The organism is Microbacterium sp. C5A9, from assembly GCF_022627955.1.
GTDB lineage: Bacteria > Actinomycetota > Actinomycetes > Actinomycetales > Microbacteriaceae > Microbacterium.
In genome coordinates this window covers 1-223,370 of the sequence record NZ_JABXGD010000003.1, presented here as the reverse complement: position 1 = coordinate 223,370, position 223,370 = coordinate 1, and the positions used below count along the sequence as shown (strand labels likewise).

Annotated in this window: 229 protein-coding genes and 3 tRNA genes (1 of these 232 running past the window's edge); 121 read left to right on the top strand and 111 right to left on the bottom strand. The window is 68.6% G+C overall.

The features are described 5' to 3' along the window. Window positions 1-146, bottom strand: partial view of a TetR/AcrR family transcriptional regulator C-terminal domain-containing protein gene (locus HWD99_RS07795; protein ID WP_241795660.1) — the 5' end (the start) only. Its footprint begins 421 nt before the window's first position; 146 of the gene's 567 nt are visible here — the first part of the coding sequence; it begins with the start codon at window positions 144-146; its stop codon lies beyond the left edge, outside the window. 51 nt (window positions 147-197) lie between these two features. Between HWD99_RS07795 and HWD99_RS07790 the strand changes: the two genes are divergently transcribed. From HWD99_RS07790 to HWD99_RS07780, 3 genes are all read left to right on the top strand, one after another. Next, the gene (locus HWD99_RS07790) at window positions 198-518 is read left to right on the top strand and encodes a DUF952 domain-containing protein (protein ID WP_241795659.1); all 321 of its coding nucleotides are present in this window, start codon (window positions 198-200) and stop codon (window positions 516-518) included. 99 nt (window positions 519-617) lie between these two features. Then, window positions 618-1,388, top strand: a complete 771-nt coding sequence (locus tag HWD99_RS07785; RefSeq protein ID WP_241795658.1) for a CPBP family intramembrane glutamic endopeptidase — start codon at window positions 618-620, stop codon at window positions 1,386-1,388. A 269-nt stretch (window positions 1,389-1,657) separates the two neighbouring features. Beyond that, window positions 1,658-2,647, top strand: coding sequence for an aldo/keto reductase (locus HWD99_RS07780; RefSeq protein WP_241795657.1), 990 nt, complete (start codon window positions 1,658-1,660; stop codon window positions 2,645-2,647). Window positions 2,648-2,656: 9 nt separating this feature from the next. On the opposite strand, the gene HWD99_RS07775 is transcribed toward HWD99_RS07780, so the two are convergent. From HWD99_RS07775 to HWD99_RS07755, 5 genes are read right to left on the bottom strand one after another with little or no spacing between them, the layout of a single operon-like run. Further along, window positions 2,657-3,460, bottom strand: coding sequence for a siderophore-interacting protein (locus HWD99_RS07775; RefSeq protein ID WP_241795656.1), 804 nt, complete (start codon window positions 3,458-3,460; stop codon window positions 2,657-2,659). A gap of 46 nt (window positions 3,461-3,506) precedes the next feature. After that, a complete protein-coding gene (locus HWD99_RS07770) occupies window positions 3,507-4,025 on the bottom strand; it encodes a hypothetical protein (RefSeq protein ID WP_241795655.1) in 519 nt (172 codons plus the stop codon). Further along, window positions 4,022-4,363, bottom strand: coding sequence for a DUF202 domain-containing protein (locus HWD99_RS07765; RefSeq protein WP_241795654.1), 342 nt, complete (start codon window positions 4,361-4,363; stop codon window positions 4,022-4,024). The genes HWD99_RS07770 and HWD99_RS07765 overlap by 4 nt, the downstream gene beginning before the upstream one ends. Further along, window positions 4,363-4,731: a DUF202 domain-containing protein gene (locus tag HWD99_RS07760; RefSeq protein WP_241795653.1), complete on the bottom strand. Its 369-nt coding sequence runs from the start codon at window positions 4,729-4,731 to the stop codon at window positions 4,363-4,365. Before HWD99_RS07760 ends, HWD99_RS07765 begins: the two co-directional genes overlap by 1 nt. Next, on the bottom strand, window positions 4,728-5,654 hold the full coding sequence (locus HWD99_RS07755) for a PfkB family carbohydrate kinase (protein WP_241795652.1): 927 nt from the start codon (window positions 5,652-5,654) through the stop codon (window positions 4,728-4,730). The genes HWD99_RS07760 and HWD99_RS07755 overlap by 4 nt, the downstream gene beginning before the upstream one ends. Before the next feature lie 213 nt (window positions 5,655-5,867). On the opposite strand from HWD99_RS07755, the gene HWD99_RS07750 reads away from it, so the two are divergent. Both HWD99_RS07750 and HWD99_RS07745 read left to right on the top strand, forming a co-directional pair. Beyond that, entirely contained in the window at window positions 5,868-6,371 is a 504-nt protein-coding gene (locus HWD99_RS07750; protein WP_241795651.1) for a helix-turn-helix domain-containing protein, read from the top strand. Next, on the top strand, window positions 6,368-6,802 hold the full coding sequence (locus HWD99_RS07745) for a DUF2809 domain-containing protein (protein WP_241795650.1): 435 nt from the start codon (window positions 6,368-6,370) through the stop codon (window positions 6,800-6,802). Before HWD99_RS07750 ends, HWD99_RS07745 begins: the two co-directional genes overlap by 4 nt. A gap of 52 nt (window positions 6,803-6,854) precedes the next feature. On the opposite strand, the gene HWD99_RS07740 is transcribed toward HWD99_RS07745, so the two are convergent. Continuing rightward, complete coding sequence (locus tag HWD99_RS07740) at window positions 6,855-8,951, bottom strand: RICIN domain-containing protein (RefSeq protein WP_241795649.1); 2,097 nt, start codon at window positions 8,949-8,951, stop codon at window positions 6,855-6,857. A 221-nt stretch (window positions 8,952-9,172) separates the two neighbouring features. On the opposite strand from HWD99_RS07740, the gene HWD99_RS07735 reads away from it, so the two are divergent. From HWD99_RS07735 to HWD99_RS07715, 5 genes are all read left to right on the top strand, one after another. After that, window positions 9,173-10,207 (top strand): LacI family DNA-binding transcriptional regulator, encoded by a 1,035-nt coding sequence (locus HWD99_RS07735; protein WP_241795648.1) that lies wholly within the window; start codon window positions 9,173-9,175, stop codon window positions 10,205-10,207. A gap of 135 nt (window positions 10,208-10,342) precedes the next feature. Continuing rightward, on the top strand, window positions 10,343-11,605 hold the full coding sequence (locus HWD99_RS07730) for an ABC transporter substrate-binding protein (RefSeq protein WP_241795647.1): 1,263 nt from the start codon (window positions 10,343-10,345) through the stop codon (window positions 11,603-11,605). A 64-nt stretch (window positions 11,606-11,669) separates the two neighbouring features. Further along, window positions 11,670-12,626 carry a carbohydrate ABC transporter permease gene (locus HWD99_RS07725; protein WP_241795646.1) on the top strand — a complete coding sequence of 319 codons (957 nt, stop codon included), beginning with the start codon at window positions 11,670-11,672 and terminating at the stop codon, window positions 12,624-12,626. Continuing rightward, on the top strand, window positions 12,623-13,492 hold the full coding sequence (locus tag HWD99_RS07720; protein ID WP_241795645.1) for a carbohydrate ABC transporter permease: 870 nt from the start codon (window positions 12,623-12,625) through the stop codon (window positions 13,490-13,492). Before HWD99_RS07725 ends, HWD99_RS07720 begins: the two co-directional genes overlap by 4 nt. A gap of 7 nt (window positions 13,493-13,499) precedes the next feature. After that, complete coding sequence (locus tag HWD99_RS07715) at window positions 13,500-14,774, top strand: family 1 glycosylhydrolase (RefSeq protein WP_241795644.1); 1,275 nt, start codon at window positions 13,500-13,502, stop codon at window positions 14,772-14,774. Window positions 14,775-14,840: 66 nt separating this feature from the next. Here the strand turns inward: HWD99_RS07715 and HWD99_RS07710 are convergent. Continuing rightward, a tRNA-Leu gene (locus HWD99_RS07710) sits at window positions 14,841-14,923 on the bottom strand. A gap of 281 nt (window positions 14,924-15,204) precedes the next feature. On the opposite strand from HWD99_RS07710, the gene HWD99_RS07705 reads away from it, so the two are divergent. The 7 genes from HWD99_RS07705 to pknB all read left to right on the top strand — a co-directional run bounded on the left by HWD99_RS07705 (window position 15,205) and on the right by pknB (window position 24,303). Beyond that, a complete protein-coding gene (locus HWD99_RS07705; protein ID WP_241795643.1) occupies window positions 15,205-15,933 on the top strand; it encodes a DUF3662 and FHA domain-containing protein in 729 nt (242 codons plus the stop codon). Further along, window positions 15,930-16,469, top strand: a complete 540-nt coding sequence (locus HWD99_RS07700) for an FHA domain-containing protein (protein WP_241795642.1) — start codon at window positions 15,930-15,932, stop codon at window positions 16,467-16,469. Before HWD99_RS07705 ends, HWD99_RS07700 begins: the two co-directional genes overlap by 4 nt. A gap of 7 nt (window positions 16,470-16,476) precedes the next feature. Next, window positions 16,477-17,778, top strand: coding sequence for a PP2C family serine/threonine-protein phosphatase (locus HWD99_RS07695; RefSeq protein ID WP_241795641.1), 1,302 nt, complete (start codon window positions 16,477-16,479; stop codon window positions 17,776-17,778). Next, complete coding sequence (locus tag HWD99_RS07690; RefSeq protein ID WP_241795640.1) at window positions 17,775-19,160, top strand: FtsW/RodA/SpoVE family cell cycle protein; 1,386 nt, start codon at window positions 17,775-17,777, stop codon at window positions 19,158-19,160. Before HWD99_RS07695 ends, HWD99_RS07690 begins: the two co-directional genes overlap by 4 nt. Window positions 19,161-19,262: 102 nt before the next feature. Then, window positions 19,263-20,717 carry a penicillin-binding protein 2 gene (locus tag HWD99_RS07685; protein ID WP_241795639.1) on the top strand — a complete coding sequence of 485 codons (1,455 nt, stop codon included), beginning with the start codon at window positions 19,263-19,265 and terminating at the stop codon, window positions 20,715-20,717. Further along, the gene (locus tag HWD99_RS07680) at window positions 20,714-22,549 is read left to right on the top strand and encodes a protein kinase (protein WP_241795638.1); all 1,836 of its coding nucleotides are present in this window, start codon (window positions 20,714-20,716) and stop codon (window positions 22,547-22,549) included. The genes HWD99_RS07685 and HWD99_RS07680 overlap by 4 nt, the downstream gene beginning before the upstream one ends. Window positions 22,550-22,605: 56 nt before the next feature. Further along, complete coding sequence (gene pknB / locus HWD99_RS07675; RefSeq protein WP_308220695.1) at window positions 22,606-24,303, top strand: Stk1 family PASTA domain-containing Ser/Thr kinase; 1,698 nt, start codon at window positions 22,606-22,608, stop codon at window positions 24,301-24,303. 53 nt (window positions 24,304-24,356) lie between these two features. Here pknB and HWD99_RS07670 read toward each other — a convergent pair whose 3' ends face one another. The 3 genes from HWD99_RS07670 to HWD99_RS07660 are packed head-to-tail and all read right to left on the bottom strand — an operon-like array spanning window position 24,357 to window position 25,956. After that, window positions 24,357-24,989 (bottom strand): aminodeoxychorismate/anthranilate synthase component II, encoded by a 633-nt coding sequence (locus HWD99_RS07670; RefSeq protein WP_241795637.1) that lies wholly within the window; start codon window positions 24,987-24,989, stop codon window positions 24,357-24,359. Then, on the bottom strand, window positions 24,986-25,141 hold the full coding sequence (locus HWD99_RS07665) for a hypothetical protein (RefSeq protein WP_201470503.1): 156 nt from the start codon (window positions 25,139-25,141) through the stop codon (window positions 24,986-24,988). The genes HWD99_RS07670 and HWD99_RS07665 overlap by 4 nt, the downstream gene beginning before the upstream one ends. A 20-nt stretch (window positions 25,142-25,161) precedes the next feature. Beyond that, window positions 25,162-25,956, bottom strand: a complete 795-nt coding sequence (locus tag HWD99_RS07660; protein WP_241795636.1) for a class E sortase — start codon at window positions 25,954-25,956, stop codon at window positions 25,162-25,164. Window positions 25,957-26,041: 85 nt separating this feature from the next. Here HWD99_RS07660 and HWD99_RS07655 point away from each other — a divergent pair, with 85 nt between their 5' ends. Then, window positions 26,042-26,281 (top strand): cell division protein CrgA, encoded by a 240-nt coding sequence (locus HWD99_RS07655; protein WP_241795635.1) that lies wholly within the window; start codon window positions 26,042-26,044, stop codon window positions 26,279-26,281. A gap of 162 nt (window positions 26,282-26,443) precedes the next feature. Here the strand turns inward: HWD99_RS07655 and HWD99_RS07650 are convergent, their stop codons facing one another. Together HWD99_RS07650 and HWD99_RS07645 are read right to left on the bottom strand one after the other, a co-directional pair. Beyond that, complete coding sequence (locus HWD99_RS07650) at window positions 26,444-27,340, bottom strand: rhomboid family intramembrane serine protease (protein ID WP_241795634.1); 897 nt, start codon at window positions 27,338-27,340, stop codon at window positions 26,444-26,446. A gap of 21 nt (window positions 27,341-27,361) precedes the next feature. Beyond that, complete coding sequence (locus HWD99_RS07645) at window positions 27,362-27,919, bottom strand: peptidylprolyl isomerase (RefSeq protein WP_241795633.1); 558 nt, start codon at window positions 27,917-27,919, stop codon at window positions 27,362-27,364. A 145-nt stretch (window positions 27,920-28,064) separates the two neighbouring features. On the opposite strand from HWD99_RS07645, the gene HWD99_RS07640 reads away from it, so the two are divergent. Together HWD99_RS07640 and HWD99_RS07635 are read left to right on the top strand one after the other, a co-directional pair. Further along, entirely contained in the window at window positions 28,065-28,577 is a 513-nt protein-coding gene (locus tag HWD99_RS07640; protein WP_241795632.1) for a DNA helicase, read from the top strand. 50 nt (window positions 28,578-28,627) lie between these two features. After that, window positions 28,628-29,089, top strand: a complete 462-nt coding sequence (locus tag HWD99_RS07635) for an aminoacyl-tRNA deacylase (RefSeq protein WP_241795631.1) — start codon at window positions 28,628-28,630, stop codon at window positions 29,087-29,089. 18 nt (window positions 29,090-29,107) lie between these two features. On the opposite strand, the gene HWD99_RS07630 is transcribed toward HWD99_RS07635, so the two are convergent. The 9 genes from HWD99_RS07630 to HWD99_RS07590 form a co-directional block, all read right to left on the bottom strand. Beyond that, window positions 29,108-29,530, bottom strand: coding sequence for an NUDIX hydrolase (locus HWD99_RS07630; protein ID WP_241795630.1), 423 nt, complete (start codon window positions 29,528-29,530; stop codon window positions 29,108-29,110). A 55-nt stretch (window positions 29,531-29,585) separates the two neighbouring features. Next, window positions 29,586-30,293 carry a YoaK family protein gene (locus tag HWD99_RS07625; RefSeq protein WP_241795629.1) on the bottom strand — a complete coding sequence of 236 codons (708 nt, stop codon included), beginning with the start codon at window positions 30,291-30,293 and terminating at the stop codon, window positions 29,586-29,588. A gap of 45 nt (window positions 30,294-30,338) precedes the next feature. Then, a complete protein-coding gene (locus HWD99_RS07620; protein ID WP_241795628.1) occupies window positions 30,339-30,830 on the bottom strand; it encodes a RidA family protein in 492 nt (163 codons plus the stop codon). 26 nt (window positions 30,831-30,856) lie between these two features. Beyond that, on the bottom strand, window positions 30,857-32,440 hold the full coding sequence (locus tag HWD99_RS07615; protein ID WP_241795627.1) for a gamma-glutamyltransferase family protein: 1,584 nt from the start codon (window positions 32,438-32,440) through the stop codon (window positions 30,857-30,859). Between the two features lie 38 nt (window positions 32,441-32,478). After that, entirely contained in the window at window positions 32,479-33,180 is a 702-nt protein-coding gene (locus HWD99_RS07610; protein WP_374205456.1) for an ABC transporter ATP-binding protein, read from the bottom strand. Between the two features lie 2 nt (window positions 33,181-33,182). Beyond that, the gene (locus HWD99_RS07605; protein ID WP_241795625.1) at window positions 33,183-35,024 is read right to left on the bottom strand and encodes an ATP-binding cassette domain-containing protein; all 1,842 of its coding nucleotides are present in this window, start codon (window positions 35,022-35,024) and stop codon (window positions 33,183-33,185) included. A gap of 5 nt (window positions 35,025-35,029) precedes the next feature. Continuing rightward, window positions 35,030-35,938, bottom strand: coding sequence for a branched-chain amino acid ABC transporter permease (locus HWD99_RS07600; RefSeq protein ID WP_241795624.1), 909 nt, complete (start codon window positions 35,936-35,938; stop codon window positions 35,030-35,032). 64 nt (window positions 35,939-36,002) lie between these two features. Continuing rightward, the gene (locus HWD99_RS07595; protein WP_241795623.1) at window positions 36,003-37,160 is read right to left on the bottom strand and encodes an ABC transporter substrate-binding protein; all 1,158 of its coding nucleotides are present in this window, start codon (window positions 37,158-37,160) and stop codon (window positions 36,003-36,005) included. 206 nt (window positions 37,161-37,366) lie between these two features. Continuing rightward, window positions 37,367-38,371: a LacI family DNA-binding transcriptional regulator gene (locus HWD99_RS07590; RefSeq protein WP_241795622.1), complete on the bottom strand. Its 1,005-nt coding sequence runs from the start codon at window positions 38,369-38,371 to the stop codon at window positions 37,367-37,369. 107 nt (window positions 38,372-38,478) lie between these two features. Here HWD99_RS07590 and HWD99_RS07585 point away from each other — a divergent pair, with 107 nt between their 5' ends. Further along, a complete protein-coding gene (locus HWD99_RS07585; protein WP_241795621.1) occupies window positions 38,479-38,928 on the top strand; it encodes a DUF1801 domain-containing protein in 450 nt (149 codons plus the stop codon). A 43-nt stretch (window positions 38,929-38,971) separates the two neighbouring features. Then, window positions 38,972-40,087 carry a Xaa-Pro peptidase family protein gene (locus HWD99_RS07580; RefSeq protein ID WP_241795620.1) on the top strand — a complete coding sequence of 372 codons (1,116 nt, stop codon included), beginning with the start codon at window positions 38,972-38,974 and terminating at the stop codon, window positions 40,085-40,087. Between the two features lie 18 nt (window positions 40,088-40,105). Here the strand turns inward: HWD99_RS07580 and HWD99_RS07575 are convergent, their stop codons facing one another. Then, complete coding sequence (locus tag HWD99_RS07575; protein ID WP_241795619.1) at window positions 40,106-41,023, bottom strand: hypothetical protein; 918 nt, start codon at window positions 41,021-41,023, stop codon at window positions 40,106-40,108. A gap of 139 nt (window positions 41,024-41,162) precedes the next feature. Between HWD99_RS07575 and HWD99_RS07570 the strand changes: the two genes are divergently transcribed. Together HWD99_RS07570 and HWD99_RS07565 are read left to right on the top strand one after the other, a co-directional pair. After that, window positions 41,163-41,729 carry a helix-turn-helix transcriptional regulator gene (locus tag HWD99_RS07570; RefSeq protein ID WP_241795618.1) on the top strand — a complete coding sequence of 189 codons (567 nt, stop codon included), beginning with the start codon at window positions 41,163-41,165 and terminating at the stop codon, window positions 41,727-41,729. Window positions 41,730-41,791: 62 nt separating this feature from the next. Continuing rightward, window positions 41,792-42,289, top strand: a complete 498-nt coding sequence (locus HWD99_RS07565; protein WP_241795617.1) for a DUF3253 domain-containing protein — start codon at window positions 41,792-41,794, stop codon at window positions 42,287-42,289. Between the two features lie 15 nt (window positions 42,290-42,304). Here the strand turns inward: HWD99_RS07565 and HWD99_RS07560 are convergent, their stop codons facing one another. The 7 genes from HWD99_RS07560 to HWD99_RS07530 all read right to left on the bottom strand — a co-directional run bounded on the left by HWD99_RS07560 (window position 42,305) and on the right by HWD99_RS07530 (window position 48,938). Further along, window positions 42,305-43,048, bottom strand: a complete 744-nt coding sequence (locus HWD99_RS07560) for a gamma-glutamyl-gamma-aminobutyrate hydrolase family protein (protein WP_241795616.1) — start codon at window positions 43,046-43,048, stop codon at window positions 42,305-42,307. Continuing rightward, window positions 43,045-43,605 carry a HutD family protein gene (locus tag HWD99_RS07555; protein ID WP_241795615.1) on the bottom strand — a complete coding sequence of 187 codons (561 nt, stop codon included), beginning with the start codon at window positions 43,603-43,605 and terminating at the stop codon, window positions 43,045-43,047. Before HWD99_RS07555 ends, HWD99_RS07560 begins: the two co-directional genes overlap by 4 nt. Window positions 43,606-43,615: 10 nt before the next feature. Further along, entirely contained in the window at window positions 43,616-43,957 is a 342-nt protein-coding gene (locus tag HWD99_RS07550; protein WP_241795614.1) for a P-II family nitrogen regulator, read from the bottom strand. 27 nt (window positions 43,958-43,984) lie between these two features. Continuing rightward, a complete protein-coding gene (locus tag HWD99_RS07545) occupies window positions 43,985-45,256 on the bottom strand; it encodes an ammonium transporter (protein ID WP_241795613.1) in 1,272 nt (423 codons plus the stop codon). Window positions 45,257-45,343: 87 nt separating this feature from the next. Continuing rightward, window positions 45,344-46,588 carry an allantoate amidohydrolase gene (locus HWD99_RS07540; RefSeq protein WP_241795612.1) on the bottom strand — a complete coding sequence of 415 codons (1,245 nt, stop codon included), beginning with the start codon at window positions 46,586-46,588 and terminating at the stop codon, window positions 45,344-45,346. Window position 46,589: 1 nt separating this feature from the next. Then, on the bottom strand, window positions 46,590-47,780 hold the full coding sequence (locus tag HWD99_RS07535) for an FAD-dependent oxidoreductase (protein ID WP_241795611.1): 1,191 nt from the start codon (window positions 47,778-47,780) through the stop codon (window positions 46,590-46,592). A gap of 3 nt (window positions 47,781-47,783) precedes the next feature. Continuing rightward, window positions 47,784-48,938, bottom strand: coding sequence for a tyramine oxidase subunit B (locus HWD99_RS07530; protein WP_241795610.1), 1,155 nt, complete (start codon window positions 48,936-48,938; stop codon window positions 47,784-47,786). Window positions 48,939-49,086: 148 nt separating this feature from the next. Between HWD99_RS07530 and HWD99_RS07525 the strand changes: the two genes are divergently transcribed. Continuing rightward, window positions 49,087-50,004 carry a LysR family transcriptional regulator gene (locus HWD99_RS07525; RefSeq protein WP_241795609.1) on the top strand — a complete coding sequence of 306 codons (918 nt, stop codon included), beginning with the start codon at window positions 49,087-49,089 and terminating at the stop codon, window positions 50,002-50,004. A 21-nt stretch (window positions 50,005-50,025) separates the two neighbouring features. Here HWD99_RS07525 and HWD99_RS07520 read toward each other — a convergent pair whose 3' ends face one another. Then, window positions 50,026-50,307 carry a hypothetical protein gene (locus HWD99_RS07520; protein ID WP_241795608.1) on the bottom strand — a complete coding sequence of 94 codons (282 nt, stop codon included), beginning with the start codon at window positions 50,305-50,307 and terminating at the stop codon, window positions 50,026-50,028. A gap of 303 nt (window positions 50,308-50,610) precedes the next feature. Here HWD99_RS07520 and HWD99_RS07515 point away from each other — a divergent pair, with 303 nt between their 5' ends. Further along, window positions 50,611-51,168: a hypothetical protein gene (locus HWD99_RS07515; protein ID WP_241795607.1), complete on the top strand. Its 558-nt coding sequence runs from the start codon at window positions 50,611-50,613 to the stop codon at window positions 51,166-51,168. Window positions 51,169-51,263: 95 nt separating this feature from the next. Here HWD99_RS07515 and HWD99_RS07510 read toward each other — a convergent pair. The 5 genes from HWD99_RS07510 to HWD99_RS07490 all read right to left on the bottom strand — a co-directional run bounded on the left by HWD99_RS07510 (window position 51,264) and on the right by HWD99_RS07490 (window position 54,401). Beyond that, window positions 51,264-51,336, bottom strand: a tRNA-Ala gene (locus HWD99_RS07510). Between the two features lie 26 nt (window positions 51,337-51,362). After that, a tRNA-Ile gene (locus tag HWD99_RS07505) sits at window positions 51,363-51,436 on the bottom strand. Window positions 51,437-51,520: 84 nt separating this feature from the next. Then, window positions 51,521-52,462: a DUF4097 domain-containing protein gene (locus tag HWD99_RS07500; protein WP_241795606.1), complete on the bottom strand. Its 942-nt coding sequence runs from the start codon at window positions 52,460-52,462 to the stop codon at window positions 51,521-51,523. Continuing rightward, a complete protein-coding gene (locus HWD99_RS07495) occupies window positions 52,459-53,145 on the bottom strand; it encodes a response regulator transcription factor (RefSeq protein ID WP_241795605.1) in 687 nt (228 codons plus the stop codon). The genes HWD99_RS07500 and HWD99_RS07495 overlap by 4 nt, the downstream gene beginning before the upstream one ends. Further along, window positions 53,133-54,401 carry a sensor histidine kinase gene (locus HWD99_RS07490; protein WP_241795604.1) on the bottom strand — a complete coding sequence of 423 codons (1,269 nt, stop codon included), beginning with the start codon at window positions 54,399-54,401 and terminating at the stop codon, window positions 53,133-53,135. Before HWD99_RS07490 ends, HWD99_RS07495 begins: the two co-directional genes overlap by 13 nt. A 143-nt stretch (window positions 54,402-54,544) precedes the next feature. Here HWD99_RS07490 and HWD99_RS07485 point away from each other — a divergent pair, with 143 nt between their 5' ends. Continuing rightward, on the top strand, window positions 54,545-55,255 hold the full coding sequence (locus tag HWD99_RS07485; protein ID WP_241795603.1) for a VIT family protein: 711 nt from the start codon (window positions 54,545-54,547) through the stop codon (window positions 55,253-55,255). An 84-nt stretch (window positions 55,256-55,339) separates the two neighbouring features. Here HWD99_RS07485 and HWD99_RS07480 read toward each other — a convergent pair whose 3' ends face one another. The 7 genes from HWD99_RS07480 to dnaA all read right to left on the bottom strand — a co-directional run bounded on the left by HWD99_RS07480 (window position 55,340) and on the right by dnaA (window position 65,465). Beyond that, window positions 55,340-55,744 carry a DUF3566 domain-containing protein gene (locus HWD99_RS07480; protein ID WP_241795602.1) on the bottom strand — a complete coding sequence of 135 codons (405 nt, stop codon included), beginning with the start codon at window positions 55,742-55,744 and terminating at the stop codon, window positions 55,340-55,342. Beyond that, complete coding sequence (gyrA, locus tag HWD99_RS07475) at window positions 55,741-58,305, bottom strand: DNA gyrase subunit A (RefSeq protein WP_241795601.1); 2,565 nt, start codon at window positions 58,303-58,305, stop codon at window positions 55,741-55,743. Before gyrA ends, HWD99_RS07480 begins: the two co-directional genes overlap by 4 nt. A 95-nt stretch (window positions 58,306-58,400) precedes the next feature. Continuing rightward, on the bottom strand, window positions 58,401-60,482 hold the full coding sequence (gyrB, locus tag HWD99_RS07470; RefSeq protein WP_241795600.1) for a DNA topoisomerase (ATP-hydrolyzing) subunit B: 2,082 nt from the start codon (window positions 60,480-60,482) through the stop codon (window positions 58,401-58,403). Window positions 60,483-60,600: 118 nt separating this feature from the next. Continuing rightward, window positions 60,601-61,104, bottom strand: a complete 504-nt coding sequence (locus tag HWD99_RS07465) for a DUF721 domain-containing protein (protein ID WP_241795599.1) — start codon at window positions 61,102-61,104, stop codon at window positions 60,601-60,603. Beyond that, window positions 61,097-62,371 (bottom strand): DNA replication/repair protein RecF, encoded by a 1,275-nt coding sequence (gene recF, locus HWD99_RS07460; protein ID WP_241795598.1) that lies wholly within the window; start codon window positions 62,369-62,371, stop codon window positions 61,097-61,099. The genes HWD99_RS07465 and recF overlap by 8 nt, the downstream gene beginning before the upstream one ends. 63 nt (window positions 62,372-62,434) lie before the next feature. Further along, window positions 62,435-63,577, bottom strand: a complete 1,143-nt coding sequence (gene dnaN / locus HWD99_RS07455; protein ID WP_241795597.1) for a DNA polymerase III subunit beta — start codon at window positions 63,575-63,577, stop codon at window positions 62,435-62,437. A gap of 496 nt (window positions 63,578-64,073) precedes the next feature. Further along, complete coding sequence (dnaA, locus tag HWD99_RS07450) at window positions 64,074-65,465, bottom strand: chromosomal replication initiator protein DnaA (RefSeq protein WP_241795596.1); 1,392 nt, start codon at window positions 65,463-65,465, stop codon at window positions 64,074-64,076. Window positions 65,466-65,784: 319 nt separating this feature from the next. Here dnaA and rpmH point away from each other — a divergent pair, with 319 nt between their 5' ends. The 6 genes from rpmH to rsmG are packed head-to-tail and all read left to right on the top strand — an operon-like array spanning window position 65,785 to window position 68,843. Next, window positions 65,785-65,922, top strand: a complete 138-nt coding sequence (rpmH, locus tag HWD99_RS07445) for a 50S ribosomal protein L34 (protein ID WP_022889115.1) — start codon at window positions 65,785-65,787, stop codon at window positions 65,920-65,922. A 6-nt stretch (window positions 65,923-65,928) separates the two neighbouring features. Then, window positions 65,929-66,273 (top strand): ribonuclease P protein component, encoded by a 345-nt coding sequence (gene rnpA, locus HWD99_RS07440; RefSeq protein ID WP_241795595.1) that lies wholly within the window; start codon window positions 65,929-65,931, stop codon window positions 66,271-66,273. Beyond that, entirely contained in the window at window positions 66,270-66,620 is a 351-nt protein-coding gene (gene yidD / locus HWD99_RS07435; RefSeq protein ID WP_241795594.1) for a membrane protein insertion efficiency factor YidD, read from the top strand. The genes rnpA and yidD overlap by 4 nt, the downstream gene beginning before the upstream one ends. 3 nt (window positions 66,621-66,623) lie before the next feature. Continuing rightward, window positions 66,624-67,694: a membrane protein insertase YidC gene (yidC, locus tag HWD99_RS07430; RefSeq protein ID WP_241795593.1), complete on the top strand. Its 1,071-nt coding sequence runs from the start codon at window positions 66,624-66,626 to the stop codon at window positions 67,692-67,694. Beyond that, window positions 67,691-68,182: a R3H domain-containing nucleic acid-binding protein gene (locus HWD99_RS07425; protein ID WP_241795592.1), complete on the top strand. Its 492-nt coding sequence runs from the start codon at window positions 67,691-67,693 to the stop codon at window positions 68,180-68,182. Before yidC ends, HWD99_RS07425 begins: the two co-directional genes overlap by 4 nt. A 34-nt stretch (window positions 68,183-68,216) precedes the next feature. Then, window positions 68,217-68,843 (top strand): 16S rRNA (guanine(527)-N(7))-methyltransferase RsmG, encoded by a 627-nt coding sequence (rsmG, locus tag HWD99_RS07420; protein ID WP_241795591.1) that lies wholly within the window; start codon window positions 68,217-68,219, stop codon window positions 68,841-68,843. 1,605 nt (window positions 68,844-70,448) lie between these two features. On the opposite strand, the gene HWD99_RS07415 is transcribed toward rsmG, so the two are convergent. Beyond that, entirely contained in the window at window positions 70,449-70,679 is a 231-nt protein-coding gene (locus HWD99_RS07415; protein WP_241795590.1) for a hypothetical protein, read from the bottom strand. A 1,077-nt stretch (window positions 70,680-71,756) separates the two neighbouring features. Here HWD99_RS07415 and HWD99_RS07410 point away from each other — a divergent pair. The 5 genes from HWD99_RS07410 (at window position 71,757) to HWD99_RS07390 (ending at window position 75,994) form a co-directional block, all read left to right on the top strand. Further along, on the top strand, window positions 71,757-72,632 hold the full coding sequence (locus tag HWD99_RS07410; RefSeq protein WP_274618071.1) for a ParA family protein: 876 nt from the start codon (window positions 71,757-71,759) through the stop codon (window positions 72,630-72,632). Then, window positions 72,632-73,603, top strand: coding sequence for a ParB/RepB/Spo0J family partition protein (locus HWD99_RS07405; RefSeq protein ID WP_241795588.1), 972 nt, complete (start codon window positions 72,632-72,634; stop codon window positions 73,601-73,603). Before HWD99_RS07410 ends, HWD99_RS07405 begins: the two co-directional genes overlap by 1 nt. Before the next feature lie 61 nt (window positions 73,604-73,664). Next, window positions 73,665-75,113, top strand: coding sequence for a sugar porter family MFS transporter (locus HWD99_RS07400; protein ID WP_241795587.1), 1,449 nt, complete (start codon window positions 73,665-73,667; stop codon window positions 75,111-75,113). A 9-nt stretch (window positions 75,114-75,122) separates the two neighbouring features. Then, a complete protein-coding gene (locus tag HWD99_RS07395) occupies window positions 75,123-75,458 on the top strand; it encodes a tryptophan synthase subunit alpha (RefSeq protein ID WP_241795586.1) in 336 nt (111 codons plus the stop codon). A gap of 14 nt (window positions 75,459-75,472) precedes the next feature. Continuing rightward, window positions 75,473-75,994 (top strand): GrpB family protein, encoded by a 522-nt coding sequence (locus HWD99_RS07390; protein WP_241795585.1) that lies wholly within the window; start codon window positions 75,473-75,475, stop codon window positions 75,992-75,994. A 114-nt stretch (window positions 75,995-76,108) separates the two neighbouring features. Here HWD99_RS07390 and trxA read toward each other — a convergent pair whose 3' ends face one another. The 4 genes from trxA to HWD99_RS07370 all read right to left on the bottom strand — a co-directional run bounded on the left by trxA (window position 76,109) and on the right by HWD99_RS07370 (window position 81,389). Next, window positions 76,109-76,432: a thioredoxin gene (gene trxA, locus HWD99_RS07385; RefSeq protein ID WP_194764369.1), complete on the bottom strand. Its 324-nt coding sequence runs from the start codon at window positions 76,430-76,432 to the stop codon at window positions 76,109-76,111. Between the two features lie 66 nt (window positions 76,433-76,498). Continuing rightward, window positions 76,499-77,473 (bottom strand): thioredoxin-disulfide reductase, encoded by a 975-nt coding sequence (trxB, locus tag HWD99_RS07380; protein ID WP_241795584.1) that lies wholly within the window; start codon window positions 77,471-77,473, stop codon window positions 76,499-76,501. 93 nt (window positions 77,474-77,566) lie between these two features. After that, window positions 77,567-79,186: a murein biosynthesis integral membrane protein MurJ gene (murJ, locus tag HWD99_RS07375; RefSeq protein ID WP_241795583.1), complete on the bottom strand. Its 1,620-nt coding sequence runs from the start codon at window positions 79,184-79,186 to the stop codon at window positions 77,567-77,569. Beyond that, window positions 79,179-81,389: a DUF6049 family protein gene (locus tag HWD99_RS07370; protein WP_241795582.1), complete on the bottom strand. Its 2,211-nt coding sequence runs from the start codon at window positions 81,387-81,389 to the stop codon at window positions 79,179-79,181. Before HWD99_RS07370 ends, murJ begins: the two co-directional genes overlap by 8 nt. Before the next feature lie 98 nt (window positions 81,390-81,487). Between HWD99_RS07370 and HWD99_RS07365 the strand changes: the two genes are divergently transcribed. The 3 genes from HWD99_RS07365 (at window position 81,488) to HWD99_RS07355 (ending at window position 86,228) form a co-directional block, all read left to right on the top strand. After that, window positions 81,488-83,035: a methyltransferase gene (locus tag HWD99_RS07365; protein ID WP_241795581.1), complete on the top strand. Its 1,548-nt coding sequence runs from the start codon at window positions 81,488-81,490 to the stop codon at window positions 83,033-83,035. A 29-nt stretch (window positions 83,036-83,064) separates the two neighbouring features. Further along, entirely contained in the window at window positions 83,065-84,120 is a 1,056-nt protein-coding gene (locus HWD99_RS07360; RefSeq protein ID WP_241795580.1) for an LLM class flavin-dependent oxidoreductase, read from the top strand. Between the two features lie 128 nt (window positions 84,121-84,248). Next, window positions 84,249-86,228, top strand: a complete 1,980-nt coding sequence (locus HWD99_RS07355) for a collagen binding domain-containing protein (protein ID WP_241795579.1) — start codon at window positions 84,249-84,251, stop codon at window positions 86,226-86,228. Window positions 86,229-86,254: 26 nt separating this feature from the next. On the opposite strand, the gene HWD99_RS07350 is transcribed toward HWD99_RS07355, so the two are convergent. After that, window positions 86,255-86,716 (bottom strand): ASCH domain-containing protein, encoded by a 462-nt coding sequence (locus tag HWD99_RS07350; protein ID WP_241795578.1) that lies wholly within the window; start codon window positions 86,714-86,716, stop codon window positions 86,255-86,257. 53 nt (window positions 86,717-86,769) lie between these two features. Further along, window positions 86,770-88,533: an alkaline phosphatase family protein gene (locus tag HWD99_RS07345; protein WP_241795577.1), complete on the bottom strand. Its 1,764-nt coding sequence runs from the start codon at window positions 88,531-88,533 to the stop codon at window positions 86,770-86,772. Between the two features lie 55 nt (window positions 88,534-88,588). On the opposite strand from HWD99_RS07345, the gene HWD99_RS07340 reads away from it, so the two are divergent. Beyond that, window positions 88,589-89,152 (top strand): hypothetical protein, encoded by a 564-nt coding sequence (locus tag HWD99_RS07340; protein WP_241795576.1) that lies wholly within the window; start codon window positions 88,589-88,591, stop codon window positions 89,150-89,152. Between the two features lie 92 nt (window positions 89,153-89,244). Continuing rightward, window positions 89,245-90,672, top strand: a complete 1,428-nt coding sequence (locus HWD99_RS07335; protein ID WP_241795575.1) for a CCA tRNA nucleotidyltransferase — start codon at window positions 89,245-89,247, stop codon at window positions 90,670-90,672. Here HWD99_RS07335 and HWD99_RS07330 read toward each other — a convergent pair. Continuing rightward, window positions 90,644-91,240, bottom strand: a complete 597-nt coding sequence (locus HWD99_RS07330) for a dihydrofolate reductase family protein (protein ID WP_308220691.1) — start codon at window positions 91,238-91,240, stop codon at window positions 90,644-90,646. The genes HWD99_RS07335 and HWD99_RS07330 overlap by 29 nt on opposite strands. A gap of 67 nt (window positions 91,241-91,307) precedes the next feature. On the opposite strand from HWD99_RS07330, the gene HWD99_RS07325 reads away from it, so the two are divergent. Further along, on the top strand, window positions 91,308-91,874 hold the full coding sequence (locus tag HWD99_RS07325) for a TetR/AcrR family transcriptional regulator (RefSeq protein ID WP_241795574.1): 567 nt from the start codon (window positions 91,308-91,310) through the stop codon (window positions 91,872-91,874). Window positions 91,875-91,962: 88 nt separating this feature from the next. Here HWD99_RS07325 and HWD99_RS07320 read toward each other — a convergent pair whose 3' ends face one another. Continuing rightward, on the bottom strand, window positions 91,963-93,039 hold the full coding sequence (locus HWD99_RS07320) for a hypothetical protein (protein WP_241795573.1): 1,077 nt from the start codon (window positions 93,037-93,039) through the stop codon (window positions 91,963-91,965). Beyond that, the gene (locus HWD99_RS07315) at window positions 93,036-93,389 is read right to left on the bottom strand and encodes a PadR family transcriptional regulator (protein WP_241795572.1); all 354 of its coding nucleotides are present in this window, start codon (window positions 93,387-93,389) and stop codon (window positions 93,036-93,038) included. Before HWD99_RS07315 ends, HWD99_RS07320 begins: the two co-directional genes overlap by 4 nt. A gap of 133 nt (window positions 93,390-93,522) precedes the next feature. Here HWD99_RS07315 and HWD99_RS07310 point away from each other — a divergent pair, with 133 nt between their 5' ends. From HWD99_RS07310 to HWD99_RS07300, 3 genes are all read left to right on the top strand, one after another. After that, window positions 93,523-94,860 (top strand): GAF domain-containing protein, encoded by a 1,338-nt coding sequence (locus HWD99_RS07310; RefSeq protein WP_241795571.1) that lies wholly within the window; start codon window positions 93,523-93,525, stop codon window positions 94,858-94,860. A 110-nt stretch (window positions 94,861-94,970) separates the two neighbouring features. Beyond that, window positions 94,971-96,536, top strand: coding sequence for an aldehyde dehydrogenase family protein (locus HWD99_RS07305; RefSeq protein WP_241795570.1), 1,566 nt, complete (start codon window positions 94,971-94,973; stop codon window positions 96,534-96,536). Between the two features lie 79 nt (window positions 96,537-96,615). Continuing rightward, window positions 96,616-97,017 carry a DUF779 domain-containing protein gene (locus HWD99_RS07300; RefSeq protein ID WP_241795569.1) on the top strand — a complete coding sequence of 134 codons (402 nt, stop codon included), beginning with the start codon at window positions 96,616-96,618 and terminating at the stop codon, window positions 97,015-97,017. 61 nt (window positions 97,018-97,078) lie between these two features. On the opposite strand, the gene HWD99_RS07295 is transcribed toward HWD99_RS07300, so the two are convergent. The 8 genes from HWD99_RS07295 to HWD99_RS07260 all read right to left on the bottom strand — a co-directional run bounded on the left by HWD99_RS07295 (window position 97,079) and on the right by HWD99_RS07260 (window position 105,267). After that, on the bottom strand, window positions 97,079-97,834 hold the full coding sequence (locus tag HWD99_RS07295) for an ABC transporter ATP-binding protein (RefSeq protein WP_241795568.1): 756 nt from the start codon (window positions 97,832-97,834) through the stop codon (window positions 97,079-97,081). After that, window positions 97,831-98,628 carry an ABC transporter ATP-binding protein gene (locus HWD99_RS07290; RefSeq protein WP_241795567.1) on the bottom strand — a complete coding sequence of 266 codons (798 nt, stop codon included), beginning with the start codon at window positions 98,626-98,628 and terminating at the stop codon, window positions 97,831-97,833. Before HWD99_RS07290 ends, HWD99_RS07295 begins: the two co-directional genes overlap by 4 nt. Next, window positions 98,625-99,476 carry an ABC transporter permease gene (locus tag HWD99_RS07285; protein WP_241795566.1) on the bottom strand — a complete coding sequence of 284 codons (852 nt, stop codon included), beginning with the start codon at window positions 99,474-99,476 and terminating at the stop codon, window positions 98,625-98,627. The genes HWD99_RS07290 and HWD99_RS07285 overlap by 4 nt, the downstream gene beginning before the upstream one ends. A gap of 5 nt (window positions 99,477-99,481) precedes the next feature. Then, entirely contained in the window at window positions 99,482-100,444 is a 963-nt protein-coding gene (locus HWD99_RS07280; RefSeq protein WP_241795565.1) for an ABC transporter permease, read from the bottom strand. 53 nt (window positions 100,445-100,497) lie between these two features. Continuing rightward, window positions 100,498-101,991 (bottom strand): ABC transporter substrate-binding protein, encoded by a 1,494-nt coding sequence (locus HWD99_RS07275; RefSeq protein ID WP_241795564.1) that lies wholly within the window; start codon window positions 101,989-101,991, stop codon window positions 100,498-100,500. Between the two features lie 55 nt (window positions 101,992-102,046). Next, window positions 102,047-102,742, bottom strand: coding sequence for a DUF1684 domain-containing protein (locus HWD99_RS07270; protein WP_241795563.1), 696 nt, complete (start codon window positions 102,740-102,742; stop codon window positions 102,047-102,049). A 429-nt stretch (window positions 102,743-103,171) separates the two neighbouring features. Further along, window positions 103,172-104,299: a DUF3137 domain-containing protein gene (locus HWD99_RS07265; RefSeq protein WP_241795562.1), complete on the bottom strand. Its 1,128-nt coding sequence runs from the start codon at window positions 104,297-104,299 to the stop codon at window positions 103,172-103,174. Continuing rightward, window positions 104,296-105,267, bottom strand: coding sequence for a hypothetical protein (locus tag HWD99_RS07260; protein WP_241795561.1), 972 nt, complete (start codon window positions 105,265-105,267; stop codon window positions 104,296-104,298). Before HWD99_RS07260 ends, HWD99_RS07265 begins: the two co-directional genes overlap by 4 nt. Before the next feature lie 130 nt (window positions 105,268-105,397). On the opposite strand from HWD99_RS07260, the gene HWD99_RS07255 reads away from it, so the two are divergent. Beyond that, on the top strand, window positions 105,398-106,411 hold the full coding sequence (locus tag HWD99_RS07255) for a hypothetical protein (RefSeq protein WP_241795560.1): 1,014 nt from the start codon (window positions 105,398-105,400) through the stop codon (window positions 106,409-106,411). 134 nt (window positions 106,412-106,545) lie between these two features. Further along, the gene (locus tag HWD99_RS07250) at window positions 106,546-106,905 is read left to right on the top strand and encodes a hypothetical protein (RefSeq protein ID WP_241795559.1); all 360 of its coding nucleotides are present in this window, start codon (window positions 106,546-106,548) and stop codon (window positions 106,903-106,905) included. A gap of 30 nt (window positions 106,906-106,935) precedes the next feature. Here the strand turns inward: HWD99_RS07250 and HWD99_RS07245 are convergent, their stop codons facing one another. Continuing rightward, window positions 106,936-107,523 carry an Lrp/AsnC family transcriptional regulator gene (locus HWD99_RS07245; protein WP_241795558.1) on the bottom strand — a complete coding sequence of 196 codons (588 nt, stop codon included), beginning with the start codon at window positions 107,521-107,523 and terminating at the stop codon, window positions 106,936-106,938. 148 nt (window positions 107,524-107,671) lie between these two features. Between HWD99_RS07245 and HWD99_RS07240 the strand changes: the two genes are divergently transcribed. Genes HWD99_RS07240 through HWD99_RS07220 form a run of 5 tightly spaced genes read left to right on the top strand, consistent with a single transcriptional unit; the run spans window position 107,672 to window position 112,924 of the window. Next, window positions 107,672-109,258, top strand: a complete 1,587-nt coding sequence (locus HWD99_RS07240; RefSeq protein ID WP_241795557.1) for an ABC transporter substrate-binding protein — start codon at window positions 107,672-107,674, stop codon at window positions 109,256-109,258. 13 nt (window positions 109,259-109,271) lie between these two features. After that, a complete protein-coding gene (locus HWD99_RS07235; protein WP_194764339.1) occupies window positions 109,272-110,333 on the top strand; it encodes an ABC transporter permease in 1,062 nt (353 codons plus the stop codon). Further along, window positions 110,330-111,241, top strand: coding sequence for an ABC transporter permease (locus HWD99_RS07230; protein WP_241795556.1), 912 nt, complete (start codon window positions 110,330-110,332; stop codon window positions 111,239-111,241). The genes HWD99_RS07235 and HWD99_RS07230 overlap by 4 nt, the downstream gene beginning before the upstream one ends. Beyond that, window positions 111,238-112,092 carry an ABC transporter ATP-binding protein gene (locus HWD99_RS07225; protein WP_241795555.1) on the top strand — a complete coding sequence of 285 codons (855 nt, stop codon included), beginning with the start codon at window positions 111,238-111,240 and terminating at the stop codon, window positions 112,090-112,092. The genes HWD99_RS07230 and HWD99_RS07225 overlap by 4 nt, the downstream gene beginning before the upstream one ends. Further along, the gene (locus tag HWD99_RS07220) at window positions 112,085-112,924 is read left to right on the top strand and encodes an ABC transporter ATP-binding protein (RefSeq protein ID WP_241795554.1); all 840 of its coding nucleotides are present in this window, start codon (window positions 112,085-112,087) and stop codon (window positions 112,922-112,924) included. The genes HWD99_RS07225 and HWD99_RS07220 overlap by 8 nt, the downstream gene beginning before the upstream one ends. A 168-nt stretch (window positions 112,925-113,092) precedes the next feature. On the opposite strand, the gene HWD99_RS07215 is transcribed toward HWD99_RS07220, so the two are convergent. Further along, entirely contained in the window at window positions 113,093-114,088 is a 996-nt protein-coding gene (locus tag HWD99_RS07215; RefSeq protein WP_241795553.1) for a LacI family DNA-binding transcriptional regulator, read from the bottom strand. Window positions 114,089-114,312: 224 nt separating this feature from the next. Here HWD99_RS07215 and HWD99_RS07210 point away from each other — a divergent pair, with 224 nt between their 5' ends. Then, entirely contained in the window at window positions 114,313-116,127 is a 1,815-nt protein-coding gene (locus tag HWD99_RS07210; protein WP_241795552.1) for a glycoside hydrolase family 2 protein, read from the top strand. A 65-nt stretch (window positions 116,128-116,192) separates the two neighbouring features. On the opposite strand, the gene HWD99_RS07205 is transcribed toward HWD99_RS07210, so the two are convergent. Beyond that, entirely contained in the window at window positions 116,193-116,906 is a 714-nt protein-coding gene (locus tag HWD99_RS07205; protein ID WP_241795551.1) for a hypothetical protein, read from the bottom strand. 225 nt (window positions 116,907-117,131) lie between these two features. On the opposite strand from HWD99_RS07205, the gene rpsF reads away from it, so the two are divergent. The 4 genes from rpsF to rplI all read left to right on the top strand — a co-directional run bounded on the left by rpsF (window position 117,132) and on the right by rplI (window position 118,805). Then, window positions 117,132-117,500, top strand: a complete 369-nt coding sequence (gene rpsF / locus HWD99_RS07200) for a 30S ribosomal protein S6 (protein WP_194764332.1) — start codon at window positions 117,132-117,134, stop codon at window positions 117,498-117,500. 5 nt (window positions 117,501-117,505) lie between these two features. Further along, complete coding sequence (locus tag HWD99_RS07195) at window positions 117,506-118,015, top strand: single-stranded DNA-binding protein (protein ID WP_194764331.1); 510 nt, start codon at window positions 117,506-117,508, stop codon at window positions 118,013-118,015. 71 nt (window positions 118,016-118,086) lie between these two features. After that, window positions 118,087-118,341, top strand: coding sequence for a 30S ribosomal protein S18 (rpsR, locus tag HWD99_RS07190; protein WP_241795550.1), 255 nt, complete (start codon window positions 118,087-118,089; stop codon window positions 118,339-118,341). Window positions 118,342-118,352: 11 nt separating this feature from the next. Then, a complete protein-coding gene (rplI, locus tag HWD99_RS07185) occupies window positions 118,353-118,805 on the top strand; it encodes a 50S ribosomal protein L9 (protein ID WP_241795549.1) in 453 nt (150 codons plus the stop codon). Window positions 118,806-118,907: 102 nt separating this feature from the next. Here rplI and HWD99_RS07180 read toward each other — a convergent pair whose 3' ends face one another. Next, complete coding sequence (locus HWD99_RS07180; protein WP_241795548.1) at window positions 118,908-119,390, bottom strand: hypothetical protein; 483 nt, start codon at window positions 119,388-119,390, stop codon at window positions 118,908-118,910. A gap of 576 nt (window positions 119,391-119,966) precedes the next feature. Between HWD99_RS07180 and dnaB the strand changes: the two genes are divergently transcribed. After that, window positions 119,967-121,340 (top strand): replicative DNA helicase, encoded by a 1,374-nt coding sequence (gene dnaB, locus HWD99_RS07175; RefSeq protein ID WP_194764328.1) that lies wholly within the window; start codon window positions 119,967-119,969, stop codon window positions 121,338-121,340. Between the two features lie 231 nt (window positions 121,341-121,571). Here dnaB and HWD99_RS07170 read toward each other — a convergent pair whose 3' ends face one another. From HWD99_RS07170 to HWD99_RS07160, 3 genes are all read right to left on the bottom strand, one after another. Continuing rightward, the gene (locus tag HWD99_RS07170) at window positions 121,572-122,372 is read right to left on the bottom strand and encodes a DNA/RNA non-specific endonuclease (RefSeq protein ID WP_241795547.1); all 801 of its coding nucleotides are present in this window, start codon (window positions 122,370-122,372) and stop codon (window positions 121,572-121,574) included. Window positions 122,373-122,451: 79 nt separating this feature from the next. Beyond that, the gene (locus HWD99_RS07165) at window positions 122,452-123,348 is read right to left on the bottom strand and encodes an SDR family oxidoreductase (RefSeq protein WP_241795546.1); all 897 of its coding nucleotides are present in this window, start codon (window positions 123,346-123,348) and stop codon (window positions 122,452-122,454) included. 53 nt (window positions 123,349-123,401) lie between these two features. Beyond that, window positions 123,402-125,207: a glycoside hydrolase family 15 protein gene (locus HWD99_RS07160; RefSeq protein WP_241795545.1), complete on the bottom strand. Its 1,806-nt coding sequence runs from the start codon at window positions 125,205-125,207 to the stop codon at window positions 123,402-123,404. 125 nt (window positions 125,208-125,332) lie between these two features. Between HWD99_RS07160 and HWD99_RS07155 the strand changes: the two genes are divergently transcribed. Then, on the top strand, window positions 125,333-125,893 hold the full coding sequence (locus HWD99_RS07155) for a dihydrofolate reductase family protein (RefSeq protein WP_241795544.1): 561 nt from the start codon (window positions 125,333-125,335) through the stop codon (window positions 125,891-125,893). A 15-nt stretch (window positions 125,894-125,908) separates the two neighbouring features. Here the strand turns inward: HWD99_RS07155 and HWD99_RS07150 are convergent, their stop codons facing one another. The 6 genes from HWD99_RS07150 to HWD99_RS07125 form a co-directional block, all read right to left on the bottom strand. After that, window positions 125,909-126,772 carry an SDR family oxidoreductase gene (locus HWD99_RS07150; protein ID WP_241795543.1) on the bottom strand — a complete coding sequence of 288 codons (864 nt, stop codon included), beginning with the start codon at window positions 126,770-126,772 and terminating at the stop codon, window positions 125,909-125,911. Window positions 126,773-126,818: 46 nt separating this feature from the next. Continuing rightward, window positions 126,819-127,046, bottom strand: a complete 228-nt coding sequence (locus HWD99_RS07145; RefSeq protein WP_241795542.1) for an RNA-binding S4 domain-containing protein — start codon at window positions 127,044-127,046, stop codon at window positions 126,819-126,821. Between the two features lie 76 nt (window positions 127,047-127,122). Continuing rightward, entirely contained in the window at window positions 127,123-127,962 is an 840-nt protein-coding gene (locus HWD99_RS07140) for a hypothetical protein (protein ID WP_241795541.1), read from the bottom strand. Window positions 127,963-128,040: 78 nt separating this feature from the next. Beyond that, window positions 128,041-129,324, bottom strand: a complete 1,284-nt coding sequence (locus tag HWD99_RS07135) for a glutaminase (RefSeq protein ID WP_241795540.1) — start codon at window positions 129,322-129,324, stop codon at window positions 128,041-128,043. Between the two features lie 77 nt (window positions 129,325-129,401). Continuing rightward, window positions 129,402-130,709: a cell wall metabolism sensor histidine kinase WalK gene (locus HWD99_RS07130; protein ID WP_241795539.1), complete on the bottom strand. Its 1,308-nt coding sequence runs from the start codon at window positions 130,707-130,709 to the stop codon at window positions 129,402-129,404. 16 nt (window positions 130,710-130,725) lie between these two features. Next, window positions 130,726-131,403, bottom strand: a complete 678-nt coding sequence (locus HWD99_RS07125) for a response regulator transcription factor (RefSeq protein ID WP_241795538.1) — start codon at window positions 131,401-131,403, stop codon at window positions 130,726-130,728. Between the two features lie 216 nt (window positions 131,404-131,619). Between HWD99_RS07125 and HWD99_RS07120 the strand changes: the two genes are divergently transcribed. Continuing rightward, window positions 131,620-132,156, top strand: coding sequence for a hypothetical protein (locus HWD99_RS07120; RefSeq protein ID WP_241795537.1), 537 nt, complete (start codon window positions 131,620-131,622; stop codon window positions 132,154-132,156). A gap of 50 nt (window positions 132,157-132,206) precedes the next feature. On the opposite strand, the gene HWD99_RS07115 is transcribed toward HWD99_RS07120, so the two are convergent. Continuing rightward, window positions 132,207-132,413, bottom strand: coding sequence for a CDGSH iron-sulfur domain-containing protein (locus HWD99_RS07115; RefSeq protein WP_241795536.1), 207 nt, complete (start codon window positions 132,411-132,413; stop codon window positions 132,207-132,209). Continuing rightward, window positions 132,410-133,450, bottom strand: a complete 1,041-nt coding sequence (locus HWD99_RS07110) for an iron-containing redox enzyme family protein (protein ID WP_241795535.1) — start codon at window positions 133,448-133,450, stop codon at window positions 132,410-132,412. Before HWD99_RS07110 ends, HWD99_RS07115 begins: the two co-directional genes overlap by 4 nt. Before the next feature lie 147 nt (window positions 133,451-133,597). On the opposite strand from HWD99_RS07110, the gene HWD99_RS07105 reads away from it, so the two are divergent. After that, entirely contained in the window at window positions 133,598-133,777 is a 180-nt protein-coding gene (locus HWD99_RS07105) for a hypothetical protein (protein WP_241795534.1), read from the top strand. 20 nt (window positions 133,778-133,797) lie between these two features. Here HWD99_RS07105 and HWD99_RS07100 read toward each other — a convergent pair whose 3' ends face one another. From HWD99_RS07100 to sigJ, 4 genes are all read right to left on the bottom strand, one after another. Then, on the bottom strand, window positions 133,798-135,183 hold the full coding sequence (locus HWD99_RS07100) for an LLM class flavin-dependent oxidoreductase (RefSeq protein ID WP_241795533.1): 1,386 nt from the start codon (window positions 135,181-135,183) through the stop codon (window positions 133,798-133,800). Window positions 135,184-135,297: 114 nt separating this feature from the next. Beyond that, window positions 135,298-136,029: a nicotinamide riboside transporter PnuC gene (gene pnuC, locus HWD99_RS07095; protein WP_241795532.1), complete on the bottom strand. Its 732-nt coding sequence runs from the start codon at window positions 136,027-136,029 to the stop codon at window positions 135,298-135,300. Then, window positions 136,026-136,553, bottom strand: coding sequence for a GNAT family N-acetyltransferase (locus HWD99_RS07090; protein WP_241795531.1), 528 nt, complete (start codon window positions 136,551-136,553; stop codon window positions 136,026-136,028). The genes pnuC and HWD99_RS07090 overlap by 4 nt, the downstream gene beginning before the upstream one ends. 89 nt (window positions 136,554-136,642) lie before the next feature. Beyond that, a complete protein-coding gene (gene sigJ, locus HWD99_RS07085) occupies window positions 136,643-137,557 on the bottom strand; it encodes an RNA polymerase sigma factor SigJ (RefSeq protein WP_241795530.1) in 915 nt (304 codons plus the stop codon). Window positions 137,558-137,742: 185 nt separating this feature from the next. Here sigJ and HWD99_RS07080 point away from each other — a divergent pair, with 185 nt between their 5' ends. Together HWD99_RS07080 and HWD99_RS07075 are read left to right on the top strand one after the other, a co-directional pair. Continuing rightward, window positions 137,743-138,495, top strand: coding sequence for an SDR family oxidoreductase (locus HWD99_RS07080; protein ID WP_241795529.1), 753 nt, complete (start codon window positions 137,743-137,745; stop codon window positions 138,493-138,495). An 82-nt stretch (window positions 138,496-138,577) separates the two neighbouring features. Then, window positions 138,578-139,927: an HNH endonuclease signature motif containing protein gene (locus tag HWD99_RS07075; protein ID WP_241795528.1), complete on the top strand. Its 1,350-nt coding sequence runs from the start codon at window positions 138,578-138,580 to the stop codon at window positions 139,925-139,927. A 16-nt stretch (window positions 139,928-139,943) separates the two neighbouring features. Here the strand turns inward: HWD99_RS07075 and HWD99_RS07070 are convergent, their stop codons facing one another. After that, entirely contained in the window at window positions 139,944-140,861 is a 918-nt protein-coding gene (locus HWD99_RS07070; protein ID WP_241795527.1) for a DUF808 domain-containing protein, read from the bottom strand. A gap of 151 nt (window positions 140,862-141,012) precedes the next feature. Here HWD99_RS07070 and msrB point away from each other — a divergent pair, with 151 nt between their 5' ends. Both msrB and msrA read left to right on the top strand, forming a co-directional pair. Beyond that, a complete protein-coding gene (msrB, locus tag HWD99_RS07065; protein ID WP_241795526.1) occupies window positions 141,013-141,483 on the top strand; it encodes a peptide-methionine (R)-S-oxide reductase MsrB in 471 nt (156 codons plus the stop codon). Next, complete coding sequence (gene msrA / locus HWD99_RS07060) at window positions 141,480-142,025, top strand: peptide-methionine (S)-S-oxide reductase MsrA (protein ID WP_241795525.1); 546 nt, start codon at window positions 141,480-141,482, stop codon at window positions 142,023-142,025. Before msrB ends, msrA begins: the two co-directional genes overlap by 4 nt. A gap of 22 nt (window positions 142,026-142,047) precedes the next feature. Here msrA and HWD99_RS07055 read toward each other — a convergent pair whose 3' ends face one another. From HWD99_RS07055 to HWD99_RS07045, 3 genes are all read right to left on the bottom strand, one after another. Further along, the gene (locus tag HWD99_RS07055) at window positions 142,048-142,857 is read right to left on the bottom strand and encodes an alpha/beta hydrolase (protein ID WP_274618070.1); all 810 of its coding nucleotides are present in this window, start codon (window positions 142,855-142,857) and stop codon (window positions 142,048-142,050) included. A gap of 100 nt (window positions 142,858-142,957) precedes the next feature. Next, window positions 142,958-144,421: a catalase gene (locus tag HWD99_RS07050; protein WP_241795523.1), complete on the bottom strand. Its 1,464-nt coding sequence runs from the start codon at window positions 144,419-144,421 to the stop codon at window positions 142,958-142,960. A 66-nt stretch (window positions 144,422-144,487) separates the two neighbouring features. Then, window positions 144,488-144,910 carry a Fur family transcriptional regulator gene (locus HWD99_RS07045; RefSeq protein ID WP_241795522.1) on the bottom strand — a complete coding sequence of 141 codons (423 nt, stop codon included), beginning with the start codon at window positions 144,908-144,910 and terminating at the stop codon, window positions 144,488-144,490. Between the two features lie 116 nt (window positions 144,911-145,026). Here HWD99_RS07045 and HWD99_RS07040 point away from each other — a divergent pair, with 116 nt between their 5' ends. Continuing rightward, complete coding sequence (locus HWD99_RS07040; protein WP_241795521.1) at window positions 145,027-145,605, top strand: hypothetical protein; 579 nt, start codon at window positions 145,027-145,029, stop codon at window positions 145,603-145,605. Here the strand turns inward: HWD99_RS07040 and HWD99_RS07035 are convergent. Then, the gene (locus HWD99_RS07035; RefSeq protein ID WP_241795520.1) at window positions 145,575-146,564 is read right to left on the bottom strand and encodes a squalene cyclase; all 990 of its coding nucleotides are present in this window, start codon (window positions 146,562-146,564) and stop codon (window positions 145,575-145,577) included. The two genes, HWD99_RS07040 and HWD99_RS07035, sit on opposite strands and share 31 nt — an antisense overlap. 57 nt (window positions 146,565-146,621) lie before the next feature. Here HWD99_RS07035 and HWD99_RS07030 point away from each other — a divergent pair, with 57 nt between their 5' ends. Then, window positions 146,622-147,083, top strand: coding sequence for an NUDIX domain-containing protein (locus HWD99_RS07030; RefSeq protein WP_241795519.1), 462 nt, complete (start codon window positions 146,622-146,624; stop codon window positions 147,081-147,083). A gap of 6 nt (window positions 147,084-147,089) precedes the next feature. Here HWD99_RS07030 and HWD99_RS07025 read toward each other — a convergent pair whose 3' ends face one another. The 4 genes from HWD99_RS07025 to cycA form a co-directional block, all read right to left on the bottom strand. Further along, window positions 147,090-148,019: a J domain-containing protein gene (locus tag HWD99_RS07025; protein ID WP_241795518.1), complete on the bottom strand. Its 930-nt coding sequence runs from the start codon at window positions 148,017-148,019 to the stop codon at window positions 147,090-147,092. A 51-nt stretch (window positions 148,020-148,070) separates the two neighbouring features. After that, window positions 148,071-148,724 carry a YigZ family protein gene (locus HWD99_RS07020; RefSeq protein ID WP_241795517.1) on the bottom strand — a complete coding sequence of 218 codons (654 nt, stop codon included), beginning with the start codon at window positions 148,722-148,724 and terminating at the stop codon, window positions 148,071-148,073. A gap of 31 nt (window positions 148,725-148,755) precedes the next feature. After that, complete coding sequence (locus tag HWD99_RS07015) at window positions 148,756-149,742, bottom strand: aldo/keto reductase (protein ID WP_241795516.1); 987 nt, start codon at window positions 149,740-149,742, stop codon at window positions 148,756-148,758. Between the two features lie 86 nt (window positions 149,743-149,828). After that, window positions 149,829-151,289, bottom strand: coding sequence for a D-serine/D-alanine/glycine transporter (gene cycA / locus HWD99_RS07010; RefSeq protein ID WP_241795515.1), 1,461 nt, complete (start codon window positions 151,287-151,289; stop codon window positions 149,829-149,831). Between the two features lie 147 nt (window positions 151,290-151,436). Here cycA and HWD99_RS07005 point away from each other — a divergent pair, with 147 nt between their 5' ends. Continuing rightward, entirely contained in the window at window positions 151,437-152,909 is a 1,473-nt protein-coding gene (locus HWD99_RS07005) for an MATE family efflux transporter (protein ID WP_241795514.1), read from the top strand. A 130-nt stretch (window positions 152,910-153,039) separates the two neighbouring features. Continuing rightward, a complete protein-coding gene (locus tag HWD99_RS07000) occupies window positions 153,040-153,456 on the top strand; it encodes a hypothetical protein (RefSeq protein ID WP_241795513.1) in 417 nt (138 codons plus the stop codon). Between the two features lie 10 nt (window positions 153,457-153,466). Here HWD99_RS07000 and HWD99_RS06995 read toward each other — a convergent pair whose 3' ends face one another. Both HWD99_RS06995 and HWD99_RS06990 read right to left on the bottom strand, forming a co-directional pair. Then, window positions 153,467-155,176, bottom strand: a complete 1,710-nt coding sequence (locus HWD99_RS06995) for an AMP-binding protein (protein WP_241795512.1) — start codon at window positions 155,174-155,176, stop codon at window positions 153,467-153,469. A gap of 71 nt (window positions 155,177-155,247) precedes the next feature. Then, window positions 155,248-155,715 (bottom strand): acyl-CoA thioesterase, encoded by a 468-nt coding sequence (locus tag HWD99_RS06990; RefSeq protein WP_241795511.1) that lies wholly within the window; start codon window positions 155,713-155,715, stop codon window positions 155,248-155,250. A 137-nt stretch (window positions 155,716-155,852) separates the two neighbouring features. Between HWD99_RS06990 and HWD99_RS06985 the strand changes: the two genes are divergently transcribed. Both HWD99_RS06985 and HWD99_RS06980 read left to right on the top strand, forming a co-directional pair. Further along, window positions 155,853-156,467 carry a ClpP family protease gene (locus HWD99_RS06985; RefSeq protein WP_241795510.1) on the top strand — a complete coding sequence of 205 codons (615 nt, stop codon included), beginning with the start codon at window positions 155,853-155,855 and terminating at the stop codon, window positions 156,465-156,467. Then, complete coding sequence (locus tag HWD99_RS06980) at window positions 156,464-157,057, top strand: ClpP family protease (protein ID WP_241795509.1); 594 nt, start codon at window positions 156,464-156,466, stop codon at window positions 157,055-157,057. The genes HWD99_RS06985 and HWD99_RS06980 overlap by 4 nt, the downstream gene beginning before the upstream one ends. A 27-nt stretch (window positions 157,058-157,084) precedes the next feature. On the opposite strand, the gene HWD99_RS06975 is transcribed toward HWD99_RS06980, so the two are convergent. Together HWD99_RS06975 and HWD99_RS06970 are read right to left on the bottom strand one after the other, a co-directional pair. Further along, window positions 157,085-157,441: a helix-turn-helix domain-containing protein gene (locus HWD99_RS06975; RefSeq protein WP_241795508.1), complete on the bottom strand. Its 357-nt coding sequence runs from the start codon at window positions 157,439-157,441 to the stop codon at window positions 157,085-157,087. Between the two features lie 109 nt (window positions 157,442-157,550). Next, complete coding sequence (locus HWD99_RS06970; protein WP_241795507.1) at window positions 157,551-158,006, bottom strand: Lrp/AsnC family transcriptional regulator; 456 nt, start codon at window positions 158,004-158,006, stop codon at window positions 157,551-157,553. 111 nt (window positions 158,007-158,117) lie between these two features. Between HWD99_RS06970 and HWD99_RS06965 the strand changes: the two genes are divergently transcribed. After that, window positions 158,118-158,732, top strand: coding sequence for a LysE family translocator (locus HWD99_RS06965; protein ID WP_241795506.1), 615 nt, complete (start codon window positions 158,118-158,120; stop codon window positions 158,730-158,732). 98 nt (window positions 158,733-158,830) lie between these two features. On the opposite strand, the gene HWD99_RS06960 is transcribed toward HWD99_RS06965, so the two are convergent. After that, window positions 158,831-159,730 (bottom strand): helix-turn-helix transcriptional regulator, encoded by a 900-nt coding sequence (locus tag HWD99_RS06960; RefSeq protein ID WP_241795505.1) that lies wholly within the window; start codon window positions 159,728-159,730, stop codon window positions 158,831-158,833. A 92-nt stretch (window positions 159,731-159,822) separates the two neighbouring features. On the opposite strand from HWD99_RS06960, the gene HWD99_RS06955 reads away from it, so the two are divergent. Next, a complete protein-coding gene (locus HWD99_RS06955) occupies window positions 159,823-160,695 on the top strand; it encodes an aldo/keto reductase (RefSeq protein WP_241795829.1) in 873 nt (290 codons plus the stop codon). Between the two features lies 1 nt (window position 160,696). Here HWD99_RS06955 and HWD99_RS06950 read toward each other — a convergent pair whose 3' ends face one another. Then, entirely contained in the window at window positions 160,697-161,173 is a 477-nt protein-coding gene (locus HWD99_RS06950) for a MarR family winged helix-turn-helix transcriptional regulator (RefSeq protein ID WP_241795504.1), read from the bottom strand. Further along, on the bottom strand, window positions 161,170-161,829 hold the full coding sequence (gene ribA / locus HWD99_RS06945) for a GTP cyclohydrolase II (RefSeq protein WP_241795503.1): 660 nt from the start codon (window positions 161,827-161,829) through the stop codon (window positions 161,170-161,172). Before ribA ends, HWD99_RS06950 begins: the two co-directional genes overlap by 4 nt. Before the next feature lie 116 nt (window positions 161,830-161,945). Here ribA and HWD99_RS06940 point away from each other — a divergent pair, with 116 nt between their 5' ends. After that, entirely contained in the window at window positions 161,946-162,965 is a 1,020-nt protein-coding gene (locus tag HWD99_RS06940) for a zinc-dependent alcohol dehydrogenase family protein (protein ID WP_241795502.1), read from the top strand. A 98-nt stretch (window positions 162,966-163,063) separates the two neighbouring features. Here HWD99_RS06940 and HWD99_RS06935 read toward each other — a convergent pair whose 3' ends face one another. After that, window positions 163,064-163,951, bottom strand: coding sequence for a DMT family transporter (locus tag HWD99_RS06935; protein WP_241795501.1), 888 nt, complete (start codon window positions 163,949-163,951; stop codon window positions 163,064-163,066). A gap of 136 nt (window positions 163,952-164,087) precedes the next feature. On the opposite strand from HWD99_RS06935, the gene HWD99_RS06930 reads away from it, so the two are divergent. Then, on the top strand, window positions 164,088-164,924 hold the full coding sequence (locus HWD99_RS06930; RefSeq protein WP_241795500.1) for a sulfurtransferase: 837 nt from the start codon (window positions 164,088-164,090) through the stop codon (window positions 164,922-164,924). Window positions 164,925-164,940: 16 nt separating this feature from the next. On the opposite strand, the gene HWD99_RS06925 is transcribed toward HWD99_RS06930, so the two are convergent. After that, window positions 164,941-165,843 (bottom strand): hypothetical protein, encoded by a 903-nt coding sequence (locus tag HWD99_RS06925; RefSeq protein WP_241795828.1) that lies wholly within the window; start codon window positions 165,841-165,843, stop codon window positions 164,941-164,943. Between the two features lie 310 nt (window positions 165,844-166,153). On the opposite strand from HWD99_RS06925, the gene HWD99_RS06920 reads away from it, so the two are divergent. After that, window positions 166,154-166,801 carry an acyl-CoA synthetase gene (locus HWD99_RS06920; RefSeq protein WP_241795499.1) on the top strand — a complete coding sequence of 216 codons (648 nt, stop codon included), beginning with the start codon at window positions 166,154-166,156 and terminating at the stop codon, window positions 166,799-166,801. Continuing rightward, window positions 166,798-167,151, top strand: a complete 354-nt coding sequence (locus tag HWD99_RS06915) for a hypothetical protein (RefSeq protein WP_241795498.1) — start codon at window positions 166,798-166,800, stop codon at window positions 167,149-167,151. Before HWD99_RS06920 ends, HWD99_RS06915 begins: the two co-directional genes overlap by 4 nt. 121 nt (window positions 167,152-167,272) lie before the next feature. Here HWD99_RS06915 and purB read toward each other — a convergent pair whose 3' ends face one another. After that, on the bottom strand, window positions 167,273-168,655 hold the full coding sequence (gene purB / locus HWD99_RS06910; protein WP_241795827.1) for an adenylosuccinate lyase: 1,383 nt from the start codon (window positions 168,653-168,655) through the stop codon (window positions 167,273-167,275). Between the two features lie 14 nt (window positions 168,656-168,669). Next, window positions 168,670-169,191: a low molecular weight protein-tyrosine-phosphatase gene (locus HWD99_RS06905; protein ID WP_308220690.1), complete on the bottom strand. Its 522-nt coding sequence runs from the start codon at window positions 169,189-169,191 to the stop codon at window positions 168,670-168,672. 169 nt (window positions 169,192-169,360) lie between these two features. On the opposite strand from HWD99_RS06905, the gene HWD99_RS06900 reads away from it, so the two are divergent. Together HWD99_RS06900 and HWD99_RS06895 are read left to right on the top strand one after the other, a co-directional pair. Further along, the gene (locus HWD99_RS06900; protein ID WP_241795497.1) at window positions 169,361-169,624 is read left to right on the top strand and encodes a hypothetical protein; all 264 of its coding nucleotides are present in this window, start codon (window positions 169,361-169,363) and stop codon (window positions 169,622-169,624) included. Next, complete coding sequence (locus HWD99_RS06895) at window positions 169,621-170,979, top strand: ESX-1 secretion-associated protein (protein ID WP_241795496.1); 1,359 nt, start codon at window positions 169,621-169,623, stop codon at window positions 170,977-170,979. The genes HWD99_RS06900 and HWD99_RS06895 overlap by 4 nt, the downstream gene beginning before the upstream one ends. On the opposite strand, the gene HWD99_RS06890 is transcribed toward HWD99_RS06895, so the two are convergent. Next, window positions 170,942-171,343, bottom strand: coding sequence for a phage holin family protein (locus HWD99_RS06890; RefSeq protein ID WP_241795495.1), 402 nt, complete (start codon window positions 171,341-171,343; stop codon window positions 170,942-170,944). The two genes, HWD99_RS06895 and HWD99_RS06890, sit on opposite strands and share 38 nt — an antisense overlap. Window positions 171,344-171,405: 62 nt before the next feature. Here HWD99_RS06890 and HWD99_RS06885 point away from each other — a divergent pair, with 62 nt between their 5' ends. From HWD99_RS06885 to HWD99_RS06870, 4 genes are read left to right on the top strand one after another with little or no spacing between them, the layout of a single operon-like run. Further along, complete coding sequence (locus tag HWD99_RS06885) at window positions 171,406-172,488, top strand: histidinol-phosphate transaminase (RefSeq protein ID WP_241795494.1); 1,083 nt, start codon at window positions 171,406-171,408, stop codon at window positions 172,486-172,488. A gap of 27 nt (window positions 172,489-172,515) precedes the next feature. Next, window positions 172,516-173,640 carry a pyruvate dehydrogenase (acetyl-transferring) E1 component subunit alpha gene (pdhA, locus tag HWD99_RS06880; protein WP_241795493.1) on the top strand — a complete coding sequence of 375 codons (1,125 nt, stop codon included), beginning with the start codon at window positions 172,516-172,518 and terminating at the stop codon, window positions 173,638-173,640. A 1-nt stretch (window position 173,641) separates the two neighbouring features. Next, entirely contained in the window at window positions 173,642-174,622 is a 981-nt protein-coding gene (locus tag HWD99_RS06875) for an alpha-ketoacid dehydrogenase subunit beta (protein ID WP_241795492.1), read from the top strand. A gap of 34 nt (window positions 174,623-174,656) precedes the next feature. Beyond that, window positions 174,657-176,012, top strand: a complete 1,356-nt coding sequence (locus tag HWD99_RS06870) for a dihydrolipoamide acetyltransferase family protein (RefSeq protein ID WP_241795491.1) — start codon at window positions 174,657-174,659, stop codon at window positions 176,010-176,012. A 405-nt stretch (window positions 176,013-176,417) separates the two neighbouring features. Here HWD99_RS06870 and HWD99_RS06865 read toward each other — a convergent pair whose 3' ends face one another. After that, the gene (locus HWD99_RS06865) at window positions 176,418-176,909 is read right to left on the bottom strand and encodes a hypothetical protein (RefSeq protein ID WP_241795490.1); all 492 of its coding nucleotides are present in this window, start codon (window positions 176,907-176,909) and stop codon (window positions 176,418-176,420) included. Window positions 176,910-177,457: 548 nt separating this feature from the next. On the opposite strand from HWD99_RS06865, the gene HWD99_RS06860 reads away from it, so the two are divergent. Then, on the top strand, window positions 177,458-178,252 hold the full coding sequence (locus HWD99_RS06860) for a hypothetical protein (protein WP_241795489.1): 795 nt from the start codon (window positions 177,458-177,460) through the stop codon (window positions 178,250-178,252). Window positions 178,253-178,354: 102 nt separating this feature from the next. Next, entirely contained in the window at window positions 178,355-179,383 is a 1,029-nt protein-coding gene (locus HWD99_RS06855; RefSeq protein ID WP_241795488.1) for a DUF4236 domain-containing protein, read from the top strand. Between the two features lie 4 nt (window positions 179,384-179,387). Here the strand turns inward: HWD99_RS06855 and HWD99_RS06850 are convergent, their stop codons facing one another. Next, a complete protein-coding gene (locus HWD99_RS06850; protein WP_241795487.1) occupies window positions 179,388-179,666 on the bottom strand; it encodes a hypothetical protein in 279 nt (92 codons plus the stop codon). Between the two features lie 213 nt (window positions 179,667-179,879). Further along, entirely contained in the window at window positions 179,880-180,899 is a 1,020-nt protein-coding gene (gene rhuM / locus HWD99_RS06845) for a virulence protein RhuM/Fic/DOC family protein (protein ID WP_241795486.1), read from the bottom strand. A 381-nt stretch (window positions 180,900-181,280) separates the two neighbouring features. Here rhuM and HWD99_RS06840 point away from each other — a divergent pair, with 381 nt between their 5' ends. From HWD99_RS06840 to HWD99_RS06815, 6 genes are all read left to right on the top strand, one after another. Further along, on the top strand, window positions 181,281-181,466 hold the full coding sequence (locus HWD99_RS06840; RefSeq protein WP_241795485.1) for a hypothetical protein: 186 nt from the start codon (window positions 181,281-181,283) through the stop codon (window positions 181,464-181,466). Between the two features lie 481 nt (window positions 181,467-181,947). Continuing rightward, window positions 181,948-182,385 (top strand): helix-turn-helix domain-containing protein, encoded by a 438-nt coding sequence (locus HWD99_RS06835; RefSeq protein WP_241795484.1) that lies wholly within the window; start codon window positions 181,948-181,950, stop codon window positions 182,383-182,385. Between the two features lie 26 nt (window positions 182,386-182,411). Beyond that, window positions 182,412-183,035, top strand: a complete 624-nt coding sequence (locus HWD99_RS06830; protein WP_241795483.1) for a hypothetical protein — start codon at window positions 182,412-182,414, stop codon at window positions 183,033-183,035. Window positions 183,036-183,114: 79 nt separating this feature from the next. Next, window positions 183,115-184,017 (top strand): hypothetical protein, encoded by a 903-nt coding sequence (locus HWD99_RS06825; RefSeq protein WP_241795482.1) that lies wholly within the window; start codon window positions 183,115-183,117, stop codon window positions 184,015-184,017. Window positions 184,018-184,064: 47 nt separating this feature from the next. Then, window positions 184,065-185,018 (top strand): DUF2971 domain-containing protein, encoded by a 954-nt coding sequence (locus HWD99_RS06820; protein WP_241795481.1) that lies wholly within the window; start codon window positions 184,065-184,067, stop codon window positions 185,016-185,018. Between the two features lie 360 nt (window positions 185,019-185,378). After that, window positions 185,379-186,293: an aldo/keto reductase gene (locus HWD99_RS06815; protein ID WP_241795480.1), complete on the top strand. Its 915-nt coding sequence runs from the start codon at window positions 185,379-185,381 to the stop codon at window positions 186,291-186,293. 74 nt (window positions 186,294-186,367) lie between these two features. On the opposite strand, the gene HWD99_RS06810 is transcribed toward HWD99_RS06815, so the two are convergent. Further along, window positions 186,368-187,507, bottom strand: coding sequence for a zinc-binding alcohol dehydrogenase family protein (locus tag HWD99_RS06810; protein WP_241795479.1), 1,140 nt, complete (start codon window positions 187,505-187,507; stop codon window positions 186,368-186,370). A gap of 78 nt (window positions 187,508-187,585) precedes the next feature. Here HWD99_RS06810 and HWD99_RS06805 point away from each other — a divergent pair, with 78 nt between their 5' ends. Continuing rightward, window positions 187,586-188,149 (top strand): TetR/AcrR family transcriptional regulator, encoded by a 564-nt coding sequence (locus HWD99_RS06805; protein WP_241795478.1) that lies wholly within the window; start codon window positions 187,586-187,588, stop codon window positions 188,147-188,149. A gap of 77 nt (window positions 188,150-188,226) precedes the next feature. Here HWD99_RS06805 and HWD99_RS06800 read toward each other — a convergent pair whose 3' ends face one another. After that, complete coding sequence (locus HWD99_RS06800) at window positions 188,227-189,177, bottom strand: DMT family transporter (protein ID WP_241795477.1); 951 nt, start codon at window positions 189,175-189,177, stop codon at window positions 188,227-188,229. A 71-nt stretch (window positions 189,178-189,248) separates the two neighbouring features. Here HWD99_RS06800 and HWD99_RS06795 point away from each other — a divergent pair, with 71 nt between their 5' ends. Continuing rightward, window positions 189,249-190,169 (top strand): LysR family transcriptional regulator, encoded by a 921-nt coding sequence (locus HWD99_RS06795; protein ID WP_241795476.1) that lies wholly within the window; start codon window positions 189,249-189,251, stop codon window positions 190,167-190,169. 33 nt (window positions 190,170-190,202) lie between these two features. Here HWD99_RS06795 and HWD99_RS06790 read toward each other — a convergent pair whose 3' ends face one another. Further along, window positions 190,203-190,736 (bottom strand): 2'-5' RNA ligase family protein, encoded by a 534-nt coding sequence (locus tag HWD99_RS06790; protein WP_241795475.1) that lies wholly within the window; start codon window positions 190,734-190,736, stop codon window positions 190,203-190,205. A gap of 52 nt (window positions 190,737-190,788) precedes the next feature. On the opposite strand from HWD99_RS06790, the gene HWD99_RS06785 reads away from it, so the two are divergent. Then, window positions 190,789-191,286, top strand: coding sequence for a hypothetical protein (locus HWD99_RS06785; RefSeq protein ID WP_241795474.1), 498 nt, complete (start codon window positions 190,789-190,791; stop codon window positions 191,284-191,286). 114 nt (window positions 191,287-191,400) lie between these two features. Here HWD99_RS06785 and HWD99_RS06780 read toward each other — a convergent pair whose 3' ends face one another. Next, a complete protein-coding gene (locus HWD99_RS06780) occupies window positions 191,401-192,621 on the bottom strand; it encodes an ROK family protein (RefSeq protein WP_241795473.1) in 1,221 nt (406 codons plus the stop codon). Window positions 192,622-192,746: 125 nt separating this feature from the next. Between HWD99_RS06780 and HWD99_RS06775 the strand changes: the two genes are divergently transcribed. From HWD99_RS06775 to HWD99_RS06720, 12 genes are all read left to right on the top strand, one after another. Then, window positions 192,747-194,048, top strand: coding sequence for an ABC transporter substrate-binding protein (locus HWD99_RS06775; protein ID WP_241795472.1), 1,302 nt, complete (start codon window positions 192,747-192,749; stop codon window positions 194,046-194,048). Continuing rightward, window positions 194,045-195,001: a carbohydrate ABC transporter permease gene (locus HWD99_RS06770; RefSeq protein WP_241795471.1), complete on the top strand. Its 957-nt coding sequence runs from the start codon at window positions 194,045-194,047 to the stop codon at window positions 194,999-195,001. The genes HWD99_RS06775 and HWD99_RS06770 overlap by 4 nt, the downstream gene beginning before the upstream one ends. After that, window positions 195,001-195,879 carry a carbohydrate ABC transporter permease gene (locus HWD99_RS06765; RefSeq protein WP_241795470.1) on the top strand — a complete coding sequence of 293 codons (879 nt, stop codon included), beginning with the start codon at window positions 195,001-195,003 and terminating at the stop codon, window positions 195,877-195,879. Before HWD99_RS06770 ends, HWD99_RS06765 begins: the two co-directional genes overlap by 1 nt. A 78-nt stretch (window positions 195,880-195,957) precedes the next feature. Continuing rightward, the gene (locus tag HWD99_RS06760; RefSeq protein ID WP_241795469.1) at window positions 195,958-197,640 is read left to right on the top strand and encodes a glycoside hydrolase family 13 protein; all 1,683 of its coding nucleotides are present in this window, start codon (window positions 195,958-195,960) and stop codon (window positions 197,638-197,640) included. Between the two features lie 121 nt (window positions 197,641-197,761). Then, window positions 197,762-198,775, top strand: a complete 1,014-nt coding sequence (locus HWD99_RS06755; protein ID WP_241795468.1) for a metal ABC transporter solute-binding protein, Zn/Mn family — start codon at window positions 197,762-197,764, stop codon at window positions 198,773-198,775. Beyond that, a complete protein-coding gene (locus tag HWD99_RS06750; RefSeq protein WP_374205454.1) occupies window positions 198,772-199,647 on the top strand; it encodes a metal ABC transporter ATP-binding protein in 876 nt (291 codons plus the stop codon). Before HWD99_RS06755 ends, HWD99_RS06750 begins: the two co-directional genes overlap by 4 nt. Next, window positions 199,644-200,522: a metal ABC transporter permease gene (locus tag HWD99_RS06745; protein ID WP_241795467.1), complete on the top strand. Its 879-nt coding sequence runs from the start codon at window positions 199,644-199,646 to the stop codon at window positions 200,520-200,522. Before HWD99_RS06750 ends, HWD99_RS06745 begins: the two co-directional genes overlap by 4 nt. 44 nt (window positions 200,523-200,566) lie before the next feature. Further along, complete coding sequence (locus tag HWD99_RS06740; RefSeq protein WP_194762277.1) at window positions 200,567-200,983, top strand: Fur family transcriptional regulator; 417 nt, start codon at window positions 200,567-200,569, stop codon at window positions 200,981-200,983. Continuing rightward, a complete protein-coding gene (locus HWD99_RS06735) occupies window positions 200,980-202,026 on the top strand; it encodes a permease (protein ID WP_241795466.1) in 1,047 nt (348 codons plus the stop codon). The genes HWD99_RS06740 and HWD99_RS06735 overlap by 4 nt, the downstream gene beginning before the upstream one ends. Further along, window positions 202,019-202,837: a TIGR03943 family protein gene (locus HWD99_RS06730; protein WP_241795465.1), complete on the top strand. Its 819-nt coding sequence runs from the start codon at window positions 202,019-202,021 to the stop codon at window positions 202,835-202,837. The genes HWD99_RS06735 and HWD99_RS06730 overlap by 8 nt, the downstream gene beginning before the upstream one ends. Further along, a complete protein-coding gene (locus tag HWD99_RS06725) occupies window positions 202,827-204,590 on the top strand; it encodes an Ig-like domain-containing protein (RefSeq protein WP_241795464.1) in 1,764 nt (587 codons plus the stop codon). The genes HWD99_RS06730 and HWD99_RS06725 overlap by 11 nt, the downstream gene beginning before the upstream one ends. Window positions 204,591-204,595: 5 nt before the next feature. Beyond that, the gene (locus tag HWD99_RS06720) at window positions 204,596-205,306 is read left to right on the top strand and encodes a DNA-3-methyladenine glycosylase (RefSeq protein ID WP_241795463.1); all 711 of its coding nucleotides are present in this window, start codon (window positions 204,596-204,598) and stop codon (window positions 205,304-205,306) included. A 42-nt stretch (window positions 205,307-205,348) separates the two neighbouring features. On the opposite strand, the gene HWD99_RS06715 is transcribed toward HWD99_RS06720, so the two are convergent. After that, window positions 205,349-206,359, bottom strand: a complete 1,011-nt coding sequence (locus tag HWD99_RS06715) for a LacI family DNA-binding transcriptional regulator (RefSeq protein ID WP_241795462.1) — start codon at window positions 206,357-206,359, stop codon at window positions 205,349-205,351. Window positions 206,360-206,499: 140 nt separating this feature from the next. On the opposite strand from HWD99_RS06715, the gene HWD99_RS06710 reads away from it, so the two are divergent. The 9 genes from HWD99_RS06710 to HWD99_RS06670 all read left to right on the top strand — a co-directional run bounded on the left by HWD99_RS06710 (window position 206,500) and on the right by HWD99_RS06670 (window position 215,963). Further along, a complete protein-coding gene (locus tag HWD99_RS06710; RefSeq protein WP_241795461.1) occupies window positions 206,500-208,512 on the top strand; it encodes a beta-galactosidase in 2,013 nt (670 codons plus the stop codon). Beyond that, window positions 208,509-209,438 (top strand): carbohydrate ABC transporter permease, encoded by a 930-nt coding sequence (locus tag HWD99_RS06705; protein WP_241795460.1) that lies wholly within the window; start codon window positions 208,509-208,511, stop codon window positions 209,436-209,438. The genes HWD99_RS06710 and HWD99_RS06705 overlap by 4 nt, the downstream gene beginning before the upstream one ends. Before the next feature lie 5 nt (window positions 209,439-209,443). Continuing rightward, window positions 209,444-210,343 carry a carbohydrate ABC transporter permease gene (locus HWD99_RS06700; protein ID WP_374205455.1) on the top strand — a complete coding sequence of 300 codons (900 nt, stop codon included), beginning with the start codon at window positions 209,444-209,446 and terminating at the stop codon, window positions 210,341-210,343. A gap of 99 nt (window positions 210,344-210,442) precedes the next feature. Then, a complete protein-coding gene (locus HWD99_RS06695; protein ID WP_241795458.1) occupies window positions 210,443-211,768 on the top strand; it encodes an ABC transporter substrate-binding protein in 1,326 nt (441 codons plus the stop codon). A gap of 78 nt (window positions 211,769-211,846) precedes the next feature. Further along, window positions 211,847-213,964: an alpha-galactosidase gene (locus tag HWD99_RS06690; protein ID WP_241795457.1), complete on the top strand. Its 2,118-nt coding sequence runs from the start codon at window positions 211,847-211,849 to the stop codon at window positions 213,962-213,964. A 147-nt stretch (window positions 213,965-214,111) separates the two neighbouring features. Continuing rightward, the gene (gene rpmB, locus HWD99_RS06685) at window positions 214,112-214,348 is read left to right on the top strand and encodes a 50S ribosomal protein L28 (RefSeq protein WP_017203559.1); all 237 of its coding nucleotides are present in this window, start codon (window positions 214,112-214,114) and stop codon (window positions 214,346-214,348) included. Then, window positions 214,348-214,518 (top strand): 50S ribosomal protein L33, encoded by a 171-nt coding sequence (gene rpmG / locus HWD99_RS06680; protein ID WP_045257250.1) that lies wholly within the window; start codon window positions 214,348-214,350, stop codon window positions 214,516-214,518. The genes rpmB and rpmG overlap by 1 nt, the downstream gene beginning before the upstream one ends. Before the next feature lie 3 nt (window positions 214,519-214,521). Beyond that, window positions 214,522-214,827, top strand: a complete 306-nt coding sequence (gene rpsN, locus HWD99_RS06675) for a 30S ribosomal protein S14 (RefSeq protein WP_017829734.1) — start codon at window positions 214,522-214,524, stop codon at window positions 214,825-214,827. Between the two features lie 308 nt (window positions 214,828-215,135). Further along, entirely contained in the window at window positions 215,136-215,963 is an 828-nt protein-coding gene (locus HWD99_RS06670) for an endonuclease domain-containing protein (protein ID WP_241795456.1), read from the top strand. 192 nt (window positions 215,964-216,155) lie between these two features. Here the strand turns inward: HWD99_RS06670 and HWD99_RS06665 are convergent, their stop codons facing one another. After that, window positions 216,156-216,986 carry an alpha/beta hydrolase gene (locus tag HWD99_RS06665; protein ID WP_241795455.1) on the bottom strand — a complete coding sequence of 277 codons (831 nt, stop codon included), beginning with the start codon at window positions 216,984-216,986 and terminating at the stop codon, window positions 216,156-216,158. Between the two features lie 165 nt (window positions 216,987-217,151). On the opposite strand from HWD99_RS06665, the gene HWD99_RS06660 reads away from it, so the two are divergent. From HWD99_RS06660 to HWD99_RS06650, 3 genes are all read left to right on the top strand, one after another. Continuing rightward, window positions 217,152-217,775: a TetR/AcrR family transcriptional regulator gene (locus HWD99_RS06660; RefSeq protein ID WP_241795454.1), complete on the top strand. Its 624-nt coding sequence runs from the start codon at window positions 217,152-217,154 to the stop codon at window positions 217,773-217,775. 275 nt (window positions 217,776-218,050) lie between these two features. Further along, window positions 218,051-218,338, top strand: coding sequence for an HU family DNA-binding protein (locus tag HWD99_RS06655; RefSeq protein ID WP_050724056.1), 288 nt, complete (start codon window positions 218,051-218,053; stop codon window positions 218,336-218,338). 172 nt (window positions 218,339-218,510) lie between these two features. Then, the gene (locus tag HWD99_RS06650; protein WP_241795453.1) at window positions 218,511-220,532 is read left to right on the top strand and encodes a cytochrome c oxidase assembly protein; all 2,022 of its coding nucleotides are present in this window, start codon (window positions 218,511-218,513) and stop codon (window positions 220,530-220,532) included. A 38-nt stretch (window positions 220,533-220,570) separates the two neighbouring features. Here HWD99_RS06650 and HWD99_RS06645 read toward each other — a convergent pair whose 3' ends face one another. Continuing rightward, a complete protein-coding gene (locus HWD99_RS06645; RefSeq protein ID WP_241795452.1) occupies window positions 220,571-221,644 on the bottom strand; it encodes a hypothetical protein in 1,074 nt (357 codons plus the stop codon). A 157-nt stretch (window positions 221,645-221,801) separates the two neighbouring features. Here HWD99_RS06645 and HWD99_RS06640 point away from each other — a divergent pair, with 157 nt between their 5' ends. Continuing rightward, window positions 221,802-223,226: an ATP-dependent RecD-like DNA helicase gene (locus tag HWD99_RS06640; protein WP_241795451.1), complete on the top strand. Its 1,425-nt coding sequence runs from the start codon at window positions 221,802-221,804 to the stop codon at window positions 223,224-223,226. Window positions 223,227-223,370: the final 144 nt, after the last annotated feature.

The window sequence follows — 223,370 nt, the reverse complement described above, 5'->3', positions numbered from 1 at the left end:
TTGGCGACATGAGCCTCGGCGGCGACGCGGTCGAAGGTCAGTGCCTCGATCCCGTCACCCGTGAGCAGGGCGATCACGACGTCGACCACTCGTTCGTCCCGAGCGAGCGCCTCGTCGGCAGAGGGCCTGCCCCGTTTTCCCGTCATAGGGTTACTGTAGCAATAATGCTACGAAACCGTTTCATTTAAGGAGTCGACGTGTCCGACCTGATCCACCACATCGCCATCCAGGACGACTGGGAGATGAGCCGAGGATTCGGCGAGTACTCGGTCGCGACTCGGGGCGTGCACGTCGATGACGCGGGCTTCATCCACGCCACCACCGCGGACGGCCTGGATGCCGTGATCGCCGCCCGCTACGGAGACCTCACCCTGCCATTGCTCGACGTCGCGATCCGGCCCGAGGCCCTGGCCGCCGAGGGAATCGGCGTCGAATGGGTCGACGGCCGCCCTCGCATCCTCGGCGCCCTTCCGATGACGAGCGCAGTGGTCGCCTCGGAGACGCCGATCACGCGGTGAACCGCTTTCGGTGATCGGACCTGTCGCACCGTGGGCCGCCCTCGCTTCTGAGGCAGCTCGACCTCCCGAAGGATCGCAGTATTCTGGCATGCTTCGTGCATGACCACTTCGCTGCGCGTGCGTCCCCGGGTATGGATCGGCTTCGCGATCTGGCTCGCCTACATCGTGATCGTCTTCGGCGTGCAGACGGCCACCGGCATCCCGTACGACGAATGGGGGGACAGCGGCCAGAACCTCTTCCTCGGCGGAGGCCTGTCGCTGATCGTCGCGACGATCCTGCTGGCGATCACGACGTCGCTTCTCGGATGGTGGCGCCCCGCCCTGTTCGAGGATGCGCGGAGCCATCACCGGTGGCCGATCTTCGTGCCGATCCTCGTCGCGCTGCTGGCGGTCGTCAACCTCACCCTCACCGACTGGGCGTCGTACGACGGCGTCTTCTTCGCCGCATCCCTCGTGCTTCTGCTCGTCGGATTCACCGAGGAGATGACCGCGCGCGGGCTCATGCTCGTCGCGCTGCGCAGCCGACTGTCGGAGGTGTGGGTCTGGTTCCTCACCTCTGCCGCCTTCGGGCTCATGCACTTCATGAACTTCTTCCTGGGGCAGGACCTCGTGCCCACCCTGCAGCAGGTCGGCAGTGCGTTCCTCATCGGCACCGTCTTCTACATCCTTCGTCGCACGACCGGCACGCTGATCTGGGCGATGGTGCTGCACGCGGTCTGGGACTTCTCTGTCTTCGCCGTCGGCCATGGAACACCGAATCCGCTCGCTGGCCTCGTCGGAGTACTCGAGATGCTCTTCGGCGTCGTCGCCCTCGCGGTCGTGTGGTTCACGTTCCGCACGTCGGCACGGGGTGTCGAGGCGCGCATCTGACCTCGCCGCAGCCCCTCCGGCGCGGGTGAGGTGGCGGGGCCCCCACGACACCCGCCACCTCTGAACGCGACCGGCGACGGGGCTCCCCCCGGAGCGCCGTGCCCATCACGCGGCGCATCGACAGCAGATCACGAGTCCGGTGTCGAAGCGCCATTGATCAGGACACCGAATCGCCGGTTTCGTGACGCGGATGACACGAAACAGCGTCGAGTTCCTCGCCGTGAGAGCATCGGGAACACACCACGCCACCCCACACGAGGAGGACTCGGATGCTCGACACGTCTGACAGCGTGCGGCTCGGCCGCTCCGGCCTGAAGATCTCGAAGATCGTGCTCGGATGCATGAGCTTCGGCGCCTCGGATCGCGGGGCGCACGGCTGGACCCTCGACGAGGACGCGAGTCGCCCTCTCATCAGGCAGGCGCTCGAAGCCGGGATCACGACGTTCGACACCGCCGACGTCTACTCGGACGGCACCAGCGAGGAGTTCGTGGGGCGGGCACTCGCCGACTTCGCGCGGCGCGACGAGATCGTCATCGCGACCAAGGTCCACGGGCGCATGGGTCCCGGCGCGAACCAGGCCGGGCTCAGCCGCGCGCACATCCTCTCGGCCATCGACGCGAGCCTGCGACGACTCGGCACCGACCACGTCGACCTGTACCAGATCCACCGATGGGACCCCGAGACGCCCATCGACGAGACCATGAAGGCGCTGCACGACGTCGTGCGATCCGGCAAGGCCCGCTACATCGGGGCATCGTCGATGTGGGCATGGCAGTTCGCGAAGGCCCAGCACGTCGCCGCGCAGAACGGCTGGACGCCCTTCGTGTCGATGCAGGATCAGTACAACCTGCTGCAGCGCGAGGAGGAGCGGGAGATGCATCCGCTCTGCCTCGACTCCGGTGTCGGCGTGCTGCCGTGGTCGCCCCTCGCCCGCGGCAGGCTCACGCGCGACTGGGACGAGACGACGGCCCGCACCGAGACGGATGCCTTCGGCAAGACTCTCTACCGCCGCGAAGAGGACTCGAACCGGGCGATCGTCGATGCCGTCGCCCGCGTCGCCGAGGCGCGCGGCGTCTCCCGCGCCCGGATCGCGCTCGCGTGGGTCGCCCAGCAGTCGGCCGTCACGGCCCCGATCGTCGGCGCCACCCGGGCCGCGCACATCGACGACGCGGTCGCCGCCGCCGACATCCGGCTCGAGCCCGACGAGATCACCGCGCTCGAGAGCGCCTACACCCCGCGGGAACCCGAGGGCTTCTGAGGCCCGCGCCTACGCCTCGTCGATCTGCCCGATCGGCTCGCGCTTCTCGGCCTGGAACTGGTCTTCTGCACGGCCGCGTGCCCAGTACGCCGAGATCGAGAGACGGTCGCGCGGCACGTCGCGCTGCTTCAGGATCGCCCGCACGGCCTTGATCGTGCCGCGCTCACCGTGCGCGAAGACCCCGGGGTGCTCGTCGGTCCACGCGAGACCCTCGACGATCGACAGCAGCTCGTCGTCCGTCTCGGTCCAGTGCACCTGCACCCCCGCCGGGGTCTGGGGAAGGACGCGGTCGGCCGGCGCGGCGATCGACAGCACGACGTGCCCCACGGCATCCGGCTGCAGCGCCTCGACCGCCGACGAGATCGCCGGCAGCGCCGTGTGGTCGCCGATCAGCAGATGCCAGGGCGCTGCGGGGTCGGGCGCGTAACCGCCGCCGGCCCCGCTGACCACGAGCGTGTCGCCCGGCTGGGCGCGGCGCGCCCAGGGGCCCGCGACGCCCTCGTCGCCGTGCACGACGAAGTCGATCACGAGTCGTCGGCGGGCGGCATCCGTCGAACGCACCGTGTACGTGCGGCGAGTCGGGAGCTTCTCCGGGCTCTCGGCACGCAGCTGCGCGAGGTCGTACGGCGGCGTGAGGCCGTGGCTCGGATCGGCGAACAGGATCTTCACGTACTTGTCCGTCGAGGAGTTGTCGGTGAACGCCTCGTATCCGTCTCCGCCTGCCGTGATGCGGATGAGGTCGGGGCTGATCCGCTCCACCTCCTGCACGGCGAGGACCGCCTGGCTGGGTGCCTTCCGGGGCTGATCTGTCATTCCGTCTCCTGACGTGGGGGATCTCGTCTCCTCCAGTCTGCCGTGGTCAGCCCGGATGCGGGTCGGATCGCGCGTGGGCGATCGCCGCCACCAGTTCTGCGGTGCGGTCGCTGCGCAGCACGCGGCTCCTGCCCTTCGTGAGTCCCAGCCGCACGGCGGGCCCCGCCGACCAGAGGAGGTACTGTTCCGTGCCGGCGAGCCGCCACCCCCAGCCGCGCGAATCGGCGAACGACACGTCGACGACCTCGACCGCTTCGATCTCCTCGACGGATATATGCATGATCCGGAATGGATCGAGGTGTGCGTCGACATGGGTCGGGGTGACGACGACGGTCGCGTGCCTGACCAGCAGCAGCATCACCGCGATCAGCACCATGACCGTCGAGCTGACCATCAGAATCAGCAGCCACGCGTCGACCGGCTCCGGCCGGGCGACCAGCGCGGGCACCCCCAGCCACGCCACGAACACCAGCAGAGCCAGCGTGACGATGCCCACCACGGCGGTCCACCGAGGTCCCGTGCTCCGCTCGCGGAAGATCGTCGAGCCGTGATCCCCGCCCCTCACGCGGTCCACCCCGCAGCGACGACGACGACGAGCCCGAGCATCCCCGCTGCCCCGACCACGGCCGCGAGCACCAGAAGCGGTCGCGCCCCCGGCAGCGCTGCCCGGTCTCCGTGCGCGCGCAGACGTCGGTCGATCTCCCGATAGCGACGCTGCGACATCGACCAGACCCACACCGAGAAGAGCACCCCCGCGACCCCGCAGAGCACCCACGCCGCGTCGCCGAGCACGGCGGTCAGGATGCGCATCGACACCAGCGACCCGATGCCGAGGGCGAGCGCCGTGCGACGCCACGCGAGCTCGGTGCGCTCCGGCTGCAGACCGGGATCGAAGACCGGCATCAGCGCAGCAGGATCGCGAGGACGAGCAGCACTCCGGCGAGCGTGACCGCACCGCCGAGGAAGGCTCCCAGCCACGAACCGGGAAGGGGGTCGCCGCGTCGCAGCGCCCGCTCGGTCCCGGCCCAGCTGAGCCAGCCGAAGAGAGGAAGCACGATACCTGCGACGACGAGCGTCAGCGAGGCCGCGAGCCGCAACCCGGGGTGCAGATCGAGGCCGAGCAGGTCGAGCGCCACACCTCCTGCCAGAAGCGCCAGCGCCGTGCGGATCCACGCGAGAAAGGTCCGCTCGTTCGCGAGGGTGAAACGCGCATCCGGCTCATCGCCCACCGAGTAGACCGATCGGGGGAACCGCTCCGACGAGCGGGTCACCGCGGCACCGCCCCGAGGGACGCGACGAGTGCGTCGAGGTCATCGGCGTCGGGGTACGACTCGGCCGTGCCTCGGCGCTGCACCGCGAACGACGCCCCCAGAGTGGCGACGCGCGCCGCAGCGACGAGGTCGTCGCCCCCGGCCCGTCGCGCGGCGAGGATGCCGACGAACGCGTCGCCCGCCCCGGTCGTGTCGACCACATGCTCCACCGCGGGGGCGTCGATCGCCGTCGACCCACCGTCCTTCGCCATCACGATGCATCCCTCGCCTCCGAGCGTCGCGATCACGTCGATGCCGAGGCGGTCGCGCAGCCGCGTTGCCGCGTCGGTCGCATCGGAGAGCTGTCCGAGTCCGAGATGCGCTGCCGTGTCGATCGCCTCGGTCGCGTTGACCACGAGCAGAGATGCCGCACCGATGACCGCCTCCTCGAGAGGGACGAACGGTGCGAGGTTCAGGAGAAGAGACAGCTCTCTCTCCTTCGCCAGCCGGGCCGCCGCGGCGATGGCCTGCGCGGGAATCTCCCCCTGCGCGACGACGAGGGAGCCCGCCGCCGCGCCGTCCAGCGCCGAGCGCACGTCGGCGCCGGAGAGAAGGAGGTTCGCTCCCCCGGCGACGATGATCAGGTTCTCGCCCGTCTCGTCGACCACGACCGCGGCGTTGCCGGTCGCGGCGCCCGCGTGGCGAGCGAGGTGGGTGGTCTCGACACCGCGGGCCTCCAGAGCGTCGCGGACGGATGCTCCGCCGGGGTCATCGCCGACCGCCCCCACGAAGCGGACCAGGCCGCCCGCGAGCGCCGACGCTGCAGCCTGATTGGCGCCCTTTCCGCCGAGCGACTCCGTGTAGGCGGTCGCGTTCAGGGTCTCGCCTGCGCGAGGGAAGGAGATGACCGAGTAGCAGCGGTCGATGTTGGCGGAGCCCACCACGTACACAGGCTTCATCTCACGTGCACCGCCGATCTGCTCGAACAGGACGATGCTAGACCATCGCTCCGCGCGCCCGGATCGCTCGCGCCGATCGCCCCGCTGCACCCGATCTGAACTCCGCTGCGCGTTGGCGGATCGGTGGCGGCCGACTGACGGCAGGATGGCGGGTGGATGGCGTGGTGCGTCGTCCACCCCGGCGGAAACGATGGAGACATGAACAACACACGAATCCCCGAACTCCGACGCGACCAGGGATGGACGCAGGAGAAGCTGTCTTTCGAGAGCGGTGTCGGACTCCGCACCGTGCAGCGGCTCGAGGCCGGTCAGGATGCCAGCCTCGAATCGCTCGCGCTCATCGCCAACGCGCTCAGCGTGAGCGTGACCGACCTCTTCGAGCCCGCCGAGGAGATGGACGTGACCGATCGGCTCGAGTCGCTCGACCGGCGCGTCGACGAGCAGCAGACCGCACGCAATCGCGTGCTCCGCTCCTGGCGGATGCTGTACGTCGGCGTCGGCATCGTCGTGACGATCCTCAGCGTGCTTCTGGGCGGTGCGGGCGCGGCGATCATCATCGCCTACTGGTCGGGCGGGCTCATCGCGATCATCGCCCTCCAGCGCATCGTGCTGGAGCCCCGGCTCGATGAGAAGTATCCGCTCTCCCGTCAGCTCACTCGCACCCAGCGCAAGCGCGGGGCGCCGGTGCTGGTCGAGAAGTGACCCGGTCGCCGGCGCGAGTCCCGGTGCGGCGGCGGTGGCTGCTCATCGCCGCCGCCTCGGTGATCGCCGCCGGCCTCCTCACGCACGTCCTCGGGAGCGGACCGCTCGCGGACGCGGCGGGCGACGCTCTGTACGCCGTCATGATCTACCTCGCCATCGCCGTGGCCCTGCCGCGCGCGAGCGTCATCGCCGTCGGAGCGGGCGCCCTCGTTCTCTGCACGCTGATCGAGGTGTTCCAGCTCACCGGACTGCCGGCCCTGTGGGCGCAGGGCTTCTGGCCGGTGCGACTCGTGCTGGGCGTCGGCTTCGACGCGACAGATCTCGTCGCGTACGCGGCGGGGGCCTGTGCGGCGGCCCTGGTGGACGCGGCCGTCTCTCGCTCGCGTGCGACGGCTGCGGCGAAGCGTCGTCCGGTCGACACGGCGACGTGACCGGGCACGCGGACCTCTGTGATCCGCGTGCCCGTGCCTCAGCGCGGCGGAGCTATTGGATGCCCTCCTTCACGAGACGCCAGTTCTGGCAGGTCGCACCGGTCACTCCCCACTGCTGTGCGACCGCGCCGTCGGCGGTCGAGCATCCGTCGATCTCAAGGAGCTTGCCGCTGTTCGCGTTCGTGAACGTCCACCACCCGCCCGACGTCGTCGCGATCCAGTTCTGGGTCGTCGAGCCGGTCGCCCCCCACTGCACCGCGTCCACTCCGTCGGCCGTCGCTGCCGAGGGGATCTCGAGCAGCTTGCCGCTGTTCACGTTCACCAGCTGCGTCGACGTGCCCGACGGTCGCAGGTTCCACCGCTGAGTGGCGTTGTTCGTCGACCCCCACTGTCCGACGGCCGCGCCGTCGGACGTGAGGGCGCTCAGCACCTCGAGGAGCTTGCCGCTGGTGCGGTTGACCACCTGGAACTGCGGGTCGAGTGCGGTGCTGCGGTAGAGGTGGATCGCATCGAGCTCCGCGAAGTTCGTGCCCTTGGTGAAGCGGATGGTGTTGGTGCCGGCAGCGAGGGTGACGGTCTTCTGCGCCCACCCGTAGCGACCCCAGTCGACCGTCGCCGGATAGCTGATGGCTGACGCCGTGCCACCGTTGACGCTGACGTTGTGGGTCGCCGTCGAGCCGAATCCGTTGTCGTAGCGCGCGTTCAGCGTGTAGCTGCCGGCCGCGGGGACGCGGACGGTGAACTGCACGTAACTGCCCGCGTTGTTGATGTTGCCGATCTTCTGGCCGTTGGCGGCCTGCGGGTGCGAGACGACCGCAGCGTCGTTCACGGTCGCCTTCTCGGCCTCGTACTGCTGCGCGTCGAGCGGGATCGACCCCACCCGCACATCGTTGAGACCGGTCACCGTGTTCTCGACGTTCGTCGCCTGGTACAGCGTGCGGCCATCGGCGCTCACGTCGATCCCCTGCGCGAAACCGCTGAAGTTGCCGCCCTGCGTGTCGGTCGCGTCATAGGTCACGGCCATCGGGAGTCGCTCCCAGGGGCCCGCACCGAGGTTGTAGTTCACGAAGAAGTTCTGGCCGCCGTCGATGGCTCCGGAGGCGGTCAGCGACCACTTGGATGCGACGACCAGCATGCCCTTCGGTCCACCGGACGGCACCCACTTCACATACGGCGATGAGCCGATGCCTCGACCGTCGGCCAGCTGGATGGGGCTGCCGATGCTCGTCGTGGTGCCCCAGTTCAGCCCGTCAGCGGAGATCTTGAAGTAGACGGGTGCCGTGTTCTGGCTCTGGCTGGGCCTGTTGACGACCTCGAACGTGGCGATGTACCGACCGTCGGGCATCTTCGCCACGGTGATCATGCCCGGTCGGTCGCTCTGGTTGGTCGGCGCCGAGACGTTGACCAGCGGTCCCCACGTCTGTCCCCCGTCGGTGGAGCGTCGATACGACACGGCCTGCAGCACGCCGTTCGCCTTCTGCCGCTCGTCGGAGTAATACGCGACGAGACCGCCGTTGCCGTCGATGGCGAGCGACGGCTCCCACACGGTCGTGGTGGTGGAGGTGGGTGACGGGTCGTAGACCGCGGGGCCGCCGGAGTCGATGGTGCTGAGGAAGCTCCACGTCGATCCGCGATCGGTGCTCTTGTAGACGACGAGCCTGCTGCTCGATCGGTCCTCCGGCATGATCATGCCCGTCAGCAGGATGGTGCCGGCGGCGAGGTTCCCCGTGGTCTGCGTGACCTCGAAGAGGAAGGGCTGCGCCGTCCGCGTGAACGTGGGGAACGTCGCGCTCGGGTTGACGTCGGCGACCTTGGTCCACGACGAGCCGTCGTCGGTGCTGCGGTAGACGGGGTAGACCTGCACGCCGTTCTGGAGCACCAGCTTGTCGAACGTGACGAGCTGCGTGCCGTTGTTCGACCCGTTGTTCTTCAGGACGATGATCTTCGCGTACGTGGTGCCGGCGGGGGCACCGCCCTCGGGGTTGAACGACGAGCCCGCCGCCGGCGAGTAGACCAGTGCGCCGTTGCCGGTGGTCACGGCGGATGCCGGGCTGGGGGTGATGACGGCGGCGGCGACCAGGGCGAGGCCGGCGATGACGGTGACCAGTCTCTGGGCGGTTCGGCCGCGCGGTACTTGGGGATCCTGCATGTTCTCCTGCTCCTCAGTTCTCCGGGGGGCGAGAGCGTGCGCGCGCCCACGCAGCGCGTGCCCTTGCACTCGATGTGGTGAAGCGAGCCTCGACGCTGCGGGTTCTGCAACGTTGTAGAGACCCGTCGCCACCGTAGGGTCGGATCGCTCCGACGTCAAGCATCCGTGTGTCGATCGGTCGGACGCCGGGGCCGGAGGGGAAACGTTGTAGAGTGCCCAGAATGAAACCAGGGGCAGAGGCGACGGCGACTCTGCACGACGTCGCTCGGGCGGCGGGCGTGTCGATCAAGACCGTGTCGAACGTGATCAACGGCTATCCGCACATCCGCCCGGAGACTCGCGAGCGGGTCGAGAAGGCGATCGATCAGCTGCGCTATCAGCCCAACCGGGCGGCGCGCAGTCTGCGCTCGGGGCGCACCGACATGATCGGGCTCATCGTGCCCGATCTGCGCAATCCCTATTTCGCCGAGCTGGCCGATGATGTGATGCGCGCGGCGCGGGAGCGCGGTTTCTCGGTGCTCATCGAGCAGTTCGACCTCGACCGCGACAGCGAGCTCGCGGCGCTGCGCGATGCGCACCTGCGCGGCCTCGACGGCATCCTGCACTCCGTGCTCACCCTCGAGCAGGGCGACGCGGCGCTGCTCGAGCGGGTGCCCGTGCCCATGGTCCTGCTCGGCGAGCGGCTCTTCGACTCGTCGCGCGACCACGTGACCATGCGGAACACCGAGGGGGCGCACGCCGCGACGACGCACCTGCTCGGCCTGGGTCGCCGCCGCATCCTGGCGCTCGGCTCGCACCCCAGCGAGGAGTCCGGGTCGCCGGGTCTGCGTCTTCGCGGATATTCGGACGCGCTCGCCGACGCGGGAGTCGCCTTCGACGACGACCTCGTGGTCCCCGTCGACCTCTGGCATCGGGCCGACGGAGCCGACGCGATGCGCGCCGTGCTCGACGCGGGGGTGCGGTTCGACGGCATCGTCGCCTTCAACGACTCCCTCGCGCTGGGCGCGATGCGGGTGCTCCTCGAACGAGGCGTCCGCGTGCCCGACGACGTGGCCGTGATCGGCTTCGACGACCTCGACGAGACGCGCTACAGCCTGCCCGCCCTCTCGACGATCAACCCCGGGCGGTCCGAGATCGCGAAGACCGCGGTCGAGCTTCTGGTCGCGCGCATCGGCGGCGCCGACGCGGGCCCGCCGCGCGAGGTCTTCACCGACTTCTCGCTCGTCGAGCGCGAGTCCACCACGCCGGCGCGCTGAACCGACGATCCGCCTCTTGACATCGATCGCCCGAGGCGCGATCATCCATTTACAACGTTTACCTCCATCGTTGTAGAAGCTATGCACCCGGCACCCGAGCCGACACGACAACGCAGTCACAGAAGGGCATCGAAGATGATGAGACGAACGATCATGGCGGTCGCCGCGGCGAGCGCGGCAGCGCTCACCCTCGCGGGTTGCTCCGCCCCGGCGGAAGACGACTCCGACGGCCCCACCGCGCTCACGTTCTGGCACGGATACACCGAGGCCGACGGCGAGGTCCTCGACCAGATCGTGGCCGATTTCAACGAGTCGCAGGACGACTACGTCATCACGACCGAGACCAAGACGTGGGCGGTCATCGACGACACCCTGCTCCCCGCCCTCTCGTCCGACGAGGGTCCGGACATCGTCGCGATGCCGGCCGAGCGGATGCCGGTGTACGCCGACCGCGGCGCGTTCGTCGACCTGACCGACTTCTACGGGTCGGACGACAGCAACACCTCCGAGCTCGCGGAGCAGTCCGTCGACATGGTCACGGTCGACGGGGCGCCGTACGGGGTCCCGACCGGCTTCGTGCCGCTCTCGGTCTTCTACAACAAGGCGCTGTTCACCGCGGCGGGCATCGACGAGTTCCCCACCACCTGGGACGAATGGGTCGAGGCCGCGAAGGCGCTCACGGTCGACGAGGACGGCGACGGAACCCCCGAGCAGTACGGGTTGGCACTTCCCGATCATGCGACCGTCGCGAACGGCCTGTGGCCGAGCCTGCTGCTCAGCGGCGGCGGCGGGATCGTCGACGGCTCGACCGAGGCCGTCATCGACTCGAGCGAGAACGCCGACTCGATCGCGTACTGGGTCGACGCCATCGCGAACGACAAGATCTCCCCCACCGGACTCGACGGCATCGGCGCCGACGAGCTCTTCAGCTCGGGCAAGGCCGCGATGCACGTCGGCGGTCCGTGGATGTCGTTCATCTCGGCCGACAACGACATCGACTACGGCATCGCCGCGATCCCCGCCGGTCCCGAGGACCAGGCGGCCTCGGCCATCGGCGTCTCGATGGGCATCACCGAGCAGGCCGATGACGCACAGGTCGCCGGAGCCGAGGCGTTCTTCTCGTACTTCTTCCAGGAAGACGTCGCCACGGAGTGGTCCCTCGCCTCGGGATGGCCGCCGCTGCGCACCGACATCCCCGTGGAATCCGTCGAGGCGAACCCGGTCGTCGTGTCACTGACCGAGATCGCGCCGACGGGCCGCGCCCTGCTGCCCGGTGTGGTCAACAGCGTCGACGTGCTGGCCGCCATCGACACCCTCACTCAGAAGGCCGTCGCCGGAGGCGACATCGACGAGCTGCTCGCCGCTGCACAGAGCGAGATCCAGCAGGCCATCCAGTGACCCCGCTCGCGGGAGGGGCGCCCACGTCGCCCCTCCCGCGTCCTTCCTCAGAAAGCAGCGCCCGATGACGACGCAGGCAGCAGCACCGCCCACCCGCCGCGCGTACCGCCCACCCGCCCCGTTGGGCGGACGCAGCCCCCTCCGCCGCAGCAACAGGTACCGCCTCACGGTGGTCGCCTTCCTCCTTCCGGCGATCATCATCCTCACGGTGTTCGTCGCCTGGCCGATGATCTCCGCCCTGCGGCTCTCGTTCACCGATGCGAGCGGGTTCGGCGATGAGGAGTTCGTCGGGTTCCAGAACTACATCGACGTCTTCACCGACTCCGGCGTGCTGACCGCGATGGGCAACACCGCCCTCTACGCGCTGCTGTTCACGCCTCTCGTCGTGGTGCTCGCGCTGGCGTTCGCGCTGCTGCTGAACAACCGGCTCCTCCCGGGGCGCGGTGCCTTCCGCACCCTGCTGTTCCTGCCGTTCATCGTGTCGCTGGCTGTCGCGGCGTTCGCATGGTCCTACCTCCTCGACCCGCAGATCGGCCTGCTCAACTACTGGTTGCGCGGCTTCGGCATCCAACTCGGCAACGTCCTGCAGGACCCGGTGCTCGCGATGCCCACCGTCGTGCTCGTCGCCGTCTGGAAGAGCTTCGGCTTCTACATGGTGATCTTCCTCGCCGGGCTGCAGGACATCCCCGGCAGCCTCTACGAAGCGGCGCGCGTCGACGGCGCGAGCGCGTGGCAGAGGTTCCGCAGCATCACCCTGCCGATGCTCAGCAACTCGCTCGGGTTCGTGCTCATCGTCGCGCTGATCGCCGCCCTGCAGGCGTTCGATCAGATCTACGTGATGACCGGCGGCGGCCCCTACGGCAGCACGCAGACCATCGTCATGGAGATCTACGAAGCAGGCTTCCGCAAGCTCGAGCTCGGTTTCGCGTCGGCGCTCTCGTACGTCCTTCTGCTGATCACACTGGTGCTGAGCCTGGTGCAGTTCCTCTTCTTCAGCCGGCGAGAGGCGGACGCCTCATGACCCTCGTGGCCCCCGCTCCCGTCATCCGTCGCTCCCCGCACGCGACACGGCGACGCATCGCATCCGTCGCGCTGCTGATCGTCGCCGCCGCCGCGACGCTCGCGGTGATGCTCCCGATCCTCATCATCGTCTTCACCGCCTTCAAGCCCGTCTCCGAGGTGAACGCCTACCCGCCCACGCTCGTCCCGGGGGCATGGACGCTCGACAACTTCGCCCGGATCTTCACCGAGCTGCCGTTCGCACGACTGATCCTCAACAGCTTCGTGTTCGCCGGCGGGGTCACCGTGTTCGCGCTGGTCTTCGACTCGCTGGCCGCGTATGCGCTGGCCCGCCTGGACTTCCGCGGCAGCAGGGTCCTGCTCATCGCGATCATCGCGAGCCTGATGATCCCGTTCCAGGCGACCCTGATCCCGATCTACCAACTCGTCTCCGATCTCGGATGGGTGAACTCCTACGCCGGACTCATCGCTCCGCGCGCCGCAGACGCGTTCGGCATCTTCTTCCTGCGGCAGTTCTTCCTCTCCCTCCCGCGCGACCTCGACAACGCCGCGCGCATCGACGGAGCCAGCGAGTTCCGCATCTTCCGCAGCGTCGTGCTGCCGAACGCGGTGCCCGCACTCCTGACGCTCGGGATCTACGTCTTCGTGAACAACTGGAACGACCTGCTGTGGCCGCTCGTGTTCACGACGGATGCCGAGATGGGCACCGTCACATCGGGACTCACCCTGCTGACCGGCCCCGGCGGCATCATCCCCCAGGGGGTGATGATGGCGGGCTCGCTCATCGCGGTCCTGCCCCTCGCCATCGTCTTCCTGCTCATCCAGCGACGCTTCGTCGAAAGCATCGCCTCGACCGGACTGAAGTGACATTCCCATGACCTGGTATCGCGACGGCCTCCTCCATTTCGGCCTCGGAATCGAGAACACCTTCATCCCCCAGGAGCGTCCCGGCGAACGGGCGATCGACGAATACGCCCTCACCGAGCACTACGAGCAGTGGAGCGACGACCTGGGCCTCGCCTCCTCGGTCGGCGCGGAGTTCATGCGCTGGGGCATCCCCTGGCACGTCGTCTCTCCCGAGCGCGGGCGGTGGGACTGGTCGTGGACCGACAGGGTGATGGACCGCTTCGGCGAGCTCGGCATCCGCCCCATCGTCGACATCCTCCACTACGGGACGCCGCTGTGGATCGACGATCAGTTCGCGCATCCCGACTACCCGCAGTACGTCGCCGAGTACGCGGCGCGGGCCGCGGAGCGCTACCGAGACGTCGCCACCGACTACACGCCGGTGAACGAGCCGATGCTGCACTCCCTGTTCAGCGGTGAATACGCGTACTGGCCCCCCTATCGGAGCGGCGCGGAGGGCCTGGTCGAGATCGCGACGGCCATCGCGCAGGGGTTCGTGCTGACCCAGCGCGCGATCGCCGACGTGCTCGGCGACCGGGCGACGTTCGTGCATGTCGACGCCTCCATGCGCTACGCGGGCGACATCGACGCCCCCGAGCACTGGGAGACCGCGAGGCGCTACTCGCACCAGGGCTTCCTGGTCGAAGACCTCGTGACGGGCAAGGTCGACGACCGGCATCCGCTCTCCTCCCTCCTGCGCTCACGCGGCGCCTCGCGCGAGGTGCTCCAGTGGTTCCGCGACAACGCCGTGCAGCCCGACGTGATGGGCGTGAACTACTACCCGCGGCACTCGACCGAGCTGTTCGAGGCCGGAGTGCACCACGGCGGCGGATTCGCCGACCCGCGCCCGACCCGCGACGACGGAGTCGACGGCCTCAAGGAGATGCTGCGCCGCTACGCCGAGCGCTACGGCGCACCGGTGATGCTCGCCGAGACCTGCGTGACCGACGATGCGCAGACGCGCATCTCCTGGATGGACGCCTCGGTCGCCGCCGTCGAGGAGCTCCGGGCCGAGGGCACGGACGTCGTCGGATACACCTGGTGGCCCCTGTTCGACATGTACGAATGGACGTACCGCCACAGCACCGCTCCCCGGGCCGACCACCTGCTCACCATGGGGCTCTTCGACCTCGTCGAGACGCCGTCGGGGCTCGAGCGTCGGCGGAACCCCGTCGCCGACCGATTCGCCGCGTACGCCCGCGAGTCGGCCGTCTCGCGCACCGGCTCCGTCCGCGCGTCCTGACGCCGTCGGGAAGAAAAGAGAAGAGCCGGTCAGGAAATCAATCCTGACCGGCTCTCTCGCTCACTGTGCGCGAGGGGGGACTCGAACCCCCACGTCCTTGCGAACACTGGCACCTGAAGCCAGCGCGTCTACCATTCCGCCACTCGCGCGAGTGTCTCGTTCCGAAGAAGTCAACTTTGCGAGGATATCACGCGTTCCGTCCTGCGATGAAACCGACGGCGCACGGTGTCGGGCGGAGAACTCCGTGTCGGGCGGAGGATGCGCCGTGATCGCTCCGCCCGACAGGGAGATGGCCGCCCGAAACCGCCCCGGAGGCATCGAAACGGCGCCCGGAACCCCGCCGAGACACCCGGAAACACGCCCCTCGACGGCGTACACCCAGGACACCTGGCTACGATGTCCCTACCGGTCGGCATGCCAGAGGAGCCCAGTGGGACTACTTGACAGCTTTGAGAAGGGTCTCGAACGCGCTGTGAACAGCGCCTTCGCGAAGACCTTCCGCAGCGGCATCCAGCCCGTGGAGATCGCCTCGGCCCTGCGCCGCGAGGCCGACACCAACGCGGCTGTGGTGAGCCGCGACCGCATCATCGCGCCCAACAGCTATGTCGTGCGCCTCAGCACCGACGACGCCGAACGCATGCGAGGCCTGGGCGGGGCTCTGACCGACGAGCTGCACGCCCTGCTCACCACGCACGGCAAGGCGCAGGGCTACAGCTTCGCCGGGCCGCTGTCGATCTCGCTCGAGGCCGACGACAAGATCGCCACCGGAACCGTGAACGTCTCGTCCGGCACCGTCGAAGGACGCGTCAGCTGGCAGGCCGTGATCGACGTCGACGGTCGCCGTCACTCGATCACGCGCGCCCGCACGGTCATCGGTCGCGGAACCGACGCCGACATCACCATCTCGGATGCCGGTTCGAGCCGCAAGCACGTCGAGGTGCTGTGGGACGGCGAGCGCGCCATGATGCGCGACCTCGGATCCACGAACGGCACCAAGGTCAACGGCCAGAAGGTGCGCGAGGCGTCTCTGCCCACCGACACGACCATCACGATCGGCCGCACCGACCTCGTCTTCCGCGTCGTCCCGGTCGCCACTCCGTCCCGTCCGCCGCGCCCGCGCGACGACGACGCGACCCGTGCGTTCGGAGCGATCTCGTGACCACGCCCAGTGAGCTCGTCCTGCTCCTGCTGCGCATCGGGTTCCTCCTGCTGCTGTGGTTCTTTGTCTTCGGCGTCGTCTACTCGCTGCGCGCCGACCTGTTCGGCATGAAGGTGCGCAAGCTCCCCGCCGAGGGCGAGGCCGCGGCTCCCGCACCCTCCACTCCCCCGGCTCCCGCGCGGCCCGCGTCGGCGAAGCCGGCGTCGGCGAAGCCCGCGACCACGGGACCGGCGACGGTCACCACCGCGAAGCGCCTCGTCATCACCTCGGGACCCAAGGCCGGACTCGAACTGGCGCTCGGCTCGGAGACGCTGACGATCGGGCGCTCGAGCGAATCCGCCCTCGTGATCCGCGACGACTACACGTCCAGCCACCACGCGCGGCTCCTGCTGCGGGGCGACAGCTGGGCGATCCAGGACCTCGACTCGACCAACGGCACGTTCGTCGCCGGCCAGCGCGTGAGCGGCAACCCGGTCTCGCTCTCGCTCGGCACTCCCATCAAGGTGGGCGCCACGACCTTCGAGCTGCGAGCCTGACCCCGGCATGGTCTTCGAGGGCTCGAGCGTCGCGATCTCCCACACCGGGAAGGTCCGCTCCAACAATCAGGACTCCGGATACTCCGGGGCGAACCTGTTCGTCGTGGCCGACGGCATGGGCGGACACGCCGGAGGAGACGTCGCGTCGAGCATCGCCATCCACCGGATGCAGCCGCTCGACCAGCCGTACTCCTCGGTCGACGACGCGCAGGCGTCGCTGCAGGCTGCGGCCACCACGGCGGCCGGCGACCTGATCCGCGCCGCGAAGGACCGCCCGGAGCTCGCCGGACTCGGCACCACGCTCAGCGCGATCATCATGGTCGACGACTTCGCCGTCATCGGCCACATCGGCGACTCGCGCATCTATCTCTACCGCGATGACGCGGTCACCCAGATCACGGCCGACCACACGTTCGTGCAGCGTCTGGTCGACTCGGGTCGCATCACCCCCGAAGAGGCCCGCTACCACCCGCGCCGCTCGGTGCTCATGCGGGTGCTCAGCGACATGGACGCCGATCCCGAGCTCGACATGTTCGTGATGCACACCCAGCCGGGCGACCGGTGGCTGCTGTGCTCCGACGGCCTCTCGGGCGTCGTCGACGAGGCGCACATCCTCAAGGCGATGCGTCTCGGCATGGCTCCGGGACGCACGGCCGACAACCTGCTCAAGCAGGCGCTCGACGGCGGCGCCCCCGACAACGTCACGATCGTGCTCGTCGACGTCGGCGGTCAGCACGCCATGCACTCGGGCACCGCGACGATCGTCGGATCCGCCTCGAACCCCGAGAACGTCACCGTGCCGCCGGTGCGCGCGCCGCGCAGCAGCTGGCTGCATCCGGTGCGTCAGGCGGCCAACGAGCCCAGCCACTTCGAGCCCGCACCCGAGTATCTCGAGGAGCTCATCGAAGAGGACCGTCGGCGTGCACGCCGGCGGCGCCTGGGCTGGATCGCCGGGATGCTCGTCGTGCTCGCCGCCCTCGCGTTCGCCGCCTTCGCCGCCTACAGCTGGACCCAGACGCGCTACTTCGTGGGCGCCGACGAGGACAGCGTGGTGATCTACCAGGGCGTCCAGCAGAACATCGGCCCGATCGTCCTCTCGACGCCGCTGCAGGACACCGACATCCTGCTCGCCGATCTGCCGCCGTATCAGCGCGACTCCGTCGAGCGCACGATCACCGCCCGCTCGCTCTCCGACGCCGAGGCGATCGTCGCGCGACTGCAGGCCGGCGCCGACCGCGTCATCAACTCGACGCCGCTGCCGACGCCCGTGCCGACGCCGAGTCCCGAGCCCACGGACGGAGCGGGATGAGCACCGACGTCTCGGCCGACACCAGCGTCATCAAGGCCCTCAGGAAGATGCGGATGCCGCAGACGCAGCGCAACCGCGAGTTCTGGCTGCTCCTGTTCGCCGTCGCGATCAGCGGCGCGGCGCTCACTCTCGTGCAGCTGGGCGCCCTGGGCCTGATCGACCCGATGATCCTCGCGATCGGCGGCGGCCTCGCCGTGCTCGCGTTCGCCCTGCACTTCGTGCTGCGCGCCGTGGCGTCCGACGCCGATCCGTTCGTACTGCCCATCGCGACGCTGCTCACGGGTCTCGGCATCGCGATGATCTACCGCATCGACATCGCCGAATCGCTCACCGGCTGGAACGCGTATTCGACCAAGCAGCTCGCCTGGACGGCCATCTCCCTCGCCGGTGCGATCACGGTCGTCATCCTGCTGCGCAACTACCGCGTGCTGTTCCGGTACACCTACATCTTCGGCCTCTCCGGCATCCTGCTGCTGCTCCTCCCCTTCGTGCCGGGTCTGCGCATCCCCGACGCCAACGCGCAGGTGTGGGTCTCGCTCGGCGGCATGTTCGCCTTCCAGCCGGGTGAGCTCGCCAAGATCTGCCTCGCGATCTTCTTCGCCGGCTATCTGGTGCGCACCCGCGAGAGCCTGACATCGGTGGGAACGCGGTTCCTGGGCATCACGTGGCCGCGCATGCGCGAGCTCGGCCCGGTGCTCGTGGTGTGGGCGATCTCGCTCGGCATCATCGTGATCCAGCGCGACCTCGGCACCGGAACCCTCATCTTCGGCATGTTCGTCGCGATGCTGTACGTGGCGACGGGCAAGACCAGCTGGGTGCTCATCGGCCTCGCGCTCGTCGCCGCGGGTGTCGCCGTCGCGACGCAGATCCTCAGCTATGTGCAGGGCCGCTTCACGAACTGGCTGTTCCTCTTCGATCCCGAGAAGGTCGACCCCGACGGCGCGGGATTCCAGCCCATGCAGGGCCTCTTCGGCCTCGCGCACGGCGGGCTGCTGGGCACCGGCTGGGGCCAGGGCCGTCCGAACGTCACTCCCCTCGCGCACAGCGACTACATCATCACCAGCCTCGGCGAGGAGATCGGTCTGATCGGCCTCTTCGCCATCCTGTGCCTGTACATGGTGTTCATCAGCCGAGGCATCCGCATCGGGCTCGCGGGTCAGGACGACTTCGGGAAGCTCCTGGCGACGGGCCTCTCCTTCACGATCGCGCTGCAGGTGTTCATCATGGTCGGCGGCGTGACGCGCGTCATCCCGCTCACGGGCCTCACCACGCCGTTCCTCGCCGCCGGCGGATCGTCACTCGTCGCGAACTGGCTGATCGTGGCGATCCTGCTGCGCATCTCCGACGGCGTCCGCAGCCAACCGAGGACGGTGATCGGCTGACATGACCAGGCGTTTCCAGACATCGGTCGCTGAGCGAGGAGCGCAGCGACGAGACGCAGCGCGCTCCGTGACAGGCGGGCACTCCGCCCCGGGGGGCGTCGCATGACCAAAGAGCTCCGCCGCCTCAGCATCGTGATGCTGTTCATGTTCCTGTCGCTGTTCGTCGCGACCAGCTGGATCCAGGTCGTCGAGGCCGACAGCCTCGCACAGCAGAGCAACAACCGACGCACGCTGCTCGACAGCTACGAGATCCAGCGCGGTTCGATCATCGTCGACGACGTCGCGATCGCCTCGTCCGTGCCCTCCAACGACCGCTACCAGTTCCAGCGTGTGTACACCGACGCCGCGATGTGGGAGCCGGTGACGGGGTACTTCAACCCCGCTCTGCAGTCGGCGACGGGCATCGAACGCGCTCTCAACGCCGACCTCTCGGGCACCGGCTCCAGCGCCTTCTTCTCGGACATCGAGCGGATCCTGTCGGGGCAGCCGCAGACCGGCTTCGGTGTGGAGCTGACGCTCGACACGGCAGCGCAGCGCGCCGCCTACGACGCGCTGCAAGGCCTGAACGGAGCGGTCGTCGCGATCGAGCCGAAGACGGGACGCATCCTCGCGATGGTATCGACTCCCGGCTTCGACACGAACGCTCTCGCGACCCATGACGCGGATGCCGCGAACGCGACCTACGACCAGCTCGTCGACGATCCGCTGAAGCCGCTCTCGAACCGCGCGATCGCGGGCGACCTCAACCCGCCCGGATCCACGTTCAAGCTCGTCGTGGCCGCCGCGGCGTATGCGAGCGGCGACTACACACCGGACTCGACGCTCCCGAACCCCGCACGCTTCCAGCTGCCGCAGTCCAACAACACGGTCGCGAACGCGTGGGGCAGCACGTGCGGCGACGGCGAGACCGTGACCATCGCCGAGGCGATCCGGTTGAGCTGCAACATCCCCATGGCCGAGCTCGCGGTGCAGCTGGGCGACGACAAGATCCGCGAGATGGCCGAGAAGTTCGGGTGGAACCAGAGCTTCTCGACGCCGCTCGAGTCGACGCCCTCGAGCTACCCCACCGGGCTCGACGACCCGCAGACCGGCCTCACCGGCTTCGGTCAGGGACAGGTCACCGCGACGCCGCTGCAGATCGCCATGGTGGCTGCCGGCATCGCGAACGACGGTGTGGTGATGAACCCGCGCCTCGTCGACACGGTGATCGGCAACGACCTGTCGGTGGTGCGGTCTTACGAGGACAGGGAATACGGTCAGGCCCTCGACAAGACGGTCGCCGACGAGGTGACGTCGTCGATGGTGGCGAGCGTCTCAACGGGCGCGGCGCAGGGTGCAAGAATAGACGGGGTCGACGTGGCCGGGAAGACCGGGACGACAGAGAACGGCGATAAGCCGTACACGCTGTGGTTCACCGGATTCGCACCGGCGGACGACCCGGCGGTCGCAGTAGCGGTCCTCGTCGAAGACGGCGGCGGACAGGGGCAATCAGGATCCGGCGACACCATCGCCGCCCCGATTGCAAAGAAGGTCATAGAGGCGGTGCTGGGCAGATGAGACCGACGCAGGGTGTGTCGTTCGGTGGTCGCTACGAGCTGCAGTCGCGTATTGCGATCGGCGGCATGGGCGAGGTATGGGAGGCGACGGATCACGTCATCGGACGTACCGTCGCGATCAAGATCCTCAAAGACGAGTACATGGGGGACCCCGGGTTCCTCGAGCGTTTCCGCGCTGAGGCGCGCCACGCCGCGCTCGTCAACCACGAGGGCATCGCCAGCGTCTTCGACTACGGCGAGGAGAACGGCAGCGCGTACCTCGTCATGGAGCTCGTGCCCGGCGAGGCGCTGTCGACGATCATCGAGCGCGACGGCTCGCTGAGTGCCGACAAGACGCTCGACATCGTCGCGCAGACCGCATCCGCCCTGCAGGCCGCCCACGCGGCTGGTCTCGTGCACCGTGACATCAAGCCGGGAAACCTGCTGATCACGCCCGACGGACGCGTCAAGATCACCGACTTCGGAATCGCTCGCATCGCCGACCAGGTGCCGCTGACGGCCACCGGTCAGGTGATGGGAACCGTGCAGTACCTGTCGCCGGAGCAGGCGTCGGGTCACCCCGCCTCCCCCGCGACCGACACGTACTCGCTGGGAATCGTCGCGTACGAGTGCCTCGCAGGCAAGCGTCCGTTCACCGGCGAGTCGCAGGTCGCCATCGCGATGGCCCAGATCAACGAGCAGCCTCCGCCGCTGCCGCCGACGGTGCCGATCCCGGTGCAGAACCTCGTGATGGCGATGATCGCCAAGAAGCCGGCAGACCGCCCGTCGTCCTCGGCGACCGTGGCCCGTGCCGCGCAGGCTCTGCGCCGCGGCGACCTCAACTCGGCCGCGATCGCCGTTCCCGCGATCGCCACGGGCGGTGTCGCCGGCAGCGACGACGCGACCCGCATGCTGACCGCCACCGGAGACGACGGCACCACCCGCATCCTCCCGACCACGGCACAGCTCCCCACCGGGGCAGCCGCGGATGCCGAGGAAGAGCGCGAGAAGAAGAAGCGCAGCCCGTGGACGTGGCCGCTCGTCGCGCTGATCGCACTGCTCGTCATCGTGCTCGGCGGTACCGTGTTCGCCCTCATGAACCAGGGCGACCCCGACGCCGGTGCGACGACCCCGCCGCCCACGACGCAGTCGCAGACACCGACGCCCTCGCAGACGCCCACCCCGAGCGCGACGCCGATCAACGTCGACGCGCTCGGCCTGGTCGGGCTCCCCTGCCAGGAGGCTCTCGCCGCCGCGACCGAGGCCGGCCTCGTGCCGCAGTGCCGCGTCGGAACCACTCCCGCACCGTCCGACGAGCTCGTCGACGTCGTCGAGTCGGTCGAACCGCGCGGACTCCTCGAAGAGGGCGACGCCATCACCCTGACCGCCTACGCACCCCGCGTCGACATCGGCGCCCCGGCGTCGGCACCCACCCTGTCGGGCACGCCCGTCGCCGGCGAGCCGATCACCCTCAACTGGACCGCGTTCTCGTGCCCCTCGGGCGCCGCCGCGCTCAGCTCGTACGAGGTCACGATCACCAACGCCACCTTCAGCGACGGCAAGACGACGCGGAGCTTCCAGGGCCAGCTGAACGCCCAGATCACTCCGGCCGACGACCCGGCCCTGCAGGTGACCGCGACCTATCGCGCGTTCTGCGGCGACCGTCCCTCGGGCAACTCCCCGCAGATGGCGGTTCAGATCACGGCTGCCGATGACGAGGACGACGCAGGCACAGCGACCGCCAACGGCGGTACGGGCACGGCGAACGGCGGCACCGGCACCGCGAACGGCGGCACCGGGACGTCCACGGCCACCACCGGTTCCGACGGCACGGGAACCGCCACAGCCGACTAGCAACTTCGCGCCGTAGTCTGAGAGCATTCACCAGGTCGTATCAGGGGGGTCAGTACGTGTCGACAGAGCAACGCGTTCTCGCGGGTCGCTACCGCGTCGACGAGCTCATCGGGCACGGCGGTATGGCGAAGGTGTACCGCGGGTACGATCTGACCCTCGGTCGCGCGGTCGCCATCAAGATCCTCGACCCTGAGCTCGCGCGCGACACCGCCTTCCGCACGCGTTTCCGGCTCGAGGCGCAGTCCGCCTCGCGCATGTCGCACCCGTCGATCGTGCGGGTCTACGACGCCGGTGACCCGTCGACCACCGACAGCAGCACCGATGAACCTCCGTACATCGTCATGGAGCTGATCAGCGGCACGCTGCTGAAGGACATCATCGCGAAGGGCCCCGTCCCCGTCGAAGACGCCGTGCGCTACGTCGACGGCATCCTCGAGGCGCTCGACTACTCCCATCGTGCGGGCGTCGTGCACCGCGACATCAAGCCCGGCAACGTCATGGTCACCGACAAGGGCCAGGTCAAGGTCATGGACTTCGGCATCGCCCGAGCCGTGTCCGACTCCTCGTCGACAGTCGCCGAGACGACGCAGATCATCGGCACCGCCGCCTATTTCTCGCCCGAGCAGGCCAAGGGCGAGCCCGTCGACGCACGCGCCGACCTCTACTCCACCGGCGTCGTGCTCTACGAGCTGCTCACCGGTCGACAGCCGTTCCGTGGCGAGTCTCCGGTGGCCGTCGCATATCAGCACGTCAGCGAGACTCCCGTGCCGCCGACCGAGGTCAACGAGGATTCACCGGGCGCCCTCGACCCGATCGTGCTCCGCGCGCTCGCGAAGGATCCGTATCAGCGGTACCCGGATGCCGCGCACTTCCGTGCCGCTCTCGACTCGGCGGTGGCCGGCCGCGCGCCGAGCCGCAAGGAGCTCGGCGCGCTCACCAGCGAGCTCTACGGTCCCAACCCGCGCCAGGCGCAGGAGACCGCACGGTCGCTGCGCCAGCTCAGCACTGACAACACGATGGCCCGCACCCAGTCCGGCCCTCCTGTCGCATGGATCTGGGCCGGCGTGGCGCTGCTCGCGGTGCTCCTGGCATCCGTCCTGTTCTGGGTGTGGACGATCAGCATGCGCCCGAGCGACGTGCCGACCAGCTCACGGACCGTCCCCGATCTGGTCAACGTCTCGTCCGAGCGCGCCCAGGAGGATCTCAGCGAGCTCGATCTCACGGCGAAGCTCGTGCTCGAGTCGAGTACCGACATCGTCGAGGGCAACGTCACGCGCACCGATCCGACCTCGGGAACGGCGGTGAGCGAGGGCGACACCGTGACCGTCTACGTCTCCTCCGGCAAGGAGACCGTCGTCGTCCCGACTCTGTCTGGCCTGTCTCTCTCCGCCGCGAAGGACGCTCTGACCGCAGCCGGGCTGCAGCTCGGCACCGTGATCCCTCGAAACGACGAAGGGCTCGCTGCCGACACCGTCATCGAGGCGAGCGAGGACGCCGATGCCGAAGTGGCACCGAACACCGTCGTGAACCTCGTCGTGGCCAGTGGTCGGGTGACGATCAAGAACATGGTGGGCTGGACCGTCGAGTCCGCGACGGAAGAGCTCGAGAGCCTCGGGCTCGTCGCGCAGCCGGTCGAGCTCAGCGACTGCACCCCGGTCACCCCGCCGACGGTGTCGTCGATGTCGGCCGCCCCCGGCGACGTGCCGATCGGCTCGACGGTCGAGCTGCGTTTCTGCGGCGCACCCGTCGGCTGACGCCTGCCCGGCTCCGAGACGGAGGCAGTCGAGCGGCCGTCGACCGGCCGACGTCAGCGGTGCAGGGGATGCAGCTCGGTCGCTCTCGCGACAGCGTGCGGGTCTCCGCACTGCGCGAGCCAGTTCGCGAGCAGACGGTACCCACCCTCGGTGAGGACGCTCTCGGGATGGAACTGCACCCCGACGATCGGCAGGTCCGTATGCGCGATGGCCATCACGGTGCCGCCGTCGGTGCGCGCCGTCACCTGCAGCGCAGCCGGCAGATCGCCCTCGGAGAGCGCGAGCGAGTGATAGCGACCGACGTCGAACCGCGAGGGGACGCCGTCGAAGAGCGGGGATCCGTCGTGAACGACGCTCGACACCATCCCGTGCATGAGCTCGGGGGCCTCGGTGACCGGAGCGCCGAACGCCGCACCGATCGCCTGATGCCCGAGGCAGACTCCGAGCAGCGGAATGCGCAGGTCCGCCGCGATGCGCACCGCATCCACCGTGACACCCGCTGCCCGAGGAGTACCCGGTCCGGGCGAGACCATGACGCCGTCGAACGGTGCGAGCACCTCGGCGAGCTGCGCGGCGCTCACGGCATCCGACTCGATCATCGTGACGTCGGCGCCGAGCTCGCGCAGGTATCCGACGAGCGTGTGCACGAAGCTGTCGTGGTTGTCCACGACGAGCACGCGGGTCATTCGAGGTCGACCTCGCCCGGTGTGATCAGGGGGCTCACCCAGGGGAAGACGAACCAGAAGAGCGCGTAGAGCACGGCGGCGACCAGCGCGAGCACGATGAAGAGCCGCAGCCACCAGGGGCCGGGCAGGATGCGCCAGAGTGCGGCGTACATTGTGTCGTCGTTCCCTTCGGTCAGATCGACGGAGCGGCCGGCGGGGGCGGCGGGTCGGTGAGCGCGGAGGGGGGCCCCTCGGCGCGGGGCTGGAAACTCTCGAAGACGCCGTAGGCGACGATGCGCTCGGCCAGGGAGTACAGCGGAGAGCATGCCGTCAGCGTGATGTACCGCTCCCCCGTCTCGACACCCGGCATCTGCGGCACGTCGAGCAGCACCTCGGTCTGCGTGGGCTTCACATACTCGAGCGTGCGGAAGCGGTAGGTGAACCAGCCGTCCGGCGTCTCGACGACGATCGCGTCGCCCAGCTGCAGCTTGTCGAGCTGGTTGAACGGCTTGCCCCAGGTCGTCCGGTGCCCGGCCATCGCGAAGTTGCCGACCTCACCGGGCATCTTCGAGTCGGTGTAGACGCCGATGCCGAGATCGTCGAGCGTGCGAGCGCGGCTGGTCCCGCCGTAGATGCCGACGTTGTACTCCGAGCCGAAGCGCGGGATGTGCATCTGTGCGAACCACTGCGCGTCGGCTGGCGCCGCGGGGATCACCGGCTCGTAGTAGGTCGTGCCGTCCTCGGCCTCGACGAGAGGCGGAGGCTCGGGGGCCGGCCCCTCCGCGAGCTGCTGCGACATCTGGGCGCCCTCGTCGTTCTTCTGGGCGCTGATGATGATGTCGCCGATCCACATCTGCCACGCGACGAAGAGCAGCACGATGACGCCCGCGGTCAGCAGGAGCTCGCCGAGAACGCTCGTGAACGTGGCGCGCGATCGAGGGCGGCGGTGCCGTGCACGTCGCTCCCCCGAGACGACGGATGCAGTCATGGCGCGATCTTATCCCGCTCGACTGAACGAACGGCCGGAGGAACCCGGTCCCGTTTTGGAAAGAAGTCATGGGTACAATGTCGGAATGGCACGTGACCGCAAGATCGAAGAGCCCGAAGCACCGCGCAGCGAAGGCGACACCGCCCCCAACGCCGTGTGGTTCAAGCCGGTGATGGTCGGCTTCATGCTGCTCGGACTCGCCTGGATCCTCGTGTTCTACATCTCCGGCATGCAGTTCCCGATCCCGGGTCTCGACAACTGGAACCTCGCCATCGGCCTGGGCATCGCCCTCATCGGCTTCCTCATGACGACCCGCTGGCGCTGACGCCGACCCCTCACGTTCAGAAGGCCCCTCTCGCTTCGGCGAGAGGGGCCTTCTGCATCCGTCCTGGATGTTCGACTGAGTTATCCACAGGTTATCCCCAATATGGGGAGAATTACACAGATGTTATTCACACCCGTTAACAACCCTGTTAACAACTCCCGATCAGGAGTAAACCGTGGTGATGAGCAGCGGGGGCACGAAAGCGACGATCACCAGCAACGCCACGACGACTGCTGCGAGCAGCACGATCTGCAGGGTGCGCTGCTCCCTCCGACGCGTGCGGGTGAGGATGAACGCGACCAGTGCGCCCACGATCGCACCCCCGAGATGCGCCTGCCACGCGATGCCGCCGATGAAGAAGCCGATGACGAAGTTGATGCCGAGGATCACGAGGATCCCCGTGACGTTCGCGCCGAGATGCCGGCCGATGATGAGCAGCGCGGCCATGAGTCCGAAGATCGCGCCGGAGGCGCCGACGGTGGCGGTGCCGGGAGCGATGAGCGCGACGGCCACGGAACCGCCGATGCCGCTGATCAGATACAGCGCGAGGTAGCGGACCCGACCGAGCATGGGCTCGAGGTTCTGACCCAGCATCCACAGCGCCAGCATGTTGAGGGCGAGGTGGATGAATCCGCCGTGCACGAAGACCGCGGTGAGCAGCCTCCAGGGCTCGAACGGGTACAGCGACAGGTCGGGATAGAGGTACGCGGCCGCGAAGAGCAGCTGCTGCGTGATGGCGCCGCCCATTCCCGGAACCATCTGCAGCAGACCGATGATCGAGGTGATCAGCAGCAGCGCGTAGGTGACGACCGGCTTGCCGCCGCGAGCGGTGGCCATGGAGGGCCGGCTGCGCCAGCGGCGCTCGGCGCGCTTCTGCGCAGGGGTGCGGTTCTTGCGCTCGGCCTGCATGCACTCGGGGCAGATCACCCCGACCGGTGCCTGGGTCTGGCACTCGGGGCAGATGGTGCGCAGGCACCGCTGGCAGAGCACGAAGCTCTGCCGATCCGGATGCCGGTAGCAGAAGTTGTCGCGATTGTCCGCGAACTCAGGCGTGGTCATCCGGATCGGCCAGCGTCGGCGTCAGGCCGCGACGATGTCGATCGACTGCAGCACGACCGGCTCGATCGGGCGGTCGCCCGCGGCGGTCGGCACAGCGGCGATCTTGTCGACGACGGCCTTCGATGCGTCATCGGCCACCTCGCCGAAGATCGTGTGCTTGCCCTGCAGCCACGGCGTCGGGTCGGTGGTGATGAAGAACTGCGAGCCGTTGGTGCCCTCGGCCTTGCCGGTGATGGCGTTGCGACGAAGACCGGCGTTGGCCATGGCGAGGATGTAGGGCTCGTTGAAGTTGAGCTCCATGTTGATCTCGTCGTCGAAGTTGTAGCCGGGGCCGCCGACGCCCTGTCCGAGCGGGTCGCCGCCCTGGATCATGAAGTTGGGGATGATGCGGTGGAAGATGACGTCCTTGTAGAGAGCGCCCTCGCCCGGCTTGCCGGTGGCGGGGTGCGTCCACTCCTGGGTGCCGTCGGCGAGACCGACGAAGTTCTTGACCGTCTTGGGGGCGTGGTCGCCGAAGAGGTTGATGACGATGTCACCGTGGTTGGTGTGCAGGGTTGCGACATGAGAAGCGTGGGCCATGCCCTCATTCTCGCAGAGCTTCCGATGTGTGCGGCCTGAACTAGCGCGGTTCACCGCTCAGCGCAAGGGTTCGGCGATTCCCTCCCCCCATCCAGCCTCCCGTGGCAAGATGGGGAACCCGTACTCCAATCGACAGGAGAGCATCGTGAGCATCAGCCGCAAGCGGAAGAAGGAGCTGCGTCGTCTTCAGGCCGACGCGAACCAGCTCTGGGAGAACCAGCAGGTCCTGGTCGGCCACGCAGCCGACGTCGCACGTGAGGCGGGGCGCCAGCTCGGCCACTTCGGCCGCGAGCAGGTCGGTCCTGTCGTGCAGGACACCTACAACCGTCGCGTCCAGCCGGTCGTCGACCGTGGCGTCCGATTCGGTCACCACGTGGTCGATGACAAGGTCGTCCCGATCGTCGGGGGAGTCGTCGGCACCGCGCTCACCGCGTGGGACGTCGCCAACGCCAAGCGCGAGGGCGTCGTCAAGAAGGTCAACAAGAAGGTCAAGAAGGCCACCAAGCCCGAGCCCCAGGGCCCAGGACTCGGCTCGGTCATCGCGATCATCCTGGGCGCCGCTGCAGCGGTCGGCGTTCTCTACGCGGCGTGGCAGGCACTGCGCGCCGACGACGAGCTCTGGGTCGCCGACGACCCGCTCTCCGCACCTGACGCGTGACGTCGAACCCTGATCCCTCGGCCTCCGCGCCGGGGGATCCCCATTCCCGGGTGAGGGATGCCGCAGCATCGCGAGGCCTCGAGATCGAGATCCGCGAGCGGCCCGCCGCACGAAGTCTCACCGAGGCCGCCGAGCTGCTCGGAATCCTGCCCTCGGGCATCGTGAAGACGCTGGTCGTGAAGCGGTCGGACGACACCTATCTCTTCGCACTCGTGCCCGGTGGCCGGTCGATCTCATGGCCCAAGCTGCGCGCCGTGGTGGGAGTGAACAAGCTGCGCCTTCCCGAGCCGGATCTCGCTCTCGCCGCCACCGGCTATGAGCGCGGAACCATCGTCCCGATCGGCAGCACCACCGCGTGGCCGGTGTTCGCCGACGAGACCATCGTGGGCCAGCGCATCGCCATGGGGGCAGGGACTCACGGCTACAGCCTCTTCGTCGAGGCCGACGACCTCATCGCCGCCTACGGAGCGACGGTCGCCGACATCTCTGTGCCCGAGGAACCTCGGGACTGAGCCGACGCGCGACGCGCGTCAGAGGATGCCCGCCATCCTTAGTGCGATGTCGACGAGCTTCACCCGCTGCAGCTCGGAGATCGATCGGAGCGTGAACCACTCGGCCATGTCCGTCGATCCGTCGGTCTCGAAGCGCAGCCTGCCTCCCGTGACCGTGGCGCGGTAGACGATGCGCAACGTGTGCAGCGGCTCGTCGGAGCGGTTCACACGCCGACTCGCGGGGATCACCCGCGAATGGATGCCGAGCAGCTCGCCGACCTTGACGGTGTAGCCGGTCTCCTCGCGGAGTTCGCGCCGCACGGCGTCTTCGGGGGCCTCGCCCGCCTCCAGACCGCCCCCGGGCATCGTCCACGCGACTCGGCGCCCCTCCGTCCAGCGCGCCAGAAGTATGCGTCCGTCGTCATCGGTGACGACCGCGTATGCCGCGACCCGCATGTCCATGCGTTCACCCTAGTGGGCGGTGCTCACCGATCGACGACATCTTTCGCCGGCCCCCTCAGCTCGTCGCGGACGACTGCCGACGACGGAGCCTGCGCGACGCACCCTCTCCGATCGCCGCGACGACGAGAGAGATCACCGCGGCCGCGACGACGCCCCAGCCGATGTGCGCCATCAGCAGCAGCGCGCCGACGGCGGCACCGGCCGCGATGAGCGCGATCGCCGAGACCCGGCGGATCCAGGGCTGTCCGGCCCCGCCTGCCAAGCGAGAGTCTGCGGCCAGACCCGTGATGGTGGAGGTGACGACCACCGTGGTCACGTCCTTCACCGCGAGGTGACGCGCGGCGGCCGCCTGCACACCCATGCTCGTGGCCAGCAGGAGGGTGGCCCCGAGCTCCCACGGCGGGGGCGGGGTCCCGTCGGCGATGAACAGCCCGATTCCGGCGATGCCCAGCAGTGCGCCGACGACGGCGATCAGCACGGTGGTGCGAGAGCTCCACCCCGCCGCGACGGGACGAAGCACCCGGCCTCCGATGGCCGCTCCGGCCAGGAAGGCGACGAGGGCGAGCAGGGGACCGACCCAGGGCAGGTCGTCCGCCCCGGCCAGGGCCATGCCGAGGATGACCACGTTGCCGGTCATGTTCCCCGCGAAGACCTTGTCGAGACCGAGATAGCCGACGGCGTCGACGATTCCGGTCGAGAAGGTGAGGGCGAGCATGAGCACGAGGTGGAGGTTCTGCGGTGACGGTCGCGAGCGTTCGGGCATGGTTCTCCTCGGGAAGTGGGGGGCGGTGTCGATGGAGGGCGGGGATCAGTCCGCGATCTCGACCGTCAGGGTGTTCTCGAAGCTGCTTCCGCCGGCGAGCGACATGACGCCGATGGTGGCTCGTCCGCCGAGGCCGATCTCGGGTCCGAAGACCTCGACGAACAGGTCCGATGCTCCGCTGGAGACGCGGTGCACCTCGGTGAAGTCCATCGTGGTGGTGACGAAGCACGTCTGCCGGATGATGCTCTTCACGCGGTCGAGGCTGCCGAGGGCGTACCGGATTCCGCCGAGGCAGTTGAGCGCGGTGAGGCGGGCGGCCTCGTATCCCTGCTCGACGGTGAGGTCCTGGCCCAGGCGACCGGCGAACCGCACGGTGCCGTCCGCGCGGTCCGGGGTGTGGCCGCTGAGATAGAGCACGCTGCCCACGATGTGATGCGGCTTCATGCTGCCGTACGTATCGGCACCGTAGTAGCCGCTGGCACCGAAATCCGGAATGTCCAGGCCGAGGTCGCGGGCGCGCTGCTCGGGAGTCGTCATGGGTCGTGTCCTTTCGAGAGGTCTGGTCAGTGCGAGATGTGGACGCCGCCGTCGCTGCGCGGGTCGGCACCCGCCGACAGGCGTCCGTCGGGGTCTCGGCGCGCGATCATCGCGTGCCCTGCTCCCGAGTCATACTCGTGTCCGAGCCGGAGTTCCAGTGTGGTCTCGGCGAGCTGCGCCTGAGCGGTGGCCGAGATGCCCGGCTCGACGAGAACCGAGTCCCGATCATCGGTCCCGTGCTCGGAATCGCCGACGATGAGCCGTGGTGCCGACACGGCCTGCTGCGGTGTCGCGCCCTCGGCCACGCGGAGGAGGAGCTGCGTGTGGATCTGTGCCTGCGCCTTTCCACCCATGGTGCCGTGTGCCGCGACCGTCCCGTCGGGCGATTCGACGATGACGGGCATGAGGGTGTGCGCGGGTCGCTTGCCGATGGCGATCTCGTTGGGGTGCCCCGGTTCGAGCTGGAAGAAGGCCGCGCGATTGTGGAGCACCACTCCCGTCGACGGCTCCAGAAGCTTGCTGCCGAAGCTGTGGAACACCGACTGGATCAGGGAGATCGCCGTGCCGTCGGCATCCACGACGGTGACGGCAACGGTGTCGCCACCCGGTCGTGGGGTCACGACGCCGGGCTCGCGGACCCCGGTGCGCAGGCTCCGCTCGGCATCCTCGCGCGCACGACGCAGGCCCTCGGGCTGGAGCATGCCGTCCACGTCGACGGGAGCGAAGCGAGGGTCAGCCAGGGTCATGTCCCTGATCCGGTCGCCGCTGTGGAAGAGCTCCGCCAGAAGTCCGGCGTCCGTCGACAGCTCTCCCGTGTCGGGCGTGCGCAGTGCGCCCAGGGTGCGGAGCATGGTGAATCCCTGCGAGTTCGGCGGCGCCGTGGAGACACGGAGACCGCCGAAGCGGCGTGCGATCGGCTGCTCGAACCGCGGTTCATGCCTGGCGAGGTCTGCGGCGGTGACCGGAACACCGAGTGCGGCGAGCCCCGCGGCGAGTCGCGAGGCGGTCTCGCCGATGTAGAAGGACCCGAGGCCGTCTCGCGCCAGTGCCCTCAACGTCTGTTCCAGCTGCGGTTGAACGAGATCGGCGCCGGCGGTGAGAGCGCGCCCCTCGGGGAAGAAGATCGACCTCATGCCGGCATCCGCGCGCAGCACATCGGCGTCGTCCTCGACAGCCTCTGCGAGGCCGGGACTCACACGGGTGCCCGCGGCGGCGAGCTCGATCGCGGGCAGCAGCAGCCGGTCGACGGGGAGGAGTCCCCAGGCGTCGTGTAGGGCCTTCCAGCCGGCGACCGCGCCGGGCACGGAGACCGTGAGCGGACCCTCCACCGGCATCGACTCCCGCCCGCCGAGCAGCGTGTCGAGGGGAGAGGCGGAGCCGTACGCCCCGGTGCTGTTCACGCAGATGCGGTCGCCGTCGGGAAGACGGACGATCGCGATCATGTCGCCGCCGAGACTGCACATGTGCGGGTAGACGACGGTCAGTGCGGCGGCCGCGGCGAGCGCCGCGTCGACGGCATTGCCTCCGGCGGCGACGATGTCGGCTGCCGCGCGCACCGCCGCGTCGTGTGGAGCCGCGATCGCGATGGGGGCCTGGGTGGAAGTGTGCATTGTCGTCCTTCGAGGTGAGTGGGTGACCGCCGAGGCGGTCAGGACTGGGTGCCGAAGTACGCGGAGTGCAGCCGCTCGTCGGCCAGCATCTCCGCCGAGCTCGCTCCGCCCGACAGGCGGCCCGTCTCCATGACGTAGCCGCGATCGGCGATGGAGAGCGCCTGGCGAGCGTTCTGCTCGACGAGCAGCACACTGGTCCCCGCGTGATGGATCTCGCTGATGAGCTCGAACATGCGCTTGACCATGAGCGGCGCGAGGCCCATCGACGGCTCGTCGAGGATGAGCAGGCGGGGGTGTCGCACGAGCGCGCGGGAGATCGCCAGCATCTGCTGCTCTCCGCCTGAGAGGGTCGCCGCGGCCTGGGCATGCCGCTCTTCGAGCACGGGGAACAGCTCGTAGATGCGCGGCAGCTCGTCGCGGAGTCGCTGGCGACTGCCCCAGGTCGCCACCTGCAGGTTCTCGAGCACCGTCATGCTGCCGAAGATGTGGCGGCCCTCGGGCACGAGGCAGAGTCCGGCGCGCACCCTCCTCTCGGCGGGATGCCTGCTGACATCCGTGCCGGCGAACTCGACCGAGCCCGACGCACTCGTCAAGCCGGCGATTCCGCGCAGAAGGCTCGATTTGCCCGCGCCGTTCGCCCCCACGATCACCACCAGCTCCCCGGGGTCGACGTGCATGCTCGCGCTCCGCAGCGCCTGCACAGCCCCGTAGGAGACCGACACATCCTTCACCGCGAGCACAGTCATGCGTCACTTCCCAGATAGGCCTCGAGAACGAGGGGGTTCTTGCGGATCTGCTCGGGGATGTCGTCGGCGATGACGACCCCGTGGTCGAGCACGATGATGCGATCGGAGACGCCCATCAGCAGATCCATGTCGTGTTCGATGAGGACGATGTCGATCCCCGCATCGCGGATCCGCACGATGAGGTCGGCGAGCGCCCTGGTCTCGCTCTCGTTCATCCCCGCGGCGGGCTCGTCGAGGAGGAGCAGGAGCGGTCTCGTCATGAGGGCGCGTGCGATCTCCACGCGTCGCTGCCCTTCGTAGTCGAGCGACTTCGCGAGCTCGCCCTCCCGGTCGCCGAGTCCCACGAACGCCAGGAGGCGTCGAGCCTCGTCGGCCGCGGCGCGCTCGGCCTTCGCGGTCCTCGGAAGGCGGAGCACGAACGCCGGCACCCAGCCCTTGAGTCGTCCGTGTGCTCCGACCAGCATGTTCTCGAGCACCGTCATGTCCCAGAACAGACGCACCGTCTGGAAGGTCCGTGCGATGCCCGCCGCGTTCACATCGGCCGAGTCGGCCCTGTCGAGGGGGATCCCCTCGAAGGAGATGCGTCCGGACGAGGGGGGAGTGACCCCCGAGAGCACGTTGAGGAGCGTGGACTTGCCCGCACCGTTCGGCCCCATGAGTCCGACGATCTCGCCGTGATCGATCTGCAGCGTCACGCCGCGAAGGGCGGACAGCCCCCCGAAGGTGCGCGAGACATCGTCGACCTGCAGCGTCGGCGCACCCGGATTCCGGGGTCGGCGGGGATCCGGCGCCGGCGTCTCGCCGTCACCGGGGGAACCCGCGTCGTGACGCGCTCGTGTCAGCCGGAGACGACGCCGGACGAGACCGCCCGGACGCACGATCATGAGGACGATGACGATGAGCGCGAGGATTCCGGTGCGGAACTCGGGATGCTCCTGCACGATCGCCCAGTCCCTGGCGATCGCCTGGAAGAAGATCCAGAGCGTCGCTCCCACGACCGGTCCCCAGAACGTTCCCGCACCTCCGAGGATGACGAGGCTGAGGACGATGAAGTTGTCTTCGAGCGTGAAGCTGTCGGGATTGATGAACTGCTGCATGTGCGCGAAGAACACGCCGGTGACCCCGGCGACCGCCGCGCCGCACATGTAGGCGAGGAGCTTGTACCGCTTGGTCTTGATGCCCATCGACGAGGCGACCAGTTCGTCCTCGCGGATCGCCACCCACGCCCTCCCGACCGGCGAGGCGACCAGACCTGCCACCGCGATGAGGATCACGACGACCATGAGGAGCACCGCGTAGTAGGTGCCGGTGGGCGAGCTGCCTCCCAGGCTCAGCGGCGGGATCCCCCGGATTCCCACGGACCCTCCGGTGAGATCGACCCAGTTGATCGACACGATCCTGACGATCTCGCCGAACGCCAGGGTCATGATCGCCAGGTAGTCGCCCCGTGCCCGCAGCGTGGGGTATCCGATGATCGCTCCGGCGACGGCCGAGAGCACGAGCGCGAGCGCCAGGCTCACCGGGAACAGCCACCAGAGCTCGTCGGGATCGAACCCGAGTCCGTCGACGAAGACCCGCGCTGTGAGCACTGCCGTCGTATAGGCGCCGATGATGAAGAACGCGATGTATCCGAGATCGAGCAGTCCGGTGAGCCCGACGAGGATGTTGAGGCCGCTCGCCAGCGCGACGTAGATCAGAGCCAGGGCGGCGACGCGCACCCACCGGTCGCCGGGGAGCAGGAACGGAAGCACGATCGCCGCGCCCATGACGATGAGCGGGATGGCGATGCGGCGGACGACGGCGCTGAACGGCACGCGGACTGTCTTCTGGATGTTCATCGTCATCACACCTTCACGACTTCACGGCGACCGAGGATGCCCTGCGGACGCAGCCACAGGATGAGGACGAGGACGCCGAAGGCGATGACGTCGCGGTAGGCGGATCCCCCCGGGACGAAAGCCGCGGCGGCCTCTTCGACGACGCCGAGCGCGAGCCCTCCGACGAAGGCCCCGGGGATGCTCCCGATCCCGCCGAGCACAGCGGCGACGAGTGCCTTCAGGCCCGGGATGAACCCCATGGCGGCGGCGGCGAAGCCGTACTTCTGCGAGTACAGGATGCCGGCCAGGGCCGCCATCGCGGACCCGAGGATGAACGTCGTCGCGATCACGCGATCGATGCCGATCCCCATCAGTCGGGCGGCGTCCTTGTCGAGCGCGGTCGCGCGGATCGCCCGACCGATCGGGCTGAACCTCACGATCGCCCAGAACGCCCCGGCCGCGCACACCGCGACGACGAAGATCACGAGGTCGATCGGCTGGATGCGAGCATCGCCGAGGATGATCGCCTCGCCGATCTGCGGCTTCGCGACCGGCACCTGGGCCGCACCGAAGAGGAAGGTGCCGATGGCCCGCAGGAGGAGCGAGACCGCGATCGCGGTGATGAGCATCGACAGGATGGGGGCGGACCGGAGGGGCTTGTACGCCAGCCTCTCGACGATGAACCCGACGGCGGCGCCGACGACCAGCCCCACGATCAGGGCGAGCCACGGCGGCAGCGCCGGCCCGGCGAGCTCGGCGCCCGCGAGCTGGACGGTCGACAGCGAGGCCACCAGGGCGCCGAATGCGCCGAACATGAAGACTTCGCCGAACGCGAAGTTGACCATGCCGAGCACCCCGTACACGATGCTGAAGGACACCGCGAGGAGACCGTAGATGCCTCCGACAGCGAGACCGTTGATGAGTACCTGAGTCACAGTGCGATTCCTCTCGGGTGACGGGCGGGGCCGTCCGTGGGGGACGGCCCCGGGAGGGGTCGAGTCACTCGGATACCGGGACGAAGGCACCGTCGGCGACGGTGAGGAAGATGAGGTCGCCCAGCCGGTTGCCCTCATCGTCGAAGCTGATGGGTCCCGTCGCGCCCGGGAACTCCTCGATCGCCGAGAGGGCGTCGACGATCGCGGCGTGGTCCGTCGAGCCGGCGTCGGAGACGGCCTGTGCGACGACCTTCGTGGCGTCGTAGGCGAGTGCCGCCCATGATGTCGGCTCGGAGTCGTACTTCTCGGTGAAGGCCGCGACGAAAGCCTGGGTGTCGGGGTCGTCGGATGACGTGGAGAAGCCGCTGTACACGGTCATCCCGTCGACCGCCTCCCCTCCGAGGGCCACGAGATCGGGGGTGACCGCTCCGTCGGTGCCGTACAGCGCCACCTCGGATCCGGCATCGCGCACCTGCGCGGCGATCTTCGCGGTCTCCGTGTAGAACCCGCCGATGAAGAGGCCCTCGGGATCGTCCTTCAGAGCGGTGTCGACCACGGTTCCGAAGTCGACGCTCCCGAGCTGGTAGGCCTGCGCCGAGGTGATGGTTCCGCCCGCCTTCTCGAACGCCTCCGAGAAGGCGTCGGAGATGCCCTGGCCGTAGTCGTCCTGCTGGAACAGCACGGCGATCGAGGTGACGCCTGACTCGTACACGTGCGCGGCCATCGCCTCGCCCTGAGAGGCATCCGTGAAGACGTTGCGGAAGAAGGTGGGGCTCGCGCCCGAGAGCTCCGGCGAGGTGACCGCCGACGCGACGATCGGCATGCCGCAGGTGTCGTACACGGGCAGGGCGGCCAGCGCGACGCTCGAGAAGCTGTATCCCAGGACGGCGGCGACCGACTCGTCGCAGAACTGCTGTGCGACGACCGGGCCGTTCGCCGGGCTGCCCTCGTCGTCGGCCGAGACGATCTCGACCGTGCGCCCGTCGATGCCTCCGTCTGCGTTCAGCTCCTCCACGGCGAGGTCGACACCCTGGCGCATCTGCAGGCCGTAGCTCGCGAAGTCGCCCGAGAGGGTGGCGGTGTAGCCGAGGGTGATCGATTCCGATGCGTCGTCCGTCGCGGTCGTCGCCGACGAGCAGGCGACGAGAGTCGCGCCGAGGAGGACGGTGGCGGCGGCAGCGGTGACGACGCGGCGCTGCGGCCGGTTTCCAGATGCGTTCATGAGGGGTGATCCCATTTCTCGGGTGCCAGGACCCGGCAAAACAATCCGTGAAATTCTGTGTGAAGCATCCCTTTTGGGTTGATAGATGGTTACATCAAAAGACAGAAAGCACCAGAGGTACGCGAAGATCGGCAGAACTTGTTACCAGTTGGTAACGTGCGAACGCACACCGAGCCCCTGCCGATGACCGGGTGCCGGTCGCTTCGTCAGCGGCGTCGTGAGGTCGAATCGCGAGGGATGACGGCGATCGGGAACGCCTCTTCCGGGAACTCGGCGTCGCGCGACGAGTCGATCACCTCGAAGAGACGCGTGGCGCACCGCGCGCCGAAGGCACGGGGAGAGAGGTCGACCGCGGTGATCGCGGGATCGGCCATCTCCATGGCGAGGCCATCGGCGTATCCCGCCACCAGGAGCTCCGTGCCGATCACGATCCCCATCGACCGCGCGGTCGACACCACTCCCACGGCCGAGCCGTCGGGAGTCGAGATGATCGCGTCCGGCACAGGATCGGACGACAGCAGCTCCCGCGTCACGCTCCGGATGTCGTCGGCGCTCAGGCGCTCCGCAGAGTCCGCGAGCACGGGTGCGACGTCGCGGGCCTCGCACCATTCGAGGTACGCGTGGCGGATGTCGCGCACCCAGGCGGTGTTGGCGGGGCCGACGATCAGCGCGGGACGCTGCGCTCCCGAGGTGGAGAGATGCTCGAGCAGCTCCCGCATGCCGTTCGCATGATCCGATCCCACCACGGCGTCGGGCGCGGGTGCTCCCGAGGGGGACCGCTCGCCGCTCACGACCGGCAGCTTGCCGTTGAGGATGCTCAGCACGGTCGCGTCGTCGTCGGGAGGGTCGACGAGGATGTACCCGTCGACGTGGGACACCTGGTGGGCCTTGGTGCGCCCCTCGGGGAGCACGGTGACCGAGACCTCGTTGCGGGATGCGACGTCGATGACCCCGAAGATGAAGTCCATGTAGTAGGCCAGCCCGCTCGTGCTCTCGGGGAGATACACACCGATCGCTCCTGCACGCGCATTGCGGAGGTTCCTGGCGCCGACGTTGACGACGTACTTCATGTCCTCGGCGACCTGGCGGACGTGGGCCCGTGTCTTGTCCGACACACGACCTGAATCCGAGAGGACGAACCACACCGTCGACCGTGAGACTCCGGCGACCTCTGCGATGTCATCCAGGGTCGTGGGCCGACGGCGTACCATGCCCTCATCCTAGGTGACCGCGATCGGTCAGGAATCGAGAAGCACAGCAGGCCGCGGCATCCGTAGTGTGAGATCCATCGCAGATCACCCCGTGAAAGGAGCCGGCCATGGTTGACGACGAGAAGAACTTCAGTGCCGAAGAGCGCGAGGCCATGAAGGAGGCCGCGGCCGACAAGCGCAAGGCCCGTTCGCGATCGAAGAAGACCCCCGAAGAGGTGCGCGCCGAGGGAGTGGCCGACCTCGAGGCGGCAGTAGCGAAGCTGCCCGACGACAAGGATCGCGAGCTGTCCTTGGCGCTGCACGCGCTGGTGACCGAGGTCGCTCCCGAGCTGGTTCCTCGCACCTATTACGGCATGCCGGCGTGGGGCAAGGACGGCAAGGTGCTCTGCTTCTTCCAGCCCGCCAGCAAGTTCAAGGTCCGGTACGGCACCTTCGGCTTCGAGCCGATCTCGAACCTCGACGACGGCACGATGTGGCCGACCGCCTACGCGCTGCTCGAGCTCACGGCAGCCAACCGCACCGTGCTCGCCGAGCGCATCCGCCTCGCCGTCAGCTGAGCAGCCATTCCCGGGGCGGGGTCAGCGCACTAGCGTGGATGCCGTGAGCACACTGCCGTTCCCCGCCTCCGTGTACGCCGCCCGACTCGACCGCGCCGCAGCTCTCGCCGCCGACGCCGGTCTCGACGCGATCATCGTCGGCCCCGGCCCCGACCTGCAGTATCTGGTGGGCGTCGAGGGTGACACGATCGAGCGGCTGACGGCGCTCGTGCTCGGACCGGGGATCGCCCCCACGATCGTCGTGCCGCGGATGGAGCTCGCCAAGGTGAGGACGACCGCCGTGGGCGAGCTCGGCCTCGCGGTGGGCGACTGGATCGACGGCGAGAACCCCTACGACCTCGTGGCCGCAGCCCTCGGATCGGTCACCCGCGTCGGTGTCTCCGATGCGCTCCCCGCGCTGCACGTGATCCCTCTGGCGGACCGGATCGGCGTGCGGGTCGAGCTCGCGACGCCCGTGCTGCGCGAGGGTCGCATGATCAAGGACGCCACCGAGATCGCCGAGCTGCGCCGCGCCGGGGCGGCGATCGACGCCGTGCATCGCCGTGTGCCCGAGTGGCTGCGCGCCGGGCGCACCGAGCGCGAGGTGGCCGCCGACATCGCCGAGGCGATCGTGGCCGAGGGGCACAAGACGGTCGAGTTCGTGATCGTCGGTTCGGGTCCCCACGGTGCCGACCCCCACCACGAGGTCTCCGACCGTGTGATCGGCGACGGCGAGGTCGTGGTCGTCGACATCGGGGGAGCGGTTCCGAGCGGCTACAACTCCGACAGCACCCGCACGTACGTGGTCGGGACTCCCGCGCCCGAGGCCGCGGAGCGGATCGCCGTGCTGGTGCGCGCGCAGCAGGCCGCCGTCGACGCGGTGCGACCGGGTGCGACCGCAGAAGAGGTGGATGCCGCGGCGCGCCGGGTGCTGGCTGATGCCGGTCTCGGCGAGGCCTTCCTGCATCGCACCGGTCACGGCATCGGCGTCTCGGTGCACGAGGAGCCGTACATCGCCCCCGGCAACGACCTGGTGCTGCGCGAGGGCATGGCGTTCAGTATCGAACCCGGCATCTACTTCGCCGGCGAGTGGGGCGCCCGCATCGAGGACATCGTCGTCGTGACGGCCGACGGCGGCGAGCGGTTGAACGTCGCGCCGCACGGTCTCACCGCCGTCTGATCCCGCGGCACCGCCTCGTCAGGTCCACCGCCGCGTCAGGTCCAGCGCCTCGTCGACCGTCACCAGGTCGGCCATCGTCATCGCACCGTGCCCCGCGCCGTGCCCCGCTCCGGCCACCCGCATAGCCGCCAGTGCGGTGAGGCGTCCGGTGGCCAGGGACTGACCCCGCCCGCTCGCCTGCAGCCGCTCGCCCGACCGCCTGTCCTGCGCGATGATGTGCCAGGCATCACTGCCGATGTGGGGTGCCGCGGCGAGCGCACCGCGGAGCATGGGCATCCGTCCGACGAGCGCGAGGGCGGCGGTCATCGGTGCCGAGCCGAGGGTCAGGTAGGTGCGGATGATGCTCCCGGAGCTCTCGAGCAGCACGTGATCAGGGAAGTCGGCCCGCAGATAGCGCCGGCTCCGTCCGTCGGGGCCGACCGCACGTCTGCTCTCGGTGAGGTTGCGCACCGGACTCCCCTCCGGCGCGCGATGCAGATCCGTGCCGACGAGGCCTGCCGTCCAGTCCACAGCGGCCGGTCCGTGCTTCTCACCGGTGCCGAGCATCACGAAGATGTCGAGCTCGGCGCCGGCGCGCGTGGCCAGCGCACCGGCGAGCACCGTGCTGAGTCCGGGAACGAGCCCTGCCCCGAGAACGATGGGGCCCGACGCCGTCGCCCGCAGTTCGTCGAGGTACGAGCCGGTGGCTGAGATGTCGACCAGCGGCCCGCCTGCGACGGCGTCGGCGAGTTCCGCCCTCTCCACGCCGGACGCATTGACGACCACGTCGTGATCCGCTGCGAGCCGCGACACCGGTCGAAGGTCGCCGTGCAGGTCGACCCGGCGTCCCTCGGTGTCTGATCGACTGGCCGCGGTGACGCTATGGCCGTCTCTCTCCAGCTCTCGCCGGACGACGGACCCCACCGCGCCTCGTCCGCCGAGCAGCAGAACCCTCATCCGACCGGCTCCTGCACGTGCGATGCGACCATGATGCTCTCCCTGTCCCCGGCGATGCCGATACCGATGCCGACATCCATCGTGCAGTCGCCGCGCACTCAGCACCTCCGCCGCTTGCGGTTTCTGCAAAGATGGCCGGATGGATGCCGAGATCGACGCGACGCTCGCCGCCATCGGCCCTCGGCTGCGGCGGCTCCGACAGAACCGCGGATACACCCTGTCGGCCGTCGCGGGACTCACCGGCCTCTCGGTCAGCGCGCTGTCTCGTGTCGAGACCGGCCACCGCCAGCCGACGCTCGATGCGCTCATCCCTCTGGCCCGCGCGTACGCGGTGACCCTCGATCAGCTGATCGCCGCACCGCAGACCGGTGATCCCCGCGTGCACCTCGAACCGCGACGCCTCGCTGCCGGAGGCGTCGCGGTCCCCCTCACGCGGCATCCGGGCGGGGTGCAGGTGTTCAAGCACGTGCTCGGGCCGCGGGAGCCCTCGCTCGTGTCGCACGAGGGGCACGCGTGGATCTACGTGCTCGCCGGCCGGCTGCGCCTTCTGCTGGGTGGAGACGAGCACGTTCTCGAGCCGGGGGAAAACGTCGCGTTCGAGGCCGCGACCCCGCACTGGTTCGGGCCCGCCGACGGGCTCGCGGTCGAGATCCTGCACCTGTTCGGGCCGGATGGGCAGCGACCGGTCACCCGCATCCTCGACTGACCGGTCGGCATCCCGACGTCAAGACCCTGGGGTCGGGGCACGCGAGACGGCAGACTGCCCGCATGGCAACCGACGACGCGTCCGCACCCGAGCTCACGGCCGACGGCCACCACGTCGTCATCGACGGGCGGCGCTGGCGGGCCACGGATCCGTCGATCCCCGACGGCTTCCGCCAGGAGCTCGTGGACGAGCTGATGGCGGCGCGACGGGCGGTGAAGGCATCGGAGGGCGATGCGCGACGCCGGGTGCAGGACGCGAAGACCGCGCTCGGTGAGCGCGGGGCACCCTGGTGGGAGGACCGCGCCGGCGATGCCTTCGACGAGCGGATCGCTGCGGCCATCCGCGCTCTCGTCCGACACCGCGGCGAGTCGTCGATCTGTCCGAGCGATGTCGCACGCACCGTCGGCGGCGAATCGTGGCGCGCACTGATGGCCGATGTGCGCCGGGTCGCCGCCGACCTGGCCGACCAGGACGAGATCATCGTCACCCAGAAGCGCGAGCCCGTGCGCATCCGGGAGGCTCGGGGACCCGTGCGGATCATCCGCGGCCCGCGGATCTGACTCCGGCGGGTCTGATCACCCGCGGGCAGGTTCGACCGAACGCGGCGGTGCCGAGGAGGCGGACCCTGATCGTCCGCGGCTGTGCACGACACGCAGCAGGGCGGCGAACTGCAGCGATGCGGTTGCCGGATGCTCCGGATGCCACTGCACGCCGAGGAACGGCAGCGAGTCGTGCTCGACCGCCTCGATCACACCGTCGGCGGCCTGAAGCGAGACGCGCAGGCCGGGGGCGAGCTGGTCCACCGCCTGATGGTGTGTGCACAGGATCGGCGGGCGGAGCTGCGCAGACAGTGAGGCGAGACCGGGCACGCGGGTCTCGACGAACGGATCGACACCGGTGTCGCCGTGGCCGCCGACATGCTGGTGGAGCGTGCCACCGAGCGCGACGTTCATCAGCTGCATCCCCCGGCAGACCCCGAGCAGCGGCCGCTGCGACCGCACCGCCTCCATCACGACGGCGATCTGGGTGCGGTCTGCACGGCGCTGATATCCGCGACGTCGCGGACGCCGATCGGGCTGGCCGTACAGCGAGGGCTCGACATCATCGCCCCCCAGGATCACGACGATGTCGGCCTCGCACGATGCGCGCCGCAGCTGCAGCTCCGACTCCTCGCCTGCGGCATGCAGAGACGCCGACCAGCCCAGCTGCTCGACGGCAGCGACCGCCGAGGCGTTGAGGGTGTCGAGAAGCGCCTGGTACCGGACGTCGGCAGACCGGCGGCGGGTGCGCACATGGAACAGCGCGACATGGGTGCTCATGCGGAACCCCCCGTTCGGGCGTGACGGCCGGTCCAGCGAAGCAGGAGCACCGGCCTCCGTCCCGTCGGCAGCGGAGCCGAGGTCTGCCCCGGAAGGATCACGGTTCCCGGCGGCAGAGCACCGTGCTCCGTCGAGGGGAGTCCGCCGAGCAGCACCAGAGCATCGACGCCTCCGAGACCGGTGTCGACCTCTCGCACGACCTCGGCGTCGAGCCGGGCACACGAGCGCACCGTCATGACGTTCACGACGGTCGTCCGTCGCGTACCGGCGTCTCCGACGATCGGATCCTCTCCGCGGAACGAGAAGGGCTCGAGCGCTCGAACGCGGTGACGCCGCCCGCCCACCTCGAGCGTCACCCCCGACGGGCCCAGCGGAACGAGCACCCGGTCGCTCCCGTCGAACGACGAGAAGGGCGTCCGCCCCTCGATCTCGGCGATGCTGATGCGCCGATCAGGGCGCGAGACGAGCACGCGCGTGACCCCGAGGCCGTTGGCCCACGGCTGCGGATCGACGTCCGACGGCCGGACGATCTCGAGGTCATCGCGCGTGCGTGTCATGGTGACTGTCTCAGCGGATGGCGGTCGGGCCGGTCTCGCCGGTACGCACCCTGATCACCTGCAGCACGTCGGTGACCCAGATCTTGCCGTCTCCGATCGCGCCGGTCCGGGCGGCGTCCTGGATGGCATCGAGAGCAGCGTCCAGCTCTTCATCGGCCACGACGATCTCGAGGGAGATCTTGGGGAGGAAGTCGACCTTCACCCGCTGGGAGCGGTAGACCTCGACCTTGCCGATCTGGGCACCGTGCCCCTTGGCGTCGTAGATCGTCATGCCGGTGACTCCGACCTCGGCGAGGGCGGTCTTGACGGGCTCCAGCGCGCTGGGCTGCAGGACGGCGGTGATGAGCTTCATGATCTTGTCCTTGTCTCGTCGGCGCGCTCAGGAGCGCACATCGTCCAGGTCGTAGGCGGTCTCGGCGTGCAGCGTCGTGTCGAGACCCGTGACCTCGGTGCTGTCGGCGACGCGCAGGCCGACGGTGACCTTCAGCAGCCACGAGATGAGGGCCGTCACGACGAAGGTGTACACGAAGACCGTCACGATCGCGATCGCCTGCGTCCCCAGCAGAGACCAGTCCCCGCCGAAGAGGATGCCGGTGGCGCCCGCCGGCGATGACGGGTCGGCGAGGAAGCCGATCGCCAGGGTGCCGAAGATGCCGGGGAACATGTGGATCGCGACGGCGTCGAGAGCATCGTCGTAGCCGAGCTTCTCCTTGAGGCCCAGCGCGGCGAACGCCACGATGCCCGCGAGGAAGCCGATGATCACGGCGCCGATCGGCGACACGGAGTTCGCGGCGGGGGTGATGCCGACGAGGCCGCCGAGGATGCCGGAGATCGCGCCGAGAGAGGTCGCCGCCTTGCGCACGATCCGCTCGATGAGCAGCCAGCCGAGCAGGCCCGCGCACGCGGCGATCAGCGTGTTCGTCACGGCCACACCGGCGCTCTCGTTGATGCCGCCCGACGATCCGCCGTTGAAGCCGTACCAGCCGACGAGCAGCAGGCCGCCGCCGACGACGGCGATCGGCAGGTTGCCGGGACGTCCGACGTGCGGGAAGTCCCGACGCCTGCCCAGGAAGACCGCGAGCACGAGCGCGGCGACACCCGCGTTCATGTGCACGGCCGTTCCTCCGGCGAAGTCGATCGCGTGCAGGCCGTTCGCGATCCACCCGCCGGTCGTCGACCCGTCGGGAGCATCGAAGGCGAACACCCAGTGCGCGACCGGGAAGTACACCAGGGTGGCCCACAGGCCCGAGAAGATCAGCCAGCTGGAGAACTTCATGCGCCCCTCGACCGCGCCGCCGATGATGCCGACGGTCAGCCCCGCGAAGATCAGCTGGAAGACGGCGATGAGGATGCCGGGTACGGCGCCCTCGGGCGTCTCGGCACCCAGGAGCGACTGGATGCCGAAGAGCGTGGTCGGGTCGCCGATCAGCCCCGCGCCGCCGACCGAGTCGCCGAGGGTGAGTCCGTAGCCGAACAGCACCCACAGCACCGCGGTCACGGCGAAGCCGCCGAGCACGATCATCATGGTGTTGAGGATGTTCTTGGTGCGTGAGAGACCGCCGTAGTACAGCGCGAGTCCCGGCAGCATGAGTGTCACGGCGACGGTTGCGGTCAGCATCCATGCCGTGTTCACCTGCGAGGCGATGTCCATGTCGTTCCTTTCGTGGTCGGTGAGTGTCGGGTGGTGCGTGGGTGTCGGGTTGTCGGGAAGAGTCGGGTGGTCGTGAGGTGTCGGGTGTCAGCGGGTGAGCAGATGCTCGAGCACGTCGGCCAGCGCCTCGACGCCCGCCGTCACGTCGGCCGCCTCAGCGGTCTCGGACGGCGTGTGCGAGGAGCCCGTGGGGTTGCGGACGAACAGCATCCCGGTCGGGATGACCGCGGCCAGCACTCCGGCGTCGTGCCCCGCACCGGTGTCGAGCACGGGGGCGTGGGGGAGCACACCCTGCATCCGCTCGCGCAGCGCGGGGTCGAAGAACACGGTCGGCGAGAACGACTGCTCGGTGACGGTCACGGCGCAGCCCTCGGCATCCGCCACCCGGCCCGTCGCGGCGACGACCTCGCTCACGATGCGCCGCACCGCCTCGTCATCGCGATGCCGCACGTCGAGCCAGAGGTCGACCGCCGAGGCGATCACATTGGTGCCTCCGGGGGTGACCTTGATGCGTCCCACGGTTCCGCGCGCGTCGTCGACGATCAGCGTGTGCGCCCGCAAAGCGCGCACCGTCTCGGCCGCGACAACGACCGGGTCCTGCCGATCGGCCATGCGGGTCGCCCCGGCATGATCTCCGCGACCGTCGATGCGCACGTGCCAGCGACCGTGGGCGATGATCGCCCCCGCCAGGGCGACGGGCTGACCGAGGTCGACGAGTCCGCGCCCCTGTTCGACGTGCAGTTCGACGAAGGCCGCGATGTCGGCGAGGCGCTCAGGATCCGGTCCGATCGACGTCGGATCGAACCCGGCCGCGGTCGCGACGTCGGCGTAGGTGCGGCCGGTGTCGTCCGTCAACGCCCGCACCGTCTCCGACGCGGCCGCCCCGGAGAGCAGCCGGGATCCGAGACACGCGAGGCCGAACCGCGACCCCTCCTCCTCGGGGAACACCGCCACGGCGAGAGGGCGCACCGGGGTGACTCCGCGGTCGCGCAGGAGGTCGACCGCCGCGAGAGCGCTCGCGACACCGAGAGGCCCGTCGAAGTTCCCCCCGCCCGGCACCGAGTCGAGGTGCGAGCCGGTCACGATCGCGCCGCTCCGGGCCCGGTGCTCCGATCGATCCGCCGGTGCCGGTGCATCCCACCATGCCCAGATGATGCCGTTGCCGTCGTGTTCCACCGACAGGCCCCGAGCGGTCGCGTGCGCGTCGAACCAGTCCCTCAGCTCGAGTTCGGCGTCGGAGAAGACCGGTCGCGTGTACCCGCCGCGGTCGGAGTCGATTCCGATGCCGTCGATCTCGCTCAGGAGCGCGTTCGCATCACCGTGCGTCGTCATGTCACACCCCCGCGAATCTCTGGCCGACGGCACGGAACCGCTCCGAGGCCAAGGCGGTGCCGGTCACGAGATCGAGCACGAGCTCCCCGAGCAGCGGAGCGAACTTCGCCCCCTGTCCCGAGCACGGCGACACGACGGTGACCCCGGCCGCGCGGTCGATGATCATGTCGTCGCGCGGCACGTTGGTGAACAGGCACGTGGTCTCGGCGTAGGAATCCGTCTTGAGACCGGGGGCGAATCGCGCCACGAACGAGCGGACCCGTTCGCGATTGTCGGGATCGATCACGCCGTCCTGCTCGGCGGCCGACGCGATGCGCCTGCCGCCGTTGTACTCCGCGATCTTCTGTCCTCGCCAGTCCGCGTCCCGCCCACCCGGCAGGCTGTAGGTCTGGATGTCCTCGCCCTTGTAGATGAACGTGGGCCAGGAGGTGGCCTCGCCCGGGAGCGGCTGCCCGTGATCCTCGACGTCGCGATAGGGGAAGTGGAACGCGTTCTCCTGACGCACTTCGAACTGCGGCATCGCGTCGGCGAAGCCACCGGGAAGATCCAGGTCGCGCAGCAGCGCCGGCAGCCAGCCGCCCGCAGCGACGATCACCTGCTCGGCGTGCACCGTCCTGCCCGTCGACGAGGTGAGGACGTATCCCGTGAAACCGTGCCGCACCGACGCGACCTCCCACCCGGTGCGCACGTCGGCGCCCGCCGCCCTGGCGAGGTCGAGCATCGCCAGGACGGACGACTCGGAGTCGATCACGCCGGCTCCCGGATGCCACAGCACCTCGGTGTCGAACGTCAGCTGCGGCCACCGCGCTGCGGCCTCGTCCGGCGAGAGCAGTTCATGGTCGACGCCCACGGACTCGAGCACGTCCGCGAGCCTGCGAGGGTCGCGGACGGCACCGAAGTCGAGAGATCCGCTCGGAGTGATCAGCCGGCGACCGCTCGTCTCCTCGAGCTCGTCCCACGACCGTCGCGCCTGCACGACGAGGCCCGCGTAGAAGGGGTCGAGGTAGCCGTAGCGGAAGATGCGGGCGGAGCCGTGCGAGCTGCCGAGGTGGGATGCGGGCACATCGCGCTCGAGGACGATGACGTCTGCCCCGGACTGGGCCAGTCGCCAGGCCGCCGATGCTCCGGTGAGTCCGGCCCCGATCACCGCGTAGGTCGCGGATTCACCGCGGGAGGACAGTGTCGCGTGCATGGCTCAGGCCAGGTCCGGCGCGTTCCAGAGGTTGAGCTTCGTGCCGATGCCGAGCTCGACCGCGTTCTCGTAGACGGTCTTCGCCCACGCGACGTCTTCGACGCCCATGCCGCCGACGCTGAAGAGCACGGGCTGCTCGTCGAACTCGCGCCCGGGAACAGTGCCCTCGAACACGTCGCCGATGTTGACGACCCGCGACTCGTCGAGCTCGCCCGCGTCGATGAGGTCCTGCCAGTACAGTCCGATCATCCCGAATGCCGTCTCATGCGAGGGCGCCGGGTACTCCTCGGCCCAGGCCTCGTAGATCTTCTTCGCGTCGGCGATGAGCCGCGCCTTGCCCGACAGCGTGTACTCCTTGTCCATCCGCAGGTTCGCGGGCAGGCTCAGGAACGCGCCGGGCTTGATCCAGTCCCCGTCGATGTACGGGTAGTTCTCCGAGCCGACGAGCCCGGTGACCGCCTCCGAGACGATGTCCGAGTCGCGCACCGCGGCCTCGACGGTCTCGGCGATCTCGATCGTCGTGAACTGCGGGTAGTGCTCGCGCACATAGTCGGCGAAGGCCTCCGACGTGGAGCGGCGACGACCGTTGATGCGGATCGTGTCGAGAGAGGGGCGCGCCGCCGTCATGGCGTGCAGCGCGCTCTTGTTCATGGCCCCGGGGCCGATGATGCCGAGGGACTTGGCATTCACCGGGGCGAGTTTCTTGGCCGCGGCACCCGGCACCGCCGCCGTGCGGTACGCGCTCTCGAGGTTCCCCGACATGATGGCGAACGGGGCGCCCGTCTCCTTGTCGTTGAGCACGATCAGGTGGATGGAGCGCGGGAGCCCCTTCTCACGGTTGTCGACGTTCGAGCCGTACCACTTGACCCCCGCTGCATCGAAGCGCCCGCCGAGGTACGCCGCCATCGCCATGAAGCGGCGGTCGGCGGCATCCAGCGGCATCGTCGGGAAGGGCGAGGACTGCGGGAAGCTGATCTGCGCGCCGTGGGAGTTGGCGGAGTTGCCGGCCATCCGATAGTCGCCCTTGGCGACGAGGATCAGCACCTCCTCCATCACCTCCATGCAGCGATCCATGTCCTTCACGCCGGCGGCGATGACCTCGGGCTCGCTCAGGTAGAGCATGTCGATCCGGGTGTCTGCTGCGGTCTCTGCGGTCATGGTGCCGGTCCTTCCGTCGGGTGCGTCCCCTCCAGTTGAACGGCGGACACAACCCCAGGTCAAATACCATTTCCTGCTCGGATTGATAGCGTTTTGCTCGCAATGCGCCCGTAACGCCGCGGTAATACGCAGCCCGTATCGTGCGGGCATGGAACTCCGTCAGCTGCGCTACTTCATGGCTGTCGCAGACGAGCTCCACTTCGGCCGCGCGGCCCGGCGCCTGCACATGTCGCAGCCCCCGCTGAGCGTGCAGGTGAGCCGACTCGAACGCGAGGTCGGCGTTCCGCTCTTCGAGCGCAGCACGCGCCGGGTGAGCCTGACTCCCGCCGGTCTCCATCTGCAGGCGCGAGCTCGGAGGATCCTCGACGAGGTCGACTCGGTGCGCGGCGAGATGCGCGACTACGTCGACGGTCTCGCGGGTCAGCTGAGCGCCGGCTTCGTCAGCTCGGCGAACTACACCGTGCTGCCCGAGGTCGTGCAGCTGTTCCGCGCGCGACGTGAGCGGGTGTCGCTCACACTGGTGCCGTTGACATCAGGAGAGCAGTTCGACCGTCTGCGCGACGGCACACTCGACATCGGCATCGTGCGCGATGAAGTCCCGACGGGCCCGTCGTCTCCCGGGCTGACGACGGAGGTCGTCTATGAGGAGCGGCTCGTGATGTGCGTGCCGACGGGGCATCCTCTCGCCTCCCGCACCGAGGTCACCGCCGAGGAGATCATCGATGTGCCGATGATCACCTACCCGAGGTCGCTGATGCCGGGGTTCGTCGATCGGGTCGACGAGGTGCTGGGCATCTCGGCCGGCACGATGCGCATCGTCGAAGAGGTCGTGCATCAGGAGACGGCGCTCGGGTTCGTCGCGGCGGGCGTCGGCGCCAGCATCCTTCCCGAATCCGTGCGCCAACTGGTGCCGCCCTCGATCGCCGTCGTGCCGATCGCGGGTTCGCCGACCACCCGGCTGCTCGCCGCACGACGCACGGCCGACGACGACAACGCGGTGTGTGCGGCCTTCATCGAGTGTCTGCACGATGCGGCGGCGAGTCTGCGCGCGGCTCAGCCCGCCTGACTCGGAGGCCACTGGTCGGCGTCAGAGGATGTCGTAGTACCCGCCGTAGGGGTAGTCGAGGTCTCCCGTGTCGCGCTCATCGAAGGCCACCGTGGACACGCTTATCGTGACTCGACTGTGCTGGGTGATCAGAACGCTCACCTGTCGATTGCCGACGACCACGAAATCCACGAAGACCCCCGGGGTCCTGGCGGCATCCTCGATACGACGACGCAGATCCGCGACATCCTGATCCTGCGCGAGAAGATAGCTCGCCGAATCGAAGATGGCCTCGGTCTGGATCATCGTCTTCGCGGAAGTCATGACGGGAACGCTACGCCGCGTCATGGGACCCCGGAAGGGGGGTTGTGATCGAGGCACCGACATGGCAGGGCCCCGATTGCCAGGAACACCGTGCAGATGATCGGATATCCGAGTTGTTAACAGGTTCATCCACAGCTGTGGATGAATATGCCTGATCACACCGTTCATCTCTGACCGCCGACGTGGTCTCGCCGCCCCCGCGCACTCACGGCGCGGAGTTGTTAACAGGGTTGTTAACACCTGTGGAGGAGAGGTGCCGTCGAGATCGTCGGATAGGCTCTGGGCGCTGACCGAGGAGGATCGATGAAGAGAAGCGCGAGCGCGTTCGCCCTGGCGATCGCCGTGAGCCTGGTGGGGATCACGACGGGTTGCTCGGCCAGTGCCGCCATGCCCGATCCTCCGCAGACCGTCGGCGAGGACTATCCGGGGACCTGCATGCCCCCGGAGTTCTCCTGGCCGACCGACTTCCTCGAATCACTGCCGTCGGAATCCGCAGCCGTGGGCGGAAGCATCGTCGGACTCCGCCTCGAATACCTCGACGAGCAGTGGGTGTGGCGGATCCGCAGCGCCGCGTCGAAGACGGACATGTGGGGCGAACGCGTCGACGACCCCTCGTTCGGCAGGGAGTCGATCGTCGACGTGAGCTCCTTCGAGATCCGCTCGTCCGGCGACGCGCAGCTCACCGAGGCGGAGCAGACCGCCGGGACCGGGGCACTCCTGGCGGCGATGGCGTCGGGAGAGCAGTGGCCGAGCCCGCTGATCGTCGAGATGACCCGGGTCCTCGACGACGGCGCCGCCGTCTGGCGCATCACGACCTGCGACACCGCCACGAACGAGCTCACGGAGCAGATCGTCCCCTAGGCCCGCGCACGAGGGAGCCCGACACACGAGAGAGCCTGCAGAAACGAGAAGGCCCCGCACAGGGCGGGGCCTTCTCGAACTGTCTCAACACAGTGTGGAGCCTAGGAGATTCGAACTCCTGACATCCTGCTTGCAAAGCAGGCGCTCTACCAACTGAGCTAAGGCCCCGTGAGGGAATTTCTTGAGTTGAGGAGTGGGGCTACCAGGACTTGAACCTGGGACCTCTTCATTATCAGTGAAGCGCTCTAACCGCCTGAGCTATAGCCCCGCAACCTCCAGAACTTTACCGGAGATTCCACGAAAAACCCAATCGAGGACGGGGACCCGAACCGGCCCCCGCCCTCGACCCGCCTCAGCGGCCGGGACGAATCGTGGCGCTGCCCGCCGAGAGCGAGACGTCGATGGTGTTGCGCCCGCCCCCGGACTGATCGACGCGAGCGTCGAGCGAGCCCGCACTGACGTCCTGGATGATCGTGTACGGCTCGTCCGGAACCGTGAGATCGAAGGATCCGGCGCTGACGTCGATGGTCGTCTGCGACGGCGCCCGTCCCGTCAGCTCGACGGTGAGGTCGCCCGCGGCGACGCTGAGATCGGCCTCGTCCACCCCGTCGATGACGGCGTCGGCGCGACCGGCGCTCATGTCGATGCCGAGACTGCTCGCGGATCCCTCGATGTCGAGCGCCCCCGCGTTGACCGAGATGTCGAGCGCACCGAAGTCGCCCACGACGTCGAGGCTGCCGGCGTCGAGGGTGAGGTCGGCGTCGAGTGCTGCATCGCGCAGGCTCTCCGGGAGTGTGAGCACGGCCGACTCGTCATCGCCGAACCAGCTCCCGAACCACCACCCGAAGCGGAACTCGGGGCTCCTGACGACCAGGTCCTCCCCGTCGCGCTCGAGCGTCCACCCGGGTCCGCGGCCGTTGGTGACCGCGAGCTCCGCCTCGTCGACTTCACCGAACTCGATGCGCATGTTGCCCGCATCGACGTCGAGGTCGATGCCCTGGAGCCCCGAGACGCCCTCGGTCTGCACCGAGTCGGCGCTCTCCGTCGACGAGGCGACGAGGCCACCCGTCGCGGCGACGGCGGCGGTGGCACCCGAGCCGAGCAGCGCGATGCCGCCCACGATCGCGGTGAGGATCATGACCGCCCTCGCTCCCGACGACGGACCCGGCGCACCGGGCGCGGTCTGCGTCGGAGGTGCCGGCTCGGTCGGCGGCGGAGTGTGCGCGTCCGGTGCGGATGCGGGCGGGGGCGTGTAGGGCGTCTGGCCGCCCGGGAAGTCGTCGTTGGTGGTCATCGTCCCACTCCTGTCTGTCCGGTCGGCATCGCGCCGCCCGTGTTCTCGATGTGAGCCAGCGCGGCGAGGACGCGGCGGTTTCCCGACTCGCCCTGCTCGAGACCCAGCTTCTGGAAGATCGCGGTGATGTGCTTCTCGACACTCGCCTCCGAGAGGAAGAGCAGTGCGGCGATCGCCTGGTTCGACTTCCCCTCGGCGATCAGTGCCAGCACGGTGCGCTCACGTTCGGTGAGCCGCAGCATCCGGTCGTCGCGGTTGCGACGCGTCAGCAGCTGCGCCACCACTTCGGGGTCGAGCACCGTGGCCCCCTCCGAGATGCGCTGCACCGACCCGAGGAACTCGGCGACATCGGCCACCCGGTCCTTGAGCAGGTAGCCGAGCGGGCCGCCCTGTGCCGCGATCAGGTCGGACGCGTAGCGCTCCTCGACATACTGCGAGAGCACGAGCAGCGGCAGCGCCGGATTCGTGTCACGCAGGTGCAGTGCGGCGCGGATGCCCTCGTCCGTGAACGTCGGCGGCAGCCGCACATCGAGGATGCAGAGCTCCGGGTCGGTGTCGGCGACCGCCTCGTCGAGGCCCTCGATGTCGGGGAGCGCGGCGACCACTCGGTGGCCCGCGTCCTCCAGCAGCCGCACGAGCCCCTCGCGCAGCAGGACGGAGTCCTCGCAGATCAGGATGCGCATGGCACGTTCACCTCCAGGCTGGTCGGCCCGCCGAGCGGGCTCTCGAGGCGGAAAGTTCCGCCCGCGGCGAGGATGCGGTTCGCGATGCCGTCGAGACCACCGCCGGGCTGCACCTGAGCGCCACCCATGCCGTTGTCCTCGACGCGGGCCCAGAGGACCCCGCCCTCGCGCAGTCGCACGGTGACCCTGGTCTCGCTGGCACGGGAGTGCTTGGCGGCGTTCGTGAGAGATTCGGCGATCGAGAAGTAGACCGCGGCCTCGGCCTCGCGACTGCAGCGTCCGTCCATGCGGACGTCGAGACTCACCGGAATGTGAGATCGGCCGGCGAGCGCCGAGAGCGCGGCGTCGAGTCCGCGGTCGTCGAGCACGGAGGCGTGGATGCCTCGGGCGAGCTGTCGCAGCTCGGTGATCGCCGCCTTCGTCGACGTGTGCGCCTCGGAGATCAGCTCCTTCGCGGCAGCCGGGTCGTTGTCGATCTTCTGCTGGGCGAGGCCCAGGGTCATGCCGACGGACACGAGCCGCGGCTGAACGCCGTCGTGCAGATCTCGCTCGATGCGGGTGCGCTCCAGGTCCGCGGCGCGCACGGCTCCCTCCCGCTGCGCCGTGCTGGTGCGTACGCGCTCGGTGAGCTCGGCCTCGCGGCTGCGGACGACGACGGCGAGCGAGATGACGCGGTGCAGCAGAGCAAGACCGATCATGCCGGCGATCGAGGCGGCGACTCCGAGGATGCCGATGAGCGGCGCCCAGGCGGCGTCGATCCCCCCTCCGCCGAACGGACCGATCACGGTGTCGGTCCCTGCGAGGGGAGCGAAGCAGATCACGATCGACCACACGAAGCCCCAGGCGAGCCGGAGGACGATCCAGCCGAGGACGGCCGTGATGGCGAAGTTCGCCAGGGCGCGCCACATGCGGCCGTCGATCGCCTGCCGTCCGAGCGACCGCAGCCACCCGACGAATCCGGGGCGATCACGCGGACGCCAGCGCAGTGGTGCGATCGGGGTCCTGTAGAGCGCGCCGACCCGGGCGACCTCGAACCAGCCGACGCCGAAGAGCGCGTAGACGAGCCCGACGAGGAGCACGACCCCGACGCCCGCGGCGAAGAGCAGTCCCAAGCCGGTGCCGAGGAGGCCCGAGAGGGTCGCGAAGATGAATCCACCGATGACCCCGATACCCGCCAGATGCAGGATCGTGAGCACGATGCGCAGCGGCGGCTTCGTGGCCGTCGCCGGTGGTGGCGTGGCAGTCTGTGTCGTCATGTCTCCAAGGTACGGCGGTGCCGAGAGGGCCGACACCGAGGCATCCCGACACCCTGATTCGGGTTTTCCCTACTGCACCGGACGCGCCGGCGACGCCGGCGTAAGGGGGAGCGCGATCCCCGCCCATCTGATTCACTGAGCGCATGACCGCACATGAGGGTGAACCGCACGGCTCAGGGCTCGGACAGCGCCTCAACTGGCTGCGCGCCGGAGTGCTCGGCGCGAACGACGGCATCGTATCTGTCGCGTCCCTGCTCGTCGGCGTGGCCGGCGCGACCACCGACAACGCCGCGCTGCTGACCGCGGGCCTCGCAGGCCTCGTGGGCGGTGCGATCTCGATGGCACTCGGCGAGTATGTGTCGGTGAGCAGCCAGCGCGACAGCGAGCGGGCGCTGATCACCAAGGAGCGCGACGAGCTGCGGACGATGCCCGAGGCCGAGTTGGCCGAGCTCGCCGGCCTCTACCGCGAACGGGGTCTCAGCGAGGAGACGGCACGTCGCGTCGCACAGGAGCTCACGGCACACGATGCCCTCGCCGCCCACCTCGAGGTCGAGCTCGGCATCGATCAGGACGACCTGGTCAACCCGTGGCACGCGGCGCTGTCATCCGCGGTCGCCTTCACGCTCGGGGCCCTCCTGCCACTGCTGGCGATCCTGCTCCCGCCACCCGAGTGGAGGGTGCCGGTCACCTTCGTGGCGGTGCTCCTCGCGCTCGCGCTGACGGGAACCGTGTCGGCACGCATCGGTGGCTCACCCGCGGCCCGCGCCTCGATACGACTCGTCATCGGGGGCGCACTCGCGCTGCTCGCCACGTGGCTGATCGGAACACTTCTCGGCACGACCGGCGTCGTGTAGAGCCATCGGTAGACGCAGAGAAGGGCGGATGCCGCAGCATCCGCCCTTCTTCTGTGCGTGTGTCCGTGTCTGCGCGTCGACCGGTCAGTTCGAGGTGAAGCCGACGAGAAGTCCGCCGGTCACCTTCACCGCGACGTTGTAGATACCGGCGACGACTGCGCCGAGCACCGTGAAGACGATGAGGTTGAGGATCGAGACGACGGCGGCGAACGCCATCACCTGCGGAAGACCCGCCACCTCGGAGATCCGCACCGAGTCGCTGGTGATCGTGCCGACGAACTCGTCGGCCTGGTTGAGCACCCCGGTCGCCTGCAGCACGAGGTAAATCAGGAAGAACGACACCATGGTGACGATCGCGAGCGCGACGGCTCCCAGGAAAGAGAGCTTCACTGCGGACCAGAAGTCGACGTACACGAGGCGCAGGCGGACCTGCTTGCCTCCGGTCTTACGAGTCGACTTCTTCGCCAGCTTGTCGGCTACCGTGCTCATTCGTCTGCTTCCTCAGGGTTCTCGGTCGTCTCGGGGGAGGTGGTGGGGGACTCCGCCTCCGCCTCATCCGATCCGTCGTCCTCGGTGAGGCCCCGCTCACCGTTGCGGGCGATGGCGAGGATGCGGTCGGCTTCCGTCGTCCGTGCGAACACCACTCCCATGGTGTCGCGGCCCTTGGCGGGCACCTCGGCCACGGCAGAGCGTACCACCTTGCCGCTGGAGAGAACCACCAAGACCTCGTCGTCCTCCGAGACCATGAGACCACCCGCGAGAGTGCCCCGATCGTCGTGCAGCTTGGCGACCTTGATGCCGAATCCGCCGCGTCCCTGCACGCGGTACTCCTCGATCGCGGTGCGCTTGGCGTACCCGCCGTCGGTCACCACGAACACGAACTGGCCGAGCGCCGCGACGGACGCCGAGAGCAGGCTGTCGCCCTCGCGGAACTTCATTCCCTTGACGCCGGCGGTGGCGCGTCCCATGGGGCGGAGCGCCTCATCGGTCGCGCTGAAGCGCACCGACATGCCCTTGCGGCTGATCAGCAGGATGTCGTCCTCGGCGTTGACCATCAGCGCCGACACCAGCTCGTCCTCGTCGTTCAGACGAATGGCGATGACGCCGCCCTGACGGTTGGTGTCGTAGCTGGCGAGGCTCGTCTTCTTCACGAGGCCGTCGCGCGTCGCGAGCACGAGGTAGTCGGCGACCTCGTAGTCGCGGATGTCGAGCACCTGCGCGATGTTCTCGTCGGGCTGCAGGGCGAGGAGGTTGGCGACGTGCGTCCCCTTCGCATCGCGACCGGCCTCGGGGACCTCGTAGGTCTTCGAGCGGTAGACACGACCCTTGTCGGTGAAGAACAGCAGCCAGTGGTGCGTGGTCGTCACGAAGAAGTGCTCGACGATGTCGTCCGCACGCAGCTGAGCACCCTTGATGCCCTTGCCGCCGCGGTGCTGCGACCGGTAGTTGTCGCTGCGGGTGCGCTTGATGTAGCCGGCGCGGGTGATGGTGACGACCATCTCCTCCTCGGCGATCAGGTCCTCCATCGACACATCGCCGTCGAACCCGTGCAGGATGTGCGTGCGACGCTCGTCGCCGAAGCGGTCGACGATGCCGGTGAGCTCGTCGCGGATGATGCCGCGCTGGAGTCCCTCGTCGGCGAGGATCGCCTGGTACTCGGCGATCATCTTCTCGAGCTCGGCGGCCTCGTCGAGGATCTTCTGCCGCTCGAGCGCCGCGAGACGACGCAGCTGCATGTCGAGGATGGCCTGCGCCTGGTCGTCGTCGATGTCGAGGAGCTTCTTGAGTCCCTCGCGGGCATCCTCGACGGTCGCGGACCGGCGGATCAGGGCGATGACCTCGTCGAGAGCATCCAGTGCCTTGAGGTAGCCGCGCAGGATGTGCATGCGTCGCTCGGCCTTGGCGAGGCGGAACTGCGTGCGACGGACGATGACCTCGAGCTGGTGGGTGATCCAGTTCGTCACGAAGCCGTCGATCGCGAGGGTGCGGGGCACGCCATCGACGATCGCGAGCATGTTCGCGCCGAAGTTCTCCTGCAGCTGGGTGTGCTTGTACAGGTTGTTCAGCACGACCTTCGCGACGGCGTCGCGCTTGAGCACGACGACGAGGCGCTGACCCGTGCGGTCGGACGACTCGTCGCGGATGTCGGCGATGCCGGTGATCTTGCCGTCACGGGCGAGGTCGCCGATCTTCACCGCGACGTTGTCGGGGTTCACCTGGTAGGGCAGCTCGGTGATCACGAGGCAGGTGCGACCCTGGATCTCCTCGACGTTGACGACCGCGCGCATGGTGATGGAGCCACGACCGGTGCGATACGCCTCCTGCACCCCCTTGGTGCCGAGGATCTGCGCGCCGGTCGGGAAGTCCGGACCGGGGATGCGCTGGATCAGTCCCTCGAGGAGCTCCTCGCGGGGAAGACCCGGGTTGTCGAGCGCCCACAGCGCCGCCGCCGAGACCTCGCGCAGGTTGTGAGGGGGGATGTTGGTCGCCATGCCGACCGCGATGCCGACCGATCCGTTGACGAGCAGGTTCGGGAACCGGGCAGGCAGAACCGTCGGCTCCTGGGTCTGGCCGTCGTAGTTGTCCTGGAAGTCGACCGTGTCCTCTTCGATGTCCCGCACCATCTCGAGCGCGAGGGGGGCCATCTTGGTCTCGGTGTATCGCGGAGCAGCGGCGCCCATGTTGCCGGGTGAGCCGAAGTTGCCCTGCCCCAGAGCCAGCGGGTAGCGGAGCGACCACGGCTGCACCAGACGGACGAGGGCGTCGTAGATCGCCGAGTCGCCGTGCGGGTGGTACTGCCCCATGACCTCGCCGACCACGCGGGCGCACTTCGAGAACGACTTGTCGGGGCGGAATCCGCCGTCGTACATGCCGTAGAGCACACGTCGGTGCACGGGCTTGAGTCCATCGCGGACGTCGGGGAGCGCGCGGCCGACGATCACGGCCATCGCGTAGTCGAGATAGCTGCGCTGCATCTCCGACTGAAGGTCGACCTGGTCGATCTTCCCGTGTTCGTGTGCCGGGGGCTCGGGGCGTACTTCGTCAGTCATGTGTCTTCTCTTCGTTGGTTTCCGAGAGCGGCTCGCGACATGTCCACTCGCTTCGCTCGCTCAACGACCAGGGTTGCTCGCTGCGCTCGCCTGGATCAGATGTCGAGGAAGCGGACGTCCTTGGCATTGCGCTGGATGAAGCTGCGTCGGGACTCGACGTCCTCACCCATCAGCACGCTGAAGATCTCGTCGGCGGCCGCGGCATCCTCGATGGTCACCTGGCGGAGCGTCCGCGTCGTGTGGTCCATCGTGGTCTCCCACAGCTCCTTGGCGTTCATCTCGCCGAGACCCTTGTACCGCTGGATGCCGGCATCCTTCGGGATGCGCTTGCCGTTGTCGAGACCGAACTTGAGCAGGGCATCGCGCTCTGCGTCGCTGAACACGTACTCGTGCGGGGCGTTGGTCCACTTGAGTCGGTACAGCGGGGGCATCGCGAGGTACACGAAACCGGCTTCGATGAGACCGCGCATGTAGCGGAAGAGCAGCGTGAGCAGCAGCGTCGTGATGTGCTGACCGTCGACGTCGGCATCGGCCATCAGCACGATCTTGTGATAGCGCGCCTTCTCGATGTCGAACTCTTCGCCGATGCCCGTGCCGAACGCCTGGATCATCGCCTGGACTTCTTTATTGCCGAGCGCCTTGTCGAGACGTGCGCGCTCGACGTTGAGGATCTTGCCGCGCAGGGCGAGGATCGCCTGTGTATGCGGGTCGCGCCCCTGCACTGCCGAGCCGCCTGCCGAGTCACCCTCCACGAGGAAGATCTCGCTGATCGACGGGTCCTTGCTCGTGCAGTCCTTGAGCTTGTCGGGCATCGCAGCCGACTCGAAGACGCTCTTGCGGCGAGCGGTCTCGCGCGCCTTGCGAGCGGCCAGTCGAGCGGTCGCCGCGTCGATCGCCTTGCGGATCACGTTCTTCGCCTGGATCGGGTTGCGGTCGAACCAGTCGCCGAGCTGATCGCCCACGACCTTCTGCACGAATGCCTTCGCCTCGGTGTTGCCGAGCTTGGTCTTGGTCTGACCCTCGAACTGCGGCTCGCCGAGCTTGATCGAGATGACCGCGGTGAGACCCTCACGCACGTCGTCACCCGAGAGGTTGTCGTCCTTCTCCTTGAGAAGGTTGTTCGCGCGGGCGTACTTGTTGACCAGCGTCGTGAGCGCGGCACGGAAGCCCTCTTCGTGCGTTCCGCCCTCATGCGTGTTGATCGTGTTCGCGTAGGTGAAGACGTTCTCGGTGTACGAGGTGGTCCACTGCATCGCGACCTCGAGCGAGATCTTGCGGTCGGTGTCCTCGGACTCGAACGCGATGATCTCGTCGTTGACGACCTCGGCGTGACGCACCTTGTTCAGGTACTCGACGTAGTCGACGAGACCGCGCTCGTAGTAGAAGACGTCTCCGGGCTGCTTGACGATCGCCTGACCGTTCTCCTCCACCTCGTAGGCGGAGGAGGGTCGCTCGTCGGCGAGCTCGATGCGCAGTCCCTTGTTGAGGAAGGCCATCTGCTGGAAGCGCGTGCGGAGCGTGTCGTAGTCGAACTCGAGCGTCTCCTGGAAGATCTCGCCGTCCGGCCAGAAGGTGATGGTCGTGCCGGTGGTGTCGGCCGCCTCGCCCTTCTCGAGCTGCTGCTGCGGAACGCCGCCGTCCGCGAAGCTGTGGCGCCAGACGAAGCCCTTCTGCTTCACCTCGACCTCGAACCGTGTCGACAGCGCGTTCACCACCGACGATCCGACACCGTGCAGACCACCGGAGACGGCGTAGGCGCCGCCGCCGAACTTGCCACCGGCGTGCAGGATCGTGAGCACGACCTCGACGGTCGACTTCGACGGGTCGGAGGAGTGCGGGTCGACGGGGATGCCGCGGCCGTTGTCGACGACGCGGACGCCGCCGTCTTCGAGCAGCGTCACCAGAATGGTGTCGGCGTATCCGGCGAGGGCCTCGTCGACAGAGTTGTCGACGATCTCGTAGACCAGGTGGTGCAGACCGCGCGGACCGGTGGATCCGATGTACATTCCGGGGCGCTTGCGGACGGCTTCGAGGCCTTCGAGGATCTGGATCGAGTCGGCACCGTACTCGCCCGGCTGCTTCGCCTTGGGTGCGGGTGCCGACGATCCGGAGTCGGTGACCGCCGAGGGGTCTCCGTTGGTCGATTCCGTCTCGTCAGCAGGGGATTCAGGCGTCATCAGAGAGCATTCTCCACATCGATATCACGAACTCCCAGTCTAGCGGTCTTTCGTGCCGATATGCGGCTCAGCGGCCACCTGTGGGCCTCTGAGCGTGTCGGACCCCTTGCGTGGTGTCCTACCCGTAGGTATCGCGTGGGCCCCGCCCTGGAACGACTCTGGGACCCCATTTCCACGAGGGTACGTCCGGTCCGATGAAGCGGAGGTTCTCGACTCCGGCCGACGGATAGCGTCGTCCGATCTCGGTCAGGATGGTGCCCCGCATGAACTGCAGGTTCTTCGCCCAGGCCGTCGAGTCGCACTTCACCGTGAGCACCCCGCGCTCCAACGAGACCGGTTCGGAGTGCTTCGCGGTGTCGGCTCCGGCGAGGTCGGCCCACTGACGCACGAGGTCCTCGCGCGCGAGTGTGGTCTCCCATCCCGCGTCGCGGGTCAGTCTGTCGAGCACCGCTCCGAGCGTGCCCGGATCACGTCCCGGTGTGAAGGGCGCGTTGTCGTCGTCGACGACGACGCGGCGCTTGCGCTTCCAGTTCTTCGAGCTCGGCTGCAATCCGCGCAGCCGAAGGTAGGTGGCCACCGTCTCGGGTGTCTCGGCGGCCGGAACCGCTGCGATGTCAGTCATGCGTCTCCGCCTCCTCTGTCAGCGGGCCCGTCGAATCCTCAGGCGCAGAGCCGTCGCCCCCGGACTCGTCGACCCGCGCGCCCCTGGCTTCCTGATCCGGACGAGGCGCCCTGTCGTCACTGATCGTGCCGGCGGTGATCCTGACGACATGAGCGTGCAGCACCTCGGGAATATCCTCCTCCACGGCGGCGGTGACCACCACCTGCTCGTAGCCGGCCGTCACCGACGCGAGTCGCTGCCGACGGTCGGAATCGAGTTCCGCGAACACGTCGTCGAGGATGAGGACCGGGTCGCCCGCGGGCGACTCGCTGCGCAGCAGTTCCGCGGAGGCGAGGCGCAGAGCGAGCGCCATGGACCACGATTCTCCGTGCGACGCATACCCCTTCACGGGAAGACCGCGCACCCGCAGAACGAGGTCGTCTCGGTGCGGACCGGTGAGCGTGAGTCCGCGATCGAGCTCGTTCGATCGCTTCGCGAGCAGGGCCGCGTGGAACATCTCGGCGCATCGCGCCATGCTCAGCGATCCGTCCGTGTCGATCGGAGAGGATTCACCCTCTTCGGGATCCGCGCCGCGGACCGACAGCGCCCACTCGAGTTGCGGACGATGGTCCTCACCGGCGATCGCCGCGTAGGCCTCGGCGACCGGCTGCTGCAGATCTGCCGCCAGCCGCTGGCGCGCGCTGATGATCTCAGCGCCGAGGGAGACGAGCTTGTCGTCCCACACGTCGAGCGTGCTGAGTCCTTCGCCCTTGATCCCCCGGGCTCGAGCCGACTTGAGCAGGGCGTTCCGCTGCTTGAGGACCCGGTCGTAGTCGGCGAGCACGGATGCCATGCGCGGTGTGCGCTGGATCAGCAGCTGGTCGACGAACCGGCGTCGGGCCGAGGGGTCGCCCCGCACGATCTGCAGATCTTCGGGGGCGAACAGCACGACGTGCGCGTACCGAGGCAGCTCGTTCGTCTTCGAGGGCGACCCGTTGATGCGCGCTTTGTTCGCACCCTGCTTGTTGAGCTGCACCTCGACGAGCACCCGTCGTTCACCATGGGACAGTCGCGCGCGGATGATCGCGTACTCCTGGCCGTCACGCACGAGCGGCGCATCGGACGAGACACGGTGAGAGCCGAGCGTCGCGAGGAAGACGACCGCTTCGGCGAGATTCGTCTTGCCCTGCCCGTTGCGCCCGACCAGAACGTTCGGGCCGCGGTGCAGAGCGAGTTCGGCGGTCGCGTAATTGCGGAAATCGACCAGACTCAGGTGCTCCACAATCACGCTGTCAGCCTACCTTCGGCCTCTGACACGGGGATTCGCGGGCAGCCGCCCGCTCGAGCCGGGTCAGCGAAGCAGCAGGTTCGGCTGCAGCAGGTACTTGAACGAGTCGAGTCCCGCCTGGTCGACCGAGGTCTGGCTCGTGATGAGCACGGGGCTGAGCTTGTTCGCGTTGTCGCTCGACGTGAACGTGACCCGGACGAACTCGCTCTTCACCGCACCCAGCGCCTCGATGAGGTACTGCGGGTTGAGTCCGAGCGTGACCTCGTCGCCACCCGAGAGGATCGCGTCGACGGACTCGGACGCACGAGCATGCTCGCTGCCGGAGGCATCCATCGTGACGCCGTCGCTCGCGAACGTGAAACGCAGCGGCGCGGCGCGGTCGAGCACCAGCGACACGCGTCGCACGGCCTCGACGAGGTCGGCGGTGTTGACGACCGCGTAGTGGTCCGTCTGCTCGGGGAACAACCGGCGCACCGGCGGGAAGTTGCCCTTGATCAGCAGCGACGTGACGGTCTTGTTGCCCGCGGTGAATGCGATGATCTCGCGGTCCCCGGCTCCTGAGAACGCGATCTGGATCGTTCCGGCGTGTCCGAAGGTCTTGCCGACCTCGAGCAGGGTGCGAGCCGGAACGAGCGCAGTCGCCTCGACGGCTTCGCCGTCCCACGGCACGTCGCGGAGCGACACACGGTAGCGGTCGGTCGCGACGAGGCTCAGCGTCTGGCCCGAGACCTCGAGCTGCACACCGGTCAGCACCGGCGTCACGTCGTCACGGGATGCGGCGAAGCCGACCTGCGCGATGGCTGTGCCGAAGTCGTCGGCGGGGACGACACCGGAGGATCCAGAGACCTCGGGGATCGAGGGATATTCCTCGACGGGCATGGCCGCCAGGGTGAAGCGGGCCGAGCCGCAGGTGACCGAGATGCTTCCGTCGTCCTCGACGGCGATCTCGATCGGAGCGTTCGGGAGCCTGCTGGCGATGTCGGAGAGCAGTCGGCCGTGAACGAGGATCGTTCCCGGCGTCTCAACCGTCGCCTCGATGGTCGTCCGTGCGGATGCCTCGTAGTCGAACGCCGAGAGGGTGAGACCCGAACCGTCCGCCTCGATCAGCACACCGGCGAGGATCGGCTGCGGATTGCGCTGGGGAAGCAGCTTGACGACGAAGGACACAGCCTCGCTGAAGACATCGCGGTTGACCTGAAACCTCACGGGTGCTCCCTTGTCGTCGTTCTGAGACGCGTCGTCATCGTTCCTGCCGGTGCAGGGCTTCCCATGCTAGCCCCAGAGTCGGGCGGATCCCTACGCCGATGTGATTCCAGCGGAGCGGTCGGGTTTCCACACCGTCTGGTGATCGGATCGCCCCTGGATTGGATTAACTCCTTAACGGTGTTAACACCTGTGGATACTGTGGATAAGTCGGTGGAAAGCAGACGCGAGTAGGGAACTACACGGTTGTCACTTGTGGAATCCCTGAGGAATACGCGGGTTCCGAGCATCCGATGCTCTCCGGAGCATGTCGGAGTTATCCACAGGTTCGTCGATTTCTCCCGAGTTCCTCCCGAGGTCATCCCCATCCATCCACAAGTTATCCACATGTGCAAAGTGGCATCGATCCGTTCTCTACACGGCGCGTCGCAGGCACACGAAGGGGGCCACAGCGTCCTCGCGGATGCTGTGGCCCCCTTTTCGACCTGGCGAGCCCGGTTCAGCGACGACCGAGCTGCGTGGTGATCTCGGTCACCTGGTTGTAGATGGATCGGCGTTCCTTCATGAGCTCGCTGATCTTCTTGTAGGCGTACATGACGGTCGTGTGGTCGCGGTTGCCGAACAGCTGGCCGATCTTCGGCAGCGACAGGCTGGTGCGCTCACGGCAGAGGTACATGGCGATCTGTCGCGCCGTCGCGATCTGCTGTGACCGACTCGACCCGTAGAGGTCGTCGACGGTGAGCTTGAAGTACTGCGCGGTCGCCGTGATGATGTCGGTCGGCGAGATGATGTTGTCCTCGGCCGTGTCGATGATGTCGCGCAGCACGGTCTGGGCGAGGGAGATGTCGAGCGCCGACCGGTTCAGGCTCGCGAAGGCCGAGACGCGGATCAGTGCACCCTCGAGCTCGCGGATGTTCGAGGAGACCACCGTCGCGATGTATTCGAGCACTTCGTCGGGGATGTGGAGCGCTTCGCTCTGCGCCTTCTTCCGAAGGATCGCGATGCGGGTCTCGAGGTCGGGCGCCTGCACGTCGGTGATCAGACCCCACTCGAAGCGACTGCGCATGCGGTCCTCGAAGCCGGTGAGGTGCTTCGGGGCGACGTCGCTGGTGATCACGACCTGCTTGTTGTGATCGTGAAGCGTGTTGAAGGTGTGGAAGAAGGCTTCCTGCGTCTCCGCACGCCCCTGCAGGAACTGGATGTCGTCGATCAGGAGGATGTCGACGTCGCGGTACCTCGCCTGGAACGCGGCGCCGCGGTTGTTCGCGATCGAGTTGATGAAGTCGTTCGTGAATTCCTCGCTCGAGACGTACCTGACCTTCACCCCTGCGTACAGGGACTGGGCGTAGTCGCCGATCGCATGCAGGAGATGGGTCTTGCCGAGACCGGAGTCTCCGTAGATGAAGAGCGGGTTGTATGCCTTGGCGGGTGCCTCGGCCACGGCGACCGCTGCCGCGTGTGCGAAGCGGTTGGACTGGCCGATCACGAAGTTGTCGAAGGTGTACTTCGGGTTGAGTCGGGACTCGTGCCGCATCGGAGTCGGCTGCTCCATCGGAGACTCGATCCGGATGTTCTCCTGCCGACCGAAGTCGGCGACCGCGATCGGTGCCGTCGGCTGTTCCGCGAGCTCATGGTTCACGACGACCCGGTACGAGGTGACCTCGTCTCCGATGTGCGAGAGAGCCTCCATGATCGGCAGACGGAGGCGCTTGTTGATCTGCGCGGCAGTCAGATCGTTCGGAACCTCGAGATAGAGGGTCGCCGCCATGACACCGGCGGGGACCGCCAGACTGAGGAAGCCCTGCAGCTGAGGCGTCACGCGATCGTCGGCCTCGAGCAGCTCCTGCACCGTGGTCCAGATGGGGACGTCGGGCTGGGCTGATGAGGACATGACGCTCCGGAGCTCGGGGATCGGGGAGGGTTCGGCGACGGGCGTCTCCCTGTGGATAACTTCGGATGCCACGGTAGTCATCGCGGCTGTGATCAGCAACCTGCCCCGGAAAATCGGCGCGCGTGTTGCGCATACGTGCAGGCCACAGGTTGTGGATAATGGCTGTGCGGACCGTGCAGGAGGTCCCATGTCGACGCGCGCAGATTTGCTCTGTGGGCCGTCAGGACGTACCCTTAATCGGTTGACTTATGCCTGAATGGCAGATCCCTATGTCTCCGGTCAAAATGATCCCGGTGGCAGCTTTCCCCGGAGTGATTTCATGAGCAAGCGCACCTTCCAGCCCAACAACCGTCGTCGCGCCAAGAAGCACGGCTTCCGTCTTCGCATGCGTACCCGCGCCGGCCGCGCGATCCTTTCGGCTCGCCGCGCGAAGGGCCGCACCGAGCTCTCCGCGTAAATCGCTGTGCTCGCCCGCCCGTTTCGCCTGACCCGCGGCAGCGACTATCGACTGGTCGTTCGACGTGGATCACGTTGTGGCGGGGCGCGCGTCGTCACTTCGATGCTGACGACGGGCGAGAGCAGAGCCGCGAGGTTCGGATTCATCATCAGCAAGCAGGTGGGTACCGCTGTGGTGCGCAACTCCGTTCGTCGACGCCTCAAGGCAGTCTGCGCGGAAGCGCTCCCGCGAGTTCCTCAGGGCACGGATGTCGTCATCCGTGCCCTTCCTGCGTCCGCGACCGCGACGTACGCAGAGCTGAGCGCCGATGTGAATCGGTGTCTCGGGCGATTGGCCGAGGTGAAGGCATGACCGCGCTGCCGGCGTCGTCGCTCGGGACCGGGCATCTGGAGTCCCGCGATCTGGTCCGCAGCATCCCGCTGATGCCGAGGAACCTCGTTCTCGGGTTCCTGGCCGGCTACCGCAAGCTGATCTCCCCGATGTACGGAGATGTCTGTGCCTACTACCCCTCGTGTTCCGCTTACGCTGTAGGAGCGGTGCAACAGCATGGCGCCGTGCGGGGAACTCTGCTCTCGGCATGGCGCATCCTCCGTTGCAATCCCTGGAGCCACGGCGGCGTCGATGACGTCCGTCCGCACGAACACTTCCGCTATGACCTGACCGCTCACGGTTTCGTCGTCCCTGCCCGAAAGGATTGATCGGTGGGTCTTGACCTCCTGTTCGCCAGCACCACCCCTTCGCCGGCGCCCGCGTCCGGCGGATTCGATCTGCTGGGGACGATCCTCTGGCCGCTGAAGTGGCTGGTCGAGCTCGTGCTCGTCGCCTGGCACTGGCTGCTGACGGCGGTGGGCCTTCCCGCGGCATCCGGTCTCACCTGGGTGCTGTCGATCGTCGGGCTCGTCATCGTGGTGCGCGCCGCTCTGATCCCGCTCTTCGTGAAGCAGATCAAGAGTCAGCGAAAGATGATGGAAATTGCTCCTGAACTGCGAAAAGTTCAGGAGAAGTACCGCGGCAAGAAGGATCAGCTCTCTCGCGAGGCCATGAGCCGCGAGACCATGGCGCTGTACAAGAAGCACGGCACGACGCCGATGTCGAGCTGTCTTCCTCTGCTCGTGCAGATGCCGATCTTCTTCTCGCTCTTCAGCGTTCTGAGCGACGTGACGAAGCACCACGCTGCCGGCATCGGCGGTGTGGGTCTCCTCAACGCCGAGCTCACCGAGCAGTTCTACGACGCGCAGCTGTTCGGTGTCGCATCCCTGCACGAGACCCTCGGCAACGCGGTGGATGCCGGCAACACGACGGCGATCATCATCCTCGTCACGCTCGTCGTGCTCATGATCGCGTCGCAGTTCTTCACTCAGCTGCAGATCATCTCGAAGAACCTGTCGCCCGAGGCCAAGACCGGCCAGGCGTACCAGATGCAGAAGATCATGCTGTACATCCTGCCGCTGGGATTCATCTTCTCGGGCATCTTCTTCCCGCTCGGCGTCGTCGTGTACTGGTTCATCTCGAACCTCTGGACCATGGGACAGCAGTTCCTCGTGATCCGTGAGATGCCCACGCCGGGCTCCGAAGCTGCGAAGGCCCGCGAAGAGCGCCTCGCTCGCAAGGGCAAGGCGATCGATTCCTCGGGCAAGGTCGTTCCGATGGCTGCGTATGAGGCAGAGCAGCAGCGTCTGCTCGAGGAGGCCGAGAAGGCGAAGGCTGAGGCTCCCAAGCGTCAGCAGCCGGTCGGCAAGAAGCGTGCGAAGAAGAAGGGTGGCGGAGCGTGAGCGAGAACCTGACGGAGACCGTCGAGCCCACGGTGGCTCAGCTGGAGAACGAGGGCGACGTCGCGGCGGACTACCTCGAGGAGCTCCTCGACATCGCTGACATCGACGGCGATCTCAACCTCGACGTCCGCCAGGGGCGGGCGTACGTGTCGGTGGAGGCAGAGGGTGATGGCCTCTCGCTGCTGTCAGCACCTGACACGGTTCAGGCGCTGCAGGAGCTCACCCGTCTCGCAGTGCAGAACAAAACCGGCTCGTTCTCGCGTCTGATCCTCGATATCGGCGGATCGCGTGACACGCGGCGTCGCCAGCTCGAGACGCTGGTCAATGCCGCGGCCGCGAAGCTCGACGACGGTGCATCGCAGGCTTCACTGCCCGCCATGTCGAGCTACGAGCGAAAGCTTGTCCACGATATCGCCGCTGATCAGGGACTTGTCTCTGAATCGTATGGTGAGGGCGCAGACCGTCACACGGTTCTCCGCCGTCGCTGATGCCGCAGCCGAGTCGTCGAGTGTGGATGTCGTCATGACCGGTGCCGTGGAGGCAGAGCCTGCCGTCGCAGCAGAGATGTTCGGCGACCGCATCGAGCTCGCACGCCAGTTCGCTGCTGCTCTCGCGACCCACGGGGAGGAGCGCGGCCTGATCGGCCCGCTCGAACTTCCGCGACTCTGGACTCGGCACATTCTGAACAGTGCGATCGCTGCACCGCTCTTCAGTGGCTCGGTCGCAGACATCGGCTCGGGGGCCGGGTTGCCCGGCATCGTGCTCGCGATCGTGCGCCCGGATGCGCAGTTCACGCTCGTCGAGCCCATGGAGCGACGAGTCACCTGGCTCAACGAGCAGGTGACTGCGCTCGGCCTGTCGAACGTCGAGGTGCTTCGCGCACGCGCAGAAGAGGTGCCGGCCACAGGCGGTTTCGATGTGGTGACCGCGCGCGCCGTGAGTGCGCTGCGGACTCTGATTCCTCTCACCGCTCCGCTCGTGCGTGACGGTGGAGAGCTCACTCTGCTCAAGGGAATGAATGTGTCGAACGAGATCGACGCAGCGCAGAAGCAGATCAAGAAGTTCCGACTGTCGGACGTGCGTGTCGAAGTGCTCGGTGAGGGTGTACTCACCGAGACCACGCGTGTGCTTCGCGCCCGCGTGCGCTGAGCGCTGCCGCAGCACGCGGCCGCAACACACACGCTTCGGTGACTTCGTTGCGCCTGGTGATGTGTCGATGTTTCACGTGAAACGGTGCGAACAGTGGTGTTGTGGAGACGCCGACAGGCTGGGTCATGACGGTGTGCCTGTCGGCTGTTTGCGTCGAAGTGCTCGGCGCGTAGGTTCTCGCCACGGCTGAGTAGTGAGAGATTCGCGTCAGCGTGGGCGGAGGACGCGCGCAGGCAGACGCTCCTTCAAGGGAGGAGCACCTGTGGTGGCATAGCCGTGCGCAGGGGAGTGCCGCCGTTTCACGTGAAACGGGTGATCTTTCGCGCCATGGCGAGCGGGATGCGCGGATCATGGCGGTCTGCGGGTTGCATCGGTGCGTCGATCCATATCGCGAGGACCAGTCTGCCGTGACGGAGCGCCTATCTGTGTGCGTGAGCCTGTATCCTCGTGCCGTCGTGCAACAGTGTCCCGGTCGTTGGCGGGCGGGCGTTTGGGGCGGGCGGCAATGACGCCGTCTCATCCTTTGGTGCGTCGATGTTTCACGTGAAACGGTGGATGTGCAGGGATGGAGACGTCGACTGCGTAGACCGTGAAGGTCTGGACGGCGTTTGCGCGCATCGAAGTGGCCGTGGTGGGCTGTTCCGCCGGTAGGGCGTTCGGGTTTGTGTGTGAGTCGATGTCCATGATTCCGGGTGGTGAGGTTCTGCCGCTGGAGGCGGATCACTCAATGACGGCTTCTGGTGCTGTCGAGGGTCGATGTTTCACGTGAAACGTCGCGAGGCGGCGATCGGTGGCGACGCAACCGAGTTGCCTGCGGCGCTCGTAGCGGGATGGGAGCAAGTGCCAGTACTCGGCATAGACGGATGGACCGGACATCGATGTGGATGTTTCACGTGGAACAATCGTGTGGGCGTGTGGGCGTGTGGGCGTGTGGGCGTGTGGGCGTGTGGGTCGACGACTGGTCGTTGCGCAGCTGGTGCTGGTGGGATCCGTGAGTTCTTGCCGGTCTAGGGCGTGATCCTGCACCGCGGAACACGTGCAGTCATCGCGAGAGGTGCGTGGTCCTGAGTCCGTGCTGCACGCAGAGAGCGGCATGCTCCTGTGTTGGCCTGCCGCAGGAGACGCAGTCGACCGTCGGCCTGTGAGGTTAGGGGGGAGTGGCGACGGTCGCGACTCCCCTGAGCGTAGGACCCTCTGGTGATCATCCCGCGCTGGGCGTCGAGTCGATGGTCACAGTCAGGCGCGAGCTGTCGTGGGTGGAGTCCCCTACTCGTTTGCCATACTGAGATTGCTCGAAAGGCTGCATGTCGTACGACTGCTGCAGATCGTGTGGCTCGGCAGTTGCTGTCAGTCGACGAGACGCGGGCTCCCGAGACGTCGTCAGTAGTCGCAACCCGACGGGATGTTCCCGCCGCGCGTTCTGACAGAGCATGAAGAAAAGAAACCCCGGGATCATGACAGTTTCTGATGGGATCACGGCGATGCCTGGAGTGCGAGATGTTTCACGTGAAACACCCGCTAGCTCCCATGGTGTTCGTGCTGTGCGCGCATAGCCAGGACGGGCCGACGAATCTCAGGCGCCGCTTGACGGCCTCACTCGTTGTTTCACGTGAAACAGTGAGCGGCACTACACGGGATCTGCCGTAGGGGAGGAGAATCCACCAGCACCAGCACCAGCACCAGCACCAGCACCAGCACCAGGAGCAGGACCAGGACCAGGACCAGGGCCAGGACCAGGGCCAGGACCAGGACCAGGACCAGGGCCAGGACCAGGAGCAGGACCAGGAGCAGGACCAGGACCAGCGTCCGCCTTGAGTCACGATGGGATCGGTCCAACGTGCTATATGACGATGTAGAGGTTCACGACCGTGGAACCGGACGCCGCGTCCACCTGCTACTGACAGGAGCGGGACGCAGGTCCGACGTCGCGACGGAGATGTTTCACGTGAAACTACGCGCGTGAGCTGACAGTGTTCACGTCCGCGGAGAAACCAGAAGTCCCCGGATCGCGCAACACACACTTCTTGCGCTCGACGGATCGATTCGGCGCTTCGCGAGGATGATCTGACGCAAACCTCGCAACGCTCTCTCAGATCGATTCTCTGCGGGTTGAGGGCCAATTTAGGCTTTCTGGCACTGGGGTACCCAGGAGTGGGTGGAAATTCTCCTCGTCCGCGGTCATGTTCCCCGAGGTTGCTTGTCGTGTGAATCGAAGCGCTCGACACCGAGGCGCGTGTGCCGATCACGGGGGAGTGGCGAGCGCACTCGCCCTCGGGTGTGTGCGAGGTTCGCCGAGTCGGAATCCTTGCGACCGACATGACACGGCGACGGGCGTGGACCCGTCGAAGCGCGGGTGCCCCGAGACGATCTCGAGCGGTCGGCGGGGTCGAGGTGACGCGACCATCTGCGACACCGTATCTCACCAGTCGGAGTTGCGCCCGACGTTCCATCACCGACCCTGGGTGAGCGCTTCGATCGACGCGCGGCTCCGCCGCATCGACGAACGAACTGACAGATCCCTGCAGAGGGTCAGCAGCCACGCGGGGTCAGGTCACCGAGGACAGAAGATCCCCGGCGCCCACTCGGGCGCGACGGGGCGCCTGGCATCGACCGACCCATCGGGGCGCGGTCGGGGAGGACGATTCACAGAACCCACGTACCGCTACGAGCGTGCTTCACGTGAAACACTGCCAGGAGGTGCAGGGATCCTCGCCCATCGGGCCACACGCACGCACATGGAACAGAGGTGGCGCGGACACGTACTTCCCGCGATCCTGGTGCTCTCTCATTCCCCAACCATGTGCACGGGCGAGGAAGGTCGGCCTCAGCGATTAGAGTGGAACACGGCCCCGAAAGGAGTGGATGTTTCACGTGAAACAGTCCGACAAGGCAACACCGAAGGATTCTTTCGGGATGGATACGCCACTCGCGCGCGAGATCGCCGACCTGTCCGCGCGACGCCGGGTGCTCGACTCAGTGAAGGTCGAGCTCACGGGGGAGACCCGGATCCTCACCGTCTCGAACCAGAAGGGCGGTGTCGGCAAGACAACCAGTGCGGTCAACATCGCCGCAGCGCTCTCCGGACTCGGTGCGAAGGTCCTGGTCATCGACCTCGACCCGCAGGGCAATGCATCCACCGCCCTGGGGGTTCCGCACAGCGGCGATATCCCGAGCGTCTACGACGTGCTCATCGACGAAACCCCGCTTGCTGACATCGTGCAGGCGAGCCCCGAGGATGAGAACCTGTTCTGCGCTCCCAGCACGATTCACCTCGCCGGCGCGGAGATCGAGCTCGTCGCCCAGGTGGCACGCGAGCACCGCCTGCGCCGCGCACTCCAGGACTACCTCGCGACGAATCCCATGGACTTCGTCATCATCGACTGCCCGCCATCGCTCGGTCTCCTGACGATCAACGCCTTCACCGCAGCCGACGAGGTGTTCATCCCGATCCAGTGCGAGTACTACGCGTTGGAGGGCCTGAGCCAGCTGCTCGGCAGTATTCAGATGATCCAGAAGCATCTGAACCCCGACCTCCACCTGTCGACCATTCTGCTGACCATGTTCGACGGTCGCACCCGTCTCGCTCAGCAGGTGGCGGATGAGGTTCGCACCCACTTCCCGGACCAGGTGCTCGACACCGTCATCCCGCGATCTGTGCGGGTGTCGGAGGCACCGAGTTTCGGTCAGACCGTGATCGCCTACGATGGGCAATCGGCCGGCGCCGTCGCGTACCGCGAAGCAGCCGTCGAGATCGCGTCGCGGACAGCGACGCAGAGCAAGGAGAAATGATGGCGAAGCGCACTGGACTGGGCCGGGGGATCGGAGCCCTCATTCCCACCGCTGATCAGGCTGAACGCCCGGTCGATGTGTTCTTCCCCGGCGCGAGTCTGCGGCCGTCGACCGACCAGACGGCAACGGTGGCGGAAGAGGTTCCTGAGCTCGAGGTCGTGCCGGGTATCCACCTCATCCAGATCGATCCGCAGAAGATCGTCCCCAACCCCCGCCAGCCGCGAACGCACTTCAATCCGGAAGATCTCGCGGAGCTCGTGCACAGCGTGCGGGAGTTCGGCGTGCTGCAGCCCGTGGTCGTGCGGAAGAACTCCGAGGGTGACTACGAGCTCATCATGGGTGAGCGGCGCACCCGCGCTGCTCGCGAAGCCGGGCTCGACGCGATCCCCGCGGTGGTGCGGGAGACCGCGGATGAAGACCTCCTTCGCGACGCCCTGCTGGAGAACCTCCACCGGTCCGAGCTCAACCCCTTGGAGGAGGCATCGGCCTACCAGCAGCTCCTCGAGGACTTCGGGATCACTCAGGAAGAGCTCGCCACGCGGATCGGTCGTTCGCGCCCGCAGATCAGCAACACGATCCGTCTGCTCAAGCTGCCCGTGCCCGTGCAGCAGCGGGTCGCAGCAGGCGTGCTCAGCGCCGGTCACGCCCGCGCGATCCTGAGCCTGGACACCCCGGAGGCGATGCAGCGACTCGCCGACAAGGTGGTCAACGAGGACCTCTCGGTGCGCGCGACCGAGGTCGCCGCCAAGAGCCAGCCGTCGACGTCGAGCAGCCGCACGGCGAAGCCCACACCGGGCTCGCGTCGCGCATACCTCGACGAGGTCGCCGGCAACCTCGGCGACCGCCTGAACACGCGGGTCAAGGTGTCGCTCGGAGCCCGCAAGGGCCAGGTGATCATCGACTTCGCATCGATTCAGGACCTGAACCGCATTCTCGGCGAACTCGGCGAATCCGGCTTCGGCCCGGCGTGATCACCGCCTAGAAGACCGGTATTCCCCTAGACTCGCGTGGTCACCACGATGAGGGGGAGTCATGTCCACGTCACAGCCCACGCCGGCTATTCAACGGAAGGTGATCGCGGTCAGCATCGCCGCGGCACTCGGAGGATTCCTCTTCGGCTTCGACACCGCCGTGATCAACGGTGCGGTCGATGCCCTGGCCGGTGATGTCTCGGGCTTCGACCTGGGTGTCGGTCTCAAGGGCTTCGCCGTCTCCTCCGCCCTGATCGGCTGCGCGGTCGGAGCCTGGTTCGCCGGTCCCATCGCGAACAAGCGCGGTCGCATCCCCGTGATGGTGGTGGCCGCAGCGATGTTCTTCATCTCCGCCATCGGGTCAGGTCTCGCCTTCAGCGTCGTCGATCTCATCATCTGGCGTGTGATCGGCGGGCTCGGCGTGGGAGCCGCATCCGTCATCGCCCCCGCCTACATCGCGGAGGTGTCACCCGCCGCGGTGCGAGGCAGGCTGGGGTCCCTGCAGCAGCTCGCGATCGTCACGGGTATCTTCGCCGCACTGCTCTCCGACGCGCTGCTGGCAGGCATCGCGGGGGAGGCTGATCAGCCGCTGTGGGGCCTGACGGCCTGGCGGTGGATGTTCATGGTGGCCGCGATCCCCGCGCTCGTCTACGGGCTCGTCTCGCTCCGCCTGCCGGAATCGCCACGCTATCTCGTGCGCAAGGGCGACCTGAAGCGTGCCTCGGAGGTGCTGACCACCGTCACCGGCACGCTCGACGTCGACGCCAAGATCAAGGAGATCACCGGAACGATCGACACGGAGCGCAAGGAGTCGCTGCGCGACCTGCGTGGCAGCCGCCTGGGCCTCAAGCCGATCGTGTGGGTCGGCATCCTGCTGTCCGTCTTCCAGCAGTTCGTCGGCATCAACGTCATCTTCTACTACTCGACCACGCTGTGGCAGTCGGTGGGCTTCGATGAATCCAGTGCGCTGCTGACTTCGGTCATCACCTCTGTGACGAACATCGTGGTGACGATCATCGCGATCCTCCTGGTCGACAAGGTGGGGCGGCGCGTCATGCTCCTGGTGGGCTCCGTCGGCATGACGGTCACCCTCGGTCTGATGGCCCTCGCGTTCTCGTTCGGTACGCTCGACGCGTCGGGCACGGCCACCCTGCCCGACCCCTGGGCCACCGTCGCACTCGTCTGCGCGAACGGCTTCGTCGTCTTCTTCGGGGCGACGTGGGGACCGCTCGTCTGGGTTCTTCTCGGAGAGATCTTCCCGAACTCCATCCGCGCCGGAGCCCTCGCGGTCGCCGCGGCCGCGCAGTGGGCGGCGAACTTCTTCATCTCGACGACCTTCCCGGTGTTCGCCGAGATCGGCCTCACGTTCGCCTACGGCTTCTACGCGTTCTTCGCGCTGCTGTCGTTCTTCTTCGTCTACTTCAAGGTGCCCGAGACCAAGGGCAAGGAGCTCGAGGAGATGACGGACGAGCTGAAGGTGGAGCGCCGAGGCACCCGCAAGGCGACGTAGGCTGGAAGCATGACCGAGTCCGTTCCCCGCCGTGCCAGCCTCGAAGTGCTGCGCGCAGAGGCCTCGGACGAACTCGCCGTGCTGATTCAGGAGCGACTGCTCGGGGGAGAGGATCCCTGGGAGTTCATGGAAGAGCTGCCGAGCGTCGATGAGCTCGTCGTCTATCTGCTGCGCGCCGACAACATCACCGCCAACGACGGCGTGCGCCCCAGCGCCGCACGCCACTACCGCGTGCTGCGCCAGATCGCGCTCGAGTACCCCGAGCTGACGCCCGCCGTCTGGGGACTGCTCGACGAGAAGCAGCGGCACCGCCGCTGGGACCCGACGGTCGCAGACGCGAACTGAGTCGGGCCGCTCGGGTGCTCGTCGACTACGACCCGTCGTGGCCTGCACTCTTCGAGCAGCTCGCCCTGGAGCTCCGAGCCCACGGTGACACGACGTGGACCATCGAGCACATCGGATCGACCGCTGTCTCGGGAATGCGCGCGAAGCCGATCATCGACCTGGCGGTCAGGATCACCGATCTCGCCGATCTGGAGCGCCGCAGGACCGCGCTGGAGACGAGGGGATGGCACGTCGGCAGTGCGGTCAGATCGCACCCCGTGATGATCCTCACCGACGGTGAGCACCGTGTCGCCATCGCGCACTTCTTCACCGTCTCAGAATGGGAGACCGTCAATCAGCGGATCCTGCGCGACTGGCTGCGCGCCCACGCCGACGATGCCGCGCTCTATGAACGGGCGAAGGATGCTGCCGCCCGAGCGGCCGGTGAGGGCACCGCCGGATACAACGCGGCCAAGACCCCGGTGATCCAGGAGATCGTCGATCGCGCACGGGCGGCACGCGGGCTCGCATCCGTTCCCGTCTCAGACAAGAGCTGATCGTCGCCACTCGGACGGGCTCGGCGGATGCTCCTGACCGCGGGGTGGGATAGTGCGGAGGGAAGCAGAAAGGGCCGCCACCCCCGAAGAGGTGGCGGCCCTGAAAGAGCCTGATCAGCCGATGAAAGCGGCGAGGTCCTGCTCGAGGGCCGGCTTCGGCTTGGCGCCGATGATGGTCGTCTTGACCTCACCGCCCTGGAACACCTTCATCGCCGGGATCGACGTGATCTGGTACTGCATCGCCAGCTGCGGGTTCTCGTCCACGTTCAGCTTAAGGATGGTGATCTTGTCGGGGTTGTCGGCCTGGATCTGGTCCAGCACCGGTGCGACCATACGACACGGTCCGCACCACTCGGCCCAGAAGTCCACGAGGACGGGACCCTCGGCCTGCAGAACGTCCTGCTCCCAGGTCGCCTGGCTCGTAGCCTTTGCACTCATCAGAGTTTCTCCTTGTTCGAGGTACGCCTGCTACAACAGCCGGCGCATGGAATGTGTTCCCGGACGTCAGCCGACGATGATCTCGGCGGCCTCGGCAGCCGGGAACTCGACCGACGCGTCATCGAAATCCGCGAGGAAGTGCTCCGCGTCGAGAGCCGCGACCGTGCCGGATCCCGCAGCGGTGATCGCCTGACGGTAGGTGGGGTCGATCACGTCACCGGCGGCGAAGACGCCGGGCTCGGAGGTCTTCGACGAGCGGCCGTCGACCCAGATCGTGCCCTCGGCCGTGAGGTCGAGCTTCTCGTGCACGAGGTGCGTGCGCGGGTCGTTGCCGATCGCGATGAACAGTCCGTCGAGGGAGAGATCGCTGAGCGTACCGTCGACCGTGTTTCGCAGCTGCACGCCCGAGACCGAGTCGCCACCGAGGATCTCGGTGACCTCGCTGTTCCACACGAACTCGATCTTCTCGTTCGCGAAGGCACGCTCCTGCATGATCTTCGACGCGCGCAGCGAGTCCTTGCGGTGGATGACGTAGACCTTGTCCGCGAAGCGCGTGAGGAAGGTCGCCTCCTCCATGGCCGAGTCGCCGCCGCCGACGACCGCGATCGTCTTCTCGCGGAAGAAGAAGCCGTCGCACGTGGCGCACCACGAGACGCCGTACCCCGAGAGGCGCTCTTCGCCCTCGATGCCGAGCTTGCGGTAGGCGGAGCCCGTCGCGTAGATCAGCGCCCGGGTCTCGTGCACCGCACCGCTGCCGAGCGTGACGGTCTTGACGGGGCCCGCGAGGTCGAGCTCGGTGACGTCGTCGTAGACGACCTCGGTGCCGAACTTCTCCGCCTGCTCCTGGAACTTCGCCATGAGCTCGGGGCCCTGGATGCCCTCGGGGAATCCGGGGTAGTTCTCGACCTCGGTGGTGTTCATCAGCTCTCCGCCGACCTCGACAGAGCTGGCGATGAGCAGCGGCTTGAGGTTCGCGCGCGCCGCGTAGATGGCGGCGGTGAATCCGGCGGGGCCGGAGCCGATGATGATGACCTGACGCATGTGCTCTCCGTGATCGGGGTGACGCCGAGAATCCCTGCGGCGTTCGAGTGCTTCAACCAATGGTAACCGCGGGGAATTCCCGCGCGAGGGGCGTCATCGCCCGGGCAGGAATCGTCGCAGCATCGATCGTGCGACCGTGAGCTCCGGAGCCCGCAGCAGGGCGAGGATGCCGACGTAGACGACCACCACGGCCGCGCCGATGATGCACGTGCCGAGCGCTCCCTGGATCTTGTCGGCGGTCGTCCATCCGTCGGGTCCGCCGAGGAGCAGGAACACCCCCCAGCCCGCGAAGCCCGCGGGGACGGCGGCGACGGCGAAGCGGAGGACGGCGGCCATCCACGTGCGGATCTGCAGTCCGCCGATCTTGCGGTGCAGCAGCCAGACGGCGATGACGGTCTGGATGGTGCTGGCGATCGACTGACCGAGCGCGATGGTGGCCGCCAGGGAGGTGATCGCGATGACGTCGGCGGCGAGCAGCCACTGCGCGACGAACGCGCTGACCACGACGAGGGCGCACTGGAAGAGCGTGAACCAGAACGGCGTGCGGGTGTCGCCGTAGGCGTAGAAGGTGCGTTGCACGATGAACAGGATGGTCAACGGCACGAGGCACACGAGGAAGCAGACCAGCACGAGCGCGGCCTCTGACGCATCGGACGCCGCATTCGTGAACACCCGCGACGCGGGGATCGCGGCTGCGGCGACTGCGGCGACGGCGGCGGCGATGAAGAAGAGCAGGGTGCGGATGCTCTGCGCGATGTCCGCGCGCACCTCGGCGTCGCGACCGGCGGCCGCGTGCTCGCTGATCTGGGTGAAGTAGGGGGTGCCGATGGACAGCACGATGATCGAGTACGGCAGCATGAAGATCAGCCACGCGTACTGGAACGTCGCGACCGAGGCACCCTGCCCCGAGGCGTCGATGAGGATCTGCGTCTGGACGAGGCCAGCGATCAGGCTCGCGAGCGCCATGAGGAACGTCCAGCCGGCGAGCTTTCCGACGGCGCCCAGACCCACACCGCGCCAGCGGAAGTCGGGTCGGAGCGCGAGTCCGGTCCGGCGCCAGAAGATGAGCAGGATCGCCGCCTGGATCACGATGCCGAGCGTCGCCGTGCCGCCGAGGGCGGCGATCATGCCGGGCGTCCAGTCGTCGATGCGGGTGAGCGGTCCTCCGAAGAGCGCGCCGACGATCAGGAACCCGATGATCGAGACGACGTTGTTGACGACGGGGGCCCACGTGAAGGGACCGAAGATGCGGCGGGCGTTCAGCGCCTCGCCGAGCAGCGCGTACAGCCCGTAGAAGAGGATCTGCGGCATGCACCAGTACGCGAAGGCGGTGGCGAGGGCGAGGAACTCCGGAGACCCCTTGGCGCCCGCGTAGAGGCTCACGAGCCAGGGAGAGGCGACGGTGGCCACGCCCGTGATGATCACGAGCACGACGGTGCCGAGGGTGAAGAGCTTGGAAATGAACGCGTTGCCGCCGTCGGCATCGGCGGCGGCCTTGACGATCTGCGGGATGATGACCGCGGTCAGCACGCCGACCGAGATCAGCGAGAACACGTTGTTGGGCAGCTGGTTGGCGATCGCGAACGCATCGGCCGCACCCGCACCGACCGAGCCGATCACGCCGACGAGCACGATCGTCCGCAGCAGACCCGTGACGCGGGAGATGAGCGTTCCTGCGCCGATCAGTGCGCTGGCGCGCCCGAGACTACTCATTCGACTCCTTGTGCGGGGCGGGGGCCGCCTCGGCATCGTGCGATCCGTCGGTGTCGGCCTCTGCCTCAGCCTCTGCCTCAGCCTCTGCCTCTGCCTCTGCGACTGCATCGAGGTCGGCCTCCGCATCGGCGATCTCCGCCGCCTCGCGACGTTTGCGCGTGACGGTGCGGATGATGCCCAGTCCGAGCAACAGCACGATGAGGCCGCCGAACACCGCGAGGCCGATGGTCTCCCATTCGGCGCGCACGGCGACGCGCACGGTCTCGGGCTGACTGATCGGCACGCCGGTCGGGCTCGAGAGTTCGAGGCGCAGACTCACCTCGCCGCTGCCCACGCGTGCTGAGACCGGTACCTTGACGCGCGCTGTGGTTCCCGCCTGCACCACCCACGGGGTGACGGGCTCGACGTCGAGGCGCGCGTCGCTCGGATAGACCGAGAGGCGGATGTTGACCGGCCACGGCAGGTCGTTGCGCACCGAGAACGGCAGGTCGGCATTCGCCGAGAGCAGCTGGATCGTGCTCGCGGGGGGAATGTCGACCGCGTCGAGGGTGTCCTGCGTGGCGTCGTGCACGGAGGCGACGGCCGTGGCGAAGGCGTTGTCGCTGAGACCGACCCCGGTCGCTCGCAGGATCTGGATGCGCTTGGGGCTCAGCAGCACCTGCGGGTCGTCGAGGATCGTCGCGAACTGCGTGAGCGTGGGCTCGCTGTCGAGCATCGTGCGCAGCGATGCCGCGCGGGCGTCGTCGGCCTCGCTCGTGAGCGTCGAGGGGGCTGCCGGAGACGCCTCGAGCGCGCCGAGACCGAAGCCGAGGGAGTCGACGGCCGTGATGCTCTCTCGGAGAGCATCATCCGATCGGGTCTCATCACGGTCGAGCGCGACGAGCAGAGGGGCGAAGCCGTTCGAGTGACCCGACAGATAGAGATGAGCGTTCGCCTCGGCGAGTGAACTCTGTCGCGTGGCCTGATCGTCTTCTCCTGCTGCGTCGGACAGCGCCTCGGAGGCTGCCGCATCGGAGAGGAGGACGTCGTGTCCGTCGATCGTCGCCCGCGCTCCGACCGCAGCGGCGACGGACGTCGAGGAGAGGACGGTCGTCGCACGGCCGTCGAGGTAGCTCGCGAAGGTGCTGAGATTCTCGGTCGAGACGTCGCTGCGCGGCCACAGGATGCCGGGGACCGCCTTGTCGACCGCGGTGAGCTGCTCATCGGTGGGCAGCACCGGTCCGTCGGTCGGCGTGGGGCTCGGGGTCGCCGTGGCATCCGGTCCGCCCGGTCCGGTGGGAGCCGAGGTGAAGTTGCCGGGGGTGAGGAAGGGTGAGAGGGTCGTGGGCTGCAGAAGCTCCGGCAGCCCGGCCTGCGCCTGCGCCTGGGCGTCGGCATCGCCGAACTGCAGGGCGAAGCGCTCGTTGGGGAGCTCGTCGAGCTGCACGAGCCAGTCGCGCGCGGTCTCGGGGGCTGACGAGCCGAGAACCCTGATCGCCGCCGGGATCGCGGGATCGATCGCGAGGATGGCGGAGGTGCCGGCGACGCCCTCGAGCACCGCCGTGAGATCGCCGTCGGTGCCCGTGAGCGTGGCGAGCTCATCGGCGGTGAGCAGAGCTCCGCTCGCCGGGGTCGCGGTGATCGGCACCATGACGGCGACAGGCGAGGCGGCGACGTCGGCGACGATGAGCACGGAGGCCGAGGTGACGACACCTGAGCCGCCGGACTGGGCACCGTCGGACTGCGCACCGCTCAGGCTCGCGCGCAGCGGATAGACGCCGGGCGCGAGATCGGCGAGTGCTTCGGGAGGGATGAACAGGCTCGACGTCACGGTGCCCTCGGGATCGACCGGTGCCGTGGTGTCGGCGCCGATCTCGTCGAATGATCCGGATGCCTCATCATCGGACAGCCACGCGTCGACGGCGGCATCGTCGGCGAGCGGCGTGCGGCTCACCTCGAGGACGACGCGGCCGGACGACAGTCTGGTCGTCGACTCGTTCTGCACCGTGAGCGATGCGGTCGTCGCGCTGCCGGGGGCGACGGTGCCGTGCACCCCTGCGGCGACATGCAGCGCGACCGTGGTCTCGTCATCGGAATCCGTGGCGCCGGCGGCGCTCGATGCGGCCAGACCACACGACGAGAGGGCGATCGCGAGGACGACGGAACCGCGTGCCAGGCGATGCAGGCGCGCGCGGAGGCCGAAGTCGGGGGTGGTCGCGGTCATGGAAGTCTTCCTCGAACGCCGGGTGTCCAGGCTGCTCGTGAGTGCTGACCTTGTGATTCTAGGCGTGCGCCCGCGGGAGAACGCTGAAGGCGCGTAGAGTGACGGCCGTGTCCGACACCCCCGCACCCGTTCCCGACCCGATCCTGAGCACCGCGCTCGCCGCCGATCTCGACGCGGCGGACTTCCGTTCCGAGCCCCTGCGTCGACTCTGGGGCGACGAGGCCGACGACGCGCTCGCGCGCGGCATGCGCGAGCCGATCCTGCGCGCGATCGCGGGAGACCAGAGCGTTCTCGCCACGCTCGGGCGGCTGCTGGTGCTCGGCATGGGGCAGCCGGCGGATGCCGTCGCCGAGGCGCTGCCGCGTCTCGGAGTGCCGGGTCTGGTCGCTCTGGGACTCGCCCGTGTCGAGGGCGACACGGTCGTGCCGGTGGCCCTGTTGCGCCCGCAGTCGTTCGTCGACGCCGAGGGCATCGGCGAGTGGTGGATCGCCAGCGATCTCGACGAGGTCGCCCTCGACGGCGCGCTTCCCGCCGACCACGTTCTCGGTGTGGGCGGTGCCTCCCGCACGCTGGCCGAGATCATCATGCCGATCGAGGTCGATCGTGCGCTCGACCTCGGCACCGGATGCGGCATCCAGGCGCTCCTCGTGGCTCGGCATGCCGGGGTGGTCGTGGCGACGGACATCTCCGCTCGCGCCCTCGCGTACGCCGAACTCAACGCGCAGATCAACGGCGTCTCGAACATCGACTTCCGCCTGGGCAGCATGTTCGAGCCGGTCGCCGGTGAGGCCTTCGACCTGATCGTCTCGAACCCGCCCTTCGTCATCACCCCTCGGGTCGACGGCGTGCCCGAGTACGAGTACCGCGACGGGGGACTGGTCGGCGATGCCCTCGTCGAGCAGTTCCTGCGCACAGCGCCCGACTTCCTCACCCGAGGCGGCGCCGCCCAGCTGCTGGGCAACTGGGAGTCCCGCGGCGGACAGGCCGCACTCGAGGGCAGGGCGGGCCTGGACCGCCTCTCCTCCTGGGTTCCTGCGGACCTCGATCTGTGGGTCGTGCAGCGCGAGGAGCTGTCGCCGCTCGCGTACGCCGAGCTCTGGATCCGCGACGGCGGCACCACCCCGCGGGATGCCGCGTTCACGCCTCTGCTGACGGCCTGGCTCGACGACTTCGATGCCCGAGGTGTCAGCGCGGTCGGCTTCGGGTACATCCTGGTGCGGCGTCCGCCTGAGGCATCCGCATCCGCATCCGCTCCCGCGCTCCGTCGTGTCGAGCGGGTGACGCAGCCCGTGTCGAACGTGGGCGGAGCACTGCGCGCGGGACTCGCGGCGCACGACGCGTTGGCAGGGGGACTGCCCACCACTCTCGTCACCTCGGCCGACGTCACCGAAGCCAGACACCTTCTTCCCGGCAACGACGATCCCAGCATCATCGAACTGCGCCAGGGCGGAGGCTTCGCCCGCACGATCTCAGTGGACCCTGCGCTCGCCGCGCTGGTCGGAGCCTGCGACGGAGAGCTGACCGTGATGCAGATCGCTGCGGCCCTCGCCGACCTCTTCGAGGTGCCGTTCGCCGACCTGTGGGCGAGCCTCGAGCCGCGCATCCGCCAGCTCGTGATCGACGGATTCATGCACGCGGCGGAATAGCCGACGACATTCATGCGTTCGAATACACCATGAAGGCTTTCGGATTCCTGTCGTTCGGTCACTATGCCGACGTCCACGGCTCGGCGACCCGCACCGCCGGAGACATGCTGAAGCAGACCATCGAGATCGCCGAAGGCGCCGATGAGATCGGCGTGAACGGCGCGTACGTGCGTGTGCACCACTGGGCGCGTCAGGCGGCGTCTCCGATGCCCCTGCTCTCGGCGATGGCCGCGCGCACGACGCGCATCGAGGTCGGCACCGGTGTGATCGACATGCGGTACGAGAACCCGTTCCAGTTCGCGGAAGAGGCGGCGGCGCTCGACCTGATCGCCGACGGCCGCATCGCCCTCGGCGTGAGCCGTGGTTCACCCGAGACCGCTCTGCGCGGCTACGAGACCTTCGGCTTCCATGACGAGGAGGACCCCGAGCGCGGCGGTGTGCTCGCCCGCGAGAAGTTCGACCTCTTCCTGCGTGCGATCGACGGCGAGGGCATCGCCCCGGGCGACCCTCGCATGGTCGGTGCCGGACGGTACCTCGCCATCGAGCCGCAGTCGCCGACGCTGCGCGACCACATCTGGTGGGGTTCGGGCTCGCGCTCGACCGCAGAGGAGACCGGACGCAAGGGGCTCAACATGATGAGCTCGACGCTGCTCACCGAGGCGACAGGCGTGCCGTTCCACCAACTGCAGCGCGAGCAGATCGACCTGTACCGCGCCGCGTACAAGGCGGCAGGTCACACCGGCACTCCCCGGGTCTCGGTCAGCCGCAGCGTGTTCCCGCTGGTCTCCGACATGGACCGCGCCTACTTCGGGCTGCGCAGCGAGGAGAACGGCGACCAGGTCGGCATCATCGACGGGTTCCGCTCGACATTCGGCAAGACGTACGCCGCCGAGCCCGACGTGCTCGTCAGGCAGCTGCTCGCCGACGAGGCGGTCATGGCGGCGGACACGCTCATGCTGACGATCCCGAACCAGCTCGGCCCGGAGTACAACCTGCACGTGCTCGACGCGTTCGCGAAGTACGTCGCCCCCGAGCTGGGATGGAAGCCCAACACGGAAGGGCCCGTACAGGGCGACCCGGTGTGATGTCCGTGCATCACCACGCCGCCTGCTGACCTCGGGCCGTATCGAGGGGAGACGGATGGTGGACCCGGTCAGCGCAGGGCGCGGCATCCACCCTCGCCAGGGCCGCAGTATGCCGGTACTCTGACCGCATGCGTGTGCAGAAGACCGGAGTTCTGACAGCAGTGATCGTCGCGTTCGCCGTGGTCATGGGGGCGATCCCGGCCGCAGCGGCGACCACCACGGCGTGGGCGAGCTGGCAGCCGCTGGCCGGTTCCGCCGGTGCGTACACCTCGAGCGTGCAGATCGCGGCGAATCCCGCGATCACCGCCTCCATCTCGAGCGATTCGCGAGGCGGACAGGTGGGGCTCGTCTCGGGAGCCAGCACCTGGCTCGCCGAGGGCACCCCCGTGGGAGCGAAGTACGGCAGCAGCCAGAACCAGCAGTATCTGAACCTGCGCCCGAAGGCCGACAACTCGACGAGTCCGTCGACGACCACCTACTCCTTCGCATCGCCGACGCCCACCTCGGGATGGACGTTCGTCGTCGGCGACATCGACGCGGATGCTGTGCGCATCGAGGCCACCGGTCCCGACGGGCAGGCCCTCACCGCCGAGCAGATCGGCTTCCGCGGCGGATTCAACTACTGCGCGCCCGGCACGGCGGGCAAGCCCTCGTGCACCGGCAGCGCAGACGACGTCCCGAGCTGGGATGCCGGCACGCTGACCCTCACCGGCAACGCCGGAGCCGTCGACACGAGCGGCTCCGCGGCGTGGTTCGAGCCGGCGGCGCCGATCAGCACTCTCTCCCTCATCTTCATCCGCCGTTCCGGCTTCCCCGTGTACCAGACGTGGTTCGCCTCGATCGCTCGGGACATCACCGGAGCGGTCGTCGACCAGACGACCGGACCGCTCCAGGGAGTCGAGCTGACTCTCGTCGACGGCAACGGCGCGGTGGTCGGCACGACCACCACCGGAGCCGACGGCTCCTATGCGTTCCCCGGCTTCGTCGCCACCGACGGCTACACGGTCCGCGCGACCGCTCCCGCAGGCACGATCGCGGTGGGCGCCCCCGAGCTGCCCGTGGATCTCACCGAGGCCGACGGTGTCGCGGACTTCACCGTGCGCGACATCGTGCCCGTGGAGGTGTCGGGCCGCGTCGTCGACGATGAGGCACAGCCCGTGCCCGACGTGACGGTCGAGATCCCCGGTGTCGGGGAGGTGACGACCGATGAGGGCGGCGTGTACGTGTTCGACGAGGTTCCCGTCGGCGAGCACACGGTGGTGGTGACCCCGCCGCCCGGGTTCACGATCGACGTTCCCGTCGTACCCGTGGTGGTTTCGGAGGACAGCGAGGAGCCGATCGGGATCGAGGACTTCGTCCTCGTCGAGAACCCCACCCTGACCGGAGTCGTGCAGTCGAACGGCGAGGGGCTCCCGGGAGTCGTCGTGACCGCCGACACCGCCGGAGTGCCGCCGGTGACCACCGTGACCGACGCCGAAGGCGTCTACACGTTCCCGCGCATCCCGGCGGGGGAGTACGTGATCTCGATCACCGTGCCCGACGGATTCATCGCGACCGGCCCCACGTCGTTCGTCCAGAACGTCACCGACGATGACGTGGCCGACGTCGAGTTCGCGCTCGCTCGCCCTGGTGCGATCGACGGGACCGTGCTCACCGACGCCGGGGTGCCGGTCGGCGGGGTCGCCGTGACCATCGACGGTCCCGACGGACGCGAGCAGCTCACGACCGATGCGGAGGGCAACTACGGTCTCGGTGGGCTGCCGCCCGGCACGTACACGATCACGATCGCCGCACCGTCGGGGAGCACCGTCGTCGGTGAGAGCTCCCGCACCGTCGTGATCACGGCCGCCGGAGAGGCCTTCGTCGATCAGGACTTCACGCTCGAGGCCCTGGTCGTCCCGACGCCCACGCCGACCCCGACGGACCCCCCTGCGGAGCCGGTGAGGCCGCCCGGTTCCGGGTCTGGGGCGCTCCCCGCGACGGGTCTCGGACCCGAGACGGTGACGTGGGGTGCCGTCGGTGCCGGCGTCCTGGTTCTCGGAGCGGGACTGTTCGCCTTCTCCCGGCGACGTGCCGGCAGCGGGACGCGGGACTCCGACGCCGAGTGACGACGGATCCGGTGACCTGATGCGCGTCAGCGCGGATGGATGACGCGGAACCGCTCGCAGACCACGGGCATGTCCGGGGCGAAGCCGCGCGGGTTCTCGGAGTGCGCGCGCCAGTACCGCTCATGGCTCGCTCGCCAGTAGTCGAGGGTGCGATCACCCTCGCCCTCGGCGCGGGCGTGTTCGGGGGTGACCTCGTCGAACGGCACGATCGAGACGTCGGTCGTCTCGATCGCTGCGCGGGGTGCACCCGACCCGTCGAGGATGATGCTGAACTCGCCCGCGTAGGGGTGAGGATCGTCGGCGGCCTCGTAGTCCCACAGCGACGATGCCGTCCCGGTCTTCACGCCGTCGAGCACGAGAGCGAGCAGGGCGTCGGCGTGGGCGGGCGTCGCCCCGAAGGCCCATGCACCCGGCACGGTCTCGGGCAGGGAGGGGTCGTCGACGCGCACGCGCTCCCAGTACTCGGCGATGGCTGAGGTGTCGGTCATCACCCCACCCTAGAAGCGCGGGCCTCTCGCGCGCGCGTCGCCCCAGCCGCCCCTCAGCTGCCGCTCGGCGGCCCGAACAGCTCTTCGCCATGCTCGTGCAGCAGCCGGTAGGCGTCTGCGAACGTCTGCGGCTCCGGTTCGCCGGCCTTCCCGTACTTCGCGATCAGGAGACCCAGCAGCCCACGTGCGGGTGGGGTGAGCGGCTTCATCTCGGCGGGGTCGCCGGGCTTCGGCTCGGCGCGCTCGGGATTCGGCGGGGTGTAGGCGGGTGTCGTCACGGGCCAGTCGGCGGGATGCCGGGGCTGGTCGAGGTTCACGACCGAGAAGAGCGTGTTCGCCGACTGGTCTCGGTCGTTCAGCGGCTTCAGGCCGTGCAGGCGCGAGAGGGTGGCGGTGACCGAGCCGTGGTGCATCTCGTCGTGCACGATCGTGCCGCGCCTGGTGTAGGCCGACACCGCGATGGCCGGCACCCGGCATCCGAGGCGATCGAAGGTGAAGCCCATCTCCCCGGCCTCCGTGTCCTTCGTCGGCGTGGTGGCGGCAGGCGGCGGCACGTGGTCGTAGCATCCGCCGTGCTCGTCGAAGGTGATGAGCAGCAGGGTGTTGACGGCGTTCGATCCCTTCGGCGACGCGCTGGTGCGCACCGCCTCGTAGATGTCGTGGATCAGCCGGTCTCCGGCGCGCACATCGGAGATCGCGCTGTCGTACACGGGTTCGCCGTCGACGTCGCTCTCGCGCGGCGATCCGAACGGCGGGTGGAAGTCGTTGTGGTCGTAGACCATGCGCGGCTCGATGAAGGCGTATGCCGGAAGGGTGCCGTTCTTCGCGTCCGCGTAGAAGTCCTCCATGGTGCCGAAGTGCTCGGTGCGCCAGTACTTCTCGAGCACCGCTGCGTGCAGCATCCCCGTGAAGGACACGAGCTGCAGCTTGTCGATGTAGATCTTCCAGCTGACCTTCTCGTCTTCGAGGCGGTTGAACACGGTCGGCGCCGCGGGCGCGTCGAGCCACTTGCGGTACCCGCCGCCGGCCTGGTTGGTGACGAAGCCGTGAGAGGTCGAGGCGTGGAAGAACGATCTGTTGCAGAACGTCTGCGACGGGACGCCCGCGAACCAGTGGTCGAACACCGCGAACTCCGATGCCAACGTCGACAGCACCGGGAGCATCTCGGGCGAGAACGAGCCCATGATGTGGGCGGCCTCTTCCGGTTTCGGCTCTGTGCCCTTGCGCAGGCGACGGAAGTTGATGATGTAGTCCTCGAGGAACCCCGACATCGTCGCCTTCTCACCGTGGGTCGGGGCGTTGAAGGGGGCCGTCATCTGGTCGACGAACAGGTCGGCGTTGTCCTTCGGGTCGACGGTGCTGAAGATCTGGGTGTTGACGTGCGGATACTCCTCGCCCGGGTCGGGGTCGGGGAGGCTCATGATCCGGTCGGTGTCGCCGGTGTACACATGGGCGTCGACGACGGTGCCGTCGGACGCCGTGTTGCTGTGCGTGCCGAAGGCGAGACCCTCGAACTTCTCGCCCTTCGGGAGCGTGGCCGTGGAGTACAGGTATCCGAGCAGGTTGTCGAACGATCGGTTCTCGCCCATGACGACGACCAGATGGTCGAAACCGGGTTCGCTGCGCGGGGTGAGTGCTGCGAAGGGATCGGGCCCGGCCGCGAATCCCCGGCGGTCGCCACCCGCGACGCTCGCGCCGATCGCCGCGCCTCCCGCGCCGCCGACCACGGCCCCCGCGAGCGCGGCACCTCCCATCTTCAGGAAGCCGCGACGAGACGTGTCGGGTCGCGCGGGGGATTCGTTCTCTTCTGCACCCATCTGCTGATCGTAGAGCGGGGCGCGGGAGTTCTGTAGGGGAGCGGGTCAGGATCGTATGGGTTCCGTCAGCGCCGGCGAGCGGGGGGATCGCCGCGACTACAACGGAGTCATGACCTTGACCTCGGTGCTCCCCAGCCTCCGCCGCACGATCCCCGACCCACTCCGACCGGCGAAGTGGCCGGAGTACACCCACCCCACCACCGACGACGTCATCATCGCCGGAGTCTCGCTGCGTCGTCTCGTCGAACTCTGCGAGACACCGTGCGTGCACACGGCGGATGCTCTCGTGCCGGGGTCGCACTCGAAGCCGGCGCTGCGCGCCGACGCCTCGGTGGTGGTGGTGACCGTCGAGGGTGTGCACGCGGGTGACGCGGGAGAGAGAGTGGTGCTGATCGATGCCGAGCTGACGAGAGTCGTGGCGCTCTGGGAGGAGACGCGGCTGCTCGGGAGGGTGTCGACCGCTGCCGCCCGCGACGCCGTCATCCTGGGGGGAGCAGACGGCGGCACGCCGAGCGCGCGCGGCCATGCGTGCCTTCCCTCAGATCTCCGCGAGGGCGACCTGCTGGCCATCCCCTGCCGAGGCGCCGTCTGTCTGCATGACGTGCGTCTGTCTGCCTGACGTGCGCCTGGGATGAGAATCCGCCCTTCTGAGAGACGCCGATGACCACCGGGCAGAGAACGGCTCGAACGCACCCCGGTACGCTGGAAACCATGCTCAACATGGCCGACGGCCTCGTCCGTCTCGGCGCGCTCGCCGAGAATCCGGTCGTCCGCACCCTCGGTGACGCGTTCTCCGCCGCCGGGTTCGATCTCGCCGTCGTCGGCGGTCCGGTGCGCGACGCCCTGCTCGGACGACCCACTCACGATCTCGACTTCACCACGAACGCGCTGCCCGACGACATCCTCCGCATCGTCAGGCCGATCTCGACCGCGCAGTGGGACATCGGCCGCGCCTTCGGCACGATCGGCGCCCGTGTGCAGGGCGAACAGGTCGAGGTGACCACGTACCGAGCCGACAGCTACGACGGCGTGACCCGCAAGCCGACCGTCGAGTTCGGCGACACGATCGACGCCGACCTGCACCGCCGCGACTTCACGGTCAACGCGATGGCTCTCCTCGTGCCCTCGGTGAAGCTCGTCGACCCGACCGGCGGAGTCGAGGACCTCCTCGCGGGGGTCCTGCGCACCCCGGCCGACCCGCAGGTCTCGTTCGGTGATGATCCTCTGCGCATGCTGCGTGCGGCGCGCTTCAGTGCTCAGCTCGGCTTCCGCATCGACGACGCGACTTCTGAGGCGATCACCCGGCTGCGCGCGACGCTCGAGATCGTGAGTCCCGAGCGCATCCAGTCCGAACTCGTGCGGCTGATGCAGACCGACGACCCCGTGCGCGGCATCCGGGTCCTGGTCGACACCGGACTCATCGAGGAGTTCCTTCCCGAGGTGAGCGCGCTGCGACTCGAGGTCGACGAGCACCACCATCACAAGGACGTCTACGAGCACTCGCTCACGGTGCTGAGTCAGGCCATCGCGCTCGAGCACCAGCGTCATCCCGGCGCAGAGCCCGACGTGGCGCTGCGCATCGCGTCGCTGCTGCACGACATCGGCAAGCCGCGCACCCGCAAGCTCGAAGACGGCGGGGCGGTCACGTTCCATCATCACGACGTGGTCGGCTCGCGCATGGCCCGCAAGCGACTGCAGGCTCTGCGCTTCGACACCGACACGACCGATGCGGTCGCGAAGCTCATCGAGCTGCACCTGCGCTTCTTCGGCTACGCGGAGGGCGCCTGGACGGATGCCGCGGTGCGGCGCTACGTGCGCGACGCCGGCGACCAGCTCGAACGCCTGCACATCCTCACCCGTGCCGACGTCACCACCCGCAACAGGCGCAAGGCCTCGCGGCTCGCGGGCGCGTACGACGACATCGAGTCGCGGATCGCGACGCTGCGCGAGCAGGAGGAGCTCGACTCCATCCGCCCCGAGCTCGACGGAAACCAGATCCAGGCGATCCTCGGCATCGCGCCCGGACGCGAGGTCGGCGACGCGTACCGGTTCCTGCTCGAGCTGCGTCTCGACGAGGGCGTCATCGGCCCGGATGCCGCCGAGCAGCGTCTCAGGGAGTGGTGGGCCGCTCGCGGCTGAGTCCGGGCCGACGCGCGAGCTCGCTGACGACCACGCCCGACTCATAGGCGGTCGTCTCGACGAGGTCGAAGCGCTCGGGTCGATAGGGGCGGTCCCCGAACAGCGGGATGCCGGAGCCGAACAGCACGGGCTGACGCTTGAGCACGAGCCGATCGATCTCGTCGGCGAGCGTCGCGGCGAGAGCACCGCCGCCGCACAGCCAGATCGCGGAACCCTCCTCCTGCTTCAGTCGGCGCACCACGACGAGCGGGTCCTCGTCGGTCACCTCGAGGTTCTCGCCGGCCGCCGTGCGGGTGCGACTGAAGACGATCTGGCGCAGGTGCCGATAGGGACTCGGCACTCCGCCGACCGCGTAGGTGTTCCAGCCCATCAGCACGGTGTCGACCATCGAGGTGTCCTGCGTGACACCGAAGGAGGCTGCGAAGTCGGTGGGGATCGTCGCGGCGTAGCGTCGATTGATCGCCTGCATGTGGTCGCCTTCCATCAGGAAGCCGTCGTACTCTCCGCCCGGACCCGCGATGAATCCGTCGAGTGTGACGGCGACGTAATAGACGAGTTCTCGCATCATCTCTCCAATCACTACATCTGTCGCAGTTAACGTACAACAGGCGTAGTGATCGCGCTAGGGTGTCGTCATGGCGAAGAACGACTCCCGAAGACGACACCTCGCGGATGCAGGACTCGCCGTGCTCGCGCAGGAGGGGTCGCGCGGACTCACGCATCGCGCGGTGGATGCCGCCGCCGAGGTTCCGACCGGCACCACGTCGAACTACTTCCGCAGCAGGCGGGCTCTGCTCGAGGGGCTCGTCGAGCGGATCGGGGAGCGCCTGGCACCCTCCGAAGAAGATCTGCGCAGGCGGGAGAGCGCCGAGCCCGGCCCCCCGCTGTTCGCCGATTACGTGCGAGACATCGTCCGACGGCTCATGGCCGACCGCGACGTCACGCTCGCCCTGTTCGAGCTGCGGCTGGAGGCCGCGCGCCGCCCCGAGGTCGCCGCCGTGCTCGGAGCGTGGCAGCGGGCCGGCTTCGATGCGGACGTGGCGTTCAACACCGCGGCCGGGCTACCCGGCGGTCGGCGGGAGATCGCCCTCTTCCACTACGCGATCGACGGGTTGCTGCTCGATCGGCTGACCGCGCCCATCGACCCCGACTCGTCGACGGACGACGCGATCGACGCCCTCGTCGCGGGGCTGCTGCGCTGAGCGGGTTCGCCCGCGTCGGTGGACTGTCGCAGGGCCTCCCGCACCAGGTGCGTGATGTCTATCGAGATGATGCGCTCGTCCATGGCGGTCACGGAGCCGGTGTCTCGGTCGGCGACGGCGCCGCCTCGTCTGCGGGCGACGGCGTCGGCGAGGGCGTCGGGTTCGCCGCGTCGATGCTCGGAGCCTTCTGGAAGGGCGGCTCGGGACGCTTGATCGCCGACAGGTCCGGCTGATACGTGTCGAAATCGAGGTCGGTCTCGTCGAGAGGATAGATGTTCCAGATCGGCTTGCCCCGGTAGTCGTCGACGGGGATGGTCACCTGCAACCCGTCGTCCTGCGGCCCGACCTCGATCGCGACGTTCGCATCGGTGTAGATGACCTGTCCACCGTTCGCCCCGTACAGATTGAGCGGCGTGCCCTTGCCGGTGAAGAGCTGCACCTGGTCGATCGGGTTGCCTTCGGCGTCGAAGGCGAAGATGTTGTTGATCTGCACGCCGTCGAGGCGCAGGCCGCTCTGCAGTCCGTACTCGTCGCCGACGTACTCGACTCGCGGTGTGAAAGCGGCGGGCAGCGTGATGACGAGAGCGATGAGCGCCACGACGCTCGACACGGTGCGAATGTGGCGGAGTGCGTTCTTGGGGAGCCACTGGCCGCGCCCCCACTGCACGCTCACGACCGCGAGCACCGCGACAGCGCCCCATTCGAGCGCTGTGTCGGGAATCATCCAATGGTCGAGGGCTCCCCCGTTGCCCACCTTCGTGATGATCACGGCCAGGACGACGACGTAGATGCCGTAGCCGCGCAGCACCCACCACACCGGACGCAGCACGAGCAGCAGATCGAGCACCCATGCCCCGATCGCGCTGCGCCGGATGCCCTGCGCCGTGCGGTCGCGCCAGCCCCGGATCCGCGCGCCGAGGGGCGCTCGCCGCCGCGTCTCGGTCCGTGGGGGAAGCCCTGCGGCTGTTCGCAGCTCTTCGGCATACGCGGCCGGGTCTCCGACATCGAGGACGCCGTCGTTGTCTGCCGCCTGGTCGGTGAGATCGGCGGCGAGACCGCTGACGATCTCGTCGAGCTCGTCGGCGGGCAGATCGTCGAGATGGGCGCGGACCGCGGCGGCGAAGGAGCGGATCTGCTCGTCGAGCGTGACGGCGGTGTCGTTCATCGGGTCTCTCCGATCGTGGTGGGTCCGGCGGTGTCGGTCGAGAGCAGGGCTGACATCGCGCCGGCGAAGTCGAGCCAGGTGACGGTCTGGGATTCCAGCGCCGCGCGACCCTGAGGATTGATCGCGTAGTACTTGCGGTGCGGGCCGCCCTCGGAGGGGACGACGTAGCTCGAGAGGCTGCCGGCCGCGTACAGGCGCCGCAGGGTTCCGTAGACCGAGGCGTCGCCGACGTCGCCGAGGCCGGCGTCCCTCAGCCGGCGCACGATGTCGTAGCCGTACCCGTCTTCCGCACGCAGCACCGCGAGCACGGCCACGTCGAGCACGCCCTTGAGCAGTTGGGTGGTGTCCATCGGACCTCCTTTGATGCACTGCACACTACCACGCAGTGCACAGTAGTGCGTGGTGTGTATTTCCGGCGCGCCGGATCGGGGTGTCGTCGGCGGCATCCGACTCCTATGCTGAGATCACGCTCCACCGACGACGATGGGAGAGGCCGTGGTCGGGTCGTGGCAGGAGTCACGCGCAGGTTCGCCGGGTGCATCCCGGCTGCTGATCGAGCGTGCACACGAAGAGCTCATCGCCGGCAATCTCGACGACCAGCGGCTGCTGCAGGTCCGTCCGCTCGTACGCGAGTCCTGGGTCCGCTCCTGGCGTGGACGAGTGGGTCCCGAGGGGGCTCCGCGGGTCGAGCTCGACAGCGACGAGCTCGAGGCCTATCGGCGCGCGCATCCGCTCGCCTCCGCGATGGAGATGATCCGCACGCTCCTGCTGCCCGGCGAATCCGAAGACTCCGGCGTGGTCATCGCCGTCGGCGATCACGCCGGACGCCTGCTGTGGATCGAGGGCGACCGGCAGCTGCGATCGCTGACCGAGGGGATGGGCTTCGTCGCCGGAGCGAACTGGGCCGAAGATGCCGTCGGCACGACCGCACCCGGAACCGCGCTGACCCTCGGGCAGTCCGTGCAGATCCGCGGCGCGGAGCACTACAACCGCCTCGTGCACCCGTGGTCGTGCACCGCGGCACCTGTCCGCGATCCCGAGACGCGCCGGGTTCTCGGCGTGATCGACATCACCGGCGGAGACGAGGCCGTGTCGACGCAGGCCCGTCTGCTGGTCGACGCGACCGCCCGCGCCGTGGAGTCGGAGCTGATGGTCGCCCGGCTGCGTGAGCGCACGGACACCCGTCGATCGACCCTGATCACCTCCCGCGCCAAGCCGACCGCCCGAGCGACCCTGCACGTGCTCGGTCGAGACCGCGCGCGCCTCGAGGTCGAGACCGAGCTCGAGGAATCGATGATCGAGCTCAGCGCCCGCCACGCGGCGATCCTGCTCATGCTCGCCGTGCACCGTCAGGGCCTGTCGGCCGAGCGGCTCGCGGAGCTCGTCTACGGCGATGAGGGGTCCCCCGACACCCTTCGGCCCGAGATGGTGCGCCTGCGCAAGGTGCTCGAGAAGCACGCACCGGGCCTGGTCCCCGAGTCGCGTCCCTACCGACTGCCCGTGCCGCTCGAGACCGACGCGCACGACGTGCTCTCGCTGCTCGACCGCGGCGCCCATCGCGTCGCCCTGACCTCGTACCGCGGACCGGTGCTGCCCGAATCGACCTCGCCGGGGGTGGAGGACTTCCGCGAGGGGGTGCGCGGGGCACTGCGCGAGGCGATGCTGTCGGAGGCGAGCCTGGACGTGCTGCTCGCCTATGGGGAGATCCCCGAGGGCCAGGGGGATGCCGAGGCGCTGCGCCTCGCCCTGGAGATGCTGCCGGCGCGGTCGCCGAAGCGCGCCGGTCTGGTGGCCCGGATCGAGCGCATCGAAGCCGGCTGACCCCGCGCAACTGCCCGCAACGTTGCGCATCCTGGCGCAACGTCGCGCGACGTACCGTCGACCCATCAGCCGCACGGCATCGGAGCCGCGGCCCGTCGAAGGAGTCACCGATGACCATCGTCGAAGAAGACGTGTCCACCGCACCCGCATCCGCCGCTTACGCCGCTCCCGGCCAGAAGGGCGCCATCGCGAACTACCGCCCCCGGTACGGGCACTACATCGGCGGGGAGTTCGTCGATCCGGTCAAGGGGCAGTTCTTCGACAACGTCAGCCCGGTGACCGGCAAGCCGTTCACCGAGGTGGGTCGAGGCACCGTCGAAGACATCGACCGCGCGGTCGACGTCGCCTGGAAGGCCTTCGCGAGCTGGGGCAAGACCAGCCCCGCCGAGCGCTCGGTGATCCTCAACAGGATCGCCGACCGCATCGAGCAGCACCTCGAGGAGATCGCCGTCGCCGAGACCTGGGAGAACGGCAAGCCCGTGCGCGAGACGCTCGCCGCCGACATCCCGCTCGCGGTCGATCACTTCCGCTACTTCGCCGGTGTGCTCCGTGCGCAGGAGGGCGGCATCAGCCAGCTCGACGAGAACACGGTCGCGTACCACTTCCATGAGCCCCTCGGCGTGGTCGGCCAGATCATCCCGTGGAACTTCCCGATCCTCATGGCCGTGTGGAAGCTCGCGCCGGCGCTCGCCGCAGGCAACTGCGTCGTCATCAAGCCGGCGGAGCAGACTCCGGCATCCCTGCTGTTCCTCTTCGACATCATCGGCGACCTGCTGCCGGCCGGTGTCGTGAACATCGTCAACGGGTTCGGCATCGAGGCGGGCGCTCCGCTCGCGCAGCACAAGCGCATCCGCAAGGTCGCCTTCACGGGGGAGACCACGACGGGTCGGCTGATCATGCAGTACGCGTCGCAGAACCTCATCCCCGTCACGCTCGAACTCGGAGGCAAGAGCCCGAACGTGTTCTTCGAGGACGTCGCCCGCGACACCGCCGACCCCTTCTACGACAAGGCGCTCGAAGGCTTCACGATGTTCGCGCTGAACCAGGGCGAGGTCTGCACCTGCCCCTCTCGCGCGCTCATCCAGCGGTCGATCTACGACGGCTTCCTCGCCGACGGACTCGCACGGGTCGGCAAAGTCGTGCAGGGCAACCCGCTCGACCCCGCCACGATGATCGGGGCTCAGGCGTCGAACGATCAGCTGGAGAAGATCCTCAGCTATATCGACATCGGCACGCAGGGTGGCGCGCGGCTGCTCACGGGTGGGGAGCGCGTCGACCTCGGCGGCGACCTCAGCGAGGGCTACTACGTGGCTCCCACCGTGTTCGAGGGCACGAACGACATGCGCATCTTCCAGGAGGAGATCTTCGGTCCGGTGCTCTCGGTCACCTCGTTCGACGACTTCGACGATGCGATCTCGATCGCGAACGACACCCTCTACGGCCTGGGCGCGGGGGTGTGGAGCCGCAGCGGCGACACCGCCTACCGAGCAGGACGGGCGATCGAGGCCGGCCGCGTCTGGACCAACACGTACCACCAGTACCCGGCGCACGCCGCGTTCGGCGGGTACAAGCAGTCGGGAGTGGGACGCGAGAACCACAAGATGATGCTCGACCACTACCAGCAGACCAAGAACCTCCTGGTCTCGTATGCAGAGGGCCCGATGGGCTTCTTCTGAGTTCGACCCCGGGCGGGCGCTGCACCCTCAGCGCCCGCCCGGCACCATCTGCTCCGAAGACTGCAGGAAGGCACGAACCATGGTGAGCATCGGCACCTACCAGCGGGTCGACGTGACGGATGCCGCGGCATCCCTCGTCCGCGATCTCACCGTGCAGCACGGACCGCTGATGTTCCATCAGTCGGGCGGATGCTGCGACGGCTCGTCGCCCATGTGCTACCCCGTGGGCATGTTCATCACCGGCCCCGGCGACGTGCTGCTGGGCGCGCTCGACGTCGGGCTCGACGCCCCGGTCGAGGTCTTCATGTCGGAGTCGCAGTTCGAGTACTGGAAGTACACGCACCTGACGATCGACGTCGTTCCGGGCCGCGGTGCCGGGTTCTCGGTCGAGGGCCCGACGGGGATGCGATTCCTGATCCGCTCGCGGATGCTGAACGACGCGGAGCTGGAGTACTTCGGGTTGGCGGGATCGGCAGGCTGAGGGACGAGCAGCCTGAGATCAGGGTGGATACAGGCCAGACGTCGGGCGGCCTCGCCCGTCGTCAGCGGGGCAGGCGCGGAACCGCGTCGACCAGCGCGCGCGTGTACGGGTCCTGCGGGGCGTGCAGCACGGATGCCGTGGAGCCCTGCTCGACGACCCGCCCGTTCTGCAGCACCACCGTGCGGTCGCAGGCCGAGGCGATCGCGGTGAGGTCGTGCGAGACCATCACGAGCGACAGGCCGTTCTCGCGGCGCAGGCGGTCGAGCAGCCCGAGCACCTGCACGCGGGTGGTGACGTCGAGGGCGCTGACCGGCTCGTCGGCGAGCAGCACCCGAGGACGCGACACCACGGCCCGCGCGATCGCGATGCGCTGGCGCTGCCCGCCCGAGAATTCGTGCGGGTAGCGGCGAGCGGTGTCGGCGGGAAGCCCGACCGACTCGAGCGCTTCGGCGATGCGGCGCTGGGCGTCGGCTCCGGAGGCGAGGCCGAGCGAGCGCAGCGGCTCGCCGATGATGCGGTCGATGCGCTGACGGGGGTCGAGCGACGAATACGGGTCTTGGAACACGGGCTGCACGCTCGCCCGGAAACGTCGCATCTGCGCGCGATCGCGCAGCGAGAGTGGAGTTCCCTCGAACAGCACCTGGCCGTCACGCGGTGCCGAGAGGCCGAGCAGCAGCCGGAGGATCGTCGACTTGCCCGCGCCCGATTCGCCGACGAGGCCGAGCGAGTCGCCCTCGTCGAGGCTCAGCGAGACGTCGTCGAGCACGCGCCGCGATCCGTAGGCGAACCCGGCGGCGCGCAGTTCGAGCAGGCTCATGCGCCGGCCTCCCGGGCGTCGAGGAACGCATCGAGCGCGCGGGCGCTGTCGACCAGCATCCGCGTGTACGGTTCGGCCGGGTTCTGCAGGACCTGCGTCACCGGGCCCTCTTCGACCACGAGGCCGTCGCGCAGCACCACGATGCGCTCGACCATGCGCGACACCACCGCGAGGTCGTGACTGATGAACAGCAGCGCCATGCCGCGCTCGGCGACCAGGCGCTCGAGAAGAGCGAGCACGTCGTTCTGCACGGTGACGTCGAGCGCGGTGGTCGGCTCATCCGCGATGAGCAGCCGGGGCTGGGCGGCGAGGGCGATCGCGATCGCGACGCGCTGGCGCTGTCCGCCCGAGAGCTCATGCGGATACGCGCGCGCGATGCGCGGATCGGCGAGCGCGACCTCGTCGAGCGCCGCCGCGACGGCAGAACGCAGCTCGGCACCGCGCAGCCCGAGGTGGCGCCGCAGCGGTTCGGCGATCTGGCGGCCGACCCTCATGAGCGGATCGAGCGCGGTGAGCGGCTCCTGGAAGACGATCTGCGCAACGGGTCCGCGCAACGGCCTCAGATCGGCATCCCGTGTGCCCACCACCTGGTGCCCGTCGAGCAGCACCGATCCGGCGACGACGAGCGCATCCGGCAGCAGGCCCGTCACGGCGAGCGAGGTGAGCGACTTGCCCGACCCCGACTCGCCGATCAGCCCCAGGCGCTCGCCGGGGTCGAGCGAGAACGAGACATCGCGCACGAGGGCACCGGATGTCGAGCGGATCGTGAGACCCGAGACCTCGAGAATGCTCATCGGCTCCTCCTGCGGGTCGGGTCGGCGAGGTCGCGCAGGCCGTCGGCGAGGAAGTTCACTCCGAGCACGAGGGCGATGATGGCGATGCCGGGCGCGATCGCGCCGACGGGAGCGGTGAGCACGGTGCCCTGAGCCTCCTGCAGCATGCGACCCCACGAGGCGTTGGGCGGCGGAGCGCCGAGACCGAGGTACGACAGGCTCGCCTCGGCGAGCACCGCGGCGCCGAACTGCAGCGCGAGGCTCACGGCGAGAGTCGGCGCGATGTTGGGCAGCACGTGCTGGGCGACGATGCCGAGCACGCTCGTGCCGCTCGTGCGCGCCGCGGTGACGAACTGCTCCTGCAGTACGCGGCGCGACAGGATGCGGGTGAGACGGGCGACGACCGCCGACATCGCCAGGCCGATCGCGAGCACGGCCGACCACAGCGACGCGCCCTGCACCGCGACGACGAGCATCGCGAGCAGCAGCACGGGGAAGGCGATCACGACGTCGAGCCCCGCAGAGAGGGTGTCGTCGACCCAGGGGCGGGAGAACGCGGCGATGAGCCCGATGATGGTGCCGAGCACGGCCGCGATCGCGACGGAGCAGGTGCCGACGATGAGGGCGATCCGGGCGCCCCACATGAGCTGCGACAGCAGATCGCGTCCGAGCCGATCGGTGCCGAGCAGGTGCAGGGCGCTGGGGCCCTCGAGACGGCTGCCACTGGTGTCGGCGAGCGGGTACGGCAGCCAGAACAGCGAGACGAGCGCGGTCAGCACGACGAGCCCCGTGAGCACGAGTCCGATCAGCAGGGTCGCCTTCGGGCGGCGCCGCGCGGGGACGGATCCGGTGATCAGCTGCTCGGCCACGCGGCTCACCTGTTGCCCGAGACGCTCGTGCGCAGACGCGGATCGATCAGGCGCTGCACGATGTCGGCGGCGAACCCGACGAGCAGCACGAACAGGGTGCTGACGACGAGCACCCCCTGGATGACCTGGAAGTCGTGCTGCTCGATGGCCGACAGCAGCAGGCTGCCGAGGCCGGGGAGCGTGAAGACGCTCTCGACCACCACGGCGCCGAGCAGCGTGGTGGAGAGCTCGATGCCGAGGATCGCGACGACGGGCACGGCGCCGTTGCGCACGCCGTGACGCACGAGCGCCTCGGCCATGCCCGAGCCTCCGGCGCGAGCGGTGCGCAGGTAGTCGCTGCCCAGCACGTCGAGCGTGGCGGAGCGCACGTAGCGGCTGAGGGACGCGCTCATGACGATCACGATCGTGATCACCGGCAGCGCGAGCGAACGCAGGGCGTCGGCGGGGTCCTCCCAGTCGTCGCGCGGGAACCCGCCGGACGGCAGCAGTCCGAGGCCGAGGGCGAAGATCCAGACGAGGACGACGCCGACCCAGAAGACGGGCACGGCGACGCCGAGCTGCGCGAAGCCCGAGAGTGCGACGCCGTACCAGCGGTCGGCCTTGACCGCGGCGGTGATGCCGATCACGAGCGAGACGAGCAGGGCGGCGATGAAGGCGATCAGTGTGAGCGGAAGGGTCACGGCGAGGCGATCGGCGATGTCGGGGCCGACCGGACGCGAGCTCAGGAAGGACTCACCGAGATCGAAGCGCAGGAGCTGCCCCGCCCAGGTCGTGAACTGCTGCAGGAGAGGCTGATCGGAGCCGACCTGGGCGCGGGCGGCGGCGATCTGCTCGGGGGTCGCGTTGACCGAGAGCAGGGCGTTCGCCGGGTCGCCGGGCAGCAGTCGCAGCAGCACGAAGATCGCGATCATCGCGACGACGAGCGACACCACGAGGAACGCGAGGCGGCGCAGCAGATAGGCGAGCATGAGTTCTCAGGTTGGACGAGGGGGATGCCGACGCGCGGCATCCCCCTCGCGCGTCAGGACTTGACGATGTCGTAGGCGAAGAACTGCGAGTTCAGGCCGTTGACGGGGTACCCGCTGAGGTCGCTCGAGGCGACCACGATCTGCGGGTACAGGTACAACCATACGCTCGCGGCATCCTCGGCGATCTTCTCGTTGACCTTCTTCAGAAGCGCCGTCTGCTCGTCGGTCGTCGCGGCCTGCTCGGCCTCGGCGACCCACTGCTGGACCTCGGCGTCGTCGTAGCCCCAGTAGAAGTCGGGGTTGCCGTACCAGACCACGTCGCGGTCGTTCACGTGCTCCTGCAGAGTGGCCTCGAAGTCCTGCTCCTTGAACACCTTCGTGTACCACTCGTCGGCGCTGATCGTGTTGATCTCGACGGTGATGCCGACCTCGGCGAGCTGCGACTGCAGGAACTCCGCCACGGCGGGGTGCGGGTCGTAGCTCGGGGTGTCGAGCGTGAACGTGAAGCCGTCGGCGTATCCGGCCTGGGCGAGCAGGTCCTTCGACAGCTCGACGTCATAGGGGTTCACGCTCGTGAGGTCCTCGTACCAGGGGTCGGTCGGCGGCACCATCGAGCCGATGAGCGTGCCGTAGTCGCCCCAGATGGAGTCGAGGAGCTTCTGGGTGTCGACGGCCGAGTAGATCGCCTTGCGCACGAGGGCGTTGTCGAAGGGGGCGACGCGGTCGTTGAACGCGAGCAGCTCCTTCGTGGTCGAGGTGCCCTCGCTGATCACGTAGTCGTCGTTGTCGAACTGCGCGAGCGAGTCCGGGCTCTGCACGCTCGTGATCACGTCGATCTCGCCCGTGAGCAGCGCGTTGTTCTCGGCGGTCGCGTCGGTGAAGTACGTGTAGACGACCTCGCCGTTCTTGGCCTGCTCGCCCCAGTAGTCGTCCCAGCGGGTGAGGGTCAGGGTCGAGCCCTTCTTCCACTCGTCGAGCGTGTACGGGCCGGTTCCGTCTTCCGTGGCGGTGATGTCGCTGGCCTCGTCGTTGACGATCCAGACGTAGCTGAGGTTGTAGAGGAACGAGATCGACCGCTGCGACAGCGTGAAGACGACGGTCTGGTCGTCGGGGGTCGCGATGTCGGCGATGGTCGCGAAGCTCGACTTGCGCGCCGAGACCGAGTCCTCGGCGGTGACCGCCTCGACGCTCGACTTGACGTCGGCCGAGGTGAGCGGGTCGCCGGAGTGGAAGGTCACGTCATCGCGCAGCGTGATCGTGTAGGTCAGACCGTCGTCCGACACCTGGGCGTCGTCGGCGAGAAGCGGCTCGACCTCGCCGTCGTCGGTGAGACGGTAGAGACCCTCGTAGACGTTGCCGGTCAGCGCCTCGGTCACGCCCTGGCCACCGCCCTGCGTGTTGCTGAGGTTGGTGGGCTCGTACAGCGATCCGATCGCGATCGTGGCGTCGTCGCTCGAGGCGTCGTCGGTCGCCCCCGAGGCGCAGCCGGCCACGAGGGCGAGCGTGGCGACGGCGCCGAGCGCGCCGAGGATGCGGGTTCTTCTCATGAGTACTCCAGGGTGAGCGGGTGATGCAGGGTGAGCGGGTGAGGCGAGTCGGGTGTCACGCCGTGTAGATGTCGAAGCCGTCGCGGAAGACGACGTTCTTCTCGCCTGCGCGGATGGGCAGGGGGAAGCGGTTGGATGCCGGCGGCAGCGGGCAGTTGTACTGGGCGCTGAATCCGCACGGCGGCACGAACGCCCGGTTGAAGTCGAGGACGACGGTGCCCTCGTCGTCGCGCAGCTCCACGAACAGGAAGCGCCCCGACCCATAGGTCTCGGAGCCGTTCGTCTCGTCGCCGAAGACGAGCAGCAGCGTGCCGCCGTCGTCGAACGCGGCCAGCGTGTACTCGCGGCCGTCGAGCTCGAGGCGGATGTCGCCGGGCACGACGAGCTCGCGCGTGCCGCCGTTGTCGCGGATGTGCTCGAAAGACACCTTCCGGTCGTCGGACACGGGGGTGAAGTGGCCCTCGAGCACCCACGCCGGGTCGTACTCGTAGGTGTCGATGCGGTCGAACGCGCGGATCGCGGGCGCATCGGCATCCCACAGGCGCAGTCCGTGCTCGGCGCGACCGGTCTCGATGTCCGTGCGCTCGATCGGGGTCGCCACGACCGTCTCGGCGGCAGCATCCTGCGCCGCGGCGAGGTCGGGCCGATCGCCGGTCCACCGGGTCTCGACCAGTGCGAGGTTGCCGGTCGGCCCCGTGACCGATTCACGACGGGAGTGCTGCCAGAGGGTGTGGGCTTCGCGTTCAGACATCATTTCCATTCTTGTGCATGCAGAGGAGAGCGGCCCCGTCACCGTCACGAGGGGTAACGCGTCACGGCCGCGATCACTTCCCGACGCCGCGATCCTCCGCGGCGACACCCCGGCCCGACGGTTCGGCGAGGTCGAGCGACAGAACGCCGAGTACACGAAACTGAAGGCAGGAAGGTGGTTTCGCTACCGGATTCGCAGGTGCATCACGCTGGGGTGTGTGAAAACGCTTGCCGCAATTTCGTGCAACGTCCTGCGGTATACCGTTATGCGTGACGCGTTGATATGTCAGTCCCCAGCTGACCCCGCGTCGGACGGTTCGACCGTCCTGCGGAGGGAGAGTCAGATCTCCCTCTGATCCCGAGGGGGGATGGGGTGGGAGCGCTGATCCCCAGTCAGCACCCACCCCCACAACCCGCCCTCGGGTGCCGCTCAGAACGACCGCAGCCAGATCCAGAGGATCGCGAAGCCGATCACGAACACGATCGGCAGCCAGCGGCCGCTGCGCTTGAGTCGACGGCCCTGCTGCGCGACACCGGGCGGGGGTGCGAGCAGACCCGCGGGAGGCGCGAACGGCAACGCCCCGGATGCCGCTGATGCCGCGCCCGATGTCGTCGGATCCGATGCCGCCCCTTCGGTGGCCGCCCGCTCGGCGAGCAGGCGGTCGTCGCGCCAGCGCGCCCACTGCTCGAACTTGGTGATCAGTGCACCGACGGCGCCGAACAGCCACGCCCAGGTCGCAGGGTCGAGGCTCGTGACCCTGCGCTGCGTATAGAGGAAGAGCCAGTCGTCGACGATCTCGACGTCGAGCTCGGCGGCATTGTCGATGAACCGCGCCATGATGTCGGGCGTGAAGAGGTAGAGGGCGTCCTGCTCGTACCCGGTCGGGCAGTACAGCGTGAAGTACTGATCGAAGTCACCCTCGAGCGACAGGCGCTGCTCGCGCTGGAACGCGGCGGGCAGGTTCGAGCCGAACCCGTTGTTGCCCTTCGCGTCGAGCACGATGTTGGGCAGCGGCACGTCGAGCTTCACGGCGACGTAGCCCCAGCGGTGCGTGGTCGAGTTCTTGCCCGATCCGGTCGTGTACTGGTAGTTCCCGAACTCCACGAAGCGCGGATGGCTGCCGCGCACCAGGTCGGTCGCCACGCGCGCTCGACCGAGCCCGAACACCATGCCCGGCAGGCGCGGCTCGGCGACGCGTGCCTCGTAGGTCATGCCGTTCGCCCGCGCGAAGGCGTCGAGGCGGTAGCGCGCGACCCGTGATCGCCGCCAGCCGACCACGGCGATGACGATCCCGATCACGGCGGCGGCGAGGATGCCGATCCCGACGATCGACGAAGGGCCGGGATCGGTGAACATCGAGACCATGGTCGCGCCGACGAAGCTCATCGCGACGAGGAAGACGACGCCGAAGACCACGATCGCGATGATCGACGAGGCGGAGACGCCCGAGGTTCCTCGCGAACGGAGCTCGGCGGCGAACGCGCCGACGGCCCTCGGATCCACGGGATCGGTGAGCGGTCTGGCGTCGAACGACGGACCGGGCTGCGGTGCGCTCATCGGTTCACCTCGTCCGCATCCCACGACAGATCGGCGTTCTCGGGGACGGGGAGGGCTTCGAGTCGGTCATCGCCGCAGATCTCCGCGATGAGCTCGACCGAGCCGGCGACGAGCGTCGAGTCGTGGTCGACCTCGGTCACGAGCACCCAGGCGCGGTCGTCGGGCCAGACGAGGCTGGGGCTCTGCGCCGCGGGAGGGAACCCGTGCCGTTCGGCCTCCCGGTCGCGCCAGGGGACGTGGAGGTTCCAGTCCGGGTCGGAGAAGTCGCTGACGGCGCCGCGGAACAGCACGTGGTCGCGCCCGGGGAGGCGAAGGCGCGGTCCCTCCGAGACCTCGCGCGACAGGATGCCCTCCTGCCACGTCGGCTTGCGGAAGACGGTGTTGAACGGGTCGTGGATGCTGCGGTCGAGCATGGCCTGATGATTCGGATCGTCGCTGACCGGGAGGAACGCCCGTGACGGCGAGTGGCCGAGGTGCCCGAGCAGACCGCCCCGACCTTCCCAGAGCGCCGCGAACCCGGCATCCGGAGTCGTCGTGTGCGCGACGAGGTGCGAGGCGATGATCGCGAGTGCATCCGCGGGGATCTCGCCCTCGATCGGACCCGTGAACTCGCGACCGTCCGGCGAGAGGCGCACGGTCCAGTCGCCGCCGGGCGGCGTGCGGACGATGCGCTGCCACTGGGCGAGCGGATGCAGGGTCGTGCCGAAGGCGGCTGCCGTCTCGGCCCACGTCACCGGCTCGTCGACGTACTGGTCGTACAGCGACTGTCGTGCGGCCTCGGACATCCGCTCGTACTCGTCGGACGACGGCACCGGCCGGTCGGGCAGCGAGCGGACGGTCGCCGGATGCAGCACCCGAGCGTATGCCGGGAAACCGTGCGGGACGACGGCGTGCATGGTCGCGTTCGCGGACGCGTCGAGGCGCTCGCGCAGCCAGTCTCCGGCCGAGGTGTCAGAGGTCCACTGCATGCGCTCCACGGTACCTGCGAGATATCGCTTCACCCACGGACGCGTCGAAGACGCCAGAATATGCGGAGAAGTGCGCGAGATCGCCGACGCGGCGACCGCGCAGCGAGGGTGTGATGGGGGAGGGCGTCCGATGGTCGATGGAGTCTCGGTGGTGACGAGCGCGCAGGTGTTCCGGCGTCATCCGGTGCGCTCGGCGGTGGGAGCGGTCGTGCTGTCGGCGGTGCTCTCCGCCGCGGCGTTGTTCATCCTGCCGCGGATGCTGCCGCGCACGATGGACATCGAGACCCGCGGGATCATCGTGCTCGTCGCGGCGATCGTGCTGACCGGCATCGTGTGCACGTCGATGCTGTGGCTGCGCAATACCCGCATCGTGGTGCGCCCCGACACCGTCGAGATCGGTCGGGCCGGAAACCGCGAGACGTACGACCGCTCGACCACGGCGTTCCGGTCGAAGATCACCGAACACCGCACGAACGGCATCCGCAGCGGCATCACCCGCGCCCTCGTGGTCTACAGCGCCGGTCGCGAGATCACGGTCGATCTGCCCGGGTTCACGCGGTCGACCTTCAACGAGCTCATGGCCGTGCTCACCCCGATCGCCCCGCCGGCGCCGGCCGATCCCGTCGAGGCGGCGCGCGCCCGTGCCCAGCTGCCCTCGTCGTTCACCGTCGACTCGTCGAAGGAGCGCGCCCTCGCGACCGGGCTGACGATCGCCGCCATCGTGCTGCTGGTCGTCGCCGCGGCCGCCACGGCCCTGGCGTTCACGCCCGGCTTCCTCGACAGTGAGCTCTCCGCACTCGTGCTGCTCATCCCGTTCGCGGGCGTCGCGGGCATCGGGCTGCTGATCGGCGCGATCCAGCGGCAGCGCGTGCGCACGCGCATCCCAGGGCACCTCACCGTCAGCCACCACGGCATCCGCCTCGACGACGTGGATGTGCCGTTCGCGCAGCTCACCCGCATCTGGCTCACGCCCACCGGCTACCCGGTGCGGCGCATCCGCTTCGAGCGTGCGGGGGGACGGTCGACCACGCACATCCTCGGATCGAACCGCGTGCAGATGACCCCCGACTACGGCGACTTCCTGCTCACGGTGCGCGCCGAGACGGCTCGCATGCCCGAGCTGCTGCGCCTCGACCTGGAATGACACGACGGACGAATCGCGATGGCCTGCGCCTCGCCGCGGCGTTTCGTCTCACCTGATCGGCGCGCAGCGCGCGGGTCCGAGACGGTCGAGTTCGGGGTCTGACCGCGGCGGGCCGCGGCCCTCATAATCGGAACGTGACTTCCTCCGCATCCCTCCCCTCGCTCGACGGCCGCCGGTTCCGCATGGTCTCCTCGACCACCTCGGCGGTCGACCCCGACGCACCGAGCGAGTTCGTCTACCAGGAGCGCGACGGGGCGATCTGGGGCGACTACTCCGGTGACACCGTGACCTTCGGGCGCTTCGTCGGCACCCGCACGGGCGACACGATCTGGGTCTCCTTCGTGCACGTGCTCGTCTCGGACGGCACCGTGGTGACGGGCGACGGCGAGAGCGAGCTCGAGCTGACCGACGACGGACGCATCCGCCTGGTCGAGCACTACGAGATGCACGGACTGCCGCAGCTCAGCGTCTGCGAAGAGGTCTCCGCGGGCTGAGCGCAGCCGCGCGCCGAGCCCCCGCCGCGATCAGCGCGGCGGCAGGGTGTCTCGTCCGGGCGACGCCGGCGTCCACCGCGTCATGCCGAGCGGCGCCTGCGGCTCGCGCTCGGGAAGGTCGGACGGCAGCAGGAACGAGCGTCGGACGACCTCGTCGAGCACCACGACGCTGACGACCGTGCGCACCTCGGGCAGCTGCGCGATCACCCCGGTCGAGAACTCGTGCACCCCGCTCACGTCGACCGCCCGGATCAGCAGCATGGCGTCGTGCTCGCCGGTCGTGATCGCACACCACTCCACGTCGGGCATCTCGACGATGCGGTCGCGGAACGACGCCCAGGCCTGCGGATGCACCGTGACGAACACGAGCGCTCCGATGGAGAGTCCCGCCTTGGCCTGATCGACCTGCGCGCTGAACCCGGTGATGACGCCGTCCTGCATGAGGTTCTCGACGCGGGTGTAGGCGTTGGCGCGCGAGATGCCGACGGTCTCGGCGAGAGCGGCGATCGAGATCCGACCGTTATCGCGGAGTGTTTCGAGGATTCTGTATCCGATGTCGTCCAGCGGGGCGGCACTTCGTCCAGATTGCCTCGCAGCTTCGTCGCTCTTGGTGGACACAATGCTCCTCACGGGCGGGGTCTTGGACAGACTGTGGTGACGTCTGCAATCTTGCTGGACACATAGTCCCATACAATGCGAATCTGATCACCGGTCGTCCACCCGGCGTCGACCGAACCCGATGAACTCCTCGCCCTTGGAGGCCCATATGTCGTCACGTCGCAGCACGTCCGTCATCGCGATCGGAGCCGTCGCGCTCCTCGCTCTCGCTGGTTGCTCCGGTGGCAACTCGGCGAACAACGGCGGTGAGTCCTCCGGTTCCGACTCGCTCGTCATCGACACCGCGTTCTCGATCGAGACCGCCGACCCGGGGCACACCTACGACCCGACCGGCAACATGATCGCGAAGGCGCTGTACGAGACCCTCGTCGACTTCGAGGGATCCGACGTCTCGACCCCCGTCCCCGGCCTGGCCTCGTGGGAGCAGAACGACGAGGCGACCGAGTTCACCTTCACGCTCGAGGGCGACCGCGTCTTCTCCGACGGCTCGCCGATCGAGGCCAAGGACGTCGTCTTCACCCTGCAGCGCATCCAGGGCATGACCGACGCCAAGCCGAACTTCCTCCTGGGCGGCCTGACCATCACCGAGGTCGACGACACGACGATCTCGATCACGTCCGAGACCCCGCTGCTGCAGCTGCCCGCGATCCTCGCGAACCCCGCCCTCGGCATCGTCAACTCCGACGTCGTGATCGAGAACGGCGGATCGATCGACGGATCCGACAGCGCCCAGAAGTTCCTCGACGGCACGTCGGCCGGCTCCGGTCCGTTCGTGCTCGACACCCTCGACCTCTCGTCGCAGGTCGTTCTCACCAAGAGCGACGAGTACAACGGCGACGAGGAGGCCGCATACGGCCGCGTGGTCGTGCGCAACGTCTCGGAGAGCGCGACGCAGCTCGCGAACCTCAAGGGCGGCGACTCCATGGTCGCGATGGACCTCAACGGAGACCAGGTCGCCGGTCTCGGCGACGGACTGCAGGTCGACTCGGTGCCGTCCGGCCAGACCATCTTCCTGCTGCTCAACCAGTCGTCGGCCGTCGGCGGCGACCTCGCGAACGTGAAGATCGCCGAGGCGATCCGCTACGCGCTCGACTACGACGCGCTGCTCGAGCTCGCCGGGTCCGGCGCCGTGCAGGCGACCGGCGTCATCCCGCCCGGATTCGAGGGCGCCCTCGAGACCGGTGTCGAGCAGGACCTCGAGAAGTCGAAGGCGGCTCTGGCCGAGGCCGGCTACACGGGTCAGACCCTGAAGCTGCAGTTCCCGAACGACTACCCGGTCGGCGGCGTGGAGTTCACCCCGCTCGCCGAGCGCGTCCAGGCCCAGCTCGAGGATGCCGGCATCGCCGTCGAACTCGCCCCGGCGCCGTTCGCGACCGAGCTCGACGCCTACGTCAACGGCACCGAGGGCTTCGGCCTCTGGTTCTGGGGTCCCGACTACGCCGACTCCGCGAACTTCCTCCCGTTCGCTCCCGGTCTCAAGGTCGGTCTGCGCGCGGGCTGGGCGGCCGAGGCCAACCCCGAGATCGCGGGCATCGCGGCGGGTGCCGCAGCGGCGACCGACGAGACGCAGCGCAGCGAGGCCTTCACCGCGTTCGCCGAGGCGATGCAGGCCGAGGGTCCCTTCGTGCCGCTGATCGTCCCCGGTCGCAACATCGCCACGGCGGATGCCGTCTCCGGTGCCGTGTACAACTCGGTGTGGGAGATGGACATCGCCGAGATCACGCCCGCCGGCTGAGCGGCGCCGACTCATGACGACGGTGGCCGTGCGACGGCAGTCACAGCGTCGCAGGTCGCCGCTCGTCGGATACCTGCTGCGCCGGATCGGCACTTCGCTGCTCCTGCTCGTGGGGGTCACGATCGTGACCTTCGCACTCACGAACCTCGTGCCCGGCGACCCCGTGTCGGCGGCGCTGGGTGAGGGGGCATCCCAGAATCCCGAGACGCGCGAGGCGTTCATCAAGGCCCAGGGCCTGGATCAGCCGCTCTTCGTGCAGTACTTCATCTACATGGGGAACCTGCTCCGCGGGGACCTCGGCACGTCGCTGGTGACCGGTCGTCCGGTCACCAGCGACCTCGCCACTGCGGTGCCTGCGACGATCGAGATCGCCATCGGCGCCATCATCCTCAGCCTCGCGGTGAGCGTCGTGCTCGGCACCCTCGCCGCGTACCGCCGAGGACTCGTCACCGATCAGGTCATCCGCATCGTGACCCTGATCGGGCTGAGCGTGCCGACCTTCTGGCTCGCGCTCGTCAGCTTCTATGTGTTCTTCCTCGAACTGCGCATCGCGCCGGGGTCGGGGCGCATCTCGCCGTCGATCACGCCGCCGCCGCGCATCACCGGGCTCTACACGGTCGACTACCTCCTCAACGGAGACGGCGTCGGGTTCGCGGATGCTCTCGCGCACCTCGCCCTTCCCGTCATGGTGCTGTCGCTCGTCACGATCGGTCTGCTCACCCGCTTCATCCGCACGTCGGTGCTCGAGGTGCTCGGCAGCGACTACGTGCGGGCCGCCCGGGCCAAGGGCCTTCCCGCGATGCGCGTGATCCTCGACTACGTGCTGCGGGGAGCATCCCTGCCGATCCTCACCGTCGTCGGTGTCGCCTTCGGCTCGCTGCTCTCGGGCACCGTGCTCGTCGAGTCGGTGTTCGCGTGGCCGGGCCTGGGCACCTACGCCTACAACTCGGCGGCGAACCTCGACCTGCCCGGCATCATGGGCGTCGGTCTCGTCGTCGGGGTCATCTACCTCCTCATCAACTTCGTCGTCGATCTGCTCTACGGCGTCCTCGACCCGAGAGTGAGGATCGCATGAGCCGCATCGACTCGGCATCCGGCCCCTGGCGGTTCCGCTTCCGCTGGCCGCGCGCGTGGCGCACGCCCCTCGGCGTGATCGGCACCGTGATCGCCGGCGCCTGGATCATCGTCGCCTTCACCGCGCAGTGGTGGGTGCCGTACGGTCCCAACGCCCAGGTGCTCCCTCGCCTGCAGGCCCCCGGCATCGACACCCTGCTCGGCACCGACGGCAACGGGCGCGACATCTTCTCGCGCCTCATGACCGGAGCGACCGTGAGCCTCCCGCTCGCGCTCATGCTCGTGATCGCGGCGATGGTCATCGGCACCGTGATCGGCGCGCTCGCGGGCTACTTCGGCGGCTGGGTCGATGAGACGCTCATGCGCATCACCGACCTGTTCATGGCCTTCCCGACGGTCATCCTCGCGATGGTGGTCGCCGCCTCGCTCGGCCCCTCGCTGTTCAACGCGGTGATCGCGGCGATCGTGGTCTCGTGGCCGCAGTACTCGCGCGTCACCCGCAGCATCGTGCTCGGACTCCGCGGTCAGAACTACGTGATCGCGGGTCGTCTGCTCGGCCACTCGCCGCTGCGGACGCTGTTCATCGACATCCTGCCGAACATCGCCGGCCCCGTGCTGGTGCTCGCGACGCTCGACATCGGTGCGGCGATCCTGCTGCTCTCGGGACTCTCGTTCCTCGGTCTCGGCGCGCAGCCACCGACCGCCGAGTGGGGATCGATGATCTCCGCGGCGATGCAGAACTTCGACGCCTGGTGGCTCGGGGTCTTCCCGGGTCTCGCGATCCTCACGGTGGTGCTCGCCTTCAACTTCCTGGGCGACGCGATGCGCGACATCCTCGACCCGACGGCCGAGGTCACCCACGAGAAGCAGGCCGAGCACGTGGCATCCGCGAAGGGGGTGACGGCATGACCGCCCCCGCGACCGCCCCCGTGCGCACGCCCGCGCTGAGCATCCGCGACCTGACGATCGACATCGGCCGTCCGCTCGTGCACGGCATCTCGCTCGACCTCGAGGCCGGGCGCATCCACGGTCTCGCCGGCGAATCCGGATCGGGCAAGACGCTCACCTCGCTCGCCGTGCTCGGACTCCTGCCGCGTCAGGCCCGCACCGGCGGGTCGATCACGCTCGCCGGGGAGGAGCTGGTCGGCATGCGCCGCCGGGCGCTCAACCGCATCCGCGGCAGGCGCATCGCGATGATCTTCCAGGATCCGTCCGCGTCGCTGCACCCGCAGCTGCCGATCGGGCGCCAGCTGACCGATCACATGCGCGTGCACCTGGGACTGCGCGGTGACGCCGCCAGAGCCAGGGCGATCGAGCTGCTCGAGACCGTGCAGGTGCCGAACCCGGACGCCGCGCTGAAGCGCTACCCGCATCAGTTCTCGGGAGGTCAGCGCCAGCGCATCGCCATCGCCTGCAGTCTCGCGTGCGACCCCGAGGTGCTGCTGGCCGACGAGCCGACCACGGCACTCGACGTCACCGTGCAGGCCGGCATCCTGCGACTGCTGCGCGACCTCGCGATCGAACGAGACCTCGCGGTGCTGCTCGTCACGCACGACCTGGGCGTCATGAGTGCGATCGCCGACGAGGTCGCGGTGATGAAGAACGGGCAGATCGTCGAGCGGGCCGACCGCGAGACCCTGTTCCGTGCACCGCAGCACGAATACACGCGCACGCTGCTCGCGGCCCTGCCTGGATCGAAGATCGAGACCGATGCCGAGCACAGCGAGCGGGATGCCGATGAGGAGGCCGAAGATGAGTGAGATCGCCGTCCTCGATGCGCGCGACGTGGTGGTGCGCTACCCCGGCCACCCGCCGGTGGTCGCCGTCGACACCGTCTCGCTGAGCGTCGCCCCGGGTGAGACCGTGGCGCTGGTCGGAGAGTCCGGCAGCGGCAAGTCGAGTCTCGCCCGCGCCGTCGTCGGCATCGAGAAGCTCGCCGGGGGAGAGGTGCTCTTCCGCGACGCACCCGTGACCCCGCTCGGCATCCGCCGCCGCGCCCTCGCTCTCACCGGCATCCAGATGGTGTTCCAGGATCCGTCGACCTCGCTGAACCCGCGCCGCCGTGTGGGAGACCAGATCGCCGACGGCATCGCGACCGCCCGAGCGCGCGGCGCCGAGGGCTCGACCGTGGCGGAGTGGCTCGAGCGGGTCGGTCTGCCGACCGAGGTCGCCACGCGCTTCCCGCACCAGTTCTCGGGCGGACAGAAGCAGCGTCTCGCGATCGCCAGGGCGCTCGCCGCGCGGCCGTCGCTGCTCGTCGCCGACGAGCCGATCTCGGCGCTCGACGCCTCGACCCAGACGAGCGTGGCCGGGCTCATGCGCGACCTCGTCGCGGAGTCGGGCGCGGGGATGCTGTTCATCTCGCACGACCTCGCCGTCGTGCGGCGCATCGCTGATCGCACGTTCGTGATGTTCGCGGGTCGTGTGCTCGAGTCGGGCCCGACCGACCGTGTGTGGTCCGCTCCGCAGCATCCGTACACGCAGGCTCTGCTCGCGGCGATCCCCGAGCCCGACGGCGCAGGGCGCATCCCGGCCGCACCCACCGTGAACGAGCGCGTCGTGTGGTCGGAGGTCCCCCCGGTCCTCCACTGAGCGACCGTCGGCAGCGCCGGTCTCGGCCTTCGGCGACACGGTGTGGGGCGGCCTTCTCGGCATGGGCGGAGCCGCGAGGCGTGGGTCTCCGCCCAGGGGGTGTTCTCCGCCCGTCGCGGTGCCCGCCCGTCGCGGTGCCTGCGCGGGTGCGGGGGTGCGGTGCCGCGGTCAGCGCGTGATGAGGCTGTAGGGCACGGAGTGGTGCGACCCGGGTTCGGGTGAGGATCGACTCGTGAGGATGTCGAGGATGGTCTCCGCAGCCTTCTCGACGCCGTGATCGACGGTCGAGAACGCCGGGATGTGGAAGCGTCCTTCGTCGATGTCGTCGAAGCCCATGACCTGCACCCGATCGGGCACCGAGACGCCGTGGCTGCCCAGCGTGTAGAGGGCCCCGAGCGCGAGGCTGTCGCTGAAGCAGAAGAGCGCGTCGAACTCGGCCCCGGATGCCAGCAGGCGCTGCACCGAGATCGATCCCTCGGCGCGGTCGAACGTCTCGACGACGGCGAACAGCGACGGATCGGGGTCGATGCCGGCGGCGGCCAGCGCACGGAGATAGCCCTCGAACCGCAGACGTGACGTGGCGCTCGGACCCGATTCCTGCACTCCCACCGCGGCGATGCGGCGACGTCCGTGTGCGATCAGATGGGTCGTCGCCGCCGCGGCGGCCGAGACGTTGTCGATGCCGACGTGGTGCGCGCTCGGACCGACGAGGCTCTCGGCCTGCTCGCCGATCAGCACCAGCGGGGGAGTGGCCGGGCGAGCCGCGATGTCGGCGGCTGTCAGCAGGAGGGGGCTCATCACGATGCCGTCGAGGGCGGGGAACCCCTGGCCGGCCATCATCGCCAACTCGGTCTCGTGGTCGCCGTTGGTCTGCGCGATGAGCACGGTCAGCGAGCGGGTCTGCGCGACGCGGACGAACGAGGAGGCGAACTCGGCGAAGTACGGTTCGCGCAGGTCGGGCAGTACGAGGGCGATCAGCCCGCTGCGACCGTTGCGCAGCTGTCGAGCCGCGAGATTGGGGCGGTAGCCGAGCTCGTCGATCGCCGTGAGGATGCGCTGTCGCACCTCGGCGCTCACCCAGCCCGTGCCGTTCACGACGTTGGACACCGACTTGGCGCTGACCCCGACACGCGCCGCGACGTCGGCGAGGGTCACGCGCGCCATGGGGCTCCTTCGGTCGGGTCGGGTCGAGCGCCGGCGGGACGGTGCAGGATGCTCGATCCGACTCTAGCGTTTGACCGTAGTTCAACGTGGAACTATCGTGTAGTCCTCCGACGAAAGAACCCGTTCGACGACGAATGGCCGGCGGGAGCCGACCGGAAGAGGGAGCCGTGCACGTGTCACTGCGAGACGCCCGATCAGGGATCGATTCCATCCAGGCGAGCCGAGTGGAGACCGCTCGTCCGCGTCCCCAGCTGGTGCGCGAATCGTTCATCGACCTCGACGGCGAGTGGGGCTTCGCGCACGACGACGCCGACCGCGGCCGCAGCGAGCGCTGGCACGACGGGCGCGAGCTGCCCGACCGCATCCGAGTGCCGTTCCCGCCCGAGTCGCCGGCGTCGGGCATCGGCGAGACGGGCTTCCACCCCGTCGTCTGGTACCGGCGCGTGCTCACCGCGGGCGATCTCGATGCCGCCGGGCACACCGCCGATCGACGGGCCGTCCTGCACTTCGGTGCCGTCGACCACCGCGCCACGGTCTGGGTCGACGGTCAGGTCGTGGGCACGCACGAGGGAGGGCACACGCCCTTCGCGTTCGACATCACCGATGCGCTCGCGCCGTCGGGCGGCACCCACACGATCGTGGTGCGCGCCGAAGACGACCCCCACGATCTCGCCCAGCCCCGCGGCAAGCAGGACTGGCACGAAGACCCACATGCCATCTGGTACCACCGCACGACCGGCATCTGGCAGACCGTGTGGCTCGAATCGGTGTCTCCCCAGCACGTGACCGCGCTCACCTGGACCAGCGACCTGACCGCAGGGACCGTGACGGCCGAGGTGGCGCTCAGTCGACGCGCCGACAGCGTCGTGCACGTCCGCATCGCCCACGAGGGGCGACCGCTCGGAACCGCCAGCGTGACCGCGGGCGACACGAGCACGACGCTGACCTTCCCGCTCGCCGGTCAGGCGAACGGCCAGCACTACGAGCACCTGCTCTGGCGGCCGGAGAACCCTGTGCTGCTCGACGCCTGGGTGCAGGTGGAGACCGCGGGGTTCGAGACGGATGCCGTCGCCAGCTACCTCGGACTCCGCTCGGTGGGCTGGAGCGAGGGGGCGCTGCTGCTCAACGAGCGACCGGTCACGCTGCGATCCGTGCTGAGCCAGGGGTACTGGCCAGAATCGCACCTCACGGCGCCCTCTGCCGACGCGCTGCGCCGCGAGGCCGAGCTCATCGCCGCCCTCGGGTTCAACTCCGTGCGGGTGCATCAGAAGATCGAGGACGAGCGCTTCCTCTACTGGGCAGATCGGCTCGGACTGCTCGTCTGGGGCGAGATGCCGGCGACGTACACGTTCAGCGCCGAGTCGGTGCGGCGCACTACGGCGGAGTGGACCGAGGCCGTCCTGCGCGACAGGTCCCACCCGAGCATCATCACGTGGGTGCCGCTCAACGAGAGCTGGGGCGTGCAGCACATCGCCTCGCGAGGTGATCAGCGGGCGTTCGCCGAGGGGCTGTATCAGCTGACCAAGGCGCTCGACCCCACGCGTCCCGTCATCTCGAACGACGGGTGGGAGCTGGGCACGTCCGACCTGTGGACCGTCCACGACTACGAGTGGGACGGCCGGGTGCTGGCGGAGCGCTACGACGTCGACGAGACTCGCCTGCGCGAGTACATCGGCGGGATCGGGCCCGCGGGCCGCCGGATCCGTCTCGAGGGGACGGCCGACGCAGGCCAGCCGATCATGCTCACCGAGTTCGGCGGGGTGAAGTGGGCGGCCGATGCGGGGCCGGCGAACTCGTGGGGCTATTCGGAGGCGAGCAGCCCCGAGGACTATCAGCAGAAGCTCTCGGAGATCCTGGGTGCGGTGCAGTCCGGCGTCCGCGACCGTCACGGTCGTCAGGGCGGGCTCGCCGGCTGGTGCTGGACCCAGCTCACCGACACGATGCAGGAGCAGAACGGGCTGCTCACCGAGGCGCGGGAGCCCAAGATCCCGATCGAGACGCTGCGCGCGCTGATCCTCGGGATGCCCCTGGACGCCTGATCGAACGACCCGACACGCACTGCGGGCCGAGGCGAGAGCCCCGGCCCGCAGTGCGTGTCGTCGGATCAGACGGGTGCGACGATGTCCTGCGGCATGTCCCACTCGGTGATCTCCATCGACGTCTCGATGGACTGGCCGCCGGCGTCGGCGGATGCCGTCGACGCGAGGATCACGTAGTCGGAGGTGACCTCGTAGACGACGTCGACCGGAAGGCCCTGCATGTCGGCCGTGCCGCTCACGAGGAAGACCTCCTGGTCGAGGCGGGTGCCGGTGCCGGTGACGGTGAAGTCTCCGGTGAGTCCGCCCGCTGCCTCGGCCGGGTCGACGCCCTCGAGGTTCGCGGCGCTGGCGCTGAGCGCGGCGATGACCGGGTCGGACGACTCCGGGTCGGCGGCCTGCCACTCGCTCGTGGACGACTTGACCCAGACGTCGTCGCCGATGACGATGAGCGATCCCATCGGGGAGATCGACTCGACGGCCTTGTCGGCCGGGTTGTACCGCATGGTCGACTCCATGCCGAGAACCGACGTGGTGCCGGCGTAGCCCGCGGCGCTGGCCATGGCGTCGGTGATGCACGCACCGAGTGCGGTGCCGTCGACCGATGCTCCTTCGGCGAGCTCCGGGCAGTCGTCGGACGCGGGTGCCGTCGTCTCCTCCTGCTCCGCGGCGGCGGTGGGCTTCTCGTCGGCGGGCTTCTCCTCGGCGCCGGCAGAGCAGCCGGTGAGCAGCACGGCAGCGGTCAGGGCGAGCCCGACTCCCCACTTCTTGGAACGCATCATGTTTCCCCCTTCGGTCGTGCACACGGTGTCGATCACCGCGCGCGCATTCCAGCATGCCAACTCCCCGCGCGACCGCGTGGAGGCAGCCCGGAGGAATCTCGGCTAGACTGTCGAGGTTGTCTGCCCTCTGGCATCCATTCGGGAAGCCACGGGCGACGACGTGCACACACCCTCCTGCTCCCGGGAAAGTCCCGGAAGCCGTTCTAGTCCGAAGGAGGTGGGTAAGTGACGCACCAGTACGAACTCATGGTCATTCTGACCCCCGAGATCGACGAGCGCCAGGTCGCCCCTACGCTCGACAAGTTCCTGAAGGTCATCACCAACGATGGTGGCTCGATTGAAAAGGTCGACGTCTGGGGCAAGCGCCGTTTCGCGTACGAGATCCAGAAGAAGACCGAGGGCATCTACGCCGTCGTGAACTTCACCGCGACCAGCGAGGCCACTCAGGAGCTCGACCGTCAGCTCAAGCTGAACGAGCAGATCATGCGCACCAAGGTGCTCCGCGCTGAGGAAGCTCAGGCAATGATCGCTTCCGAGGCGAAGCGCTCCGAGGAGAAGGCTGCCCGCAAGGCCGCCAAGGCTGCGAAGGCCTGAGTTCCATGGCCGGCGAAACAGTCATCACCGTGGTGGGAAACCTCACGGCCGACCCCGAGCTGCGGTACACGCAGAACGGACTGCCGGTGGCGAACTTCACCATCGCCTCGACTCCTCGGAACTTCGACCGCGCCGCCAACGAGTGGAAGGACGGCGAAGCGCTGTTCCTCCGTGCGTCGGTCTGGCGTGAGTTCGCCGAGCACGTGGCGGGTTCGCTGACCAAGGGTATGCGCGTCATGGCGCAAGGCCGTCTGCGTCAGCGCTCCTACCAGGACCGCGAGGGCAACCAGCGCACCGCGATCGAGCTGGAGGTCGACGAGATCGGCCCCTCGCTTCGGTACGCGACGGCACAGGTCACCCGCGCGGCGTCGAACGGTGGCGGTGGCGGCGGCGGACAGTCGCGCCCCGCGCAGCAGCAGCAGGTGTCGGAGGAGCCGTGGTCAACCCCCGGCTCGTCGACCAGCGCCGATGCCTGGAGCACTCCGGGCAGCTTCGGCGACGACACCCCCTTCTGATCACTCTTCTGGATCGGGTCTCTGAGTCCGTCGAAAGACTCAGCGGTCCGTCTCACAACTAAGGAAAAACAATGGCTGGAAAGTCGAGCGGCGACCGCCGCAAGCCGCGGAAGGGCGCGAAGAACGCCGCTCCCGCGAAGTCGATCCGGGTCGGTCTCATCGATTACAAGGATGTCGCGACCCTTCGCAAGTTCATCTCGGAGCGTGGGAAGATCCGCGCCCGTCGTATCACCGGTGTCTCCGTGCAGGAGCAGCGTCTGATCGCTCGCGCGATCAAGAACGCTCGCGAGATGGCTCTCCTGCCCTACGCCGGCGCTGGCCGCTGAGGGGTACGGATATGGCAAAGCTGATTCTCACGAACGAGGTCGCCGGGCTCGGAAGTGCCGGTGACGTGGTCGAGGTCAAGAACGGGTACGCCCGTAACTACCTCATCCCCCAGGGCTTCGCTACGGCGTGGACCCGCGGTGGCGAAAAGCAGGTCGCTTCGATCCAGGCTGCTCGTCAGGCGCGTGCGATCCACGACCGCGACGAGGCCGTGGCCCTGAAGAACACCATCGAAGGCACCAAGGTGCGCCTGACCGTCAAGGCCGGCGCCGAAGGTCGTCTCTTCGGATCGGTCAAGACCGCCGATGTCGCCGACGCTGTCGCGGCTGCCGGTCTCGGCTCGATCGACAAGCGCAAGGTGCACATCGGCTCGACGATCAAGTCGACCGGTGAGCACGAGGCCACGGTTCGTCTGCACGACGACGTGACCGCTGTCATCTCCCTGCAGGTCGTCGCCTCCAAGTGACCCTGCGGTCGATGGGCCACTGAGCCCGTCGTGATGCGCGAGACACCCCCTGTCCTTCGGGACAGGGGGTGTTCTGCGTTCGAGGCTCGAGTCGCCGGATGCTCAGAGGAGTCCGAGCTCCGCCGCGCGCTGTGGATGCGCGGGCAGTGACCGATCGACATCGACCGCCCGAGACCAGCCCTCGTCCTCCACGGGCACTCCGCGGGCCACCAGGGTGTGCACCGCGTCCTCGACCGCATCGACGAAGTCGGCGCCCACGTGCGTCCCGGCCACCAGCGAGACGATCATTCGCGCGTGTGCGTCGCGCTCGACGACTGAGACCACGGCGATGCCCTTCGCGGAGAGCGGTCCGATCCTGCTCGTGATCGCCGACAGGCCGCTGCCTCCGATCAGGATGTCGCCGACGACCGAGCCTCGCCGATAGACGCGCGCCGCGTGCGCCGTGGGGGCTGCGGCGCGCGGACGGAAGTGCGCGGCCCGCACCGTGCGGTCGATCTCGGCGAGGGATGCGGCGACGGCATCCGTGGGGACGATGAACGTGCGCGCGCCGTTGACCGCCCACCGCAGGCGGCGAGAATCGTGCATGTGCGACCTCCCCGCAGCAGTCTAGACAGCCGCTGACCGCGGGGCAGGGGGGAATTCCTTCCGGAGAGCGAGGCGTCGATGAGCGGCGACGATACTCCGAGATATCTCTCATGTCCATACCCCTGATGACCAAATCGGCTGGTCGCGACCGCGTGTTCCGGATCGTTGCCGCGTGTGACGCGCCCGGCGAAGATCCGGCTTGACTTTCCCCAGGTTCTACACATCCCCCCAGTCGATGGACAAACCTTCAATGTCCGGTTGAACCACGTTCTCATCCACAGGTTGGGGAAACATGAAATACCTGTTCAGATGAGCAAAATGGTCGTCAAATCCACGTAGTCCACCGGGTTATCCACAGCGGTTGTACACAGACACTCCGGATTTCTCCGCACGCTTTCCACAGAGTTATCCACAGCCTGTGTTGCGACCGAAAATCGCCGCTCGTAGCGTGGTCGAGCGACCCGATGTCGGTGGCTGCTGGTTCGCTGTGCAGACGGCTTCGAAAGGCCGCGACAGCGCAGCACGACATCCGGGCAGCGCCCCGCTCACCACGCTCGTCGCATCGAAGGGAACACTGTGTCGATCGCTGACATCTCCGAGGACCGTCTCGGTGGCAAGCGTCCGCCCGAGCGGACCCCTCCGCATGACCTTCTCGCGGAGCAGAGCGCGCTCGGCGGCATGCTGCTCTCGAAGGACGCGGTCGCCGATGTGATCGAGACCCTCCGGGGCGCCGACTTCTACATCCCCAAGCACGAGCTCATCTTCGAGGCGATCCTCTCGCTGTACTCGCACGGAGAGCCGACCGACGTCGTCGCCGTCACCGACGAGCTCATCAAGACGGGTGAGCTCAGCCGCGCGGGCGGCGCCGACTACCTGCACACGCTCACCTCGATCGTCCCCACCGCGGCCAACGCCGGGTACTACGCGGGTATCGTCTCGGAGCGCGCGATCCTGCGCCGCCTGGTCGACGCGGGCACCCGCATCGTGCAGCTCGGCTACGACGGTCAGGGAGACGCGACCGACCTCGTCAACAACGCGCAGGCGGAGATCTACTCGATCACCGGGTCGGAGACCGCCGAAGACTACGTCCCGCTGCAGATCGCGGTCGACGCGGCGCTCGAGGAGATCGAGGCCGCCAGCGGCCGCGACGGATCGATGACGGGTGTCCCGACCGGGTTCAAGGAGCTCGACGAGCTCACCAACGGCCTGCACGGCGGGCAGATGATCGTCGTCGCCGCGCGACCCGCCATGGGTAAGTCGACGCTCGCGCTCGACTTCGCGCGCGCTGCATCCATCGGTCACAACCTGCCCTCCGTGTTCTTCTCGCTCGAGATGGGCAAGAGCGAGATCGCGATGCGTCTGCTCAGCGCCGAGGGCCAGATCCCGCTGCAGAACATGCGCAAGGGAAACCTCGACCCCCGCGACTGGACCACGGTCGCGGCGACCCGCGGCCGCATCAACGACGCACCGCTCTACATCGACGACAGCCCGAACATGACGCTGGTCGAGATCCGCGCCAAGTGCCGTCGACTCAAGCAGCGCGAGGGGCTGCGCATGGTCATCATCGACTACCTGCAGCTGATGACCTCGGGCAAGCGCGTCGAGTCGCGTCAGCAGGAGGTCTCGGAGTTCTCCCGTAGCCTCAAGCTCATCGCCAAGGAGCTTCAGGTTCCGGTCATCGCCCTGTCGCAACTGAACCGTGGTCCCGAGCAGCGTCAGGACAAGAAGCCCGCCATCAGCGACCTGCGTGAGTCCGGCTCGATCGAGCAGGACGCCGATATGGTCATCCTGCTGCACCGTGACTCGGTCTACGACAAGGACGTGCGCCCGGGCGAGGCCGACCTGATCGTCGCCAAGCACCGTAACGGCCCGACCGCGACGATCACCGTGGCGTTCCAGGGCCACTACTCGCGCTTCCACGACATGGCCCCGGGCGGCGACTTCAACTGATCGTGCCGCCCGCGCGTGCCTCGACCTCGACGTCGGGATCCCGTGCAGGGTTCACGAGTAGGAGTGTGGACGGGACGCCCCCACCGCGGGGGAGGAGGCGGAAAGGGCGCCCCGTCTGGCACCGCCATTGGGGCGGCGCCGCTGCCGCCGCGTCGCAGCGCGGCAAGGCTGCTCACACAGAGTGACAGGCGATCAGAGCCCGCACAAGGGTCCTTTGTCCAGTTCTCGCGCTCAGACGAGACCGGTCGAGAGAGTGATGTCGGCCGTCGAGGACAGCTGCCTCCACCGCGTCTGCCGTCCGGTGCGGCGGACGAGGACATCCGCGGCGACGAGCGGGCCGAGATCGATCCCGGTCAGGCGGGCGATCTCGGCGATAGGTACCTGGAAGGTGCGGAATGCCCCCAACGGCGTCGCTGCGAGAAGGCCGTCGGTCGTGTCGACGAGCTCCGTCTGGTCGAGCACGAAGCCTGCGGCCGCGAGCCCGTCCTGCCCGTGCCACGCGGCGACCTTCCAGAAGCGCAGCGGAATGCGGATGCCGCGGTACGGCGGATCCGCGTCGTCGAGCACGGGGGCGGTGAACACCGAGAGGCGCTGGTCGGTCGCCTCGGCGTACTCGATCACGTGGTCCTCGAGACCGAGCCAGAGATCCTTCGACTGGTTGAACCCGGCGGCCTGCGGCGCCGCATTCGGGTAGAAGAACGTCGCCGCCATCGCGTCCCGCGCCTCGTCGTCGTCGCCCCAGCCCGGGTCGCGCCGACGCACCAGATGTCCGCGGTCGAGATCGTTGCGTGCGTACACCGCGGGCCCTGTCTGCTCGGCGTCGGGTACTCGAGTGTCGAGTCGCCACTCGCCCGACCGGGGCAGATCGCGCAGTGCGGCTCCGTCGATGTTGACCCCGGTGACCGCGGCGAGCCGCCGGTGCGGGTCGAGCAGCACCGTGAAGCGCGGGTAGCTCAGTTCACGCACCTCCTGCCGAGGCCGCGGCAGGGGCAGCGGCCTCGGCAGGAATGCCTCGTCGTATCCGTTCGCCATGCGTCTCATGGTGACGGGTGCCGCCGACATCCGGCACCGCTGTCACGCGGCAGACGCGGCAGACGCGGCGAAGCGTCGATCACGGTGTCGGCATGCCGCCGTTCACATTGAGGGTCTCGCCGGCGACGTAGCTCGACTCGGCGGAGGCGAGGAACACGTAGGCGGGGGCGAGCTCGGCGGGCTGGCCCATGCGGCCGAGCGGCGTGTTCTCGCCGAACTCGGGCAGCTTCTCCTGCGGCTGGCCGTCACTGGGCTGCAGAGGCGTCCAGATCGGCCCCGGTGCCACGGCGTTCACGCGGATGCCCTTCGGCGCGAGCTGCTGCGCCAGCCCCTTGGTGAACGCGTTGATGGTCGCCTTGGTCGAGGCGTAGTCGACGAGGATGTCCGACGGCGAGTACGCCTGGATCGACGTGGTGTTGATGATCGCCGACCCCGCCGGAAGGTGGGGGAGAGCCGCCTTCGTGATCCAGAACATCGCATACACGTTGGTCTTGAAGGTGTCGTCGAACTGCTCGTCGGTGATGTCGGCGAGCGACTCCTGGTAGACCTGCTTGCCCCCGTTGTTGACGAGGATGTCGAGGCCGCCCAGAGCGCCGACCGCCTTGGCGACCAGGGTGCGGCAGTACTCGGGGTCGCGCAGGTCACCGGGGATCGTGGCGACCGTCGCGCCGGCGTCGCGCAGGATGCCGGCGATGCGCGCCGCATCCTCTTCCTCCTCGGGAAGGTACGAGAGCGCCACATCCGCCCCCTCGCGCGCGAAGGCGATCGCGGTGGCCGCTCCGATGCCGGAATCGCCGCCCGTGATGAGTGCCTTGCGTCCGGTCAGGCGGCCGGTGCCGCGGTAGCTGTCCTCGCCGAGGTCGGCCGTCGGCGCGAGATCCGCGTCGAGTCCGGGCTCGGGCATGTGCTGCTTCTCGGGCTCGATGTCGGAGTAGAGCTCGGCGGGGTTGACGAAGGTGTACTGGTCACGAGACATGGTGTGTGTCCTCTCGTTGTTCGGTTCGGTCTTTCAGGTCTGGGGTGCGGGCCTCAACGGCCCTGCAGCAGCTCGGCGGGGACGATGTCACGGATCGTCATCGCGGCGCTGAGGAATGCGAGGTGGCTCAGCGCCTGCGGCGTGTTGCCCCAGGCGGAACCGTCGTCGGCGTCGATCATCTCGGCGTAGATGCCGACGTCGTTCGCGTGCTCGATGAGCTTCTCCATGTGCGCGAGCGCCTCGTCGTGGCGGCCGACGCAGGCGAGGGCCTCGACCCGCCAGAAGGCGCACGCCACGAAGGTCTTCTCTTCGGCGGCGACTCCGCTGTAGCGGTACATCAGGGCGCCTGCACCGAGCTCGACGCTCAGAGCATCGATCGTCGCCGACATGCGCTCGCCGCGATCGAACCCGCTCGGCGCGTGCAGCAGCACCGAGGCGTCGAGCCGATCGGACCCGGCGTGCAGCACGTACGCGCCCCGGCTCTCCGACCAGCAGTGCTCGTCGATCCACGCGCGGATGCGGTCGCGCTCTGCGCGCCACCGATCGGCGCTGCCGGGGATCGCGCCCGTCTCGGCCAGCGCGATGGCATCTTCGAGCGCCTTCCAGCACCCCATCTTCGACGAGGTGTAGTGATGTTCATCTGGCAGCTCCCACATCCCGGAATCGGGATTGCGCCAGACGTCGCAGGTGCGGTCGGCGACGCCGGCCAGCAGCCGGGCGGTCTCCACATCGAGCACATTGCCCGCGTCGACGTACGTGCGGCAGATGGCCATCAGGTCGCCGTAGACGCCGAGCTGCAGCTGTCCGCCCGCGGGATTCCCCGTCACGACGGGGCCGATGCCGCGCCACCCTGCCACGTCGTACTCGTGCGGCTCGGGGACGAGCGCTCCGTCGAGCGTGTACATGACGTGGAGGTCGGACCCGTGATCGCGGATGGTGCGCAGCAGCCACGAGAGCGCGGCATGGGTCTCTTCGCGCAGCCCGAACCGGACGAGGGCGTGGGTCGTGTACGCGAGGTCGCGGATCCAGGCGTGCCGGTAGTCCCAGTTCTTCCCTCCCTGCGGGCTCTCGGGAAGCGAGGTCGTCGCCGCCGCCGCGATCGCTCCGGACGGGCTGTGGATGAGCAGCTTGAGTGCGAGCGCGTTGCGCTGCACCTGCGCGCTCCACGGTCCGTCATACGAGAACACCGAGGACCAGTGCTGCCAGCTCTGCACCGTGCGATCGATCCCGTGGTCGACGTTGCGCGGATCGGGGAGGTGCAGCGGCTCGCCGTGCGTGGCTGCCAGGGCCAGGAGGTGCCGCGAACCCGGCGACGTCGTGAAGCTCCCCTCCTGCAGCGGCCCGGCGAGCGACTCCGGCTCCGTGGGGGCGGGACCGTGGTCGAATCCGACGACGGCGAGCGCGGTGGCGCCGCTGCGGATGACGTCGCCGTGCTGCGTGCGCTCCAGCCAGGGAGCCGCGGTCTGCAGCGACGATCCGGGGCGGACGCACCACCGCATCGCGACGTCGCCGTCGACGCCGTCGATGCGGCGGGCGAGCTCGGCCCACGGCAGGCGACCCGCGACGCCGGACACCAGGGCATCGGTGACGCGCACCGTGCCGGACTCCGTGATGAAGGTCGTCTCGAGCACGTTGGTCTCGGGGACGTACCGGCGCTCGGTGCGGAAGGCGGCCGTCGGCTGGAGCTCCACGCATCCGCCGGTCTCGTCGTCGAGAAGGCGCGCGAACACGGGAAGGTCGGTCAGGCCGGGCAGGGGGAGCCAGTCGATGCGTCCGTCCGTGCCGATCAGCGCGACCGTGCGACCGTCGCCGATCGGCGCATACGACGCGAGGGGGCGATCGGTGGAGACGGCGGGCATGGGGCCATCGTGCGACGGCGTGCGGATGCTGGCTAGCGCCTTGCGTCGGACGGTCGTGGTCGCTACGCGCGTGTGCGTGCCGGGAGGGGGTCGCACCCCCGGAGCGGCGGGAGTAGCCTCGCCGCATGGGCCGCCTCATCTACTCCATGATCACGTCGCTCGACGGGTACGTCAGCGGACCGGACGGCGGGTTCGACTGGGCGCTCGACGAGGAGCTGCACGAGTTCATCAACCGGCAGTTCGCCGGCGTCGGCACCTACCTCTACGGGCGGCGCATGTACGAGACGATGGTCTATTGGGAGACCGCGCATCTCGAACCCGATCAGCCGCAGGTGGGGATCGACTACGCACGCGTGTGGCAGGCGGCCGACAAGGTGGTGTTCTCGACGACTCTCGCCGAGGTGTCGAGCGAGCGCACGCGTCTCGAGCGCTCGTTCGACCCCGGCGTGGTCGAACGCTGGAAGGCCGAGTCCGACAGCGACTTCTCGGTCGACGGTCCGACGCTCGCCGGAGCGGCGATCCGTGCCGGACTCGTCGACGAGTTCGGTCTGTTCATCGGTCCGGGGATCGTCGGCGGCGGCAAGCCGTTCTTCCCCGAGGGCGTGCGCGTCGACCTCGAACTCCTCGAGGACCGCCGGTTCGCCAGCGGCGTGATGTTCCTGCGGTATCAGACCGTACGCGCGTAGCTCGGCGAGCTCGGGTCAGGCCTGGGCGGAGACCCAGCCGGTGGTGAGCCCGGTGACGGCCGAGCCGTCGAGGTCCGCGAGCTTGATCGCGGTGAAGGCGGTGGCGGCGGGCGACGTCTGCACGCGGAAGGCGGGATCGTCAGCCGTGAGAGTCGCGAGGATGACGGCGGCGACGTCATCGGGCGTCTGGGCGTTCCCCGGTGCGAAGGCCTGCCTGGTGCGCGCCAGGTAGCTGTCGATGGCCGGCAGATACGCCGCATCCGCCCCGGTGACCAGCGCGTCGCGGTCGGCCTCGGAGTTGGTGACGAACTCGGTGAGCACCGGCCCCGGTTCGATGACGCTCACGGCGACGCCCAGGCTCTTCATCACGGGATGCAGGCTCTCCATGAACCCCTCGACGGCGAATTTCGCCGCGCAGTAGGCCTCATTGAAGGGCTGGCCGACGACGCCGCCCACGCTCGTGACCGTGATGAGGCGTCCTCGTGACGCGCGCAGGTGCGGGAGCGCGGTCTTGGTCACGTCGACCACCCCGAAGAAGTTGACCTCCATCGCGGCGCGCACGCGATCGATGCTCATGGCCTCGATGGTGCCGAGCGCACCGGCGCCCGCGTTGTTGATCACCGCGTCGAGCCGTCCGTGCTCGGCGACCAGCGCCTCGATCGTGGCGGCCACCGCATCGTGATCGGTGACGTCGAGCGCGCGGATGTCGAGGGCGACACCGGCGTCGGCGGCCGCGGCCTCGAGAGCATCCGCCTTGCGCAGGTCCCGCATCGTGGCGACGGTCTTCCAGCCGGCCGCCGCGAGCGAGACGGCGGTGCGGAGGCCGATCCCTGTGGAGGTGCCGGTGATGAGGGCGAGAGGAGCGGTGGCGTCGGTCATACCTGAAGTATGCGCGCCGTTCGATATGCCGCGGCTGGATGCGGGCTCAGGGCCGGACGCGCACCGTGCGGCCCTCGAAGGTCACCAGGTCGCCGTCGTGCAGCTGGCGCCCACGCCGCCGGTCGACCTCGTCGTTGACCTTCACGAACCCGTCGATCACGACCTCCTTGGCGTCGCCGCCCGAGTCGAGCAGCCCCGAGAACTTCAGGAACTGGCCGAGGCGGATCATCTCTCCGCCGATGGAGACGTCGTCGATCGGACCGGAATTCGTCATGACTGAATGCTAACCGCCGCAGACGCGTCGAGCCGCCGACCCCAGGGGCCGGCGGCTCGCGGAACGACGGGCGCGCTCAGTCGTCGATGTCGGTGCCGACGACGGCGAAGTCGGCGCTGAAGTCGATGTCGATCGACCGGTTGTCGCTCGTGAGCACCGAGGCGTCGTAGGGGCTCACGTCGTCGCTGTCGGCATCGAGGTCGGTGATCATGCCGTCGGCCTCGGCCAGCGCCGCCTCGACCAGGGCGCGGATGGCGGCCTCGTCGAGCGTGTTCGCGGGGGCGGTGTCGTCGTCGTCCTGCTCGCTGGAGACGACGGTCGTCGCGAGGTCGGCATCCACCCGCACCTCGGTCTCGCTGCCGTTCGCGGCGGTCAGCTGCACCTCCCAGGTGCCGTCGCGCTTCGCATCGATCGAGGTGACATCGCCCTCGGCGGCGCCGCGCGCGGCATCCGCGATCGCGACGAGCTCGTCGGCCGAGTCGGTGCCGATGCCGGTCACGGGGCCTCCGCCCTGTCCTCCGCCCTGGGCCGGTCCCTGGCCGTCGTCGTCGCGGTCGCCGCCGGGCTGGCCGCCGCGGTCGTCGTCTCCGCGCGGGCCGTCGGAGACGGAGGGGCGGTCGTCATCGTCGCCGAACTCGTCGCCGACGGCGGCACCCAGTGCCACGCCACCCCCGACGAGGACCACGGCCGCCGCGATTCCGCCGCCGATGAGGAGAGCGCGCGAGCGGCCGCGCTTCGCAGGGGCGGCAGGTGCGGCCTGTGCGTCGGCCGGGAGGGGCTCGACGGGCACGGTCTGAGCGTCGGACGCCTGAGGGGCGGGTGCCGGCGGTGCCGGGGGAGCGGGCGGTGCCGGGGGCGTCGCGCCTGCGGGCAGGTTCTCGGGCGTCTGGTCGGGAGTCGGGTTCTTGTCGTTCATGACTCGATGCTCTCGCGCGGGTGCTGAAGCCACCCTGAAGCCCCCTGAAGAGGTCTTCAGGAAGCAGGGCCCGAGATCTCAGCCGCGGACGGCGCTCGACACATCGGGGAACGACGCGGGCACGAAGCCGCCGTGCGCCTGCTCGCCGTGCACGAGCTCTCCCGAGCCGGTCTCGGCGCTGCCGAGCACGCCCCAGGGATCGACGATCCGCACGTCATGCCCGTCGAGGTGCAGACGGCGCACCCCCTCGAGCAGCATCCGCCGGGCGATGCTGTTCGCCCTCTGCACGCGATCGAGATCGACGATCACCGGTTCGTCACCGGCCGATTCCTCGGCGAAGCCGCGCAGGACCCGCTCGGCCTCCATGAAGTGCAGATCGCCGGCGATCTCGTGCACCGCGACGCCGTCCCGTTCCACGCGGCGCGACACCGATCGCGCGGAATCGGTCGAGGTCATGAGGTGCAGCCCCAGGTCGTGGTTCATGCGCTCGAACATGCGCACCCCGCGGGTGCTGTTGCCGTGCGGGTCGAGTCGCGGCGAGAACACGGCGATGCCCACCTGGCCGGGAAGCACGCCCATGAGCCCGCCCGCGACGCCGCTCTTCGCGGGGATGCCGACAGAGGTCAGCCAGTCGCCCGCCGAGTCGTACATACCGCAGGTCGTCATCACGCTCAGCACCTGCCGGTTGATGACGGGGTCGATCACCTGGTCGCCGTCGGGCGTGCGGCCGCCGGCGGCGAGGACCGATGCCATGCGGGCGAGGTCGCGCACCGTCACCGATGCCGAGCACTGACGGGTGTATCCGCGCACCACGTCTGCCGGGTCGGCGTCGAGGGTTCCGACGGTGCGGAGCATGTAGGCGAGCGCCATGTTGCGGTCGGCGGAGGCGAGCTCGGACTCGAACACGTCCTCCGCGATCGAGAGGTCACGGCCGGCCAGGCGGCTGTAGAGGTCGAGGATGCGCTCGACGCGAGCATCCGCGCCGTCGCCGCCGACCAGGGCGTGAGCGGCGATCGCCCCGGCGTTGATCATCGGATTGCGCGGGCGCCCGGTCTCGGGTTCGAGGGAGATCTCGTTGAACGCGTCGCCCGACGGCTCGACGTCGATCCGCTCGAGCACCGCGTCGAGGCCCTGATCGGCGATCGCGAGCGCATAGGTGAACGGCTTCGAGATCGACTGGATCGTGAACTCGACGTCGGCGTCGCCCGCCACGTAGACCTCGCCGTCGAGGGTGGCGACCGCGATGGCCAGCTGGTCGGGGTCGGCGTTCGCGAGTTCGGGGATGTACGACGCGACCTCGCCGGCGTCCTCCCCGCACGACTCCATCAGCACGTTCAGATAGTCGATCATGGGGGTCTGCATGTGGTCCATGCTCCCATGCGTCGTCCGCGCGCCCTCCGCCGGGAGCCTCGCCCGAGCCTATGCGCGGGGAGCGGTCGTCAGACCGCGAGAGGCAGGGTCACGACGAATCGGGCGCCACCCCATCGGGACTCGTCGACGGAGACGGTGCCGCCGCTCGCCGTCGCGATGCCCTGCACGATGGCGAGGCCGAGCCCGCTGCCGCCGGCATCCCGACTGCGGGCCTCGTCGAGCCGGACGAAGCGCTCGAAGATGCGGTCGCGTTCGTCGGCGGGCACCCCCGCACCGTCGTCCTCGACGGTCACGAACACCCAGGCATCCTGCGGGATCACCCCGATCGCCACACGTCCGGTGCTGTGCCTGGCGGCGTTGTCGGCGAGGTTGCGCAGCAGCTGCCCGAGCAGCCTCGGGTCGCCCGACACCCGGGCCGCGCGGATGCCGGATCCGTCGACCTCCACCCCTCGCGACCGCAGCCGGCGGACCTCGCCGAGCGCCAGATCGTCGAGGTCGACCGCCTCGTCGTGCGTGCCACCGCCCTCGTCGAGGCGGGCGAGCAGCAGCAGCGACTCGACGATCCCCTGAAGCCGCAGCCCCTCGTCGGACACGACCTCGGCGAGCTCGTCGATGCTCGTGGTGGCCGGGTGCGTCTGCGCGAGCTCGGCGTGCTGGCGGATCGTCGCGAGTGGCGACCGCAGCTCGTGCGAGGCGTCCGAGACGAAGCGCCGCTGTGCCGTCGCCGAGGCGTCGAGCCGGTCAAGCATCCGGTTCATCGTGGTCGCGAGAGCCGCGATCTCGTCGGACGACGCCGGCACCTCGACCCGGTTGTGCAGGTGCTCGGCGGTGATGCCGTCGACCTCCTCTCGGATGCGCGTGACGGGCTTCAATGCGCGCCCCACCACGAGCCAGGTGGTGACGGCGACCAGCACGAGGAGCAGAGGGAGCGCGACCGCGAGCAGAACCCCCACGGTCGAGAGAGTCTCGTCGTCGTCCTCGATCGGGACGGCGAGCACGAGGGTCTCGTCGTCGTCGATCCCGTCCGAGACGACGAGCATCGGAGAGCCGTCGACCATCACCCGCTGCGGATCGTCGGAGATCGGCAGAGCTGTGGAACCCAGGTCGTCGCGGGCATCCTCGCTCGCCGAGCGGACAGACCCGTCGGCGCCGATGATCTGCACGAGCTCGTCATCGAGGGTGTCGATGCCGCGGCCGCCGCCCGGTCCGCCGCCGGGACCGTCGAGTCGCTCGGTCAGCTCGTCGAGACGCTGCTCGGCGGCGCGTTCGGCGCTCGCATGGATGCTGGAGCTGAGGATGCTGTAGAACGAGAACGCCCCGATGAGCAGCGCCACGGTCACGACGAGCGTCGCGCCGAGTGTCGTCCGGGCGCGCACCGACCTCCAGGCGCGGCTAGCCACCGTCGGCCGCCAATCGGTAGCCGGCACCGCGGATCGTCTCGATCGCCTCTCGGCCGAACGGCTTGTCGAGCTTGCGGCGCAGATGCCCGACATAGACCTCGACGATGTTCGGGTCGCCGTCGAAGTCGTCGTCCCACACGCCCTCGATGAGCGCACGCTTCGACAGCACCTGGCCGCGGTGCCGCATCAGGTACTCGAGCACGGCGAACTCACGGGCGGTCAGCGTGAGCGGCGTCTCTCCGCGCCAGACGTGATGCGACGACGGGTCGAGTCTCAGATCTCCCGCTTCGAGCACGGCGGGCCGGGCGACGGCCCCGCGACGAACGAGAGCGCGGATGCGGGCCACGAGGATCGCGAACGAGAACGGCTTGGTGACGTAGTCGTCGGCCCCGGTCTCGAGAGCCTCGACCTGATCCCACTCGCCGTCCTTCGCAGTGAGCATGAGCACGGGCGTCCAGTTCTCCTCCGCGCGCAGCGCCTCGCAGACCTTCCAGCCGCTCATGCCGGGCATCATGAGGTCGAGCACGATCGCGTCGTACCGCGTCTCGCGGGCACGCCACAGCCCGTCGACCCCGTTGTTCGCGACGTCGACCGCGAAGCCCTCGGCCTCCAACCCTCGGCGCACGGCGTCGGCCAACCGCACCTCGTCGTCCACCACCAGAATCCGCATTCCTCCAGTGTGGCGGGCGCCCGCTGAATCCGCGCTGAAGTGGCCTCGGGAGGTGCGGATGGGGCGGAGAACGACGCCTCGGGAGGAGCGGATGCCGGGGATTCTGCGCCCGAGACGTCGTTCTCCTCCCGAGGGGGTGCGGCGTGGGGGCGGGGGGCGCGCGGCCGGACGCGAGGGAGGGTTGGCCTGCATCCGCCCCTGTGGTTGCATGAGGGCATGACCGGAATCCGGGGGGACAGGTCGAGAGCGGTGCGTCTGCTTCTCGTCGTTGCGACGACCGCACTGCTCGCGGGCTGCGCGACCGCGACCGCTGGCCCGTCGAGTGCGTCGCCGACGGCCTCGCCGAGTCCGACGCCCACGGCGGCCTGCCCGCAGGTCGAAGGCGCAGAACTCCCGCCGGAGTGCGCGCCGTACGACCCCGACAACGCGATGGCGCAGAACGAGCGCTACCGCGACCGGGTCGAGCTGTCCGACGAGAGTCGAGACGCCGCCGAGAAGCCCGCCGCCGACGTCCGTGCGGCGCTCGAGGCGCTCCGGACCTCGGGAGGAATCTCCGTCGACGCGGTGGAGGAGGCGTTCGTCGCGCAGGGTCTCATCGACATCCAGACCATCGGCGACGAGAGGGCGGTCGCCTTCGGCGCCGCTGCACCCGAGGGCGGCTGCATCTACGGCGAGGTCTCGGCCGACATGCTCTCGGTCGAGATCGGCGGCGTCATCATGGACGGCGGATGCCTGCCGGCCGTCGGGCATTGACCCTGCGCGCGACGAGCGGCCTCCCGGGTTTCGACCCGTCGACCCGTCGATCAGGTGTCTGTGCGGAACCCGGATGCCTTGTGCGTGCCGTCGCAGAACGGCTTGATCGTCGAGAGCCCGCAGCGGCACAGCGCCACGGTGCGGCGCGTCACCTCGATCGGCTCACCGTCAGACGTCTCGAGCACCGCCGCTCCTCGCACCAGCAGAGGCCCGTCGGGGTACGCCGTGATCGTGACGGCATCCTCATGCCCGCTCATCGTGGGTCCCGCTGACGCAGCGAGGATTCCCGCCGCGTCCACGAGTCGAGCATGTGGCCCGCCGCCCAGCCGTCGACCGTGAGGCAGGCGGACGCCCCGAACATGATGTCGGGCAGCAGCTCCGGGTGGTCCTCGGCGAGTGCTCCCGCGAGGTCTCGCGCCGCGATCTGCTCGTGCACCGCATCCGCTTCGACGTGCTCGTCGAAGTAGTCGGTGACGTCCTCCCCGAAGCCGAGGCGTCGCAGGCCGTCCGCGTACAGCCGGTTCGGGATCGACGACGTCATCTCGAACGCGGCCAGGTGACCGACGATCGCGCCGACGAGACGGCGGTTCACGCCGAACATCGACATCGTGTTGAGCGAGGCGAGGGTGATCGCCGGCACGTCGTCGACGTAGCCGCCGTAGGTGTCGTCGAGCCCCGCACCCCGCATGGCGCGGGCGAAGATCGTCGCGTGCACCCGGTCGGGCCGACCGCCGCCGTACTCGTCGGACTGGATCTCGACGAGAGCCGCCTTGGCGCGACCGCTGAGACGCGGGATCGCCCAGGAGTGCGGATCGGCCTCACGCAGTGTGTAGATCGAGCGCTGCATGAAGAACTCGTACATCTGCTCGTCGGTCGCCTTCTTCGCGACGTAGCGCGACAGGCTCGGCCCCGTGTCGGCGTCGGCGAGGGCGAAGAGAGCTCGCCCGACCGCGTCGACGGTCGGATCGGGGAGGTCGGGCATCGGGACGGTTGCCCGCAGCGCCTGCTCGAACGCGTGCTCGAGAAGACTCCGCGCGGCGACGACGCCCGGATCCCATTCGAGAGTCGGGTCGAGGTCGGGGAGGGAGCCGTACGACGAGGCGTAGAGCACGAAGAGCGCGAGCTGGATGTCGTCGTCGCGCACCACGTCGGCGCTCGCCGCGAGGGCGGTCTCGGCCTCAGCGCCGAGGCCGACATCGTCACCTCCGGTGAGTCGGCGGATGACGGCGTCGCTGAGGGGGCCACGCGCGGCGATGCCGTGGAGTGCGGAGGGGGTGAGTGCTGGCGCAGACATGGAAGAGCTCCCAAAGATCGGATGCTCGAAGTCTCGCCGCACGCGTCGCTCGCCAGAAGGGTCTTGACGGATCGCGCCGGGTGGGGGATGGTGCGACGGCGCGACATCCTGATCCGTGACGTCGGCCGCGCCGCCTAGGCTGGAGACATGAACAAGAACTCGCTCTGGACCATCGTCGGCGTCGTCCTCGCCGTGGTGATCGCCTGGTGGATCGTCAGCGCGCTGTTCTCGATCCTGTGGTTCGTCGCCAAGCTCGCGATCGTGCTGGTCGTGGCCGTCATCGTGTTCCTCGTGCTGCGGGGACTCTTCAGCTCGAAAGCCGAGTGATCCGGCACCGCCGACGCTGATCAGGCGACGGGAGCCTTCGCCCCCACCCGGTAGCGCGCGGCGCGATGCGTGTCCTGCACGCGGTCGCCCTTGCCCTGCAGCTTGTTGCGGAGCGTGCCCGGTGCGTACTCCTCGGGGTAGACGCCGCGCTCGCGCAGCACGGGGATGACGTGTTCGATCACGTCCTGCCAGGTGCCGGGAGTCACCGCATAGGCGAGGTTGAAGCCGTCGATGTCGGTCTCCTCGACCCACGACTGCAGTTCGTCGGCGATCTCGACGCCCGATCCGACGATCGTGGGGCCGAGGCCGCCGATCGCGTTGTGGCGTCCGAAGTCGCCGACGGTCCACTCGCGTCCGAGATCGGCCTCCTCCTTGAGGTGCTGCAGCACCGACTGGATCGCATTCGACTCGACGTTGCCCACCGGCTCGTCCTCGGCATACTGCGACAGGTCGACGCCCATCCATCCCGACATGAAGGTCAGCGCCCCCTCGGGGCTCGCGTACGACAGGTATTCGGCGTGCTTCGCTGCGGCATCCTCACTCGTCGCCCCGGTGATCACGGTGAGCAGCGTGTAGATCTTCGCGTCGTAGCGGTCACGACCGGCATCCTCCAGGGCGTCGCGGATGCGCTTCACCGTGCCCGCGAGCACCTCTTTTGAGGGGGCGGCGACGAAGATCGCCTCGGCGTTCTCCGAGGCGAAGCGCACACCGCGGGGGCTCGCTCCGGCCTGGTAGATGACGGGGGTGCGCTGCGGCGACGGCTCGGAGATGTGGATGCCGGGAACGCTGAAGTGCTTTCCCTCATGGCCGATCGGGTGCACCTTCGCCGGGTCGGTGAAGATGCCGCGCTCGCGGTCTTCGACGACGGCGTCGTCTTCCCACGACCCCTCCCACAGCTTGTAGAGCACCTCGACGTACTCGTCGGCGTGGTCGTAGCGGTCGTCGTGCGCGAGCTGGTCGTGCTGACCCATGTTGCGGGCCGCGCTCGGCAGGTAGCCGGTCACGACGTTCCATCCGACGCGTCCGTTGGTCAGGTGGTCGAGCGTGCTGAGTCGGCGGGCGAACGGATACGGATGCTCGAACGCGGTGCCCGCGGTGATGCCGAACCCGAGGTGCTCGGTGACGGCGGCCATGGCACTGACGAGCAGGATCGGGTCGTTCACGGGGACCTGCGCGCCGTTGCGGATCGCGGCCTCGTTCGTGCCGCCGTACACGTCGTAGGTGCCGAGCACGTCGGCGATGAAGATGCCGTCGAAGGTCGCGCTCTCGAGCAGCTTCGCCAGATCCGTCCAGTACGAGATGGTGTTGTACTGACGCGACCGGTCGTCAGGATGCCGCCACAGCCCGGACGACTGGTGGGCGACGCAGTTCATGTCGAAGGCGTTGAAGCGGATCTGGCGGGTCATGGGGACAAGCAAAACCCGCGGGGGGCGGGCTGTGCCAGCCTCGGCGACACGCGACGACACATTCGCCGAGCGCATCCCTCTGCGTTCGAGTCGCGGGGATGCGATCGGGGCGTGTCAGTCCCGCTCTCGGTCGACCGTCTTCGTCGTGGAGGTGATGGGCCGTGGATCGGGCATGATCGTGTCGACCTGGGGCTTGGCGTTCGCCTGCGCGCGGCACCAGACCACGAACCCGACCGCCGTGAAGACGCCGTAGAAGACGTACATGAACCCGGTCGCGTAGAAGCCCGAGCTGAACAGCAGTGGCACCCCGACGACGTCGACGGCGATCCAGATGAGCCAGAACTCCGTCCACCCCTTGGCCATGCCGTAGGTGGCGAGCAGGGAGCCGACGAACGTCCACGCGTCGGCCCAGACGGGTTCGTACGAACCGAGCAGACGGAAGAGCGGGGTCAGTGCGACCGTGCCGATGATCATCACGAGCACCAGGCCGATGCGCGCGCTCGTGGGCGCCCACCGGGGTGTGACGCGACCGCCGTCGGACGACGCCTGTCGCCAGCGCACCCAGCCGTACACGGCGACGACGATGAACATCACCTGGCGGCCCGCCTGGCCCAGCAGGTGCGGCAGCTCATGATCGGGATTGAGGATGGTGCCGAGGAACACGGTGAGCAGCAGGACGTTGCCGATGATTCCCACCGGCCAGGCCCAGATCTTGCGGCGCATGCCGCCGAGTGCACTCGCCAGACCGAAGATGTTCCCGACGACCTCGCGCACGAGCAGCACCTGCCCGCCCGGGAGCACCCACTGCGAGTTGAAGGCGTCGACCAGCCACAGGAAGGCGTTCACGGGCGTTCGTCCGGGAAGGGGCGTTCGTCGAGGACGAGCTGCAGGAGCGTGAGATCGAGCCAGCGGTCGAACTTGGCGCCGACCTGCGGCATCCGCCCCACCTGCATGAAGTCGAGTCGCTTGTGCATGATGATCGACCCGGTGTTGCTGCTCTCGATCGCCGCGACCATGACGTGTATGCCGAGGCTGCGGGCGCGGTGGATGAGCTCGATCATGAGCGCCTTGCCGATGCCGCGACCGCGCTGCCCGTCGCGCACGTAGACCGAGTGCTCGACCGTGTGGCGGTAGCCGCTGTGCGGGCGCCAGTCGCCGAAGGTCGCATACCCGAGCACTCCGCTGTCGTCGACGGCGACGATCACGGGATAGCCCTTCGCCTGTCGAGCGGCGAGCCAGGCGGCGCGGTCGTCGACGGTGACGGCCTCTTCGTTCCAGATGGCGGTGGTGTGGAGGACCGCGTCGTTGTGGATGGCCGTGATGGCCTCGAGATCGGCGGTCTCGGCATCCCTGATCTGGTGGTCGCTCATCGGGGTCTCCTGCATCTGCGCTCGGGTGCGCACGGGACGACGGTAGCAGGGTGCGGGGATGCGGGATGCGAGAGCGGCGATGTGCGGGGTCAGAATCGGACACCGGGCAGCCAGTGCGAGAGCTTCGCCGGGTTGAGCACGATCCACACCTGTGTGATCGCGCCGGCCGCGACATCCAGATTCATGACCGCGACGACCTCGCCCTCCTCGCGGAAGACGAAGCCGAGGCCGTCGCCGAACTGCTGCTGCTCCATCGCCATGGTGGGCCGCTTGGCCGCGATGCCGAGCAGGAAGCGCGCGACGTTGTCGGCGCCGGAGACGACGTTGCGCGCGGCGCTCACCACGCCGCCGCCGTCGCTGCGCAGCTCGACGCCGGGTGCGAGGAAGCGCAGCAGCGGAGCCACCTCGCCCGTGCGCGTCGCCTCCTGGAAGGCGCGGACCACGCGGTCGTGCTCGGCGCGCGGCACCGTGGTCGCCCGGCTCTCGCGCACGTGCCGGCGGGCGGATGCCGCGAGCTGCCGCACCGCAGCCGACGACCGTCCGACCGTCTCGGCGATCTCGTCGAACGGAACGGCGAAGACGTCGTGCAGCACGAAGGCGACGCGTTCCGCCGGGGTCATGGCTTCGAGGACCACCAGCAGCGCTGTGGACACGTCGTCGTCGAGGGTGACGCGATCCAGAGGGTCCTGCGGTGATTCCGTGCGCGAGCCGATCGCTCCGGCGAAGACGTCGGTCGGCACGGGCTCGGGCAGCCACGGGCCGATGTACTGCTCGCGCCTCCGGCGGGCGGAGCCCAGCAGATCGAGCGCGACACGACCGGCGACCGTGGTCAGCCAGCCCGCGGGATTCGCGATCGCCTCGCGTTCGGCGTCGGCGAGGCGATACCAGCGCAGGTAGGTCTCCTGCACCACGTCCTCCGCATCCGCGAGCGTCCCCGTCATGCGGTATCCGAGGGCGAGCAGCCGCCGGCGTTCGCGGAAGACGCCGTCGAGCTCGTCGTCCATGGGGTCTCCTCGCGAGGGTGCGGAAAGGTCGATGCAGTGTCTTCGCAGGATATGACGACGCAGGGGCGGCTCGTGTGAGGCCTCACATTCCCGGGGGTGGCGTCGTCATCCTCTGCAGACAGGGCGCGATGGGCGCATCCTGGTGCGGATGCGTGTGCAGCCCGCGTGAGCCGAGAGGGAGACGGATGAGGATCGCTGTTGCAGGAGGAACCGGGGTGGTCGGCCGGCACACGGTCGCGGCGGCGCAGGCCGCGGGGCACGATGTGGTCGTGCTGTCCCGCTCGACCGGCGTCGATGTGGTCAGCGGCGACGGTCTCGACGAGGCGCTGCAGGGGGCGGACGCCGTGATCGACGTCACGAACACGACGACCCTCTCGGCCGCGACGGCGATCGAGTTCTTCGAGACCGCGACCCGCCGTCTGCTCGCTGCCGAGGAGAGCGTCGGCGTCGGGCATCATGTCGCGCTGTCGATCGTGGGGATCGACAGGATCGATGCCTCCTATTACGCGGGCAAGCTCGCGCAGGAACGCGCGGTCGCGGCGGGGCCGGTGCCGTTCACGATCGCACGGGCGGCGCAGTTCCACGAGTTCGCCGGTCAGCTGCTGTCGGGCATGCGAGGGCCGGTGGCGGTGGTGCCGACGATGCGCATGCGACCCGTGGCCGCGCGCGAGGTCGGTGCGCACCTGGTGCGGGCCGCCGAGGCGGGGGCGTCGGGGCGGGCCCGCGATCTGGTCGGTCCCCGTGATGAGGTGCTCGCGGATGTCGCACGGCGGCAGCTCGCGTTCGACGGGGTCCGTCGACCGGTGCTCGGGGTGCGGCTGCCGGGGGCGTACTGGCGCGGGTTGGCGTCGGGGTCGCTGCGTGGCGGGGCGGATGCGGAGCAGGGAGACATCGCCTTCGATGAGTGGCTGAGCAGTGCCGATCGCGCCCGCTCGTAGCGTGGGGGAACCCCGTTCTGTCGTGGACCATCGGATGCCGGGATTCCGCGCGAGTTTCGAAGCTTTGTTCTAAAATGGAGGCATGCCCGGAATCCGCCTGACGCCCCTGCTCGAGGCCATCGAGCGCCTCGGCAGCGCATGGGCGGATGCCGAGCGGGGGTCAGATCTGTCTCGGGCGGAACTGCTCGACGCGCATCGCGCCGTCGGTGAGGTGCAGCGCTGTCTCGACGGTCTCCATGTCGAACTCGCCGCCACGATCGCGCACGAATCGCGTCCGGAGCTCGGGCCCGCGGCGCTGGCGAAGCAGCACGGCTTCCGGAGCGCGGCGGCGATGATCGCGGCGACGACGGGTGGTTCGGCGGGGGACGCGAAGCGCCTGATCACGGTCGGCCAGGCCGCTGCACCGCGCACCAGCCTGCTGGGCGAGCTGCTGCCGGCGAAGTACCCCGTGCTCGCAGCGGCGCTCGCCGCGGGGGAGATCTCGGTGCAGGCCGCCGCGCTCATCGTCACTCTGCTCGAGCGCGTGCGACTCAGGGTCGGTTCGGCTGCGGTCGCCGAAGCCGAGCGACTGCTCGTCGCCCGTGCCGCGGGGATTCCTCTCGACGACGTGCGCACACTGGTCGCCCGCGCAGAGGCCTGGCTCGACCCCGACGGAGTGGCGCCGAAGGAGCGGCAGGCGCGTGATCGTCGATCGCTCACCATGTACGAGCGCGAGGGATCCTTCCACCTCGACCTGCAGACCGACATCGCTTCGGGAGCGTCGATCAAGGCCGCGATCCAGGCCTACGTGACCGCGACCTTCCAGGCGCGCGTCGCCGCGCCCGACGCGGGTGCGTCCGACGCCGATCGTCGCACCGTCGCGATGCTCCAGGCCGACGCACTCGCAGCCATCTGCGATCATGCGATCGCGTGCGACAACGGCGGCATGCCGGCAACCGGGGCCACCGTGGTGGTGCGCGTGAATCTCGACGACCTGGTCTCGGGACTCGGCTCCGCGACGATCGACGGGAGCTCCGAGCCGGTGAGCGCGGGTACCTGCCGCCGGATGGCCGCGGGTGGCGGGATCATCCCCGTGGTCCTCGGCTCGGCCGGAGAGATACTCGACTGGGGGCGGGAGAAGCGGTTGTTCACGCGAGCGCAGCGACGTGCTCTCGTCGAGCGAGACGGCGGATGCGCGATGTGCGGTCTGCCGCCGCAGATGACCAAGGCTCATCACGTGCGGTGGTGGCAGCGCGACACCGGATCCACCGATCTGAACAACGGAGTGCTGCTGTGCGAGTCGTGTCACCACCGCATCCACGACAACGGATGGGACATCCGCATCGACGGGATCGGCACTGCGGCGCGGGTCTGGCTCATCCCGCCGCCGCACGTCGATCCGGCGCGGACTCCTCGCCTCGGAGGCAGAGCGCGCTACGACGTCGCGGCGTGAGGGCGGGTTCGACGGCTCAGACGTGCACGTCCGCCGGGGATTCCTCGCCCTCGTGGAAGTTCGGCTTCTTGCCGACCAGTCGACCGATGCCGAGGATGATCCCGACGATGACGAGTCCTGCGATCAGTCCGGCGATGGCCGAGAACAGCGTGTCGCCGATCCAGACGATCACCCCGCCGGCGGGGTCGAGGAAGTGCTCGATGCCGTGCAGGATGTCGGAGCCGAAATGCACGCCGACCTCGCCGAGATTCACGAGAAGCAGGTGGCCACCCACCCAGAGCATCGCGACCGTGCCCAGGATGCTGATGAAGCGGAAGACGGCGGGCATCGAGCGCACGATGCGCATGCCGGTGTGGCGCACGCGGGCGACCGGGTTCTTCGCCATCTTCAGGCCGATGTCGTCGATCTTCACGAGCAGCGCGACGGCGCCGTACACGACACCGGTCATGATCAGCGCGATCACCGCGAGGATCGCGAGGGTCGTCCAGATGTCGAGGCCCGCCTCGAGATTGGCGAGCGAGATGAGCATGATCTCGGTCGAGAGGATGAGGTCGGTGCGCACCGCGCCCCACACGAGCTTGTTCTCGTTGCGCGCGCCCTCGTCGGCGTGGCCGTGCTGCACGCCGAACCACTCGAGCACCTTCTCGGCACCCTCGAAGCAGAGATACGCGCCGCCGAGGATCAGCAGGTACGGAAGCACCCACGGGGCGAACGCGGTCAGGAGCAGAGCGATCGGGATGATGATCACGAACTTGTTCGCGAGCGAACCGACGGCGATCTTCGCGACCACGGGCAGTTCGCGCGCGGGGGTGATGCCCTGCACATACTGCGGGGTCACGGCGGCGTCATCGATCACCACGCCCGCCGCCTTCGCGGAGGCCTTCATCGCGGCGCTGAGAATGTCATCGACGACCGCGAGCAGTCCAACAGACATGTGCGTCTCCCCTGTGTGTATATCGGGGAGCAACTCTATCTGCTCGGCGAAAACTCACAGCCCGCTCACAGTCCCACGGGACCAAATCCACGCGGCCGGCGGTTGACATCAGTGACGCCGCAGCCAGCTGCGTCGGACAAGGAGACAGATCATGTCGAACGAGTACAGCAAGACCCCCGGGGCCGTCAGCGACCTCACGCACCTGCAGTACGAGGTCACGCAGGAGGACGCCACCGAGCCGCCCTTCCGCAACGCGTACTGGAACAACCACGACGACGGCATCTACGTCGACGTCGTCTCGGGACAGCCGTTGTTCGCGTCGACCGACAAGTTCGACAGCGGCACCGGATGGCCGAGCTTCACCAAGCCGATCGAGGCCGACGCCGTCACCACCCGCACAGACCGTACGCTGTGGATGAAGCGCACCGAAGCGCGGTCCAGCGGCGCCGACAGCCACCTCGGCCACGTCTTCGACGACGGTCCGCGCGACGCCGGAGGGCTCCGCTACTGCATGAACTCCGCCGCCCTGCGCTTCGTCCCGGCTGACAGTCTGGAAGATGAGGGGTACGGTCGCTACCGTCACCTCTTCCCCACCACCCCCACCTCTGAGGAGCAGTCATGACCGACACCGGAACCATCACCCGCACCCCGGGCACGGAGACCGCCGTACTCGCCGGTGGCTGCTTCTGGGGGATGGAAGACCTCATCCGCCGCCAGCCCGGTGTGATCGCCACCCGCGTCGGATACACCGGCGGACAGAACGACCACGCGACGTACCGCAACCACCCCGGTCACGCCGAGGCCGTCGAGATCGTGTTCGATCCGACGAAGACGACGTACCGCGACATCCTCGCGTTCTTCTTCCAGATCCACGATCCGTCCACCAAGGACCGTCAGGGCAACGACATCGGCTCGAGCTACCGCTCGGCGATCTTCCCGCTCAGCCCCGAGCAGGAATCCGTCGCACGCGACACGATCGCCGACGTCGACGCCTCCGGTCTGTGGCCGGGCAAGGCCGTCACGACGATTGAGCCCGAGGGTCCGTTCTGGCAGGCCGAGGAAGAGCACCAGGACTACCTGATCAAGTACCCGAACGGCTACACCTGCCACTTCCCGCGTGCGGGCTGGGTGCTGCCTAAGCGCGAAGAGACCGCGACCGTCTGACCGCGCACGTTCCTCGCCGGGCTCATCCCTCGGCGAGGAACTCCAGCGCGGCCTCTTTGAAGGCGCGAGAGCCCGGGGCATTGAAGTGATTGCGGTCGGGGATCTCGAAGAACCTGCCCTGCGGTGCCGCGGAGGCGAGGGCCTTCGACCCCTCGATGATCGCGTCCTTCGACCCGGTCGCGAACAGGATCGGGGCCGCCGGCGCATCCGAGGGATCGGGATCGATCGTCCGTGATGACCGCATCCCCTCCGCCAATGCGACGAGCGCGGCCAGGTCGTTGCCGGGCACGCGCTCGGTCAGAGTGATGTAGTTCTGCGTCGTCGCGTCCGATACGGGCGTGCCGTCCGACAGGTAGGCGCGCACCTGATCGAGGTCGAGCCGGGCGAGCGGGATGCCATCCGGCACACCACCGAGCACAGCCCGGCCGATGCGCTGCGGCAGATCACGCACGACCTCCCAGCCGACCCGCGCCCCCAGCGAGTACCCGACATAGAAGGCGTCGTCGACGAGGTAGGCATCCATGACCGTCTCGACGTCGGTCGCGAGGGTGCGGATGCCGTACGCATCCGCCTGGTGCGGCTTCTCGCTCAGGCCGTGACCGCGCTGATCCAGGGCGAGCACGCGGTATCCGGCCTTCGTGAGCTCGCGCACCCACCCGGTGAGCACCCACGTGTCGCGCGCACTCGACGCGAAGCCGTGCACGATCACCACCACCGGGGCATCGAGCTCACCCCACGTGTACGTCGCCAGACGGGTGCCGTCGGCGGCGTACACCTGCTGGGGCTCGGGCATGTTGGTCAGGTCGGAGAGAGGAACAGCCACGGCATCCATTGTCCTCCCCGCCAGGCGGCGTGAGACCACCGGACAGCACGAGACCCACCGGCCGTCGGGCCGATGGGTCTCGTGTCAGCGATGCAGCTCAGTGATGCGGTCAGACGCGGGCGCGCAGCGCCTCGCCCAGACCGGCATCCACGTTCGTCCAGTACTGGAAGAAGCGCTCGCGGATCGCGTCGATCGTGATGCTCTGGCCCTGTCCGGTCAGCGTGTCGATGAAGCGGGCGCGTGCCTCGTCGTCGAACACCTCGCGGTAGAGGGTTCCGGCCTGACCGAAGTCGTCGTCATCCGCACGCAGGGTCGCGGCGGCGCGCATCAGCTCGCCGTCGGACTCCCAGCTCGCCTCGACACCCGCTGCCGGGTCGGCGGTCGGGCCGCCGGCGGGGCCGTACGAGTTCGGCGTGTAGGTGCGGTGCTCGGCCGGGTTGAACCGGTACTGCATCTGCCCCTCGTGCATGTAGTTGCGCGTCTCGGCCGCGTGCGGCTGGTTGACCGGCAGCTGGTTGTAGTTCGCGCCGATGCGGTAGCGCTGCGCATCCGCATAGGCGAACGCGCGGGCCATCAGCATCTTGTCGGGCGAGATGCCGGTGCCGGGCACCTGGTTGCCGGGCGAGAACGCCGCCTGCTCGATCTCGGCGAAGAAGTTCTGCGGGTTGCGGTCGAGAGTGAACGTGCCGACCTTGATGCGCGGGTAGTCCTTCTTCGACCACGTCTTGGTCAGGTCGAACGGGTTGAAGCGGTAGGTCTTGCCCTCTTCGTACGTCATGATCTGCACGTAGACGTCCCACGAGGGGGCGTCGCCGCGCGCGATCGCGTTGAACAGGTCGCGACGGTAGTAGTCGGCGTCGGACCCGGCGAGCTTCTCGGCCTCGGCGGCGTCCATGCGCTCCACGCCCTGCTTCGACAGGAAGTGGTACTGCACCCAGAAGCGCTCACCCGCGGCGTTGACCCACTGGTACGTGTGCGATCCGTAGCCGTTCATGTGGCGCCAGCTGCGGGGAAGACCGCGGTCGCCCATCAGGTACGTGACCTGGTGCGCGGTCTCGGGGGAGAGGGTCCAGAAGTCCCACTGCATGTCGGCGTCGCGCAGGCCCGAGTCGCCGAGTCGCTTCTGCGAGTGGATGAAGTCCGGGAACTTCATGGCGTCGCGCAGGAAGAAGGTGGGGGTGTTGTTGCCGACGATGTCGAGGTTGCCCTCGCTCGTGTAGAAGCGCAGCGCGAATCCGCGCACGTCGCGCCAGGTGTCGGGCGACCCCTGCTCGCCGGCGACCGACGAGAAGCGCAGCAGCGTCTCGCTGACGGCGCCGGGCTGGAAGGCTGCGGCGCGCGTGTACGCCGAGACGTCCTCCGTCACGGTGAACGTGCCGAATGCTCCGCCGCCCTTGGCGTGCGGGTTGCGCTCCGGGACGCGCTCGCGGTTGAACGAGGCCAGCTTCTCGACGAGGTAGCGGTCGTGCAGGACCGTGGGTCCGTCTGCGCCGACGGTGAGCGAGTGCGCGTCGCTGGCGACAGGGGTGCCCGTCTGCGTCGTGGTCGCGGGAGTGGTCGATGGGTCGGTCATGTTCTTCTTCTCCTTCTGCACGCAGGTACGACAAGCATCCCGGGTGCCCGGGGTGGACGTCGGATGCTACTGCGTGACGTTCTGGCAACTGGGGCACAGGCCCCAGAAGGTGACTTCGGCTGTCTGGACGGTGAATCCCCCCGCCGAAGACGGGGTGAGGCACGGCGCGTCGCCGACCACGCAGTCGACATCGCCGATCGCACCGCACCGGGTGCAGACGATGTGATGGTGGTTGTCGCCGATGCGCCGTTCGTAGAGCGCCGCGGAACCCGCCGGTTCGATCCGGCGGAGCAGTCCCGCCGTCGTCAGGTCCGCGAGGATGTTGTGCACCGACTGGATCGACGTGGTCGGAAGCACGGCGGACACGGCGCGGTAGACGCGCTCCGCATCCGTATGGGGCATGGACTCCATCGCCTCGAGCACCGCCACACGGCCCGCGGTGGCCCGCAGTCCCGCATCGCGAAGCGCGGAGTCGAAGTCGGTGTCCATGCCTCCACCGTACCCTCTGTTTTGAATTACTCAAAAGAACGGTGGTCAGTGGGCGTTTCCGTCGTCGCCTGGCCCCCAGGGGTTGCGCCGATCGAGCAGGTCCGTAGCGTGGAGGGATGGAGACGACACGGAGGACGATCGCCATCACGACACTCGCGACCGCGGCGATGCTGCTGGTCGGATGCACGAGCGGAGGCGCGGACGCGGGCGGAGAGGGCTCCCCGACCCCGTCGCCGTCCGCATCGGTGACGCTGACGGCGACCCCGACGCCGACCCCGAATCCGAGTGTCAGCGCCGAGGCGGCCGAGCTGCCGATCCCGCCCGACGAGATCGCGGAGTGGGCGAAGACCGCGGTGCCGGGAAGCGAGGACGAGGCCTATGCCGCCGGCTTCTCGGGGTGGATGAGCGCGAGCAGTGCCGCGCACCACACGACAGACCTGACGTCGATGGAGCCCGGGTCGTATCAGGCGCAGCTGGCCTGCCGCGGCGAGGGAACGATCATGCTCATCGCAGGCGAGCTGACGGACGAACCGGGGGTGTCGGGCGCCGCAGAGCCGGGCACTGCAGAGCCGATCGCGTGCACGAACTCGACCATCGCCTTCGACATCACGACGGTCGACACCGGTATGCGCATCGAGCTCGACCTCGACGGGGCTCCGACGAACTACGCCGTCTCGCTGCTCCGCATGAGCTGATCGTCGGCCCAGTCGAGGACGCGCGTGCCGATCAGGGTGAGCCAGCGAGAGGGCTCTCCCTCGGCGACATCGACGGGGAACCAGGTCCGTCCGCGGAGAGGCGCCCCCTGCAGCCAGGTGCCATCCGTCTGCCGCGCGGTGCGGACGAGACCGACGGCGGCTCCGATCCGCGGGTCGGGGGCGGTTCCCTCGGTGAGGGAGGCCTCGCGGAAGTGGTCGAGCGCCGCCAGGGCGCTGTACCGGTATCGACCCGGGTAGACGAACTCGGTCACGAAGTCGCCCACGACATCGCCGGTCGATTCGCGGAACATCAGCTGCCGTCGCAGCAGGTACTCCTCACCGGCGTGCCGGGTCGACCGCAGCGACGTGTCGCCGGTGAGCCGCTCGTACGACAGCATCCCGCGGACGGCGTTGAGCGTCGAATGGAACGAGGAGCGCACCGAGTCGCCCTCTTCGGCCTCGCAGTTCCACCCTCCGTCGTCGAGCCTGTGTGCGGGGAACCAGTCGACGAGTCTCGAGACGTCCGCTCCGAGCCATGCGCCGTTGGCGAGGGTGAAGGCGTTGATGCACACATCGACCTCGCCACCCCAGAACGGCATGTCCTCGTACTCCCAGCGACAGTTGCGCCGCAGGCGCTCGGCGGTGTCGCCCAGTGCCGCAGGGTCGACACCCCACTCGCGCAGCTGATTCAGCGACCAGCTCGTCGCCGTCCACGGTTGGCCCGGCTGCTCCGCCTCGTCGGTGCCGAAGAAGTCGCCGGGGAAATGCGCTCCGCCGTCCCATCGCCCGTCGGGATCCTGCGCAGCGAGCAGCGCGGCCCCGAATCCCTCGGTCGCGACTCGTTCGCGGGACGCCCGCCACACGTGCTCGGGAGCACGCAGGATGTCCCGCTCCACCTGCCAGCGCAGGGCCGGGTCGGCGTCGAGCAGCCACGTCGTCATCGTCGTCGTCATCGCCATGCGTGCACGCTACTCCTGGCGGCCCACGATCTACGAGGTCATCCTTAGACTCGGTGCATGCCGCTGTCTGACTACGTCGCCTCGATGAGATCCCGCATCGGCACCGATCTGCTGCTGCTCCCCGGGGTCACCGCCGTCATCCGCGACGACGAGCGATTCCTGCTGGCTCGGCATCGGCATTCGGGGCTGTGGAGTCTGATCGGGGGTGCGGTCGAGCCCGGGGAGGAGCCCGCCGAAGCCCTGCATCGCGAAGTGTCCGAGGAGACGGGCGCCCGGGTCCGCATCCGCGGAATCATCGGCGTCTACGGCGGGCAGGCGATGATGGCGACCTACCCCAACGGAGATCAGGTCGGCTACGTGACGACGGCGTACGACTGCGAACTGCTCACCGACGCGGCACCCGATCTCGACGAGCTTCTCGAGCTGGGATGGTTCAGCCGCGATGCCATCACGGCCCTGCCTCGCCGGGACTGGATCGACCGGGTGATCGACGACGCCCCGGTGCTCGGACGAACGTGACGGTGCTCAGACGAACGTGACGGTCTGCTGCAGGCGCGTGCGCACGTCGAACAGCTCGTTGCCGCCGATCGCGCGGGCGCCCGGGACCCCCTGACGCAGCACCATCGCGAGGGCGCTGCGGCGCACGACCACGACGGGCACGCCGCGGCTGCTGCCGAGCGGGGTGACCGCCTGCGACAGATCGTCATCGGGCAGCACCATGATCACGCCGCCGAACTTGACGCGCGCCGCCTTCGCGACCGACCGCATGCGTGAGAGAGCCGCGGTGACGGGGGCCCTGGTGCCGAGACTCGGGCCCGTGATCTCACCGCGGCGGAACCCGACGACACCGCCGAAGTCCTCCGACATCACGGCGTACAGACCCGATGGGCTGAGCACCACGTGATCGAGCTTGTCGTCGGCATCCGCACCGGTGGCCACGTCGTGCCAGACGGTGAAGCCCATGCCGAGAGCACTCACCGTGCGGGCGGTCGCCTCTTCGGCGAGAGCGTCGGCAAGCAGGCGTCGCAGGTCGCGGGGCGCGGAGCGCACCAGCGCGGGGTCGTACGGATCGGGCACGTCGACGCCGCGGCCCGCCCACTCGCGGATCAGCACCAGGTAGCGTTCGCGGCGCCACCCGCCGGGGTGTCCGTACGAACGGGCGCGCGGACGAGTGTCGGTGCGCGTGGCGGTCTGCGGGCGCCATCCGCTCGACGCCGAGTCCGTCTGGATGCCGGGATGCACGCCGCTGCGGCGATCGTAGGCCGCGCGATCCTCAGGGGTGCCGACCAGCTCCCAGGCGCGCTGCACCTGGATGAAGACCGCCGCGTCGCCACCCGTGTCGGGGTGAGTCTGCCGCAGCCGCAGGCGATACGCGCGGCGCAGCTCGGCGTCGTCGACGGCGGCGTCCACGCCGAGGATCTCGTACGCAGAGGCCGAGAGCGGACTGTCGAACATCGCTCTCCTTCCGCGACCGCGGCATCCAGGATATCCGCCGGAGGTTATGGGTCAGGCGGGAACGTCGACGATGCGCTCCACGCCCCGCACCGGCACGACAGCGCCGGCGGATGCCGCGGCGAGATCGTCTGCGAGCCGAGGCAGCTCGTCTGCCGGGGCCCAGATCTCGAGTGTCGCGACGGCGCCGTAACGGGCATCCCCGAGGGTGGCTCCGTGATGTCCCGCCCAGTCGCGCAGCAGGTTGTCATAGCGTCCGGCATCCGCATGGGCGACATCGATCGTCACCTGCGTGAGTGACTGCCGCCGCACGAGCGCTGCGGGATCGAGAGCCTCGGACACGGCCGTGGAGTAGGCGCGCACCAGACCGCCCGCTCCGAGCTTCACCCCGCCGAAGTAGCGGGTCACGACGGCCACGACGTCCGTCAGCTCGCGGCGCCGCAGCACCTCGAGCATCGGGATGCCCGCAGTGCCGGAGGGCTCGCCGTCATCCGATGACCGCGCCTGGTCGCCGAGAAGCCCCGTCACCATCGCGGTGCAGTTATGCCGGGCATCCCACCACTGCTTGCGAAGGCGGGCGATCACGGCATCGGCCTCGTCGACCGAGGTGACCGGCTCGACAGTGGCGATGAACCGCGACTTCTTGATGACGATCTCGTTCGCGACGCCCGCGGCGATCGTGGCGGGGTAGCTGCGGGCAGAAGTCATCGGCCTCAGACTACCCAGCACACCCGCGGGCTCACCGGTCGACGAACGACATCTGCTGCGGGTTGTACCGATCGCCCTGCACGCCGACGCGGGCGGCGAGCTGGTCGAGATCGGCCACCTCGTCGGCGGACAGCGGCACCGTCGCGGATCCGGCGTTCTCCGCGATGCGAGAGGTGCGCCGGGTTCCGGGAATGGGCACGATCCACGGTTCCCGGGCGAGCAGCCATGCGAGGGCGATCTGGCCGGGCGAGGAATCCTTCGTCGCGGCGAGCTCGGCGACGTGCGCGACCAGCGCCTCGTTCGCGGCCCGGTTCTCCTCACTGAAGCGCGGGATCGTGCCACGGATGTCACCGTCGGTGAACGAGGTGCTCCGATCCACCGTTCCGGTGAGGAATCCCTTACCCAGCGGGCTGAACGGCACGAAGCCGATCCCGAGCTCGCCCAGCACGGGAAGGACCTCCGACTCGGGGTCGCGCGTCCACAGCGAGTACTCGCTCTGCAGCGCCGTGACCGGCTGCACGGCGTGCGCCCGGCGGATGGTCGCGGCGGATGCCTCGGACAGTCCGAAGTGCCGCACCTTGCCCTCGGCGATCAGCTCGGCGACCGTGCCGGCGACGTCCTCGATCGGCACGTCGGGGTCGACGCGGTGCTGGTAGAACAGGTCGATCACATCGGTGCGCAGACGCCGCAGAGACTCGTCGGCGACGCGACGGATCTGCTCGGGACGACTGTTCAGGCCGACGCTCTTGCCGTCTTCGATGCGCCAGCCGAACTTCGTCGCGATCACGACCTGGTCCCGGAGGGGAGCCAGCGCTTCGCCGACGAGCTCCTCGTTGACATACGGACCGTAGACCTCTGCGGTGTCGAAGAACGTCACGCCGAGGTCGACCGCCGACCGCAGCACGGCGATCATCTCGTCGCGAGTGCCGGGGTTCGGGCCGTAGCTCTGCGACATCCCCATGCAGCCGAGGCCGACAGCCGAGACCTCGAGTCCCTGGCCGAGTGTGCGAGTGTGCATGTCGTGTCCTTTCGTCAGGGCCGACGCTACGCCCGCTCTCGGCGCTGTGGGAGGCCCTGCCGGAACCTCCCACAGACGTCGCGCGACTACTCCGCCGACTCGTCGCGCAGGTACGCGATGTGCTTCGCGTGACGGGTGAGGTGGTTCTGCGACCTGCGCACGAACATCCACGCCACGAGCAGCAGCACGAACCAGATCGGCGTCACCAGCAGAGCGGTGAGCGTGTCGGGCTGGGTCGTGAGCGCCCAGAGGATGAACACGAAGAACGCGAGCACCACGTAGACCATGACGATGCCCCCGGGCATCCGGAAGGTCGATGCCGCGACCTTCTCGGGGCGCCGGCGGCGGTAGACGAGGTAGCTGCAGAGGAAGATCGTCCACACGAACATGAAGCACACGGCAGAGACCGTGGTCACCATGTCGAACGCCGTGCCGATGTCGTCACCCGCGTAGAGCAGCACGACGCCCGAGAGCAGCAGGATGCACGACAGGAACAGCGCGTTCTGCGGCACGCGGCGCCTCGACAGGCGGCCGAAGATGCGCGGGGCATCGCCGTCCTGCGCGAGGCCGAACACCATGCGCGAGGTCGAGTAGATGCCGGAGTTCGCGCTCGACATGGCCGAGGTCAGCACGACGAGGTTCACGACGGTGGCCGCGATGCCGAGACCGGCGAGGGCGAACATCGCGATGAAGGGGCTTTCGCCGGCGACGTACTCGGTCCAGGGCGTGACGGCCATCAGGATCACGAGCGCGCCCACGTAGAACAGCAGGATGCGGATCGGGATGGCGTTGATCGCCTTCGGCAGGTTCTTCTCGGGGTCCTTGGTCTCGGCCGCCGCGGTGCCGACGAGCTCGACGCCGACGAACGCGAAGACGGCGATCTGGAATCCGGCGACGAAGCCCATGAATCCGTGCGGGAACATGCCGCCGTGCGACCAGAGGTTCGCGAAGCTGGCGGTGCCCGCATCGTGCTGGAAGCCCGTGACGATCATGACGAGACCCGTGATGATGAGCGCGACGATCGCCACGATCTTGATCAGCGCGAACCAGAACTCCATCTCGCCGAACGCGGCGACCGTGGGCAGGTTCAGAGCGAGCAGGATCAGGATCACGAGCAGGCCAGGGATCCACAGAGGGATGCCGGGGAACAGCGCATCCGTGTAGCCGGCGATCGCGATCACGTCGGCGACCCCGGTGACGACCCAGCAGAACCAGTAGGTCCATCCGGTGAAGAACCCGGCCCACGGGCCGAGCAGGTCGCTCGCGAAGTCGCTGAACGACTTGTACTTGAGGTTCGACAGCAGCAGCTCGCCCATCGCCCGCATGACGAAGAAGAGCATGAAGCCGATGATCATGTAGACGAAGATCACCGACGGGCCCGCCACCGAGATCGTCTTGCCGCTGCCCATGAAGAGGCCGGTGCCGATGGCCCCGCCGATCGCGAGCAGCTGGATGTGACGGTTGCTGAGCGCCCGCTTCAGGTGCTGCTCGTCTCCGCCCGCGGTCCCGCCCACCCCGACGGCATCTCCGGTCTTCTCTGTGGTCATCGATCGAACCTCCGGTGTCCGTGCCGCGACCCGCTGCGGCATCCTTCCGACCGTACTTCGCGATCGGGTCTTCCGGCGAACCGAATCGATTCGATATCCTGGAACCCACCCCCCGATCCCTCCCCAGATCTGCGAGCCGCTTCCCCCATGGCCACCTCCCTCACCACGGGCCGCCCGTGGCGTGTCATCCTGTCGTTCTCGATCCCGCTGCTGCTCGGCAACGTCGTGCAGCAGATGTACCAGTTCGCCGACGCCGTCGTCGTCGGGCGTCATCTGGGCGTCCAGTCGCTCGCCGCCGTCGGCGCGACGGGCAGCCTGCTCTTCCTGCTCATCGGCTTCGCCTGGGGCCTCACGAGCGGCTTCGCGATCCCGATCGCGCAGGCGTTCGGTGCCGGCGATGCCGTCGGGGTGCGCCGCTCCGTCGCGACCGGCGTGATCCTGACCGGCATCACGAGCGTGGTCCTGACGATCGCCGCGCCCCTGATCGCGCGACCCGTGCTCGAGCTGCTGCAGACCCCGTCGGAGCTCATGGCCGAGGCGACGATCTTCACGCAGATCAGCTTCATCGGCGCGAGCGCGACGATGTTCTTCAACTACCTCTCCGCGATCATCCGTGCGATCGGCGACTCGCGCACGCCGCTGATCTTCCTCACCGTGTCGTGCGTCCTGAACGTCGGACTGGTGGTCCTCATGGTGGGGCCGCTCGCGTGGGGCGTCGGCGGCGCGGCCCTCGCGACGGTGGTCGCGCAGGCGGTGTCGGTGATCCTCTGCCTCGAGTTCGTCCGCCGCCGCCTGCCCATCCTGCACCTGCGCCGCGCCGACTGGCAGGTCACCCGCGATGACATCCGCGAGCACCTGCGCCTCGGTCTGCCGATGGGCTTCCAGGCCTCGATCATCGCGATCGGCACGCTCGCCGTGCAGGTGGCCCTCAACACGCTCGGCTCCGATGCCGTCGCCGCCTACACGACGGCGTCCCGCGTCGACGGACTCGCGGTGGCCTTCCTTTCGTCGCTCGGCCTCGCGGCCTCGATGTACGCCGCGCAGAACCTCGGCGGTCGCCGCCCCGACCGCATCCGCCGCGGTGTCATCGAGGGCACCTGGATGGCGGTGATCACCGGCGCTCTGCTCGGCGTGATCATCATCGCGTTCGGCACTCCGATGGTCCGTCTGTTCATCGGCGAAGGATCCGACGAGGTCGTCGAGCTCGCGCACCTCATGCTCATCATCAACGGCTGCGGCTACTGGATGCTCGGCATCCTCTTCGTGCTGCGCGGGGCCCTGCAGGGGCTGGGGCACACGCTGGTGCCGACGGTGACCGGAGTGATCGAGCTCGTGATGCGCGTCGGTGCGGCGGTGGTGCTCGGTGCGCTCATCGGATTCGCCGGTGTCGCCCTCAGCAATCCGCTCGCGTGGCTCGGGGCGATCGTGCTGCTCGTGCCCGCCTACGTGCGGGCCCACCGCGCGCTCGCGACCATGCCGATCGAGCCGCTCGAGGCCACCGAGACCTCGGCCATCGCGATCGTCGGCCCCACCGACGGATCGATGGTCGTCGACGCCGTGATCACGCAGTCCGTGCCGGTGGTACGCGGCTCGCGTTTCGCGTGGTTGAAGCGACGCTGAACGACTCGTCACGGTTGGGGAACATCATCCTTCAGAGGGATGCCGCGCCAACCGATACTTCGTAATCTTGGTAGTGCGGAGATACCGCTGACGGGGGGTCGTCATGACGTCATCGAGGATGGCACACGAGTTGGCAGCATTCCTGGTTCCGCTGGGATTCATCGGAGCAGCACTGGCCGTGCTGTGCGCGATCGTCGCGGGCATCGCGATCGCGCGAGGCGCCGGAGGCCTCGCGGGTGGAGCGGTGGGTCTGTGGATCCCCGCCACGCTGATGAGTCTCACCGCATCGTTCGCCCGCGAGTGGACTCCGCTCATCGTGGCGGGAGCCGCGCTGGTGGGGATGCTCGTGATCGGCGCCGTGCTGCGGGGGATCATCGGCTCTGCCGAATCCCGCGCCGCCCTGCGCCCGGCGATGGCGGTCGCGCCGGTCGCCGCAGCACCGACGAGCGCACCGACGATCACGACGTCGAGCGCCCCTGTGGCGACCATCGCGCCCCGCGCCGCGTCGTCGACGAGCACCGGAAGCATGCCCGCACTCGCGAGCTGAGACCGCCGCCTCAGCGGTAGTCGCGGTCGCGGTGCTGCCCGGCGTCGCTCCCCGTCGCCACGCGCTCGGACTCGCGGGCGCGCAGCTCGACGCGACGGATCTTGCCCGAAATGGTCTTCGGCAGCTCGGGCACGAACTCGATGATGCGCACCCAGAGGTGCGACGACAGGCGATCGTGCGCGTACGCGAAGATCGACCGCGCAGCCTCGGCCTCGGCCTCGGACGCGTCGGGCCGCAGGCACACGTACGCCTTCGGGACCGACAGGCGGGTCGGGTCGGGGCTCGGGATCACCGCCGCCTCGATCACGAGCTCGTGCTCCAGCAGCACCGACTCGAGCTCGAACGGCGAGATCTTGTAGTCCGAGGCCTTGAAGACGTCATCCGCCCGACCGATGTAGGTCAGATACCCGTCGTCGTAGCGCACGGCGATGTCGCCCGTGTGGTGGTAGCCCCCCGCGCGTGACTCGGCGGTCTTCTCGGGGTCGTCGAAGTAGCCGGCCATCAGGCCGACCGGTGGCTGCGAGAGATCCAGTGCGATCTCGCCCTCGGCATCCGCGATCTCGCCCGTGGCGGGGTCGAGCAGCACGACCGGGTATCCCGGCAGGGGGCGGCCCATCGATCCGACCTTGACCGTCTGGCCGGGGGAGTTGCCGATGCAGGCGGTCATCTCGGTCTGCCCGAAGCCGTCGCGGATCGTGCCGCCCCAGGCGTCGCGCACGCGATCGATGACCTCGGGATTCAACGGCTCGCCCGCGCCGACGAGCTCTCGCGGCGGATGCGCGAGGCGGCCGAGATCGGCCTGGATCAGCATGCGCCACACCGTCGGCGGGGCGCAGAACGTCGAGACGTGGTGCGTGTCCATGACCTGCATGAGGGCGTTCGCGTCGAAGCGGTCGTAGTTGTAGACGAAGACGGTCGCCTCTGCGAGGAACGGCGAGTAGAAGCTCGACCAGGCATGCTTGGCCCACCCGGGCGACGAGATGTTCAGGTGCACGTCGTCGGGACGCACCCCCAGCCACCACATGGTCGAGAGGTGACCGATCGGGTACGACACGTGCGTGTGCTGGACGAGCTTCGGGCGGCTGGTCGTGCCGCTCGTGAAATAGAGCAGCGCGGTGTCGTCGGCGGGCGTCGGAGCATCCGGCTCGAAGGTCGTCGGGGCGGTAGACGAGTCGGCGAGACGACTCCAGCCCGAGGGGATGTCGTCGCCGACGCCGATGCGCAGCACCGCATCGTCGACGGACGCGATGCGCTCGGCGAGGCCGCCGGTGGTCACGATCGCGCGAGCCCTGCCGTGCTCGACGCGGTAGGCCAGGTCGGACGCGGAGAGAAGCGTCGAGGTGGGAATCGACACCGCGCCGATCTTCGTGATCGCCAGCATCACCTCCCAGAGCTCGATCGTGTTGCCGAGCATCACGATGAGGTGGTCGCCACGTCGGATGCCGAGGGCGGTGAGCCAGGCGGCGACCTGATCGGAGCGCGCGGAGAGCTGGCCGTACGACCACGACTCGAGGCTGAGGTCGGCCGACACGATCTGCACCGCCGGGCGGTCGGGCGTCTCGCCCGCGATCACGTCGAACCATTCGAGGGCGAAGTTGAACTCCGTGGGGGTGGGCCAGGAGAAGCCGTCTCGCGCCGCGGAGTAGTCGGTGGCGTTCGCGAACAGGAAGTCGCGCATCTCGCGGATCGCGGTCGTGGCTGCGGTGGCGGTGCGGCTCATTCGGGGCTCCCTTGCTCGGCGGACGCACTCCATCCTCGCACCGGGCGCCGTCGTCGGCGCAGGGGGCTCACCTACGGCAGGCGGATCGTCCCCGTCGCGATGCGCTCGGTCGGCATCCGATCGCGGTTGTAGGTGATCTCGCTGTACCCGTGCGGGGTGGGCACGCCGTCTTCGTCCAGGCTGACGAAGACGATCTTCTCGATCGTGAGGATGCGCTTGCGGGTGATCATGTTGCGAGCGACCGCCCGCATCGTGAGCGACGTGCGTCCGAAGTGCGTGGCCTGCAGGCCGATCTCGATGAGGTCGCCCTGCACGGCCGAGGCCTCGAAGTTGATCTCCGAGATGTGCTTGGTGACCGCGCGGTAGTTGCCCAGCTGCACGATCGCATAGATCGCCGCCTCCTCGTCGATCCACTTCAGCAGGCTGCCGCCGAACAGCGAGCCGTTCGCGTTGAGGTCTTCCGGCTTCACCCATTTGCGGGTGCGGAAGTTGATGCCGTCTTCGGACCACTGCCACTCGGGTGTCTTCTGCGTCGCCATGCTTCGAGGGTAGGAGCGTCGTGAGTCGGGGGTGTTACGCGTGCACATCCGTGCAGTCGACGGCTGCTCTGCCCAGGGCGGATCTGCCGAGGGCGGATCCGGTTCCGCCCCGGTGCGGAAGCGCGGATGCTGGTCGCATGAGTGAAGAGAACCCCCTTCCGCAGTTCGGCCCCGAGGCCCGGCGCGCGCTGTTCCACGAGCGTGTGCTCGTGCTCGACGGCGCCCTCGACGATGACAACGGCACGCTGCTGATGACGCAGCTGCTCACCCTCTCGGCCGAGGACCCGACCACCGACATCGCCCTGTGGATCCATTCGCCGGGCGGCTCCGTGCCGTCGATGCTCGCGATCCGCGACCTCATGGCGCTGGTGCCCAACGACGTCTCGACCCTTGCGCTGGGCCTCGCCTGCAGCGCCGGGCAGTTCCTGCTGTCGGCCGGCGCCCGAGGCAAGAGGCGGGCGCTGCCGCATGCACGGATCCTCATGCATCAGGGCTCCGCGGGCATCGGCGGCTCGGCGGTCGAGATCGAGACGCAGGCCGACGACCTGCGGCACATGCGCGACACGGTGCTCGGACTCATCGCCGACGACACCGGCCAGCCGAGAGAGCGCATCTTCGAGGACTCCCTGCACGACCGGTGGTACACGGCCACTCAGGCGAAGGACTACGGATTCATCGACGAGATCGTCGACTCCCTCGCCGATCTCATGCCACGACGACGGGCTCGGGTCGGACTGGGGGCGGGCGCATGAGCGGCTACACGATCCCGAACGTCATCGCGCAGCATCCCCGCGGCGACCGGGTGATGGACGTCTACTCGCACCTTCTCGCCGAGCGGGTCATCTATCTCGGCACGGGGATCGACGCGGGCGTCGCCAACGCGCTCATCGCGCAGCTGCTGCATCTCGATGCCGACAGCCAGGACTCGGGCATCCAGTTCTACATCAACAGCGAGGGCGGAGACCCCGGGGCGGCGCTGGCGATCTACGACACCATGCAGCACATCCGTCCCGCCGTCGCGACCACGTGTGTGGGGCAGGCGATCGGACCCGCGGCGCTGCTCGTCGCCGCGGGAGCGTCGGGGCAGCGGGCAGCGCTCGCCCACGCCCGCATCGTGCTGCATCAGCCCGCCGGGCAGTCGCGCGGAGCGATCCCCGACCTCATCCTGGCGGCCGACGAGGTCGTGCGCGTGCGGTCGGACATGGAGTCGATCCTGGCCAGACACAGCGGGCGTTCGCTGAGCGAACTGCGTGCGGACACCGATCGGGATCGCGTCTTCGCGGCATCCGCGGCACTCGACTACGGGCTGATCGACACCGTGCTGGGGGAGCGTGCGGTGTGACGCGGGGGCGGCGCCGAGGGTCCGGCGTCAGGCGGCGAGGGCGAAGGCTCCGCGGGTGACCGAGACCGCGGCGGATGCCGGTGCGGCGGTCACCGACCGCAGCTCGTCGGCCACGGCGCTCGTCAGCTCGATCAGCGACGTGTCGAGGGCGCCGGCGATCGCGGCGATCATCTCGCTCGACGGCTCTTTGAGCCCGCGCTCGACCTCGGAGAGGTACTGCGGTGAGACGCCCGCGTTCTCGGCCGTCTCGGTCAGGGTCTCGTCGCGATCGTGTCGTCGCCGCCGCAGCTGGTCGCCGAGCATCTGACGCCACAGCGGTTCGGGCTCGCTGGGCCGCGGGCGGGCAGGGCGAGGGGCGCGGGGGAACGGGACGAGGTCGGCCATGCCTCACGATAAACCGCCGTCAGCGGCGGATTCGAGCCGTTCTGCTCAGAGCAGAAACAGGCCGGAGCAGAAACAGGCCGGAGCAGAACGCCCGCCTCGACCGATGACGTCAGCCGAGCGGCAGCGCCCCGTCGTCGACGACCTTGCGCATCACGAGCGTCGAGCTGACCCGCTGCACTCCGGGCAGTGCGGTGAGCTGCTCGTCGTACAGGCGCTGGAAATGCTCGAGATCGGCGGCGACGACGCGCAGCAGGTAGTCCGGGTCGCCGAAGAGTCGGTGGGCGAGAGTGATGTTCGGGATGCGCGCCACGGCCTCCTCGAACGGGATGATCGAGTCGCGGTTGGCCTCCTTCATCGTGACGAACACCAAGGTCTCGAAACCGAGTCCGAGGGCGGCGGGGGAGAGGGTCGCGTGGTACCCCGTGATCACGCCGGAGCGCTCCAGCTCGCGCAGTCGGCGGTGGCAGGGAGACACGCTCAGCTGCACGCGTTCGGCGAGTTCGGTGATCGTCAGACGGCCATCGCGCTGCAGCTCGGCAAGGATCTTCCGGTCGATCGCATCCATGCTCAAGATTCTTGCGCAGATCCCTTCGCCGCGTGCAAACAATGCAAACACCTTTCGCCGCTTCCTTCCTAGAGTTGCTCCGCAGCACACGGACGACGAAAGAGAACAGCGATGGCACTCACCGCGATCACGGCCTTCTGGGGTGTCTCGATGCTCTTCGTGATCACCCCTGGGGCCGACTGGGCGTTCGCCATCTCGGCCGGTCTGCGCCGGCGGGCGGCTCCCGCGGTGCTCGGGATGCTGTCGGGTCACGTGCTGGCCGTGCTCGTCGTCGCCGCCGGAGTCGGCGCGCTGGTCGCCCGGTATCCGCTCGCCCTGACCGTGCTGACCGTGGCCGGCGCCGTGTATCTGATCTGGCTCGGCATCGGCGCCCTGCGCACGCCCGCGGTCGTCCGCGAGGGCGCGCAGCTGGTCGAGGCCTCGCCGGGACGATGGATGCTCAAGGGCTTGGGGATCAGCGGCCTGAACCCCAAGGTGACCCTGCTGTTCCTGGCGATCCTGCCGCAGTTCACCACGTCGAGCTCCGCCTGGCCGGTCTCGGTGCAGATCGCGGTCCTCGGAGCCGTGCATCTGGTCGGCTGCGCCGCCGTCTACTTCGCCGTCGGGTTCGGTGCGGGCGCCGTGCTCGGCGCCCGTCCCTCTGCTGCACGCGCGGTGGGCATCGTGTCCGGCCTCGCCATGATCGCCATCGGCGTGGTCCTGCTCGTCGGACAGCTCGTGCGATGACGACGTTCTCCGCACCGGGGTCGTGGTCACCCGATCGGTGCCTGACGGTGCGACCCGCCGACCGGCGAGGCTGACGGCTTGACGGGCCGACGGCGGGCTCAGGCCTCGCTGCGCTCCGCCAGCGCCGAATCACCGGCGACCGAGGCGGACGCCGCCGCATCGGTCGCCGCCCAGCTCGCGAGCATCCGCAGTTTGTCCGCCGATGCCGTACCGGGCTCAGCCGTGTACGTCGACATCTGCAGACCGGGGTCGGCCGGCAGGTCGAACGCCTCGTATGTGAGCTCCATCTCGCCCACGACGGGGTGGTTGATCGTCTTGACGCCGCTGCGGTGGAACCGCACGTTGTGCGCGGCCCACAGGGTGCGGAACCGCTCGCTGCGCGTCGACAGCTCGCCCACGAGGTCGGTGAGCTTGCGGTCGAAGGGATTGCGCCCGGCCTCGCCCCGCATCGCGGCGACCAGTTCCTGGGTGTTGCGCTCCCATTCGGGGTAGAACTCCTGAGCGGCCGGGTCGAGGAACGCGAAGCGCGCGCTGTTCGGCACCGGGGTCGTGAAGAGCGGCGCGTAGAGCGCGCGGCCCAGCGCGTTCGCCGCGAGGTAGTCGAAGTAGTTGTTGCGCACGATCGCAGGCGCCTCGGTCATCGCGTCGAGCAGGCGCAGGATGCTGGGGCGCAGCGTCTCGACCTTCGTGCGCGGCTTGCGGGCGACCGGAGACGCGTTCGCCGTGCGGGCCAGGTCGAACAGGTGCGCGGTCTCGGCCTCGTCGAGCTGCAGCGCGCGGGCGAGCGCGTCGAGCACGCTGTCAGAGACGCCCGAGAGGTCGCCCCGCTCGAGACGCGTGTAGTAGTCGACGCTCACGCCCGCCAGCAGCGACACCTCTTCGCGGCGGAGTCCCGGCACCCGGCGGTTGCCGCCGTACGCGGGCAGGCCGGCCTGATCGGGGGTGATGCGGTCGCGCCTCGACGAGAGGAATTCGCGCACCTCGCTGCGGGTGTCCATGCCATCGACGGTACGCCCCTTCGCCCCGTGGAGGGAGGTACTGGCAGGGTCTCTCTCACCACCGCGCCCGCGCGCACACTGGAGGTATGACCATGAACATCACGCTCAACAACGGCATCGAGATGCCCGCCCTCGGCTTCGGGGTATTCCAGGCCGCACCCGATGAGACCGTCGATGCCGTCAGCACCGCCCTCGAGACCGGCTACCGCCTGATCGACACCGCCGCCGCGTACGGCAACGAGCGCGAGGTCGGCGAGGCGATCCGTCGCACCGGCATCGCCCGCGACGAGATCTTCATCGAGACCAAGGTCTGGATCAGCGACTTCGGCTACGACGAGACGCTGCATGCGTTCGAGAAGTCGACCGGCAAGCTCGGCGTCGACCAGCTCGACCTGCTGATCCTGCACCAGGCGCTCCCCACTCGCTTCGACCTCACGCTCGGCGCCTACAAGGCGCTCGAGACGCTCCTCGCCGACGGCCGGGTGCGCGCGATCGGCGTCAGCAACTTCATGGTGGAGCACCTCGAGAAGCTGGCGGCCGAGACGAGCATCGTCCCGGCGATCAACCAGATCGAGGTGCACCCGTACTTCCAGCAGCGTGAGGTGCAGAAGGCGGATGCCGCCGGCGGCACCGTCACGCAGGCCTGGTCGCCCATCGGCGGCATCACGGCGTACCGTCCCAACGGCGCATCCGTGTTCGATGACGAGACCCTCACGGCCATCGCCTCTGAGCACGGCACGTCGCCCGCCCAGGTGATGCTGCGCTGGCACCTGCAGCAGGGACGCTCGGCCCTGCCGAAGTCGGTGCGCCCCGCCCGCATCGCCGAGAACTTCGACGTGTTCGACTTCGAGCTGACTGCCGATCAGCTCGGCGCGATCGATGCGCTGGACACCGGAGTGCGCCGCGGCCCCGAGCCCGAAGACGTCACGCTCGAGACGTTCGGCCGAGAGATCCCCGAAGCGTGAGCTAGAGGGCCGCGGCGACGCCGGGGAGCAGCTTGGTCAGGATCGTGCCGAGCTGCTCCCGCTCGTCTTCCGTGAGCGGATCGAAGACCAGTTCGCGGATCTGCGCCACGTGCACGGGGGCCGCTCCTCGGAGCAGCTCGCGACCGGCATCCGTGAGCGCAGCCGTCAGCGTGCGCTTGTCGCTGCTGCACGAGGTGCGTGTGACCCAGCCGCGCTCTTCGAGTGAGTCGATGGCGTGGCTGAGCCGCGAGCGGCTGAGGCCCGCGATCTGCGCCAGCTCCGTCATCGGGATCGGCCGGTCGTCCTGACCCGCCAGCGAGACGAGGATCGCGTAGTGCGCGTGCTTGAGGCCGGTCTCGGCCTTCAGCGCCCGGTCGAGCACCTGCGGCAGCAGTTGCACGAACCGGATGGTCGGCAGCCACGTCGCCATCTCGGTGTCGTCGAGGCGGCGGTCGCTCATCACCCCCGTGGCGCTCACGCGGCGGAGAGATCGAGTGTGTGCGAGGTGTGGTCGCGCTTGGCCTCGAGGTAGCGGTGGTTCGCGTCTGACAGGTGCACACCGGTGCGCACCTGCTCGGTGACGCGGATGCCGAGCGACTCGAGCTGGGCCGCCTTGTCGGGGTTGTTGCTCAGCAGGCGGATGCTGTCGGCGCCCACCGTCTGCAGCATCTGCGCCGCGACCGTGTAGTCGCGCTCGTCTTCGCCGCGGCCGAGGGCCACGTTCGCCTCGTAGGTGTCGAGGCCCGCGTCCTGCAGCGCGTAGGCGTCGAGCTTGGCGTAGAGGCCGATGCCGCGGCCCTCCTGGCGCAGGTAGAGCAGGAATCCGCCCTCGTCCGCGATGCGCTCGACGGCTTCCCGCAACTGCGGACCGCAGTCGCAGCGCTCGGATCCGAAGACGTCGCCGGTGAGGCATTCGCTGTGCGGGCGCACGAGCGGAGCATCCCCGCCGTCCGCCATGCGCTCGAGAGCGCCCTTCCAGTCGCCGAGGCCGAGCAGCAGGTGCTCGCGGCCGTCGACGAGGCCGTCGAAGGTGACCACGTCGGCCGCGGTGGAGAATCCGTCGGCGAAGCGCATCGGCACGCGCACACGCGTCCGCTCGGTGGCGACCGGAACGACGGTTGAAGTTTCAATCATGTGGGGTGAAACACGAGGGGCCGGAGTCTATTCCCGTGAAAGGAGTTTTGTCAGAACCTCCCGGGCACGCGGGATCGGGAGTTGACTGGACGCACAACACAGAAGGAGCACCACTCATGCGTGGAGTAGTCATGTACGCGCCCGGCGACGTTCGCGTCGAGGACCGCGAGAAGCCGACCATCACCCGTCCGACCGATGCCGTGATCCGGATCGCCGCGACCTGCATCTGCGGATCCGATCTGTGGCCCTACCGCGGGGCGAACGAGGTCGACCACGACCCGATGGGCCACGAGTACGTCGGCGTCGTCGAAGAGATCGGTGCCGACGTGAAGACCGTGAAGGTCGGCGATTTCGTCGTCGGATCCTTCATGGCCTCTGACAACACCTGCGAGATCTGCCAGGCCGGGTACCAGTCGCGGTGCGTGCACGTCGTGCCGATGGGGCGCTTCGGCACCCAGGCCGAGTACTCGCTGATCCCGCACGCCGACGGCACCCTCGTCGCGACGCCGGGGCAGCCCGATGCCGACCTGATCCCGTCGCTTCTCGCGGCATCCGACGTGCTGGGCACGGGCTGGTTCGCCGCCGTCGCCGCCGAGGTCGGTCCCGGCAAGACCGTCGCCGTCGTCGGTGACGGAGCAGTGGGCCTGCTCGGCATCCTCGCCGCGCGGGAGCTCGGCGCTGAGCGGATCATCGCCATGAGCCGCCACGCCGACCGTCAGGCGCTCGCCCGCGAGTTCGGGGCGACCGACATCGTCGAGGAGCGCGGTGACGAGGGCGTGGCCCGCATCAAGGAGCTCACCGACGGCCTCGGCGCGCATTCGGTGATCGAGGCCGTCGGCACGCAGGAGTCGATGATGCAGGCGATCCGCGCGACCAGGGCCGGCGGGCACGTCGGCTTCGTCGGCGTCTCGCACGACGTCGCCCTGCCGGGCGAGGAGCTGTTCTTCTCCGCGGTGCATCTGCACGGCGGTCCCGCCCCGGTGCGGCGCTTCCTCCCCGAGCTGATCCAGCTCATCTGGGACCGCACGATCGACCCGGGCAAGGTCTTCGACCTCACCCTTCCCCTCGAAGAGGCCGCCGAGGGGTACCGCGCCATGGACGAGCGTCGCGCCACCAAGGTGCTGCTCACCGTCTGAGCTGGCTCACCGTCAGCCCGACCGCAGGGCGAGGAGCACTGGCACGGTGCCGCCGGGGACTGCTTCATGCAGCACCTCGCGCTGCTCGAGGGCGCCGACTATTCCGGCGCGCGGCGGCGCACGAGCTTGAGCTCACTGGCCAGGATGCCGAGCACGACGAGTGCGCCGCCGATCAGCGCCAGCAGCGGCAGCCTCTCGCCGGCGATGCGCCCGACGATTCCGGCCCACACCGGCTCCCCGGCGTAGATGATCGTCGCGCGGGTGGGCGACACCGACTTCTGCGCCCAGTTCATCGTCAGCTGGATCAGGCAGCTCGCGGCGCCGAGCCCGACGGCGCAGCCCACCCAGATCCAGGAGAACTCCGGAACGGTCTCTCCGGCGATCGGCATCGTGAGGATGCCGAGCGCGCCGGCCGTGAGCAGCTGGATGATCGTGATCCGGCCGAGGTCGATCCTGCCTGCGAACACGCTGATCAGGATGATCTCCGCCGCGATCGGCAGGGTGCTGATCAGGGTCGCGATCTCGCCGGCTCCGAGGGTGAGGGTGAACGCGGCGGGTCCGGCGATCAGCATCAGCCCGATGAACGCGAGTCCCGCGCCCACGAAGGCCATCGCCGGCGGGCGCTTGCGGAACACCGCCCACTGGGCCAGAGGTACGAGGGGCACGTACATGGCCGTGATGAACGCCGACGTGCTCGAGTCGATCGTCTGGAGCCCGACGGTCTGCAGGCCGTAGCCGAGGTAGATCATCACGCCGATCGCGACCCCGGCGCCGACGTCGCGCCAGCGGATGCCCCGCAGCGCGCGGTGGAAGATGGCGACGCTGATCAGCCCCGCCACGAGGAACCGGATGCCGACGAAGAACCACGGCCCCGAATGCTCCATCGCCCAGTGGACGAGGAGGAAGGTGCTTCCCCAGACGGCCGTGATGGCGATGAGCGCGATCTCTTGAGGGCGGAGCCGCATCCAGCGGAATCGAGTGGGCACGTGCTGTCCCTTCTCGACAGGCCGGATCGAGCCTAGTCCCGCCGTCATCGCCTCTTCGAATCGCTCGCATCGCTCGTCATGCCGACGCGATGTGACCGGATGAGCACGTCGGACGAGGTCTCGATAGCCTCACCTCATGAGCAACTTCGTGAGCGCCGCCGACCTGGACCACCTTCTGACGAGCGGCGACACGGTGCGGGTGATCGACGTGCGCTGGCGGCTGGACCGCCCCGACGGCCATGCCGACTATCTCGAGGGGCACATCCCCGGGGCCGTCTACGTGCGTCTCGACACCGAGCTGTCCACCCACGGGGATCCCTCGGAGGGGCGGCATCCACTGCCCTCGACACAGACGCTGCAGGAAGCCGCTCGACGGTGGGGTGTCAGCCGGGGAGACATCGTCGTGGCCTATGACGACAGCAACGGCCTCAGTGCCTCGCGCGCCTGGTGGCTGCTGCGACAAGGGGGTGTCGACGTGCGCGTGCTCGACGGCGGCATCCGGGCGTGGGTCGAGGCCGGACTCCCGGTCGAGACCGACGATGTGCGCGCCGAGCCGGGTGACGTCGTGCTCGACGAGATCGGCGGAGATGCGATCACGATCGACGAGGCTGCCGCGTTCCCGGCATCCGGTGTTCTGCTGGATGTACGCGCGCCCGACCGCTACCGCGGCGAGACCGAGCCGTACGACCCCATCGCGGGGCACATCCCCGGCGCGGTGAACCTGCCGATGGCGGCCCACCTCGATCCGCAGGGGAAGATCCTCGACACGCACACCCTGCAGGCGACCTTCGCGGGCATCGGGGTGACCGAGGGTACGCCGGTCGCCGCATACTGCGGATCGGGGGTCACCGCGGCGCACACCGCGCTGGTGCTCGACGAGATCGGGATCAGCGCCCGGGTCTTCCCCGGTTCGTGGAGCCAGTGGTCGAACACGCCCGGCCGCCCTGTGGCGGTCGGCGACCAGCCCGGATGACGCTCAGGCGGCGCGCTCAGCGACCGTCGTCGTAGCTCCAGCTGATCCCGAGAGCGCCAGGGCCGAACGCCCGGCGCACCTGATGGATCGAGGTGCGCCCGCCGAGATCGAGGATCGTGGTCTCGGCGCCGTTCGGCGTCTCGACGCGCTCTTCGATGCGGTCGGGAAGCGCATCGGGGTGGAACCGCGTCCAGACGAGCAGCTCCCGGCTCTGTCGGGCGAGCGCGTGGCCGGTCTCCCGCTGCGGCGGGTAGCCGGGCGGGTACTCGACAGACCACTCGACCATCGCCGTCTCGGGCGCGGTCAGCGGCACCTCGAGCTCGAACAGGACGCCGTGGACCTCGCCGTTCGGGTGCGAGTAGCGCGCCGCGATGCGTCCGCCCGAGACCGCCTCGATCATCGGCGCCGGCGTGCTCTCGCCGGGGGTGAGCTCGAGGAAGGGGATCGCGTCGACGGTGCCGACCGTGGACTGCACGATGCTGCGCGTGAGTGAGCGGTACACGTTGCCCGCCTCGTCGACATCGGTCACCGAGTGCGTGGTCAGCTCGCGGGAGGTGTCGGGGTACTCGGCGCCCAGAGCGGCGAACGCCTCTTTCACGGCGAGCTCGAGCTCTTCCTCGTCGAGGGGGAACTGGTTCGGGCCCAGCGGCCCGGTGCGGTTCGTCGCTCCGAGCAGGGTCGTCAACGCGCCGCGTTCCAGGCCCAGCAGCTCCTCGATGTCGCTGAGCGCCGCCATGGACTGCACGCCCTCCGGGCGTCGGGCGCCCGACCGCCAGTAGCTGAGCGTGGCCATCGAGACGCTGTTGCCGCGGACGCGGAGGAGCTCGTGGAGCCGGGCGAGCGTGAGGCCGCGGGCATTGATGGCATCGCGGAAGGAACCGGCGAAGGCGTCGGCCGCCCTCCGGATCCCGCTGTCCATACTCGTCACAGCACCCCTCCGGTATGTGAAGAAACGAGCTCTAGAGTGAGCTTACGACCACACCGGCATCCCGTAGGGGACGGGGCGCTGTTTCTGGGGTCCAAGGGTTGTACCGCCGCAAGCAGGGTGCCCGACCTTGTGAGCGGTTGCGACCCGACGCAGTGCCGCCCCCGTCGCTGCGTTCTGTCGCGGGGCCTGACGATCGATCTGGGGAGGTCCGTCGGGCCCCGCGAACATCTCCTCCGCGTCGGCATCCACTCAGCGCCCCCGCGTAGACTGGGGGGAACACCCCGGAGGACTCTGGATCGTCATGTCTGCCCCTGCCCGCGCGTTCACCGCGCGTCACGTCCAGCTGCTGCGCGCGCTCTTCGCGGCCGCCGCCGCTGTGATGATCACGTTCTCGCCCGACCACTCGGCGGCCGTCGGTCTCTCGGTCTTCAGCGGCTTCGTGCTGACGACCGCACTGGTCATGATCGTCGCCGTCTGGCTCGTCTTCCCTGCGGGGCAGCGCTGGCCGTCGGTCGTCCTGGCGCTGCTCGGCTTCGCCGCGGGGATGATCGCGGGCGTTCCGGCCTGGCGCACGGACGACATCTTCTTCGTCGTCGTGATCGCGTGGGCTGCCTCGACCGGGCTCGTCGAGCTGATCGTGGGTCTGCGCGCACGCCGTGCGGGTGACATCACCGCACGCGACTCCATCACCGTCGGCGCCCTCGGGCTGCTGCTCGCGGTGGTGCTGATCGCGATCCCCGCCGGCTTCGTACAGCCCTACGCCATCGAGGGCGCAGGCGACTTCGTGCTCACCGGCATCATCCTCGGGGTCGGCATGTTCGGCGGATACGCGGCGATCGTCGCGGTCTTCCTCGGCATCGCCGGACTGACCCCGAAGCACGCGGACGCCGTCGTCGTCGCCGCCAATGACGTGAGCCCCGCGCCCGTCGACCACGGAGGAGACCGATGAGCGACGAGAAGCCCACCCGGAAAGACATCCTGCGCCCGCTGCACCTGCTCGGCATCGCGCTGGCCTGCGGCATCTTCGCCGCCGTCGTGACCCTCGTGTCCACCGGCGCCTTCACGTCGCGCGTGAACGCGGCGATCGCGAACGGCACCTACGACGGTCTGACGCCGATCGCGCTCGGCCTGGTCGTGGGCGGCGGGGCGTTCATCGTGACGCTGCTGATCCTCGCGATGCTGATCCTCGTCGTCGACCCGGCCGACGTCACCAAGACGGTCGACCGCCCCGTGCTCTACGACCCCGAGACGCCGGACGAGCCGGACGCGGGCACGTCGGGCCGCACGACCTCGTCCTGAGCCTGTCGCCCGTCTCGCCGTCGGGTGCCCCGCACACGAAGATGCGGGGCCGGAAACGCTCCGGATTCGGTGAATCCGGGTGCCTTTCCGACCCCGCACGGTCCGCGGGATGCTCGGTGAGCTACGTCGCGAGCTGCTCGGCGATGCCCGTGTAGGTCGCGGGGGTCAGGGCGAGCAGACGCTGCTTCGCCGCGTCCCCGATCTCGAGCCCCTCGACGAACGCCGCCAGATCCGCCGCGCCCACGCGGTGGCCGCGGGTGAGCTCCTTCAGCAGCGCGTAGGGGTCGGTGATCGACGAGCGACCGGCGACCACCTCGGCGCGGATGACGGTCTGGATCGCCTCGGCGAGCACCTCCCAGTTCACGTCGAGGTCGGCCAGAAGCACGTCGCGCGAGAGCGAGATCGCGTTGAGGCCGCGACGCAGGTTGTCGATCGCGAGCAGCGAGTGCCCGAAGGCGACGCCGATGTTGCGCTGCGTCGTCGAGTCGGTGAGGTCGCGCTGCAGGCGGCTCGTCACCAGGGTCTGGCCGAGCGAGGCGAGCAGAGCGCCGGAGATCTCGAGGTTCGCCTCGGCGTTCTCGAAGCGGATCGGGTTGATCTTGTGCGGCATGGTCGACGATCCGGTCGCACCGGCGACGGGGATCTGCGCGAAGTAGCCGAGCGAGATGTAGGTCCAGATGTCGGTCGCGAGGTTGTGCAGGATGCCGCCGGCGTGACGGACGCGGTCGTACAGCTCGACCTGCCAGTCGTGCGACTCGATCTGCGTGGTCAGCAGGTTGAAGCCGAGGCCGAGGCCCTCGATGTACTCGCGCGAGATGGTGGGCCAGTCGGCGTCGGGATCTGCCGCGAGGTGCGCCGACCAGGTGCCGGTCGCGCCCGAGAACTTGGCGAGGTAGTCGGAGGCCGCGATCTGAGCGCGTACGCGCTCGAGACGCCAGGCGAAGACCGCGAGCTCCTTGCCCATGGTCGACGGCGTCGCGGGCTGTCCGTGCGTGCGCGAGAGCATCGCGGCGTCGGCATGCTCGGCCGCCAGTTCGCGCAGCTTCGCGATCACGACGTCGAGGGCGGGCAGCCAGACCTCTTCGACCGCGCGCTTGACGGTGAGCGCGTACGACGCGGAGTTGATGTCCTCACTCGTGCAGGCGAAGTGCGTGAGCTCGGCGATCGCGTCGAGACCCAGCGTCGACAGACGGTCGCGCACCAGGTACTCGATGGCCTTGACGTCGTGCTGGGTCACCGCCTCCTTCTCGGCGAGCCAGTCGATCTCGGCCTGACCGAAGTCGCGGTAGAGGGCGCGCAGGCGCTCCTTGTCGGCGTCCGAGAGCGGGCTGGTCTCGAACAGCGAGCGGTCGGTGAGGGCGATCAGCCACTCCACCTCCACCTCGACGCGAGCGCGGTTGAGGCCCGCCTCCGAGAGGAAGTCGGCGAGTCCGGTGACGGCGCCGCGGTAGCGGCCGTCGAGCGGGCTCAGGGGCTGCGGCGGGAGCGAGGGCTGGAAAGTCAGGGGATTCCTCCTGATCAGGCCCCGAGATCACGGGGCGTGCGGGGCTGGCGAAGGGCCGGTTCGAGCTGGCGGAACAACCCGCGGGTCGCCGCCTCAATCATACCGAGCACCGAATCGAACATCTCGGGGCCCGCGTAGTACGGGTCGGGCACGTCCTGCGTCGACGCGGCGGGGTCGAAGGCGAGCAGCAGAGTGACCTTGCCCTCCTCGTCCTCGTCGCGCGCCCACTCGCGCAGGTTGCGCTCGTGCGTGCGATCGAGCGCGACGATGAGGTCGTTGTCGGCGAAGGAGGCGAACGTGAACTGCTTGGCCCGGTGCAGGGAGCCGTCGTAGCCGCGGCGTGCGAGGGAGTCGAGCGTGCGGTGGTCGGCCTGTTCGCCGAGGTGCCAGTCGCCGGTGCCGGCGCTGCGCGAGACGATGCGCGAGCCGAGTCCCTGACGCTCGGCGAGATCGCGGAAGACGACCTCCGCCATGGGGGAGCGGCAGATGTTCCCCGTGCAGACGAAGATCACGCGAAAGGGATCCGGGGATGGCACTGTTCCATTGTGCCGGTCGAGGGCGGATCGCGCGATGCGGGAATCTCTCGCGCGGCGCCGCGCCGACCCGTTCTGCACATGCGCTCGCACCGGGGGAGACGCTCACGCGGTCTGGGAATCGGGGCATCGTCCTCCGCGAGAGGCGTCGCGGTTCGCGGATGCTGGGCGCATGAACTCCATCGCACTGACGCAGATGTCCGCGGCCGAGGCCGAATGGGCGAAGAACCAGGCGGCCCGTGATCTCCGCACGGCCGTCGACGCGCTCGACGATGCGCGGGCATCGCTGAGAGGACTCGCCGCAGACACGACGTGGCAGTCGGACGGGATCCGCGCGATGCACGATGCCCTGGCCGACTACGGGCGTCGCACGCACGTCGAGTCGACCGACACGCAGGGGCGCGTGCGCGAGGTGGCAGGGATCGATCTGTCGTGAGCGGGATCGACATCGATCATGGCGGGGTGGTCTCGGTCGATCCCGACGTGCTGCGCGAGGTGGCACGGCGGATGGAGGCCGTCGCCTCACGCTTCGACGATGCGCAGGACGCGATCGCGCGGGCCTACCGCGTGATCGTCGATGCGCCGGGGTTCAGCGCGTACGTCGACACCGTCGCACTGTGGTCATCGGGCACGCGCGTGTCTCGCCTTCGCACCGAATGCCAGGAGACCACCGCGAGCACGCGACTCATGGCCGACGTCTACGAGTACGTCGAGCTGAGGGCCGAGGCGGAGATGCTCGAGCGCACGGATCCGGCCACGGCCCGCCGGCTCGACCTCCGGGCCGATCGCCTCGCCGCGCGCGACGAGCGCATCCCCGACATGGCGGAGATGCTCGAGGCGCAGTGGAAGAGCGAGCGGTTCGAGGGGCTGCTCCCTGCGCCCTTCCTGCCGGGTGTGTACGGGCCGGTCTTCGCGGCCGCGGCGGCCGCCGGCGCCTTCTCGGGGTGGGGAAAGGTGGCTCCCGGCGAGACGCTGACCGGCACGAGCGACCCGGTGACCGTGGCGCCGGTGAAGACGTCGACGCCCTCCTCCGCGCCGGGGAGCCTCGCCGCGGCATTGAAGCGGATGCCGACCGCCGACGGGGCGCAGGTCGCGGTCGAGAAATACACGTACGCCGACGGCAGCACGAAGTTCGTCGCCTACATCAAGGGCACCCAGAGCATCGGGTTCGGCGGCGAGCAGCCGTGGGACATGAAGTCGAACGCCGAGCTCTACACGCAGCAGAGGTCGGCGTCGTATCAGGCGACGATCGACGCGCTCAGGGCGGCGGGTGCGCAGCCGGGTGATGAGGTCGACGTCGTCGCCCACTCTCAGGCAGGCATGGTGACGGCGCATCTCTCGATGGAGAGCGAGTTCGATGTGAAGGTGCAGATCACGGCGGGCAGCCCGGTCGAGCCGACCCTCGACGACGACCAGACGCTCGTGCAGCTCCGGCACACCGACGATCCCGTTCCCGCGCTCAGCGGAGGGGGATCCCCCGAGGGCACGGGGTCTCCCGACAGCATCACGGTGTCGCGTCAGGCTGATCCGGGTGCCAGCATCGGCGACATCGTGCTCGGCCAGCACATGCTCGAGTCGTACACGGAGACGGCGGAGATGGCGGATGCGTCAGGAGACCCGCGCGTCGAGGAGCTCGACGGATTCTGGGAGGAGCTCGATCGGGCCGACACGATCGAGCGGACCGAGTTCCACGCCGAGCGCGTGACGGAGGCGCCGAGCGATGCCGCGGCCGACGCCTCGACCGATGCGGAGATCAGTCGCGAGGCCTCTTCCGCTGCGGTCGCAGGATGAATCCGAAGACGCCGTTGATCAGCGAGATGATGAGGGCCGCGAGGACGCCCCACCAGAAGTCGCCGACCGTCAGCCCCCACCCGAAGCCGCTCGTGATCCAGGCCGTCAGCCACAGCAGGAAGCCGTTGATGACGAACCCGATGAGCCCGAGCGTGAGGATGTACAGCGGGAAGGCCACGATCTTCACGACGGTGCCGATGATCGTGTTGACCAGGGCGAAGATCGCGGCGACCGCGAGCAGGGTGAGCACGAGCTGCAGGGTCTCGCCGGGCGCGAACGCCTTGATCTGCACCTGCAGGGCGGGGATCAGCGTCACGACCCACAGGGCGAACGCGTTGACGACGACTCGGATGATGAAGCGCACGGTCAGGCCAGTCTCCCATGCGGTCGGGGCGATGTCAGAGCGGAATCCTTAGACTCATCCTTGTGACCGATCCGATCCTGCCGCGCATCCGCCCCGCCATCGCCGCCCTCGCGCCGTATCGCCAGGGCAAGCAGGCCGGCCCCGACGCCTTCAAGCTGTCGAGCAACGAGAACCCGTTCGAGCCGCTGCCGTCGGTCGCCGCGGCGCTGCAGCACACGACCCCCATCAACCGGTACCCGGATGCGACGGCCGGTCGCCTGCGGGCGCGGCTGGGCGCGCGGTACGCCGTCGAGCCCGATCAGGTGCACGTCGCCGCGGGCAGCGTGTCGATCCTGCACCAGCTGATCCTCGCGACGGCATCCGTCGGCGACGAGGTCGTCTACGCGTGGCGCTCGTTCGAGGCGTACCCGAGCCTGCCGCTCGTCGCCGGCGCCACGGGGGTGCAGGTGCCCCTGACCGCGGACTCGCGTCACGACCTCGACGCGATGGCGGACGCCGTGACCGACCGCACCCGCGCGATCATCCTGTGCACGCCGAACAACCCGACCGGTCCGATCATCACGAGCGACGAGTTCGCGACCTTCGTCGAGCGGGTGCCCTCCGACGTGCTCATCGTCCTCGACGAGGCCTACGCCGAGTTCGTGACCGCCCCCGGCGCGGTCGACGGTCTCGCCGAGCGCGTCTTCGAACGGCATCCGAACGTGGTGGTGCTGCGCACCTTCTCGAAGGCCTACGGCCTCGCCGGGCTCCGCATCGGCTACGCCATCGGCCACGAGAAGGTCCTCGACGCGGCACGCACCACAGGAATCCCCCTCTCCGTCACGTCGGCTGCCGAGAACGCCGCCATCGCGAGCCTCGACGCCGAGGCGGAGCTGCTCGAACGCGTCGCGGTGATCGTCGAACGTCGCACCCGGCTGGTCGAGGGGCTGCGCGCGCAGGGATGGGACGTGCCCGACGCGCAGGCCAACTTCGTCTGGCTGCCGACGGGCGAGCGCACCGACGAGGTCGCTGCGGCGTTCGTCGCGGGCGATCTGATCGTGCGGCCCTTCCCCGGCGACGGCATCCGTATATCCGTCGGGGAGCATGAATCGGTGGACAAGGTCCTACAGGTTTCCGGATCCGTTGTGCGGAGTCTCCATCGCTAGGCGCGAAACCTCGGATAGCGTGGACAGGTGACCTCGTCAGAGACTGAACTCGTCCGCGTCCTGGAGAAGGACGGCCGCTTCGCGCCGAGTCCGGCTGCCGAGAAGTACCTGCCGCTGATCGAGGCGATCAGCGATGCGGAGCTCGAGCAGTTCTACCGCGACATGGTGATCATCCGCGCGATCGACACCCAGGCGACCAACCTGCAGCGCCAGGGGCAGCTCGCCCTGTGGCCGCCGAGCCGTGGCCAGGAGGCGGCCCAGGTCGGCTCGGGCCGCGCCGCCCGCGCGCAGGACACGATCTTCCCCTCGTACCGCGAGCACGCCGTCACCCGCATCCGCGGCGTCGACCCGCTCGACATCATCAAGCTCATGCGCGGCGTCTCGCACGGCGGCTGGGATCCGACCGACCCGAAGAACGGCAACACCCGTCTCTACACGCTCGTGCTCGGCTCGCAGACCCTGCACGCCGCCGGCTACGCCATGGGGCTGAACTTCGACGCACGCAGCGGAACCGGCGACCTCGACAGGGACGAAGCGGTCATCGTCTACTACGGCGACGGTGCATCGAGCCAGGGAGACGTGCACGAGGCGATGGTCTTCGCCGCCAGCTACCAGGCTCCGACCGTGTTCTTCCTGCAGAACAACCACTGGGCGATCTCGGTTCCGGTGGAGACCCAGTCGCGGGTGCCGCTCGTCGAGCGCAGCGCCGGCTACGGCATCCCCAGTGTCCGCGTCGACGGCAACGACGTGCTCGCCAGCTACGCCGTCTCGCGCACCGCCCTCGATGAGGCGCGCAGCGGCCAGGGGCCCCGCGCCATCGAAGCCGTGACCTACCGTCTCGGCGCGCACACCACGAGCGACGACCCCACCAAGTACCGCGGCTCCGACGAGGAGCAGTCGTGGGCCGAGCGCGACCCGATCGATCGGATGCGGGCGTTCCTCGAGAACCGGGGAGCGGCGGGGCACTTCTTCGCCGACGTCGAGGCCGAGGCGGCGGACGCCGCAGAGGACCTCCGTGCCCGGACGGTCGAGCTCGGACCGCCGTCGATCGACAAGATGTTCGACCACGTCTACAGCGAGCCGCACCCGCTGGTCGCGGAGCAGAAGGCGTGGCACGCGCGCTACGAGGCATCGTTCGAGGGAGGCAACTGACATGACTCTCGAGACCATGCCGTTCAGCAAGGCGCTCAACGCGGGCCTGCGCAAGGCCATGGAGAACGAGCCGAAGGTCCTGCTCATGGGCGAGGACATCGGCAAGCTCGGCGGTGTCTTCCGCGTGACCGAGCACCTGCAGCGAGACTTCGGCGACCGGCGCGTGCTCGACACCCCGCTCGCCGAGTCGGGCATCGTCGGCACCGCGATCGGACTCACGATGACCGGGTTCCGGCCCGTCATCGAGATCCAGTTCGACGGGTTCGTGTTCCCCGCGTTCGACCAGATCACGACGCAGCTCGCCAAGCTCACGAACCGGCACGAGGGCGCGCTGAGCCTGCCCATCGTCATCCGCATCCCGTACGGCGGACACATCGGCGCCGTCGAGCACCATCAGGAGAGCCCCGAGGCGTACTTCGCGCACACCCCGGGCCTGCGCGTGGTCTCGCCGTCGACGCCGAACGACGCGTACTGGATGATCCAGGAGGCGATCGCCTCGAACGACCCCGTGATCTTCATGGAGCCGAAGAGCCGCTACTGGACCAAGGGCGAGGTCGAACTCGACGCATCCGCCGCCCCGCTGCACTCGTCGCGGGTCGTGCGCACCGGATCCGACGTCACGCTCGTCGGACACGGCGCCATGGTGACGACGCTGCTGCAGGCGGCGGCGCTCGCCGAGTCCGAGGGCACCAGCTGCGAGGTCGTCGACGTGCGCTCGCTGTCGCCCATCGACTACGAGCCCATCCTCAACTCGGTGCGCAAGACCGGCCGCATGGTCTACGCGCAGGAGGCCCAGGGCTTCACGAGCATCGGCAGCGAGGTCGCGGCGACTGTCATGGAGCGTGCCTTCTACGCGCTCGAGGCCCCGGTGCTGCGCGTCTCGGGCTACGACACCCCCTTCCCTCCCGCGAAGCTCGAGGGTTCCTACCTCCCGGATGCCGACCGCATCCTCGAGGCCGTCGACCGTTCCCTGGCTTACTGACCTCCCCTGATCTCGCCGTTCCGAAAGGACCGAAATGAGCACGCAGAACTTCAACCTCCCCGATGTGGGCGAGGGCCTGACCGAGGCCGAGATCGTGGCGTGGAAGGTCGCGCCCGGTGACACCGTCGCGATCAACGACGTCATCTGCGAGATCGAGACGGCCAAGTCGCTCGTCGAGCTGCCGTCGCCGCACGCCGGTGTCGTCGGCGAGCTGCTCGCCGCCGAAGGCACGACGGTCGAGGTCGGTTCGCCGATCATCACCTTCGTGACGGATGCGCGCGATGACGCCGGCCCCGGCGTCGTCACCACCGCCGAGGCCCCCGCGCCCGAAGAGGGCGGCGGGTCTGTGCTCGTCGGCTACGGCTCCGGCGGGGGCGCCACCTCGCGCCGCAAGCGTCCGGCCGAGCGCCCGGTGCGCTCGTCGGTCGGCGTGATCGCGAAGCCTCCGATCCGCAAGCTCGCGCGCGACCTGGGCGTCGACCTCACGACCGTGACTCCCACCGGCGCCGACGGCGAGGTCACCCGCGACGATGTCATGACCCACGCCTCGCAGGCGAGCGTCTTCCGCAACATCGAGACGCCCGAGTGGGGTGCCGTGCGGGAGGAGACCGTGCCGGCGCCGCAGAACGCCACGGCCGGGCTCGCCCGCGGGCTGGCCCCGGCGACGGCATCCTCGTCGGCCTCCGACGACCGCACCGAATCGATCCCCGTGAAGGGCGTGCGCAAGGCGACGTCGTCGGCGATGGTGCAGAGCGCGTACTCGGCCCCGCACGTCACCGTGTGGAAGGAGATCGACGCCAGCCGCACGATGGAGCTCGTCAAGCGGCTCAAGGCGTCGCCCGACTACGCCGACATCCGCGTCTCACCGCTGCTCATCATGGCCCGCGCCGTCATCTGGGCCGCGCGTCGCACGCCGATGGTGAACGCGGCATGGATCGAGACCGAGGGCGGCGCCGAGATCGCCGTGCGCCACTACGTGAACCTCGGCATCGCCGCGGCCACGCCCCGCGGGCTGCTCGTGCCGAACATCAAGGACGCGCAGGACCTCAGCATGAAGGACCTCGCCCGTGCACTGAACCGCCTCACCCTGACGGCGCGTGAGGGCAAGACGAGCCCCGCCGACCAGCAGGGCGGCACGATCACGATCACCAACATCGGCGTCTTCGGGATGGATGCCGGCACGCCGATCATCAACCCCGGCGAGGCGGGAATCGTGGCGATGGGCACGATCAGCCAGAAGCCGTGGGTCGTCGACGGCGAGGTGCGCCCCCGCTGGGTCACGACCGTCGCGGGATCGTTCGACCACCGCGTGATCGACGGCGACGGCATGAGCCGGTTCATCGCCGACGTGGCATCCGTGCTGGAGGAGCCCGCGCTGCTCGTGGAGTGAGTATTGGACACCTGAATATCCAGCTCTACACCGCGGATAGTCCTCGACGTGTCACTACCAGAGCGGTCCCCGGCAGAGGTCGTTCTGCCTGATGGAAAGCGAAATCACGTTCGTGGTGGAACGCACCAGTTCAGCGGATATCTCCATTGACTCGCGCTCCGCTACCCGGATGGACAGATCGGATATCGACCAGCTCGAGAGCCGCCGCACAAGTCGTGTCCGGATGCAGCGGGTCCTCTAATGAGATGCGCAGTTCTTTGAACTAGCGACTTTCTGCGGGAAGCCGGCTAGTTGTGGTGTGTGCGGCAGCTTGAGAAAGCAGCGCCGCCGTTGCATAACCATCGCTGGGGAGTCCGAGTGATGGTCGATCCGTCCTGAATTCTCGGCGTGGCTGCGCGCAAGAGGTCAAACGTTGATGATCTTTACTGTGACGGAGCGCCCGCGAAACATTCGCTGCGCACTGGATCGGGACCACTTGGTGGACTCTGGCGCTTTCCGGCGAGAGAGCTCGAGGGTCAGCTGCACGCGGGCAAGTAGCTTGGCATCGTTCTTCGATTGCACAACCTCTACGAGCATCATCACGAGCGTGTAAATCAGTCCTAGACTTCCCGCACCGAAAACGACGGCAAACAGTTGCAGCATCGGCACCGCAGTCTCGGTCGTGGAGAAGCCAGCAAAGAAGGCTGCTCCGAAGCTGAGGAGAGCGACGTACAGGGCGGCCATTCCGACGCGCACCTGATTCCCGTTGCTTCGCTCCCGGTTCTGGAGGAACTGGGACACATACCGCAGGTCCTCGATGTTCGGTTTCGTGCCTAGCCACTCGTCAATTCGAGCGTTCGCGTCGTGACGATTCAGGTTGATGAGATTTCCGATGAGCGGATGCAAGGAAAGGGTCACTGGTTCACGATATCCGGATGGTCCGAGCCAGCGAGCGCCGAGCACTACAGGGCCTCGGACAGATTGCATAGTTAAGTTGCAGGAGGCGTGAGTGGCGCGCACCCCGCATCTCAGATCGACTGCACCCTCCCAGCGCAAGCGGACCGATCCCTACGGGAACTGATGGATCACGACACCGGCCATCCGTAGTGGGACCACAATATGCGAGGAGACTCGCCGAGGGCGTGCCGGAGGCGGCGCATGGAACACCGAGCGGCTTCACGTTCTGGAACTGCCGATGGAAACCCTGCAACAAGGTGGCCCGGGCATTCTTCGAGACCCGTGCGCGAGCACCTCGGATGAGGCCGGGCCTTGCGTTGATGCGAGCTGAAGATCACGGAACCAGCAGCGGCTACAAGATGGATTATCTGTGAGTTCCCTATACTCGTGCCCAGGGGCTGGAATTGGGATTTAGCTCCTGGGCGTTGGGCAGTGTTGGTGTCGGCCAGCTGCTGCTGATAACAGTTGGTGGGGACTGAGGTCTCGCCGCTTACACAGAGGACACAGGCATGCCTTCGAAGTTTGCACACCTGCGGCTGGTCGCCGCATCGCTGGCAGTGGCGGGGGTGCTGGCATTCTCAGGATGCTCGGCGGTTACGCCGGCATCGCCAGATGCTTCCGCAACTCCCACGGCGAGCACAGAAGCGGTTGACGCCGACAAGGTGATGCGCGAGTTCGTGACCGCGGTCTACGCCAACACGTTCGCGACGACCGAAGCGATGGTCGCGCCTGGATCGGCTGCGGCGAAATACGTCGCCCATCAGAAGGCAACAGACACGGCGTCGAAGGCGAATGGCGACTTCGCCCAGCCGGTCGCTGCTGACCAGCCGACGCTCGAATTCAAGGACGGCACAGCCACCGCGAAGTACCCAGACGGCAGGTCCTTCACGTGGACGGACTTTGAGTACGACGACAACGGTTTGGTGACCTCCTGGACGACTCCCAGCGGAGAGCTCCCCAGCCTCCTCTGGAGCTCGGACTTCTCCGGTGCCATTGCCGGGAATACCGTGACGCTGACTTCCGCGTACAAGACCAACGGTGGAGAGATGCACGCGGTGCTCACCGTGACCGCTGGCAGCGCAGGGATCGACTTCATGATGCCCTATCAGGCTCAGTTCGTCGCGAGTGACGGCATCGCCTACGCGGCGCAAAGCTTTTCCGCTCCTCGTCAGTCTCTGCCCGCAGGCGTCACGGGCTACGTCGTCCTCGCTTTTCCTCAGGCACCGTTCGGTGGAACCATCTATCTGGAGGGTTACAACGTCGGTACCCCGGACGTGTGGAAGGCTGAGATCCCTGTCGTCTAGCCAGGCAGTGCTGCGTGTGCACCGCTGGCTCCCGCGGGTTCGTAGGTCCGCAGTACTTCGCCTACTAGGGTGCGTCTGAGAAGCAGGCGTCGAATCTGACCAGTGAGGCACATCGTGGGTTTCAAAGTAAGAAAGTCCATCAAGATCGCGCCGGGCGTGCGCCTGAACGTCTCGCACAAGAACCTCGGGCTGTCGGCGGGCGTGCGCGGAGCCCGGGTCAGCGTGAACACGAACGGGCGGACGACACGCACCGTGGGGATCCCGGGAACCGGGATTTCTCACACGTCGACGACCACGTCGGGAAGGCGGAGCTCGTCATCGGCACGAGCGGCGCAGCAGCCTCGACCTGTTCAGCCGCCGAAGCCGAAAACGGTTAAGCCCGGCTTGACCGCACCGGCGTGGGAGAAGCAGCTGTTCAAGCAGATCCAGGGCGTGCCAGACGCCTCTGTCATCCACGGCATCGGTCAGCAGAATCCGTCGGTTGCTCCGACGGCGGCGATGGTGGAGGTCCTTCGCGTTGTGGGGCCGAGCGCCGACGCGGAGCGTGGTCGTGTTCTGCTCGGGTGGCTGTTCGACATCGGGTACGACCCGTCCACGGATCCTTTCATCTCGAAGTACCTCGAGGCGGCGGAGATCAGTATCCCGGTCGCGACCGGCATCACCGCGGACATGCGGTGGGACCGTCAGGCGATGGGGCTGTTCGTTGCAGAACTCGAGCAGACGTCCGGCAACGTGACTCGCGCTATCGCTGTCGTTGAGTCGCTCGAGCCGACGACGGTCGCCGCCGTGTCGCTCGCTGAGCTCTATGGCGAGGCAGGCCGGTGGGCGGATATCGTCGACATCACCAACGGACTCACCAATGACGACATCGCCGCGACGTTCCTCCTTATCCAGCGGGGGACGGCCCTGCGAGAGCAGGGCTACTTCGAAGCGGCGCGTGAGTCGCTGAAAGAAGCCCTGCGCATCCGGTCCCGGCCATCCGAGTTGCGCCATCTTGCCCTCGTTGCCCGCGGGCACACGTACCTTGCGGAAGGGAAGAAGGCGATGGCGCGGAAGGACTACGAGAGGGTTCTCGCGGACAATGCCGAGTTCCCTGGCCTCCGGGAGATGCTCGCGGCGGCCGCGAGCTAATCGGTCACAGCACCGTGTCCGGGTGGATTACGCGACGACAGTCCGCGAAACCTCCAGCGATGAGTTCCGTCTCGTCGCAGCTAGGGTTCGCGACATACGAGACGACACCCGGTTCAGCGATGCCATCGAAGCGTCGCCACGGCTGGAACCGGTTGGCTGACAGTACTTCGACGACCCATTCCGCTGCCTCCCCATCGGAATAAGGCATGTCCATCTCCATGTAGAGATACTGCTCGGAGTCGCGATACCCGATGAACCGCGTGAGCTTCACAATGTCCGTCATGAGGGAATCGTACGAGGTTGCCGTTGTGCGCGCCGCACCTGTCAGAGCTGCGGTTGTAATAGCCCGAGGGTGAGGTCGGGTACGGGGTGGACGAGGTCGAGGAGGTGGGTGGAGTAGCCGTTGCCGCCTTCGATCTGGTCGACCATCCCGGCGAGCAGCGTCAGCGCCCCGGGGGGCGCCTGGCATCGCCGGGCGCCCTGGGTCTAGAGACCCCTACTCGGTCGGATGCTCGAGCAGGCTGCGGATGAGGGAGACCGTCTCCTCCTTCTTCGCGGGATCGCTGGCCGCCGCGATGAGTGTGAGCGCGGTGAGCATGTTGCCGGGGATCGCGCGATCCAGCTCAATGTTGTTCTGGTCGAGGTAATAGGCGAACAGGGCTGCGGCGCTGCGCTTGTTCCCGTCATGGAACGGGTGGTCCTTCACGACCATGTAGTGCAGGTTCGCGGCCTTCTCCTCAGCGCTGCCGTACAACGGGACGCCCATGAACGTTTGCTCGATTTGCCCGAGCACGGCGTGAACCGAGTCGTCCTTCATCAGGCCGAGGCGTGCGTCGTCCGGATAGCGGTCGCGCAGCTCCTGGATGATGTCCTCTACATCGCTGATGTCGAGGGCCACAGTCGACTGAGTTTCCTCGAGGACGATGAGAGAACCGCGGTCGTAGTCGGCGAGGCCGTCCAGGTCACCGGCGTACCGCTGCATGAACCGGCCGATAGCGCCCAGCTGCTCGTTGCGTGACGTGGCGAGGAGGTCGGCGACCTCGTCCAGGCGTCGCATCCGGGCGAAGTTCTGCTCGAAGATTCGCTGCCGGAGAACCGCATTCGCCCACCTCCGGAAGCGCACTCCCTCGCGCGAGTTGACTCGATAGCCGACTGAGATCATGGCCTCGAGGTCGTAGTGGGTGACCGTTCGCTGGACGTCGCGAGAGCCTTCCCGGCGAACCTGTAAGAAATCCTTACTAGTTGCCGCTTGTTCGATCTCGCCCGAGGCGTACGCGTTGCGAAGGTGCATCGTGACGTTCGGTCGAGTGGTGCCGAACAGCTCCGCTACCTGCGCCTGCGTCGCCCACGCCGTCTCGCCGTCAAAGAGCACAGGAACGCTGACGGCGCCGCCCTCCGACGTGCACAGCTCGATAGCTGTCTCGGCTCCCAGCGCGGCCTCGGGGCTGCAGTTCTCCTTCATTGCGTATGAACCGCTGTTCGACGCGGCGCTCGTCTTCGCTCTCCGCTGTGACACGGTGACCTCCTCTGGGGCCTCGGCTCACACCCCTGTGGTGTGAGTGGGCTCCAGGGCAGCTATGCGCGCCGCTGTGTTCGGAGCGTGAAGGGGAAGCGGAAGGCGGGCACGAAAGGTGCGCCGGTGCTCCTGGTGTCGGAGGAAGGCGCATCATCCAGGACGTCTTCACCCACGCCGAAGTGGTACGGAGACGCCCGCCTCTAGGATGAGTCCGCGCGGCAACTGGGAGGCGTACATGGGGAAGAACGGTCTGTCTGCAACCGAGATCGGCAATCCGTACGGACTGGTGCCGCGGGCATCGAACCGACTACTCGAGCTCGCGGGCGTTCACGAGAAGATGGACGGTGGAAGCTCACCGAGCTGGGCGAGAGATTCGTCAACGTGGTCGACGAGCACAACGGGTACGGCGGGTCCGCGTCGCGGAGCTGGTCAAAGACGTACTTCGCTCCCGAGATGCTCGACGAGCTGAACATCACCCCCGAGATGGTCCAGGAAGCGAAGACGATCTACGCCGCCGACCTCGCGGTGGACGCGCTGAAGCGTGCCGCCGACAAGGAAGCAGCTTAGGAGCACTTTCGCCAGTTTCAGGAGAAGCTCGCGCTCGAAGACCAGGAGTTCGAGGTCGACTGGAAGAAGGTCGCGGTCCTCCTTGGCGGCGCCATCATCGTGGTCGGGGGCACCATCGTCGTCGTGAAGTACGGGCCTGCCATCAAGCGGAAGTGGCAGGAGAAGGTCACCCCGCATCTCGATGCCACGATACGGAAGGTGTCGCGACGTCCAGCGGAGCCCGAGGACTGACGTCATCCGTAGCTCGCAGCAACGGTCGACGCCACGAACGTCCGTCGATTCGCAACTACGAAGCGCAGAGCTTGTAGCGCCTCATAGAACGTCACGCGAAACGTCGCATAGAAGTTGTCATCTGATTGCGCAACAAAAACGAGATCACGAAACTCATTGGACAGTGCGTCCGCAAACGCGTAGTGTTGCAGTTGTAAGTGAAACAGCTGTACAGATCGTCAGCGGTTTCACACTCCGAAAGAAGGATGACATGTCTTCCACGCTTCTTACGCGCGGAACCGTTCTCGTCGACGCCGAGCTCAAGGAGCGCGCTTCCGAGGCGGTTCAGGCCGTTGCTGACGAGCAGATCACCGAGCTGACGTTCACCACTACCACCGGTCGTCAGGTGACGTTCGACCCTGCCATCGTCGAGCTGTTCTCCCATGTCCTTTCGCGGGTCGCTCTTGGCGGCGAGCTGACTGTCCAGACCGTCCCAGACCTGCTCTCGACCATCACCGCGGCCGAATTGCTCGGCGTGTCCCGCCCCACGCTTATGAAGATGATCCGCAATGGCGATCTCGAGCCGGTCATGGCGGGAACCCACCATAGACTGCGCTCGAAGGACATCACTGCGCTGAGAGAGAAGCGCGAGATCGAACGCCGCGCCATCATGGACGAGCTGCTCGAGCTGGGTGACGACGAGGACTGACTGCCGCTGGTCGATATGCTGGCCGGATGCGCACGCCCATAGTCTTCGTCGACGCGAACGTCTTGTACTCCAGGACGCTCCGCGACTGGCTGTTCATGCTGCGTCTCGAGACAGCCGGCGGGATGTTCGCTTTGTTCAGTTCGGAGGACAGCCTCACGGAGGCGCTCTATCACCTCCGAAAGAACCACCCCGACAAGCCAGGCCGGTTCACCGGGAAGATCCAGCAGAGCATCCGAAAGTTCCTCGACGACATCCTCGACGACTTCCCGGCCATCGAGTTCCCTGGAGCGGACGAGCACGACCAGCACATCCACGCGGCGGCGACATCTGTCAACGCGAGCTACCTCATCGCCGATGACAAGGGCTTCCACAAGATCGACCAGGACCTCCTTACGTACGAGGTTCACAGCGCTGACTCTTTCTTCATGCTCGTCGCTGCCAACGCCCCGTCGGCGGTGGACAGGGTCATCATGAAGCAGGTTGAACACTTCAGGGGGAAGGCTGGAGCGAAGCCACTGCACGAGCAGCTCCGAAGCGCGGGGTGCCCGCAGTTCGCCGAGTGTGTGCTCGAGCACCTAAAGAAGCTCGCTGCCGGAGAAGCCACACACGGTATCGCCGACTCACTGCTGCTGGCGGACGCGACAGCCTGAGCGGATAGAACGCGACGTCGCCGCGGTTGTGCTCGCAGCTGCGGTCGGCGAGGTCCGTGGCTGCTGCCATGATGGGCGCATGACGCTGCTCGACGACGTGATTGAACAGGCCTCCGACGGTGACGCCGCGGCCATGCTCCGCAAACTCATGATTGTCGCGCATCGCCTCGGCGCTGACTCCTTGCTCGCCTGGGTGAAGGCAGAGTTGAACGGATACGAGGCTGCGCCGAGCGTTCCTAACTACCGGGGCCCATTTAATGTCACAGTGAAGGCGCACATCGTCGGCCCGTTTGGAGCACAGGCGCCGAGCACTCTCACCCGCGCGGGTACGCCGGATGAGTTCGGCTCGCTCTTCGAAGTTTCGTTCACCGAGCCGCTCGCCGTGCTGGAAGGGTACGCGAAGTCGGGCGATGGAATCGTGTATCCCTGGGACCCCCTCGCTATCGGCCTGTACAACGGGTGGATCCGAGATGGTCGCGTCCCGTTCATCGAGGATTGGGGCGTGTTCAGCGCACAGAGGTCGGTTTCGCAGCGGACCTTCCAGGGGTTGGTCGACGTCGTGAGGACTAGAGCTCTCGAACTGGCACTGGATCTACAGGCCGAGTTCCCCAACGCTGGCGAGAAGGACGGGCCGACGGTAGACAACCCTGCGGTGGAGGCGACAGTCATGACCATCGTCAATAACATCTACGGGCCGTTGAACGGGCTGGCTCAGGGCAATAACTTCACGCAGAAGGTGCGCGTCGTGACGGGGGACCTTGTTGGTGCGCTCGATAGCGCCCGACGATTCCTAGACGAAGGCGAGCTCGTCGGCCTGGAATCCGTCCTCGCAGGGGTTGGCGACGACGACGACAAGCGAGGGCGACTGGCGAAGTTTCTCGACGCCATCAAGGCCGGGTCCATAACGCTGGCCACGGGCGTCACGACGGACCTCGCCGCCGCTGGTCTGCTGGAGATCGCGACGCAGTTCTTCGGCTGGTAACTCCTTCAGCTGGCCAGCGCAGCTCGATGGCCGCCTACCCTGAATGAGTGAGCACGCCAGGTACTTCCTCGACGAACGATGAGTCAGCCCCAGAAGGGGCGATTACTCCCTTGCCGTATAGCGAGCATTACCACGGTTCCATATGGCATTTCACTGACGCCAACGCACTTGTGAGCATCGTTGAGAAGCAGGAGCTGTGGGCGTCCGCGGCAACGATGCTGAACGACCCTGAGGAATTGGTCTACGGAGCGGGGCGGATCGTTGACTGGTATGAGGCCCACGGTGATGCTCTGCCCCAGAACCTAGGACTGCATATGCAGCTCACTGAGATCCTCAAAGACAACTTCGTGGAGAGGGTGCAGGAGAATCCGGCGTACGTTGTGTGCGCATCCACCGACTACCGGGTGCTGAACCAGTGGCGGAATTACGGCAGCACATCCGGCGTAAGCATCAGGCTCGAGCCACACGCTCCGCTCGTGCACGACGATGCCGAGGAGCCAGTGTTCCGCTTCCTTCCCCAATGGGTTGCTGTGGAGTACAGGCCGGAGGCTCAGGACGCAAGGATCAGCCGAGTCCTCGCCGACATCGGGACGGGACGGCTCAGGAATGTGGTCGCCAACCATCCCGGAATTGCTAACATGCTGATCCGCGGCACACTTGCATCCCTGGCGGCGTCTATGAAGGACCCGGCCTACGCCGAAGAGAAGGAAGTCAGGCTTGTGGTGCATCTGCCAGACGGGAGTCGACCGCACCATCGTGGATCGTCTAGAGGAGTAATCCCGTTCCTCAGAATTACCCACATCCCGATGCTCGGGTGGGAACTCCCGGGTCTACCGCCTGTGGGGAAGAAGATCGGCTTGCCGATCCAGGAGGTTCGCGTCGGGCCTCCTGATGGGGAGAGCGAGAGACAGCGGATCATCGGCGTCAAGTCGCTCCTCAACACACACGGAATCGAGGCCGCAGTGAACGGTTCGACCATCCGGTACCTGCCGGTCCAGTAACTAGCGCGGGTCACCGGCTTCGCTGTTAGTTGTGCTGCGTCGCGGTCGTGAGCACTGTGCGATGAGGTGAATACCGTGAGGGGAGAGCGCTGTTGACCGGCCGTCCCGTGAAACGGATCCTAAGGTGCGGTGACCTCTGCCGTGGACCGCAGGTCCACTGTTTCCGGGGGTGCTACACCGGATCACATAGTTTGACGATCCCGGCTTGACGGGCATTTCCGCGACTCCAGTGTTTGCCCGGATCAGATGTGACAGATCCGGATCAGAATGGAGGCTGACCCATAAGTGAGGCGGATCGTGCGGGGATACAGTGGCAGCAGAACCGCGATGACCGGCCCCCAGTAGAACGGACTCCAGCGGATGAAGATCGAACCGACTGCCATCACCCTCGGAACCTCCGGCCTCGGCCGGCATTCGGAGCCGGGGTCCGCCGAGGAGAGGGCGGCCGTCGACGTCGCCATCGACCTGCTCACGAGCCGACACGGTTTCGTGGACACCTCCAACAACTACGCCGGCGGTCGCTCCGAGGCCGTCCTCGGGATCGCACTGCGCGAACTGGGGATGGACGGTTCGCGCGTCATCTCGAAGGTGGATCAGGACCCGGAGACCGGCGTCTTCGACCGTGACCGCGTGCTCCGCTCGTTCGAGGAGACGACCGCCCGGCTCGGGGTCGACCGGCTTCCGCTGCTGCACCTGCACGACCCGTACTCGGTGTCGTTCGAGGAGTCGATCTCGATCGGGGGCGCGGTGCAGGGGCTCATGGAACTCCGCAGCGCCGGCGTGGTGGATGCGATCGGTGTGGCGGCCGCTCCGGTCCCCATGATGGCGAAGTACGTCGAGACGGGTGTGTTCGACGCCGTGCTGATCCACAACCGATTCACGCTCGTGGACCACTCGGCCGAGACGGTGTTCGCCGACGCCAAGGCACGTGGCATGGCCGTGTTCAACGCGGCGCCGTTCGGATCGGGACTGCTCGTCAAGGGGCCGCATTCCGGTGCGCAGTACGCCTATCGGCCCGCCGGCGAGGAGCTGCTGGCGTGGACCGAGCGGTTGCAGCGCCTGTGCGCGGAGCACGGGACGTCGATGGCTGCCGTGGCGCTGCACTACTCGCTGCGGTCGCCGCTGGTCGACTCCACCGTCGTCGGGGTGTCGTCACCGCATCGTCGTGAGCAGCTCGACGAGCTGGAGCAGACGGACATCCCGGAGGCGCTGTGGGACGCTGTCGAGAGCCTGGGTCCGGCGCCTTCCCCGGTGGACGACAGCGACTACGCCTGAGCGCTGTCGGTGTTGTCCGTTCCTGTTCAGCACCGCGACCGGCGGCCCGTATGCGGGAGCGCTCGGCGGTACCGTCACGACTCCGTCGGTGCCGGGTCGAGGGTGATGACGAGCTTCTGAGCGGATACGCCGCCGCGCAGTGTGTCGATCGCGCCTTGCACCGCGGGAAGACCGGACCCCACGATCCGCGCTTCCGGGTAGGGCGTGTGTGTCCCCGAGGCGAGAGCGTGGGGGAGATAGTCCTGCCAGATCGCCGGTCCGACGGGAGAGGTCGCGATGGCGCTTCCCCAGATGAACGATGCTCGGATGCCGCGAGTGCGGCTTCGCAGCTGCAACAGCGCCGTTCGCGTTCCGAGGCGCGCGAACAGTCGGATGCGGGTGAGCGAGAGGCCGCGTCGGCGGGGCTGATCGTAGAACGACACCGGCGGGCTCGCCATCGAGATCCTCGTGGCGCGGGTCGCGCGCGCGATCCTCAGGCACGGCTCCGCCGAGCCGACTGCGACCGCCAGGATTCCCGCCACGACCGAGCCCTTCACGGCCTCGATGATCCGCGCGACGGCTGCCGGGTCACGGTAGTCGAATGCCGTCTCCGCCCCCAGCTGCAGCATCCGCTCGTGATTGCCGGCTGAGGCCGTCGTGATCACGCGGTACCCCGCCGCGCGGGCGAGTTGGACGGCGTTCCCTCCGACGGCGGTCGCGCCGCCCCACACCACGACGATCTCGTCGCGGGGTTCCGACGCGCCGAGGGTGGAGAAGTCCAGCCCGAGCTGATCGGCCTCGAACAGGCCGGCTGCCGCGGTGGAGACGGCCAGGGGGAGTACCGAGGCGTCTTCGAAGACCATCGTCTCGGGCAGGGTGGCGGCGAGGCTCGCGTCGACGGCCACGTAGTTCTGGAAGCCGCTCTCCGATACGGCATCCCTGCCTTTCTCCAAGCCCATCGCGTACGCCACAATGCGGTCGCCCACTGCGAAATCGGCCACATCCGCGCCGATCGCGACGACGACGCCCGCGACATCCTCGCCGAGCACCACCGGGTACCGCAGCCACCCGTACATGACCGTGCCGTTCGACTGGATGATCGCGTCCAACGGGTTCACGGCCACCGCGCGCGTCTCGACCAGCAGCTGACCCGGCCCGGGCGTCGGCATCGGGGCGTCCCGGACGGTCAGGCCGGCATAGGGCGCGTCGATCCACGCAGCCGTGTTGTCTCGCATACTGATCCGTTCTTCTCATCTGATGACATCTCGTGTCGTTGATGCTCACCTTACGGCACGTCGTGTCATCATGGATGCATGCCCCGATGGTCCCCTGACGCCGCGTTGCGGCTCGAAGCTGCGGCGACGCTTTTATTCGAGCGCCAGGGATACGCGGGAACGACGGTTCCGCAGATCGCCGCTGAGGCAGGGCTGACGACGCGGACGTTCTTCCGCCACTTCTCCGACAAGCGCGACGTCCTGTTCCTCAGAGACCGCGAGTTCCCTCAGGCAGTGCGCGAGTTCGTCGAGTCCGTCCCGCCGGAGAGCGACGGGGCGGCTACGGTGCGGGCGGGCCTCTCGGCCGCGTGCCGCGAACTTCAGGGTTGGCGCCGGGTCATCGCGCGTCGGCGCGCGATAATCCGCAGCGAGCCCGCGTTGCACGAGCGCGATCTTCTGCAGAGTCATCACCTCGGTCGCGCCATCGAAGAGTCGCTGCACCGTCGCGGCATCGATCCTCGGCAGTCGCACACGCTGGCGGCTCTCGCCGTGACGTGTTTCGATCTCGCGATGGTCCGGTGGCTGGAGGGGCCCGCCGAGCTTCTGCTCGACGATGCCTTGACGGCCGTGTGGAACGACATGCGCGACTGCCTCAGAAGCTGACGGCGGGGCCCGAGAAGCCGCCGCACTCGTCCGTTCGCGTCCTCGAGGTGCCGGGCCCTGCCGAGGGACACGCGGATTCAGGTGACTGAGCGCAGCTCGGCGGCACCCGTCGTCGCTGTCGGCGGCGGCTCGAGCACGCGGTGTCGGTGACGTCGCTCGATCGCCTGCCCCGCATACGACGCGGCGACGATGAGAGCGGCGCCGAGCAGGCCCACGGCGCCGACGATCTCCCCGCCGAGCAGGATGCCGACCAGGAGCGCCCAGACGGGCTCGGTGCCCATGAGGATGCTGGCGCGTGTCGCCGAGGTGCGCCGCACCGCCCAGAGCTGAACGACGAACGCGAACACCGAGCACATCAGGCCGAGGAACAGGACGTTCGCCCACCCCGCTCCGTCGAGTCGTGCGACGGCCGCGGGCAGCTCCGCTCCGGCGACCAGTGATGCCGTCGCCGCACAGACGATGAGCTGCACCAGGACGACGGCGAGCGTGCTGTCTCGGCGGTCGCGGGTGAGCCTGGCGCTCGCCGTCACGTGCAGCGCGCGCACGACCGCCGCCGCGATCACCAGGCCGTCGCCTGCGGTCGGCATCCGCAGCCCGCCGTCCGACACGAGGAGGGCGACGCCCACCACGGCCGCCACGGCGGCGACGAAGTACGAGCGGGGAAGCCATGACCGCGCGGCGAGGCTCTCGAGCACGGGGGTGAGGATGAGCGCGAGGCTGATGAGCAGCCCCGCATTGGTCGCCGACGTGAGATGCACGCCCCAGGTCTCGAGCCCGATGATCGCGGCTTGGGAGAAGCCGAGGAGGACGGCGACGGCAAGACCGCGACCACGCGGCATCCGCTCGCGGCGGGCCGCGCAGATCACGCCGAGAGCGGCCGCGGCCACCAGGAACCGGAGTGCGACAGCCGGGGCGACGCCGACGTCGAGAGCGAGGCTCTTGGCCGCGACGAAGCTCGCGCCCCACACCGCCGCCACCGCGACGAGCAGAACGTCGACGAGCAGATCCAGAGAGGCGCGACGAGACATGGCTCCACGTTCTCGCCTTTTCCGATGAAGACCCAGACCCAGTTGCTTACGAATCCTTTAAGGTTGTGCTTATGGATCCCGCTCATCTTCGCCTGCTGCGCGAGCTGCGCGATCGGGGCAGCGTCACGGCGGTGGCTGCCGCTCTCGGCATCTCGGCCTCGGCGGTGTCGCAGCAGCTCTCGACGCTGCAATCGAGCGTGGCGCTGCCACTCACCACGCGGCGCGGTCGAGTCCTGACCCTGACCGCTGCGGGCGAGGTTCTCGCCGCAGCGAGCACCCGCGTCGACGAGGCGCTCACGGCGGCGCGCGATGCGGTGGGCGCTCTGCTCGACGCGGGCGACCGGCCGGTTCGGCTCTCGTCCTTCACCAGTGCAGGGCTGGCGCTGTTCGGACCCCTGGTGCGAGAGCTCGGGGGAGCTCCCTCGGTCCACCTCGCCGATGAAGACGTGGCGCACCGGGACTTCCCCGGCCTCACGGCCGACTACGACCTCGTGATCGCGCACCGGCTCGCTCACGACTCGCCCTGGCCGGTCGATCGCGTCGTCTCGAGCGCGCTGATCGATGAACCGCTCGACATCGCGCTGCATGCCGAGCATCCGCTCGCGGGGCGTGCGCAGATCGACCTCGACGATCTGGTGGACGAGGACTGGGTGTCGGTGCATCAGGGATTCCCGCTCGCCGGTGTGCTCGATCATCTGGGGGCGCGAGCAGGGCGCCCTCTTCGCATCGCACACCGCATCAACGAGTTCTCGGTGACGGCCGAGGTCGTGCGGGCCGGGGCGGCGATCGCCATCATGCCCCGCACGACCGCCTCGTCTCTGGCCGTCGACGGGCTCGTGCTGCGGCCGCTGGCAGGAATCGAACTCGTGCGGCACCTCGACGTGCTGGCGAGGCCCGACGCGCTCGCCTACGCCTCGGTGCGCCGCGTGCTGCGTGCGCTGCAGATCGTTGCCGCCCGCGTGCGGCAGGACTCGCTCGGCTCACCGCTCTGAGGCGACGCTCCGCACGCGGACCGTGCGGGCGCGTCACGGCTGACGCAGCTCCGCGAGGAGCGTGATCATCGCAGTGCCGGGATCCCAGTGGCGCACGGTGTCGGCACGAGCGCGGATATCGCCGCCGAGCACCTCGAGCGCCGCCGGAAGATCGGCGACCCGCAGTCGGCGGGAGAGGGCGACGTGCGGCATCCACTCGCCGGGTGCGGTGTGCGGGGCATCGTCACCCGACCCCACGGCGGCGAGGAGCGTCTCGCGGAGGCCGATCAGCTCGGCACTCGGCACGATGCTGCGGGCCAGCACGCGGCGCTCGCCGGAGCCGAAGAGCAGGGGAGCGCCCAGGGTGAGGGGGAAAGACGGGATGCCGGCAAGTGCGCCCGGGGGCGGCGAAGCAAGGGCGACCCGCGCGACAAGTGTGACGTGGGGTCGGTTGCTCGCGGAGGTGTGCCCCGCGAGGCTCGACATCCCGCGGGCCGCGAGAGCATCCCACTCGGCACGGACTGCGGCCTCGGCATCCGGGTCGAGGAGCAGTTCGATCGATGAGGGCGGGGGCGTCGGTTCTGCCACGGGTCGATTATGTCGCGCCCCGCAGCGCGGGCACATGCGGGAGAATCCGTCTATGCCCCGTCCGCTCCTCGCCTCCCTCCGAGAAGGGCTGCTCGCCCATCGCGAGCGCGTGGCCATAATCCTGGGCTGGGCGCTCGTCCCCCTGCCGGTGGCGGGCTGGATCATCGCTCAGTCGTTCCCAGGCCGGATCGATGAGGTCTGGGAGTGGTTGTCGGCATACATGCACAGCCTCGCCACCAGCACCTTCGCCGTACTCTTCCTTTCTTCGGCGCTGGTGAATGTCCTCGTGCTGATCCGTCGCGCGCCCCGTCGCTCGAGTCGCGTGACGGCGAGGTACGCACTCTCCCAGTCCGTCGTCATCGCCCTCGCTCTCGCCTGGATCGCTTGTCTCGGGGTGGGGTCTGCGGCGCAATACGTCGAGATGCTCGTCGGCACGCTCATAGCCGGCGCGTCGATAGCCACTCTCGTCGTCGCGTCGACCACCGCGTCCGAGTCGGCAGACTCACCTGACCCGTCGCAGGCGGTGCGGCCGGATCCTGCCGAGCAGTGAGCGGCTCTGAGCCCTGGCCCGCCGGAGAACCGAGACGGATCACCGGGATGCCGGCGGGTCGCACCTCGACCCGCCGGCGTGCGCGCTGATCGTCTCCGTTTTCCGGAGAGGAACTCAGCTCACCGCGGTCAGACGCCGCTCCGCGAGCATCGGCACGGCCACCTCGCGGGCGGCGCGGCGGGCCGTCGTGACGGCGCCGATCGAGACGACCTCGGCCCCGAGCGTCGAGGCGAGGATCTCGGGTGCCGGCAGGTGCAGCTCGGTGGGCAGCACCTCGCGCGCGGCGGTGATCACGGGCGCGACGCTCTCGGCCACCGCGCCGCACACGATCACGCGGGTGGGGTCGTACATGCTGCCGAGAACGCCCACCACGCGAGCGAGGGTCGCTCCCACGCGGGAGGTCGCGAGCAGGGCGTCGACATCGCCCGAGGCGGCGGCCGTCAGCACCGTGCGCGGATCCACGCGGTCGGCCGCGGCGAGTCGTCCGATGGCCGAGCCCTCGTCGATCTCGGCGCTGTCGACGGCGGCGCGCACCTCGTCCTGCAGCGCGTAGCTCAGGCCGAAGGCCGAGCCGACTCCCACGATGTGGTCGAACACGATGCCCTCGCCGACGCCGCCGTGCGCGCCGTGCAGCACGTGGCCGTCGACCACGACGCCGCCGCCGAAGCGCTCCCCGGCGAGCAGGGCCACGTAATCACGGCATCCGATCGCCGCGCCCACCGAGCCCTCGGCGATCGCGGCGAGCTGGGCGTCGTTCTTGATCTCGACCGCGGGGGCCCAGTCGGCCAGGGCTGCGGCGAGGCCCGGGTTCGTCCGCTCCCAGAACCCGTCGGGATGCGGCGGAGAGATGCCCGCGCGATCCACGGGTGCGGCCACGCCGACGCAGATCGCGAGCACCTCGTCGCGCGGGACGCCCGCCTCTGCGAGCGCCTGCTCCATCTGCCCGAGGATCGTCGCGCGCCGCGCGGACGACGACTGGGTCGAATCGATGTCCGTGCGGTGGTGCACGAGCGTCCGGTCGAGGAGGTCGGCGACGGTGACGGCGACATGGTTGTCGCCGGCGTCCACGCCCACGACCACCCCGAGGTCGGATGCCAGCACGAAGCGCCGTGCGGGGCGACCCGCGCGATAGCTGCCGGCGGCCCTGGCGTTCGGCAGTTCGTGGAGCACGGCGGCGCTGACGAGCGTATCGATCGCGTCGATGGCCGTCGAGCGCGTCAGCGACGTCGAGGCCATCACCTCCGTCGCCGTGAACTCGCCCGCCGTCCAGGCGAAGTCGAGGACGGCGCCGACGCTGGCTCGTCCGGTGCCCAGACCTGCGGAGACTTCTGTCACGGGTCTTGACCTCACTCTCGTCCAGATGAGAGAGTACCGTTCATCGAAGTAAATTCGCTCACTAGATTTAGTCTGCGGATATACAGGACGAAAGGACAACGGTGTCTCCGAATACTCCATCCCCGGTGCGATTCGTGGCCGGTGCGGCCGCGCTCGTGCTGGTCGGTGCCGGTCTGGCGGGCTGTTCGACGGCCGGCGGGGCCGAGACCATCCGCTTCACGTTCAACAAACGCGAGGCGATCGGCTTCATGACCGATCTCGTCGCGCAGTTCAACTCCTCGCAGAGCGACGTGCGCGTCGAGATCGACACCTCGGGTCCCGACGTGATCTCGGCGAGCTTCGTGCGCGGCAACCCGCCCGACCTCATCCTCGGCAACTACAACTACGAGATCGCGCGCTTCGTGCAGCGCTGCACCCTCAGCGATCTCTCCGACACGGATGCCGCGGCGTCCGTGCGCGACGACCTGCAGCCGCTCATGGACCAGTACGGCTCGTGCGAGGGGCGCACCAGTGCGCTGCCGTACTCGGTGATGGCCGCATCGGTCATCTACAACAAGGAGATCTTCGACGCCCAGGGCCTCGAGGTGCCGCAGACCTGGGACGAGCTGATCGCCGTGTGCGACCAGCTGAAGGAGGCGGGCATCGACCCGTTCTACGCCACGTTCAAGGACGACTGGACGGTCGGCCAGGGCTGGTACGACTACTCGGTCGGAGGCTCTCTCGACACGATCGAGTTCTTCGACGCGATGGCCGACGAGGGCGCATCCGTCGGCCCCGACTCTCCCGTCTCGTTCGAGCAGGACTTCGCCGAGCCCATGGACCGCATGATGCAGCTCGCGAACGACTACACGAACGAGGATGCTGCGAGCAGAGGCTACGGCGACGGCAACCTGGCCTTCAGCAAGGGCGAGGCCGCGATGTACATGCAGGGGCCGTGGGCGTTCAGCGAGATCGCGAAGACCGCACCCGACCTGGAGCTGGGCACCTTCCCGCTGCCGATGACGGATGACCCCGACGACCTCGGCGTGCGCGTCAACATGGACCTGGGCGCGATGATCCCCGAGGGCTCGAAGCACCAGGAGGCCGCACGGGAGTTCCTCGAGTACCTCTACCTGCCTGAGAACATCGAGGCGTACAACGCCTCGCAGCTCGGATTCACGCCGACCACGGATGCTCCGGCTCCTGACGATCCGCGCATCGAGGGGATGATCGAGTACTACGAGAACGGCCAGATCTATCAGGGCCCCTCGGTGCTCGTGCCCAAGACCATCCCGGTGATGAACTACGCCCAGGCGATGGCGCTGGGCGCGTCGACCACGTCGACTCTGCGCACCATGGACGCGGACTGGGCACGCATCGCCTTCCGCGCGCCGATCCCCAAGACCGACGATGCGGCATCCGGCGAGACAGAGGAGTCCGCACCGTGAGCACCACCGCCACCTCGAACACCACGAGGCCGAACAGTCCGACGACCGACACGACGTCGATCGTCACGGGCCAGGGGCGTAAACTCCACCGTCGCAAGGGGCGGGTCGAGCCGATCTACTACCTGTTCCTCGTGCCGACGCTCGTGATCTTCACGCTCGCGATCACTGTCCCCGCCGTCATGGGGATCTTCTTCAGCTTCACGGACTCGATCGGCATCGGCGAGTGGAGCTTCAGCGGGCTCACCAACTACATCGCGATGTTCAGCGACCCGGCCATCCTGCAGAGCTACCTGTTCACGTTCGGCTTCTCGATCGCCACGGTGATCGTCGTCAACGTGGTCGCGTTCCTGCTGGCGGTCGGCCTGACCTCCCGCATCCGCTTCAAGACGGGGCTCCGCACCATCTTCGTGATCCCGATGGTGATCTCGGGCATCATCATCGCCTACGTGTTCAACTTCCTGTTCTCGAACTCGGTGCCCGCAGCGGGTGCGGCCCTCGGCATCCCGTGGCTCGAGACCAGCCTGCTCGCGAACCCCGACCTCGCGTGGGTCGCGATCGTCATCGTGACGGCCTGGCAGGCGGTGCCCGGTGCGCTGCTCATCTACATCGCCGGCCTGCTGTCGGTGCCGAGCGAGGTGTACGAGGCGGCGAGCATCGACGGGGCGAGCAAGACCCAGCAGCTCACCCGCATCACGGTCCCGCTGGTCGCCGGCTACGTCGTGATCAACGTGATCCTCGGCTTCAAGGGCTTCCTCAACGCCTACGACATCATCGTCGGACTCACGAACGGCGGCCCCGGAACCTCCACCCGCAGCGTCGCGATGACGATCATCGCGGGCTTCAACGGCGGCGACTACGCCTACCAGATGGCGAATGCGACGATCTTCTTCATCGTCGCGGTGCTCATCTCCCTGCTGCAGCTCTCGCTGACCCGCGGAAGGAACGCACTCTGATGTCGACGCAGACACTCACCACCATCCCGACCTCGGGAAAGAAGCCGCGCGTCCGTATGGAGCGCGTGAACTGGTCGACCACGATCATCCTGATCCTGTGCGCCGTCACCGTGCTGCTTCCGCTCTACGTCACGCTCTCGATGGCGTTCAAGACGACCGGCCAGGCCGTCGACGGCAATGCCTTCTCGCTGCCGGCGCCGTTCAGCATCGACGGCTTCGTCGAGGCCTGGAACCTGACGAAGTTCCCGGTCGGTGCGGGCATCTCCCTGCTGGTGACGGCGGGTACCGTCATCGCGACGATCGTGCTCGCGGCGTTCGCGTCGTACGCGATCGTGCGCAACTGGGACCACCGCCTGTTCCGCTACTCGTTCTTCTACCTGCTGGCTGCCATGTTCATCCCGTTCCCGGTGGTCGCGCTGCCGCAGATCCAGCTGACGGGCCGCGTGGGACTCGACAACCCGTTCGGCGTGATCATCCTGGCGACGATGTTCCAGCTCAGCTTCAGCGTGCTGCTGTTCACGGCGTTCCTGCGGTCGATCCCGCTCGAACTCGAAGAGAGCGCCCGCATGGACGGGGCGTCGACATGGCAGACGTTCTGGCAGCTGATCTTCCCGCTGCTCGCACCCATGAGCGCCACGGTCGGCATCTTCGCGTTCCTCTACGCCTGGAACGACTTCATGATGCCGTCGCTGATCATCTCCGATCCGGCGATGCAGACGCTGCCGGTGCGGCAGAACCTGTTCCAGACCCAGTTCAGCAACAACTACAACGTGTCGTTCGCCTCGTACCTCATGGCGATGGCCCCGGCCATCCTGGCGTACCTGTTCACGCAGCGCTTCGTCATGGAGGGCGTGACGCAGGGAGCCGTCAAGGGCTGACGCGCACCGGCGCGGATCCGCCGCCGGCGGGTCCGCGCCGCACACACCAGACCGCAACACGAAGGAGCAACACCCCTCATGACCGATGCGCTTCTCACCGAGACCCGCGACGACACGACGGCAGCATGGTGGCGACAGGCGGCCGTCTACCAGATCTACCCCCGCAGCTTCGCCGATGCGAACGGCGATGGGCTCGGCGACATCCCGGGCATCGTCTCGCGGGCCGACTACCTGCAGCAGCTCGGCATCGACGCGGTGTGGCTGAGTCCGTTCTACCCCTCGGCGCTCGCCGACGGTGGCTACGACGTCGCCGACTACCGCGACGTCGACCCGCGTCTCGGCACGCTGGAGGACTTCGACGAGATGGTCGCGGCGCTGCACCAGCGCGGCATCCGCGTGGTCGTCGACATCGTGCCGAACCACTCGTCGGATCTGCACGAGTGGTTCCAGGAGGCCCTGGCCGCGGGCCGCGGCTCGGCCGCCCGCGAGCGCTACATCTTCCGCGAGGGCTCGGGCCCCGACGGTGCGGAGCCGCCGACCGACTGGACCGCGGCGTTCGGCGGATCGGCCTGGGAGCGCGTCGAGGACGGGCAGTGGTTCCTGCACAGCTTCGCCCCCGAGCAGCCCGACCTCAACTGGGATCACCCCGAGGTGCGCGAGGACTTCCTGAAGACCCTGCGCTTCTGGTCGGACCGCGGCGTCGACGGATTCCGCATCGACGTGGCGCACATGCTCACCAAGGATCTGACCGAGCCGCTGCCCAGCAGCGCCGAGCTCGAGCTCCTGCCGCACGACGGCAACCACCCGCTGCACGACCGTGACGACGTGCACGAGGTCTACGCCGAGTGGCGTCGGGTGTTCAACGAGTACGACCCGCCCCGCACCGCGGTCGCCGAGGCGTGGGTGAGCACTCCGGAGCGGCGGGCGAAGTACGCATCGGCCGAGGGGCTCGGCCAGGCGTTCAACTTCGACCTGCTGGTCGCCGACTTCGACGCGACGCAGTTCCGCACGATCATCACCGACAATCTCGCGCAGGCGCGGCAGACCGGCTCGTCCACCACGTGGGTGCTCTCGAACCACGACGTCACGCGGCACGCGACGCGGTACGGCCTGGCCCCGCTGGCCGGACGCACGGGGGTCAAGCAGGGGGTGGAGTGGGTCGCCGCCGGTGGTCCCGCCGAGCAGCTCGACCGCGAGCTCGGTCTCCGCCGCGCGCACGCGGCCACGCTGCTGCTGCTCGGCCTGCCCGGCAGCACCTACCTCTACCAGGGTGAGGAGCTCGGTCTTCAGGAGGTCGCCGAGATCGGACCCGACGACCGCCAGGACCCCGCGTTCTTCCGCGGCGCCGAGTTCGACGGCCTCGGACGGGACGGATGCCGTGTGCCGCTGCCGTGGACGGCATCCGGTTCGTCCTTCGGCTTCGGCGCGGCTGACGCGCACCTGCCGCAGCCCGAGTGGTTCGGCGAGTACGCGGTCGATGTCGAGGACGAGGATCCGTCGTCCACGCTCTCGCTGTACCGCGAGGCCCTGCGCCTGCGCCGCGAGCTGCAGACCGACGAGACCCTCGAGTGGATCGACACGGGGCGCGCCGACGTGCTGCGCTTCGCCCGCCCCAACGGCTGGCAGATCGTCACGAACTTCGGCTCCGAGCCGTTCGACCTCGGGACGGACGCCGCCGCTGTCGTGCTCGGCACCGCCGAAGACGGCGCGGTGGCCGCCGATTCGACGGTCTGGATCGCGCCCGCAGGCCTGGTCAGCTGACGCGTTTCGTCTCGTCGCCGCGCTCCTCGCTCGACGACCGGGGTTTCCGGTCGTCGAGCGAGCGCGGCGAGACGACATGTCCGATTTGATAATGGTTCTCATTAGCTCGTACACTGGAGCAATGAAGAAGCCCGTCCTCGCCCTCGCCGTCGTGTCCGCCGCCGCTCTCGCGCTCGCCGGATGCTCCTCGACTCCGGCCGCGGGGGAGGGCGATGCCGACGGCACGATCCAGGTCGTGGCGAGCACCAACGTCTACGGCTCGCTCGCCGCGCAGATCGGCGGCGACCGTGTCGACGTGCAGTCGATCATCACCTCGGCCTCGCAGGACCCGCACTCGTACGAGGCGTCCGCCCGCGACCGCCTGACCGTCAGGGACGCGGATCTCGTGATCGAGAACGGGGGCGGCTACGACGCGTTCATCGACACGCTGCTGCAGGATGCCGGCGACGTGCACGTGGTGACGGCCGTCGAGTCGTCGCACGACTACCCGGGCAACGAGGGCCACTCCGACGACGAGAGCGCCACCGAGGAAGACCACGCCGCAGACGAGGCGCACGACCACGAGCACGCCGACGGCGAAGAGGGCCACGAGGGCCACGACCACATCGAGGGCTTCAACGAGCACGTCTGGTTCGACCCGCACACGATGGTGCACGTGGTCGAGGCCATCGCCGACGAGCTCTCGGCGATCGACCCCGACGGCGCGGCCGACTTCACCGCCAACGCCGAGAAGATCACCGCAGACCTCGAGGGCTTCGAAGCCGACCTCGAGACGCTCAAGACGGATGCCGCCGGAGCGAAGGTCATCATCACCGAGCCGCTCCCCGGGTACATCGCCACGGCGGCCGGGCTCACCGACGTCACCCCCGAGGGCTTCGCCGAATCCGTCGAAGAGGGAACCGATGTCGCACCGGCGACGCTGCTCGCCACGCTGCAGGAGATCGAGGGCGGCGAGGTCACGGCCGTGCTCACCAACGCGCAGACGGGCGGCGCCGAGACGCAGCGTGTCGAGGACGCCGCGACGGACGCCGGCATCCCCGTCGTCGCGTTCACGGAGCTGCTCCCCGACGGATCGTCGTACTCTGAGTGGATGAGTGACGCGATCCAGAGCCTCGCCGACGCCCTCCAGTCGTGAGCGGGGCCGTTCCCCCGGCTCAGGAACCCACCGACGGCGGGCAGCGTCCCGACGGCAGTCGGCCCGTCCTCACCGTTCGCGGCGCCGCCCTCCGTCGCGGTGACCGTGAACTCTGGTCGGGCCTGGATCTGACGGTCGACCCCGGCGAGTTCATCGCCGTGCTCGGACCGTCCGGGTCGGGCAAGACCACACTGCTGCGCAGCATCCTGGGCCTGCAGCCGCTGTCTGCCGGATCGATCGAGGTCGACGGCGAGCCGGTGCGCAAGGGGAACCGGCGCATCGGCTACATCCCGCAGCAGCGTTCGCTCGCGCCCGACACGAGCATGCGCGCCCGCGACCTGGTGGCCCTCGGCGTGCAGGGCAGCCGGTTCGGCTTCCCGATCCCGCACCGCGGCGACCGTGCGAAGGTCGATCAGCTGCTCGCCTCGGTGGGAGCCGCCCACTATGCCGACCGCCGCGTGGGACTCCTCTCGGGCGGCGAGCAGCAGCGGCTCCGGGTCGGCCAGGCGCTCGCCGACGAGCCGTCGCTGCTGCTGTGCGACGAGCCGCTGTCGAACCTCGACCTCGCGAACCAGGTCGCCGTCACCGACATCATCGACCGCCAGCGCCGTGAGCGCCACGCGGCGGTGCTGTTCGTCACGCATGACGTGAACCCGATCCTGGGACGCGTCGACCGCATCCTGTACATCGCCGGCGGGCGCTTCGTGCTCGGCACCCCCGAAGAGGTGCTGCAGACGCGAGTCCTCACCGAGCTCTACGGAACCCCGGTGTTCGTGCTGCGGGCAGGCGACCGACTGGTCGTCGTCGGAGTGCCCGATGCCGAGCCCCACCACGAGCACGCGCACGACCACGACCACGGAGGAGCCGCATGAACCCGGTCACCGGAATCGTCGGCGCGGTCGACTGGAGCGACGTCTTCTCGTTCCAGGACTACGGCGAGCTGGTCGCCCTGCTCGCCAACTCGATCATCGCCGGCGCTGTGCTCGGCATCGTCGGCGGCCTGATCGGCGTCTTCGTGATGCAGCGTGATCTGGCGTTCGCCGTGCACGGGGTCAGTGAGCTGTCGTTCGCGGGCGCCGCAGCAGCGCTGCTGTTCGGCGGCAGCGTCGTGGTCGGATCGCTCGGCGGGGCGCTCGTCGCGGCGATCCTGATCGGAGTGCTCGGCGCCAAGGCGCGTGACCGCAACTCGATCGTCGGGGTGCTGATGCCCTTCGGTCTGGGCCTCGGCATCCTGTTCCTCTCGCTGTACGACGGGCGCAGCGCCAACCGGTTCAGCCTGCTGACCGGCCAGATCGTCTCGGTGTCGAGCCCCGACCTCGGCTGGCTGCTCGGCATCAGCCTCGTCGTGCTGCTCGGACTGCTGCTCATGTGGAACCCGCTGCGCTTCGACTCGCTCGACCCCGAGTCGGCCGCCGCCCGCGGCGTGCCCACCCGGGCGGTGAGCCTGCTGTTCATGGTGCTGCTCGGCCTGATCGTCGCGGTGAGCGTGCACATCATCGGCGCGCTGCTCGTGATGGCGCTGCTGGTCACGCCCGCGGCCGCGGCGATGCGAGTGACCGCAGGGCCCGTGGCCGTGCCGCTGCTCGCAGCGCTGTTCGGCTTCGTGTCGGCCGTCGGCGGCATCCTGCTCGCCCTCGCGGGCACGCTGCCGGTGAGCCCGTACATCACGACGCTGTCGTTCACCATCTACGTCGTGTGCTGGATCGTGCAGCGCGCACGCGGCGGAGTGCGCCGCGTGCGCGTCTGATCTTCCCAGGGCCTGACAAGGGCGACGCGCCTAGAATCGTCGGTATGGCTCAACGGAACACCTGGCAGCGCGAACGCGTGCGCGAAGCCCTCGCCGATGCGCGCGGCTTCGTCAGCGCGCAGAGTCTGCATGCCGCGCTCCGTGACGAGAACACCGGCATCGGCCTGGCCACCGTGTACCGCGCGCTCGCCGGACTCGCCTCGTCGGGAGACGCCGACTCGCTGCAGAGCCCTGAGGGTGAAGCCCTCTACCGTGCCTGCACGACGCAGGGCCACCACCACCACCTGATCTGCCGCAACTGCGGACTGACCGTCGAGATCGAGGCGACCGACGTCGAGCAGTGGGCGCACCGCACCGCGGCCCTGCACGGCTTCACGGATGCCGCGCACGTCGTCGACATCTTCGGACTGTGCGCCCCGTGCACGAACAAGCGCGACGCAGAAGAGGCAGCGAACGCGTGACCGCCCAGGCCACGACGCGGCCGGGCCATGCGCACGGTTCCCACCGCACGCCCGCTCGCCCGCCGCGCTCGCCGTGGATCGGCGTGGGCATCGGGGCCGCGATCGTCGCCGCGCTCTTCCTGATCGATCGGTTCCTGCCCACGCTGTTCACCGCGAGCCTGCCAGACAGGGCGCAGGACGGTCTCACCCTCGCCCTCAGCGTGCTCATCGAGGCGCTGCCGTTCGTGATCCTGGGCGTGCTGCTGTCGATCGTGGTGCAGGTGTGGCTGCCGGCCGACGTCATCCATCGCTGGCTGCCGAAGCGGGCGTGGGCCCGCCGTGCGGTGCTGTCGCTGCTGGGCATGCTGATCCCGGTGTGCGAGTGCGGCAACGTGCCGTTCGCCCGAGGTCTGATGATGCGCGGACTCGCTCCGGCCGAGGCGCTGACCTTCCTGATCGCGGCGCCGATCGTCAACCCGATCGTGATCCTCACCACGCACGCGGCGTTCGGCTTCGACGACGGCATCCTCGTCGCCCGTCTCATCGGCGGCTACCTGATCGCGAACCTGATCGGCTGGATCTACAGCCGTCACCCCTCGCCCGACTCCCTGCTCACGCAGCGGTTCATCGACACGTGCGATCGGGTCACCCACGAGCCGGGCACCCCGGTGCGCCGCAGTCTCACGCAGTTCCTCGTCGAGCTGCGCGCGGTCATGCCCGCACTGATCATCGGCTCGGCGCTGGCGGGCGCCGTGCAGGTGCTGATCCCGCGCGACCTCCTGCTGGCCATCGGCTCGAACCCCGTGCTGTCGATCGTGGCGATGATGGCCCTCGCGATGACCGTCGCGATCTGCTCGAACGTCGATGCGTTCTTCGCGCTGTCGTTCGCCTCGACGTTCTCGTCGGGGGCACTGGTCGCCTTCCTGCTCGTGGGACCCCTCGTCGACGTCAAGATGCTCGCCCTGATGCGCACGACCTTCACGACCCGCACGCTCGCGGGCATCGTGGGTGTGGTCGTGCTGGCGGCCTTCGTGATCGGGATCGGGGTGAACGTCCTTGTCTGACTCCTCGACGGCAGAGCGCTCGGCGCGCCGCCGCGCTGTCGGCAGCCGCTGGCTGGGCATCGGTCTCGCCACGGTCGTCGCCGTCGTGACCCTCGGCCTGGGCGTCACCGGCCGCCTCACGCTCTACATCAGCCCCGAGTCGGTGTGGTTCGCCTGCGCGGCGGCGGTGGTGACCCTCGCCGGAGCGATCTGGTCGTGCACGCTGCCCCTCGGCTCCGAAGGCGATCACGGGCATGACCACGGTCACGGCCATGATCACGGGGCGAGCCACGACACCGGCGAGCACGGGGATGCTCCGTCGGCGCGCCGTCGCACCCTGGCGCTCGCGGGCACCGTGACCGGAGGCGTCGTCGCCTCGGGCGTGGTCGTCGCGGCTCTCGTGCTGCCCCCCGCGTCGCTGTCGGTCGAGCTCGCGATGTCGCGCGTCGGGGAGCAGACCGCGCTCTTCGCGGGTGCCGACGACGTGACGCTCGGCGTCGCCGACACCGCCACGTTCGGCGTCGGCGACTGGGCCAGCGTCTTCGCCACGGCCACGAACACCTCGGCGTACGACGGCAAGACGGTCACGCTGACCGGGTTCGTCACGCCGACCGACGGCGACGGCGTGAACCTCACGCGCATGGTCATCACGCACTGCGTGATCGACGCGCAGCCGGCCACGGTGCCGGTCACGATCGATGCCGGTGAGTTCTCGACGGGCCAGTGGGTCGAGGTCGAGGGCACGGTCAAGGCGGATGCCGACGGCGCACTGCACGTCGACCCGACCTCGGTCACGGCGATCGACGAGCCCGGGGACCCGTATGAGTACTGACGACGAGCGTCCCGAGACGCCGGCCGTCCCCCGCACGCGCGCCGAGATGCGCGCTGCCCGCGAAGCGGCCGCAGCCCGGTCGTCGAGCGAGGTCGGCGGAGCCGACAATGATTCCCGGTCGTCGAGCGAGGTCGGCGGAGCCGACCGAGACGAAACGCGCTTCGTCCCGCGAGACCCCGCTCCGGAGTCGGACCCGCGTTTCGTCTCGCCTGCGGCTCGCTCAACGACCGAGGGGGAGCCGGCTTCCCCCCGGTCGTTGAGCGAGGACGGCGGAGCCGACCGAGACGAAACGCACTCCGTTCCGCAAGACCCCGCTCCCGAGTCGGACCCGCATCTCGTCCCACCGGCGGCTCGCTCGACGACCGCTGGTGAGCCCGCTGCTCCCCGCGACCGCCGGTTCATCCTCGCGCTCGGCGCGGTGCTCGGCATCCTCGTGCTGGTCGGCGCGGGCCTCGGGGTGGTCAGCCTCACGCAGGGGCCCCGCATCACCGAGGTGCAGGTCGATCCGGCGCAGGCGATCGAGTCGTCGGGCAGCCGCATGATCCTCACGGCCAATCAGTCGCTCACGGCGATCGACGAGTCTCAGGTCACGGTCGAGCCCGCGGTGCCGTTCACGCTCGATGCGGCGGGCCGCGGCATCGGCATCCGCTTCACGGTCCCGCTCGACGACGACACGAAGTACACCGTGAGCATCGCCGACGTGCAGGGCGCGGGGGGAGGTCCGTCGGCGACGCTGACCCAGGCCTTCACGACTCCCGCGTCGAACATCTTCCTGCTGCGGCGCGACGTCGACGGTGAGGACTCGATCTTCCGCACCGACCTCACGGGCGAGAAGGCCGTGGCGGTGTTCTCCGCCGACAAGATCAACGACTTCCGGGCGACGTCGACGCAGCTCGTCGTCTCGATCGAGGAGGACGACGGCTCGAAGCTGCTCGTCATGAACCGCGACGGCTCCGAGCAGCGTGAGCTGACGCTGCCCGGCGAGGGGTATGTCGGTGCGATCCAGGTCTCGGAGCGCGGCGGCTACGTCGGCTACAGCTACTCCGACAAGGAGCTCAGCGACACCGAGGGGCGCGCGAGCGTGCTCGTCACCCAGTCGCTCAGCGGCGATGACGAGCCCGTGATCACCGAGGTCGGCGGCACGGAGGCGAACATCTTCGTCTGGCAGTTCGTGCCCGACAGCGCCGCCGTGCTGTTCATCGACTTCGACGGCGCCCTGTCGCTGGTCGACCGGTCGACGGATGCCGGTGTGCAGTCCCTCGGACTCGCGACGACCATCCAGGGAATCAGCCGCGGCACGTACACGGCGATCGTCGAGCGCCTCGACGGCTCGGTCGTCGAACTCAACCTCGCCGACGGATCGGAGCAGCCCCTCGCGGCATCGTCGCCCGACTACGGCACAGCCACCACGATCACGCCGTTCCCCGGCGGGACCCTGCGCCACGTCGTCGCGCGCAACGAGAGCGGCGTCCCGAACGGCCAGGCGATCATCAAGGTCAATGACGAGGGGGCGGCGACGCCCCTGGTCGAGGTCGGTTCGACCGATTCGATCCTGCAGGCGTGCGCCTCGCCCAGCGGCCAGTACGCGGCGGTCGTGATCGCGCCCGATCTCGCGGACAACCCGTACGACCAGATGCTTCTCCCACTGCCCGAGAACATGGAGATGCATCTGATCGATCTGCGCACCGGCGACGAGCTGGTCGCGCTCACCGGGTTCGACGCGTCATGGTGCCAGACGGCGCCGCAGTTCTAGACGCCATGTCGACGGATGCGCTGCACCGCGCCACCCGTGCCGAGCTCAGCGGCCTGGCCGTCGATGTCGCTCCTCTGCTGCTCGGGGCCGAGCTGCGCACGGTCGTGCCGGACTCCGGGGGCCTCGCCTCCGAGGTGCGCCTGCGGCTGACCGAGGTCGAGGCGTATCACGGGCACGGCACAGGACCGCTGGCCGATCCGGGTTCGCACGCGCGGATGGGCCGCACGGCGCGCAACGCGACGATGTGGGGCGAGCCGGGGCACCTGTACGTGTACCTGAGCCACGGCATCCATTCGTGCGTGAACGTCGTCTGCGGGCCCGAAGGGCAGGCCGGCGGAATCCTGATGCGCGCGGGGGAGGTCGTCGGCGGGCTGGATGCGGTGGCGGTGCGCCGCGGTGCCACGCCGCCTCTCCGGGCGACGGCGGTGCGCGATCTGGCCCGCGGGCCGGGCCGATTCGGTCAGGCCTCGGGGCTGCGGCATCCGATCCACGACGGGATCGACGCGGTCGCCGGCGAGGAGTTCGCGGGAGCGCGCGCCGAGCTGTGGCTGCGGGACGACCCGGTGCGCGATGTCGCGACCGGGCCGAGGGTCGGTGTCGCCGGCGTCGCCGGAACCGAGGCTTTCCCGTGGCGGTTCTGGATCGCGGGCGACCCGACGGTGTCGCCGTTCCGCTGGGGCAGGGGCGCCCAGGCGGCATCCGTCGAGGGTGCCTGAGACACGCGAGCCTCGCCGGTCCGAGCGCTCAGCGGCACTCCCTCAGGCCGAGTCCCTCCAGACGACGGGCGTCGGCAGCATGATGCCCTCGCGCGGGCGCTGATCGTCGCGCAGCTGTGCGAGCACCGATGCCGCGGCAGCGGCCCCGAGCCCCTGCGCGGGCTGGTCGACGGTCGACAGCTGCGGCGTCGTGCGGGTGGCCCAGCTGCTGTTGTCGAAGCCGACCACGCCCACGTCCTCGGGCACGCGTCGCCCCGCTTCGCGCAGGGCCCACATGGCGCCCGCGGCGACGGCATCCGATGCGGCGAACACCCCGTCGATGTCGGGCACGCGCTCGAGCAGACGAGCCATCGCCGCGGCACCGTCGGCGTACGAGTAGAGCGGCACCTCTTCGACGAGGGTCTGATCGAAGGCGGTGCCGAGGGCCTCGGTGAACCCGGCGAGTCGGTCGGTGCCCGAATCGCGGTCGAGGGCGGCGGCGATCATGCCGACCCTGGTGCGGCCGGTCGCGAGCAGACGCTCGGTCACGGCGCGCGCGGCCCCGCGGTTGTCGACGCCGACCCAGGCGGCATCGACCTCGGGCGGGTGGCCGACGTAGGCGACGGGCAGGTCGAGGCGCATGACGGCCTTGGTGATGGGGTCCTGTGCGCGGGCGGAGACGATCACGGCCCCGTCGACGAATCCGCCGTTGAGGTAGCGCGCCACGCGCTCGGTGTCGCGATCCGAGTCCACCACCAGGCACACCATCTGGTAGTCGGCCTCCGAGAGGGTCTCGTTCGTCCCCAGCATGATCGCGCCGATGTTCGGGTCCTCAAGGAACAGCGCGTGCGGCTCGTGCACGATGAACGCGATGGCCTGCGTGCGCTGACGCACGAGGTTCTGCGCGGCGGTGTTCGGCACGTATCCGACCTCGCGGATCGCCTCTTCGATGGCGGTGCGCGCGGCATCCGAGACGTAGCCGCCGTTGATGACGCGGCTGACGGTTCCGCGCGACACACCGGCCACGCGCGCCACGTCGTGCACGGTGCTGCGACGGCGGGTGGAGGAGCTCACGGTCGACAGCATATCGGCCCCGACTTGACGACCGTCTCCGCGACATGCGACGATGTGTGCACGTTCACAGAAAACCCGATCGCTGTTCTCACGCCGCGAGCTGTGCACGTGCACACATGATCCGCAAAGGAGCGCCTCGCATGGCCGCCGCAGTGTCCGACCGCATCGCCACCCTCTCCGCAGGTGGCGGCCTCGTCTTCGGATGCGACTACAACCCCGAGCAGTGGGACCGCAGCGTCTGGCCGGAGGATGTGCGGCTCATGCAGCAGGCGGGCGTCGGCCTCGTGGCGATCAACATCTTCGGCTGGTCGTCGATCAATCCCTCGCGCGGGGTGTGGGACTTCTCGGCGCTCGACGAGATCATCGGCCTGCTGCACGCAGCGGGGATCCGCATCAATCTCGGCACCGGCACGGCGTCGCCGGCCCCGTGGCTCACCGCCGCGCACCCCGAGATCCTGCCCGTGGGCGAAGACGGCACCGTCTTCCACCCCGGCGGACGCCAGGCGTACTGCCCGAGCTCGCCGATCTTCCGCGACTACGCGGCCGAGGTCGTGACCCGTGTGGTCGAGCGCTACGGCGACCACCCCGCCGTGTCGCTGTGGCACGTGTCGAACGAGCTCGGCTGCCACAACGCGCTCTGCTACTGCACCACCAGCGCCGCGGCGTTCCGCGGGTGGCTGCGCGAGCGCTACGACGACGACCTCGACGCGCTGAACAGGGCCTGGGGCACGACCTTCTGGAGCCAGCGCTACAGCTCGTTCGACGACATCGACGTGCCGGCACAGGCGCTGTCGCTGCGCAACCCGGGTCAGATCCTCGACTTCCACCGCTTCAGCTCCGACGAGCAGCTCGCGCTCTACCGTGCCGAGGCGGCGATCCTGCGCGAGCGCAGTGACGTGCCCGTCACCACCAACTTCATGGTCACCGCCCACATCCGCAATCTCGACTACTGGACGTGGGCCGGCGACATGGACGTGATCGCCAACGACCACTACCTCGACCGCCGCCTCGACGACCCCCGTGGCGAGCTGTCGTTCGCCGCGGACCTCACGCGCGGCCTCGCGGGCGGTGCGCCCTGGCTGCTCATGGAGACCTCGACCGGCGCGGTGAACTGGCAGCCCTACAACCTGGCCAAGGCGCCGGGCGAGCTGCGACGCAACATCGCCGCGCACGTCGCCCGCGGCGCCGACGGCATCTGCTTCTTCCAGTGGCGCGCGTCGACGCAGGGGGCCGAGAAGTACCACACGGCCCTCGTCCCGCACGCCGGCGAGGATTCCGACCAGTGGCGCGAGGTCGTCGAGCTCGGCGGGCTGCTCGATCGGCTCGGCGAGGTCGCCGGCACCCGCGTCGAGGCCGACGCCGCCGTGCTCTTCTCGTGGGAGAGCTGGTGGGCGATCGAGAACGAGGGGCGCCCGAGCGAGGGCGTCACGTATCTCGGGCAGCTGCACGCCGCGCACGCCGCGCTGAGCGACGCGGGCATCACGACCGACGTCGTGCGCCCCGGCGCCGATCTCGACGGCTACCGCCTCATCGTCGTGCCGGCGCTGCACCTGATCACCGACGACGAGGCCGCCGTCATCGCCAGGGCGGTCGAGAACGGCGCGGTCGCGCTGATCACCTTCCAGAGCGGCATCGTCGACGAGCAGGACCGCGTGCGCACCGGCGGCTACCCCGGGGCGTTCCGCGATCTGCTCGGCATCCGCTCCGAGGAGTTCGCTCCGCTCGTGCCTGGTCAGACCGTCGCGCTCACCGACGGCAGCACGGCGTCGGTGTGGAGCGAGCGCTTCAAGACCACGGATGCCGAGGTCGTCGCGGCGTTCGCCGACGGCCCCGCGGCGGGCGGTCCCGCCCTCACCCGCCGCACGGCCGGAGCGGGCGAGGCCTGGTTCCTCGCGACGCAGCCCTCGCGCGACGACTACCGCGCCCTGATCGCGCGCCTCGCCGAGACCGCCGGGGTCGCACCGATCCCCGGGGCGACCCGCGAGATCGAGATCGTGCGTCGCTCGAACGGCACCGACAGCTATCTGTTCGTCATCAACCACGGCGACTCCGACGCCGAGATCTCCCTCGTCGGCCACGATCTCGTGACCGACGCGCCTGCCACCGGTCTCGTGCCGGCGGGGGCCGTCCGCATCATCAAGGAGGATGTATGACCACCACGCTCGCCGCCCCGGCGGTCGGCTCGGCGAAGTCCGCGCCCGGTCGCCGCCGCCGCATCCCGCACAAGGGCGCCATCGCGTTCCTGCTCGTGCCCTTCGGTGTGCTGTTCGCGCTGTTCTACGTGGTGCCCATCGCCTACGCGTTCTGGCAGTCGCTGCTGGTCGTGCGGCGCGACGGCACCTTCGGCAAGGCCGAGGAGGTGTTCGGCGGCCTCACCCAGTACGTGCTCGTGTTCCAGAACGAGGCGTTCTGGAGCTCGATGGGGCGGATGCTGATGTTCGGCGTCGTGCAGGTGCCGGTCATGCTGGGCCTGGCCCTGGTGTTCGCCCTGCTGCTCGACTCGCCCCTCGTGCGGGGCAAGCGCTTCTTCCGTCTCGCGTTCTTCGTGCCGTACGCGGTGCCGGGCGTCATCGCCGCGATCATGTGGGGCTCGCTCTTCTCGCCGAACCTGTCGCCGTTCACCGCGATCACGAAGAACATCGACTTCCTCGGCGCCGACCTCGTGCTCTGGTCGATCGCGAACGTCGTGACCTGGGTCTACGTCGGCTACAACATGCTCATCATCTACTCGGCGCTGCTCTCCATCCCGCAGGAGCTGTATGAGGCGGCCCGCCTCGACGGCGCGAGCCAGTGGCGCATCGCCTGGTCGATCAAGATCCCCCTGGTGCGTCCCGCGATCGTGATGACCGCGATCTTCTCGATCATCGGCACCCTGCAGCTACTCGCCGAGCCCCAGGTGTTCCGCTCCTTCAGCTCGGCGGTCACCAGCACGTTCACTCCGAACATGACGGTCTACGCCACGGCATCCATCCCGAACACGAACCTCGCGGCCGCGTTCTCGGTCGTGCTCGCCGTGACGACCTTCGTGCTGTCGTTCGGATTCATGAAGTACATGCAGCGCAAGGAGCAGAACGCATGAGCACCATGTCGATCGTCGCCCCGGGTCGCGCGCAGAAGCGCGGCACCGCCACGGGCGGAAGGGCCGCTCGCGAATCGGGCATCTCGCGCACCGCCGCGATGCTGATCATGGCCGTGTTCACGGTCTACTTCCTGCTGCCGCTGTGGTGGCTGCTCGTCGCCTCCAGCAAGGAGACCGGCGACATCCTGACGACCGCCCCGCTGTGGTTCGCCGACTTCCACCTGCTCGACAACATCGCCGAGCTGTTCACCTACCGTGACGGCATCTACCTGCGGTGGCTGCTGAACTCCGTGCTCTACGCCGCGCTGGGCGGGGCGATCGCCACGCTACTCGCCGCCATGGCCGGATACGCGCTGGCGAAGTACCGCTTCCCCGGCCGCGACCTGATGTTCGACATCGTGCTCGGCGGCGTGCTCGTGCCGGCGACCGCCCTCGCGCTGCCGCTGTTCCTGATCTTCAGCCAGGCGCAGCTGACCAACACGTTCTGGTCGGTCTTCCTGCCCTCGATCGTCAGCCCGTTCGGGGTCTACCTGGCGCGCATCTTCGCCAGCTCCTCGGTGCCGGACGAGCTGCTCGAGGCCAGCCGCCTGGACGGCGCGGGCGAGATCAGGACGTTCTTCACCGTCAGCATCCGCCTGATGACCCCGGCGCTCGTGACGATGTTCCTGTTCCAGTTCGTCGCCATCTGGAACAACTTCTTCCTGCCGATGATCATGCTGCGCAGCGAAGAGCTCTTCCCGGTGGTCTTCGGTCTCTACAACTGGAACAACCAGCTCAACCAGCTGCCCGAGCTCCGCGGTCTCGTGCTGATCGGCGCTCTGCTGTCGGTCATCCCGCTGATCGTCACCTTCCTCCTGCTCCAGCGCTTCTGGCGCAACGGACTGGGCGCCGGCGCCCTGAAGTGAGCAGGCCGCCGCGCGGCCCGACCGCGCGGCATCGCACCACCCGCACCACCCGCATCACCTCACCCACAGCACCACATCGCATCCATGAAAGGGATCGAAATGCATTCGAAGAAGAAGGCAGCGGCCGTCATCGCCATCTCGGCGTTCGCGCTCGCAGGCTGCTCCGCCGGCGGCGGAGACAGCACCGGCGGCGATGCAGCCGCCGCATGCACCCCGGCTGACGGAGACGTCACGCTCGAGTTCACCTCCTGGATCCCCGGCATCGAAGACGTCGTGAAGATCTGGAACGACGCCAACCCCGAGATCCAGGTGAAGGTGCAGACCGGCCCGAACGGCAACGGCGGCACGTACCAGAACTTCTTCAACCAGATCAAGGCGGGCGACGCCCCCGACCTCGGTCAGATCGAGTACGACGCCCTGCCGAACTTCCTCGTGCAGGACGGCGTCGAAGACCTCAGCGCGTGCGAGGACGTCGTCGCCGCTGAGGACCAGTTCGTCGACTGGGCCTGGGGTCAGGTCACGCTCGGCACCGACAGCGTCTACGGCATCCCGCAGGACACCGGCCCCATGGCCCTGTTCTACCGCGCCGACCTGTTCGAGCAGAACGGCATCGCCATCCCCACCACGTGGGACGAGTACCGTGAGGCCGCCGTGAAGATCCGCGAGCTCGGCGGGTACATCACCAACTTCTCGCAGTCCGACATCAACCAGTTCGCCGGCTTCGCCTGGCAGGACGGCGCGCAGTGGTTCTCGAGCGACGACGCCGGATGGACCGTGACCCTCGACGACGACGCCACGACCACGGTCGCCGAGTTCTGGCAGGGCATGCTCGACGACGACCTCGTCGCGACGGTTCCCGCGTGGACGGACGAGTGGAACAACGCGTACAACTCGGGCGAGGTCTGGACCTGGAACTCCGCCGTCTGGGGTGCGAACTCCATCTCGAGCGGCGCGCCGGACACCGCGGGCAACTGGGCCGTCGCGCCCCTGCCGCAGTGGGAGGCCGGAGCGACGGCCGCCGGGAACTGGGGAGGATCGTCGACCGCCGTGCTCAAGGGCAGCGAGCACGTCTACGAGGCGACCAAGTTCGCGCTGTGGCTCAACACGTCGGATGAGGCGCTGACCGCGCTCGCCGAGGCCGCCAACCTCTACCCGGCCACCACCGACGGTCTGACCCTGCCGGTGTACGCCGAGGGCGTCGATTTCTACGGCGGCCAGAAGATCTACGACGTGTTCGCCGAGGCGGCCACGCAGGTCTCGCCCGACTTCGCGTGGGGCCCGACCATGACGCAGACCTACGCCGACGTCTCCGACGGCTTCAAGGCCGCGGTCAGCGGCAGCGGCACCCTGCTCGACGCGATCGAGAAGGGTCAGACGTCGACCGTCGACGCGCTCAAGGCGGCGTCGATCCCCGTCGCCGAGTAACGCCCGGCATCGACTGCATCACCTGCGAGGCCCACCCGTATGCTCACGGGTGGGCCTCCCTTCTCGTCTGGAGCGGCAATGAGCGAACTCGTCCACCTGACCTCGGCCGGCGTGAGCGTCGTCGTCGACACCGACCGTGCGCGCCTGCTGCACTGGGGCGCCGAGCTCGCCGATGCCGACGTCGAGGCGCTGCGCGCGTCGTCGACCGGGTCGGTCACGTTCAGCTCGTTCGATGCGCCGCGGATCTTCCCGCTGCTCGCCGTCGAAGCCGACGGATGGTCGGGTGCGCCGGCGCTCGCCTGGCACCGAGGGGGGCTGCACAGCGCACCCCTGCTGCGGTCTGTCGGGTGGGAGTCCACACCGTCGACGCTGCGGGGGCGGTTCGAGGATGCCGCGGCGGGCGCCACGGTCGTGCTCGACCTCACCCTGGACGCCGAGGGTGTGCTGACGGCGCAGGTCTCGGTGATGAGCACCGTCGACGGCGACCCGCTCGACCTCCTGGCGGCGCGAGTGCTGCTGCCGATCCCCGCCCACGCGACCGAGGTGCTCGACCACACCGGACGCTGGACCGGTGAGCGCCACCCGCAGCGCGGACCGCTGCGCCACGGCGCGCACCTGCGCCAGGTGCGGCGCGGACGCGGGGGCCATGACGCCCCGTACCTCACGGTCGTCGGCACCGACGGGTTCGGCTTCCGCCGCGGCGAGGTCTGGACCGCGCACGTCGCATGGAGCGGCGACCTCGAGGTGGGCGTCGAACGTCTTCCCGAGGGCGCGGGCGTGCACGGGGCGGTGCTCGGCGGCGGCGAGCTGCTGATGCCGGGAGAGATCCGACTCGGCGCAGGAGAGACGTACATCTCTCCGCTCGTCTACCTGGCATACGGCGAGAGCGGGCTGGATGCCGTCTCGGCGCGTCTGCACCGCACCGCCCGGGCGCTGCCCGGCCACCCCTCGACTCCCCGCCCCCTCGTGCTGAACACCTGGGAGGCGGTGTACTTCGACCACGATCCGGCGAAGATCCGCGCGCTGGCCGAGGCCGGAGCATCCGTCGGCGTCGAGCGCTTCGTGCTCGACGACGGCTGGTTCACCGGTCGCCCCGACGACAGGTCGGGACTCGGCGACTGGTTCATCGACCGCGAGAAGTGGCCCGATGGGCTGCGCCCGCTCGCCGACCACGTGCACGGCCTCGGCATGGGGTTCGGGCTGTGGTTCGAGCCCGAGATGGTGAACCCGGTGTCCGAGCTCGCGCGACAGCATCCGGACTGGATCCTGCAGGCGTCGGCGTATTCGGCGACCTGGCGGCACCAGAAGGTGCTCGACCTCACGAATCCGGATGCCGCGGCCTTCGTGCTCGAGCGCATCAGCGCGCTCGTGACCGAGGTCGGCATCGACTTCATCAAGTGGGACCACAACCGCGATCTGCACGCCGCGGTCTCCCCGCGCACGGGGCGAGCGTCGGTGCACGCGCAGACCGCCGCGTTCTACGCGATGCTCGATGCCCTGCGCGATCGCCATCCGTCGCTCGAGATCGAGTCGTGCGCCAGCGGAGGCGCCCGCGTCGACCTGGGTGTGCTCCGCCGCACGCAGCGCGTGTGGGCCTCGGACTCGAACGACCCGGTGGAGCGTCAGCGCATCCAGCGATGGACGGGCACGCTCGTGCCGCCCGAGGTCGTCGGCTCGCATGTGGGCCCGGCGATCGCCGAGACCACGCATCGCGCGGCATCCCTGCCGTTCCGCATGACCACGGCCCTGTTCGGCCACGCCGGCATCGAATGGGACATCACCCTGTGCACCGACGAGGAGCGCGCGGCGCTGTCGCGGTGGACGGCCCTCTACCGCGAGCTGCGGCCGCTGCTGCACGGCGGCGTCACGGTGCGCTCCGACGAGGTCGACGACGAGACGCTGCTGCACGGGGTCGTCGCGCCCGACGGGTCGCGTGGTGTGTTCGCCTGGGTGCGCCTGGGCACATCGGTCGACGGGTTCACGCCCCGCACGCGCATCCCGGGGCTGATCGCGGGGGAGCGGTACCGCCTGCGTGTACGGGAGGACCTCGGTCGGGTGTCGCGGCACCAGGTCGCCGATCCCGGTTGGGTGGAGAGCGGCATCGAGGCGTCGGGGGCCTTCCTCGAGCGCGTCGGGGTGCCGCTGCCGCTGCTTGCACCCGGGGCCGCACTGCTGGTCGACGCGGTTCGGGTCTGAGTCCTCCGCATGCTAGACTGACTCTTTGTCTGCGCACACTCCTGTGCGCAGTTCGCGTGCTGTTCGGTCCTGAGGGGCGGAGCAGCGTGCAGACAAGGGATCTTGGGTGAGGCCGTCCGGCCTCACGGTATAGAAGGAGTCACCATCATGGCAGCAGTGTGCCAGGTGACCGGAGCTGTTCCCGGCTTCGGTCACAACGTCTCGCACTCGCACCGCCGGACGAAGCGTCGCTTCGACCCGAACGTGCAGAAGAAGACCTATTTCGTCCCGTCGCTCGGTCGTAAGATCACGCTCAACGTGTCCGCCAAGGGCATCAAGGTGATCGATGTCCGCGGCATCGAGAACGTGGTCAAGGACCTCCAGGCGAAGGGTGTGAAGCTCTAATGGCCAAGAAGGCTCAGGACATCCGTCCGATCATCAAGCTGCGTTCGACGGCAGGTACGGGCTACACGTACGTGACCAAGAAGAACCGCCGCAACACCCCCGACCGCCTCGTGCTCAAGAAGTACGACCCGGTCATCCGTCAGCACGTCGAATTCCGAGAGGAGCGTTGATCAATGGCTAAGAAGAGCAAGATCGCTCGCAACGAGCAGCGCAAGGTCATCGTCGAGCGTTACGCAGAGCGTCGCGCCGAGCTGAAGAAGACCCTCGTCGACCCGAACGCCACCGACGAGGCCCGCGAGGCCGCACGCGTCGGCCTGCAGAAGCTGCCGCGCAACGCGTCGCCGGCTCGCGTGCGTTCGCGCGACGTCATCGACGGCCGCCCCCGCGGTGTCCTCACGAAGTTCGGCATCTCGCGTGTCCGCTTCCGTGACATGGCACACCGTGGCGAGCTGCCCGGTGTCACCAAGTCGAGCTGGTAAGTCCCAGCAGCAAGGGCGAGGATCTTCGGATCCTCGCCCTTTCGCGTACCCGGGGGTGTGGGGGCGTGGGGCGGTGCCTTCGTGTGGGGTGCTGTCTCCGTGTGGGGCGGCCTTCTCGGCGTAGGGCGGCCATTCCCGCGTGACTTCTCCGCCCATCAGGGAGTTCACCGCCTGACAGGGTGTCCTCCGCCCATCAGGGTGTTCTCCGACCGAAGGGTTCTCCTGCACGGGATGCGGATGCGCCCGCGGATGCACAGGCGTCGGCTCAGCGGAGGTCGTGACCCTCGTGCGCTCGGCATCATCGGTGGATGGATGTCGAAGGGATGCTCACCGCGAGGCAGGGTGTCGCGCGAGTCGCGACGCTGCGCCGCCTGGGGGTGACGGAGCACGCGCTTCGGTCGGCCGTTCGAAGCGGCCGTGTGATGTCGGCGTGCCGAGGGTGGGTGGCGCTGCGCGGCGCCGACCCGATGCTCGTCGCGGCGGCCAGGAAGGGTGTCGTGCTGAGTTGCGTGACGCTCGCCGCGCGACGCGACCTGTGGGTGACCGCTGCCGCCGAGGCGCATGTCGCGGCGCCGACCAACTCGGGGCATGCGCGGTCGGTTCGCGGCGTCGTCCATTGGAGCCGGCCGATCTTCCCACGGGACCCCGATGTGCTGGAGGACTCGATCGAGAACGCGCTGATCCTCGTCGCGCGGTGTCTGCCGCACGAGGATGCTCTCGCGACGTGGGAATCGGCGTTGCGCACGAAGGTCGTCGACCCCGATGTGCTCGCGCGGGCCGACTTGCCTGCGGCGGCGCGGGAGCTGCTGGCTGAGGCCCGCCCCTTCGCGGATTCGGGAACGGAGACGATCTTCCGCACAAGACTCCGCTGGCTGGATGTCGCTCTCACGCCGCAGGTCTGGATTCTCGGTCATCGCGTGGACCTCCTCATCGGCGAGCGTCTGGTCGTGCAGATCGACGGCGGTCACCATGTCGGAGTGCAGCGGAACAGCGACATCGCTCATGGCGCCGAGCTGACTCTCCGCGGTTATCACGTGATCCGCGTCGGCTACGACCAGGTGATGAATCAGTGGGGAGCTGTGCAGAACGTCATCCTCGCGGCGATCGCGCAGCGCCTCCACCTGGCTGAGCGATGAACACCGTGTCGGGCGGCCATCTCCGTGTCGGGCGGCCCGCCGCGCCCGTACCCTCCGCCCGACGCGGAGTTCTCCGCCGGAAGGGGGTGCGGGCGTCGGGTGGATATGGGCGGGTGCGGGTGCGGGTGCGGGTGCGGTGCGGGTGGTGCGGGTGAGAGGGGGCGCGTGTGTGGGCGTGGGGCGCCTGCCGCATCAGGCGACGGGCGCGGCGGAGGAGTGCGCCACAGCCCAGGAGAGTGCGTAGTCGGCGATCTCCTCCCAGCCGTCCTGGCTGACGAGGCGGTGGGTGCGCCCCGCGTACTCCTTGCGCTCCACGATGGCGGGGCTGCCGGTCGAGCGGTACTTCTTCTCGATCGCGCGGACGATGGTCGGCGGCACCACGTGGTCGATCTCACCGGCGATCAGCAGCAGCGGTGCGCGATCGGCCCGTGCGTAGTCGACGTGCGTGACGCCGCCCTTCTCGTTGAGCACCGAGGTCACACCCTCGAAGAACACACGGTTGTACGAGTTCACGGCGTACTCCTCCCACAGGGCGTCGGATGCCGCGCGCGACAGGTCGTTGCCGAACGTGAAGTGGAAGTGGCGCTTCGACAGCGGCTTGGCGCCGTTGCGGCCGAACGGGTTCGACAGGATCGGCGTTCCGGTCCAGAGGGTCGAGAGGGGGAGCGCGGTGACGCCGGCAGTCTGACCGGGTGCCACGCCGACGTAGGCGGAGCCGAGACCGCGGTCGGCGAGCATCTGGGTGAGCACCCCGCCGAACGAGTGGCCCATGATGATCGGCTTCACGGGCAGTTCGCGGATGATGCGCTCGTAGTTGTCGGCGATCTGCGCCAGACCGATGCCCTCGAGTGCCGACGGGGCGCGGCGGATGTCCTCGACCGAGCGGTCATCGATGCCGGGCCACCCGGGGACGATCACCTCGTGGCCCTGGGCGCGGAAGTGCTCGGCCCACGTGTTCCAGCTCTGGGGGGTCATCCAGAGTCCGTGGATGAGGACGATCGGGGTCTTGTCGGTGCTGGTCATTGTCTCTTCTCCGTTTTCTGCCCCCGCCCTGTGCGGGTGCGTTACGCTGATAGTAGACCGAACGTTCTATCTACCACAACCTATTCCCGAAAGACGAAGATCCTCCGAAACGAGAGCACGTGGTTCGCATCACGCGATGCGGATGACACGATGAGAGGGAACACCATGGACACCACGACTCAGACCACGCCTTCTGCGATCCCGCCCGCCGCTCCCTCCGCGAAGCGGCCGAGCGCCGCTCGCACCCGGCTCATCGACAGCGCGACCCGGCTCTTCTACGAGGAGGGCATCCATGCGGTCGGCGTCGATCGCATCATCGACGAGGCCGAGGTCACGAGGGCCACTCTCTACAAGCAGTTCGGCGGCAAGGAGAACCTGGTCCTCGCGTATCTCCGCAACGAAGACGAGATGCTCCGTGCGATGTTCGCCGAGGCCGGGGCGGCGGTCACCGAGCCGGCGCGCCTCGTCGACGCGGTGATCGGCGGCATCGCGGCGGACATCCGTCTGCGGCACACGCGCGGATGCCCGTTCATCAACGCGGCCGCCGAGTATCCGGATGCCGAGGGCGCCGTGCGGCGGCTGATCGACGAGCACCGCGAGTGGTTCCGCTCGACGCTGCGCGCGGTCGCCGAGGGGGCGGGACTGGAGAACCCCGACGAGGCCGCGGCATCCCTCGTCCTGCTCCGCGATGCGGCCCTGGTCGGCGGATACCTCGACGGCGAGGGGCGGGTCAGCCCCGCGTTCGAGCGCACGGCGCGGGCCGTGATCTCCGCGCATCGGCCCCTCTGATCGGTGCTGATCGGGCCTGATCCGCGCCTCTCAGGGCCCGGGGGAGCTGTTCCTGGGCCCGGATCGGGGGTTTCTCCCGGTGACGTCAGGGCCGCCTCAGACGCCACTTTCGTCACATCTGCACCACGACACGCCCAGTAATAGCCCAAAACCCGCGAAATGACGCGGAAATGTCAGTGAGCGTTGGTACATTCGAGGCGGTCACTCGACCAACGGAGGGCAGTCGCCCTCCGCACCACAACGATGCGACGGTATCCTCGTCGCTGGAGGATGACATGGCTGACAAGTCCATCACCAAGACCGAGCTCGTCGCGAGCATCGCTTCCGCCACCGGCCAGAGCCAGGCCACCGTCTCGGGTGTCCTCGACGCGCTGTTCTCCTCGGTCTCCGACGCTGTTGCCAAGGGCAGCAAGGTCTCGATCCCGGGCTGGATCTCGTTCGAGCAGGTCGCGACCGCAGCTCGCACGGGCCGCAACCCGCAGACCGGCGCCGAGATCAAGATCCCGGCCGGCAAGCGCGTCAAGGTGACCGCCGGTTCCAAGCTCAAGGCTGCCGTCAAGTAAGACCGCACCTCTTCGAAGGCCGCTCCCGATGCGTCGGGGGCGGCCTTCGTGCGTCCGCCCCACGCGCGTCCGCCCCTCGTGTGCGGGTCCGCCGACCGCAGTCCCGCCGTCCGCCGACCGCAGTCCCGCGCAGACGGGCGAGCGGTCAGCCGTCGCGGCTTAGGCTTGGGGGGTGACCTCCCGCGCCGTCCAGACCCGCACGAGCCCCGCGTATCGCGTGGTCGGCCTCGCGATCCTGGTGGGCGCCGGGCTGATCGGGGCGATCGCCGCCCTCGCCCTCGGCGGTGGTGCGGCACCTCTTCTGCTGGGTGACCCGGGCCCCGTCGTGCGCTGGGCGATCCCGGTCGTCAAGCTGGCCATGAACATCTCCGCGGCGGCGATGCTCGGTTCGCTCGTCCTGGCGCTCTTCGCGCTGCGCAGCGAGCAGAAGTCGTTCGACACCGCGCTGAACACGGCCTCGATCGCGGCGGCGATCTTCACGGTGACCGCCGGCGTCAGCGCCTTCCTCGCCCTGGTCGCGGCGTTCAACCCGAAGGTCAGCGCGGATCGGCAGTTCGGCGAGCAGCTCGGCTTCTTCCTGCTGCAGACCGCGCTCGGTCAGTCCTGGCTGATCACGACGATCATGGGATCCGTCATCACGGTGCTCGCGTTCGCCTGGCGCACCTGGACGCCGACGCTGATCACGGCGCTGCTCGCCGCGGCATCCTTCCTCCCCCTCGCGACGCAGGGCCACTCGGGTGATCTGGCGGGGCACACCGTCGCCGTGAATTCGATCCTGCTGCACACCATCGGCGCCGCGGTCTGGCTCGGCGGACTGATGCTCGTGGTCATCCTGCGCGACCGCTCCGGCGTCGGCACGGCTGCGCTCGTCAGCCGCTACTCGAGCCTGGCGATCGCGGCGTTCGCGGTCGTCGCGGTCTCGGGCCTCGCCCGCTCGGTGGTCGCTCTCGGCGACGTCACGGAGCTGCTGACGCCGTACGGCGGCATCCTGATCGCGAAGGCGGTGCTGCTCGTCGCCATGGGCCTGCTCGGCGCCTGGTACCGCATCCGTCTGATCCCGCGGCTCGACGGAGCGAACGCGGCGCGCTGGTTCTGGATGCTGGTGCTGTGCGAGGTCGCGTTGATGGGCCTCGCCTCGGGTGCGGCGGCCGCCCTCGCTCGCACGCCCCCGCCCACCGGTGAGGAGGCCGCGTTCGTGCAGACGCCGGCCGAGAACCTCACCCGCTCGCCGCTGCCGCCCGAGTTCACGATCGACCGCTGGTTCACCAGCTGGGACATCGACATCCTCTGGCTGGTGGCCGCCGGCTTCGGGCTCTTCCTCTACCTGGCCGGCGCGCGTCGACTCCGCCGGCGCGGCGACCGCTGGCCGATCCACCGCACGGTGTTCTGGGTGCTCGGCATGCTGCTGCTCGTGTGGGTGACGTGCGGTCCGATCAACGCGTACCAGGAGTACCTCTTCAGCGTGCACATGCTCGGGCACATGATGCTGTCGATGGCGATCCCGCTGCTGCTCGTGTCGGGTGCGCCGATCACCCTGGCGCTCCGCGCCATCCACAAGCGCGACGACGGCACCCGCGGCGGCCGCGAGTGGATCATGTGGGCGGTGCACTCGCCGTTCGCGAAGGTGGTCACGCATCCGTTCGTCGCCGCGGGCATCTTCATCCTGTCGCTGTGGGCCTTCTACTTCACCGACCTGCTGCGCTGGTCGATGTACGAGCACCTGGGCCACGAGTGGATGGTCGCGCACTTCCTGATCTCGGGCTACCTGTTCGTGATGAGCCTGGTCGGTGCTGATCCGGTGCCGTACCGGCTGCCGTATCCCGGTCGGCTGATCACGTTGATCGCCGTCATGGCCATGCATGCGTTCTTCGGCATCGCGATGATGATGCAGGAGGGGCTGCTCGTCGCGGACTGGTTCGGCTCGATGGGTCGCACCTGGGGCCCCAACCCCATGGACGACCAGTACATCGGCGGTGGCATCGCGTGGTCGATCGGTGAGATCCCGACCCTGATCCTGGCGATCACGGTCGCGATCCAGTGGAGTCGCAGCGACACCAAGCTGCAGAAGCGCCGCGATCGGCACGCCGACCGCACCGGCGAGGCCGAGCTCGAGGAGTACAACGCCCAGCTCGCCGCTCTCGCCGAGCGCGACCGTCGGGCAGCCGAGCGCGAGGCCGAGCGCCAGGCACGCTGACCCGGGGCTCGGGTCGTCCCCTGCCGGTGGGGAGCGGGTCAGCCGGTCGGCGCCGCCTGCTCGGGGGAGCCGACGCGGATCGAGGCGGAGCCGTCGGGGAGGATCGTGACCGACCCGTTCACCTGGAAGGGCACGTCCTCGGCGATCGCCTGAACCCTGCCGTCGAACAGCGAGCGGATCTCGACCTCGACGTGCGCCACGGCATCCGTCGGCGGGATCTGCCAGTGTCCGCCGTCGGGGGCGACCGTGACCTTCGGCTGGGCCGCGATCGACCACTGGGGCAGCGATGCGAGCCGGTTCGACACCTCGAGTCCGAACGGGCACGCGGTCGGCTGCAACACCTCCTGCTCGGTGCACGCCAGGAGGAACTCCTCGACGCGCTCCTGCACGACGGCGACGAACTCGTCTGTGGGCTCGGTCTGCACGTCGACGGGCGTGGTCGCGAGAGGCGAGTCGGCGAGCACCCCGACACCCGGTGACGTCGAGATCGGGGTGTCGACGGTCACCGAGTACAGGCCCGGCGTGAAGACGAGCATCGGCAGCGGGTCGAGCGGGGCGGCGTCGATCCCCGCGACCGAGATCTGGCGGCGGTCGACCTCGAAGCCGTTGACGGCGAACCGGTCGGCGCCGCGGAGCGTGAGCTCCACGACGGCCAGCGGACTGGCCGTGAATCGCCAGTTCGGCGTGACCCCGGCCCAGCCGTCCTGCGCGACCGTGAAGGTGGTGGTGCCGGCGTTGCCTCCGGCTTTGTACGACACCGTCACTGCGGTCGCGTCGCCGTCGGGTTTCTCGGACACGACCTCGACGTCGGTGAGGGGCGCGAGGGCGGCGTGGCGCAGCATCGCCTCGGATGCCGTCGGCACGATGCCGGCGACCTCGAGCGTCTCGCGATCGACGGCGACGCCCGGAATCCGCAGGGCATCGGCCGCCCGGCCCTCGGACAGCAGGTCGAGATAGCGAACCACGAAGGCCGACGGGCCGTAGAACTGCTGATACAGCATCGCGCCGCCCGCGGCCAGCGCGGCCACGAGCAGGATGCCGACGACGGTCAGCATCGCGAGGTCGGCGACGAGCCGCGAGCGCCGGGGCGCTTTCGACTCGACTCGCTGCATGGCGTCAGTCTAGGAGTGCGGCCTGGGACGACGCCGAGCGCGTGGCGCACTGTGACGCCGCGCCACGTAGCATGGAGGCGCGCGTTTCCGCGCGCCCGCCGCCTCCTGCTCCGGCCGGCTCCTGCCGTGCTCCGCCGCCTTCCCGTCTGAGAGAACCGTGTCGCTTCCCGCCCTGTCCGATGAACAGCACGAGCTGTTCCGGCTGATCGAGGACACGAGTGAGCACGTCTTCATCACGGGTCGAGCGGGAACGGGCAAGTCGACGCTGCTGCAGTATTTCTCGTGGAACACGAAGAAGCAGATCGCGATCTGCGCCCCGACCGGCGTCGCCGCGCTCAACGTCGAGGGACAGACGATCCACTCGCTGTTCCGACTGCCCATCGGGCTGATCGGCGACTCCGACATCGACCAGAACGACAACACGCGCCGCATCCTCAACGCCATCGAGACCCTCGTGATCGACGAGATCTCGATGGTCAATGCCGACCTCATGGATGCGATCGACCGGTCGCTCCGCCAGGCGCGCGGCAAACGGGGCATCCCCTTCGGCGGCGTGCAGATCGTCATGTTCGGCGACCCGTACCAGCTCGCACCCGTTCCGCCTCGCGGTGACGAGCTGCGCTACGTCAAGGACCACTACCGCTCGTTCTGGTTCTTCGACGCCAAGGTGTGGGCGGGGCCGTGGAAGGATGCCGCGAACGAGGGCGGAGCATCGACGGGCGGGGCCGCTGAGCTGGGTGCCGGCGCGCAGGAGGACGACGGCCTGTTCGTGGTCGACACGCGGGCCGAGCTGCATGTGCGCGAGCTGGTGCACATCCACCGGCAGTCGGATGACGGATTCAAGGCCATGCTGAACGCCGTGCGCTACGGCCGGGTGACGGCCGAGATCGCCGGCGTGCTCAACACCCAGGGCGCGCGCACCCCTCCCGACCCCGAGCCCGGGGAGGTGCCGATGATCACACTCGCGACGCGCAACGACATCGTGAACAGCATCAACAGCAGGCACCTCGCCGCTCTGCCCGGCAAGGAGCAGACCGCGAAGGCCGAGGTGAGCGGGGAGTTCGGCCGGGGCGAGGCGTCGCTGCCCGCAGAACCCGAGCTCAAGCTCAAGATCGGCGCGCAGGTCATGTTCCTGCGCAACGACACCTCGATGTCGGGAGAGCCGCCGCGGTGGGTGAACGGCACGATCGGCACGGTCGTGCGGATCCTCGGCGAGACGGTGCGCGTCGAGATCGACGGGGACGAGGTCGACGTGGATCCGGCCGTCTGGGAGCGGTTCCGCTACTCGTACGAGCCGTCGACGAAGAAGCTCAGCCGTGACGTGGTCGCCGAGTTCACGCAGTTCCCGCTGCGGTTGGCGTGGGCGGTCACGATCCACAAGTCGCAGGGCAAGACCTACGACCGCGCGATCATCGACCTGGGTTCCGGTGCGTTCGCGCCCGGGCAGACCTATGTGGCGCTCTCGCGCCTGACGTCGATCGACGGCCTGTACCTGTCGCGCGCGCTGCGCCCGAGCGACATCCGCGTCGACGAGGACGTGCGGCGCTTTATGCGCGCCGCCTGGCTCGCCGCGCAGTCCTGACAGTCGTCGACCGAGGCCCGCGGAGCGGTCCGAGTCGGAACGTGGTGCGTTTCGGGGTCGGTTTGCGACGTTTCGTCTCAGTCGACTTCGTCGTCTTCGCTCTGTCACCGACACGCATCTGGCGGTGCGGGCGGGCCCGCGCGG

Bases quoted from the DNA above. Each gene is read 5' to 3' on its own strand.
- HWD99_RS07785 (WP_241795658.1), top strand. From the start codon at position 618: ATGACCACTTCGCTGCGCGTGCGTCCCCGGGTATGGATCGGCTTCGCG.
- HWD99_RS07780 (WP_241795657.1), top strand. From the start codon at position 1,658: ATGCTCGACACGTCTGACAGCGTGCGGCTCGGCCGCTCCGGCCTGAAG.
- HWD99_RS07775 (WP_241795656.1), bottom strand. From the start codon at position 3,460: ATGACAGATCAGCCCCGGAAGGCACCCAGCCAGGCGGTCCTCGCCGTG.
- HWD99_RS07765 (WP_241795654.1), bottom strand. From the start codon at position 4,363: ATGCCGGTCTTCGATCCCGGTCTGCAGCCGGAGCGCACCGAGCTCGCG.
- HWD99_RS07750 (WP_241795651.1), top strand. From the start codon at position 5,868: ATGAACAACACACGAATCCCCGAACTCCGACGCGACCAGGGATGGACG.
- HWD99_RS07740 (WP_241795649.1), bottom strand. From the start codon at position 8,951: ATGCAGGATCCCCAAGTACCGCGCGGCCGAACCGCCCAGAGACTGGTC.
- HWD99_RS07735 (WP_241795648.1), top strand. From the start codon at position 9,173: ATGAAACCAGGGGCAGAGGCGACGGCGACTCTGCACGACGTCGCTCGG.
- HWD99_RS07730 (WP_241795647.1), top strand. From the start codon at position 10,343: ATGATGAGACGAACGATCATGGCGGTCGCCGCGGCGAGCGCGGCAGCG.
- HWD99_RS07725 (WP_241795646.1), top strand. From the start codon at position 11,670: ATGACGACGCAGGCAGCAGCACCGCCCACCCGCCGCGCGTACCGCCCA.
- HWD99_RS07720 (WP_241795645.1), top strand. From the start codon at position 12,623: ATGACCCTCGTGGCCCCCGCTCCCGTCATCCGTCGCTCCCCGCACGCG.
- HWD99_RS07715 (WP_241795644.1), top strand. From the start codon at position 13,500: ATGACCTGGTATCGCGACGGCCTCCTCCATTTCGGCCTCGGAATCGAG.
- HWD99_RS07695 (WP_241795641.1), top strand. From the start codon at position 16,477: ATGGTCTTCGAGGGCTCGAGCGTCGCGATCTCCCACACCGGGAAGGTC.
- HWD99_RS07690 (WP_241795640.1), top strand. From the start codon at position 17,775: ATGAGCACCGACGTCTCGGCCGACACCAGCGTCATCAAGGCCCTCAGG.
- HWD99_RS07685 (WP_241795639.1), top strand. From the start codon at position 19,263: ATGACCAAAGAGCTCCGCCGCCTCAGCATCGTGATGCTGTTCATGTTC.
- HWD99_RS07680 (WP_241795638.1), top strand. From the start codon at position 20,714: ATGAGACCGACGCAGGGTGTGTCGTTCGGTGGTCGCTACGAGCTGCAG.
- HWD99_RS07670 (WP_241795637.1), bottom strand. From the start codon at position 24,989: ATGACCCGCGTGCTCGTCGTGGACAACCACGACAGCTTCGTGCACACG.
- HWD99_RS07665 (WP_201470503.1), bottom strand. From the start codon at position 25,141: ATGTACGCCGCACTCTGGCGCATCCTGCCCGGCCCCTGGTGGCTGCGG.
- HWD99_RS07660 (WP_241795636.1), bottom strand. From the start codon at position 25,956: ATGACTGCATCCGTCGTCTCGGGGGAGCGACGTGCACGGCACCGCCGC.
- HWD99_RS07655 (WP_241795635.1), top strand. From the start codon at position 26,042: ATGGCACGTGACCGCAAGATCGAAGAGCCCGAAGCACCGCGCAGCGAA.
- HWD99_RS07650 (WP_241795634.1), bottom strand. From the start codon at position 27,340: ATGACCACGCCTGAGTTCGCGGACAATCGCGACAACTTCTGCTACCGG.
- HWD99_RS07645 (WP_241795633.1), bottom strand. From the start codon at position 27,919: ATGGCCCACGCTTCTCATGTCGCAACCCTGCACACCAACCACGGTGAC.
- HWD99_RS07630 (WP_241795630.1), bottom strand. From the start codon at position 29,530: ATGGACATGCGGGTCGCGGCATACGCGGTCGTCACCGATGACGACGGA.
- HWD99_RS07625 (WP_241795629.1), bottom strand. From the start codon at position 30,293: ATGCCCGAACGCTCGCGACCGTCACCGCAGAACCTCCACCTCGTGCTC.
- HWD99_RS07620 (WP_241795628.1), bottom strand. From the start codon at position 30,830: ATGACGACTCCCGAGCAGCGCGCCCGCGACCTCGGCCTGGACATTCCG.
- HWD99_RS07615 (WP_241795627.1), bottom strand. From the start codon at position 32,440: ATGCACACTTCCACCCAGGCCCCCATCGCGATCGCGGCTCCACACGAC.
- HWD99_RS07605 (WP_241795625.1), bottom strand. From the start codon at position 35,024: ATGAACATCCAGAAGACAGTCCGCGTGCCGTTCAGCGCCGTCGTCCGC.
- HWD99_RS07595 (WP_241795623.1), bottom strand. From the start codon at position 37,160: ATGAACGCATCTGGAAACCGGCCGCAGCGCCGCGTCGTCACCGCTGCC.
- HWD99_RS07590 (WP_241795622.1), bottom strand. From the start codon at position 38,371: ATGGTACGCCGTCGGCCCACGACCCTGGATGACATCGCAGAGGTCGCC.
- HWD99_RS07585 (WP_241795621.1), top strand. From the start codon at position 38,479: ATGGTTGACGACGAGAAGAACTTCAGTGCCGAAGAGCGCGAGGCCATG.
- HWD99_RS07575 (WP_241795619.1), bottom strand. From the start codon at position 41,023: ATGAGGGTTCTGCTGCTCGGCGGACGAGGCGCGGTGGGGTCCGTCGTC.
- HWD99_RS07570 (WP_241795618.1), top strand. From the start codon at position 41,163: ATGGATGCCGAGATCGACGCGACGCTCGCCGCCATCGGCCCTCGGCTG.
- HWD99_RS07565 (WP_241795617.1), top strand. From the start codon at position 41,792: ATGGCAACCGACGACGCGTCCGCACCCGAGCTCACGGCCGACGGCCAC.
- HWD99_RS07560 (WP_241795616.1), bottom strand. From the start codon at position 43,048: ATGAGCACCCATGTCGCGCTGTTCCATGTGCGCACCCGCCGCCGGTCT.
- HWD99_RS07555 (WP_241795615.1), bottom strand. From the start codon at position 43,605: ATGACACGCACGCGCGATGACCTCGAGATCGTCCGGCCGTCGGACGTC.
- HWD99_RS07550 (WP_241795614.1), bottom strand. From the start codon at position 43,957: ATGAAGCTCATCACCGCCGTCCTGCAGCCCAGCGCGCTGGAGCCCGTC.
- HWD99_RS07545 (WP_241795613.1), bottom strand. From the start codon at position 45,256: ATGGACATCGCCTCGCAGGTGAACACGGCATGGATGCTGACCGCAACC.
- HWD99_RS07540 (WP_241795612.1), bottom strand. From the start codon at position 46,588: ATGACGACGCACGGTGATGCGAACGCGCTCCTGAGCGAGATCGACGGC.
- HWD99_RS07535 (WP_241795611.1), bottom strand. From the start codon at position 47,780: ATGCACGCGACACTGTCCTCCCGCGGTGAATCCGCGACCTACGCGGTG.
- HWD99_RS07530 (WP_241795610.1), bottom strand. From the start codon at position 48,938: ATGACCGCAGAGACCGCAGCAGACACCCGGATCGACATGCTCTACCTG.
- HWD99_RS07525 (WP_241795609.1), top strand. From the start codon at position 49,087: ATGGAACTCCGTCAGCTGCGCTACTTCATGGCTGTCGCAGACGAGCTC.
- HWD99_RS07520 (WP_241795608.1), bottom strand. From the start codon at position 50,307: ATGACTTCCGCGAAGACGATGATCCAGACCGAGGCCATCTTCGATTCG.
- HWD99_RS07515 (WP_241795607.1), top strand. From the start codon at position 50,611: ATGAAGAGAAGCGCGAGCGCGTTCGCCCTGGCGATCGCCGTGAGCCTG.
- HWD99_RS07500 (WP_241795606.1), bottom strand. From the start codon at position 52,462: ATGACCACCAACGACGACTTCCCGGGCGGCCAGACGCCCTACACGCCC.
- HWD99_RS07495 (WP_241795605.1), bottom strand. From the start codon at position 53,145: ATGCGCATCCTGATCTGCGAGGACTCCGTCCTGCTGCGCGAGGGGCTC.
- HWD99_RS07490 (WP_241795604.1), bottom strand. From the start codon at position 54,401: ATGACGACACAGACTGCCACGCCACCACCGGCGACGGCCACGAAGCCG.
- HWD99_RS07485 (WP_241795603.1), top strand. From the start codon at position 54,545: ATGACCGCACATGAGGGTGAACCGCACGGCTCAGGGCTCGGACAGCGC.
- HWD99_RS07480 (WP_241795602.1), bottom strand. From the start codon at position 55,744: ATGAGCACGGTAGCCGACAAGCTGGCGAAGAAGTCGACTCGTAAGACC.
- gyrA (WP_241795601.1), bottom strand. From the start codon at position 58,305: ATGACTGACGAAGTACGCCCCGAGCCCCCGGCACACGAACACGGGAAG.
- gyrB (WP_241795600.1), bottom strand. From the start codon at position 60,482: ATGACGCCTGAATCCCCTGCTGACGAGACGGAATCGACCAACGGAGAC.
- HWD99_RS07465 (WP_241795599.1), bottom strand. From the start codon at position 61,104: ATGACTGACATCGCAGCGGTTCCGGCCGCCGAGACACCCGAGACGGTG.
- dnaA (WP_241795596.1), bottom strand. From the start codon at position 65,465: ATGTCCTCATCAGCCCAGCCCGACGTCCCCATCTGGACCACGGTGCAG.
- rpmH (WP_022889115.1), top strand. From the start codon at position 65,785: ATGAGCAAGCGCACCTTCCAGCCCAACAACCGTCGTCGCGCCAAGAAG.
- yidD (WP_241795594.1), top strand. From the start codon at position 66,270: ATGACCGCGCTGCCGGCGTCGTCGCTCGGGACCGGGCATCTGGAGTCC.
- rsmG (WP_241795591.1), top strand. From the start codon at position 68,217: ATGACCGGTGCCGTGGAGGCAGAGCCTGCCGTCGCAGCAGAGATGTTC.
- HWD99_RS07410 (WP_274618071.1), top strand. From the start codon at position 71,757: ATGGATACGCCACTCGCGCGCGAGATCGCCGACCTGTCCGCGCGACGC.
- HWD99_RS07405 (WP_241795588.1), top strand. From the start codon at position 72,632: ATGGCGAAGCGCACTGGACTGGGCCGGGGGATCGGAGCCCTCATTCCC.
- HWD99_RS07400 (WP_241795587.1), top strand. From the start codon at position 73,665: ATGTCCACGTCACAGCCCACGCCGGCTATTCAACGGAAGGTGATCGCG.
- HWD99_RS07395 (WP_241795586.1), top strand. From the start codon at position 75,123: ATGACCGAGTCCGTTCCCCGCCGTGCCAGCCTCGAAGTGCTGCGCGCA.
- trxA (WP_194764369.1), bottom strand. From the start codon at position 76,432: ATGAGTGCAAAGGCTACGAGCCAGGCGACCTGGGAGCAGGACGTTCTG.
- trxB (WP_241795584.1), bottom strand. From the start codon at position 77,473: ATGCGTCAGGTCATCATCATCGGCTCCGGCCCCGCCGGATTCACCGCC.
- murJ (WP_241795583.1), bottom strand. From the start codon at position 79,186: ATGAGTAGTCTCGGGCGCGCCAGCGCACTGATCGGCGCAGGAACGCTC.
- HWD99_RS07370 (WP_241795582.1), bottom strand. From the start codon at position 81,389: ATGACCGCGACCACCCCCGACTTCGGCCTCCGCGCGCGCCTGCATCGC.
- HWD99_RS07360 (WP_241795580.1), top strand. From the start codon at position 83,065: ATGAAGGCTTTCGGATTCCTGTCGTTCGGTCACTATGCCGACGTCCAC.
- HWD99_RS07355 (WP_241795579.1), top strand. From the start codon at position 84,249: ATGCGTGTGCAGAAGACCGGAGTTCTGACAGCAGTGATCGTCGCGTTC.
- HWD99_RS07350 (WP_241795578.1), bottom strand. From the start codon at position 86,716: ATGACCGACACCTCAGCCATCGCCGAGTACTGGGAGCGCGTGCGCGTC.
- HWD99_RS07345 (WP_241795577.1), bottom strand. From the start codon at position 88,533: ATGGGTGCAGAAGAGAACGAATCCCCCGCGCGACCCGACACGTCTCGT.
- HWD99_RS07340 (WP_241795576.1), top strand. From the start codon at position 88,589: ATGGGTTCCGTCAGCGCCGGCGAGCGGGGGGATCGCCGCGACTACAAC.
- HWD99_RS07335 (WP_241795575.1), top strand. From the start codon at position 89,245: ATGCTCAACATGGCCGACGGCCTCGTCCGTCTCGGCGCGCTCGCCGAG.
- HWD99_RS07330 (WP_308220691.1), bottom strand. From the start codon at position 91,240: ATGATGCGAGAACTCGTCTATTACGTCGCCGTCACACTCGACGGATTC.
- HWD99_RS07325 (WP_241795574.1), top strand. From the start codon at position 91,308: ATGGCGAAGAACGACTCCCGAAGACGACACCTCGCGGATGCAGGACTC.
- HWD99_RS07320 (WP_241795573.1), bottom strand. From the start codon at position 93,039: ATGAACGACACCGCCGTCACGCTCGACGAGCAGATCCGCTCCTTCGCC.
- HWD99_RS07315 (WP_241795572.1), bottom strand. From the start codon at position 93,389: ATGGACACCACCCAACTGCTCAAGGGCGTGCTCGACGTGGCCGTGCTC.
- HWD99_RS07310 (WP_241795571.1), top strand. From the start codon at position 93,523: ATGGGAGAGGCCGTGGTCGGGTCGTGGCAGGAGTCACGCGCAGGTTCG.
- HWD99_RS07305 (WP_241795570.1), top strand. From the start codon at position 94,971: ATGACCATCGTCGAAGAAGACGTGTCCACCGCACCCGCATCCGCCGCT.
- HWD99_RS07300 (WP_241795569.1), top strand. From the start codon at position 96,616: ATGGTGAGCATCGGCACCTACCAGCGGGTCGACGTGACGGATGCCGCG.
- HWD99_RS07295 (WP_241795568.1), bottom strand. From the start codon at position 97,834: ATGAGCCTGCTCGAACTGCGCGCCGCCGGGTTCGCCTACGGATCGCGG.
- HWD99_RS07290 (WP_241795567.1), bottom strand. From the start codon at position 98,628: ATGAGCATTCTCGAGGTCTCGGGTCTCACGATCCGCTCGACATCCGGT.
- HWD99_RS07280 (WP_241795565.1), bottom strand. From the start codon at position 100,444: ATGCTCGCCTATCTGCTGCGCCGCCTCGCGTTCCTCGTGGTGTCGCTC.
- HWD99_RS07275 (WP_241795564.1), bottom strand. From the start codon at position 101,991: ATGAGAAGAACCCGCATCCTCGGCGCGCTCGGCGCCGTCGCCACGCTC.
- HWD99_RS07270 (WP_241795563.1), bottom strand. From the start codon at position 102,742: ATGTCTGAACGCGAAGCCCACACCCTCTGGCAGCACTCCCGTCGTGAA.
- HWD99_RS07265 (WP_241795562.1), bottom strand. From the start codon at position 104,299: ATGAGCGCACCGCAGCCCGGTCCGTCGTTCGACGCCAGACCGCTCACC.
- HWD99_RS07260 (WP_241795561.1), bottom strand. From the start codon at position 105,267: ATGCAGTGGACCTCTGACACCTCGGCCGGAGACTGGCTGCGCGAGCGC.
- HWD99_RS07255 (WP_241795560.1), top strand. From the start codon at position 105,398: ATGGTCGATGGAGTCTCGGTGGTGACGAGCGCGCAGGTGTTCCGGCGT.
- HWD99_RS07240 (WP_241795557.1), top strand. From the start codon at position 107,672: ATGTCGTCACGTCGCAGCACGTCCGTCATCGCGATCGGAGCCGTCGCG.
- HWD99_RS07235 (WP_194764339.1), top strand. From the start codon at position 109,272: ATGACGACGGTGGCCGTGCGACGGCAGTCACAGCGTCGCAGGTCGCCG.
- HWD99_RS07230 (WP_241795556.1), top strand. From the start codon at position 110,330: ATGAGCCGCATCGACTCGGCATCCGGCCCCTGGCGGTTCCGCTTCCGC.
- HWD99_RS07225 (WP_241795555.1), top strand. From the start codon at position 111,238: ATGACCGCCCCCGCGACCGCCCCCGTGCGCACGCCCGCGCTGAGCATC.
- HWD99_RS07220 (WP_241795554.1), top strand. From the start codon at position 112,085: ATGAGTGAGATCGCCGTCCTCGATGCGCGCGACGTGGTGGTGCGCTAC.
- HWD99_RS07215 (WP_241795553.1), bottom strand. From the start codon at position 114,088: ATGGCGCGCGTGACCCTCGCCGACGTCGCGGCGCGTGTCGGGGTCAGC.
- HWD99_RS07205 (WP_241795551.1), bottom strand. From the start codon at position 116,906: ATGATGCGTTCCAAGAAGTGGGGAGTCGGGCTCGCCCTGACCGCTGCC.
- HWD99_RS07195 (WP_194764331.1), top strand. From the start codon at position 117,506: ATGGCCGGCGAAACAGTCATCACCGTGGTGGGAAACCTCACGGCCGAC.
- rpsR (WP_241795550.1), top strand. From the start codon at position 118,087: ATGGCTGGAAAGTCGAGCGGCGACCGCCGCAAGCCGCGGAAGGGCGCG.
- rplI (WP_241795549.1), top strand. From the start codon at position 118,353: ATGGCAAAGCTGATTCTCACGAACGAGGTCGCCGGGCTCGGAAGTGCC.
- HWD99_RS07180 (WP_241795548.1), bottom strand. From the start codon at position 119,390: ATGCACGATTCTCGCCGCCTGCGGTGGGCGGTCAACGGCGCGCGCACG.
- HWD99_RS07170 (WP_241795547.1), bottom strand. From the start codon at position 122,372: ATGGCGAACGGATACGACGAGGCATTCCTGCCGAGGCCGCTGCCCCTG.
- HWD99_RS07165 (WP_241795546.1), bottom strand. From the start codon at position 123,348: ATGTCTCGTGACCAGTACACCTTCGTCAACCCCGCCGAGCTCTACTCC.
- HWD99_RS07160 (WP_241795545.1), bottom strand. From the start codon at position 125,207: ATGCCCGCCGTCTCCACCGATCGCCCCCTCGCGTCGTATGCGCCGATC.
- HWD99_RS07155 (WP_241795544.1), top strand. From the start codon at position 125,333: ATGGGCCGCCTCATCTACTCCATGATCACGTCGCTCGACGGGTACGTC.
- HWD99_RS07150 (WP_241795543.1), bottom strand. From the start codon at position 126,772: ATGACCGACGCCACCGCTCCTCTCGCCCTCATCACCGGCACCTCCACA.
- HWD99_RS07145 (WP_241795542.1), bottom strand. From the start codon at position 127,046: ATGACGAATTCCGGTCCGATCGACGACGTCTCCATCGGCGGAGAGATG.
- HWD99_RS07140 (WP_241795541.1), bottom strand. From the start codon at position 127,962: ATGAACGACAAGAACCCGACTCCCGACCAGACGCCCGAGAACCTGCCC.
- HWD99_RS07135 (WP_241795540.1), bottom strand. From the start codon at position 129,324: ATGCAGACCCCCATGATCGACTATCTGAACGTGCTGATGGAGTCGTGC.
- HWD99_RS07125 (WP_241795538.1), bottom strand. From the start codon at position 131,403: ATGCGGATTCTGGTGGTGGACGACGAGGTGCGGTTGGCCGACGCCGTG.
- HWD99_RS07120 (WP_241795537.1), top strand. From the start codon at position 131,620: ATGACCGGAATCCGGGGGGACAGGTCGAGAGCGGTGCGTCTGCTTCTC.
- HWD99_RS07115 (WP_241795536.1), bottom strand. From the start codon at position 132,413: ATGAGCGGGCATGAGGATGCCGTCACGATCACGGCGTACCCCGACGGG.
- HWD99_RS07110 (WP_241795535.1), bottom strand. From the start codon at position 133,450: ATGTCTGCGCCAGCACTCACCCCCTCCGCACTCCACGGCATCGCCGCG.
- HWD99_RS07105 (WP_241795534.1), top strand. From the start codon at position 133,598: ATGAACAAGAACTCGCTCTGGACCATCGTCGGCGTCGTCCTCGCCGTG.
- HWD99_RS07100 (WP_241795533.1), bottom strand. From the start codon at position 135,183: ATGACCCGCCAGATCCGCTTCAACGCCTTCGACATGAACTGCGTCGCC.
- HWD99_RS07090 (WP_241795531.1), bottom strand. From the start codon at position 136,553: ATGAGCGACCACCAGATCAGGGATGCCGAGACCGCCGATCTCGAGGCC.
- sigJ (WP_241795530.1), bottom strand. From the start codon at position 137,557: ATGGACGACGAGCTCGACGGCGTCTTCCGCGAACGCCGGCGGCTGCTC.
- HWD99_RS07080 (WP_241795529.1), top strand. From the start codon at position 137,743: ATGAGGATCGCTGTTGCAGGAGGAACCGGGGTGGTCGGCCGGCACACG.
- HWD99_RS07075 (WP_241795528.1), top strand. From the start codon at position 138,578: ATGCCCGGAATCCGCCTGACGCCCCTGCTCGAGGCCATCGAGCGCCTC.
- HWD99_RS07070 (WP_241795527.1), bottom strand. From the start codon at position 140,861: ATGTCTGTTGGACTGCTCGCGGTCGTCGATGACATTCTCAGCGCCGCG.
- msrB (WP_241795526.1), top strand. From the start codon at position 141,013: ATGTCGAACGAGTACAGCAAGACCCCCGGGGCCGTCAGCGACCTCACG.
- msrA (WP_241795525.1), top strand. From the start codon at position 141,480: ATGACCGACACCGGAACCATCACCCGCACCCCGGGCACGGAGACCGCC.
- HWD99_RS07055 (WP_274618070.1), bottom strand. From the start codon at position 142,857: ATGGATGCCGTGGCTGTTCCTCTCTCCGACCTGACCAACATGCCCGAG.
- HWD99_RS07050 (WP_241795523.1), bottom strand. From the start codon at position 144,421: ATGACCGACCCATCGACCACTCCCGCGACCACGACGCAGACGGGCACC.
- HWD99_RS07045 (WP_241795522.1), bottom strand. From the start codon at position 144,910: ATGGACACCGACTTCGACTCCGCGCTTCGCGATGCGGGACTGCGGGCC.
- HWD99_RS07040 (WP_241795521.1), top strand. From the start codon at position 145,027: ATGGAGACGACACGGAGGACGATCGCCATCACGACACTCGCGACCGCG.
- HWD99_RS07035 (WP_241795520.1), bottom strand. From the start codon at position 146,564: ATGGCGATGACGACGACGATGACGACGTGGCTGCTCGACGCCGACCCG.
- HWD99_RS07030 (WP_241795519.1), top strand. From the start codon at position 146,622: ATGCCGCTGTCTGACTACGTCGCCTCGATGAGATCCCGCATCGGCACC.
- HWD99_RS07025 (WP_241795518.1), bottom strand. From the start codon at position 148,019: ATGTTCGACAGTCCGCTCTCGGCCTCTGCGTACGAGATCCTCGGCGTG.
- HWD99_RS07020 (WP_241795517.1), bottom strand. From the start codon at position 148,724: ATGACTTCTGCCCGCAGCTACCCCGCCACGATCGCCGCGGGCGTCGCG.
- HWD99_RS07015 (WP_241795516.1), bottom strand. From the start codon at position 149,742: ATGCACACTCGCACACTCGGCCAGGGACTCGAGGTCTCGGCTGTCGGC.
- cycA (WP_241795515.1), bottom strand. From the start codon at position 151,289: ATGACCACAGAGAAGACCGGAGATGCCGTCGGGGTGGGCGGGACCGCG.
- HWD99_RS07005 (WP_241795514.1), top strand. From the start codon at position 151,437: ATGGCCACCTCCCTCACCACGGGCCGCCCGTGGCGTGTCATCCTGTCG.
- HWD99_RS06995 (WP_241795512.1), bottom strand. From the start codon at position 155,176: ATGAGCCGCACCGCCACCGCAGCCACGACCGCGATCCGCGAGATGCGC.
- HWD99_RS06990 (WP_241795511.1), bottom strand. From the start codon at position 155,715: ATGGCGACGCAGAAGACACCCGAGTGGCAGTGGTCCGAAGACGGCATC.
- HWD99_RS06985 (WP_241795510.1), top strand. From the start codon at position 155,853: ATGAGTGAAGAGAACCCCCTTCCGCAGTTCGGCCCCGAGGCCCGGCGC.
- HWD99_RS06980 (WP_241795509.1), top strand. From the start codon at position 156,464: ATGAGCGGCTACACGATCCCGAACGTCATCGCGCAGCATCCCCGCGGC.
- HWD99_RS06975 (WP_241795508.1), bottom strand. From the start codon at position 157,441: ATGGCCGACCTCGTCCCGTTCCCCCGCGCCCCTCGCCCTGCCCGCCCG.
- HWD99_RS06970 (WP_241795507.1), bottom strand. From the start codon at position 158,006: ATGGATGCGATCGACCGGAAGATCCTTGCCGAGCTGCAGCGCGATGGC.
- HWD99_RS06965 (WP_241795506.1), top strand. From the start codon at position 158,118: ATGGCACTCACCGCGATCACGGCCTTCTGGGGTGTCTCGATGCTCTTC.
- HWD99_RS06960 (WP_241795505.1), bottom strand. From the start codon at position 159,730: ATGGACACCCGCAGCGAGGTGCGCGAATTCCTCTCGTCGAGGCGCGAC.
- HWD99_RS06955 (WP_241795829.1), top strand. From the start codon at position 159,823: ATGAACATCACGCTCAACAACGGCATCGAGATGCCCGCCCTCGGCTTC.
- ribA (WP_241795503.1), bottom strand. From the start codon at position 161,829: ATGATTGAAACTTCAACCGTCGTTCCGGTCGCCACCGAGCGGACGCGT.
- HWD99_RS06940 (WP_241795502.1), top strand. From the start codon at position 161,946: ATGCGTGGAGTAGTCATGTACGCGCCCGGCGACGTTCGCGTCGAGGAC.
- HWD99_RS06930 (WP_241795500.1), top strand. From the start codon at position 164,088: ATGAGCAACTTCGTGAGCGCCGCCGACCTGGACCACCTTCTGACGAGC.
- HWD99_RS06925 (WP_241795828.1), bottom strand. From the start codon at position 165,843: ATGGACAGCGGGATCCGGAGGGCGGCCGACGCCTTCGCCGGTTCCTTC.
- HWD99_RS06920 (WP_241795499.1), top strand. From the start codon at position 166,154: ATGTCTGCCCCTGCCCGCGCGTTCACCGCGCGTCACGTCCAGCTGCTG.
- HWD99_RS06915 (WP_241795498.1), top strand. From the start codon at position 166,798: ATGAGCGACGAGAAGCCCACCCGGAAAGACATCCTGCGCCCGCTGCAC.
- HWD99_RS06900 (WP_241795497.1), top strand. From the start codon at position 169,361: ATGAACTCCATCGCACTGACGCAGATGTCCGCGGCCGAGGCCGAATGG.
- HWD99_RS06875 (WP_241795492.1), top strand. From the start codon at position 173,642: ATGACTCTCGAGACCATGCCGTTCAGCAAGGCGCTCAACGCGGGCCTG.
- HWD99_RS06870 (WP_241795491.1), top strand. From the start codon at position 174,657: ATGAGCACGCAGAACTTCAACCTCCCCGATGTGGGCGAGGGCCTGACC.
- HWD99_RS06860 (WP_241795489.1), top strand. From the start codon at position 177,458: ATGCCTTCGAAGTTTGCACACCTGCGGCTGGTCGCCGCATCGCTGGCA.
- HWD99_RS06850 (WP_241795487.1), bottom strand. From the start codon at position 179,666: ATGACGGACATTGTGAAGCTCACGCGGTTCATCGGGTATCGCGACTCC.
- HWD99_RS06835 (WP_241795484.1), top strand. From the start codon at position 181,948: ATGTCTTCCACGCTTCTTACGCGCGGAACCGTTCTCGTCGACGCCGAG.
- HWD99_RS06830 (WP_241795483.1), top strand. From the start codon at position 182,412: ATGCGCACGCCCATAGTCTTCGTCGACGCGAACGTCTTGTACTCCAGG.
- HWD99_RS06825 (WP_241795482.1), top strand. From the start codon at position 183,115: ATGACGCTGCTCGACGACGTGATTGAACAGGCCTCCGACGGTGACGCC.
- HWD99_RS06815 (WP_241795480.1), top strand. From the start codon at position 185,379: ATGAAGATCGAACCGACTGCCATCACCCTCGGAACCTCCGGCCTCGGC.
- HWD99_RS06810 (WP_241795479.1), bottom strand. From the start codon at position 187,507: ATGCGAGACAACACGGCTGCGTGGATCGACGCGCCCTATGCCGGCCTG.
- HWD99_RS06805 (WP_241795478.1), top strand. From the start codon at position 187,586: ATGCCCCGATGGTCCCCTGACGCCGCGTTGCGGCTCGAAGCTGCGGCG.
- HWD99_RS06800 (WP_241795477.1), bottom strand. From the start codon at position 189,177: ATGTCTCGTCGCGCCTCTCTGGATCTGCTCGTCGACGTTCTGCTCGTC.
- HWD99_RS06795 (WP_241795476.1), top strand. From the start codon at position 189,249: ATGGATCCCGCTCATCTTCGCCTGCTGCGCGAGCTGCGCGATCGGGGC.
- HWD99_RS06785 (WP_241795474.1), top strand. From the start codon at position 190,789: ATGCCCCGTCCGCTCCTCGCCTCCCTCCGAGAAGGGCTGCTCGCCCAT.
- HWD99_RS06765 (WP_241795470.1), top strand. From the start codon at position 195,001: ATGTCGACGCAGACACTCACCACCATCCCGACCTCGGGAAAGAAGCCG.
- HWD99_RS06760 (WP_241795469.1), top strand. From the start codon at position 195,958: ATGACCGATGCGCTTCTCACCGAGACCCGCGACGACACGACGGCAGCA.
- HWD99_RS06755 (WP_241795468.1), top strand. From the start codon at position 197,762: ATGAAGAAGCCCGTCCTCGCCCTCGCCGTCGTGTCCGCCGCCGCTCTC.
- HWD99_RS06745 (WP_241795467.1), top strand. From the start codon at position 199,644: ATGAACCCGGTCACCGGAATCGTCGGCGCGGTCGACTGGAGCGACGTC.
- HWD99_RS06740 (WP_194762277.1), top strand. From the start codon at position 200,567: ATGGCTCAACGGAACACCTGGCAGCGCGAACGCGTGCGCGAAGCCCTC.
- HWD99_RS06725 (WP_241795464.1), top strand. From the start codon at position 202,827: ATGAGTACTGACGACGAGCGTCCCGAGACGCCGGCCGTCCCCCGCACG.
- HWD99_RS06720 (WP_241795463.1), top strand. From the start codon at position 204,596: ATGTCGACGGATGCGCTGCACCGCGCCACCCGTGCCGAGCTCAGCGGC.
- HWD99_RS06710 (WP_241795461.1), top strand. From the start codon at position 206,500: ATGGCCGCCGCAGTGTCCGACCGCATCGCCACCCTCTCCGCAGGTGGC.
- HWD99_RS06705 (WP_241795460.1), top strand. From the start codon at position 208,509: ATGACCACCACGCTCGCCGCCCCGGCGGTCGGCTCGGCGAAGTCCGCG.
- HWD99_RS06700 (WP_374205455.1), top strand. From the start codon at position 209,444: ATGTCGATCGTCGCCCCGGGTCGCGCGCAGAAGCGCGGCACCGCCACG.
- HWD99_RS06695 (WP_241795458.1), top strand. From the start codon at position 210,443: ATGCATTCGAAGAAGAAGGCAGCGGCCGTCATCGCCATCTCGGCGTTC.
- HWD99_RS06690 (WP_241795457.1), top strand. From the start codon at position 211,847: ATGAGCGAACTCGTCCACCTGACCTCGGCCGGCGTGAGCGTCGTCGTC.
- rpmB (WP_017203559.1), top strand. From the start codon at position 214,112: ATGGCAGCAGTGTGCCAGGTGACCGGAGCTGTTCCCGGCTTCGGTCAC.
- rpmG (WP_045257250.1), top strand. From the start codon at position 214,348: ATGGCCAAGAAGGCTCAGGACATCCGTCCGATCATCAAGCTGCGTTCG.
- rpsN (WP_017829734.1), top strand. From the start codon at position 214,522: ATGGCTAAGAAGAGCAAGATCGCTCGCAACGAGCAGCGCAAGGTCATC.
- HWD99_RS06670 (WP_241795456.1), top strand. From the start codon at position 215,136: ATGGATGTCGAAGGGATGCTCACCGCGAGGCAGGGTGTCGCGCGAGTC.
- HWD99_RS06665 (WP_241795455.1), bottom strand. From the start codon at position 216,986: ATGACCAGCACCGACAAGACCCCGATCGTCCTCATCCACGGACTCTGG.
- HWD99_RS06660 (WP_241795454.1), top strand. From the start codon at position 217,152: ATGGACACCACGACTCAGACCACGCCTTCTGCGATCCCGCCCGCCGCT.
- HWD99_RS06655 (WP_050724056.1), top strand. From the start codon at position 218,051: ATGGCTGACAAGTCCATCACCAAGACCGAGCTCGTCGCGAGCATCGCT.
- HWD99_RS06645 (WP_241795452.1), bottom strand. From the start codon at position 221,644: ATGCAGCGAGTCGAGTCGAAAGCGCCCCGGCGCTCGCGGCTCGTCGCC.